The following is a 227467-nucleotide window of genomic DNA, read 5'->3' on the forward strand; positions in this document are numbered from 1 at the left end:
GATCTGGCCGAAGACGCCGCCAAGGAGCCGTTCGAGTTCGACGCGCCGGATTATTCGGAGCTCTACGAGGCGGTCAAAGCGGCGGGCGACAAGGACATGCGCGCGGCCTTTGCGATCACCGACAAGCAGGAGCGCACCAGCGCCGTGGCAGCGGCTCGCGACACGATCAAAGCCGCGCTGAACGAAGAGCAGCTGGCCGATGCGAACCTCGGCTCGGCGATGAAAAAGCTCGAGGCCGGCATCCTGCGCGGTGACGTGGTCAAGGGCGGCAACCGGATCGACGGGCGCGCGACGTCTGACGTCCGGGCCATCGTGGCGGAAACCGGCATGCTGCCGCGCACCCACGGCTCTGCGCTCTTTACCCGCGGTGAGACGCAGGCGCTGGCGGTGACCACGCTCGGCACCGGCGATGACGAGCAGTTCATCGACGCGCTCCACGGGAACTTCAAATCGAACTTCCTGCTGCACTACAACTTCCCGCCCTACTCGGTCGGTGAAGCGGGCCGCGTGGGCCCTCCGGGTCGCCGCGAGATCGGTCACGGCAAGCTGGCGTGGCGCGCGCTGCAGGCGGTTCTGCCGGCGCCGACGGACTTCCCCTACACGATCCGCATCGTGTCCGAGATCACCGAATCGAACGGCTCGTCCTCGATGGCGTCGGTCTGTGGTGGCTCGCTGTCGATGATGGACGCGGGCGTGCCGCTCAAGGCGCCGGTGGCCGGCGTTGCGATGGGCCTGATCCTCGAAGATGACGGCGACTACGCGATCCTGACGGACATCCTGGGCGACGAGGATCACCTCGGCGACATGGACTTCAAGGTTGCGGGCACCGAGAACGGCATCACCTCGCTCCAGATGGACATCAAGGTGGCCGGGATCACACCCGAGATCATGGAGAAGGCGCTGGCGCAGGCCAAGGACGGGCGGATGCACATCCTCGGCGAGATGAACAAGGCGCTGAGCTCGACCAACGAGTTCTCGGTCCACGCACCGCGCATCGAGACGATGAACATTCCGACGGACAAGATCCGCGAAGTCATCGGCTCGGGCGGCAAGGTCATCCGCGAAATCGTCGAAGTGTCGGGCGCCAAGGTCGACATCAACGACGACGGCGTGATCAAGATCGCCTCGCCCGACGGAGAGTGCATCAAGAAGGCGTACGAGATGATCCATTCGATCGTCGCGGAGCCGGAAGAGGGCCAGATCTACGACGGCAAGGTCGTCAAGATCGTGGACTTCGGCGCCTTCGTGAACTTCTTTGGCAAGCGCGACGGTCTGGTGCACGTCAGCCAAATCGAGAACCGCCGCCTCAACCACCCCTCGGATGTTCTGAAAGAGGGCCAGGAGGTGAAGGTCAAGCTGCTCGGTTTCGACGATCGCGGCAAGGTGCGCCTGTCGATGAAGGTCGTCGACCAGGAGACCGGCGAAGAGATCGCGCCGGAGAAAAAGAAAGAAAAAGCCGAGGAGTAAATCCCGGTTTTGGAAACAATCAGCTACGGCCGGACCCAAAAGGGTTCGGCCTTTTGCGTTTGAGTGCCAAATGTTCGCAAAATCTTGTGGATATCACGAACTTGTCACTCCCCTTAGGTGTTGGCATCGTGAACAATGTCGCCGGGACAGGAGCTGCCAGATATGCTGAATCGCCGAACTTTCATTTCGACCCTCGCCGCGAGCGCTGCTGCTCCGATGGTGGCGGGCGCCTACACCGTGCCGGACGCGCACATGCCGATCATCGTGCCGATCAAGGGCGAGTTTGCGCCCGGTGAGATCCATGTCGATCCGGGTCAATTCTCGCTCTACTGGACGATGCCGGGCAATCGCGCGCTGCGCTATGCCGTGCGCGTGGGCCGGGGCGATCTCTATGAGGCGGGTGAGTTCACCATCGGCGCCAAGAAGGAGTGGCCTAGCTGGACCCCGACACCCGACATGATCGAGCGCGAGCCTGAGAAGTACAAGCAGTACGAAGACGGGATGCCGGGCGGGCCGGACAATCCGCTGGGTGCGCGCGCGCTCTACCTCTTTGTGCCGGGTCGGGGGGACACCTTCCTGCGCATCCACGGCACGCCGCAGCCCTGGACGATCGGCTCTGCTGTGTCGAACGGTTGCGTGGGTCTGGTGAACCAGCACATCGAGCACCTCTACAACCGGGTGCCGAAAGGCACGCGCGTGGTGCTCTACCCCAAGCCGCCCGGGCTCGGTTAAAAGGGCTGGGGTAACGCGGGATGGGTGCGAGCACCCATCCTATGGAGTTTGGCGCTGAAACGTAGGATGGGTGGTTCCACCCATCCTGGCCGTCACCCGGGAAGTTTCGTCATCCGCAGGTAGGGCAGTTTGGCGTCGAAGTCGCCGAACTTGGCCTTGGCATCGTCGTTCGACACGGCGGGCGGGATGACGACATCCTGACCCAGCTCCCAGTTTGCAGGGGTGGCGACGCCATGCTTGGCCGCCGTCTGCAGCGCGTCGAGCGCCCGGACGATCTCGCCAAAGTTGCGCCCGATGGTCATCGGATAGGTCATCGACAGCTTGAGCTGCTTGTCGGGCCCGATGATGAAGACCGAGCGCACAGTTGCACTATGGGCAGGCGTGCGCCCGTCGGGCAGGTACGCCTCCGCCGGGAGCATGTCGAATGCCTTCGACACTTCGAGCACCTCGTCAGCGATGATCGGAAAGCCTGCGGTGGCAGAGGCGTAGCCCTCGATGTCGCCTTTCCACTTCTTGTGGTCCTCGACCCCGTCCACGGAGACTCCGATGACCTTGGTTCCGCGCTTGTCCCATTCCTCCGCGAGCTGCGCCACGGCGCCGAACTCGGTCGTGCAGACGGGCGTAAAGTCCTTAGGGTGGGAAAAGAGGATCGCCCAGTGATCCCCGATCCAGTCGTGGAACTGGATGGTCCCCTGATCGGTCTCGGCGGTGAAATCGGGCACCACGTCGTTGATGCGCAAAGCCATGTTCGTCTCCATCTGGCTGCAAGCCAACCGCTTGCTCTGCTGCTACAGGTAGGGCAAGGCTGGCGGCGTTAAAAGAGGACGCGCGATGACGATCCTTGATCTCGCGCTGCGCGGATCGCGAAGCCTGTGCTGATCTACGGCAGTCTCATCACCCTGGCATGGCCGGTGGTTGCGGTGCTGGCGCTGGTGCGTGTGCTCCGCGGGCAGGAGAGCTGGCGCGATTTGCGGCAGCGCCTAGGGCGTGTGCCGGGTGGGGCGTTTGACCTCTGGGTGCATGGCGCCTCGAACGGGGAGCTTGCCTCGGCAGAGGTGGCGCTGCGCGCGCTGCGCACGCGGTACCCGGAGCAACGCTGGCTGATCACGGCGAATACGGTGACGGGGCGCGCGTTGGTGGAGGGCTGGGACCTGCCGCGCACCACCTGCCGCCTTGCGCCAGTCGATGCCCGGTGGGCGTCGCCCACCCTACCGCGCAGACCCACGGCGCATCTGACGCTCGAGGCGGAGCTCTGGCCGCACCGCTTGCGGGCGATGAGAACGGTCGTGCTGGGCGCACGGCTGTCGGAAAAGACCGCGCGCGGGTGGAGCCGCATCCCGGGTCTCGCCAGCCGCGTCTTTCCAAAGCTGGCGCTGGTCGTGCCACAGGATGCCGGCTCTGCCGCGCGCTTTGCGGAGCTAGGCTTGGCACCCGAAGCGATGACAGAACCGCTTCAGCTCAAGGCGCTTTACACGCCCAAGACGCGTGAGGCGCCGGCTGTGATCACGGACGCCGCGCCCCGTTCGCAGGTCTGGCTCGCCGCCTCGACCCACCCGGGGGAGGAGGAGATCGTGCTGGATGCGCACCTTCTCCACACGCAACGCCACCCCGGTGCGCGGCTGATCCTGGCGCCGAGGCACCCAAAGCGGGCAGCGGAAATCGCCGAGATGGTGGCCAGTCGCGGCCTCAGCTTCGTCACGCGCAGTTCGAGCGCCGCACTGGGATCGCCAGACGTGCTGCTGGCCGACACGATGGGAGAGATGGACCTGTGGTACGCCGCCGCCGCCGTAACCTTTGTCGGGGGCAGCCTCGCGCCGCGCGGCGGGCACACGCCCTTTGAGCCGGCAGCGCACGGCAGCGCGATCCTGCATGGGCCGGACACTGCCAATTTTGCCGAGACCTACGCCGCGTTGCAGGCTCAGGGTGGCGCGAGAGAGGTGACCGACGCCGAGGCGCTTGCGGAAGCGCTCGACCACCTGTCGGACCCGGCGCAACGCACCGCGCAAGTCGCCCGGGCGGAGGCGGCCCTGCGCACCTCTCTCGACCCGGACAGCCTCGCGGAGCAGCTGAGCACGGCGCTCTTTGGCGACACCGGGTCCACACCAAATGCCTGAAAAATAGCCATTCGCGCCGGATCCCTTCCCATTTGCGACCTGATGCCGTATCTTGTGGAAAACTCGAGGCAGGCACACCACATAAAACCGATGAAGCAAATTCCCCTCAACCTGCGCGCCGTGCACAAATCGGATATCCGGACGCAGTTCGCTGCGCTCTGCTACCGTGTGCAGCAGGACAAGGTTCAGGTGCTGCTCATCACCAGCCGCGAGACGAAACGGTGGATCCTGCCCAAGGGCTGGCCGATGCACGGCAAGACGCCCGCCGAATGCGCCGCGACCGAGGCGTGGGAGGAGGCCGGCGTCATCGGCAAGCCGCTCGAGCGCTGCATCGGGATTTACTCCTTTCACAAGGCGTATGACACGTCCGAGGACCTGCCCTGCATCGGGCTCGTCTATCCGGTGCGCGTCAAACGCATGGTCGACGACTTCCCGGAAAAGGGGCAGCGCTCGCGCAAGTGGCTGACCCGCAAGAAGGCCGCCGCGCGCGTCGACTCGCCCGAGCTTGCCGCGATCCTGCGCAATTTCGATCCCGCGGCCCTGCGCGCCTGAGACCTCTTGCACTCAAGGCGGGCGTGACTACCTTGCGCTCCAGTTTTGTTCCGCTTGCGAGACAGGCACCATGATCCAATACACGCTCAAATGCCAGGGCGGCCACCAATCCGGCAGCTGGTTCCAGTCTGCCGCGGCCTTTGACAAGCTCAAGGCGGCTGGCATGGTCACCTGCCCTGTCTGCGGCACGCATGATGTGGAAAAGGCGCTGATGGCGCCGCGGCTGGGCGGGGCGGACACCGAGGCGCCGGCCAAGCCCGCGGGTCCCCTCACCCAGCCCGCGAGCCCGGCAGAGCAAGCGCTGCGTGAGCTGCGCAAGCACGTCGAGGCAAACTCCGACTACGTCGGCACCGCCTTCGCGACCGAGGCGCGCGCGATGCACGCCGGCGAGACGCCCGAGCGCGCAATCTACGGCGAGGCGCGCCCCGACGAGGCCAAGAAGCTGATCGAGGACGGCGTGCCCGTCGCGCCCCTGCCCTTCCGCCCCAACCGAAAGTCGAGCTGATGCACGCCCTCGTGACCGGAACCAACCGCGGCATCGGAGCCGAATTGACAGGCCAGCTTGCAGCGCACGGGTACACCGTGACCGGCACCTCGCGGGACGGCTCGACCGGCACGGCGCTCGATGTGACCTGCGCGGACAGCATCGGCGCGCTGCGGGACGCCTGGGACGGCAAGCCGCTCGATCTTCTGGTCTGCAACGCAGGCGTCTATCTCGATCGCGGGCACCGGCTCGGCGCGGGCTTCGAGCCACAGGTCTGGTTCGACACGTTCGACATCAACGTCATCGGTGTCTTCCAGACGATCGAGGCAGTGCTGCCGAGCCTCCGCGCGGCCAAGGGCAAGATCGCCATCGTCTCCAGCCGCATGGGCAGCACGGTCAGTACATCGGGCGGCAGCTACGCCTACCGCGCGTCCAAGGCCGCCGTGCTCAACCTCGGCCGGAACCTCGCGCTGGACCTGGCCGTCGACGGCGTCGCCGTGGGGGTCTATCACCCGGGCTGGGTGCGTACCGAGATGGGCACCGATGCCGCCGACATCTCGGCCGCCGAAAGCGCGCGCGGGCTCGCAGAACGGTTCGCGGCGCTGTCTCTCGGCTCGACCGGGTGTTTCGAGAATTACGACGGGACCGCCATACCGGTCTGAGCTGCCTTGCCCTCCGCGCGCGCGCGGCGTAAAGCCTGCCGCGACTTTCCCGAGGGACCACGCACATGCCCGTGCTCGTGATGAAATTCGGCGGCACCTCCGTCGCCACGCTCGACCGCATCAAACGCGCCGCCAAACGGGTCGGCGTGGAGGTGGCCAAGGGCTATGACGTGATCGTCATCGTCTCCGCCATGTCGGGCGAGACGAACAAACTCGTCGGGTTCGTAAACGAGACCTCCCCGCTCTTTGATGCGCGCGAATACGATGCCGTCGTCTCCTCGGGGGAGAACGTGACTGCCGGGCTGATGGCGCTGACCTTGCAGGAGATGGACGTGCCAGCGCGCAGCTGGCAGGGCTGGCAGGTGCCGGTGGAAACGACCAGCGCCCATTCGAGCGCTCGGATCGAGGCGATCCCACCCGGCAACATCCTGGCCAAGTTCGCCGAGGGCATGAAGGTCGCCGTCGTGGCAGGGTTTCAGGGTGTCAGCCCGGAGGGCCGGATCACGACGCTCGGCCGGGGCGGGTCGGACACAACCGCCGTCGCCTTTGCCGCCGCGTTCGAGGCAGAGCGCTGCGACATCTACACGGACGTCGACGGCATCTACACCACGGACCCGCGCATCGCGGACAAGGCACGCAAGCTCGACAAGATCGCCTTCGAGGAGATGCTCGAGCTCGCCTCGCTGGGGGCCAAGGTGCTGCAAACCCGCTCGGTCGAGCTTGCGATGCGCTACAAGGTCAAGCTGCGGGTGCTCTCGAGCTTTGAGGAAATGGATGACGCCGCCGGCACGCTGGTGTGCGACGAGGAGGAAATCGTGGAAAGCAAAGCCGTCAACGGGGTCGCCTACAGCCGCGACGAGGCCAAGATGACGCTCATCTCCGTCGCCGACCGCCCCGGCATCGCCGCCGCGATCTTTGGCCCCTTGAGCGACGCGGGCGTGAACGTGGACATGATCGTGCAGAACATCTCCGAGGAGGGGCGCACGGACATGACATTTTCCTGCCCCGTCGATCAGGTGGCGCGCGCGGAAAAGGCGATGGCCGATGCCAAGGCGTCGGGCGATATCAACTTTCACGACCTGGTGGCGGACACCGACGTGGCCAAGGTCTCGATCGTCGGCATCGGCATGCGCAGCCATGCCGGCGTCGCGGCCAAGATGTTTTCGACGCTGCGCGACGAGAATATCAACATCAAGGTCATCACCACCTCCGAGATCAAGGTGTCGGTCCTGATCGACCGCAAGTACATGGAGCTTGCCGTCCAGTCGCTGCACGATGCGTTTGCGCTGGAGAAAGCCGGCTAGGCTTGGCACACTGCCGGGGCCGAGGAGGCGTCGGAGGACACTCATGATCTTGATCGCAGGCGGCGGCATCGCCGGATTGACGCTTGGCCTGACGCTGCATGGCCTCGGCCTGCCGTTTCGCATCTTTGAGGCGGTGCAGGCGCTCAAACCGATGGGCGTCGGCATCAACATCCAGCCCACCGCGGTGCGCGAGCTGCAGGCGATGGGCTTGACCGAAGAGCTGCGCGCCATCGGGGTAGAGACGCGGGAGCTGGGGTTCTACACCAAGACCGGGCGCGAAATCTGGCGGGAGCCGCGCGGGCAGCACGCCGGGTACACCTGGCCGCAAGTCTCGGTCCATCGCGGCAAGCTGCAGATGATGCTACACGACGCGCTGATCGCGCGGGCCGGGGCGGAGGTGCTGGCAACCGGGCGCCGCGTGTCACATGCTGAAGGCCAGACGCTGCATTTCGCCGATGGCAGGTCGGAGACCGGTACGCTCATCATCGCCGCGGACGGCATCCATTCGGCGCTCCGCGCGCAGATGGTGCCTGGCGAAGGCGCGCCCAAGTGGAATGGCGTCATCCTGTGGCGCGGCACGACGCGCGCCGCGCCGTTCCTGTCGGGCGCCTCGATGGTGATGATCGGGCACAACGCGCTGCGCTGCGTCGCCTACCCCATCTCGGCGCCGGGCGCAGACGGGCTGGCGGAGATCAACTGGATCGCCGAAGAGCGCCGCGACCCCTCCACCCCCTACGCGCGGGAGGACTGGACACGGCCCGTCGCCGTTGCCGAGATCGCGCCGAAGTTCGCGGACTGGCAGTTCGACTGGATCGACGTGCCGGGCCTCATCTCGCGCGCCGAGCACGCCTACGAATACCCGATGGTCGACCGCGACCCCTTGCCCGGCTGGACGCAAGGCCCGGTGACGCTGATGGGCGATGCGGCGCACCCGACCTACCCCGTCGGCTCGAACGGTGCGAGCCAGGCGATCCTCGACGCGCGGCACCTGGGGCGGGCGCTGCGGGAGCACGGAGTGACGCCGGAGGCGCTCGACGCCTACGAGGCCGCCGTGCGTCCCACCGCCAACGCGGTGATCGCCGCCAACCGGGGTGAGGGACCGGATGCGATCCTGCAACGGGTGGAGGACCTCTCGGGCGGCGTCTTTGACCGGATCGACGACGTGATCCCCCGCGCCGATCTGGCGGCCCACGCGACGCAGTACAAGGCGCTGGCCGGGCTCGACATCGACACGGTGAACGCCCAGCCGGGCCTTTTGTGACATTGCGCCCGACCGTTCAGTAGGTCGGCCAGCCAGCGTTCCTGTTTGCCACGAAAGCAGTCGCAACCTCAGATTGTGCGTTGGCGCCGGCAACCTTCCTCTCAACATCCTGTCACAAAGCGCGTATAGCTGTTGACCGGGAACCAGGACGGACGTGCCATGCCGGACGGATTTGAGAGCGAAAGCCGCCAGCTGCTCGGGCGGCTCAGGACCTTGATGGCCGAAGAGGCCGAGGGGCAGGCGCGGCTCGACCGGATCACGCATCTGACGGCGGACAGCATGGGCACCGAAGTGTGCTCCATCTACCTCTTTCGCGACGACGAGACGCTCGAGCTTTGCGCGACCGAGGGGCTGAACAAGGACGCCGTGCACCAGACGCGGATGCGGCTGGGCGAGGGCCTTGTGGGCCGCGTGGCGCGTACCGGCAAGATCGTGAACACCGCAAACGCTCCGCAGGCGCGCGGTTTTAGGTACATGCCCGAGACGGGTGAAGAGATTTACAGCGCCTTCATGGGGGTGCCGATCCAGCGGCTGGGCGAGAAACTCGGCGTGCTTGTGGTCCAGTCCAAGGAGGCGCGCGAGTACTCGTCGGATGCGGTCTACGCGCTCGAGGTGGTGGCGATGGTGCTGGCCGAGATGGCCGAACTGGGCGCCTTTGTCGGCGAGGGCGCGGCGCTCAAGGCGCGGCACACGCAGCCGGTGCTGCTGCGCGCGACCGTGGCGCAGGAGGGCGCGGCCGAGGGCCATGTCTGGCTGCACGAGCCGCGCGTGGTGATCACCAACCCGATTGCCGACGACCCTGAGGCCGAGACCGAGCGCCTGCACGCGGCAGTTGCACAGCTGCGGGTGGGCGTGGACCAGATGCTCGAGTCGGTGCAGGGCGGGGACCGCGAACAGATCCACGTGCTCGAGGCGTTTCGCATGTTCGCCAATTCGCGCGGATGGATGCGCCGGATGGAGGAGGACATCACCCGCGGCCTCTCTGCCGAAGCCGCCGTTGAGAAAGAGCAGTCCACCGCGCGTGCGCGCATGCAGCAGGTCACCGACGCCTACCTGCGCGCCCGGCTGAGCGATCTCGACGACCTGTCGAACCGGCTCCTGCGCATCCTGACGGGGCAAGGCGTCGACGCGGGAGACATGCCGCAGAACCCGATCCTCGTGGCGCGCTCCATCGGGCCGGGGGAGCTTCTGGAATACGACCGGAAGTTGAAAGGTGTCGTGCTCGAGGAGGGCTCCGTCGGCTCGCATGCGGCGATCGTGGCCCGGGCGCTGGCAATCCCGCTGGTGGTGCAGGCCGGCCCGGTCACGACCGAGGCGCTGAACGGCGATCACATCCTGATCGACGGCGACGAGGGCGTCGTGCACCTGCGCCCGGACGACACGGTGGCGACAGCCTTTCGCGACAAGATCGCGATGCAGCACGCCGCGCAAGAGCGCTATGCCTCGATCCGGGACCTGCCGGCGGAGACGCCCTGCGGGCACCGCATCGGGCTGCAAATGAATGCCGGGCTGATGGCGGACCTGCCGAGCCTCGAAAGCTCCGGCGCCGAAGGCGTCGGCCTCTTCCGCACCGAGCTGCAGTTCCTCCTGCGCAACCAGATGCCGCGCCGCACCGAGCTGATGGAGATCTATGACCGCGTGATGAACGCCGCGCAGGGCAAGCGGGTGGTCTTTCGCACGCTCGACATCGGCTCGGACAAGGTGCTGCCCTACATGAAGCCCGCCGACGAGCCGAACCCGGCGCTGGGATGGCGGGCGATCCGCGTGGGTCTCGACAAGCCGGGCGTCTTGCGGATGCAGCTGCAGGCGCTGATCCGGGCGGCAAATGGCCGACCGCTGACGATCATGTTCCCCTTCGTGGCGCAGTTCGAGGAGTACACCCGCGCCAAGGCCGAGGTGGACAAGGTGATCGCGCGGGAAAAATCGCTCGGCCACGTGCTGCCGTCCTCTCTAGAGATTGGCGCGATGCTCGAGACGCCTTCGTTGGCCTTCGCCCCTCAGAAATTCTTCGAAGAGGTCGAGTTCCTGTCGATCGGCGGCAACGATCTCAAGCAGTTCTTCTTTGCCGCGGACCGTGAGAACGAGCGCGTGCGGCGGCGGTACGACACGCTCAACGTCTCGTTCCTGACCTTCCTCGAGGGCATCGTGAAGCGGTGCATTTCCTCGAACACCCGCCTCAGCTTTTGCGGGGAGGACGCCGGGCGGCCGGTGATCGCGGTGTGTCTGGCGGCGATGGGTTTGCGGAACCTCTCGATGCGGCCTGCTTCGATCGGGCCGGTAAAATCGATGCTGCGGCGCACCAACATCACCGAGCTTTATGACGTGATCGCCGAGGCGCGCGACCGCGGCGACCAGTCGGTGCGCCCGGCGGTGATGGAGTACCTGCGCAAGCAGTGAGCCAGGTCAGAGCCGCAGCCGCGCCGCGCCGTACATCCCGATCAGCACAAAGCCAAGCGCGCCCAGCCAGTAGGGCAGCGTCAGCGCCACCGCGCGGCCCAGCTCCGGCTCGGCCAGCGCCACCAGCCAGCCCCCGACGAGCGCGCCGGCGGGCATCATCCCCCAGCCGAAAAAGCGGTAGAGGGAGTTCACCCGGCCCAGCAGCACGTCCGGGATCAGGCGCTGGCGGTAGGACACCGTCACGATGTTCCACAGGAGCGCCACGCACATCTCGATAAAGAGCGCGACCGCCACAAGCGCCGCGCTGTCTGCTACGGCAATCACCACATAGGGCAGCGGCATCAGCAGTAACGCCAACATCAAGCTACGCTGCCCCCCGAGCCGTTTCACCACATGCGGCCCGAGAAGCCCTCCGACCACGCCGCCCGCCGCACCTGCGGTCAAGAGCACGCCATGTCCGACGGCCGACAGGCCCAGCGTCTCTTGCGAGACAAGGATGAGCACCGTCATCCCCATGACGTTGAGCGCGTTGATCAGGCCCAGCATGATCGCGAGCCGCAGGATGACCGGATGCGCCCGCATCCAGCGCCAGCCCTCCAGCGCCTGCTGCCAGACCCTTCCGCCCAGCGTGCTGGTCCGCCGCGGCAGCCGGATGCACCAGACAAGCCAGGCCGCGAGCGCAAAGCTCACCGCCTCTACGAGGAACGGCGCCGGCACGGCGAGCGCGATCAGCACCCCGGCGAGGGGCGGGCCGACAAAGGCGCCCATGACCTGCTCGATGCTCCACATCTGGCCATTGGCGCTTTCGAGGTCCGCGCGCGCGACGATCGACGGCAGCATCGTCTGCGCCGCATTGTCCCGCACAACCTCCGCCGTGCCGAGCAGGAAGGCCAGCGCCGAGAGCGCGAGGATATACGGCATCGCCTCGCCCGGCGGCGGCAGCGCGGGCAGGCTCAGGATCAGGCCAATCACGCCGCAAGTCAGTAGCATCCTCAGCACGTCCGCCTGCACCATCAGCACCCGCCGGTCCTGACGGTCCACGATGACCCCTGCAGGGATCGAGAGCAGCAGCCACGGCAGGCGCGTGGCAAAGGCCACAAGCGCAATCAGCGCCGGATCGCGGGTGATGAGTGAGGCCAGCCACGGAAACGCAAGGGCCGACACCCCGTCCCCAAGGTTCGAGATCGCGCTGGCGGAAAAGAGGCGGCGGTAATTGGCGTTCCGGGCAAGAAGCATCCACCGATGAAGCGGGTGATCGTCAGGCGTGTCAATCTTTGAGAGAGCTAATCGCTTTTGGACCGTAACGTTCTTGACAGACATTCACGCGCCGGCCCGAGGGGTGGCGCATCGCGCCGCCCGTTTTGCCGGAGGCAAACCTGCGGTTTGGGGGCGGGTCGGCGCGGCCTGACGGTTCCCATCAGGCGGGCTCTTTGAACTTAGCGTTTTAGTCTGGCCTCAATTGACACTCATACTACGCCGTATGCACCGGTGCCGCGGCAATGCGCATCCGCAGATCGGCCACCAACGCCTCGGACGGCACCTCGCAGGTCGCCGCAAGACGCCGCAGGCGAAAGAGCACCTCCGCCAGCTCCTGATAGTAGCTGACGTAGGCATAGTTCGTCGCCGCCCCCGCCATCGCGCCAACAACCGGCACCGCCTGCGCCGCCAATTTCTGGCCCAGCGCCGCGGCCAGTTTCGGCGCCACACGCGCGAGGATCGCCGACACCGTCGCGCCATTGAGCGCCGTGCGCGCAGTCAGAAACCCCAGGTCCACGCCCTCCGAATCGGCTGCAAGCGGGCCATCGGCGGCGAGCACCAGCAGGCAATCCGCCTCCACCGCAGGCTCTTTGGGGTCGAACCCATGGCTTGCCGCCACGTTCTGGATCGCGCGCAGAAGGAGCGTCGTCGTGACCGGCAGCTCCATCAGCGCCGAGGGCACGCCGCCCAAACCGCCCGCCGCGCCGGACACCGTCGCCGCCGCCTTGTCGAGCCAGGGCACGCCGCTGCCACCGATGTCGCGGCTGGTGTTGGCGGCTTTCAGCGCCGCCTTGAGCGCGCGCACCGTCGCCTTGTCGAGCCCATCTCGGACCGAGTTCGGGAGCTGCGCCACCTGCGCCTCCGCCTTGTTGCCGATGAAATTCAGGACCTGCAGGCCAAGCCCGCTGGCATTCCGGTAGCGCTCTGCGAGCGTGGCCAGCTCCGCCTCGACCTCTGCCGGGATCACCATCACATCGCTTCTGTCCATCCGCCTGCCCCTTTATGTTACACCCGTTAACATGGGGCGGGTTTGACGCGGATTCAAGCGTCTGGCGCCACGGCGCCTGCAACGCCGTCCCATGCCCCCGGGCGCAACGCATGACCCAGCACGCGCGCGGGGTTGGTGGGAGGCGGCATCTCGACACCGACCAGCCGCGCAAACCCGAACCGGCCATAGTACGGCGCGTCGCCCACCAGCAGCACCCGCGCCCAGCCCAGCGCGCTTGCGCGTTCGAGTGCCGTCAGGATCAGGTCCGCGCCCAGCCCCTCCCCCTGCCGGGTGGGGTGCACGGCAATCGGACCCAGCAGCAGCGCGCGCACACCACCCACACGCACCGGCCAGTGGCGGATCGCACCGCCCAGAACGCCGCTCTGGCGCTCGATCAGGCACAGCTCGGCCACGGGCGGCACACCCTCGCGCAGGCGGTAGGACGACAGCGCCTCCCGCCCGGGAGCAAAGCACAGGTCATAGAGCGCCTCGACCTCCCACCGGTCTTCGGGCTGCTCTTGCCTCAGCTCGCGCATGATCGCTCCGGTTGCATTCCCGCGCCATGAGCGTATCCCATGGGCCAGATCACCCGATAGCGGAGCAACCATGTTCTATGAACCCCAAAACGGGCACGGCCTGCCGCACAGCCCGTTCAACGCACTGATCGCGCCGCGCCCGATTGCGTGGATCTCCACGCGCAATGCCGAGGGGCAGCGCAACCTCGCGCCCTACAGCTTCTTCAACGCGGTCTCTTACTTTCCGCCGCAGGTGATGTTCGCCTCGACCTCGGCCAAGCCGGACCAGGACAACACCAAGGACAGCGTCGCCAACATCCGCGCAACGGGCGAGTTCGCCATCAACCTCGTCGCCTACGAGATGCGCGACGTGATGAACGTGACCTCCCAGGGGTTCGACAAGGACGTGGACGAGTTCGACCGCGCCGGCATCACCGCCGCCCCGTGCGAGACCATCGCCTGCGACCGCGTCGCCGAGGCCCCCGCGACGCTCGAATGCAGGCTGGTGCAGATCACGCGCCTGCCCGGCGAAAGCAACTACGTGACCTTCGGCGAAGTCACCGGGATCCACATCCGCGACGACGTCCTGGTGGACGGCCTGGTGGACGTCGCCAAGTTCCAGATCCTCTCGCGCCTCGGCTACCGCGACTATGCGCGCGTGACGGAGACGTTCACACTCGCGCGCCCCGACGACTGACAGGCAGCGCACAGGCATGACCCACCCGATCATCCCGCTGCCGTCCCCGGACGCGCCGCACCCGATCATCCTGCCCGACGGCACGCGCGTCCCAAGCACCGTGCAGCTGAGCGCCGTAACCAACCATCCTAACTTCGAGGTCGGCGCGTGGACCTACGCCTCCGCCTTCGATCCGCCGCAGGACTGGGTGGCGCGCCTCGCGCCCTACCTCTTCCCGAATGTCCCGGACAAGGTCCGCATTGGAAAGTTCTGCCAGATCGCGGACGGGGTAAAGTTCATCTCCGCCGCCGCCAACCACTGGATGACGGGCGTGTCGACCTATCCGTTCCCGATCCTCGACATGACGCGCCACCTGCCCCCGCCGCCCGACAACCGTGACATCACCCTCGGCCACGACGTCTGGCTCGGCAACGGCGCCATGGTGCTCGCCGGCAGCACCATCGGCAACGGCGCGATCATCGGCGCCGGCGCGGTCGTCCGAGGCGACGTCCCGGACTACGCCATCGTAATCGGCAACCCCGCCCAGGTCATCCGCATGCGCTTCACACCGGAAGAGATCGAGACTCTGAACACCCTCGCCTGGTGGGACTGGCCCGCCGAGGCCATCGAGGCCGCGCAGCCCGCCCTCGTCACAGGCAGCGTCGCCGACCTCCAAGCCTGCGCACCCTAGCCCTTCAAAGCGCAGGTCCCCAGCTTCTCTGGTTCAAAAATACCTCCCCCGGAGGGCCGGCCTGCCGCAGCACCTGACGCGAGCAGCTAGTGCCCGCCGCCCGAAAAGAGCCCGCGCTGCACCTTGCGGTCAGCAGCCACCTGATACTCCGGGTCGTCCTCGCTCACCTCCACGATGAGACCCGTCCGCTCCAGCAGTTTGCGGCAGTCCCGCGACAGATGGCGCAACTCCAGCGCCTTGCCCTCGTCGGCATAGCGCGCCGCAAGCCCCTCGATCGCGTTCAGCGCCGACTGGTCCGCCACCCGGCTCTCGGCGAAATCCACCACCACCCGGCCGGGATCGCCCTTCACGTCGAAAAGCTCGGCAAACCCCTCGGCAGAGCCAAAGAAGAGCGGCCCGTTCACCTGATAGACCTTCGCCCCCTCCGGCGTGGTGTAGGCCTTCGCTGTGATCCGCTTGGCGTTCACCCAGGCGTACTGCAGCGCCGAGACGATCACTCCTACGACAACCGCAACGGCGAGGTCCTCCATCACCGTGACCACGGTCACAAGGATCGTCACAAAGGACGCGAATTTCGGCGCGACCCGCATGATCCGGAAGGTGTTCCAGGCGAATGTCCCGATCACCACCATGAACATCACACCCACCAGCGCCGCCAGCGGGATCTGCTCGATCAGAGGCGAGGCAAAGAGGATAAAGCTGAGCAGGAACAGCGCCGCCGCAACGCCCGCAATCCGCGTCCGCCCGCCCGAGCGCACGTTGATCATCGACTGCCCGATCATCGCGCAGCCGCCCATGCCGCCAAAGAACCCCGTGACCGTGTTGGCCACCCCCTGCGCCACACATTCCTGAGATGCTCCGCCCCGCTGATCGGTCATCTGGTTCACGAGGTTCAGCGTCAACAGGCTCTCGATCAGGCCAATCGCCGCCAGGATCACCGCATAAGGCAGGATGATCTCCAAAGTCTCGAAATTCAGCGGCACCATCGGGATGTGCCAGGGCGGCAGCCCCCCTTCGATCGAGGCCATGTCCCCCACGCGCGGGATCGGCAGATCAAAGAGGATCACGATCACCGCCACGATCACGATCGCCGCCAGCGGCGCCGGCACCGCCGTCGTGACCTTCGGCAAAAGCCAGATGATCGCCATCGTCAATCCCACACCGGCCAGCATCAGGTAAAGCGGCAGCCCCGACAGCCACTCACCGCCCGACATGCCGTGCCCCGACGCCTCCGCCGTGCCCGGCACCTGGAACTGCGTCAACTGCGCAAGAAAGATCACGATGGCGAGCCCGTTCACGAACCCCAGCATCACCGCATGCGGCACAAGCCGGATGAACTTGCCGAGCCGAAAGACCCCCGCCAGGATTTGCAAAATCCCCATCAGGACCACCGTAGCGAACAGGTACTCCACCCCATGCTCGGCCACGAGCGCGACCATCACCACCGCCAAAGCGCCGGTCGCACCCGAGATCATCCCCGGACGCCCGCCGATGAGCGCCGTGATCAGCCCCACGATGAACGCCGCATAAAGCCCCACGAGCGGATGCACCCCGGCCACAAAGGCAAAGGCAACCGCCTCGGGCACCAGCGCCAACGCCACCGTGAGGCCCGACAAAAGCTCCGTCTTGAGCATGACCGGAAACGGCCGGTTGTCGCTCTCGGGTCGCAAGGTCAACGACAGGCTGCGGGCGAATTCGGTGTATGAGGTAAAGGCCAAAAGGCGGCTCCCGGGCTGGTCTGGCAAGGTCCCCGCGCGGCTATCACGCCCATCGCGGCACGCGCCAGCCCCGCCGGCGCAACCCTGCCCTTTGCGCTGCGCATAGCGGCCCCGCACCGGGATTGCACGGAATTCCTGTGCATACCGCCCTAGACCACGGCGCGTGGCCCAAAGCTTCATCTTCCCGAATAAACTCCCCCCGGAGGGCCGGCTTGCCCAAATGCGCGCGGCGCGCCTTCTCCCCTTTTCTTTCAGCCCGCGATTTTCCACACTCGCCGCAAAAGACAGAGATCGAGCGGAGGCCGCCATGACCGACACCAAACTCGCCGTGATCGGAGGATCGGGCATCTACGACATCGATGGCCTCGAGGACGCCACCTGGACCGAGGTCGAAACCCCTTGGGGCGCCCCCTCCGACGCGATCCTGACAGGCACGCTCGCCGGCACGCCCATGGCTTTCCTGCCCCGCCACGGACGCGGCCACGTGCACAGCCCAACGACAGTGCCCTACCGCGCCAACATCGACGCGCTCAAACGGCTCGGTGTGACCGACGTGATCTCCGTCTCCGCCTGCGGCTCGTTCCGCGAGGAGATGGCGCCCGGCGACTTCGTCATCATCGACCAGTTCATCGACCGCACCTTTGCGCGCGAAAAGTCCTTCTTCGGCCCCGGCTGCGTCGCGCACGTCTCCGTCGCCCACCCGACGTGCCCCCGCCTTGGCGCGGCCTGCCGGAAGGCAGGACAAGCGGCCGGCGTCAAAGTCCACGACGGCGGCACATACCTCGCGATGGAAGGCCCGCAATTCTCGACCCTCGCCGAAAGCAAACTCTACCGCGAGGTCTGGGGATGCGACGTCATCGGCATGACCAACATGCCCGAGGCCAAACTCGCCCGCGAGGCCGAGCTCTGCTACGCCTCGGTCGCCATGATCACCGACTACGACAGCTGGCACCCAGATCATGGCGAAGTCGACGTCACCCAGATCATCGCCACCCTCATCGGCAACGCGGGCAAGGCCCGCGAGATGGTCAAGGCCCTGGCCCCCATGCTCGGCGGCACGCGGGAGCCCTGCCCGCACGGCTGCGACCGCGCACTCGAATACGCAATCATCACACAGCCGCCCGCGCGCGATCCCGCGCTTGTGGCCAAACTCGACGCCGTCGCCGGGCGCGTGCTCAGCTAACGTCCCATGCGCCGGGTCCTCACGCTCCTTTTGTGCCTCGTGGCGCTCTTCCTGACGCCATGGGCGTACTTGCGCGCCACGACGCAGTTCGAGACGCCCGGCTCCGCGCCCGAGGTCGAGGCCGCGCTGATCTTTGGTGCACTGGTGCGCGACGGCGCGATCTCACCACTCCACCAAGAACGACTCGACGCCGGCCGCGCTCTACTGGAGGCAGGTAAAACCGAGGTTATCGTCGTCTCCAACGCCGCCCGCGCCGCCGCGGCCATGCAAGCCTACCTCTCAGACACCGGCGTTCCACCCGGCGCGATCGAACTCGACGGCGCCGCCCCCAGCACACCCGACACCTGCAGGAACGAGGCGGCCAAGGCGCCGCCCCGCCGCGTCGCCTTTGTCTCGAACGGCTTTCACCTGCCGCGTATCCGCCTGCACTGCACGCGCTACGACCTCGACGCCGTCTACGTGGTGGCCGACGACCCAAACCGGGCCGAGGCTCCGCTCCTGACGCGCATCCGCGTGCGCGGATACCGCTTCGTGCGGGAAAATCTGCTCACCTGGGCTGTTCTCCTACGCATCTATCCGTCAGGGTAGCCCCGCCGCGACACCAGGAGAGACCGCGCCATGCCCTTCGACCTCTGGCTTGCCTTCGCGCTGGCCTCCACCGTGCTGCTGATCATCCCCGGCCCGACGATCCTGATGGTGCTCAGCTACGCGCTGACCCAAGGCCGCCGCACCGCCGTTGCCTCCGCCCTCGGCGTCGCGACCGGAGACCTCATCGCCATGACCGCCTCCGTCATCGGGCTCGGCGCACTCTTTCTCGCCTCGTCGCTGGCCTTCACCATCCTCAAATGGATCGGCGCGGCCTACCTCGTCTGGCTCGGGATCAAGATGCTGCGCAGCGCATCTAGTACCCCGACTCTCACCCAGCGCCCGCCAAACGAGCCCTCCCGCAAGGTCTTCCGCGACCTCACGACCGTGACCGCGCTCAACCCGAAATCCAACACGTTCTTCATCGCCTTCGTCCCGCAGTTCATCGACCCGAGCGCAGCCTTCGCCCCGCAAGCCGCGATCCTCATCGCCACCTTCGTGGCCATCGCCGGCATCAATGCGCTCATCTTCGCGCTCGCCGCCAACGCCCTGCGCAGCCGCATGACACGACCCTCGGTACAGACCTGGCTCAGCCGGATCGGCGGCAGCACGCTGATCGCCATGGGTCTCGCCACCGCCACCCTTCGGAAAGCCACACCATGACCAAACCCGCCGCAAAGACCGTCAAGGACTACATCCGGACCATCGCGGACTTCCCGCACGAAGGGATCATGTTCCGCGATGTGACGACACTCTTCGGCGACCCACGCGGCTTTCGCATGGCGGTCGACCAGATGCTACACCCCTACGCCGGCCAACGCATCGACGCCGTCGCCGGGCTCGAAGCGCGCGGCTTTATCCTGGGAGGCGCCATCGCCCACCAACTGTCGGTCGGGTTTGTCCCGATCCGCAAGAAAGGCAAACTGCCCGGCACGACGATCTCCGAAGCCTACACGCTCGAATACGGCGAAGCGGTGGTCGAAGTGCACGACGACGCCATCAAACCGGGCCAGACGATCCTGCTGGTCGACGACCTCCTGGCCACTGGCGGCACCGCCGAAGCCGGGATCAAGCTCATCGAACGCTCAGGCGCCGACATCCTCGCCTGCGCCTTCGTGATCGACCTGCCCGAACTTGGCGGACGCACCAAGCTCGAAGCGATGGGCATGCAGGTCGACGCCCTCTGCGCCTTCGACGGTCTATAGGATTCGTGCCTCCGGCGGGGATATTTCCGGCCAGAAGAAGGTACGGACCAAGGTCCCCAGTTCTTCTGGCGGAAAAATATCCTCCCCGAAGGGCCGATCGGCCAAGCCACCTCACCATTGCAGCAACGCGCAGTAAACCGAAGCGGGTCGCGTCAGCGCCCGACGAGGATCACCGAAGCACAGCGCCGGGGTTCATGATGCCCGCAGGATCGAGCGTGTCCTTGATCGCGCGCATGGCGGCGAGTTTCGCCGGGTCGCCGTAACGCTCGAGGTCATCCACTTTGAGCCGTCCAATACCGTGCTCGGCACTGACCGACCCGCCAAAGCCGTGCACCAGGTCGTGCACGATGCGTTTGACCTGAGGACGCTCTGCCTCGTAATCGGCGCGGGCTTTGCCCGGCGTGGGAAAGACGTTGTAGTGCAGGTTTCCGTCGCCAAGGTGTCCAAAGCAATTGATACGGAACGCGGCAAGCTCTGCGAGCTTTGGCCCTGCCACTTCAATAAACTCCGGCACTGCGCTCAAGGGTAGCGAGATATCATGGGACGACACCGAGCCGATCTTGCGGTTGGCTTCGGGGATGCGCTCGCGCACGGCCCAGAGCTCGTCCCGTTGTGTCTCCGACTGGGCGACCATGCCGTCGGTCACAAGCCCGTGCTCGGCGCCCGCCTCGAAAAGCCGCTCGAGCGCGGTGGCAGGGTCGAGACCTTCGGCCAGCCCGACTTCGATCAGAACCATCCATTCGGGAGGGTCCTCGCTCCACGGGCGTTTCACGTCCGGGAGTGTTTCCGCCAAGAACTCGAGACCGGCGCGGTGCATGATCTCAAATGCCGATATTCCCTCAGCCATCTGCGCGCGAGCGATGGCGAGCAGCTCCAAAGCCGCTCTCGGAGAAGCGACCGCTAAAAGCGCCGTCCCTTCGCCCACAGGATGCGGCGCCAGCTTCAGCGCAGCGGCGGTGATGACCCCGAGTGTGCCCTCGCTTCCCACCAGGAGGTTACGCAGATCGTAGCCGGTGTTGTCCTTGTGCAGGCGCTTGAGTCCATGCCAGATCGACCCGTTCGGCAGCACGGCCTCCAGACCCAGCACCTGCGCGCGCGCATTGCCGTACCGCAAGACGTTCACGCCGCCCGCATTTGTCGCCAAAAGCCCGCCGATCCGCGCCGAGCCTTCGGAGGCCAGCGACAGCGGAAAGAGCCGGCCGGCCTCCCGCGCAGCCGACTGCACGTCCGCGAGGATGCAGCCGGCCTCGACCACGGCCACGTTTTCCTCCGCAAAGACCTCGCGCACGGCGTTCATCCGTTCGAGCGAGAGAATTACCGGCTGCGGCCCGTCGGGCATCAGCTGCCCGCCCACAAGGCCGGTGCCACCTCCGTAAGGGATCAGTGGCACGCGCGCCGCAGCACAGGCGGTTACAATGGCGGAGACCTCCTCGACCGACCCCGGCTGCACCACGGCCCCTGCCTGCCCCGCCCAGCGGTCGCGCGGCTCTTCGAGGTAGCGCGGCTCTGCGGGCAGGACGCGCAGGCCCGGCACGGCCTCGGACAGGCGGTCGAGAAAGGCGCGGTCGGCGCTTTGCAGGTCAGTCATCAGGGCTCCCCCAAAGTCCGGGTCACTCGTATTCGATCACGAACTGGGGCGCCATCACCATCACCGTCGGCTGACGCGGCAGGGTGCGCAGGCTCACGTCGAGGTAAGGCTCGGCGTGGCGCACGACCTCGAACTCCTCCCCGATCCCCTGCAGGAACGCGCCCAGCGAGTAGGTCGAGAACCAGTGCATCGGGATGATCACGGAGGAGCGCAGACGTCTCAGCGTCTCGATCATCTCCGGCAGCGGCATTGTCAGGCCGCCATCAACCGGCGCCATGACCACGTCGAGCCGTCCAAGGGCGGCGAATTGCTCGTCCGAGGGGATGTGGTGGAGATGGCCGAGATGGCCGACGCAGAGCCCCGCCACCTCGAACACAAAGATCGAATTACCGTTCTCCTCCCGCCCCGACCACTGGCTGCGGATGTCGGTGGAGACGTTGCGCACCAGCATCTCCCCGAGGTCGAGGTGGTGGTCGATGCCGGACCCAAACGCCTCCCCCCAGCCGCGCAAAACGTGAGGGATGGCCGGGTCGGGGTTCGCTGTCCAGTGGGAGGAATGGGCGTGGTTCATGGTGACCACGTCCGGCACAAAGGCACGGGAACCAGAAAACCCGGTGTAGTCCGTGATCGCCGTCAGCCCGCCATGGGTCTCGATAAGAAAGCTGGCGTGCTGGACAAAGCTGAGGCGCACCGTGAACTCGGGCACCTCGGAACGCGCGGTGGAGGCAAGGAAGAGCTGCTCGGGCGCTTCGGCAAACCGGACAGGCGCGTCCAGGCGGTCGAGGTCTTGGGCGATTGCGATGCAGTGGCTCGGGCGGCGGTCCTGCGCTGCGGTCAGCGCGGGCCAGAGCGACAGGGCAAGGACGGCAAGGCAGGCAAAACGGATCAAGGACATCTCCTCCTGACGCTACGGTAGCGCGCACGGCTTGGCGATCTAGGGCGCAAAGATGCGCGGGCCGTTCACGTTTTTCTTTTGCATGGCACATGCCGGTAAAAGTGGCGTTCGTGAGCACAGCAGAACCAATAGCCGGTGGCCTAAAACTCGACACGTAAACAAACGGCAGTTCACGCGCCGTCCCGCGGGGTGGCGCAATCGCGCCGCCCGTTTTGCCGAAGGCAAACCTTTGGTTTGACGGGGGCGGGTCATGCCATAGGCATGCCTTCGGAATGACGCGGCCTAACGGTTCCCATTAGGCAAGTGCTTTGTTCTAGGCGGAGTATCGGAACTTTAAGGCCACCGACTATGGTAAGCTACCGCTCTATAGCAAATAGTCATGGCTTGCGTCGAAAGCCCCCTAACCTCAACCCGCAGACGATCGGCCCCGGCGATCTCCGCGCAGGGAGGCGTAAAGCACGTGTGTACGCCAGCGCCCGTCGATCTGAAGGTAGCTCTGCGCGACGCCCTCGTACTTGAACCCGCTGGCCTCGAGCAACGCGCGGGAGGCTTCGTTCTCCGGCAGGCAGGCCGCCTCGAGCCGCGAAAGGTCCATGATGTCGAACGCGTGGTGCACCATCGCCGCAATCGCCTCGCGCATGTAGCCCTGCCGGGCGTGCGGCAGGCCGATCCAGTAACCGAGCGTGCCGGACTGGCTGGGACCCCGGCGGATGTTGTCGAGCGTGATCGCGCCGAGCAGCTCGCCGTCCTCGCGCCGCTCGAGGAACATCGGCACCGCCGTGCCCTGCGCGATGGCGCGGGCGGACCAGTAGACGCGGTTGGTGAACGCCTTTCGGGTCAGGTGATCCTTGGCCCAGGTCGGCTCCCACCGGCTGAGAAAGTCGACGCTGGACGCGCGCAAAGCCACCCAGTGGCGAAAGTCGGAATGCTGCGGTGGGCGCAGGGTGAGCCGTTCGGTTTCAATCCGCAACTTGCGTTTGAAAACCTGGATCATGCGGCGCGGCGGTCCTGCAATTGCTCGAGGCTGGGCGCGCGGTCCACGGGGCCGTAGAGCGCCATCGCCGCCTTGGCCTGCGTCGCCACGTGCGCGGCGTGGGCCCGCACGTCTTCGGCTGTCACCGCATCGATCCGGGCGATGGTCTCGGAAAGCTCTGGCACCCGCCCCCAGACCTGCACCAGCCGCGCGAGGCGTTCGGCGCGGGACGAGGGGCTTTCGAGCCCCATGAGGAGCCCCGCCTTCATCTGGGTGCGCGCGCGCGCGACCTCTTCGGCGCTCATGTCCTCGGCGGCGCGTTTGACCTCGTCGATGGTCACCTCTGCAAGCGTGCCGAGGTCTTCGGCGCCCGTGCCGGCGTAGATCGTGAGCATTCCCGTGTCGCTGTAAGCGGCGGGCTGGGCGTAGATCGTGTAGCAGAGGCCGCGCACCTCGCGCAGTTGCTGGAAGAGGCGCGAGGACATGCCGCCACCCAAAGCGCTGGCGTAGATTTGTGCGGTGTAAAAGCCGGGATCGGTAACGCCGGGGCTTTCAAAGGCCAACGTAAAGTGCGCCTGTTCGAGGTCTTTGACCTCGCGCAGCTCGCCCCCGACAAAGGCGGAGCCCTCGGGCTCGGACGGTGTCCCCGCGCCGCGTCCTTCGAAAAGCTCTTTGGCCTGCACAACCAGCGCGTCGTGGTCCACCGCCCCTGCCGCCGACAGGATCATCCGGTTGGGGGTATAGTGCGACCGCACAAACCCGGCGAAGTCCGCACCCTGAAAGGCGCTCACCCGCTCGGCAGGGCCGAGGATCGGACGGCCCATGGCTTGCCCGGGGTAGGCGCGCTCTTGCAGCCAGTCGAATATCACGTCGTCAGGTGTGTCGAGCGACTGGCCGATCTCCTGCAGGATCACGCCGCGCTCCACCTCGATCTCGCGCGGATCGAAGGCGGAGTTCAGCACGATGTCCGAGATCACGTCGAGCGCCAGCGGCACGTCCGCTTCGAGCACGCGGGCGTAGTAGGCCGTGACCTCGCGGCTGGTGTAGGCGTTGATGTACCCGCCAACGTTCTCGATCGCCTCGGCGATGTCGAGGGCCGAGCGCCGCGCGGTTCCCTTGAACGCCATATGCTCGAGGAAATGCGCGATGCCGTTCTGGTCTGCGCGTTCGTGGCGCCCGCCCGCCGTGACCCAGAGCCCGATGGAGGCCGATTGCAGCCCCGGCATATGCTCGGTCACGATGCGCAGGCCGTTCGGCAGCTGGGTCAGGCGAGTGGTCACTTTTGGATGCCCTCCCGGATCAACGTTTCGAGCGCCGCGAGGTCATTGTAGACCTGTGTGAGGCGCTCCGGCCGGTCATACAGATCCGCCATGCGTTGTGGAAGGGGTGGACGCGTGCCGCTGGCCCGCTCGACCGCGTCCGGGAACTTGGCCGGGTGGGCCGTGGCGAGCGTGACCATGGGCGTGGCGCCCTGGTGGGCTTCGGCGACTTTCACGCCGATGGCGGAGTGGGGGCACAGAAGCTCGTTCATCGTGCGTTGCGCGCGGGTGATCGTGGCGAGGGTCTCGTCTTCGGAGACGCGGCCCGAGGCGAACTCGGACTGCAGTCGGTCGAGCGTGCCTTGGCTGAGGTGGAAACCGCCATTGCCCTTGAGCTCATCCATCAGCGCCGCCACCGCCGCGCCGTCCCGGTCGTAGGCATCAAAGAGAAGCCGCTCGAAGTTGGACGACACCTGGATGTCCATCGAGGGCGAGATCGACGGCACCACCGCGTCGGTCACATAGGCGCCGGAGGTCAGGCAGCGGTGCAGGATGTCGTTCTGGTTGGTCGCGACTACCAGCCGGTCGATGGGCAGGCCCATTCGTTTGGCGATGTATCCGGCGAAGATGTCGCCGAAGTTGCCCGTCGGAACCGTGAAGCTGACCGCGCGGTGCGGCGCGCCGAGGCTGACGGCTGCGCTGAAGTAGTAGACCACCTGCGCCATCACCCGCGCCCAGTTGATCGAGTTCACGCCCGCCAGCCGCACCTCGTCGCGGAAGGTGAAGTCGTTGAACATGTCCTTGAGCCGGGCCTGCGCATCGTCGAAGGTGCCTTCGATGGCGAGCGCGTGCACGTTGTCCTCAACCGGGGTGGTCATCTGGCGGCGTTGCACCTCGCTCACCCGGCCATGCGGGTAGAGGATGAACACGTCCACCGCGTCCAGCCCCCGAAACGCCTCGATCGCAGCCGAGCCAGTATCGCCCGAGGTCGCGCCCACGATGGTCACCCGCTCGCCGGAGCGGCTCAGCGCCTCCTGGAACATCTGGCCGATCAGCTGCATGGCGAAATCCTTGAACGCCAGCGTGGGCCCGTGGAACAGCTCGAGCAGGAAGTGGTTCGCGCCGATCTGCTTGAGCGGCGCGCGGGCGTCGTGGCCGAACCCGGCATAGGCGCGGGTGATCAGGTCGCCGAATGTCGCGTCGGTGAAGGTCTCGCCCACGAAGGGACGCATGACGCGAAAGGCGATCTCCTCGTAGCTGAGACCTGAGAGGGAGGCGATGTCCGCCTGGCTCATCTGCGGCACCTCGGCAGGCACATAGAGCCCTCCGTCGCGGGCAAGGCCCGTCAGCATGGCCTCTTCAAAGGACAGGTCGGGCGCCTGGCCGCGGGTCGAGATGTAACGCATGGGGTCTTAGGATCCGGCAGAGGGGCGCGTACGCCAAAGGAAGTAGAGGCTCATCGCTGACCAGAGGAAGGCCAGCGAGAACCAGGTGATCGCGTATTGCAAGTGATTGTTGGGAATGGCGCTGGTGTCTACGGGCAAAGGGCGAACTCCGGCGTCGTTTTCAGACGCTGTCAGGATGACAAAGACGTAGTCGGTGCCGAGATGCTCGGACATTTGCGCGGTGTCGCGCGCGAGCCAGATGTTCGCATCCAGGTCCGGGGCGGGAGTGAAACTGTCGATCTCTTCGGGGAACCGCAGGACGCCGGTGATGGTCTGCGGCTCGGGCGTGAGCGGAACGCTATCCTTGTCTTCGGCCGGCACGACGCCGCGGTCGACGAGGATGCGGCGGCTGCCGGTTTCGAACACTTCGACGATGCGGTAGGCCGCCCCGAGGCCGGGCGCGGTGGTGAGAACGTGCGCGGCTTTTCCGGTGAAGGCGCCGGTGACCGTCACGGGCTGGAATTGGATCACCTTGGGATCAAGCGCGGCATCAAGCGGGATCGGCTCGCCGGCCATCTGTGCGTCGATCTGCGCCAGCATCGCCTCCTTCCACTGCAAACGCTGCACCTGCCAGACACCGAGGCTGACGAGGATGCCGGTGCCGAGCACCGCGACCAGGAGGATGAAAAGCGTCCGACGCATGATCTGTCCGAAAGCAAAAACGCGCCGGTGTGATGCGGCGCGTTTGAAGTGAGGTCAAGCTGGGATGGGTGCAAGCACCCATCCTACGGCGCAGCGCGGGTCTGTAGGATGGGTGCTTGCACCCATCCCGGGCGTTTAGCCGCCCCAGATGTAGACCGCAGCAAAGAGGAAGAGCCATACGACGTCCACGAAGTGCCAGTACCAGGCCGCGGCCTCGAACCCGATGTGCTTGTCGGCGGTGAAGTGTCCCCGCATCACGCGCAGAAGGCAGACGAAGAGGAAGATCGTGCCGACGATCACGTGGAAGCCATGAAAGCCCGTCGCCATGAAGAAGTTCGCGCCATAGATGTTGCCGGCAAAGCCGAAGGCGGCGTGGGTGTACTCATACGCTTGAAACACGGTGAAGATCGCGCCGAGCGCGATCGCGATGATCAGGCCCCACTTCATGTCTTCCTTGTTGTCCTCGTGCACCAGCGCGTGGTGCGCCCAGGTTGCGGCGCAGCCGGAGCAGAGCAGGATCAGAGTGTTGATCAGCGGCAGGTGCCAGGGGTCGAACGTCTCGATGCCAGCGGGCGGCCAGACACCGTCGACGGCCGGCGAGAGCGGGCCCATGGGATAGAGCGCGTGTTTGAAGAACGACCAGAACCACGCCGCGAAGAACATCACCTCGGACATGATGAAGAGGATGAAGCCGTACCGCAGCCCGAGGCGCACGACAGGTGTGTGATCACCGATGTGGCTCTCGTCCACCACCTCGGACCACCAGCCGAACATCACGTAGAGCACGCCCGCAAGGCCCATCAGCAGGAGCCAGGGCCCGCTGCCGTGGAAGAACAGCACCGCGCCGAAGAGCATGACAAACCCCGCAACGGCCCCCAAGAGCGGCCAGATAGAGGGGTTCAGGATGTGGTAGTCGTGGTTTTTCTCGTGCGCCATGGCGATCGTCCCTCGGGTCTTGGCGGTGGTATCAGTTTGTCGTTTCGGTGACCGGCGCGGAGGCGTCAAGCGCCAGCTCTTCGGGCAGGTCGATTTCGTAGAACGTATACCCCAGCGTGATCACCTTGGTATACTTGGCATCGCGGTCGTCGACCAGTTCGGGGTCGACAAAGAAGGTCACCGGCATCTCGACGCGCTCGCCGGGTTGCAGGACCTGCTCTTCAAAGCAGAAGCAGGCGATCTTAGAAAAGAACGCGCCGGCCTCGTAGGGCGTCACGTTATAGCTTGCAGTGCCTGCCACGGGGCGGTCGGTCGGGTTGTACGCCTCGTAGAAGGCCAGCCCGGTCTCGCCGATGCGGATCTCCATCTCGCGCTGCATGGGGGTGAATTCCCACGGCATGTCGCGCTCCTTGGAGGCGTCGAACCGGACCTTGATGGTCTGGTCGAGGATGACGTCCGAGCCCTCTTCGGCGACATTTGTCACGCCGCCAAATCCTGTCACGCGACAGAACCAGTCGTAGAACGGCACCGACGCCCATGCGAGCGAGCCCATCAGAACCACGACACCCACCGCTTGCAGCGCGGTCTTGCGCAGGTTCTTTTCCTGCGCCTTCGGGGTGTCCTTCGACGCGTCATTCTCTTGTGTCATTGTCCGAGCTCCTCAGCAGGGGGCAAGGAAGTTTGCGTGATCTTGACGTAGGTCAGGCCAAAAATCAGGAAGATCAGCGCGGCCAGCGTCAGCCCGAGACCGAGATTGCGGCCGAAGCGGCGCCGGTGGAGCTCATGGTTCTCGCGAAAGCTCACAGCAGACCTCCCCACCCTATGGCCGTGTCGATGCCGATCGCCCCGAAGTGCAGGAAGAGGTAGAGGAGCGACAGCTTGAAGAACTTCTTTTCGACCTTGAAGTTGTCGGCTTCCGATGCCTCTTCGTCCCGGCGCCAGATGCGTACCGCACCGACCACAAAGAACGCGTTGAGCACCAGCGCCGCCGCCAGATAGACCGGCCCGCCAACGGATGTCAGCGCCAGTGCCAGCGCAAGCGCGGCGAGGAGCACGGTGTAGACGAGAATGTGAACCCGCGTGGCGCGGCGCCCGTGCGTGACCGTCAGCATCGGCACGCCGGCATCATCGTAGTCGGACCGCATGAAGAGCGCGAGCGCCCAGAAGTGCGGCGGCGTCCACATGAAGATCAGCGCGAACATCAGCACCGACTCGACAGAAAAGCCGCCCGTGACAGCCGCCCATCCGATCATCGGGGGGAAGGCCCCGGCAGCGCCACCGATCACGATGTTCTGCGGCGTCCATCGCTTGAGCCACATGGTGTAGACGACGACGTAGAAAAAGATGGTGAAGGCCAGCAGCCCCGCCGCGACCCAGTTGGTCGCAAGGCCCAGCATCACGACGGAAAAGCCCGACAGCGCGAGCCCGAACCCCAGCGCCTCGCCGGGAGTGACCTTGCCGGCCGGGACGGGGCGTTTCGCGGTGCGCTTCATCACCGCATCGATGTCGGCGTCCCACCACATGTTGAGCGCACCCGAGGCACCTCCGCCCAGCGCGATGAAGAGGATGGCCGCAAATGCCTCCACCGGGTGCAGCGCTCCGGGCGCCGCCACAAGACCGATGATGGCGGTAAAGACGACCAGGACCATCACCCGCGGCTTGAGCAGCGCGATATAGTCGCCAAAGCTCGCCTCGGGGCCGTGCAGGTCGGTGTTGAGCGTTGCGTCTGTCATCTGTCATTCGAGATGGGTACGCGCACCCATCCTACCTTGCTAGACTTGCGGCAGACCCGGGCGCGTGCGCCAGGGTCCACGTTGGTGTCATATGTCGCCGGCGGAGCCTTGAAGCCCGCCGTGTCGCTGGATCAGCGGCTCGCGACCTGAAACGGCTCTGCCGTGCCGGCGTCCGCGAATTCTTCCTTCGCGCCAGCGAGCCACGCGTCGTACTCTTCCTGGCTCACGGCCTTGACCGTGATCGGCATGTAGGCATGGTCTTTGCCGCACAGCTCGGAGCACTGGCCGAAGTAGACGCCCTCGTTGCCCTCATCGACCTCGAACCACAGCTGCGCGAGGCGGCCCGGCACGGCGTCCTGTTTCACGCCGAATGCTGGGATGGTCCACGAATGGATCACGTCCGCGCCGGTCACAGTCATCACGACCACCTTGCCGGTCGGCACGACGACGGCGGTGTCGGTCGCCAGCAGGTACTCGTCCTGCGCGTAGCCGTATTCCTCGAGCTCGTCGCGGGCGAGCATGAAGCTGTCGAACCCGAACTCTTCATCCGTGTACTCGTAGCCCCAGTACCACTGGTAGCCGGTCACCTTGATGTTGATGTCGCCCTCGGGGATTTGCTGCTGTTTGAACAGCACCGGCAGCGAGAATGCCCCGATAAAGACGAGGATGACGATCGGCACCACGGTCCAGGCAATCTCGACGGGCGTGTTGTGCGTGAACTTGGCCGGCTCGGGGTTCGATTTGGCGTTGTACTTGAAGATCACGATACCGATCAGCGCACAGACAAAGAGCGTGATCGCGGTGATGATCACCAGCACCATCCCGTCGAGCCACTGCACGTCCCGCGCCAGCTCGGTGGCGGCGGGCTGGAACCCGATGCCCCCGGGGATCGGCTTGCCGATCGTCTCCAGCCCGTCCTGGGCCATCGCCGGAAGTGCGGCCAGCGCCGCGCCAAGTGTCGCAAGGAAGGGTGTCAGTCGCATATTTCACCTTGAGCGTTGGTGTGGCGTTCGTAAATCCCTCGGCAAAGGCGGGCGATTTGATCAGCACAGCCCGGCGTCCGTTGCCGTTTCGCGTTCTAAAATCATATTCTCCGGGTGAGATAAAGAACCCATCGCCGCGTCAAAGAGACGCTCGCATACAAATGGATGCAAAATTGCCCGCGCCAAAGGACACCCGCATGCCCGAACCAGCCTTTCGCCCCTTCGACACCGACCTGGACCGCGAATCGGCGACCCGCATCCTGCGCGAGGCCACGGCTGGCGCGGACGACGGGGAGCTCTTTCTCGAGCGCCGCCGGTCCGAGACGCTGGTGTTCGACGACGGCCGGCTCAAGACGGCGAGCACGGACGCGGCACAGGGCTTTGGCCTGCGTGCCGTCCGCGGCGAGGTGGCCGGCTACGCGCACAGCACGGAGCTGAGCGAGCAGGCTCTCAAACGCGCGGCCGAGACGGCGCGGCTCGCGGTCGGCGATGGCGGCGGCACTGCGGCGGACGCGCCCTCCGGCACGAACGAACACCGCTATGATGCGCTCGACCCGATCGCCGGCCACAGCTTTCCGGTGAAACTCGACACGCTGCGCGAGATCGACGCGTTCCTGCGCGATCTCGACCGCCGGGTCGTGCAAGTGACCGCCGTGATGTCCGCCTCCTCCCAGGAGGTCGTGATCCTGCGCCCTGATGGCAGCGAGGCGCAGGACACCCGCCCGATGGTCCGGGTCAACGTGTCTGTCATCGTGGAGGAGAACGGAAGGCGCGAGAGCGGCACTGCCGGCGGCGGCGGGCGCGTGGCGCTCGACGGCGTGATCTCCCGCGCCGACTGGGAGGCCAAGGCGCGCGAGGCGCTGCGCATCGCGCTCGTGAACCTCGACGCGCGTCCCGCGCCCGCGGGCGTGATGACCGTGGTGCTGGGACCCGGCTGGCCCGGCATCCTGCTGCACGAGGCCGTGGGCCACGGGCTCGAAGGGGATTTCAACCGCAAGGGGACCTCCGCCTTTGCCGGGCTCCTGGGTCAACGCGTGGCGGCGCCCGGTGTGACAGTGCTCGACGACGGAACGCTGCCAGACCGGCGCGGCTCGATCACGATCGACGACGAGGGTACGCCCGGCGCGCGCAACGTGCTGATCGAGGACGGCATCCTGACCGGCTACATGCAGGACCGCCAGAACGCCCGGCTGATGGGTGTGGCCCCCACCGGGAACGGACGCCGCGAAAGCTACGCCCACGCGCCGATGCCGCGCATGACGAACACCTACATGCTGGGCGGAGACAGCGCGCCGGAGGACATCGTGGCGGACCTCGAGGACGGCATCTGGGCTGTCGGCTTTGGCGGCGGGCAGGTCGACATCACCAACGGCAAGTTCGTCTTCTCCTGCACCGAAGCCTACCGTGTAGAGAATGGCAAAGTTGGCGCGCCTGTGAAAGGCGCCACGCTGATCGGAGACGGCGCGACGGCGCTCACCAAGATCCGCGCTCTGGGCAACGACATGGCCCTCGACCCCGGCATGGGCAATTGCGGAAAGGCCGGGCAGTGGGTGCCAGTGGGGGTCGGCCAACCGACCGTGATGATTGACGGATTGACGGTGGGCGGGGCGGACGCATAGCGCGGCGGTGGACTTGGACGCCTGATGAACGTGGGCAGCGGCGTACTCTGCCCAACACTCTGCGCTTAGTCACAAACCCGGTAAGGTGGGTACTGCCGAACTGCAGTCGCCCCCACACGGTACACCGTAGGGTGGGCAGTGCCGAAACAACCTCTTCGCGCGGAATGCGGTCTGTCGAGCGATGCAGGATGCAATTTGCCCGGCTTAGGCACTGCCCGCCTTACGCCACTCCAACCGCAGGCGCGGCGCGGTGAATGTGGCGTAAATGCGGCGATCTTTACCGTCCGTTAAGACCCCACGGGGTATCTCTGATTCTGCGGCAAGTGGAGACGAGATGACCGGGACCCAAGTTTCTTCCTCTCACCCCCCAATCCCACCCACCTCGGAAGACGACCGGATCACATGTCTTCGCTTGCTGCGCTCCAGACGGGTGGGACCTTCAACCTTTTACAAGCTGCTGGCCGAGCACCGCACCCCGCGCGCGGCGTTGGAGGCCCTGCCGGACCTCGCCGCCAAATCGGGCGTGTCGGAGTACCGCGTATGCCCGTCGGGCGTCGTGCAGGCCGAAATGGCCGCCGCCCGCCGGATCGGCGCGCACCTGATCCGCTGGGACGGCGCAGGCTACCCGCAACCGCTCGAAGACATCTCCGACGCGCCGCCGCTCCTCTGGGTGCGCGGCAATGCAGAGCTGCTCCACCGCCCGATGGTCGCGCTTGTCGGCGCGCGCAACGCCTCCTCACTCGGCGGACGCATGGCCCGCGCGCTGGCCGAAGGGCTCGCAGCGCAAGGGTTCGTCGTTGTCTCCGGCCTCGCCCGGGGCATCGACGCCATCGCACATGACGCCGCAGGACCGGAGAACACGATCGCCGTCATGCCCGGCGGGGTCGACGTCCTTTACCCAAGCGAAAACGCCGCACTTGCCGAAACCATCGCGCAAAAGGGGCTGCTGCTCTCGGAACAACCGATGGGCCTTGCGCCCATGGCGCGCCATTTCCCCAAGCGCAACCGCATCATCTCGGGCCTCGCCCGCGCCGTGATCGTGGTGGAGGCGGCAGCGCGTTCCGGCACGCTCATCACCGCGCGCTGTGCGCTCGACCAGGGGCGGGAGGTGCTGGCCGTGCCCGGTCACCCTTTCGATCCCCGCGCCGGCGGATGCAACATGCTGATCCGCGACGGCGCCGCGCTCGTGCGGTCCGTCGACGACGTCCTCGAAGCGCTTGGCCCGGCGTCCGCGCCGCAGGTAAAGCCGCCCGCCGCTGCGAATTCACCTCAGCAGTCACCGCCTCAATCGCGAGCCGCAATCCTCGACCTGCTTGGCCCCTCGCCGCTCGCCGAAGACCAGCTGGTGCGCGACCTCTCGGTGCCCTCTGCCGCCCTGGCGCCCGTCCTGACGGAGCTCGAACTCGAAGGTCTGATCGAACGGCACCCCGGCGGGCTCATCAGTGCGCGCAGCGTGGAGCCCGTGCACACCGCGTGATCTGAGCGCAAATTTTCACAACAGCGACAGCAGCTTAACACCTCCTCCGAGGGGCACCTCAAGACGCACGCAAGCGACCTTCATTGACAATTCCCCCTTGCGGCGCACATGCTCGGCAGCCATATCGCGGCAAAAGTCGCACGCAGTCTGGCCCGCCGTCACCGCGCGCCGTCACAGCCGAGAGGTCCGAGCCTACATGCCCGTTGTCGTTGTGGAATCGCCGGCCAAGGCCAAGACAATCAACAAATATCTCGGCTCGGACTACACCGTGCTCGCCTCCTACGGCCACGTGCGGGACCTGCCGCCCAAGGACGGCTCGGTCGACCCGGATGACGGCTTTGCCATGACATGGGAGGTCGGCGCCGACAGCCGCAAACACGTCAAGGCGATCGCCGACGCGCTGAAAGACGACAACGCCCTGATCCTCGCCACCGACCCCGACCGCGAGGGGGAGGCGATCAGCTGGCACCTGCAGGAGGCGCTGACCAAGCGCCGCGCGATCAAGAAGGACACCGACGTCCGCCGGGTGACGTTCAACGCGATCACCAAGGCCGCCGTGACCGAGGCGATGGCCAACCCGCGCGAGATCGACGTGCCGCTGGTGGACGCCTATCTGGCGCGCCGGGCGCTCGACTACCTCGTCGGCTTCAACCTGTCGCCGGTGCTCTGGCGCAAGCTGCCGGGCGCGCGCTCTGCCGGGCGCGTGCAGTCGGTGTGCCTGCGCATCATCGTCGAGCGCGAGATGGAGATCGAGGCGTTCAAACCGGTGGAATACTGGTCGGTCAAGGCGCTGCTCGAGACGCCCCGCGGCAAGTCCTTCGAGGCGCGACTGACGACGCTGGCCGGCAAGAAACTCGACCGCATGTCGCTCGAAAGCCAGGCAGCCGCGGAGCTGGCGGTGCAGGCCGTCACATCGCGCGCGCTCAAGGTCGCGTCGGTGGAGGCCAAGCCCTCGACCCGCAACCCGTCGGCGCCCTTCATGACATCGACCCTGCAGCAGGAGGCCAGCCGCAAGTTCGGCTTTGGCGCGCGCCAGACGATGAACGCGGCGCAACGGCTCTACGAGGCGGGACACATTACATATATGCGGACTGACGGGATCGACATGGCTCCCGAGGCGGTGACCGCCGCGCGCGACGAGATCGCCCGTCGGTATGGTAGCGAGTACGTCCCGAAGAGCCCGCGCAATTACAAGAACAAGGCCAAGAACGCGCAGGAGGCGCACGAATGCGTGCGCCCCACGGACATGTCCAAGGACCCCGAGAGCCTCAAGATTTCCGAGGCGGACCAGCGCCGGCTCTACGATCTGATCTGGAAGCGCACGCTCGCCTGCCAGATGGAGGCCGCACGGCTCGAACGCACGACGGTCGATATCTCCAGCGATGACGGCCAGGTTGGCCTGCGGGCGACCGGCCAGGTCGTGCAGTTCGACGGCTTCCTCAAGGTCTACGAGGAGGGACGCGACGAGCCGGTGGGCGACGACGACAAGCGCCTTCCCCAGATCAGCCAGGGCGAGCCTGCGCGCTTTGCCGGAACCTCGTTCCAGGCCGAGTATGACAAGGCGACGGGCGCCGATACCGTGGTCGAAAGCGCCAAAGCGGGCATGCAACAGCACGCCGCTGCAATCCTGTCGGAAAACGGCGCCGTCCTTGCGCTCCAGCACCACACCCAGCCGCCCCCGCGCTACACCGAAGCGACGCTCATCAAACGGATGGAGGAGCTGGGGATCGGGCGGCCCTCGACCTATGCCTCGATCGTCACGACGATCCAGGACCGCGAATACGTCCGGAAGGAGAACAACCGTCTCTTTGCCGAGGACAAAGGCCGGATCGTCACGATCTTTCTCCTGAACTTCTTCCGCCAGTACGTCGGCTACGAGTTCACTGCTGATCTCGAGGCCAAGCTCGACCATGTGAGCGCCGGCGACGCGGACTGGCAAAAGGTGCTGGCGGATTTCTGGTCCGAATTTTCGGCGACCGTGGCCGAAACCTCCGAGCTGCGCATCTCCGAAGTGCTCGACAAGCTCGACGCGGCGCTCGCGCCCCAGCTTTACCCACCCAAGGAGGACGGTAGCGACCCGCGCCAATGTCCGCTCTGCGGCGAGGGGCAGCTGCACCTCAAGACGTCGCGCACCGGCGGCTTCATCGGCTGCGGGCGCTACCCCGAATGCCGCTACACCCGCCCGATCAGCGGCGACGCCGCCGAAGGCGAGGACAAGGTGCTGGGCGAGGACGACGGGGACCAGATCACCCTGCGCTCTGGCCGGTACGGCCCTTACGTCCAGCGCGGCGAGGCCACCGAAGAGAACAAGAAACCCAAGCGCACCTCCCTGCCGAAAGGTTGGCAAAAGGACGACATCGACCTCGAAAAGGCACTCAAGCTGCTCGAGCTGCCGCGTCACGTGGGCGATCACCCCTCGGGCGGGCGGATCACGACCAACCTCGGGCGGTTCGGTCCCTACATCATGCACAAGCTGCCGGGAGGTGACGAGAAACCAGTCTACGTCAACATCAAGGATCCGATGGAGATGTGGGAGGTCGGCATGAACCGCGCGGTCGAGCTGATCGACGACAAGCGCGCGAACCCCGGACGGGGCCGGCGCGGCGCGGCCAAACCGCTCAAAGAGCTGGGCGAGCACCCCGAAGGCGGCGGCGCTGTCGGCGTCTATGACGGGCGCTACGGGCCTTACGTCAAGTGGGACAAGATCAACGCGACCATCCCCGACGGCGTCGAGCCCGCCGACGTGACGATGGACATGGCCGTCAAGCTGATCGAAGAGCGCGCCGCCAAGGCCGGCAAGAAGGCCCCAGCCAAGAAAAAGCCTGCCGCAAAGAAGAAAGCACCGGCCAAGAAGACGGCGGCGAAGAAGTCTTAGGTTTCGTTTGAGAGCCGTGCATCAACTCGCTGATACGGAATCCTGGGTGCCGATTTCGCGAGAACGGCGGCCTTCGGGATTTTCCTTCTAAACGGATGTGCACGCGCCGTCCCGAGGGGTGGCGCATCGCGCCGCCCGTTTTGCCGAAGGCAAACCTACGGTGTGACGGGGGCGGGTCATGCCAGAGGCATGCCTTCGGCATGACGCGGCCTGACAGTGCCTGTCAGGCGGGTGCTTTGATCTGAGCGCATGAACAAAGAACATAGGATAGATGAGTGTTGCCGTCCCCGTCGGACTTGCACGCAGACCCGTCGATGTAGCCGCCCGCGATATTTGACAATTTAGATCCCGCGATACCCAACACGCGGGAACCCGGACCCAACTATCTTCGTTACCCTGCCGCGCATTTCGCGCGTGAAAGGTTTCTCGTGACTGACACCTCGTCCGACACGTCTTTCGGGTCGCAGCCAAGCCCGCCAAAGGTCGACTCGCTCCCCTCCTCGCCCAAACGCGGCTTCGCGGCGCGCACGGCGGACAATCCCGCCCGCTCGCTGCTGCTTGGGTACATCGCCTACATGCTGGTCGGCACGGTGCTGCTGCTCCTGCCGATTGCGCAGGAGACGCCGCAATCGCCGCTCGACGTGCTCTTTATCGCAACCTCGGCGGTCTCAACGACCGGGCTCGTGACCATCGACCCGGGCACCAGCTTTACGCTGTTCGGCGAGGCGGTGATCCTTGGCCTGATCCAGCTGGGCGGGCTCGGGTATATGACCATCGGCTCCTTCGCGATGCTCGTGCTGCAGCACCGCCTGTCGCAATCGCGGGAGACCGCTGCGCGCACCGCGTTCGAGTTGCCAAAGGAGATCAACGCGCCGTACTTCCTTATCTCGGTGGTGGTGTTCACGCTGCTCGTCGAGGGGATCGGGGTCGCCCTGCTCTACCCGATGTTCGAGGAGGCGGGCGTCGAGAACGCGTTCTGGGTTGCGACCTTTCACGCGGTGTCGGCCTTCTGCACGGCGGGCTTCAGCCTCTTTTCGACCTCGCTCGAAGCGTTTGTCGATCACCCCGGCGTGGTGCTGACGATCTCTGCCCTGTCGCTCCTCGGCGCCATCGGGTTCCTCGTGGTGGTCGATGCCTACCGCGCGCTGCGCAAGCGCTCGCTGCATCTTGGCTTCACCACAAAGGTCATCTTTTACGTCACCGGCGGGTTTCTGGCGTTCGGCACCGTGTTCCTCGCGCTCTTCGAGCCGCAGATCACCAGCCTGCCGTGGGACGCGCGCCTCCTGGCGGCGTTCTTCCAGGCGATGACGGCGGCGACGACGGTCGGGTTCAACACCGTTCCCATCGGCGCCATGGCACCGGCGATGGTCATGGTGCTGCTGCTTTTGATGATGTTCGGCGCCTCCCCTGCCGGCACGGGCGGCGGGCTCAAGACGACGTCGTTCGCGGTGCTCTTCGCGCTGGTGCGCTCGACGCTCAAGGGGCGCGAGCGCATCCAGTTCGCCGGACGCACCATCCCGCGCGACAAGGTGCGCAACGCGACGGTGGGTCTCGTCTACTATGCGGCGCTTTTGTCGGGCGCGATGATCCTTCTGCTCAGCACCGAGACGGGACGGTTCGAGGTCATCCTTTTCGAGGCGATGTCGTCGATGGGGACGGTCGGCCTCTCGATGGGTATCACTGGAGACCTGACGGCGGTCGGCAAGCTCACGATCATCGTCCTGATGACCGCCGGCCGCCTCGGCATCCTGACATTCGGCCTCGCAATCGCGGTTGGTGGCAAGGCCACCGGTGAGGATGAGCCCAAGCGCCGCGCGTTCTGACGGCGCGAGCAGGCGCCGATGCTGCGCCTGCATTGACACTGCGGAGCCATCCCGCCACAACCTGCCCCAGCGATAAGAGGACCGGTCCATGCAAAAAGTCTATTCCGATGCCGCCAGCGCCCTCGACGGGCTTTTGTTCGATGGCATGACCATTGCCGCCGGCGGGTTCGGCCTGTGCGGCATTCCCGAGCTGACGCTCGAGGCGATCAAGCAGGCGGGGACCAAGGACCTGACCTTTGCCTCCAACAACGCGGGCGTGGACGATTTTGGCATCGGCATCCTGCTGCAGACGCGGCAGGTGAAGAAGATGATCTCGTCCTACGTCGGCGAGAATGCCGAGTTCATGCGCCAGTACCTTTCGGGCGAGCTGGAGCTGGAGTTCAACCCGCAAGGCACGCTGGCCGAACGGATGCGCGCGGGCGGCTGCGGCATTCCGGGATTCTACACCAAGACGGGCGTGGGCACCGTGATCGCCGAGGGCAAGGATCACCGCGAGTTCACCGGTCCCGATGGCAAGTCCGAGACGTACATCATGGAGGAAGGCATCTTTGCCGATCTCTCCATCGTCAAGGCGTGGAAGGCGGACACGACCGGCAACGCGATCTTCCGCAAGACGGCCCGCAACTTTAACCCGCCCGCGGCGATGTGCGGCAAGGTCTGTGTGATGGAGGTCGAGGAAATCGTCGAGCCCGGCGAGCTCGACGGTGACCACATCCACCTGCCCGGCATCTACGTGCACCGCATCGTACAGGGCGTGCATGAAAAGCGGATCGAGCAGCGGACGACGCGCGCCGCCTGATCAGTCCTGGCACACTAGCGTGTCCCGGGCGCATCGCACGTGCGGCGCCTCACGGGTGAGATGTTCCGCCGCTTGAGCCGCGAAATCCGCTCCCGTTATTGAGACTTCAGCCCGGCGCGCTATCCTGCTCATCGGGACTGGAGTGCACGCGCGTGGAGGCGACGACGACGCAGATCGGGTTTGTGGATCGCGATGTGATCCAGCTGCGCCTCGAGCTGGGCGAGGTGCGCGACGGTGCGCTTGCGCCTAGGCCGGAGGATCTGCCCTTCGTGGACCCGGACACCGGCTGGGTCTACGACGAGACCGGCGCGCTGGGGCGGGTGGTCGGCGACGGCACCGCCTGGCTGCCGCTCGATGCCTACGTCGCCGCTCCGATCGAGCACCTCTTTGCCCACGCCACCGTGAGCGGCACGGACGGCCTGCGTGCGGCGCCGGTCGATGACGTCAGCCGCTGGCAGGTGCTGGTGAACGGCAGCCCGGCCGAGATCGAAACGCTCTCGCGCAAGGCCAACATCCTCTCCTCCGCCCAGACGGAGGAGTGGGGGTTCGAGATGCGCACGGCAGAGCACGTGTTCCTCGATCTCACCGTAGACCTCACGCCGGGCGACGAGATCACGATCACCTTCGACGCGCCCGCGATGCCGACGCTCACGGCGACCTACGCGCCGGCGGGCACAGTCTCCGAGGCGATCCACATCAACCTGGCGGGCTATGATCCATCGAGCACGGTCAAGACGGCGCGGCTGAGCAGCTGGAACGGATACGAGGTGGACCTGAGCCAGCCGGGCGGCGGCACGTCGGTCGCACAGGTCTATGACGGCCCGCTGCAATTCGAGGTGGTCGACAGCGTCACCGGCACCGTGGTGCACACCGGCCAGACAGAGCTTGCGCAGGGCCAAGACACCCCCACCGACTGGTGGCTGAACTACAACCAGACCGATGTCTGGGTGATGGATTTCAGCCCGGTGACCGCCCAAGGCACCTACCACATCCACGTCGAGGGCGTCGGGCGCAGCGCCGACTTCGAGCTCGAGGACGCACATTGGGACGAGGTCTTTGCCCTCAGCCTTTCGGGCTACTACCACCAGCGCAGCGGCATCGCGCTCGAGGCGCCCTTGACCGACTGGGAGCGTCCCCGCCCCTGGCACCCCGAGGACGGCAACGTCACCGTCTACGCCAGCTCCGTCGCGCTGATGGAGACCGACGAGGGCTACGACAATGACCTGCCCGACCAGTTCGACCTGCTCGCGGCGGGAGACAGAGGCAAGATCATCGCCGAAGGCTGGGGCGGCTGGCACGACGCCGGCGACATGGACCGCCGCACCCAGCACATGTACGCCGTACGCGATCTGGTGGAGCTGCACGAGTTGCAGCCTGCCTTCACCGAAGCGACGCGCGCCTCCATCCCCGAAAACACCAACACCATCCCCGACATCCTCGACGAGGCGATCTGGGGGCTCGACGTCTTCCGCCGGATGCAGACCGAAGACGGCGGCATCCGCGGCGGGGTCGAGGCCCCGCAGTACTTTGGCTACGGCGTGTCCGGCTGGACCAAGGAGACCGCGCTCTACGCCTACGCGCCGGGCATCTGGTCGTCCTGGGAATACGCCGCCTCCGCCGCCAAGCTCGCAGCCGCGCTCAAGGTCTATGACGCGGGCGCCGCTGAGATGTGGCTCACTTCCGCCGAGCGGGCAATGGCCTGGGCGGAGGCGCGGCTGCCGGATGATCTCGCCAGCGACTTCCAACTCGTGACGTCGCGCAACCTCGCAGCCCTCGAGCTTTATCACGCAACCGGCGACGCCGCCTACCACCAAACCTTCCTCGACACATTCACCTATAGCACACCGCGCTCGGACATCGACTGGCGCGAGCGCCAGTGGGAGGCGGCGGCGCTCTACGCCCGCATGGACCCGGCGCTTACCGACGCAGATGCGGCCGCCCGCGCGAAACAGGCGCTCATCGACTACGGCGACTTCCTGATCGCCGAAGGACAGAACTCCGGCTACGGCTTCACGCTCGACCCCGATGCGCCTTACGGCTGGGGCAATACGGCCAACCAGCCGAACCTCGCGTCCGACATTTTCGTGCAGCTGCACGTGCTGACCGGAGAGGCGCGTTATCTCGAGATCATCGAAGAGGACATGCAGTACCTCCTCGGGCAGAACCCGCTCAACATGTCGTACCTGACCGACCTCGAAGGCGCGCGCCAGCCCGAAGAGATCCTGCACACCGAGGCGGACGCGCTGGGGCGGGACCCGATGCCGGGCATCACGATCTACGGCGATTACAACGCCTATGCCTACGGCGCGGACTGGGACTTCTACCACGGCCTGATGTTCCCGCACGCCTGGCCAAACGTATTCGACGCGCCGGTCCATGAGAGCTTCCAAGGCTTTTTCCACTTTGTCCCGCTGACCGAGTTCACGGTGTTCCAGGGCATGGCCGACACGACCTTCGTCGCAGGATACCTGGCGGGTGAAAGCTTTGAGGACGACGCTCCCATCACCGGCACGGACGGCGACGACAGCCTCGACGGCACCGCGCAAGACGACCGGATCGACGGCGGCGCTGGGGGCGACACCCTGCGCGGCGGCGCAGGCGACGACCTCATCATCGGCGGACCCGGCGACGACCTCATCTTTGGCGGGGGCGGGAACGACACGATCTTTGGCGGGGGCGGCAACGACACCATCTGGGGCGGCGCCGGTGACGACGTGCTGATCGGCGGGGCGGGCGGCGACCGCATGGGCGCAGGCACGGGCGCGGACCAGATCTTTGGCGATACCGCACCGGGATACGATCACCTCCTGTGACGCCCCTTTTGCACCGCAGCAAAACCCGGTAAACAGCGCCCAGCCCCTGACACCATACGGAGAACGCACATGCCCTGGGACCGCAATCAGATGGCCGCCCGTGCCGCGGACGAGCTCGAAGACGGCATGTACGTGAACCTCGGCATCGGCATCCCGACGCTGGTGGCCAACTACGTCGGCGACAAGGACATCACGTTGCAATCCGAGAACGGCATGCTCGGCATGGGCCCCTTCCCCATCGAGGGCGAGGAGGACCCCGACCTCATAAACGCCGGCAAGCAGACGATCACCGAACTGCGCCGCACCGCCTATTTCGACAGCGCCACGTCCTTTGGCATGATCCGCGGCGGGAAGATCGCCGCCGCGATCCTTGGCGCGATGGAAGTCGACGAGAAAGGCGATCTGGCCAATTGGATGATCCCCGGCAAGCTGGTCAAAGGCATGGGCGGTGCCATGGACCTCGTCGCGGGCGTCGGCCGCGTGATCGTGGTCATGGACCACACCAACAAGCACGGAGAAAGCAAGGTCCTCAAGACCTGCACCCTGCCCCTGACCGGCGCGGGCGTGGTCGACCGGATCATCACCAATCTCGGCGTGCTCGACGTGGTCGAGGGCGGGCTCAAGATCGTCGAACTCGCCGACGGTGTGACCGAGGAGGAGATGCGCGCCGCGACCGAGGCGACGATTGTCTGAGATCGCCCGCGAGATCACCGGCTCCAAGGCCCGTCTGGTCCGCGTGGTGGACGGGCATGAGACCGAGCTTGGTTACTCCATCGCCTCGCCCACGCTGGTGATCGCCGATCACACCTCCGTCCCCGACGCGCTGCGCGGCACCGGCGCCGGGCTTGTCCTGGCCGAAGAGCTGGTGCGCCTCGCCCGCACGGAGGGGTTCAAGATCGTACCGCTCTGCCCCTTCGTGAACGCCCAGCGCCGCAAGCACCCGGACTGGGCGGACGTCTTCGCCGCCTGACACGTGAGGTAAGGTGGGCACATGCCCACCCTACGCCAGCTCAGCGCGACGCCACCCGGAACACGCAGCCGTCTGTGACAAGCTCGGGCGGGGTCAGGCACAGGCCCCGGGCCACCTGAAACGCTGCCAGCACCTTCGGCACGTAGTCGCGCGTCTCGGCAAAAGGCGGCACGCCCGCGTGCGTGTCGACCGCCCCCTCTCCGGCGTTATAGGCCGCAAGCGCCAGCACCGGATCATTGTCGAACCGCGCCAACAGAACATCGAGATAGGCGACCCCGCCGCGGATGTTCTCCTGCGCATTGGCCCGGTCGGTGACCCCGAACCGCGCCGCGGTCGCCGGCATCAACTGCATCAGCCCCTGCGCCCCAGCAGAGCTCACCGCATCCGGCCGCCCGGCGGATTCCACCGAAATCACGGCCAGCGCCAGCGCCGGAGACACCCGCGTGCCCACGGTGGTGCGCAACAGGTCAACGCCATACGCCTCGGCAATGGCCTGAAGTGTCTGCAACCTCGGCGCCGCAATACGCTGGCCGTCGGGAGCGTTCTGAAGCGCCACAAGCGACGCATCGAGCCGCCCCGGCGCCTTGTCCGCAAGGTCTGGCGAGACGCGCGTCCAAAACCATCCCAACGAGGCAGGTGCCTGGGCACCGCCCAGAGTGGCTGCGGCCTGCGCCTCCACCGGCGCCGCGCGCTCCGGCGCAATCTGCACTGTGATCCGCTTGGTCGCGCCCGCTTTTGGCGGTTTCACGCGCTTGGCTTGAAAGTCGGGAAAGGGCTTTGGCGCCGCGCGCGTCTCCTCTGCAAAGCCCGGCGCACTCCACAGAAGAGCACAGCACAGCAAGGCGCTGAAAATGCGCGGTTTCATTGCAATGCCCTGCCTCGAGCCTGTTTCTAATTGTTCCCAATATGGCAAAGAAATCGTTTCCAAACCACCATTGCTGATCCGAACTTGGGCACTTGTGCCACAATTGGCGCAGCGGGCGCCTCAATTCGAGAAGCCACAAAATAAATGGACCCCAAAAAGCACTTAGTTTCAGTATCTTATACGCCTGCCTCAATTTGCTTTAGTTTTTTCACATTGTCTCAAATGCCTGCCCCACTGGCGCCTCATTCAAGGGGCTTATTGGCGTCAACCGAAACGGACGTGTCAGGTGTGAGAGGCTGACACATACACCCCGAGGCGGTTGACCTGAGCAAACGATCCTTTTGGAGACCAAGACAATGAAAAAGTTCCTCAATGATGAGTCCGGCGCCGTTACCGTCGACTGGGTTGTGCTGACCGCTGCCGTGGTTGGCCTCGCAATCGCGGCCTACACCGCCATCGAAACCAACTCGCAAGCGCTGATCAATTCGGCGGCGGGCGCCGTGGCGAAGCAAAACGACTTCTAAGCCAGACTGGTCAGGCTTGCCTGGCCACACCTCGCGCGGGGCGCATGACGCCCCGTGCCGACCAACACAACACCGCCTGACGCGCGTGCGCTGCTGCACCCCGGGCGAGAGGAGAAGAGCATGAACAAGTTTTTCAAAGACGAATCCGGCGCCGTCACCGTCGACTGGGTCGTCCTGACCGCTGCCGTCGTCGGCCTGGCCATCGCGGCCTACACGGCGATCGAAACCAACTCGCAAGCGCTGATCAACTCGGCGGCAGGCGCGGTATCCAAGCAAAACGACTTCTAAGTCGTCCGCGCGCTGAACATGCCGCCAGCACTTCGGTGCTGGATGGCGCCCCCTGATATCTTGGCCCTGCCCGTTTGCTGGGTCCGGCTGGATTGGAGATAGTATGCTGACCTTCCTTCGGGATGAGAGCGGCGCCGTCACTGTTGACTGGGTCGTTCTGACCGCGGCCGTCGTGGGCCTCGCCATCGCTGCTTACACGTCAATCGAAGAGAGCTCTGCCCAGTTGGTGAAAGCCACGGCCAAAGCGATCGCGTCTCAAGACGAACTCGCAGGGACCGGCGGCGTGAAACCCGTACGATCGGAACCTTGATCAAAGACCTTTCGGACAAGCGGTGCGCACCGTCGCTCCGCTGCCCTTCTACCACCGGGCGAGCCTAAGGCGTCACCGCGTCCACCGGCTTGAAATCGGCCTCGTTTGAACTGGACGCCATTCCGATGAATTTACGCCAAACCACATCATCGCGCGCACTCAGCGCTCCGGGGTTTTTCCGGGACGAGAACGGCGCCGTCACCGTCGATTGGGTGGTCCTGACCGCCGCCGTCGTTGGCCTCGCCATCGCCGCCTACGGCAGCATGGAAAAGGCCACGCGAGTTCTCGCGCAGTCCACCGCGGAAACCATCAGCGGTCAGAACAGCGGCGATCCGGTCCCGACAGAACCGCCGCCAAGCGAGCCGCAGCATTCTGGAGGCGACCCTATCGAACCAGAGCCCGCACCCGAGCCGGAGCCCGAGCCGCAACCGGCGCAAGCGTCGCCGAGTGAGCCGTAAGAGCGATTGAGCTGGCAAACCGCACATCTGACCGGCGCCATGCAATCGCCTGTCCCACCCACCACAAAGCCGCAAGAGGCCGCATATGAGACACACCACACCCAACACCTTCCTCCGCGACGAAAGCGGCGCGGTCACGGTCGACTGGGTCGTGCTGACCGCCGCGGTCGTAGGTCTGGCCATCGCCGCCTACTCCAGCATCGAGGAATCCTCCCGCGGTCTCAGCACCGCAACCGCGAAAGCGCTTGCCTCCGAAAGCAAGGGGTTTGGTCCACAGAAAGGCGAGCTCAGCAGTTCCATCGAAGAGCCGCCCCCGGAAAACGCACCGCAACAGCAGAGCGGATCGTAAAGGCAGATATGGCAAGTCCAAATTTCGACGCAATCGCCAGCTAGACACGGCAAGTCGGGCGAAGGCTCGACGCAGGTACAAAAGGTAGGTCCCTTATGCGCATGATCTTCGGAGTTGTTCTGCTCTTGGGCCTCGGCCTCGCCGGGCTCGCCGTCTACATGGCCAAGAACTACGTCGGCGCCTACCAGACCGAGCTTGCCCAGCAACGTGCCATCAGCGCGCAGGCGGTCGAGACCGTCGGTGTCTACGTCGCCGCAGACAGCGTCAAGTACGGCGACGCCCTCACCGCGGAAGGCGTGACGATGATCGCCTGGCCGAAGGCCGCACTCCCCGAAGGCGCGTTTACCGAAGAATTGCCGCTTTTTGCCGAAGAAGAGACCGAGCCGCGCTACGCCCTGCGCGCCATCGAAAAAAACGAGCCGATCCTGGCCGTGAAGGTCACCGAGCCCGGCGAGGAGGCCGGCCTGACCTCGCGCCTCGACCGAGGCATGCGCGCTTTTGCGCTGCGCGTGGACGTCGCCTCCGGCGTGTCCGGTTTCCTGCGTCCCGGCGACCGCGTGGACGTCTACTGGACCGGCCAGATGCCCGGTGCCACGGCTACGCAAGCACGCGGCGAAGTCACCCGTCTCATCGAAACCGGCGTCCGGCTGATCGCGATCGACCAGAGCGCGAACAGCGAAGATTCCGAAGTCTCGATCGCCAGCACGGTCACCGTGGCCGCCACGCCGCAACAGGTCGCCGCCCTCGCGCAAGCCCAGGCCACTGGCAAGCTGGCCCTGTCGCTGGTCGGCTCCCATGACGAGACCGTGGCCGAAGTGATCGAAGTCGATCAACGCACCCTGCTCGGGATCGGCGCCATCTCCGAGCCGGAACAGGCCCCCACGCAGCGCGTCTGCACCGTGCGCACCCGCCGCGGCGCCGAAGTCGTCGAACTGCCAATCCCCTGCACCAACTAACCGCGCCGCACCGCCTTGCCGCCCCGAATCGGGCGGACCCGCGGTTGTTGCTCGTTATCCACAGGCAAGGGCACCTGCCCCGCCGCACGATTGCCAAAACGCGGTGACGCGGTCACACCTAAGGTCAACGGGGACAATAACTCCGACCAGAGGCCGTGATCGACGAGGCAGATCACATGACAGTGACACGTATTCTCAAGGCCGCAGCGCTCTGCGTCCTCTGTTCGGCGAGTTTGCCGGTCCCGCCTGCCATGGCGGAAACGCTGCGCGTGGTGCGCAACGGCACCGGCTCAAGCCTGAGCGTGCCGATGAACCGCGCCATCGTCGTGGAAAGCGACATCCCCTTTGCCGAGCTCTCGATCGCCAACCCGGCCATCGCCGACATCTCGTCGCTCAGCGACCGCACGATCTACGTACTTGGCAAATCGCCGGGGCTGACAACCCTCACGCTCCTTGACGCCAGCGGGCGGCTGATCTCGAACGTCGACGTGCGCGTCGCAGCGGACGTGACCGAATTCAAGGAGCGCCTGCGGCAAATCCTTCCTGGTGAAGAGATCGAGGTGCGCACCGCCAACGACGGCATCGTGCTTTCCGGCACGGTGTCCTCCACGGTCAAGCTTCAGCGCGCGCTCGAACTCGCAGAGCGCTATGCGCCCGAGCGGGTGTCGAACCTCATGGCCGTGGGCGGCGTCCAGCAAGTCATGCTCAAGGTGCGCTTTGCCGAGATGCAGCGCTCGGTGGCCAAGTCGTTGCAATCGTCGGTGGCGTTTGGTGGTACGGCCTTTTCAAGCGACGTTGGCGTCGCGGGCGGCTCCGGGCGCGGCGTAACGAGCGCCGGCCAGACGAACCTGCTTGGCGGCGCACTGCCCGGCGGCGGGACGTCCAGCGCCCTTTCCGGTTCGGCCAACAACGCGGGCGCCATCTCCTTTGGCTTCAACGCCGGCGCGGTCGAAGTGGCCGTCCTCCTAGAAGCGCTTGAAACCAAAGGCGTCGTGCGCACCCTTGCAGAGCCCAACCTCACCGCCCTCTCCGGCCAAGAGGCCAAGTTTCTCGCGGGCGGCGAATACCCTGTGCCGACCTCGGGGTCAGGCGACAGCGTCGTGGTCGAGTACAAACCCTTCGGGATCGAGCTCAACTTCATCCCCACCGTCGTTGACGGCGACCTGATCAACCTGCAGCTGAACACGGCTGTCTCCGCGCTCGATGCCACAAACGGGTTCGACCAGGGCGGCTTCACGATCTCGGCCTTCACCCGGCGCGAGGCGTCGACCACCGTCGAGATGCGCGACGGGGAGAGCTTTGCCATTGCGGGCCTTCTCCAAGACGATTTCCGCGATCTGAACGGACAGGTGCCGTGGCTCGGCGACATCCCGGTTTTGGGCGCGCTCTTCCGCTCCGCCGAATACGCGCGGCAGCAATCCGAGCTGGTGATCATCGTCACGCCGCACCTCGTCACGCCGACCCGCGGCGAGCGGCTCGCGCTGCCGACCGACCGGGTCATCGTGCCGACGGAAAAGGACCTGTTCCTGGGCGGCCGTGTCGAGGGACGCGGACATACCGGTCCGGTGCAGGAAGTGGCGCGGCAGGATTTCAACGGCTCCTACGGCTACGTGATGGATTGATGTGATGCGCGGTTTCCTCCTTCCCCTTGCGCTCGGCGCCCTCGTGCTTGCAGCCTGCGCACCGCGCGGCCCGATCTACAGCAAATTCCAGAGCGAGGCCGGCACGGGTATCCAGCGACCCGACTTTGGCGCCGCGACGATGAACAACATGGACGTCATGGCGAACCCCGAAAAGTACGCCGAAGACCTCGGCGCGCGCTTCGCGTCCGAAGTGCCCAGCACGATCACCTTTGCGTTCAACTCCAGCCATCTCGACCACGCGGCCAAGGACGTGCTGCGCGCACAGGCGGCCTGGATGCGGCACTTCCCCGAAGTGCGGTTCCGCGTCTATGGACATACTGATGCGGTGGGCTCCAACAGCTATAACAAGCGGCTCGGGCTGCGCCGGGCACAAAATGTGGTGCACTTCCTCGGCCAGAACGGGATCAGCCAGTCCCGGCTCGAAGCGCTCGTGTCCTTTGGCGAGACGCGGCTTGCGATCCCGACAAGCAACCGAGAGCGCCAGAACCGCCGGACCGTGACCGAAGTTTCGGGTTTTGTCGCCGGGCACCCGACGGTCCTCAACGGGCAATACGCCGCGATCATCTACCGTGAATACGTGGCGAGCGCCGTACCGGCCTCAACACTTCAAAGCGCGACCGGCGGCGGCGGAGGCGGCGGGGTCGAAGGCAGCGGCGCCCCGGCCTCCCCGAGCCCGTAAAGACGCTTCTTTACAGTGCGTTAACCCTCGGGACCGAATTCGCATAATTTCGGCATTTCGGCCCTATTGTCGCCCCGATTGTCCCCGATCTTACCCGGGAACGGAACCCAGTGCCGCGTCCGCGTGACGTCTGCACGGTGGGGTCGTGTGGCCTGTGGCCCCGGGGGTGCGTGACGCATCAATCTGGCTGAGCCTTGGACCCGCGGCCTCTGAACGAGGACCCGAGGCATATGAGCGAGACACAGTCTTTGCACGAGGAGCGGCCGCTGGTCGCCTGCACGGTCTGCCGTGACGTGCAGCAATTCGACCTTTTGATCGACGACATGGAAGCCGCATTGGGCGAGCAATGGGGCGATCTGGGGTTTGACGAGGCGATCCCCTTCCTCGGCCAGCCCGACGGCCGGCGCCTGTCATTCCTCGCCATTGCGCTCGACGCGCAAGACGAGGCGGCGCTGGACCCGATCGTCGAGGTCATCGCCACCGCCAAACGCAAGAAGATCGCCGTGATTCTGATCACGGACGACATCTCTCCGCGCACTCTGCACACGCTGATGCGCGCCGGGGCGTCCGAATTCGTTCCCTACCCGCTGCCCGAAGGCGCGCTCGAAGAAGCAATCGACCGGGTGACCGCCCCGCCGCCGCCCGCACCGACGGCACCTGTCACGCCGATCGAGGACAAGCAGGCGCCGACACTAACCAAGTCGGGCGCATCGAACGGCGTTCTCATTGCAGTTCAAGGGCTTGCGGGCGGCGTCGGTGCGACGACGCTCGTGACAAATCTCGCCTGGGAACTGGCCAACGTCTCCCCCAAGGAGGTCCCGCGGGTCTGCATCCTCGACCTCGACCTGCAGATGGGATCGGTGTCCACCTACCTCGACCTTACGCGCCGCGAGGCGGTGTTCGAGATGCTGACCGACATGGACGCGATGGACGAGGACACCTTTGGCCAGGCGCTCGTCGGCTTTGAACAAAAGGTGCAGGTGCTGACCGCGCCGCCGGACCTCCTGCCGCTCGACCTCATCACGCCGGACGACATTCAAAAGCTGACCGACATGGCGCGCCAGCACTTCGATTACGTGATCATCGACATGCCAAAGACGTTTGTGCAGTGGTCCGAGACGATCCTGAACGACGCGCATGTGTACCTCGCGATGATCGAGCTCGACATGCGCTCGGCCCAGAACGCGCTGCGCATGAAGCGCGCGCTGCAATCCGAAGGGCTGCCGTTCGACAAGGTCCGGTTCCTCCTGAACCGCGCGCCCAAGTTCACCGACCTGCCGGGCAAGAGCCGCGTGAAACGGCTCGCTGAATCGCTGGGGATCGCCATCGACGTGCAGCTGCCCGATGGCGGCAAACCGGTGCTGCAGGCGTGCGATCACGGGCAGCCGCTGGCCGAAGTCGTGCCAAAGAACCCGCTCCGCAAGGAGATCGGCAAGCTGGCCGCCTCCCTGCACGCGCTGGGTCAGAGCGAAGCGGAGGCCGCCTAGATGTTCTCCCGCTACAAGAAGGACGCCCCGAAACCAGCCGCGCCGGCGCCTGTCGCGGCGGTGCCGGACGTTCCCAAAGAGGACGCGCCGCAGGTGCTGCGCCGTCCGGTCGAGCTGAAACCGGCCAAGGCGGCGAACGCCGACCGCGACCTCAAACGCAAGGAGCGCCTTGCGGACATCAAGCTGGAACTGCACCGCGCGCTGCTCGACAACCTCAACCTCGCCGCGCTCGAACACGCGACGGAAAAGGACCTGCGCGCCGAGATCAACGCGATCAGCGCCGAGGTGCTCGAAGAGCAGAACATCGTCCTCAACCGCGAAGACCGCACGACGCTCAATCAGGAGCTCTATGACGAAGTCAAGGGCCTCGGCCCGCTCGAGACGCTGCTGCAAGACGAGACGGTCAACGACATCCTGGTGAACGGACCCAAGCAGATCTTTGTCGAGCGGTCAGGCAAGCTTCAGCTGACGGACGTCACGTTCAAGGATGAAAAGCACCTCTTGCGGATCATCGACAAGATCGTCTCCGCCGTGGGCCGGCGTGTGGACGAGTCGAACCCCTACGTGGACGCGCGGCTGCAGGACGGCTCACGTTTCAACGCGATGGTGCCGCCGATCGCGGTGGACGGCTCGCTCGTCTCGATCCGCAAATTCAAAAAGGACAAGCTCGGCATCGATGACCTGGTGCAGTTCGGCGCCTTTACCGAAGAGATGGCCGCCTACCTGCAGGCCGCAGTGGCCACCCGGCTCAACGTGATCGTGTCGGGCGGGACCGGCTCGGGTAAGACGACCACGCTCAACGCGCTGTCGTCCTTCATCGACAACGCCGAGCGCATCCTGACGATCGAGGACACCGCCGAACTCCAGCTGCAACAGACGCACGTGGGCCGGATGGAAAGCCGCCCGCCCAACGTCGAGGGCAAGGGCGAGGTCTCCCCCCGCGACTGTCTCAAAAACGCCCTGCGGATGCGGCCGGACCGGATCATCGTCGGCGAGACGCGCGGCGAGGAGGTCATCGACATGCTGCAGGCCATGAACACCGGCCACGACGGCTCGATGACGACGATCCACGCCAACAACCCGCGCGACGGGGTGGCCCGGCTCGAGAACATGATCGCCATGGCGGGCATCGATATGCCGCTCAAAGCGGTGCGCTCACAGATCTCTTCGGCGGTGAACCTGATCGTGCAGGCCTCGCGCCTGCAGGACGGCTCGCGCCGCATGACCTCGATCACCGAGGTGACCGGGATGGAGGGCGACGTGATCACCATGCAGGAGATCTTCCGCTTCCAGCGCGTCGGCCTCACGCCCGAAAACAAGATCATTGGTCACTTCACCGCGACCGGCGTGCGCTCGCACTATTCGGAGCGCTTCCGCCTCTGGGGCTATGACCTGCCGCCGCAAATCTTTGAACCCTTTCAACCGGATGCCGCATGACCCTGCCCATTGAACCAATCATCTACCTGTCGATCTTCATCGGCGTGGTGGTGCTTGTCGAAGGCATCTACCTCGTCGCGTTCGGCAAATCGATCAGCCTGAACGCCAAGGTCAACCGCCGTCTCGAGATGCTCGACAAGGGCAAGGGCCGAGAGGAGGTGCTGGAAAAGCTCCGCAAGGAGATGAACCTGCACGGCGATACCCGGCAGGTGCCGCTCTACTCGCTGCTCGCGGACCGCGCCGAAAAGGCGGCCATCGCCTTTTCCCCGGCACAGCTGATGGGGCTGATGGCGGGGCTGGCCTTCGTGGCCTTTGTCGTGCTGACCGTCGGCACGCAGACCCAGCTGATGCTGCGCATTCCGGCGGCCATCGGGATCGGCATCGGCGGCGTCTTTGTCTGGGTCAATCACAAGGCCAAGAAACGCCTGGCCATGATCGAAGAGCAACTGCCCGACGCGGTCGAGCTGATGGTGCGGTCCTTGCGCGTCGGCCACCCGTTCTCGTCGGCCATCTCCATCGTCGCCAAGGAGGTCGAGGACCCGATCGCGACCGAGTTCGGCATCATCGCGGACGAGGCCGCTTATGGCCGCGACATGGGCGAGGCGCTCACCCACATGGCCGAGCGTCTGGGCATGCAGGACTTGCGCTTTCTCGCCGTCGCCGTGTCCATCCAGCAGCAATCGGGCGGCAACCTGGCCGAGATCCTCATGGGTCTGGCCAAGGTGATCCGCGCCCGCTTTCGCCTCTTTCGCCGGGTCAAGGCGATCACCGCCGAAGCGCAATGGTCCGGCAAGTTCCTGTCGGGCTTTCCTGTCGGCGCGCTGATCGTGATCCAGCTGACCGACCCGAATTATTACGATGACGTGCTCGATCACCCGTGGTTCATCCCCGCCTGCGTGCTGGTGGCCGGCTTTCTGGTCGCCAACCTCGTGGTGATGCGCATGCTCGTGAACATCAAAGTCTAGCCGCCGGACCTGCCCGCCATGGAATTTCTCAACGCGCTTGGACCCTTTGCCCCGATCATCGCCGTCGGCACGGTCGGGCTGATCCTGATCATGTCGGCGATCCCGCTGCTGCTCCGGGCCAAGGCCGACCCCCTCGAGCGGTTGCACCGCCAGACGAGCGAGCGCGCCCGCGCGCAATCGGACGGGCCCAAGCTGCGCTCGAACCAGCAGAACAAAAAGCTGGAGAAGTACGCGACCTTCCTCGAGCCAAAGGATGACGAGGAATATTCCAACATCCGCAAGTCGCTGATGAACGCCGGCTATCGCTCCAGCGATGCCGTGCGCCTCTTTTATGCCGCGCAGTTGATCCTGGCGCTGACCGGACTGGCCGCCGGCTCCGCCTACTTCTTCCTCTTCGTCCAGAACGACGAGACGACCATGCAGCAGACCATCATGTGGGTGCTGGGACCGGGCGTCGTCGGGTACTTCTTCCCTAAATACAAGGTTAAGAAGGCCACCGAAAAGCGCAAGGCGGAGATCGAACAGGGCTTTCCCGACAGCCTCGACATGATGCTCGTCTGTATCGAGGCGGGACAGTCGCTGGACCAGGCCATCATCCGCGTCGCGCAGGAGCTGCAAGCCTCCTACCCCGCGCTCGCGCAAGAGTTCGAGATCGTCGCGCAGGAGATGAAGGCCGGCAAGGACAAGACCAGCGTTCTCAAGGACATGGCAGAGCGGTGCGGCGCCCAGGACATCGCCAGTTTCTGTACCGTGTTGATCCAGTCACAGCAGTTCGGCACGTCGATCGGGGAGGCGCTGCGCGTCTACGCCGGCGAGATGCGCGACAAGCGCGTGATGCGCGCCGAGGAGGCCGCCAACAAGCTGCCAACCAAGATGACGCTGGTGACGATGACCCTCACCGTCCCTCCGCTCCTGATCATCCTCGTCGGCCCTTCGGCGGTCGGGATCACGCAACTCGGCTCGCTCGCCGGCCCCTAAGCCCGCGGGCCGCCACCGGCCGGCATGGCGAAAGTGACGCAATCGGCCACAAATCGTGATTGCCGCTCGAAAAAATGCCGGATGCGCGTTAAAGGTGTATTAGCAGATACGCAATACGACCGTGCGGCAGACCCGTTTCAGAGGCTGAACGCATGGCACAGAGGCAGTGGCCCGACCCGTCGGGCAAAGAGCAGCAAAGGACGCACCCATGCGCGCAATCCCGATCGGGGGCCTGTGTCTCGTGAGCGCTTTGGTATTGTCGGGATGCAGCCAGCTCTCCCGCGAAAATGCCGTCGACCGCACATTGCAGGACATCAACGTCGTTGACGAAAGCAACCTCAACTCGGTCATGCTGACAGTGTCGGACCCGAACGAGGGCGTCAGCTACTTCCAGCGCGCGCTCACCAGCCAACCGGACAAGATCGAGCTGCAGCGCGGCCTCGCCACAACCCTGATCCGCGCCAAACGCTTTCCCGAGGCCGTCGCAGCCTGGAGCCGCGTGACCACCCACGAGGACAGCACACCCGAAGACGAAGTCGCGCTCGCCGACGCGCTCATTCGCACCAACGACTGGACGCGGGCGGAGGCGACGCTGGTTGCGATCCCCCCAACCCACGCCACCTACCGCCGCTACCGGCTGGAGGCGATGATCGCCGACAGCAAGCAGGATTGGGCCAAGTCCGACGCGTTCTACGAAACCGCCCTCGGCCTGACGACGACCCCCGCCAGCGTGCTCAACAACTGGGGCTATTCCAAGCTGACGCGCGGCGCACCGAGCGAGGCGGAGGCGCTCTTTGGTCAGGCGATCCGCGCCAATCCCGAGCTTTTCACGGCCAAGAACAACCTGGTGCTCGCACGCGGCGCGCAGGGCAACTATACGCTGCCGGTCATCCCGATGACGCAGATCGAGCGGGCGCAGCTCTTGCACACGCTCGGCCTCGCGGCGCTGAAACAGGGTGAGACGACGACGGCGCGCGGCCTCTTCCGCGAGGCGCTCGACACGCATCCGCAGCACTTCGAAGCCGCCTCGCGCAGCCTCGACGCGCTCGAGACGACGGTGACCAACTGACGATGGGGCAGGGCCTCTGGCTGTTCCTGCCCTTTGTGGCGCCGATCTGCCTCTACGTCGCCTTCACCGACGTCAAACAAATGAAAATCAAAAACCATGCAGTTCTGGCGTTGCTGGCCGTCTTTGCGCTGGTTGGTCCGCTGGCGCTGCCGCTCGACGTCTATGCCTGGCGCTGGCTGCATGTGCTTGTGCTCTTCGGCCTCGGTTTCGCGCTGACCTCGCTTGGCGCGATGGGCGCGGGCGATGCCAAGTTCCTGGCGGCCGCAGCTCCATTCGTCGCCGCCGCTGACGTCTGGTTCGCGATGCTGGTGCTCGCCGCCGCCATGGTCGCCGCGATCACCGTGCACCGCGGGGTGCGCGCCTCCCCGCTCCGCCGCCTCGCGCCCGACTGGGCCAGCTGGACCGACCCGAAATTTCCCATGGGCCTTGCACTGGGACCGGCGCTCACGGCGTACCTCGTCCTTTCAATTGTCCAAAACCGCCCACTCTGAGGCCACAGAGATTCACCAAACCTCAACCGGTTGGCGCGATACCTCGCGCACCCCGCAGTTTGATCGTGAGCCCCAGATGACCGCCTCTTCTTCCGTCACGCCGCCGCCCGTGCCTGCGCGCCTCGAGGATATGGCGCTTTCGCCCGTGATGATGCGGGACATCCTGCTCAAGACGATGTTCCGCCGGAACGTCTGCGAAGTGACCGAGGTGGCGCGCGCGATCTGCCTGCCCCGAGCCGTGACCCAAGAGCTGGTCGACATCGCCCGCGGCCAGCGTCTGCTGGAGGCGACCGGCACGCTCAACGCAAATTCCGGCAACGAGATGGGCTACCAGCTGACCGACGCGGGCAAGGCGCGCGCGATGGATGCGCTGGCGCAGTCCGAGTATTTCGGCGCCATGCCCGTCCCGCTCGACGTCTACCGCGAACAGGTCAAGCGCCAGTCGATCAAGAACCTCAACATCTCGCGCACCGAACTGACCCGCGCGATGGGTCACCTGATCCTGCCGCCGACGCTGCTGGACCAGTTGGGTCCTGCCGTAGGCGCGGGTCGCTCGATCCTGATGTATGGCCCGCCGGGCAACGGGAAATCCTCGATCTCGAATGGCATCCGCGACGCGATGGGGGACAAGATCTATGTCCCCCGCGCGATCGAGTATTCAGGTCAAGTCATCACCGTCTACGACCCGATCGTGCACAGTGCCGCCGAGGAGCAGACGGACGATCCGACGCAGCTGCGCCGCCGCACAAAATACGACACGCGATACGTGATGTGTGACCGGCCAACGGTGGTGACGGGCGGCGAGCTAAAACTCGACATGCTGGACCTCGTCTTCAACCCCACCGCACGCACCTACCAGGCGCCGCTGCAGCTCAAATCGACGGGCGGCATCTTTATCGTGGACGACCTTGGCCGGCAGGACGATCCGCCGCAAGCTCTGGTGAACCGCTGGATCGTGCCGCTCGAAGAGGGGCGCGACATCCTCGCGCTCCAGTCGGGGGAAAAGTTCGAGGTGCCGTTCGACACGCTGGTGATCTTTTCGACCAACTCGCACCCGAACGAGATTTTCGACCAGGCCGCGCTGCGCCGCATCTTTTTCAAGATCAAGATCGACGGCCCGGACCAGGAGGACTTCCTCAAGATTTTCGCCCTCGTCGCGCGCAAGAAGAAGATGCCGCTGGATGAAGAGGCGCTGATCCACTTGCTGGACACCAAGTACCCGACCATCGACAACGTCTATGCGAATTACCAGCCGGTGTTCCTGATCGACCAGATGATCTCGATCTGCGCGTTCGAGGGGATCCCGAACCAGATGAGCCCGGCGCTGATCGACCGCGCCTGGTCCAACATGTTCGTCAAGGATGAGCATATCGTGAAATAGCCTCTGGCGGCGGGGCATGGCGCGGTCTAGCTCCATCCCATGACGGATTTGCCCGCCCCCCTCGCCGACTGGTTTGCCGCGCGCGGCTGGTCGCTGCACCCCCACCAGGTGGAGATGATGGCGCGCGCGTCTGCGCCCGCGCTGATGCTGGTCGCGCCGACGGGCGGGGGGAAGACTTTGGCCGGGTTCCTGCCCTCCCTCGCCGAACTGGCGGATGGCACCCACGAGGGGATGCACACGCTCTACGTCTCCCCGCTCAAGGCGCTCGCGGCGGACATCAAACGCAACCTGCGCACGCCCGTGGACGAGGCCGGCCTGCCGATCCGCATCGACGACCGGACCGGAGACACACCCGCCTCGCGCAAGAAGGCGCAGCGCGCCGACCCGCCGCATATCTTTCTGACGACGCCTGAGTCTCTCGCGTTGCTGGTCAGCTACGACGACGCGCCGCGCATGTTCAAAGGGCTGAAGCGGGTGATCATCGACGAGATCCACGCGCTCGACGAGTCCAAACGCGGCGACCAACTGATGCTCGCGCTCGCGCGGCTGCAGACGATTTGCCCGGACCTGCGGCGCGTGGGTCTCTCGGCCACGGTCGAGGACCCCGAGCGGATCGCGCAGACGCTGGCGCGCAGCCCCGACCCGTGCGAGATCGTCTACGCCGACCCCGGACCCAAGCCGAACATCGCGATGCTCGAAACCGCCGAGGCGCCGCCTTGGGCCGGGGGTGGCGCGGCCTACGCGATCCCGGCGGTGCTCGATGAAGTGCGGCGGCACAAGACGACGCTGATCTTTCACAACACGCGCGCGCAGGCGGAGCTCTTCTTTCACAATCTGTGGCTCGCGAATGAAGACAGCCTGCCCATCGGCATCCACCACGGCTCCCTCGACCGCGGCCAGCGGGAGAAGGTCGAGCAGGCGATGGTGCGGGGTGATCTCAGGGCGATTGTCTGCACCGGCTCGCTCGATCTCGGCATCGATTGGGGTGACGTGGACCTGGTGATCCAGATCGGCGCGCCCAAGAACGTGAAGCGTCTGATCCAGCGGATCGGGCGCGCCAACCACCGCTACAACGCGCCGTCGAAGGCGCTCTTGGTGCCTGCCAACCGCTTTGAAGTGGTCGAGTGCATCGCCGCCCTGCAAGCGGCCTACGAGAACGATCTGGATGGCGATCCCCCCGGCCCCGGCCCGCTCGACGTGCTCTGCCAGCACATCCTGATCACTGCTTGCGCGGGGCCTTTCGATGCGACCCGGCTTTACCACGAAGTGAAAAGCGCCGGCCGGTACGGCACGCTTAGCCGCGCGGCCTTCGACGATTGCCTCGATTTCTGCGCCACCGGCGGATACGCCCTGCGCGCCTATGACAAGTGGCAGCGGCTGGTGGAGCGGGACGGCCTCTGGCAGCTCCGAGACCCGCGCGCGGCACGCCGTATCCGCATGAACATCGGCACGATCCAGGACACCGACACGCTCAAGGTCAAGTTTCGCGGGCGCGGCGGCAAACCCCTTGGCGAGATCGAGGAAGGGTTCGCCGCGACGCTCACGCCCGGCGACACCTTCCTGATCGGCGGCCAAGTTGTCCGCTACGAAGGGCTGCGCGAGCTGACGGTCGAGGTCACCCGCCGCGCCGGAAAAAAACCCAAGATCGCGACGTTCCTCGGCACCAAATTCGCGACCTCCACCCAGCTGAGCCACCGCATCCAGCGCATGTTCCAGCAGGAGGACTGGCCCGAGCTGCCGGGCCACACCCGCGACTGGCTGGCGCTGCAACGGCAGGTCTCGCGCCTGCCCGAGCCGGGGCGGCTGCTGATCGAGAGCTTTCCGCATGACGGGCGCGCGCAGCTGGTTGCCTATGGCTTTGCCGGGCGCAACGCGATGCAGACGCTTGGCCTCCTGCTCACCAAACGGATGGAGGAGATGGGCCTTGCGCCCATGGGTTTTGTCGCGACCGACTACGCGGTGCTGATCTGGGGGCTCGACGCGATGACAGACGTGACGGGGCTTTTCGACCTCGAGGCGCTCGAGCGCGGGCTCGACACCTGGCTGGCCGGCAACGCGGTGATGAAGCGCACATTTCGCGCCTCCGCCACCATCGCCGGCCTTCTGGAGCGGCGTTTTCCCGGCCAGGAAAAGACCGGGCGGCAGGCGACCTTCAGCTCGGACATCCTTTACGACACGCTGCACAAATACGAGCCCGATCACCTGATGATGCGCATCACACGCACCGAGGCGATGCGCGGCCTCGTGGATTTCGACCGCATCCGCGAGATGTGCGCGCGGGTCGAGGACCGGATCGATCTGGTGACCCCGGACCGGGTGACGCCACTCGCCGCGCCGCTTTTCCTCGAGCCCGGGCGCGTGCCAGTGGCTGGTCTGGCGAACGAGCGTTTGCTCGCTGAGGAGGCTGAGCGTTTGCTCTCGACCGCTGGGCTGGGGGATGCGCCCAAACCCAAGGACAAGCCGCAGTGGCGGGTGGGCTGGTAAAACGCCCGCGCGTAGCCTTCAGCCAGAAACACAAATGCCTAAATCGAAGCGCCCGCCTGACAGGCACTGTCAGGCCGCGCCGACCCGCCCCCCTGGGGCGGCGCGATTGCGCCACCCCGCGGGACGGCGCGTGCACACAAGTTTCTCATCTGTAAGGCGAGAAGTTATCTGCTTCAGCAGCCCCGCCCCTCGAACTCCGCTTGGCTCATGTAAACCGGCGCCGGCAGGTACGCACCCATCGTCTGCGCCTCGAGCCCCGGTCCCGGAATGTGCTGCACCGCGTGCGCAAAGTCCGGGTTCGGCGCCATGTTCCGCATCAGGAGATTCGTGAGCCCCGGGTGCCCCGCCCCATCGCCGGCATCGCCCCAGTCGAGCCATGTCACGCCGCACTCCGACCGCGCATTTGCCGGACGGCTCGCGGCCTTGCTGACCACGATCGTGTAGCGCCGATCCGCGTCCACTGTCACCTCGCTGTCGTAGATGCAGTCCGAAAAGCGCGTCGTCACCAGCGTCTCGTTCGAGCACAGCGACCAGTACCGCAGGTCGAACGCCACCGTGTCCGCGGCCTCCGCCCCGGTGGCAGGCGTCCTTGGCAGCCGCGCCTCCAGCACGACCACCTCCCCGAATTTATCGTTGAGCCCCAGCGACACGTATTGGTTGTCGAGATTAGCGTAAAAGCCCGACGTCTTGGGCAGAAACCCCTCCCGAGCCGCGACCTTCATCACACGCTGCAGCGGCGGCGATTTGAAGGACATCAGGTTGATCCGCGGGTCCCAGAACACCGACCATGCGGTGTGCCTGGTGTCGAGGTAATTCTCCGCCACGCTCGGCTTTTCGAGGAGCGCGTCGAACTGGTCCTGATCCAATGCCGGCGCGATCAACTTGCGCTCGGGATCGTCCTCCGCCGGGACATTCAGCGCCGCGCACACCGCGTCACCGGTCACCCGCGTCCCGTCCCCACGCACCAGCGTCACATCATAAAGCCCGACCCCGCCGGTCAGATCATCCCCCGTTTCGGGGATGTAGTGCCGAATGAGGAGCGGCGTGCGGTCCACCGTCTCCGCCGGGCCAAGGTAAACGGTGTTCGTCTCCGGGCTCTCCGGCACTTCGCCCTGCACCACCCGCAGGGTAAAGGTCATCGCACCCTCCCGTGTCCCGGTCACAAACGGGTTCTGCGCCCCATCATCGGGCACGATCTCCTGATCCATCACGCGGTGATAGGGCGCTGCCTCGGTCACGACGCCGTTGTAGCTGTGCAGCGACATGTACCGCGTCTGCGGAAAGGTCCCGCTGATCTCGAGATACGCGCCCGGGTCCTCCGGCATCGTGAACACCGTCCCCCAGTAGACCGCACCCCCGTCCGGGTAGGCCACGTTGAACGCCCCTGCGTAGACCGGTCCCATCCAGAAACAATTGTGCTGCCCGGCCAGCTCGTTGCCGGCAAAGGGGATCGGGCGGTGCTGCAGGGCGAGGTCCCCGCCCTGATGCGCCAGCTGCGCGGCGGCTTTGCGCACGGCCTCCTCAAGACTCTGGCCCTCGGCAAATAGCGGACTTGCCGCCAGACACACAGACAAAATCAACGGAAAACGCATGGGCTGATCCTCGAACTCAAGTTGCGTCACTAGCCCACAGCGCGCTTCACCGGTCAACCGGCACGGCTTTGTCTCTGCGGAAAGCCTTGCGCGCGGCACCAAGTTCCTGTTTTGTCCAGGGCAATGAGCAGTGTCGATTTCTCCTTTTGCGGCGCACGGCTAAGCGCGCGCGGCTCCGGCGCCCTCTGGCGGGAGGAGACAGGCACGCTTGTCGTCTCGGACCTGCACCTCGGCAAATCCGAGCGCCACGCCCGGCGCGCGGGCATCATGCTCCCCCCCTACGAGATCGACGACACGCTGACTCGGCTCGAGGGCGAAGTCGCCGCCCTGGCGCCCGACGTGGTCGTCTGCCTCGGTGACAGCTTCGATGACCGCCGCGCAGTCGAGGGCCTGACAGCGGCGCACCGCGCGCGCCTCACCGCCCTCCAGACAGGCCGCCTCTGGCTCTGGCTCGAGGGCAATCACGATCCCGGCCCGCTGCAGCTCGGCGGCGCTCATGTCGCCACCTACCGCCAATCACCCCTGACGTTCCGGCATATCGCCACGCCGGAAAAGGGAGAGATTTCAGGCCATTACCACCCCAAGGCCGCGATCCCCACGCGCGCGCGGACGATCTCGCGGCCCTGCTTTCTGGTCGACACGCACCGCGTCATCATGCCCGCCTTCGGCACCTACACCGGCGGGCTGCGCAGCGACGACATCACCCTCTCGCGACTCATGGCGCCCGATGCCATGGCGATCCTGACCGGTCCCCGGGCCTTCGCCTTCCCCATGCCGCGCTACGCCGATGCCGGCTGACATCGACCAGCGCATCCGGGACAGCTTTGCCCGCCAGACGATGCTCGGCACCATCGGCGGCCAGATCGACAGCATCGCCGCCAGAGAGGTCATACTCTCCGCACCCATCCTGCCGGGATGCCTGCAACAGCACGGCTACGCCCACGCGGCGGTGACCTTTGCCCTTGCCGACAGCGCCGCCGGCTACGCCGCCCTCACGGTGATGCCGCCAGAGGCCGAAGTCCTGACCGCCGAGATGAAGATCAACCTGATCGCGCCCGCCACCGGCGACCGCCTCACCGCCATTGGCAAGGTGGTCAAGCCAGGCCGCCGCCTCGTGATCGTGCAAGCCGACGTCTACGCGGATGCAGACGGCACCCGCACCCACATCGCGCTCGCGCAAGGCACCATGGTGCCCGTCACGACTTAGGCCGTCAGACCCTCGGGCTCGGGCAAGCCGTTGGCCCGGCAGCACGCCGTCACCGTGTTGGCCAGCAGGCACGCGATGGTCATCGGACCGACGCCGCCCGGCACTGGCGTGATCGCACCCGCAACCTCCGCGCAGGAGGCATAGTCGCAATCGCCCACCAGCTTGTTCTTGCCATCGCGCTCAATCCGGTTGATGCCCACGTCGATCACCGTCGCGCCCGGCTTGATCCAGTCGCCGGGCACCATCTCGGGACGGCCCACCGCGGCAACCACAATGTCCGCCCGCCGCACGGTGCCGGCCAGGTCCTTGGTCCGCGAATGCGCAATCGTGACCGTGCAGCTGTCGCCCAAAAGCAGCTGCGCCATCGGCTTGCCCACGATGTTCGACCGGCCAATGACCACCGCATCCATGCCCGACAGGCTTCCGTGATGATCGCGCAGCATCATCAGACAGCCCAGAGGCGTACACGGCACCATCGCCTTCTGCCCGGTCCCCAAAAGACCGACGTTCGAGATGTGGAACCCATCCACGTCCTTCGCCGGGTCAATCGCCCCCAGGATCGTATCGCTGTCGATATGATCCGGCACCGGCAACTGGCACAGGATCCCATGCACTGCCGGGTCCGCATTCAGCTTGCCAATCAGCTCCAAGAGCTCACCCTGGCTCACCGACGCATCGAGCTTGTGCTCGAAGGAGGCCATCCCGACCTCCACCGTCTGCTTGCCCTTGTTGCGCACGTAAACCTGGCTCGCCGGGTCCTCACCCACCAGCACCACCGCCAGCCCGGGCGTGATCCCGTGATCGCCTTTCAGCCGCGTCACATGCTCGGCCACCTGCCCGCGCACCTTGGCCGCAAAGGCCTTTCCGTCAATCACCGTCGCTGCCATCTCGCGCGTCCCCCAGCTTCTCTGGTTCAAAAATACCTCCGCCGGAGGCTCCCTCCGCCGGTCACCCGCCCAAACGTCACACGTTCAGGCACCCAGCGGGACGGCGGGCGGGGCGTCGCCCCTCGGCGCGCGCCGTCCCGCCAGTCCTTTAGAACAGCCCTTCGATCTGGCCATCCGCGTTCAGATGGATCGCCTCGGCGCTCGGCACACGCGGCAGACCCGGCATTGTCATGATCTCTCCGCAGACCGCCACGATGAAGCCCGCCCCCGCGCTCAGCCGCACTTCACGCACCGGCACTGTGAACCCGGTCGGCGCGCCGCGCTGGCCCGGATCGGTCGAGAACGAGTACTGCGTCTTGGCCATGCACACCGGCAAGTTGCCGTAGCCCTGCTCTTCCCACAGAGCCAGCTGGTCGAGGATCTTCTTGTCCATCACCGCCTCGTCGGCGCGGTAAATCTTCTTGCACACCGTCTGGATCTTCTCGGCAAGAGGCATGTCATCCGCATACAGCGTCTCGAACTGCGCCTCGCCTTTCTCGATCACCTCGACGACCTTCTCGGCCAGCGGCGCCGAGCCTTCCGAGCCCAGCTCCCAGTGACGGGACAGGACCGCTTCGGCCCCCTGCTCGGCCACGTAGTCCTTGACCGCCTGCACTTCGGCGTCCGTGTCGGTGACAAAGTGGTTGATCGCCACAACCACCGGCACGCCGAACCCTTTGAGGTTCTCGATGTGCCGTCCCAGGTTCGGGCACCCCGCCTTGACCGCGTCCACGTTCTCGGCGCCCAGGTCCGCCTTGGCCACGCCGCCGTTCATCTTCATCGCGCGCACGGTGGCCACACAGACCACCACCGACGGCGCCAGCCCCGCCTTGCGGCACTTGATGTTCATGAACTTCTCGGCGCCCAGGTCCGCGCCAAAGCCCGCCTCGGTCACCACGTAGTCCGCCAGCTTGAGCGCCGTCGTCGTTGCGATCACCGAGTTGCAGCCGTGTGCGATATTCGCAAACGGGCCGCCATGCACAAAGGCCGGGTTGTTCTCGAGCGTCTGCACCAAGTTCGGCTGCATCGCGTCCTTCAAGAGCACCGTCATTGCGCCGTCCGCCTTGATATCGCGGCAGTAGACCGGCGAGCGGTCGCGACGGTAGGCCACAATCATGTCGCCCAAACGCTTCTGCAGGTCCTGCAAATCCTTGGCCAGACACAGGATCGCCATGACCTCCGAGGCCACCGTGATGTCGAACCCCGCCTCGCGCGGAAATCCGTTGGCCACACCGCCCAGCGACGCCGTGATCTGGCGCAGCGCCCGGTCGTTCATGTCGACCACGCGCCGCCAGGTCACCCGCCGCACGTCGATTTCAAGCGAATTGCCCCAGTAGATGTGGTTGTCGATCATCGCCGACAGCAGCGAGTGCGCGCTCGTGATTGCGTGAAAGTCGCCGGTGAAATGGAGGTTCATCTCCTCCATCGGCACAACCTGCGCCATGCCGCCCCCCGCGGCGCCGCCCTTCATCCCAAAGTTCGGACCCAGCGACGCCTCGCGGATACAGATCATCGCGTTCTTGCCGATGTGGTTGAGCCCGTCGCCCAGACCCACCGTCGTCGTCGTCTTGCCCTCCCCCGCCGGCGTCGGGTTGATCGCGGTCACAAGAATGAGCTTCCCGTTCTCGCGGTCCTGAACCGAGTTGATGAACTCCTGAGACACCTTCGCCTTGTCATGCCCGTAGGGCAACAGCGACGCGCCATCGATGCCGATCTTGGCTCCGATCTCGCCAATGGGCTTCTTCTTCGCCTCGCGTGCGATTTCGATGTCGGATTTGTAGGCCATGACGATTCCTCCCGCCGTTCGCCGTATGCAGTTGCGTACGGTCTAGACCCAGCGGGGTCTCCATGTGCAGGGCGATTCCGACACAAACTGTTCGGGAACCGGCGAAGGCGGGCGCTCGGCAGAGCCAATCGGAAACGTCTGCCGCGTCAGGGCGCCCAGGCGCGTTGATCAGGAACATGCAGCCGCAATGTGTCGCCCACTGCGAGCCGCCCCTCGGCGGCGACCCAAGCGGTCACGCCGCGCTTGTCTTCGGCGGCCCGCTTGAAACTCTTTCCAGTGCCGGGTTCGGCCTTGTCGAGCGACTTTCCCGGCCAATGGCACGGGCGGTTTTCCATGTCGATGGTCAGCGTTGCACCCGACGGCGCCTGCAAGCGTGACGAGGGCGGGACATGGGTAAAGTCCGCGATGCCGCGCACCACCATCGATGCGCCAAGTCTGGCGGGATCGACCGAATCCACGCCCATCGCGGCGGCAATCGCCTCAAGCTCTTCAGCGCTCACGATGCTCAGCTGGCGTTCGTTCCGGATCGGGGTACCCTTGGCATATTGCGACGTCACCCGGCTGCAGGACGCACGGGTCTCCCCGCTGTGAAACGCACCCGCAATCCCGGCAAAGGTGAGGTCAAAGGTATCGCGCGGCTCGGCCCACAGCTCCTCGCGGTCATCCGTCATCACGCAGCCCAGCCATGTGATCTCGGCAAAATGGTCGGTAGGTTTGAGGGCCGGCATGCGCATCTCCTGACTGGTTCCGACAGGTCTAGCCGATAGACTGCGCCGAACCCAAGAACCGTTTTTGGATTGACCGCGTGATGACCCAGACCCCGCATCCCCTCGACACGTATCATGCGCAATCGGGGCGGCTGGAGCCTGTCTGGACGCTCGAGGTGCAGACCTTGCCGGAGGACACCGACAGGATCCTCGATGCGGTGATGGCCGTTTATCCGCTCAGCTACGGGCGCTATCAGCGCAACGCGAGCATCTCCGCCGTGGGTCGCGAGACCGCGCAGCCCGAGCCGGGCTCGACCACGGACACGCATGTGGATGGCTTCACGCCCGGAGCGACAGAGACCTACCCGATGGTCGAGCTCAAGATTTCGGTGCCGCGTGATCCGTGCACCTTGGCCAAGGTGATGGACGCCGTGATCTGGGCGCACCACTACGAAGAGCCTGTGATCTTTGTCCGTGAGGATTGGGTGAGCCGCGCGGCTTACGACCCGCAAAGCGACAATCCGAACCGCTGGTGGAACAACGGACGCGGGCTCCCGGAGCGGCTTTAGCCCAAACGCGAAACGGCGCACCTTGGTGGCGCGCCGTTTGCAATTGTCATTGTTGTGCCGATCTTACGAAGGCTCCGGCTCCATGTCGCCCAACGGCTTGGACCGAGGCTTCGTCTTCGGGATCGCAGTGACCGACGGCGCATTGCCCGAAGGCTTTTCGTCCTCGTCGTCCTTCTCGGCTTGCGGCGGCTCGCCCCGCATCACGCGTTTGATCTCGTCGCCCGTCAGCGTCTCGTATTCGAGAAGGCCCTGCGCCAGACGCTCCCACTCCTCGTTCTTCTCAGTGAGGATCTTGTAGGCGCGGTCATAGGCTTCGGCGATAAAACGTTTCACCTCTTCCTCAATCAGCTCCTTGGTCTGCGCCGACACCGAAAGGCCAGCCGTCTGGCCCGAATAGCCCTCCGCCGCCTCACGGTAATCGATGTTGCCGACCTTGTCCGACATGCCCCACTGCAGGACCATCGCACGCGCCAGCGCGGAGGCCTGCTGGATGTCTCCCGCCGGCCCGTTCGAAACGTTGTCCTCACCGTACTTGATGATCTCGGCGGCCTTACCCGCCATGGTCATAGCGAGCTTTTCCTCGCATTCCGACTTGTGCCAGTTCAGACGGTCGATCTCGGGCAGCGACACCACCATCCCGAGCGCGCCTCCGCGCGGAATGATCGTCGCCTTGTAGACCGGATCACATTGCGGCAGCTCGAGGCCAACCACGGCGTGGCCCGCCTCGTGATAGGCCGTCTTTTCCTTTTGCTCGTCGGTCAAGACCATGCTGCGGCGCTCGGCGCCCATCATGACCTTGTCCTTGGCGTTCTCGAAATCCTCCATAGTCACGAACCGGCGCCCGACACGCGCGGCCATCAGCGCCGCCTCGTTCACGAGGTTCGCGAGATCCGCACCCGAGAAGCCGGGCGTGCCGCGCGCGATGATCCTCATGTCCGCATCGGGACCCAGAGGCACCTTGCGCGCGTGCACACCGAGGATCTTCTCGCGGCCTTTGATGTCGGGATTCGGCACGGTCACCTGACGGTCGAACCGGCCCGGGCGCAGCAACGCCGGGTCCAGGACGTCACGACGGTTGGTGGCCGCGATGATGATCACGCCCTCGTTCGCCTCAAAGCCGTCCATCTCGACCAGCAGCTGGTTGAGCGTCTGTTCGCGCTCGTCATTCCCGCCGCCATAGCCCGCACCCCGGTGCCGGCCCACCGCGTCGATCTCGTCAATGAACACGATACACGGCGCGTTTTTTTTGGCCTGCTCAAACATGTCGCGCACGCGGGACGCACCCACGCCCACGAACATCTCGACGAAGTCCGAGCCCGAGATGGTGAAGAACGGCACACCCGCCTCGCCCGCGATGGCGCGCGCGAGCAGCGTCTTACCCGTGCCCGGCGTGCCGACCAGCAGCGCGCCTTTAGGGATTTTACCGCCCAGCGCCGAGAACTTCTGCGGATTGCGCAGGAACTCGACGATCTCTTCGAGCTCTTCCTTGGCCTCGTCGATGCCGGCCACGTCGTCGAAAGTCACGCGTCCGTGCTTTTCGGTCAGCATCTTGGCCTTGGACTTGCCAAAACCCATCGCACCGCCACGGCCACCGCCCTGCATCCGGTTCATGAAGTAGATCCAGACGCCGATCAGCAGCAGGAACGGCAGCAGCGACAGGATAAAGGTCTGGAATCCCGACTGCTCCTGTTGCTCCACCGACAAAGGCACGTTCTGGTCAATCAGCAAGTCCGTGACATTGGCATCCTCGGGCTTGATCGCGACGTATTCGTTGCCGTCCACACCGCGGAACCTGATCTGTTCGCCATCCAGCGTGACCGCCGTGACCGCGTCATCGCGCACGGACTGCACGAACTCCGAATAGCTGATTTCGCGGCTTTGACCGGTGGCGCCGCCTCCGTTGAAGAGCTGGAACAGCGCCAGGATCAACAGAAAAAGGACAACCCAAAAGGCGATGTTGCGTGCGTTTCCCAAGGAATTTCTCCGCTCGTGCGTGGTGACGGGCTGCCTACCACATGGACCTGAAGTCTTAAATAGAGATCAACGGCGCCGCTTCAATGGCGCCCATGCTGCGGCAAAGGCGCCACCGGGCGGCTGGAGATGCGCGGTATAAGGCGGGCCAAACGCCGCCGGGGCAAAGGCGGCAAGCGCCTTTCCATCAAAAAGCGCGGGCATCGCCACCAGCGACTTGTACAGGATCCCCTCAGGCCTATGCGGCAATTGGCGCGTGCCGGCATCGCCCAGAGCCTGGATCGTGAGCCCCTGCACGAGTTGCCCGGAAATGCGCCAACGGCTGTCCCACAAACCATCACCGACCTGCACGGTAAGGCTCTCCACCGCCGCCAGCTCGCGCGTGACGCGCAGACTATCCCGCGTGGTGGTGATCAGGCACCCATGCCCGCTGAGCGCGCCACCGGACGCCGCCCGATCCAGCACGTCCTCCAGCAGACTCGCGCGCGGGCGCAGCGGGTGCGACGACACGTACCGCAACGCCTCTGCCAAGAGCCTCAGCGCCGTCTCCCCATCGAGCGCCGTCAAATGATCGCGGGACAGGATCACATCCCCGGTTGTCCCGCAGATCTCGACCTCGCGCGCCGCCTCGAACGCCCGCGTCTCCAGCGCCGCGCGCGCGCGCGCCATGCGCTCCGCCGTTGCCGCCAGCGTCTCGACGTCCATCCCCAGCCGCGCCAGCTCCGGCATCGCCCTGCGCAGCGCCACCCGGTCAAAGGCCGGGTCGTCGTTGCTCGGATCCTCCACCCAAGGCGTGTGGTAAAACCGCAAATGCGCCCTCAGCGTGTCCCGCCTTTCGCTCAGCAGTGGACGGACAACGTCCATCCACCCCGGCCTTACACGCGTCCCATTGCGCGGCTCCCACTGCGGCGGCCGCGGCCCGTCGACCTCATCCGCGCCAAGCGGCTCCGAAGGCCCGGACCACACCCGCCGCACGTCCTGCATAGCCGACAGCCCATCGACCCCCGACCCACGCGCGAGACGCATCAGAAAGGTCTCCGCCACGTCGTCACGCGTGTGCGCCACCAGCACGTGGGTCAAAAGCCCGCGCCACCGGTCGATCAGCCCGTACCGCGCCTCCCGCGCCCTGGCCTGCAGATTGCCGGACCCGTCCCAGCCGCCCCAGCGCAGCGTCGTGTGGCTCAAACCCAAGGCCGCACATTCACGCTTCACAAAGGCCGCCTCCGCGGCAGACCCGTCCCGCAACCCATGGTCCACCGTCACAATCCATAGACGCACCCCCATGTGCCGCGCCCAGCCGTGCGCGAGCAGCAGCATCGCCATGGAATCAGACCCGCCCGACACTGCCAGCGCCACGTCGGTCGGAAAGTCAGGCCCCAAAAGCTGCCCCATCCGATCACCAAACCGCGCCGGCAATTCGGGGTCACAGCGGTCCTGAGCTTCTCTGGTTCTCAAATACCTAAAGTCCCGACCGCCGCCCCAGGTACACGGTCAGCTGCAGCCAAGCGACGCCCGCGCCTGCGCGGCCTGCGCCGCAAACGGATCGCCCTCGAACAGCAGACCCACTTCCGTCAACGTGACGCACGCCTCCTGCACCTTGCCCAGCCGGCCCAGCGCCTCGCCCACGCGAAAGAGCGCCTCAGCCGCGAAAGGGCTTTGCGGATACGACGAATAGCTGTCCAGATAAGCCCGCGCCGCGCTGCGCGTGTCACCTTGCGCATCCAGCGCGCGGCCAAGGCCGATCAGCGCCTCCGCCTCGAAGGGAGAGCCCGGATACGCCTCACGGAACGCGGCGAACCGCGTCGCCGCCTGCGTATAGTCACCCGTGTCCAGCGCCTCTTGAGCTGCTTCAAAATCCCCCTGCTCACCGACCGCCAGCTGCGTGTCCGAGACGGGCTGCGAAGCGACCGGCGAGGATGGCTCAGCAGAGCCACCACCCAGCGTCGAGGTCTCGCCAAGCTGGCTGACGTCACCGCCCTCGAGCTCGACCAGTCGAAACTCCAGATCACCGATGCGATTGGTGCCGTCCTCGATCACGCGGCGCAGGCGAAACTCCAACTCCTCGGTGCGGCCCGTCAGACGCTGGATCTCCGCCTCGATCGCCGCCACCCGGTCAAGCACGGACCCTGACGCCGACGCGCCGGACACGCCGCCCGGCGCCAGCTCAGCCTTGAGCGCGGTGATGTCCGCGTTCAGCCGTTCCAGATCGCGGCGCACGTCGGCCAGCGTCGCGTCCTGCGCCCAGACCGGCGCAGCAAGAAACGCAAGGCATAGCGATGTCCAGATCAGCCGCATCTTCATCCCCCTCGCGCCAGCAGGCTGCGTCAGCTCGTCAAACCGCCCGAAATGATGGTCACCGCCCGCCGGTTCTTCGCGTAACACGCCTCGTCCGAGCAAATCTCGATCGGGCGCTCCTTGCCGTAGCTGACCACGCGCAGGCGGCTCTCGGGGATGCCTTGCGACACCAGATACTCCTTCACGGCGTTGGCGCGCCGCGCGCCAAGCGCGAGGTTGTATTCGCGCGTGCCCTGCTCGTCGGCATGACCCTCGATCACGGCTTGAAAGACGCCGTTCTCCGTCAGCCAACGCGCCTGTCCGTCGAGCGTGCTCCGCCCCGAGGCAGTCAGCGTCGCCTGATCCACTTCAAAAAGGACCCGGTCCCCGATCGTCTGCGCAAAATATTCGGGCGAGTTCGGCGCCGGTCTCGCAGGCTCCAGAGGCTCAAGCGCCGCGGGCGCCAAGTCCTCACCGCTTGCTCCGCCACTGCCACCCCCAAACCGGTCGGCGCTTGCACAGGCTTGCAGCGCCACAAGGCCGCCGATCAGCAAAGCCGCTCTGCAAAGCCGGGTCATGGAAAAGATCATCGAACTGCCCTCATGTCATTTTGCGCGGAACGCTACCACGGCGGCGGAGCCCCGCAAAGCGTCATGCCCGCACCGCGCGGCACCCCGCCGATCACATGGCCACGCGGGCGGCAGTGCCCACCTTACTGCAGCGGCGACCAGGACGGATCGGACGCCCCATCCGGCGTGCGCACCCGTTTGAGGTTCCGCCCGGACACGTCCACGGAATAGAGCGACGAGGTCCCCTGCGCGCCCTGCGTCTCGCGCGCAAACATGATGACCCGCCCGTTCGGCGCCCAGGTCGGCCCCTCGTCGAGAAAGGACGCCGTAAGCAGCCGCTCTTCGGACCCGTCCGTGCGCATCACCCCGATGTGGAACCGGCCCTTGGACTGTTTGGTAAACGCAATCAGATCCCCGCGCGGTGACCAGACCGGCGTGCCGTAGCGCCCCTCGCCAAAGGAGATGCGCTGCGCCTCCCCTCCGCCCGCCGGCATGATGTAAAGCTGCTGCGAGCCCGACCGGTCACTCTCGAACACCAGCTGGCTGCCGTCCGGGCTGTAGGAGGGCGCTGTCTCGATCCCCGGCGCAGACGTCAGCCGCGAGGCCCCGCCCGACGCGAGGTCCAGCGCGTAAAGGTCCGTGTTCCCGCCAGTCGTGAGCGAGTAGACGACGCTCTGCCCGTTCGGCGCAAAGCGCGGGGCAAAGCTCATCGTGCCGTCACCCTGCTCCAGCGCGCGGCTCTGCACGTTGCCCACGTCCAGCACCTTGATCCGCGGAAAGCCCGACTCGTAACTCGTATAGAGCACCCGGTCCCCAGTCGGCGAAAAGCGTGGCGCCAGCACCAGCGCCGAGCTGTCCGTCAGGTACTGCACATTCGCCCCGTCGTAATCCATAATCGCCAGCCGCTTGCGCCGGTCGTCCTTGGGACCGGTCTCCGAGACAAAGACGACGCGGCTGTCAAAGTAGCCGCTCTCCCCGGTCAAGCGGGTGTAGACCGCGTCGGCCACCTTGTGCGCCATGCGGCGCCACCCGTCTTCGGTGCCGGAGAATTGCAGACCCGACCCAAGCTCCTGACCAGCAAAGACGTCGTAGACGCGGAACTTGACCACCAGATCGCCCGACCCGGACGCCGAGACCGCGCCCGTGATCAGCGCCTGCGCGTTGATCGCGCGCCAGTCGGGAAACGGGACAGGCGCCGAGAACGACGTCACTTGGCTGATGAACGCCTGCGGGCTGATCTGCCGAAACAGCCCGGTGCCGTTCAGATCGTCCGCCACAACTTGCGCGATGCGCTGGCCCCACTCCTCGGCCCCCGCCGTCTCCGCCACAAAGGACGGCACGGCATAGGGCAGCGGCTCGACCACGCCCTCGGTGATCTCGATCCGCAGCGGTCCGTCCTGCGCCAGCACGGGCGCCGCCATGCCCAGACCCCAGCACAGCGCAAGCATCGTCAGAACGCGCATCATCATCTCAGCCTCATGCTTTCGGGGTTAAAGGTCATCTCGACCTCCCGCCATTGCTCGTACTTGTCCTGCGGCAGGCCGTAGCCGTCCCGCTGGCAGCGTAGCACAGCCCGGCGCGCAGCCTGAAACGCTGTTTGCTGCGCCTGCTCCGTTCCGCCGACCGCCGATTGAAACCGCACCGGCCCGTCCACCCGGCCCGCCGGATCAAGCGCGAAGGCCACGGTCACCACCACGTTCGCCGCCGTGCTGCCCACGTCGACGTTCCAGCACTCCTGCACCGCAATGCGGAACGCCTCGGATTCGCCAAAGCTCAGCGGAGGCCCTGCCGGAGCCTGCGGCTCCGCCGGCTCTGCCGCAATCGCCTCGTCGAGAAGGTCCTGCACAACCGAGTCCACATCCGTGGCCGTCTCCGTCTCGGGCGCAGTCTCTGGCTGGGTCTCGCGCTCAGGCTGAGCTTCGGGCGCAGAGACCGGCTGAGGCCGCTCCGGCCGCACGCGCGGACGCAAGGAGGCCGTGACCGCTGTGTCGACCTCGTCGGCCTCGGTCACGATCTCGGTGGTGGCAGCCTCGGGAGCGGTCTCCTCCTGTGCCTCCTCAGCCGTCTCTGCAGTCTCATCTGGAACGGTGGCCGTCTCCGCCTCCGGCGCAGGCGCTGCCTCTGGCTCGGGCTGGGCCACCGGCACGGGGGCGACCCGCGGCGCCGGTCGCGGCCTCGGGCGCACGCTGCTGTCCGGGGCAACAGGCCCCACCACAACGGCACCGGGCGCAGGCTGCTCGGGAGGGGTGTCCGTCACCTCCGCCTCCGGCACGGGCGTTGCAACCGACGACACGTCCGGGGCCTCCTCTGGAAGCGGCGCTGGCGTCGGCGCTGGTGCAGGCTCAGGTACCTGCGCTGGCTCCGGCTCTGGCGCGGGCGGCACAGGCGCAGGCTCTTGCTCCGGCTCCGGCGGTTCAGGGGTTTCCTCCACGGTCACTGCATCCGGCGGGCTCTCTGGCAACGTCAGCGCCGCCCATTCCGCGCCCGTCACAACCGTGACCTCGGTGAACTCCATTTCCACCGGCACGGAAGCAAACACATCGCCCAGCAGCAGCCAGCCGATCAGCGCGGCGTGTCCGGCGCCCGAGATATAGTGACCGACATGCAAAGAGGTGACTGGCAAAGCTGCGCGCGCCTCAACCCGGATCGGTGTCGAGCGTCGGCCCGCCGATGTCCGTGACCAGCCCGATGTTCGAGAACCCGCCCGCGTTCAGGGCGCCCATGACCTGCATCACCGCCTCGTACGGCACTGCCCCATCCGCGCGCAGGAACACCCGGTCCGAGCTGCGCTCTTCGGCAATCGCGCGCAGCATCCCCACCAGCGCCTCACGCGCCACTGGCGATTCCTGCACCATCACGCCGCCATCTGCGGTAACCGTCACGGTCAGCGGCTCTTCGGCCTCCGACGGCAGCGCATTTGCCGCCGTCTTGGGAAGCTCCACCGGCACGCCCACCGTCAGCAAAGGCGCCGCCACCATGAATATGATCAGCAGCACCAGCATCACATCCACGAACGGCGTCACGTTGATCTCGGACATCGGCTTGGCCCGGCCACGGGTGTGCCGCCTCCGGCGCCCGCCCCCCGATTGCCGCTCGATCGTGCCCGCGCCCATCGCTCAGCTGTCCAACTGGCGCGAGAGGATCGTGGCAAACTCGTCGGCAAAAGCTTCATAGCCCGCCACGACCCGATCCACATCCGAGCTCAGCTTGTTATAGGCCACCACCGCCGGGATCGCCGCAAGCAGGCCCAGCCCGGTCGCCAAAAGCGCCTCCGCAATGCCCGGCGCGACGACGGCAAGGTTGGTGTTCTGCTGCTCGGCGATCTCGATAAAGGCGTTCATGATGCCCCAGACAGTCCCGAAAAGCCCCACAAAGGGCGCCGTCGAGCCCACGGTCGCAAGCACCGGCAACCCGCGCCCCAGCGCGTCCGCCTCTTTGGCGATGGCCACATCCATGCTGCGGTCGATCCGCGCCTGCGCACCCGCAATCAGGCCGCCATCATCGCGATGCGAGCGCCGCCACTCGATCATCCCGGCGGCGAATATGCGCTCTGCCCGGCCCTTCGGCTCGGTCCCGATCTGATCGAAAAGCCCGTCGAGCGGCTCCCCCGACCAGAAGGCCCGGTCAAACCGCGCCGCCTCGCGCCGCGCCCGCCGGATCACCAGCGCCTTTTGCACGATGATCGACCACGCCCAGAACGACGCCACGATCAAAAGCAACATCACCAATTTGACCGTGATCGTCGCCCGCGCGTAAAGCGCCAGCAGCGTGTAGTCCTGCCCGCCCGCGGCCGACAAAAGCTCCGTTTCCATGATCCCGCCCGATGCTCCCAATTCTGGTTTTGGGTTTGGCGCGCACGATACCGCAGGTCGCGCACCTCTGCCAAGCACGGCACGCAGCCTAGGCTGATTCCCGCGCTTTACGTAAGGGCGTCCCGCAGCGCCTGCGGCAGCCGCGTCGGCGCGCCCGCGCGCGACAACGCCACAAGCGTGACCTCCGACGCGTAAAGCCGCTCGCCTCCCCGCAACACGACCTGCTCCAGCACAACCCGCGCCGGCTTCCGGCTCAGGACGCGCGTCTCGACGCTCAGACAATCGTCAAAAAGCGCAGGCTTCAGAAAATCGCTCACGATCCGCCGCACCGCAAAAACCACGCCGGCCTGGCGCAGCGCGTTCTGGTCGATCCCGAGCCCCCGCACCCAGTCGCTGCGCGCCCGCTCCACGAACTTGAGGTAATTGGCATGGTAGACGATCCCGCCCATGTCCGTGTCTTCGTAATAGACCCGCAGCTCGAACCGGTGCACCACAGCTCAGACCGCCGCCATCTTGGCCACCCGCGCCGCCAGCCGCACCGCGTGGCTCGCGTCCTGCGCCATCGCCGGCAACACCGGATCATAGGCCGCCCGGATCAGCTGCGCGACCTCCGGCCTCAGCATGACAACCTCACCGGCCTGCGCAAGCGCCGACCGCTCGGTAAAGGCCCGGTCCGACCACAGCAAAACCGACTGCACCACCTGCGACAGCGCAAGCGTGTCCGCCGGCACCTCCGCCATCGCCGCATCCATGCGCACAAAGACGAAACAGGCCCGGATCGCCCCGGCCTCGTCAAACCGGAAAATCCGGTACTGGTTGGCATCTGCCGCCTTGAGCCGACCCACCAAAGGCGCAAGGTCCGGCACAAGCCCGTCAAGCCCCGGCACCGCCAAAAGCTCGTCCCAGTCCCGAAAGAAGAACCACATGAAATTCGAGCCGAGCTCGGGATCGGTCTCCGCAACCTCGAGCCCTGCGAGCGCACTCACCGCCTCAATCGCGCCCTTGATCACATCGAGTGTCGCATCCTCGACCCCGAACACCACCGGCGCCATCGGCCGCCCCCAACGTGCAAAGAGAAAGTCCCCGCCCGACCGCGTGAACAACGCTTCGATCTCAAAGGGCTCCATGAGGCTTCATCTTCCCAAATAAACTCCCGCCGGAGGCTCCGACATCAACCCCCAAACAAATCGGTCTGCCCCTTGGGCGCGTCAAGCCCGAGGTGCCGCCACGCCCCCTGCGTCAGCATTCGCCCCCGCGGCGTGCGCTGGATCAGCCCCTGCTGCAGCAGGAACGGCTCAATCACATCTTCCAAAGCATCCCGGCTTTCCGACAGCGCCGCACCTATCGTCTCGATCCCCACCGGCCCGCCACCATAATGCTCGGCCAAAAGCCGCAGGTACCGACGGTCCGCCGAATCGAGCCCCTTATGATCCACGCCCAACCGCGTCAGCGCGTGATCGGCCAGCTCGCGCGTCACCCGTCCGTCGCCATCGACCACGGCAAAATCCACGACACGCCGCAAAAGCCGTCCCGCAATCCGCGGCGTCCCCCGCGCGCGCTGCGCAATCTCCCGAGCGCCCGCGTCATCCGCCGGCACGCCCAAAAGATGCGCGTTGCGCGTCACAATGTCCTGCAGCTCCTCGACCGTATAGAACTGCAGCCGCGTCGGGATCCCGAACCGGTCCCGCAGCGGCGTCGTCAAGAGCCCCAGCCGCGTCGTCGCCCCGACCAGCGTAAAGGGTTGCAGCTCGATCCGCACCGTGCGCGCCGCCGGCCCCTCCCCGATCACGAGGTCCAACTCGTGATCCTCCATCGCCGGATAAAGCACCTCCTCGACCGCCGGGTTCAGCCGGTGAATCTCGTCGATGAAAAGCACGTCCCGCGCCTCGAGGTTTGTCAGGATCGCCGCCAGATCACCCGCCTTGGCCAGCACCGGCCCCGAGGTCATGCGAAACCCGACCCCCAGCTCCTTGGCGATGATCTGCGCCAGCGTCGTCTTGCCCAGCCCCGGCGGGCCATAAAACAACGTGTGATCCATCGCCTCTTCGCGCGCCCGCGCCGACTGGATAAAGACGCGCAGGTTCGCCCGCGCCTCCGCCTGCCCGATAAAGGCACCCAGCTGCTGCGGACGCAGCGCCTTGTCGGTGTCCTCCGGCTGCACTTCGGGGCGCAATGTCGGGTCCGGCTCGCTCATCGCCTACCCTTTCGGCGCGAGGAGTTTCAGCGCACCGCGAATGACCTCCTCTGTCGTCGCGGCACCCTGACCCGCAACCTCCGCCACTGCACCCGCCGCATCACCGGGCGCATACCCAAGGTTCTGCAGGGCCGACAGCGCATCGGCCTGAACCGCGCCAGACGTCGCCGCCGCGGGCGGGTTCCCGGGCGGGCGGGCGGCCGCGCGGGCCGGTTTCTGCGCAGGCTCGTCCTCCAGCACCGCGTCCGCCGCATCGAACGCGCCGCCCGCATGCCCGGCCACAGTGCCAGCCATCGCCATCACGGACGGCGCCTTGTCCTTCAACTCCACCACAACCCGCTGCGCAGTCTTGGGACCGATCCCCTTGGCAGCCCGGATCGCCGTCTGATCGCCCAGCGCAATCGCACGGCCCACACCTTCAGCCCCCAAGGCGCCCAGAATGGCCAGTGACGCCTTCGCGCCGATCCCCTGGACCGACATCAAGAGGCGGTGCCACTCCTTCTCGACCAGCGTGCGAAAGCCGAAGAGCTGCAGCAAATCCTCCCGCACCAGCATATCGGTATAAAGCGCCACTGCCTCGCCGTCCGCCGGCAGGGCGGCCAAGGTCGACTGGCTGCAATGCACCAGATACCCGACCCCGCGCACATCGATCAGCACATGCTCGTCCGTGCGGTAGAGCACCCGGCCCGCGATGCGCCCGATCACGCGCGCAGCCTCGCGCGCGCCGCCGGAGAGGTCACGTGATGCGCATGACAGATCGCAACAGCGAGCGCGTCAGCGGCGTCCGGCCCGGCAATCTCGACCCCCGGCAATTGCAGGCGCACCATGTGATCGACCTGTCGCTTATCCGCATGCCCGACGCCCACCACCGTCTTCTTAACCGCGTTCGGCGCATACTCCCCGACCTCGAGACCGGCGCGCGACGGCACCAGCATCGCGATCCCGCGCGCTTGCCCCAGCTTGAGCGTGCCGGCGCCATCGCGGTTCACGAATGTCTGCTCGACCGCGGCGCCATCTGGCGCATACCTGCGGAGCACGGCGTCCAACTGATCGAACAGGGAGACAAGCCGAGGTCCCAGATCCGCGCCCTCGGAATGGCAAATGCCGTTGGCCACGTGGGTGAGTCGGCTGCCGTGGCTCTCGATCACACCCCACCCGGTGTGCCGCAGCCCCGGATCAATCCCTAAAATCCGCATGATGCCCGCCCTGCCTGTTGCCTTCACGACACGCTTTTTGATGTTCACAAAAACGCTAGCACGAAAGGCGAACACGCGCCAAGTCCCTGGCGCGACAACCAAATGCGACAGCGGCAATTCCAGCAGCGACCAGGCGCCTCGGACCACGTTCCAAGTGCGACTTCAATCGCTCAAAAACGACACGCTGAAGTTCACGATTTTGTCACACTTTTCAGAGTGTTAGTGGTACCTCGAGGCATGCCGAAACTGCATAACAGCCATGCGATTTCCACGCTTGTTCGGCGCAAATTCCACTCCTAGGTCCGGGTCATCGAACAACATGCTCACTCCAGCAAAAGGACAACGGATATGGCAGCTCTCGATTTTCACCGCGCCCCGCACACCACCGGCTCCGTTGGTGGCTTTTTCGCCAACACCCTCGCGAATTTCCGCAGCTGGAACGATGCCCGCGCAACGCGCAAGGCGCTCTCGCAACTCTCCAACCACGAGCTCGACGACATCGGCCTCGTGCGCGGCGACATCGACGACATGCGCTACCAGAATCTGATCCGCTGATCAGACGTTAAATCTCCCTGGGCCAGCCGGGCCTCTCCCTCCCGGCGGCCACATCAAAAACCCCCGCAGGATGCCGCCTGCGGGGGTTTTTTGTGTCCGGTCAGCCTGGGGAAAGTCTGTCCGGTAAAGTCCATGGCCGGGAAACGATGCCTGTTCAGCGGAAGAGCGGGCGGAGCTGAAGTCCGACGAATTCGGTCGCGGGGTCCACCTGCATGAACCAGGCGCCAAAGGATTCGATCGACGTGCTTTGCGCCAGCGCGTCCACGCGCGCCTCGTAGCTGGCCGGGCCAAGCGCGGCAAAGACCACCGCCTTGAACGTCAGGAAGCCGAGGAGGAGCAGCATGATGCCTTTGATCGGGACGTGCAGGCGGAAGACCGGGCGCATCTCGATGAGGCCATCGGGGTGCACGACGTTGCGGTAACCACGTGCGAGTTTGCGGTGCTTGCGCTCCAGGCCATTGAGGCGGGCATCAAAGCTTTGAAAACTGTCAGCCATGTCAGGCTCCAACGTTGGCCCCCACCAGCGTTGAAGGCAGGATTAGTCCTGAAATGTGGCGAAAATCGGGCAAATGGGGCGAAATTTCACAAAGTTGGGTCGAAAATCAGCCTGGGCGTTGCAGCGTTAGGGTCGACCAGTCGCCAATCACGATGTGATCCACCGCATTGTATCCAGCCTCGCGATAATGCGCCGTCACCTCGTCCGCCTGCTCGTTCAGAAGCCCGGACAGAATCGCATGCCCGGCCGGGGCAGTGGCGGCAAACATCGGCGCGGCCAGCTCCAGCAGCGGCCCCTTGAGGATGTTGGCAAAGATCAGATCAAAGGGCGCGGCCGCTGCGATCTCGGGATGGTCAAAGCCCGTCGCCTCCAGACAGCGCACCCGGTCCGCGAGGCCGTTGGCCGCGGTGTTCGTCTCGGCCACTTCCACCGCAACTTCGTCGATGTCGCTTGCCAGCACCGTTTCCGGCCAGACGCGCGCCGCCGCCATCGCCAGCACTGCCGTGCCACAGCCGATGTCCGCCACGTTGTGCTTGCGCGCGCCTTGTTCGAGCAGTTGGTCGAGGGCCTGCAGGCAGCCCTGCGTGGTGCCGTGGTGGCCGGTGCCAAACGCCATCGACGCCTCTACCAGCAGCGGCTCGACGCCTTCGGGGACGGTGTCCGCGTCGTGGCTGCCGTAGACGTAGAACCGGCCCGCCCGCACGGGCGAGAGCTCGCGCCGTACATGCGCCACCCAGTCGACGTCCGGCACTTCGGAGACCACGAACGGCTTGGCACCTTGCGAGGCGGCGAGGAGCGCCAGCGCGATATCATCGGGCGCCTCGAGGAAGTACCCCCCGACCTCCCAAAGGCCCGAGCCGTCTTCGAGCTCGAACACACCTACGCCGGTCGGCGCGGGGTCGAGCGCTTCGAGTGCGGCGCCCAACGCCTCGGCCTGCGGCTTGTGCGGGAGCGTCGTCAGAGCGGTAAAGGTCGGCATCAGCGTCTCCGGTAGCGGTTCACGTCCCGGTATCCGCGGCGCGGGCGGGCGTCAATCGTGGCCACGTCCTGCACGCCCAGCCCCTTGACGAAGTGCCAGCCCCAGAACGCCGCCGCGATGCCGACGATCACAGCGACCAGCGCCTGCGCGTAGATCACGCCCACAGCGCCGAACATCAGCGCGCCGAGCGTGCCGACGGGCCATGTGAGCAGCCCGTCGCGCATCCAGGCCACAAACGTCGCGCGCCCCGGCCTGCCCATGGTGTTGAAGGCCGCGTTGGCGACAAAGAGCGTGCCCGCGCAGACAAAGCTGCCCGCCCCGATGGTGACGAAAGCCCAGACGATCTCGGCGGCCTCAGGCGCCAGGGCAAAGCCGCGCACGACGGCGGGGTAGACGGCGACCAGCAGCGCCCAGATCACGCAGGTGTAGCCAAGGCAAAAGACGACAGCGTCTTTGTAGGTCTGGCGCACCCGGTCGAGTTTGCCGGCGCCAAAGTTCTGACCAAAGATGCCGCCCACCGCGCCGGCGAGGGAAAAGATGCCGCCGAAGGCCACGACCGTCAGGCGGTTCACGACGGCCCATGCGGCGACGGCCACATCTCCGAACCCCGCGATGATTGCGGTCAGCAGGTAGTTGGCGACGGGCGGCGACATCTGGGTGAGGATCGCGGGACCTGCGATGGCGGCATAGGGCTTGGCGACCTCGCGCAGGGCAGCGCCCGAGACGGGCGCGAGCGCGGCGTGCACCTTGATCGCAAAGTAAAGCCCGATCCCGCACATCACGCATCGAAAGAGGGTCAGCCCCAGCGCCGCTCCGTCCAGCCCCCAGCCGAGCACGTAGATCAAAAGAGGGTCGAGCAGCACCGCCAACGCGCCCGACGAGAGCGTCACGAACATCGCGCGGGTCCCGTCGCCATGCGCGCGCAGTACCGCAGAGGCGGTCATCCCCGCCATCATGATCGGCAGGGACGGCACCGTGAGGGCGAGATAGCGGGCGGCCAGCTCCGCGGTCTCGCCCGTTGCGCCCACCATCCCAACGAGTTGGTGCCGCGCGGACACCACGCTGAACGCCATCAGCGCCTGCACCAGCACCGACCACAGGAGCGTCGCCGTCGCCTGCTCGCGCGCCTTGGCCTCGTTGCCCTGCCCGATGCTGCGGGAAACCAGCGCCGTGGCGCCGATCATCAACCCGATCCCCGAGGACACCGAAAAGAACTGGATCGCGAAGGCGTAGCCGATCGCGGCGACCAGCGCGGGCTCTCCGAGCTGCGCGATCCAAAAAAGGTTCGCCGCGTCGACGACAAAGACGAAGGTGATGCCGGTGGCGCCTGTGAGCGTCATGCGCACGACGTGGCCCATCGTGGAGCCGGTGAGGAAACGGCCCTCGGCCATGAGCTACTCCGCCGGGGCGGGCACGGGGCGCAAGAGCAGCGTTTCTCGCCCGGGCGCGGGATCGCGCGGGATAAGGAGCGCGGCGGCAAAACTGCAGAACGCAAGGCCCGCCGCCACAAGGAACACCGCCGCCGGCGAGGCCAGCCACAGAAGACCCAGCAGCACTGGCAAGAACACCGCCGCGATGTGGTTGATGGTAAAAGCAACGGCAGCCGTGGGCGCGATGTCCTGCGGATCGGCGATCTTCTGGAAATACGTTTTGAGCGCCAGCGCCATCGAAAAGAGCAGGTGGTCCACCACGTAGAGCACCGCCGCCAGCAGCACGCCCCATCCGAACATGTAAATCCCGCCATAAGCGAGAAACACGAGCACCAGCCCGGCGTATTCAAAGAGGAGCACCCGCCGCTCTCCGAACCGCGCCACGCCATGCCCGATGAAAGGCGCAATCGCCATGTTCGCCACAAGGTTGATGAGGAAAAGGCCGGTGATCTCGTGCACCTCGAACCCGAACTTCTCGACCATCATGAACCCGGCAAACACGATAAAGATCTGCCGCCGCGCGCCCGCCAGAAACTGCAGCACATAGTAAAGCCAGTAGCGTTTGCGCAAAATCATCTGTTTGCGCTGGGGGTGCGGCGCCTCGAACTGCGGGAAGGCCACAAGGCAATAGAACGCGATGAGCAGGCACGCCCCGCCCGAAGCGAGAAAGACCGTGTTGAACGACAGGCCGAGGCTCTCCCACAAAAGCACGATCAGCACATAGGCGATCAGCGTCGCCCCCGAGCCGACAGCCAAGAGGTAGCCCAGCACCTTGGGCGCGCGCTCCTTGCTCAGCCATTGCAGCTGGAGCGACTGGTTGACCGTCTCGTAATAGTGAAACCCGATCGAGGACAGGAGCGTGATCGTCAGGATCCCGCCCATCGACGGGAACCAGGCCGTGACCGCGGTCGCCGCGCCGAGCATCGCGAGCGAGACGAGGCCCAGCACCTGTTCGCGCACGAACAGCAGCACCGCGATCACCCCGATGGCCAGGAACCCCGGGATCTCGCGGATGGTGTGCAAGAGGCCGATGTCCGCGCCGTCGAAATTCGCGGCCTCGATGACAAAGTTGTTGAGCAGCGCCGACCACGTCGCAAAGGCCAGCGGCATGGCGCAGGCGGTCAGGACAAGCAGGGCGATCGGGCGGCGCCACGGCGCAAGCGCCTCGCCTTCGGCAAGGCTGATCGTGTGCAGGTTGGATCCAAGGGGCATGGTCTAGCCCTACGCCTGCCAAACGGATTTGGAAAGGTATGCCGCGATAGGCGCACGCACAAAGTGCTGTGCGCGAAAGCGCGAGGCCCGGTGTGCGGGCAGGTCCGTGGTCGCCGGTTTTGGATGCGCCCGACGGCGCGTGGTTCACGCCACGTGGGACGCACGCCCTTGCACGATGTCGACAAAGCACTGCTGCGCCCAGTCGCCCAGCACTCGAACGATCGGGTCCATCTTGCGCGTTTCGTAAAACACCAGCCACACGTCGCGGGTCACGGGCGGCGTCGCGGCGCGCAGCCGCGCGAGCTGCCGGGAACCCGACACCATCGCTTGCGGCAGGATTACGCCCAGACCCGTGGAGAGTGCGAGCGCGCGGGCGGCCTCGAAACTCGGCACGCGCACGGTCGGCGCATCTGTGAACAGCGCCTGACCGTAGCGCATTTCGGGCGTGTCATCGTGCTCTTTACCCAGCGCGATCCAGCCGTCCTCCTGACTTCCTTCCCGCCGGGCGGCCACGTAAGAGACTTCTGCAATGCGCCGCCCCATGAGCCCGCCCTCCCGTGGGCGCGCGAGGCGCAGCGCCAGGTCGATCTCTCCATCGGCGAGACTGGCCTGACCGGCGTCGGCACTCAGGAACTCCACACGAATACCAGGATTGTCCCGTCGCAGTGCCGGCACGCTGGCAGCAAGATGCGTCAGCAAGAGTGGTGCATCGACCGCGCAGCAGATCGGACGGTCCACGCCCAGTCTGGAGGCACCTGCCGCCTCAAGATCGCTGAGCCCCTGCTCGAAGGCCTCGATGACCTCCACCAGCGCCTCCCCATCGCGCGTCAGGTCCCAGCGCGTCTTCTTCTTGACAAAGAGGACGGTGCCATAAAGCTCGGTGATCCGGTGGATGTGCCGCGACACCGTCGCCGGGTTGGTGTCGAGCGCCTTGGCCGCGGCGGTCATCGACCCGCACCGTGCCAGCGCCATCACGTACCGGTAGTCGTCCCACTTTTGCATGGCGTCCCTCGCGGAAGACGGTCACTTGTTAAACCCCGCGCCTGCCGCTTTCCCATGCGGCACGCGGCTCGGGGCCTTGGGTGGTGTGCAGTCAACAGTTAGCGCAAAAGGTGCCGCAAATCCAACGCGCGTCCAATGGTGCGATTTGGCGCATCCGGAGGGTCGCACTCGCAGAGGGTCACAAAAAGCTCTGCGGGTCGATATCGATCGCCAGCCGCAGCTCTCCGCGCAATCGGAGCGGAGCGATCCAGCGCGCGAGCGCCGCCTGCAGGGGAGCGGCCTTGTCCGCCTTGACGAGCAGCCGAATCCGGTGCCGCCCGCGCACGCGCGCGATAGGCGCAGGCGCCGGGCCGAACACCTGCGCGCCGATCTCGCGCAGCGCGCGGTCGTTGCGCGCCAGCGCCGCACCAGCGTCATGCGCCTCGGCAAGATCGGTGGAGGATAGGATGATCCCGGCGAGCCTGCCAAAGGGCGGGACACCTGCCGCCCGCCGCGCATCCGCCTCCGCTTGCCAGAACGCCTCCTGATCACCGCCGAGAATCGCCCGGATCACGGCGTGGTCCGGCTGGTAGGTCTGCAGCATCGCTGTGCCAGGCGCCTCCGCACGGCCCGCGCGTCCCGCCACCTGTTGCATCAACTGGAACGTGCGCTCCGCCGCTCGCGGGTCCGAGCCATGCAGGCTGAGGTCCGCATCGATGACGCCAACCAGCGTCAGGTTGGGAAAGTTGTGCCCCTTGGCCACCAGCTGCGTGCCGACGATGATGTCCGCCTCGCCGGCCGCAATCGCCTCGATCTCGGCCTTGAGCGCGCGGGCGGAGCCAAAGAGGTCCGATGAGAGCGTCGCCACCCGCGCATCCGGGAACAGCGCCTGCGCCTCCTCCGTCAGCCGCTCGACGCCCGGACCCACCGCCGACAGCCGATCCTCTGCCTCGCAATGGGGACAGACGGTCGGCATGGGACGGCTCTCGCCGCATTGGTGGCAGACGAGACGCTTGAGGAACCGATGCTCCACCATCCGCGCGTCACAGTGATCGCAGCCGATCTGTTGCCCGCAGGCGCGGCAGAGCGTGACGGGCGCGTAGCCCCGGCGGTTGATGAAAAGGAGCGCCTGTTCGGAGCGCTCGAGCCGCGCCGAGACCGCCCGCTGCAGGGCGGGCGAGATCCACCGGCCTCCGGGCAGGCTTTCGGCGCGCATGTCGATGGCCTGCATCTGCGGCAGGACCGCCGGGCCAAATCGCGAGGTCAGCCGCAGGTGCCGGTACTTGCCGTCCTGCGCATTGGCCCAGCTTTCGAGCGAGGGCGTGGCGGAGGCCAGCACCACCCGCGCCCCGCAGATGGAGGCGCGCAGCACGGCCATGTCACGTGCATTGTAGAGGACACCGTCCTCTTGTTTGTAAGAGGTGTCGTGCTCCTCATCGACGACGATTAGCCCCAGTCGCTGGTAGGGCAGAAAGAGCGCCGACCGTGCGCCGACCACGACCTGTGCGTCTCCGGTGGCGACCATCTTCCACACGCGGCGGCGCTCGGTCATGGTCACGCCAGAGTGCCACTCGGCGGGCTTGGCGCCAAAGCGGGCCTCGATCCGGGTGAGGAACTGCTCGGTCAGCGCGATTTCCGGGAGGAGCACCAGCGCTTGCCGGCCCGCCTCGACGGCGGTGGCAACGGCTTCGAGGTAGACTTCGGTCTTCCCCGAGCCCGTCACGCCCTGCAGGAGCGTTGTGCCATAGCGCTCTTCGGCAAAGCCTTGGGACAGCGCTTGCGCCGCCGCCTCCTGATCCGCGGTCAGGTCATGCCCGGACCGTGCCAGATCGAGCCGCGGAAATGGCACGTCGCGCGGCGCGTCCTCCTCGCGAACCGCGCCTTGTGCGACCAGCCCTTTGACGACAGAAGACGAGACGCCTGCCTGATCGGCGAGCTCCTTGAGCGTGAAGGACAGATCGCCATAGGTCGCGAGCGTTTCGAGCACGCGGGTGCGCGCGGCGGTTGCACGGTCGGGCTGACCTTCGCCGCGGCGGTAGACCTTGCGCATCGACGGCGGGTCCCCGAGCCCTGGCGCGCGGGTGGCGAGGCGCAACATCGCCGGAAGCGGTGTCAGCGTGTAGTCGGCGGCGCGCGACAGGAACGTCTGCATCTCCTCGCGCATGGACGGCACGTCGAGCACGCGGATCACGCTGCGCACCTTGGAGACGTCGTAGTCGCCCGCGCCTGCGCCCCAGACGACACCCAGCACCTTGCGCGGGCCTAAGGGCACCTCGACAAAAGCCCCGGCAAAGCAGCCACCCTCCGGCGCGCGGTAGTCCAGCGTCCGCCTCAGCGGCTGGGTCGTCAGGACGGCAACCAGCTCTCCGGTGTTGAAATGCGTGTCCATGGCTCTCGCGTCCGCAAGGCGGGCGCCCGCTTGAGGGTTCAATCCGGCCTCGGGTTGCGCTAACAGTCCCCAACCGCAGCCACGGGGTGTCCCGGGCCGACAGCTATAGGGAATGCCTGACATGAAATTCTTTGTCGATACCGCCGAGATCGATGCGATCGCCGAGCTCAACGACCTGGGCATGGTGGATGGCGTGACCACCAACCCCTCGCTCATCGCCAAGTCGGGCCGCGACATCCTAGAGGTGACCAAGGAGATTTGCGCCCTGGTGGACGGGCCTGTGTCGGCCGAGGTGGTCGCCACCGACGCCGAGACCATGCTGGAGGAAGGCAAGAAGCTTGCCGGCATGGCCGAGAACATCGCGGTGAAAGTGCCGCTCACCTGGGCGGGGCTCAAGACCTGCAAGGCGCTCAGCGATCAGGGCACGATGGTCAACGTCACGCTCTGCTTTTCCGCCAACCAGGCGCTTTTGGCGGCCAAGGCGGGGGCGACGTTCATCTCGCCCTTCATCGGGAGGCTCGACGATCTGAACCTCGACGGGCTCGATCTGATCGCCGACATCCGCACGATCTACGACAATTACGGGTTCGACACGAACATCCTCGCCGCCTCGATCCGGTCGGCCAACCACATGTCCGAATGCGCCAAGATCGGCGCGGACGTGGCGACGGCGCCACCTGCGGTGATCAAGAACATGGCGAACCATCTGCTTACCGACAAGGGTCTCGCCGCGTTTGTGGCGGATGCGGAGAAGGCGCAGATCAAGATCCTGTAACCTGGTCCTGGCTTCGATTTGGGGAGCCTCCGGCGGGAGTTTATTTCGGAAGATGAAGCTGAGGGAGCGCGTTTTCGGAGCCGTTTGTGCGGGCTTCGGCGTCTTGGTTTCGAGCGCGGTGATGGCGGATGTCGTTGTTTCGTTTCGGGATGGGGCGCCGAAGGATCGGTTCGAGGTGGCCAACGTCGGCGACTGTGATCTGGGCGCGGGGCGGCTGGCGCTCGATTTTGCGGGGTCGGCGGGTGGTCTGATCTTTGACGTGACCGATCGGGGCGCGGGCGTTGAGGTGTTTCAGCCGTTCGAGATTGTGGAGGGTGCGGAGTATCTGGACGGGTTCGCCGAGATCGCGGACGGGGATAGCTTTGCGCTGCTGGAGTTCAGCGGAATGCCGGCGGGGGCGCGGTTTGCCTTTACCATCGACGTGGACGACACGGGCGGCGGGCGCGAGATCACCGTCAGCGGCTCCGAGATCGCCGGGGCCACCGCAACCTGGACGCAGGGCGGCATGGACGAGCAGGTCAGCATGGCGACCTTTGGCGCGGACGGCTCGGCGCGGATCGTGCTCCCAGGCTGCGGGACCTGAGACCTCGGCGCCACAGATGGATCAAGTTTCGCCTAAGCAGCGGATCCCGCGCGATAAAGTGTGCTAGGTGGCGGTAATGCCCGAGAGAGGTCTTTATGAACAGCCCCAAGATTGACGACGACATGCGCGCCAAGATCATCGCGCGCCCGGATGTGATCCTCGACGATCAGGACGTGATGCGTGCGCTGATCGACGCCAATGAAAAGTCGATGGGCGGCAATATCGTGGACCTCCGCGGGATTGCGATGGAGCGGCTCGAGGCGCGGCTCGACCGGCTCGAGGACACGCACCGCTCGGTGATTGCCGCGGCCTACGAGAACCTTGCCGGGACCAACCAGGTACACCGCGCCTTGCTGCGGATGCTGGACCCGACGGAGTTCGAGACCTTCCTGCGCGATCTGGGTGGTGAGGTCGCGGACATCCTGCGCGTCGATTGCGTCAAGCTGGTACTCGAGACGAAGGGCGACGGCGAAGGTGTCGTGCAAAGGCTGGGCGAAGTGCTGACGACCGCCGAGCCGGGGTTCATCGATCGTTACCTGACGGCCGGGCGCAACGTGCCGGTGCGGCAGGTCACTCTGCGGCAAGTTCAGGTGGGCGCGGACACTGTGTATGGTGAGGCGGCGGGCTGGATCCGTTCTGAGGCGTGCCTCAAGCTCGACTTCGGGCCCGGGCGTCTGCCGGGGATGCTGGTGATGGGCGCGGAAGATCCGCACCAGTTCACGCCGCAGCAGGGCACGGATTTGCTGGCGTTCTTTGCAGGCGTCTTCGAGCGCGCCATGCGCCGCTGGCTCTCGTGAGCGGCGAAGACACGCTGCTGATCTCCCCGCAAGCGCGGGACGCATTGCAAGACTGGCTGGACGCGCAGAAGGCGCTGAAGGGCGCGTCGGAGAACACACTGATCGCCTATCGTGGGGATGTCGTGGACTTCCTCGCATTTATGACCCGCCACCACGGGGAGCGGTCTGGACTGGGGCCTTTGTCGTCGATCTCGGTGTCCGACATGCGCGCCTGGATGGCGGCGACAAGGTCCGAGGATGTGTCGTCGCGCTCGCTGGCGCGCAAGCTGTCGGCGGTGAAATCCTTTTACCGTTGGCTCGCCGAGCGCCATGGGTTCGAGCCGACGGCTGTGCTGGCCGCGCGCTCGCCAAGGTTCCGCAAGAAACTGCCCCGTCCGCTCGACGTCGACGCGGCACGGGCGATGATTGACACGGTGCTGCTGCAATCCACGACCGACTGGGTGAACACCCGGGACATGGCCGTGCTGACGCTGCTCTACGGCTGCGGGCTGCGGATTTCGGAGGCGCTGAGCCTGAAAGGCGCGGATGCGCCGCTGGGCACGTCGCTGCGCATTCTGGGCAAGGGTCAGAAAGAGCGGCTGGTGCCGGTTCTGCCTGCCGCGCAGCAGGCGGTGGAGCAGTATCTGCGCGCCTGTCCGCATCCAAAGGAGGCGGAGGGTCCGCTCTTTCGCGGAGTGCGTGGTGGGGCGCTGTCACCGCGCGCGGTGCAGCAGGCCATGGCCAAGGCGCGGGCGCAGCTCGGCCTGCCGGCCTCGGCAACCCCGCATGCGCTGCGCCACAGCTTTGCGACGCACCTGCTGAATGCCGGGGGGGACTTGCGGAGCATCCAGGAGCTGCTCGGCCACGCCTCCCTCTCGACGACGCAAGCCTACACGGCGGTGGACACTGCGCGGCTGATGGAGGTCTATGCGCGGGCGCACCCGAAGGGTGGCGGGTAGCGTAGTTGCCTTTGCCGTGCTCACGCCAAAGTGACGCAGGCTTGATCCCAAAGGTGCGACATTCTGTGCCACCAACATCCGGCAATCGCCAATCAGACTTAGGGACAAAAGAATGCGCCTCACTTTCATCGCCATCCTGACCATGACCGTTTCGGCGGCGCTGGCAGACAGCCACTCGGACAAATGCCTTGTCGACGCGACCGACGCGTTCGACCTGAGCGGCGCCGAGGTCGAGACACTTTACGCCTGCATGGAGGGCAAGATGCTCGCAGGGTACACAAAAGGTGACAGCGAGATCGCAGCCGCCTACCGCAGCTGGACCAACAGCGCGACGCGCCCGGCGGTTGCGGGCGCGCATGGCGAGCGGTTCCTGCAGACCTTTGCCAACGACATCGCTGCGGAGCAGTACCTCAAGTTCGAGGACGAGGGCGTCGTGATGCCCGCAGGCTCGATCCTCGCCAAGGAAAGCATCAAGCTCGGCAAAGAAGGCAAACCCGCCCGCGTCGGTCCGCTCTTCATCATGGAAAAGCTCGAGGCCGGCGGCGCGCCTGATACCGGCGACTGGTTCTATTCCGGCGTGCAGCCAAACGGGAAGCCGCTGAAGATCAAGCAGTCGTTCTGCCACAACTGCCACGTCGGCTGGGAAGACAGCGACATGCTCGCCTACCCGGTCGAGGAGGTGCGCGTCAGCATGAATTGAGTGGCGGATGTGACCGGAGTGGGGTTGGTGTGACCGACCTTGTTCTGACGCTGCACAAGACTTAACCGCACCGCCGGAGTGTTTTGGGCATCATCGGTGCGGACAATTCAGAGGCCAGGAGTAACCCGCTTAGATCAAAACACCCGCCTGACAGGAACCGTCAGGCCGCGCCGTCCCGCCCCCGTCAAACCAAAGGTTTGCCTTCGGCAAAACGGGCGGCGCGAATTGCGCCACCCCGCGGGACGACGCGTGAACGACTGTCTTGCTTACCCGTGCTTCAACTCAAACCGGGTTAACCAAACCCGTCACCACACCCTCGACACACACACCGCCCCCCCCCGTTTCCCTTTGCATCCCCGCGTGGCATCGGCCATGACGGTGCGATGAATATCCGCCTCCAAGCCCTCGCCGTACACTGGTTCACCGCCACTGGCGCCGTCTTTGCCATGCTCGCGATGCTGGCTGCGACCGAGGCCAAGTGGGACGTGATGTTCCTGTGGCTCGTCGTGGCCTTCATCGTCGACGGGTTCGACGGCCCGATGGCGCGCAAGACCGACGTCAAGACCAACGCACCGCGCTTTGACGGGGTGCTGCTCGACCTGATCATCGACTACCTTACGTATGTGTTCATCCCGGCCTATGCGCTCTTTGCGTCGGGCCTCCTGCCGGGCTGGACCGGCTGGATCGCAATCATCATCATCACGTTCGCCTCGGCGCTCTATTTCGCCGATACCGGGATGAAGACAAAAGACAACTCCTTTTCCGGGTTTCCGGGCTGCTGGAACATGCTGGTGATCGTGCTCTTTGCAACCGAGCCGAATTTCTGGATCACGCTGGCCATCGTAACGGCGTTGGCGGTGGCGATGTTCCTGCCGATCAAGTTCATCCACCCGGTCCGCACCGAGCGCTGGCGCGCGGTGTCGCTGCCGGTGGCTCTGGCCTGGACTGGGTTTGCCGGCTGGGCGGCCTGGGTGGATTTCCACCCCGAAAGCTGGGCGCTCTGGGGGCTGGTGGTGACGTCGGTCTACCTCGCGCTCGCGGGGGCCGTGCAGCAGGTCCTCGGGGACCGCGGCTAAGGTGCAGGACGCCCTGCCCCGGGCCAACCCCGCGCTGGCCGCCGCCCTGACGGTGCTCGCCTCCGCGCTGGTCGCAGGCACCACACTTTTGGCCAAGGCGCTGGGACAGGACAGCCTCGGCCCGGCCTTGCACCCCTTCCAGATCACGTTCGGCAGGTTTGCCTTTGCGCTGATCGCGCTCCTCTGCGCGGCGGCGGTGGTGCGTGCCAGGCTGATGCCGACCAACCTGCCGATGCACGGGCTGCGCGTCGCGCTGGGCTTTACCGGCGTGACGCTGATGTTCGCAGCTGCCGCGCGCATCCCGCTGGCGGACGCGACGGCGATCAGCTTTCTCAACCCGGTGTTCGGGATGATCGCGGCGGTGCTGTTCCTGCGGGAGACGTCGGGCCCCTGGCGCTGGGGCGCGGCCTGCGTGGCGCTGATCGGCGCGATGATCCTTCTGCGGCCCACCGGCGCGGCGGTCGAGCTCGGCGCGCTCCTCGCGCTCGGCGCAGCGGTGGCGCTCGGCCTCGAGCTTGCGGTGATCAAGACGCTGAGCCGGTCGAATGGCGCCTTCCAGGTCCTCATCGCCAGCAACACGATCGGCACCGCCTTTGCCGTCATCGCCGTCCTCGGCGTCTGGAGCGCGCCCACGCCCGCGCAATGGGCAGCGCTCGCGGGGATCGGGGCCCTGATGATCAGCGCGCAGGCGTGCTTCATCAACGCCGTCATGCGCGCCGACGCCAGTTTCACCGCACCGTTCTGGTACGCTACGCTGATCTTTGCCGCGCTCTACGACCTGGTGATCTTTGGCGTGCGCCCGGACGCCGTCTCACTGATCGGGATCACCGTGATCCTCGCCGGAGGGCTGACGCTGGCCTGGCGCGAGGGACGCGCGGCGCGCACCTTGTAACTTCGGTTCGGAAGTTTAAAATAGGGCACAACGCACTTCAAAAGCGGTCCGCCCAAAGGGCCGCTTTTTCAATTGAGGACGAACCGCATGTCGTGGACCGACGAACGTGTTGAGCTGCTGAAAAAGATGTGGGGCGAGGGCCAGTCTGCCAGCCAGATCGCCAAGGAGCTCGGCGGCGTCACGCGCAACGCGGTGATCGGCAAGGTCCACCGGCTGGGCCTCTCGAACCGCACTGCGCCGGCGGCGGCTGGCAAGTCCGACGCCAAGGCGGAGGCCAAAACCAAGGCCGAGGCCAAACCGGCCGAGGCGCCCGAGGCAGCTGCTGCCGAGCCGGACCCGGCGCCCGCGCCCAAGCCGCCCGTCCCGCAGCGCCCCAAGATCATCAGCGCCGGCACGCCCCTGCCGCCGCAGCCCAGCGCGAACGAGATCAGCCCCGAAGCGCTCGCGAAGGTGAGCGAGGTCGAGAAAAAGGCCAAGAAGCTGACCCTGATGGAGCTGACCGAGCGGACTTGCAAATGGCCCGTGGGCGATCCGGCGACCGACGATTTCTGGTTCTGCGGCTTGCCCGTGAAACCAGGCAAACCCTACTGCGAGGCGCATGTGGGCGTTGCCTTCCAACCGCTCTCGGCCCGGCGTGACCGCCGCCGCTGACGCGTACCGGATGTCCCGCGTAAGGTGGGCAAAGCTGCCCACCCTACGGAGCCGGCCATGAGCACCAACCCGCCCGATCTGCGCCCCGACCTTGCCCGCGCCGAGATCCAGAGCGCCCGCCGCGACGGCCAGCCAACGCTGGGCATGGTCTCCCTCGGCTGTCCCAAGGCGCTGGTCGACAGCGAACGCATCCTCACCCGCCTCCGCGCCGAGGGCTACGGCATCTCCCCGGACTACGCGGGCGCGGACGCGGTCATCGTGAACACCTGCGGGTTTCTCGACAGCGCGAAGGCGGAAAGCCTCGACGCCATCGGTGAAGCGCTCTCCGAAAACGGGCGCGTCATCGTGACCGGCTGCCTCGGCGCCGAGCCCGAGTACATCACCGGCGCGCACCCCAAGGTCCTCGCCGTGACCGGCCCGCACCAATACGAGCAAGTCCTCGACGCAGTGCACGCCGCAGTGCCGCCCACGCCCGATCCCTTTGTCGATCTCTTGCCCGCCACCGGCGTCTCGCTCACGCCAAGGCACTACAGCTATCTGAAAATCTCCGAGGGCTGCAATCACGCCTGCAAGTTCTGCATCATCCCCGACATGCGGGGAAAACTTGCCTCCCGCCCGCACCGCGCGGTCATGCGCGAGGCCGAAAAGCTGGTCGAGGCAGGCGTGCAGGAGCTGCTGGTCATCAGCCAGGACACCTCCGCCTACGGCACCGACTGGAAGGACCGGGAGAGCAAGGCGCCGATCCTCGATCTGGCGCGTGATCTCGGCAGCCTCGGGGCGTGGGTGCGGATGCACTACGTCTACCCCTACCCGCATGTGCGCGAGCTGATCCCGATGATGGCCGAGGGCGGCATCCTGCCCTACCTCGACATCCCCTTCCAGCACGCCCACCCCGACACTTTGAAGCGGATGGCGCGCCCCGCGGCGGCGGCCAAGACGCTTGACGAGATCGCCGCTTGGCGCGCGACCTGCCCGGACATCACCCTCCGCTCGACCTTCATCGTCGGCTACCCGGGCGAGACCGAAGCCGAGTTCCAGACGCTCCTAGATTGGCTGGATGAGGCGCAGCTCGACCGAGTGGGGTGCTTTCAGTACGAGAACGTCGCGGGCGCCCGCTCGAACGCGCTGCCGGACCACGTCCCCGCAGCGGTCAAGCAGGACCGCTGGGAGCGGTTCATGGCCAAGGCGCAAGCGATCTCGGAGGCCAAGCTTGCGGCCAAGGTCGGCCAGACGCTCGATGTGATCGTGGACAGCGTCGAGGACGACGGCGCCACCTGCCGCACCAAGGGCGACGCGCCGGAGATCGACGGCAATCTCTTTATCGACGAAGGGTTCGAGGCGTTGCAGCCCGGTCAGATCGTGTCCGTGACCATAGATGAGGCGGGCGAATACGACCTTTGGGGGCGGCTCTAACTGAACCCATCGCCGAGTGATAGGAATCACGGGCATTCACGCGCCGTCCCGCGGGGTGGCGCATCGCGCCGCCCGTTTTGCCAGAGGCAAACCTTCGGTTTGACGGGGGCGGGTCGGCGCGGCCTGACAGTGCCTGTCAGGCGGGTGCTATGATGTAGACGCAGTTCATTTCGTCAAAGGGTATCCACTTATCGCCGCCCCCGCCAATGTGTCGGCACGAGAATCAACGCGCCGATGGAGGCGGCGATGGCCTGCACTCCGGGCGGGCCGAAGCGAATTCCGAACATGAGCGCCACAAAGTAAAAGAGAAACGCGCCGCCGACTGCGATGATGATCGAGGGTAGGTAGCCGTTGCGGGTGAAGCCGGACTTTTCAGAGACGTAGCCGACGATGCCCGCGATGACGACGGTGCCGATCAGGGTTGGGAACATGTCACTCTCCGAGCTGGGTGCCGGCCGGGACTTGCCAGCCGCGCAAGGCTTCAGTAGCGGGCACCGGTTTCTTGCCGGGCCGTTGCACTTCGGACAGCCGTACAGCGCCTTTGCCGCAGGCGATCGTGAGGACGTCGTCCAGTGTTTGGCCCGCGGTGCCTGACCCCCGGGCCAGTTCCGAGCGCAGGAGCTTGACCCGTTCACCGTGGATCAGCGTCCAGGCTCCGGGAGCTGGCGAGAGGCCGCGGATCTGGCGGTCCACCGTGTGAGCGTCCTCGGCCCAGTTGATCATGGCCTCGGCCTTATCGATCTTGGCGGCATAGGTCACGCCGTCTTCGGGCTGCGGCTGCGGCGTAAGCGTCTCGAGTTGCGCAAGCGCATCCACGATGGCGGACGCGCCAAGCGCAGACAGGCGGTCGTGCAGGTCGCCCGTGGTCTCGGTTGCACCGATGGACAGACGATGCTCGGTGAGCACGGGGCCGGTGTCGAGCCCGGCCTTCATTTGCATGACGCACACGCCTGTCTCCGTGTCACCAGCAAGGATCGCGCGGTGAATGGGCGCGGCCCCCCGCCAGCGTGGCAGCAGCGAGGCGTGGATGTTGAGGCAGCCGTGGACTGGCGCGTCCAGCACCGCTTGCGGCAGGATCAAACCGTAGGCGACGACAACTGCGACGTCTGCCTTCAGCTCGGCAAAGGCCGTCTGCTCTTCGTCCGAGCGGAGGGAAACAGGGTGCCGGACTGGAAGGCCCAGCGCCTCCGCACGAGCCTGAACGGGGGTCGGCCTCGGCTTTTTACCGCGTCCAGCGGGCCGGGGCGGTTGGCAATAGACACAAGCGATCTCGTGGCCGGCCTCCACCAGCGCGTCGAGGACGGGTACGGAAAAGGCGGGCGATCCCATGAAGACAAGGCGCATTGGTGCTCTCCTATCCGGGGCGATGGGTGCGAGCACCCATCCTACAGAGGCCGCGCGAAATCGTAGGATGGGTGCTCGCACCCATCTACGCTGCGCCTTGTGATTTGCGGACCTTGCGCAGGAACATGTCGCGTTTCACGCGGCTGAGATTGTCGAAGTACATGCGCCCGTTCAGGTGGTCGATCTGGTGCTGGACGGAGGTGGCCCAGAGCCCCTCGAACTCGCGCCGATCGAGCATCCCGTGCGCGTTGAGATACCGCACGAGCACCTTGCGCGGGCGTTTGAGTCTGGCCGAATGGCCGGGCAGGTTGGGCGAGGCTTCGGTGTGGGGGCGCAGCTCGGCGCTGGCATCGATGATCTCGGGATTGGCCATGCGGACCGCTTGACCGCGCGCCTCGGAGGCGTCGACGACCGCAAGGCGCAGCATCACACCAATCTGCGGCGCGCCAAGGCCGACGCCGGGCATCGCCTCCATCGTATCGACCATGTCGTCCCAGATCGCCTTGATCTCGTCCGTGACGGCCTCGACGGGATCGCAGACAGTCTGCAGGCGCTTGTCGGGCCAGGGCACAAAGGGGCGGATCATGCGGCAGCCTTGTCGAGGATGAGGATGCCGTCCAAATGGTCGATCTCGTGCTGGACGCAGGCGCTGGCGAAGCCGTCGAACCTTGCGGTGTGTTCAGTCCCCGCCAGGTCCTGCCACGTCAGATCGACCCAGGCCGGGCGGGTGACTCGGACAGGCTGGTCGGGGATCGAGAGGCAGCCCTCCTCGCGTGTTGCGGTCTCTGTCGAGGCCGCGATCACGCGTGGATTGACGAAGACTTGCGGCGCCGGCGCCTCCTCTTTCCAGGCCGTGTCCATGACGAAGAGGCGCAGCGTCTCGCCGACTTGCGGCGCGGCAAGACCGCGGCCTTGGGCGGCGTACATCGTGCGGAGCATGTCGACCGCGAGACGGCCGAGCGCGCCATCGAAGGTGGTCACGGGCGTGCAAACCTCACGCAGCACCTCCGCCGGATGCAGCACCACGGGACGCAAGGAGGCACCCATCTCAGGACGCCTCCCGGGCTTTCTCCCGTTTGAGCTTTTGCATCTTGCGGGTGATCATCTGGCGCTTGAGCGGGCGCAGGTAGTCGAGAAAGAGCTTGCCCTCGAGGTGGTCGATCTCGTGCTGGATGCAGGTCGCCCAGAGGCCGTCGAATTCCTCCTCGCGCGGGGTGCCGTCGAGGTCGAGCCAGCCGACCTTGACCACCTTGGGGCGGGTCACGTCGGCAAAGTGGTCGGGGATCGAGAGGCACCCTTCCTCGTAGACGTTGGTCTCGTCCGATGCCTGCAGCACCTCGGGATTGACCATGGCGATGGGGCGGGCGGGGCCGTCTTCCTCGGACTTGACGCAATCGACGACGATGAGCCGGCTCAATACACCTACCTGCGGTGCGGCCAGCCCGACACCGGGCGCGGCATACATCGTCTCGAGCATGTCGGCGGCCAGCACCCGCACCTCGTCCGAGATGTCGTCGAGCGGCGCGCAGGTCTTTTTCAGACGCGGATCGGGGTGCAGCAGGATCGGGCGTTTCATGGCGCACATCTAATCAGACGACCCGTGGCGCGCAACTGCTCGCGCAGGACGCGGGACTTGCACCTTGCGCGCGGGCTTGGCAGGACTCGCGCAGCGCCAACCCTGAGGAGACGCCCCATGAGTTTCGACGAGATCATCGACCGCCGCGGCAGCCACTCGGTCAAGTGGGACATGATGGAGGCGCTCTACGGCGTGCCGGCGGACACCGGGCTGTCGATGTGGGTGGCGGACATGGATTTCCGCCCGCCCGCCTGCGTGACGCAAGCGGTGCAGGACATGGTCGATCACGGGGTCTACGGGTACTTTGGCAACGACACCCCCTACCGGGAGGCGATCTGCTGGTGGATGCAGGCGCGGCACTGCTGGACGGTCGATCCCGGGTCGATCTTTACCACCCATGGGCTGGTGAACGGGACGGGCATGTGCGTCGACACATACACGGCGCCGGGCGACGGGGTCGTGCTGACGACGCCGGTCTACCACGCCTTTGCCAAGGTCATCAAAGCTGCCGGCCGAGAGGTCGTCGAGATGGAGCTGACGCACGAGAACGGGCGTTACGGCATGGATTTCGACGCCTGGGACGCGGCGATGACGGGCAAGGAGACGATGTTCATCCTCTGCTCACCGCACAATCCCGGCGGGCGCGTCTGGACGCGGGACGAGCTGCAGGGCGTCGCGGATTTCTGCAAGCGCCACGATCTGATCCTGGTGTCGGACGAGATTCACCACGATCTGATCTACCCCGGGCACACGCACACGCCGATGACGCTGGTGGACGAGAGCATCCTCGACCGGCTCGTGATGATGACGGCGACCACCAAGACGTTCAACATCGCCGGTTCGCATTCGGGAAACGTGATCATCCCCGACGAGGGGCTGCGCGCACGCTTTGCCGCCCGGATGGGGGCGCTGGGGCTGTCGCCGAACTCGTTTGGGCTACACATGGCGACGGCGGCGTACTCACCCGAGGGCGCGGAATGGGTCGATCAGCTGATGGCCTACCTCGCCGAAAACCAGCGCGTCTTTAACGAGGGGATCGCGGGGATCCCCGGTCTTGCGCCGATGCCGCTGGAGGCGACGTACCTGTCGTGGGTCGACTTTTCGGGCACCGGAATGGAGATGGCCGAGTTCACCCGCCGCACGCAGCAGGACGCGCAGATTTGCGTCAACCACGGGCCGACCTTCGGGAAGGGAGGCGACAGCTTCCTGCGGTTCAACATCGCCATGCCGAAGGCGCGCATCGAAGAAGCGGTCGCGCGCATGCAAAAGGCGTTTGGCGATCTGCAGTAGCTACTTGCCGAGCAGCGCGATCGGAGCGTCGGGCGGGCGATAATAATCGAGGGGCGCCTTGTCGGCAGCTTCGGTGTTGCGCTTGAATTCGAACCGCCATTCCGAGCCGTCCGTCTCGGACGCTACGATCAGGCATTGATAGAGATGCCGTCCGCCGTCGTAGATGTCCACCAGTCCGCGCAGGTGCGGCGCGGTCTCGGCGTCGAGCACGAAACCGTCCGACCAAAGCTTGAGAATGCGGAAGCTCTGCTCACCCTGCACCACACGGTGCCGGCTGAGCCGCTTTTGCGTGGCTTTGCGCGCCGCGTCGAGGGCGGCCTGGACGTCCTTGGAGACAAATGTCGTCATGTCGTTCCCACTCCCTAGCCAAAGAAATAGGCGCACTGCCCGCAAAGCAAACCATACCGCGCCAAAAAATTGGGCAATTTGCGAACCACACTTCAAGCGCACTGTGCATGGCCGCGGAGGCTCTGCGCGCGGCGTGACCTTTTTGCACTCCCCTGCGCCGCTATATGAGGCGGACGCAACAGGAGTGTGACGGCATGGGTGTTCTCGTAGACGGCGTTTGGCAAGACAGCTGGTATGACACGTCGAAAACCGGCGGCGCGTTCAAACGAACCGAAGCCGGGTTTCGCAATTGGATCACCGCGGACGGCAGTGCCGGACCCTCAGGCGAGGGTGGCTTTGCCGCGGCAAGCGGGCGCTACCATCTTTACGTCAGCTATGCCTGCCCCTGGGCGCACCGCGCGCTGATCTTTCGCAGCATCAAGGGGCTGACGGACCACATCGGCGTGTCGGTCGTGCACCCGGACATGATGGGCGAGGGATGGACGTTCGAGACGGACTACCCTGGCGCGATTGGGGATCAGCTCTACGGGCTGCCCTTTGCGCGCGACATCTACCTCAAGGCGTTGCCGGACATGACTGGCCGGGTCACTGTGCCGATCCTGTGGGACCGCGAGCGCGAGACGGTGGTGTCGAACGAGAGCTCGGAAATCATCCGCATGTTCAACTCCGCCTTTGACGGGATCACCGGGACCACCGACGACTACTGGCCCGAGGCGCTGCGCGCCGAGATCGAGGAAGTGAACGCCCGCGTCTATAACACGGTCAACAACGGCGTCTACAAGGCAGGCTTTGCCACGACGCAAAGCGCGTATGACGACGCCGTGGGCCCGCTTTTCGACACGCTGGACTGGCTCGAGGACCGGCTGGCGGAGACGCCCTTCCTCGTGGGCGGGCAGCTGACGGAGGCGGACTGGCGGCTGTTCACGACGCTGGTGCGGTTCGATCTCGTCTATCACCTGCACTTCAAGTGCAACCGCAAGCGCCTCATCGACTACCCGGCGCTTTGGGCGCATACGCGGCGGCTTTACCAAAGGCCGGGTGTGGCGGAGACGGTGAATTTCGACCACATCGTGCGGCACTACCACTACAGCCACGAAAGCATCAATCCGCACCGGATCGTGCCGATCAACCCTCAGATCAATTTTGACGCGCCGGTGCCGCCGGTTTGACAGACGGGGCGTGGTATTCGACCATCGCGGCGAGGTCCTCGACCGGGGTGGTCGAGGACACGCAGGCCGCGGCGTTCGAGCAATACTGAAAGAGCGATCCGTCCGAAAAGAAGGACGCGTTGGTCACAAAGATCACCTTGGCCTCGGGGCGACGGAAATTGGCGTAGTCTGCCAGCGCCACCGCACCGCCATCGGACATCAGCACATCCGCGACGATCACGTCCACCGGGGAGTTGGAGAGGATTTCGAAAGCTTTGGCAGTGCCGTCCACCACGTTCACGTGCATCCCGAACCGTTGCAAATGCCGCGCCCAGACAAGGGCAAGGCTTTGATCGCTTTGCACAATCAACACATTGGGGGTCGGGGAAGCCACGTCTCACATCCAGTCGCCGCCCGGCATCCATGCAACGCGCACGAAGGGCCAAACTTTAACGGCTTATGAACCTAATCGTTCTGAGGGGCCAAAAGGTTCCCACGATGTGTAAATTATTCCTGACGGCGTCAGGCCACCATCTGCGCGGCTTTTTTCAGATCGACGGAGACGAGCTGCGAGACGCCCTGCTCCTGCATCGTCACACCGAAGAGGCGGTCCATCCGCGCCATCGTGACCGCATGGTGCGTGATGATGAGAAACCGCGTGTCGGTGCGGCGCGTCATCTCGTCGAGCAGATCGCAAAAGCGCGTCACGTTGGCGTCGTCGAGCGGTGCGTCGACCTCGTCGAGCACGCAGATCGGCGCCGGGTTCGCGAGAAACACCGCAAAGATGAGCGCAAGCGCCGTCAGTGTCTGCTCCCCACCGGACAGGAGCGAGAGGGTCGACAGCTTCTTGCCCGGAGGCTGGCACATGATCTCGAGCCCCGCGTCGAGCGGGTCGTCGGATTCGACCATCGTCAGCCGCGCCTCGCCGCCGCCGAAGAGGTGCTGGAAGAGCGTGCCAAAGTTCTCGTTCACCTGTTCGAAGGCGGTCAGGAGGCGCTCGCGCCCTTCGCGGTTGAGACTAGCGATCCCGGCGCGCAGTTCGCGCACGGCGTTCTCGAGATCGGCCTTTTCGGAGACCAACATGTCGTGCTCGCCCTGGACCTCCTTGGCGTCCTCCTCGGCGCGCAGGTTGACCGCGCCAAGCGCGTCGCGCTGCCGCTTGAGCCGGGCCACGTCGGCCTCCAACCGGTCGGCGCCGGGCATGTCTTCGGGGACTGCGTCCAGCTGTGCGAGGAGGGCTGTGGGCGTCGCGCTCAGCGCCTCCGAGATGCGTTCGGCGGCCTGCTCCACCGTTTCGGTCGCGGCCTCGGCGCGGGCCTCCGCCGCCGCACGTGCCTCGCGCGCCTCGCTCGCCGCGCGCTCGGTCTCGCGCAGCGCCTGTTCGGCCTCGCGCAGCGCGCCTTCGGCCTTGCTCAGCGCATCCGCCGCCGCCGCCTTGCGCGCCTCCGCCTCGGTGATGCCGACGGCAAGTTCCGCGCGTTTGGCTGCCAAGGTCTCGGGCTCGGCGCGCGCCCCGGTGAGTGCCGCCTCGCTCTCGGCCTGCCGTGCATCGATATCCGCCAGACGCGTCTCTGCCGAGGACAGGCGGGACTGCCAGCTCTCCTGCTCGCTCGCGATGGTCTGCAAACGGCGCGCCCTGCCCTGCCCCTCACGGCGCAGCTCGTCAAAGCCGGACCGCCGGGTCATCATCGTCATCCGCGCAGCCTCGACCGTGACGCGCACATCCTCGACCTGCTGGCGCGCCGCGTCGAGGTTCGGCAGCGTCCGCAGCGCTGCGCGGGCCTCCCGCGCCTGGGTTTCGGCGTCCTGCGCGGCAAGCTGGTGACGGGTGAGCGCCTGGCTCAGCGTCTCGCACTTGCCGTCCGCCACGTCGCTGTCCGCCTCCGCCCGGCTGAGCGCGCGGGCCCCCTCGGTGGCCTTGGTGTCCGCATCGCGGCGGGCCTGGCGGGCAGCGGCATCGGCAGCGGTCAGGTCGGCCAGCCGCGCCTTGAGCGCATCATGTGCCTGCCGCGTCGCATCGAGCCGCGCCTCGGCGGCGGCGGTCTGCTGTTTCAGCGCCTCCAGCCGGTTGAGCTGTTCAAGCCTGAGCGCCGTTGCCGACGGTGCGTCCTCGGCATTGGTGTGAAACCCATCCCAGCGCCACAGATCGCCTTCGGCTGTGACTAGGCGCTGACCGGGCTGCAGCGCTTTTTGCGCGCGCATGCCCGTCGCCAGATCAGGCACCACGCCCACGTGCGAGACGCGGCGCTGCAGCGCCTCAGGCACCGCAACATGGTAAAGGAGCGGTTCGGCACCCTCCGGGAAGGCTGCCGCGTCGAGCCGGTCAAGCGTGCGCCAGCCGCTGTCCTGCGCCGCGTCCTCGACCACCGGCGCGCGCAGATCGTCGGCAAGCGCGGCGCCGAGCGCCTTTTCATATCCCGGCGCGACCTGCACCTGGTCGAGCACTTGCGCCCCGTCGACACTGTCCCGCTGCAAAAGCCGGTCGAGCGCGGAGACCTCGGCGAGCAGCGCCTTGGTCTCGCCTTCGGCGGCAGAGCGTTCCGCGCGGGCGTCGGCCTCCCGGTCCTGTGCGGCGGCGCGCGCCTCTTCGGCGGCGATCAACGTCTCTTCGGCGGAGGTTTGCAAGGCCAGCGCCGCGGTGTGCGCCGCGCTCAGCTCCGCGACCCGGGCGACAGACTGCGCGGCAGCGGTGCGTGCCTGTTCGAGCGCCGCTTTGGCCTTGTCCGCCTCCGTCCGGTGCCGGGAGAGCGTCGTGTCGAGGTCATCCGCAAGCCGCTCCGCCGACTGGTGCTGCGCGGCCAGTCGCGCGACGTCCTCTGTTTTTTCGGACAGGTCCGCCTCGCGCGATTGCAGCACCTCGGCCGCGTCTTGCGCGGCGCGCTCGGCAGCGGCGAGCTTTCCGTCGTGGCCGGTGCTTTGCCTTTCGATCCGCGCCGCCTCGTCCGCCAGTTTTTGCACTGTCTCGGCGGCGTCGCGGTTCAGCTCCACTTCGCGAGTGCGGTCTGTGCCAAGCTGCGCGATGCGGGAAGTCAGCGTGTCGATGCGCTCTTGTGCCTGTGCCTCTGCCGCGGTCAATGTGTCGCGCTCCACGAGTAGGCGCTGGAGGATCGCGGCGGCGACGGTGTCCTCCTCCCGGACGGGCGGAACGCCAGCCTCAGCCGTGTCGCGCGCAGCACTTGCGGTCAGCGCCGCGCGCTCGGCCTGCGCCGCCTCAGACGTACGGGCCTGCAGCGCCGCGCTGGTCTCGGCACGCGCCACATCCGCCTCGCGCCACCTGCGGTAGAGCAGCATCCCCTCCGCCCGCCGCAACTCTTCGCCGATGGCGCGGTAGCGCGCGGCCTGCCGGGCCTGACGCGCCAGGTGCGACAGCTGGGCGGCGAGTTGCTCGATCACGTCGTCGACGCGCAAGAGGTTCGCCTCGGTCCCCTTGAGCTTGAGCTCCGCTTCGTGCCGGCGCTGGTAGAGGCCGGAAATCCCGGCCGCCTCTTCAAGGATGCGCCGGCGGCTCTTGGGTTTGGCGTTGATCAGCTCGGAGATCTGACCCTGCCGCACCAGCGAGGGAGAATGCGCGCCCGTGGAGGCGTCGGCGAAGAGCATCTGCACATCCCGCGCGCGGGTGTCGGTGCCGTTCGCCTTGTAGGCGGAGCCGACGTCGCGGGTGATGCGGCGGACGACTTCGAGGATGTCGCTGTCGTTGAAGCCCGCCGGTGCAAGCCGGTCGCTGTTGTCGAGAAGAAGCGCGACCTCGGCAAAGTTGCGGGCCGGCCGGGTAGCGGCGCCGGCAAAGATCACGTCCTCCATCCCGCCGCCGCGCATGGCGGTCGGACGGTTTTCGCCCATGACCCAGCGCAGAGCTTCGAGGAGGTTGGATTTGCCACAGCCGTTCGGGCCGACGACCCCGGTCAAGCCGTCCGAGATCGTCAGGTCCGTTGGATCGACGAAGGATTTGAACCCCGTCAGTCTGAGCCGTGTGAATCGCACCCTGTGACACGTCCCGATTCCAGTCCCGCCTCCAAGGTGCCAGTGACCGCTTGGCCGAGTCAACGTTGCTGCGCTTTATCTTGCCCACGAGCGGAAGTTATCCCCAAGATGTTGCGGCCAATGCCCGGTTGCCGACGCGTCGCGCTTGACGCGACCGCAGCGCGGGCGTCAAGTGATCGACAGACTTGGAGGGGATGCCATTGTCCGTCACCGTACACCGCGACTCGCCGAAGGAGGCCGGCAGCCTCGCCCTGCTTCAGGAAAGCCATGCGCTGATGCAGAGCCTCTTTTCCGAGGACGAGAACCACTTTCTATCGGTCGACGAGCTTTGCGCGCCCTCGGTGCATTTCTTTACAGCGCGGGACGCGGATGGCACAGCGCTTGGCTGCGGCGCGCTGGCGGTCAAGGACGGCTACGGCGAGATCAAGTCCATGTATGTCGCCACACGCGCCCGCGGCAAAGGCGTGGCCGCGGCCCTCTTGTCCGAGATCGAAGACGAGGCACGCCGGCAGGCGTTGCCGATGCTGCGTCTCGAGACGGGCGATGTGCTCTACGATGCGCATAGGCTTTATGGACGGCACGGCTTTTCGATCCGCGGGCCCTTTGGCGAGTACACCGAGTCGCCGGCGAGCCTCTTCATGGAAAAGCCGCTGGTTTGAACCGGCGGGCTAGAACAGTCGAACCTAAACTAAACTCACTCGAAACAGCAATTCACGCGCCGACCCGAGGAGTGGCGCATCGCGCCGCCCGTTTTGCTGAAAGCAAACCTACGGTTTGACGGGGGCTGGTCAAGCCGGAGGCATGCCTTTGGCATGACGCGGCCTGACGTGGCCGTCAGGCGGGCGCTTTGAATTGAGTGTCGTGAATCAGGTTTACTGGCGCCTTCGCTAAGGCTCGAAGCTGCACCTGAGTGCGCCGTCAGGGCCGGCAAGATCGGGTGCGCAAAGAAGGTCGCGGTCAGAACGCGGCATTGGTCTGGGGGCGGCGCCGTTCGGGCAGGCTAGCCCGCCGTAGACAATCGCCACATCCCCGCGCAGCCAATCGACATTGCAGCCGCTCAACTGCTCCATCGCGCGTTCGGCGTTGCCGATGATCTCGTCCACGGGCTGCGCCATGCGAAAGTTGCGCCGCATCGCCTGCATTGTCAGGCCCTTGCGCCGGACGTCGAACGTGTCCGCCCCGACCGTGATGCGCACCGCCTCCGTGCCTTGCAGGTCGGGACCAGGCGCGCCGCAGGCGGCGAGGGCGAGGATAAGGAAGGCAGCAGAATATCGCATGGTGCGACGGTAGGCCCGCGGTGGTTAAGGCGCGGTAAACGCGTGCGGCTTGACGGGGCGGGGCGGGACTGGTCAGTTTCCCTGACCACTGGAGCCCGACACTCATGCCCTTCCAACGCGTCCACTCGGAAAAGCTGTCGACGGCGGTCGTGCGCCAGATCGAGCTCTTGATCCTGCGCGGCATCCTGCGCCCCGGGGAGCGCCTACCCTCCGAGCGGGACCTGGCCGAACGGCTTGGCGTGTCCCGCCCGTCGCTGCGCGAGGCGATCTCCGATCTGCAGGACAAGGGTCTGTTGACCACGCGCGCGGGCGCCGGGGTGTTTGTCGCGGACGTGCTCGGCTCGGCTTTTTCTCCGGCGCTTGTCGCGCTTTTTTCAGGGCACGACGAGGCGGTGTTCGACTACCTGTCGTTTCGCCGCGACATGGAGGGGCTGGCCGCCGAGCGCGCGGCGCAGTTTGCGTCCGACACCGACCTGCGCGTCATCCAGTCGGTGCTGAGCAAGATGGAGGCGGCGCATGCCAGCCGCGCGACCACCGACGAGGCGCAACTGGATGCGGCGTTTCACATGTCCATCGTGGAGGCGTCGCACAATGTGGTGATGCTGCACATGATGCGGTCGATGTACCAGCTGCTGCGCGAGGGCGTCTTTTACAACCGTCAGGTGATGTTCCGCCAGCGGCGCACGCGCGACGACCTCCTGGCGCAACACCAGCGCATCAACGCCGGGCTTCAGGCGCGTGATCCCGACGCGGCGCGGCGGGCGGTGGAGGATCATCTCGACTACGTGGCCGAGGCGCTGCGCGACCAACAGCGGGCGGACCGCAACGAGGACGTCGCGCGGATGCGGTATGCGCACGAGACTGAGGGCTAGGCCAGAAAAGCAAAACCCGGCGCGGCGGCCGGGTTTCGATTGGGTTTGATTTGTCAGGCACCTAGTGCAAACGCGCATCCACTTCGGTGATCGCGTCGTCGATCATCTTGCTGGAGTCCGTGGCAGTCATCTGCTTGGCCACCACGTCGCGGGCAGCGGCGACGGCCACGGCGATGGCTTGATCGCGGACCTCTTTGACGGCACCGGCCTCAGCGCTGGCGATCTGGTCTTCGGCAGCCGCGAGACGGCGCTGGATCGAGACCTTGAGGTCGGCCTTGGCCTGTTCGGCAGCCTCAGCCGCTTCCTTCTTGGAGCTCTCGACGATGCGCTGTGCCTGCTCCTGCACTTCGCGCTGCTTGCGCTCGTAAGAGGCGAGGAGGGCCTGCGCGTCCTCGCGCAGCTGCCGCGCTTCGTCGAGGTCGTTGCGGATACCTTCGGAACGCTTGTCGAGCATACCGCCCAGCAGCTTGAACACGCCAAAGTACGCCAGCACGCCGATGAACAGCAGGAACGACAGCAGGACGATGAAGTCCGTGTTCTTGAGCGAGAAGAACGGCTTGTCCTTGGCAGCGGCCAGCGCAGGGCCGGCCGTCAGGGCAAAGGTGGTCAGCGTCAGGGTGAGGGAAGTCAGTCGCATCGCGTTACCCTTTCATCCGCTGAGCCACGGCGGCGTCGATGGCCGCGGCGTCGGCCTTGCCACCCAGAACCGCGACCAGCTCGGCGGCGGTGTCCTTGGCCACGGCGCGGACGTTGTCGACGGCGGTGGCGCGGATTTCTGAAATCGCCTTTTCGGATTCGGCGGCGCGGGCTGCGATCTCCGCGTCGGCGTCCTTCATGGCGGCATCGAGGTCGGCCTGAATCTCCGCTTTGGTCTCGGCGACGATCTTTTGCGCCTCGGCGCGGGCGTCCGCGAGCGCCTTCTTGTAATTCTCTTCAGCCTCGACGGCAGCTTTCTTGAGCTCGTCCGCCTTGGCGATGTCGTTGGTGATCGTGCCCCGACGCTCTGCGAGCACGGAGGCGATCCGCGGCAGGGCGATGCGGCTCAGAATGAAGTAGATCGCCAGCAGCGTGACGACGAGCCAGAAGATCTGGTTGTCGAACGTGCTGAAATCGAGCTGCGGCAGGCCCGACGCTTCCGCGGACTCGGCCGGAAGGCCACTGTCGCTCGCGGTATCGTCCAGCGCGCCACTGATCGTGGGTTCGTCTGCCATGTCGCTCTCCGGTCAGAGACTTGGGTGTCCCGTTGGCGGAACCCAGTGAGGCTCCGCCAAGGACGTAAGGATGTCTGGTCGTGCGCTCTTAGACGGCGAACATCAGCAGGAGCGCGACGAGGAACGAGAAGATCCCCAGCGCTTCGGCGAATGCGATGCCGATGAAGAGCGTGGCCGTCTGGCCGCCAGCTGCGGACGGGTTGCGCAGGGCACCGGCGAGGAAGTTGCCAGCCACGTTGCCCACACCGACTGCCGCGCCGCCCATGCCCATGCATGCGAGGCCCGCGCCGATATATGCGCCCATTTGTACGATATCGCCTTCCATGATCTTCTCTCCTTACGATGGAATGTGATGTGTGTCGCGTAAGGTGGGCAGGTGCCCACCCTACATGTGTCAGTGATGCGGATGCAGCGCGTCGCGCAGATACACGCAGGTCAGAATGGTAAAGACGTAAGCCTGGATAAAGCAGACCAGCACCTCGAGCCCGTACATCGCCGTGACCGCGAGGATCGACAGCGGCGAGATGGCGAGGATGGCGGCGAAGCCCGCAAAGACCTTCACCACCGCGTGGCCGGCCATCATGTTGCCTGCAAGACGAATGGAGTGGCTGAGCGGACGGACGAAGTACGAGATGACCTCGATCACGGCCAGGATTGGACGCAGCGCGAGCGGTGCCGAAGACACCCAGAAGAGCTGCAGAAAGCCAAGGCCGTGCTTGGCAAAGCCGATCGCCGTCACCGTTAGGAACACCGCCATCGCCAGCACCGCCGTCACGGCGATGTGCGAGGTCGTGGTGAACGCCATCGGGACGAGGCCGAGGTAGTTGGCAAACAGGATGAAGAGGAAGAGCGTGATGATGTACGGGAAGTACTTGATCCCGTCGCGCCCGGTCACGTCCTCGACCATCTGGTAGATAAAGCCGTAGGTCAGCTCGGCAATCGACTGGCTGCGCGAGGGCACGATCGCCCGGCGCGAGGTGCCGAGCACCATCAGCGCAAAGATGCAGAGCACCGACAGAGCCATCCAGAGCGTCACGTTTGTGACCGTGAACATGCCCACCGCGCCGTCGCCAAAGAGCGGCTTGACGATGAACTGGTCCATCGGATGGAATTCCAGACCGCTGCCGCCGGATGCTTCGTCTGCCATGGCCCTCAGCCCTTTGTTTCGTTGTCCGAGCCCAGCTCGGACTGTGTCTCATCGTCCGAGCGTGGCTCGGGTTGCGATTTTTCCTGAAGCTCTTTCGCGCTGCGTAACATCACGTTCACACCCGCGGCAAACCCCAGCAATGTAAAGAGGACCAGGAAGATCGGCAGAGTGCCGAGGAGGCTGTCCAGCCCATACCCAATCCCAAGACCGATGATCAAACCGGCCACCAATTCCGTCACCATGCGCCATCCGAGTTCGGACTGCCGGGAGACCGGCTTGTCCAGCGTCCTCGGCGCGTTTTGCGCCTTGAGCGCATCGATCTTCGCTTCCAGCTCACGCAGTTTCGAAGGATCGTCAGCGTCGCTCACGCGCGGCACGGCCTCACACATGGTTCGCCTGTGTGCTACGGCGCAGCATGGCTGGAGTCAAGTTGCCTGACACTGTCACAAGTATCTGATTTTCAATGTCTTTCTCAATGCAGCTTGCGGCAATCTGACATCATTGCACGCGCCACAGCCACAAATCCTCATTCAACCCTTTGGTTGATCTTTGCGATATCCGGGTCGCCGGGACAAATCTGGCCCGGATCAACGCGCCGCGGTGCGGTCGATATGTGCCTGACCCCAGTGTGCAACTTCACGCAGCAAAGGACGCAGGGTCTCGCCATAGTCAGAGAGGCTGTACTCGACCCGGCGCGGCGTTTCTCCGTAGTCCGTCCGCAGGACAACACCGTCCGCCACCAGCTCTTTCAATTGCCGGATCAGAACCCGCTCGGAGATCCAGGGCATCTCGCGTTTGAGTGCGCTCAGCCGGTAAGGCCCATTCTGCAGCCGAAACACGATCCCCGGCTTCCACTTGCCGCCGATCACATTCATCGTCGTTTGCACAGGGCATGGTCGATTGCCGTCCACGAGGGGTCCTCACCGCACTGACAATTTTGTCCGTAATGTACAGGCTTGCCGTGGAAAGGGTAGCGTCACGGCAGGTTTGCAATAGCGGGAAGGCGAGATGGCTGAGCAATTCGAGGGGCGCGTGGCGCTGGTCACCGGCGTCGGGAAACCCACGGGTCTGGGATACGCGATCTGCGAGGCGCTGCTGACGCAGGGGATGAGTGTGTACCTGACGGCGCGCACTTCGGCGCAGGCGGAGGCTTTGGCGGGGGCGCTTAGTGCAAAGGGCTGGGTTCATCCGCTCTCGGTCGACATCGCCGACGACCGGCAGGTGCGCGAAGCCGCCAGCTTGATTGAAAAAACACACGGCAAGCTCGACATCCTGATCAACAACGCGGCCAAGACCTCGGCCTATGGCGAGACGGCGGCGGAGGTCGACCTCGCCGCCGCGCAATCGGTGCTCGATGTGACGCTCTTTGGGACGTGGCGCATGTGTCAGGTGATGCTGCCTCTGCTGCGCCAGAGCGATGCGGGACGGATCGTCAACGTCTCCAGTGGCGCCGGCTCCCACGGTGATCCGGCCTTCGGTCTGACCACAGGCAACCAGATGGGCACCAGCTACGCGGTGTCCAAAGCCGCATTGAACGCACTTACCGTCAAGCTGGCGCTCGAAGAAGAAGGCTCGTCGGTCAAGATCAACGCCGTCTGCCCGGGCTTTACCGCGACGTTCGAGGGTGGGCTCGACATGGGCGCACGCCCGCCGGCGGAGAGCGCCAAGGGCATCGTCTGGGCGGCAACACTCCCCGCTGATGGTCCCACAGCGGGGTTCTTTCGCGATGGCGCGCCGCTTGCGTGGTAAGTTTGTAGTGCGAGCGACTGTAGACCTCATACGTTCGAACCAGATGTTCACGCGCCGCCCCATGGGGGCGGGTCGGCGCGGCCTGACGGTTCCCGTCAGGCGGGCGCTTTGATCTGAGCGAAGGAGTATCAAGCTTTAGGTCGGCTGCGGTAAGCCATCCACCAAGCGATCTTCGTGCTCTTGCCGGAGGCGGCGGGCGGAGTCGAAATTCCAGTTTACAGCAACCTAACCTCGGCCCACGCCCGACCGCCCCAAAACCTCACTCACCCTTACGCTTGATCGTGCCGACACGCAGGTCGCGGGTCGCTTCGAGCAGCCAGGCACGGAACGCGCGCGCCGCCTTGTCCTGCCGCGCGCCCTCCCCCATCAGAAGATGATAGCTGCCCAACTGGAAGCCGATGTCAAAGACACGCACCAGCTGCCCGCTCTCGACGTAACCTTGCACCACATCGTCACCGACCAGAATCGCGCCCCGACCGGCCAGCGCCGCGTGACAGGCGAGCACCGCGCGCATCCGCCAGGCCGGACGCGTCTCGATGCCTTGCGTGTCCACGCCGGCCTCGGCAAACCAATGCGCCCACATGTCGCCGTCCCGGTCCTGGAGCCTCGGCACCCTCAAAAGGTCTTCCGGCGTCTGCAAAGTCGCGGCAAACGCTGGGCTTGAATAAACGTGCAGCGGCAGATCACTGATGAGGTCCGTCGGGCGATCCGGCACGCCCGACTTGTAAAAGCGGATGGCAAAGTCCGCCTCGTGCCGGCGCACGTCGGCCAGCGCGTGATCGGGGTCGAGTTGCACCTCGACTTCCGGCGCAATCTCCTGAAACGCGTGCAGCCGCGCGATGAGCCAGAGCGTCGCAAAGAGCGGCTCGCAGGACACCGTCAACACGCCCTCGGCTCGCGCGCCAAGGTTGCGCGTGGCGTCTTCGATCCGGTCAAAGGCCGGCGCGATCTCGTCGAGATAGGCCGCCCCGCTTTGCGTCAGGCGCACACCGCGCGGAAGGCTCGCAAAGAGCTGCACGCCCAGCCGGTCCTCCAGCCCGCGCACATGACGGCTGACCGACGAATGTGTGACGCCGAGCTCTTCGGCTGCGGCGTTAAAACTCTCGTGCCTTCCGGCGGCCTCGAAGGCGCGCAAGGCATTGAGCGGCGGCAAGTTGCGCATTGGACGGGTTCCATGTGCATTTTCTGCACATATCAGCCGCAAGAACGGCATTTGTAAAGCCACCCGGCCAGCGTCATATCTCCCTCAATCACTCGAATGGAGGCCAAAATGGCAATGGTCGATCAGCTGCCCCGCCGGGCGGCACAGTCTCTTTATGCTCGCATTTTGCACAGGTTGGGTAGATGGCCATGGCGCAGACGGCAGGTCCTGTCCAAACGTCTGGCGCGTGACGTCGGGCTCGACCCGGAGCAGCATCCGTTCGAGCGCATCCCCCTCCCGAGCGAAGTCTGGTCCCACCCGCGGCTCTGAGGTCCCTTCCCGCGCCCGCGAAAACCAACTACATCCGTTCTGTGACCCCCGCGCTTGATACCGTCTTTGCGGCGCTTGCCGATCCGACCCGCCGCGCGATCCTCACGCTTTTGCTGGAGGACGACATGGCGGTGACGGACGTGGCCGAGCCGTTCGACATGTCGCTCGCCGCCATCTCCAAGCACCTCGCGGTGCTCGCGGCGGCGGGGCTGATCAGCCAGGAAAAGCGCGGGCGGGTGAAATGGTGCAAGCTCGAGCCCGGCGCACTCAAGGATGCCAGCGTCTGGATGCAGGGGTTCGGCCAGTTCGAGCCGGTCAACCTGGACGCCTTCGAGCGATTCCTGGAGCAGGAGCTGCCGCCTTCGGCACCGGGCACGTCACCTGAATAGAAAAGCGGGCGCCTTGCAGACAAGGCACCCGCTTACCGTACCGTACTCTTACCGCGTGGCGTGCCTTACGCGACCGCACTGTACAGACACCAAAGGTGTCAAAGGGCCACCACAATCACTGAACAGATGCCATGCGCCGAACACCGCCAGGCATCAAACCCTCAGGTTGAGGGATACCAGGCAGGCTTGTCGCATGAACGGGTAAATAAAGGGTGCCTTTCCCCCCAAACGCTGCGGCGTCAGGAAAAGACCCGAAAGTAGAGCCAGCCGGGCAAAAACCGCGACCCGCGGAAGACGTAGCTGAAAAGGCGCGGGAAGCTCTTAGCAAAGCTGTCCTGGTGCATGAGCTCGAACATCTCGCTGGCGGCCTCTTCGGGCTCCATCAGGAAGGGCATGCGAAAGTCGTTCTTTTCCGTCAGCCGGGTGCGGATGAAACCGGGGTTCGCCAGCTGCACGCGCACGCCAGTCTTGCGCAGGTCCGCGTGGAGCGATTCCGCAAAAGCCATCACGCCCGCCTTGGAGGCCGCGTAGCCCTGCGCACCCGGCAGGCCGCCGAACCCCGACAGCGAGCCTGTGATCACGATGTGGCCTGCGTCGCGCTCGATCATCGATGGCAGGACGGACCCAACTGCCCGGATCGCGCCGGTGAAGTTGATGTCCGCCATGGCCACCACTTCCTTTTGCGTCCACTCCTGCGCCGATTGCGGCCAGTAGACACCGGCGAGAAAGATGATCCCGTCGATCTCCCCGATCGCCTCCGCCGCGTCGGCGACGCTTTGGTCGTCCGACACATCGACGGTCTGTACCTCGGCCGGCCCGGGCAGGTCGAACGCAAGCTCGTTTAGCTTGTCTTCCGAGCGCGCCGAGAGGATCAGGTGAACCCCCGCGCGGCTCAGCTTGTGCGCCAACGCGGCGCCGAGCCCTTCGCTCGCGCCAACCATCCAATACCGCTTGCCCTGCCAGTCTTCGGTCATGCCGCCATACGCTCCTCTTGTGACACCGGGCGCATCGTCGCGACGAGCTCGGCAACCTTGATCCCGAACTTTCGGAACTGGCTGCGGTTCAGGATGGTTCCGCTCGGGGTCAGGTACATCCAGTCGTTGGCGTGCAGCACGTGCCCGCCGGACGCCTCCGGTAGCCTGAGTTTGTAAAGCAGCTGGAACGCCGAGCCGCGCTGCACGCCAGAGCCTGTGCCGACGACATCATCCGCGAGCGCCTTGACCTTGCCGCTGCCCTGGACCTCGAGCACCCACTGGCGGGTCTGGATCTCGCCGCTGTCGTACTCGAACCGTTCCGACATGATGCCGCGCGTGCCTTCCCACGTGATGTCGAAATGGCCGACAAAGCGGGATGTGACCCGGCCGGTCGGTCCGTAGATCAACCCCTCGCAGATCATCGGGCCCCTCAGGTGCCTTTGCAGATCGAACGTTGCGCCGGCATCGACATAATCCTCGGGTGACTGGCCATCGAAGTCGAAGTAGATGCGCCTCACCCACACGAGCGCGACGATCAGCAGCGCACCTGCCGTCAACAAAACAAACGTGTCCATCTTTAACGTTCCTTGATTTCCGTTCCGGCCAGAAGGCCGATGGCGACTATTTTCAGAAGGCACGGCAGCCCGGCATAAAGCCAGGTCAGCACCTGCAGTGCCTCCTCGGTGTTGGCCGTCCCGGACTGGAAGCCTTGCGCCTCCAGCACCGGCAAGAGCGTCACCGCCGCGATGGCCAGCGCGGCTTTGGACACGAAGCTCCACAATCCAAAAGCCTGCGCCGCATCGGGCGAGATCTTGGCCAGCCGTGTGGCGAACAGGGCCGGGAGGAGCGTCATGTCGGCACCCAGGGTCGCCCCGGATGCCACACAGATCACGGCGAACCAAAAGGTGTCGCCCGTACCGAGCGCCAGCGCACCGCCAAAGGAGAGGATCGCAAGGACCATCGCCACAAGCAGCATGCGCTTGGCGCCATAGCTTTCCGCGAGCCGGCTCCAGACCGGCGCGCTCACCGCGGCAGCGGCGAAAAAGAGCAGCAGCAGCGGGCCTTCGTATCCCGGCGCGCCGAGCCTGCTCTCGACAAAGAACAGAAAGAGCGTCGAGCTGACCGCCACCGGCGCGGCATTCAGCAGCGCGATCAAGAGCAAGCGCCGAGCCAGCGGGTCTGACAGGATCAACGCCAGCCGGGGGGATTCGGTTGCGCTCACCCGCCCCGACCACTCGCGCTGCATCACCAGCCCCGCGACCACCGCCAGCGCGGCGAATCCCGCGGCAAAGACCGCAAAGGGCGCGCCCGTTCCCATAAGCGCCACCGGAGCCACCGCTGCAACGCACACACCGAGCAGCGCGCCCGTCTCGCGCCATCGCGCGACCTTGAGGTGACCGTTTCCGGCGAGCCGGTCCGCCGTCGCCACGCCTTGGGTGTAGAACGTGATCGTCAGAAAGCTGAACGAGGAGAAGACCAGCGTCAGCATCGCCGCGAACCACCAGAGCGGCGCGATGGGCGGCGTAACGGCAAAGAGGCCGACCATCCCGGCCCCGAGCACGCCCAGCCCCCCGGCCACGGCCAGCGCGCGGCGGTTCGACAACGCATCGCTCAGTCGACCCAGCAGCGGGTCCTGCACAAAGTCCAAGAGCCGCAGCACAAAGAGCACCGTCCCAAGTGCCGCCAGGCTGACCCCGTAGGTGTCGACGTAGAATTTCGGCGCATGGATATAAAGCGGCAACCCCGCCGCGGCGAGGAGCCCGCCGAACACCGCATAGGGCCAGAGCCGCGGCGCCGCGCGCTCCATATGTCCGGCGACCGCCGCCATCAGCTCACGTCCGCCTTGGGCGCATCGGGGCGCGGGCGATAGGTCACGCCCTTCCACCAGAGCTTGAGCGCCTGCCAGTGGATCAGCCCCATCACCCGCCGCGCGCCGAGCGGTCGGCGCAGCATGGCGCGCAGCATCGCACCGGTCGTCAGCGGGCGCCGCTGTCCGGTCAGCGTGGCATAGACGCCGCCGCCCTCATGCTCGAAATCGATCCAGATGCCGATCCGCGCGTCCGTGATGTCGAAGCGGAAGGTGTAGCCGCCCTCGATCGGTTGAAAGGGTGAGACATGCATCAGCTTGGTTGCCGTCAGACGGTCCGTCGGCTGGATCGGGCGCAGGTCGGCATGACGGCAGAGGTACGAGTGCCGGTCGCCAAAGGTGTTGGTGACTTCGGCGATCACCGCGATCAGCGCGCCGTCCACGCCCCGCGCGAGCCAAAAGCTGACCGGGTTGAAGACGTAGCCAAAAACCTTGGGTTGCGCCAGCAATTCCACCTGTGCCACGCCGGTGACCTGATGCGTTTCAAAGATGTCGCGCGCCCAGACGGCACCCCGCCCCTCGTGAGGCGCTCCGCCGTGATCTAGATCGTCAAGCGACACCAGCCCGCGCGCATTGCGCCGGAACGGCCACGGCGCGCTCGCCTCAGCCTCGGCATCCACCAGCACGTAATCGATGGAGTAGCGAAATCCGTTCTCCACCGCGCCCTTGCGCCCGTGCCAGGTCTGCCCTGCGATATGATCGACGTTCGTGTTCACTCGGCGGCCACGCCCATCGCCGGGCGCAGCTTAAGCGTGCGGGTGACATCGAGCGCGCTGGCAAGGCCATCCTCGTGAAAGCCGTTCTTCATCCACGCACCACAAAACCAGGTGCTGCGCGCGCCATTGGTTGCCCGGAGCGTCTCCTGCGCCTGCAACGCTGCCTGATCGTAAACCGGGTGATGAAAGGTCACACAGTCATGCACCAGCGCCGGATCGATCTCGCGCGTCGTGTTGAGCGTGACAAAGAACGGCGTGTGATGCGGGATCGGCTGCAGCGAGTTCATCCAGTAGGTCAGGTCGATCCGGTCGAGCGCCTTGTCCGCCGCTTCGGTGTAGTTCCAGGACGACCAGACCGCCTTGCGCTTGGGCATCAGGGACGGGTCCGAGTGCAGCGTCGCGTCGTTCGGCTGGTACTTGACCGCGCTGAGGGCGGCGCGCTCCGTCTCGGTCGGGTCTTCGAGGAGCGCCAGCGACTGATCCGAATGGGTCGCCAGGACCAGCTCGTCGAACGCCTCCCAGGCGCCGCGGCAACGCAGCTCCACCCCGTGCGGGGTACGGCGCACTGCCTCGACACCCGCGCCGAGGCGCAAGTCCACGCCATTGCCGATCATTGCCGCCTCGAGGCGCGAGACATAGGACACCGACCCGCCCTGCACAGTGTACCACTGGTGCTGGCCATGCACGCCCAGCAGGTTGTGATTGCGGAAGAACGTGATCAGCGCGTGCGCCGGAAAGTCGAGAATCTTCTCCACCGGCGTCGACCAGATCGCCCCCGAGAACGGCGTCAGGTAATGCGTGCGGAACCACGCCCCCACCCCGATCTCGCGCAGAAAATCGCCGATGGTCTGCGAGGGGTCGATGTCCCGCTCGAGCGCCGCCTTGTTGAACTTGAGAATGTCGCGCACCATCCGCAGGAACCGCGGGTCGAGCGCATTCTTCGGCTGCGCAAAAAGTGCGCCGAGCCCGGCCAGACCGTACTCGACCTTTCCGCCACCCAGAGAGGCGCCAAAGCTCATGTTCGACGGGACCGTCGGCACGTCGAGCGCCTCGAAGAGCGCCGTCAGATGCGGGTAGTTGGCGTGGTTGAACACGATGAACCCGGTGTCGACCGGCTGGCCCTCCACCACGACCGTGCGCGCGTGTCCCCCGAGCCGCGCCTCGGCCTCGAACAGCGTCACGTCGTGCGTGCCGGACAGGTCGTACGCCGCACCCATCCCTGAGATGCCGCCACCCACAATCGCAACCTTGCGGCGAGAGGTACTCATCGGGTCAAAAGCCATGTATAGGTCCCACAAGTGTCAATCTGGGTTTACTACGTCGCGGCGCCAAATTTGGATGCAAAAGAAAATCCGAAATATCAGTGATCCATTCGAGCCGGCCTTCCGTACACCGGATATGTTGAAGGACACCGTGCTCGAAGCAACGCAAGAGCCTCCTCTGCTCCCCATCGGCGAGCAGCCAAGCGAGGTGAGCGCCGCAAACACGGACCCGAAACAGACCGCTGCGACGGAAGGCGCAGTGTATTGGGCGCACAAACTCGTAGAAGTTCAGCAGCACAAGGATGCCGCGGCCTTCAAAGAGGTGTTCGACCACTACGCGCCACGGGTCAAAGCTTTCTTGATGAAATCCGGCGCCGACGGGACGCTGGCAGAGGAATGTACGCAGGACGTCATGGCGACCGTTTGGCACAAGGCACATCTGTTCGACCCCGCGCGCGCCTCCGTCGCGACGTGGGTCTTCACGATTGCCCGGAACCGCCGCATCGACATGATCCGCAAGCAAAGACGGCCCGAGCCCGAGGAGCTGACCTGGGGACCGGAGGCGGACCCCGCCGCCGAAGAGGTCATCGGCCTGCAACAGGAAACCACCAAGCTGAGCGCCGCCCTGGCCGGCTTGCCGACAAAGCAGAGGGATTTGATCGAAAAGGCTTACTTCGGGGAGCTCTCGCACAGCGAGATCGCCGCGGAAACCGGCCTGCCACTTGGCACGATCAAGTCCCGAATCAGACTGGCGCTGGACCGCCTGCGCCACGCGATGAGGTAGAGATGACGACCCCGAAGACGAAGATCACGCACCACATCCCGCCAGCTTTGCTGATGGCGTACTCCGCCGGCACCCTGCCGGAGGCGTTCTCGCTGGTGGTGGCGACGCACATTTCGATCTGCGACAGATGCCGTGCAGAGCTGGCCACTTACGACACCGTCGGAGGTGCGCTGTTGGACACACTGCCGTGCGCAGTGGACGCTCCCGATTTCGCGGCCACGCTGTCACGCATCGCTGACACGCCCACGATGCCCATGCAGGTTGCAAGCGCACCGGTTGCGGATGCCGTTTTGCCAGCCCCTCTGACGCGGTATGTGGGCGGCGGGATCGACGCCGTAGCGTGGAAGTCCATCGGCGGCGGTGTGCGTCAGGCGATCCTCGACACGGACAAGGACGCGTCTGCGCGTCTGCTCTACATCCCCGCCGGCATGGCCGTCCCGGATCACGGGCACCGCGGCACCGAGCTGACGCTTGTGCTGCAAGGGGCGTTCTCGGACGAGGACGGCACCTTTGCGCGCGGAGACATAGAAGTCGCGGACGAAGGCGTCGATCACACGCCCGTTGCAGCGCCGGGTTTGGACTGCATCTGCCTTGCAGCCACCGACGCACCGCTCAAGTTCTCCGGCCTGCTGCCGCGGCTCGCACAGCCCTTCCTGCGGATCTGACGTTCAGCTGCGCCCGAAGAGGCGCTCTACGTCCGACAGCTTGAGCTCCACATACGTCGGGCGTCCATGGTTGCATTGGCCCGAGTGCGGCGTCGCCTCCATCTCGCGCAAAAGCGCGTTCATCTCGTCGACCCGCATCTGGCGCCCCGCCCGCACCGACCCGTGGCACGCCATCCGGCTGAAGATCGCGTCGATCCTGACCTGCAAAAGCGCGCTGTCGCCCTCCGCATCAAGCTCGTCGAGAATATCGCGCACCAGCGCACCTGCATCGACCGGCCCGAGTGCCGCAGGCGTCTCACGCACGACCACAGCCGCTCCGCCAAACGCCTCCAGCACCAGCCCGAGCCGGGCGAGCGCCTCGGCGTGGTTCAGCAGCCGCGCCCGCGCTTCGGGCTCCAACTCCACCACGTCCGGGATCAGCACCGCCTGCGAGGCCACCCCGTGCTCGGCCATCTGCCGTTTCAGGCGCTCGTAGATCAGTCGCTCGTGCGCCGCGTGCTGATCGACGAGGATCATCCCATCCTTTGTCTGCGAGACGATGTAGCAGGCATGCACCTGCCCCCGCGCCACACCCAGCGGGTAGTGCTCTTGCGGCGCGGTGTCCTCCACCACGGGCTCCGCCCGCGCTGACGGGGCAAACCCGGGCGTGTCCTGCCGCGGCGGCGTCGGCATCACATGCCGAGCCGCGAGGTCCATCTGGTAGATATGCGGCGCGACCGGCTCGGGACGCACGGCGCCAAGGGTGGCCTGCCCGATGGTCGTCGCGCTCCTGTGGCCATGCTCGGCAAGCGCGTGCCGCACGCCGCTCACGATCAACCCGCGGGCAACGCCCGGATCGCGAAACCGCACCTCGGACTTGGCCGGGTGCACGTTCACGTCCACCAGCTCGGGCGGGCACTCAACGAACAACGCCGCCGCAGCGTGCCGGTCTCGCGGCAGCAGGTCGTGATACGCCGCCCTGAGCGCCCCGAGCAGCATCCGGTCCCTGACCGGGCGCCCGTTCACGAACAGGAACTGCGACACCGCCGCCCCGCGCGAATAGGTCGGCAGCGCCGCGAACCCTGTCAGGTGCAGCGCCTCGCGCGTCGCATCGAGCGGCACGGCATTCTCGACAAAGTCCCGCCCCAGCACGCCGCGCAGCCGGCCCTGCAGCGCGCCAAAAAGATCGCCGCTGCCCGCATCCGCCCGGAAGACCTGCCGGGCCTTGCCATCGCTCCGGTCGGTCAGGGTAAAGGCGACAAACGGCTCCGCCATCGCCAGCCGTTTGACCACGTCCGTGACTGCCTGCATCTCGGCGCGCTCTGACCGCATGAACTTGAGCCGCGCAGGCGTCGCGTAAAAGAGGTCGCGCAGCTCGATTACCGTGCCCTGGCGCAGGGCGGCGGGTTTCACCGGGCCAAGCTTTCCACCCTCCACATGCAGAGCGTGCGCCTCGTAGCCCGGCGCGCGCGACGTGAGCTTCAGCCGCCCCACCGCACCAAGCGAGGGCAGCGCTTCACCCCGAAACCCGAAACTGCGGATGTCGAGCAGGTCCGTGCCGTCGATCTTGGAGGTTGCGTGCCGCGACAGCGCCAGCGGCAACTCCTCGCGGGTCATGCCGCAGCCGTCGTCGGTCACGCGGATAAGCTGCGTGCCGCCCGCCGCCACATCGACCTCGATCCGGGTCGCGCCGGCGTCGAGCGCGTTCTCCACCAGCTCCTTGACCGCCGAGGCCGGCCGCTCGACCACCTCGCCCGCCGCGATGCGGTTGATCGCGGTTTCATCCAGCTGCCGGATCACCGGCCTTGTGGATATGTTGCGGCTGAGCTGGTTCATGCCACGAGATGTAGCAGGCGCGCAGCGATTCCGAAAGGCCGTTCACCACTTGTTAACCAGCGCGCCCTCCCGCGCATCCGCCGCAAACAAAAAACCCGGGCACTTGCGTGCCCGGGCAGGTGGTCTCACCAAAGGTGTCTGTGCCTTAACGATCAGCCCTTGGAGAATTCCGGGTAGGCTTCCATGCCGAGCTCGGTGGTGTCGAGACCGGTGATCTCGTCTTCTTCCGAGACGCGGATGCCCATGGTTGCCTTGAGGATGAACCAGACGATCAGCGACAGCACGAAGGTGGCGCCGATGATCGACACGATGCCGAGGAGCTGCGCGCCGATGGTCGCATCACCGTCGTAGCTGCCGGTCAGGACAACCGCGATGGTACCCCAGATGCCGGCAAAGCCGTGGACCGGGATCGCGCCAACGACGTCGTCGATCTTCATCTTGTCGAGCAGCGGCACGGTCACCACCACGATCAGGCCGCCGATCGCACCGATGAGCAGCGCAAGGCCCAGCGTCGGCGCCAGCGGCTCTGCGGTGATCGACACGAGGCCGGCCAGCGCGCCGTTCAGCACCATCGTCAGGTCGACCTTCTTGTAGAGGACCTGAGTCAGGATAAGTGCGGCAACGGCACCAGCAGCGGCTGCCATGTTGGTGTTAGCAAAGATACGGCTGACGTCTGCGATGTCACCGACCGAGCCCATGGCAAGCTGCGAGCCACCGTTAAAGCCGAACCAGCCGAGCCACAGGATGAACATGCCGAGGGTGGCCAGCGGCAGGTTCGAGCCGGGCATCGGCACGACGCGGCCGTCCTTGTACTTGCCGATCCGGGGACCCAGCACGATGGCACCGGCGAGCGCGGCTGCCGCGCCACAAGCGTGCACGATGGTCGAGCCTGCAAAGTCGTTGAACGGGTTGTCGCCCGACATCAGCCAGCCACCACCCCAGGTCCAGGACGCGGTCAGCGGGTAGATCAGGCCGGTCAGGACAGCCGAGAAGATCAGGAACGGCCACAGCTTGATGCGCTCTGCCAGGGCACCCGACACGATGGATGCAGTCGCAGCACAAAACATCAGCTGGAAGATGTAGTCCGAACCGGTCGAGGCGTAGGACGAGTCGTCCGCATTTGCCAGATCAACACCCACCGCTTCCATCACACCGACGGACGGGAAGAGACCCGAGAAGTAGCCCTCGATGGCCCAGTCGCCGAGCGGGTACATCAGGTTGTAGCCGACGAGCCAGTACATGATCGCCGCAATCGAAAAGAGCGCGACGTTCTTGGTCATCTGCGTCGTTGCGTTCTTGGAGCGCACGAGGCCACCTTCGAGCATAGCAAAACCGGCCGCCATGAAGAACACCAGAAAGCCGCCGATCAGGAACAGCAGCGAGTTCATGATCCAGACAAATTCGTCTGCGGCCACAGTCGCGGGTGCATCCTGCGCCAGTGCCAGGCCCGGCAGCGCGATCAGTGCGGCGCCCAGAACCAGAGAGTTACGTAGTTTCATGTAGGTTATCCCTTTTCCCCAAGCGCGCGTTTACAGCGCTTCCTCGTTGGTCTCGCCGGTCCGCACGCGCACCGCCTGCGCGAGGTCCAGCACAAAGATCTTGCCGTCGCCGATCTTGCCGGTCTGGGCCGTCTTTGTGACGGTCTCGACCACCTGGTCCGCCATGGCGTCCGACACGGCGATCTCCAGTTTGACTTTCGGTACGAAATTCACGGCGTATTCCGCGCCGCGATAGATCTCGGTGTGGCCAGATTGCGAGCCAAAGCCCTTGATCTCGGTCACCATCATGCCGCGCACGCCAATCTCTGTGAGGGCCTCGCGCACCTCTTCGAGCTTGAACGGCTTGATCGTTGCAATGATCAGTTTCACCACTATCCCCTTTCTCCGGGCAGACTTTTGCCTGCGACTGGCTGCACCAAAGTCGGCGATGGGTTGCAAAAGGAAGGGACTTGCCAAGAGAATCGGCTGACTCGCAAAGCGGACTGCACAAAATTTAGCCTGTCTGAAATTTTTGCATTATTTTTGATCACATCGGAATCACACAAGTGCCGAGAGCCGCTGCGCCGCCCCTCTACAAACCGGGCAAAGCGGCGTATACATGCGGCAAAGCACAAGGTCGGGCAGGACCATCAGATGAGCACAGACAAGCGGCGCGGCGGGCGTCTGGTGGCGGACAAGCGCTATGGCGCCGGAACCAGTGCCGCCAAACCAGCCAAGCGCAAGAGCACGGCCAAGCCGAAACGCAAGGCACGCGCCAAAGCCGTGCGGCGCGGACCGCTCGGCTGGGCGGCGTTTGCGGTGGCCTGGCTCTTTCGGCTCACCTTCCGCCTGACACTGGCGGGCGCTGCCATCGTGGCCCTGCTGATCGGCGCGGGCGTCTTTTACTATTACAGCTCGCTGCCCGCCTATGAGGACTTGCTGGACGGACGCGCGCGTGGGTCGGTCACGCTGCTTGACCAGAACGGGCGGACCTTTGCCTGGCGGGGTGACCAGTTCGGCGGCGCCATCGGGGTCGGGGAGATGTCCCCCCACCTGCGCAACGCGGTCATCGCCACCGAAGACAAACGGTTCTACCGCCACATCGGCGTCAGCCCGCGCGGCGTCGCCTCCGCCATCCGCATCAACCTGCGCGAAGGGCGTGGACCCCTGTCAGGCCACGGCGGCTCGACAATCACGCAACAGGTGGCCAAGCTTGTCTGCCTCGGCCAGCCCTACGATCCGGCCATCTGGGAGACCGAACGCGCCTACGAGCGCGAGTGCCGGCAGGGCACGCTCTGGCGCAAGGTCAAGGAGGCGACCTACGCGCTTGCACTCGAGGCCAAGTTCTCCAAGGACGAGATCCTCACGATCTACATGAATCGCGCCTTTCTCGGCGCCGGCGCGCGCGGGTTCGAGGCCGCCTCCAAACGCTACTTCGGCAAGTCCGCGCAGCTGGTGAACGCGCCCGAGGCCGCGATGCTCGCGGGTCTGCTGGTTGCACCGACACGATTTGCGCCGACCAACGATCTCGAGCGATCGCGGCGCCGGGCCAACCTGATCCTCGGGTTGATGGAGGACCAGGGCTACCTCACCGCCGAGCAAGCCAACGTCGCCCGCGCCAACCCCGCCGTGCTCAGCCAGGCGGCAGAGGCGCGCTCGGGCAGCTACTTTGCCGACTGGGTGATGTCGTCCGGGCCCGAATTCTTTACCCGCAACACCACCGACGACGTCTTTATCCAGACGACCCTCGACCCCGCCATCCAGCGTGCCGCCGAAGAGGCGTTGACCTACGTGTTCGAAGAGAAAGTCCGCGCAGGGTCCAAGGCGCAGGCCGCCATCGTCGTGATGAGCGCCGACGGCGCCGTGCGCGCGATGGTCGGCGGGCGCAAAACGCAGGTCGCCGGCGCCTTCAACCGGGCCACGCAGGCCAATCGCCAGACCGGCTCGTCCTTCAAACCGTTCATCTACGCGCTCGCGATGGAGGACGGCTACCAGCCGAACGATTTTGTCCGGGACGAGCCGATGACGCTCAACATCCCCGGCGCAGGGGCCTGGTCCCCCAAGAACTACGACAACCAGTTCCACGGGCGCGTGACCCTTACCGAGGCGCTCGCGCAAAGCTACAACATCCCCGCCGTCCGCATCTCCGAAGGGCTGGGCGCCGACCGCGTCCGCGACATCGCCCGCGCCTTTGGCATCACCGGCGATCTGGTGCCAACACCCTCCGTCGCGCTTGGGGCCTCAGAGTCGACCCTGCTCGAGATGACCGGCGCCTACGCGGGGATCCTCAACGGCGGACGCTCGGTCAGCCCTTACGGCCTCGTCGACCTCCGCCTGCAGGGCGAGGACACACCCCTGATGGGCGCCTCCGGCGGCTATGGCCCGCGCGTCATCAGCGAGGAAGCCGCGCGCAAGCTTACGTGGATGATGCACGAGGTCGTGCAGTCCGGCACCGGCACCCGCGCCCGCCTCGACGGGCGGCAAGCCGCCGGCAAGACAGGCACGACCCAGGCCGCCCGCGACGCTTGGTTCATCGGGTTCACCGCCGACTACGTCGCCGGCGTCTGGATGGGATACGACGACAACACGCCTCTGACGGGTGTCACCGGGGGCGGCCTGCCAACTGAAATCTGGCGCGAGACGATGACCCGCGTGCACGCCGGCCTGCCACCGCGCCCACTCTCGATGCAAGGCCCGCCGCGTCCGGCTGCGCCTGCTCCAGAGCCGGCCCCGTCCCGGCAAGAACAGGTCCAAAAGGAAACCGTGCTGCAACAAGTCCTCAAAGAGCTGCTGGGCCAGAACTAGAGAGCTGCACTGAGGGGGAATACACGGAGTGATTTCCCCTCAGGCCCACGAAAATCGAATATCATCAAAGCTTTGGGCGGCACAGCAACACGTATCTTATTGCGAACGACTTGCAACTGACTGCGATTTCCCCCACATGTGCGCCACACGCACCAAAGGAGGCCATTCGATGAAACTGGTCACATCCGCTTGTCTTGCCGCAGCCCTCGCGCTGGCGGTCCTGCCCGTCGCCGCGCAAGAGGTCACGCTGCGCTTCCAGCACTTCGTGTCGCCCAACTCGGCAAACCCCAAGCACTTCATCGCGCCCTGGGCAGACAGCGTCGAAGCCGCCTCCGAGGGCCGAATCAAGGTCGAGATCTACCCCTTCATGCAGCTTGGCGGGTCAGCAGCCTCGCAATACGACCTGATCCGCGACGGCGTGATCGACGGCGGCTGGGTGATCCCGGGCTACCAACCCGGCCGCTTCCCCGAAGCCGAAGCGCTCGAGCTGCCCTTCATGGTGACCAAATCCGCCGAAGAGGCGTCCAAGGCCGCCTGGGAGTTCACGCAAAAGCACCTCGCCGATGACTTTGCGGACGTGCACCTGATCGCCGCGCACATGCACGGGCCGGGCCTCGTGCACAAGAAAGGCGCGGCCATCGACAAGGTCGAGGACTTTGCCGGCCTTAACCTGCGCGGACCGTCCCGGCCTGCCACCCTGCTCCTCGAAAAGCTCGGCGCCAACCCCATCGGCATGCCGGTCCCCGCCTTCCCCGAAGCGCTCTCGCGCGGGGTCGTCGATGGCGGCGTGATCACCTGGGAAATGTCGCCCTCGCTCAAGCTCGACGAGCTCACCGACAGCCACACCGACGTGGCCGGCGACCGCTCGCTCTACAACCTCTACTTCATCTGGGCGATGAACAAGGACCGCTACGCTGCCTTGCCGGACGACCTCAAGGCCGTCATCGACGCGCACTCCGGCTTCGACGCCTCCGCCTGGGCTGGCCGCGCCCACGACACCGGCGACGCCGAAGGGCTGGCCGCCATGACCGCCTCCGGCAATGAAATCGCAACGATGTCGGAGGCTGAGACCAACCGGATCAAGGCCCTCGGCGCAGCCGTCACCGCCGACTGGATCGCCGAGAAATCCGCCAAGGGCCTGCCTGCAGCGGCGCTGGTCGAAGACGTCCGCGCAATGGTCGCCAAACACGCGACCAGCGCGCTTGGCACGAACTGACGCTCTCAAAGCGAGGGGGCCAGCCCCCTCGACCCCCGAGGTATTTCCGAACCAGAGAAAATGCGGACCCGGTCCAGACCTTCTCTGGTTTTCAAATACCTTGGTGGGCCGTTCATTTGGCGCCATTGGTTCAAGCCCGATGGACGGCGGGCTGAGCCCCCATGTTCTGTCCTTTATCCCTTGCTGGGACGCAGGAAGCTAAAGACTGTACCGCTATAACTGCGGCTCTCGACTAAAGTGAACCCATCCGGTGGCGACATCTCAGAGGCTTCCTCCCAGACAACCAGGCTTTCAGGTGCGAGCCACCCGGCACGTCTGGCGGACGCGAGGGCTGCCCCTCCGAAACCTCGACCGTAGGGAGGGTCGAGGAACACCAGCGAGGCCGGGCGCGGGGCAGGAGTAAGGCGGGTGGCGTCGCGCGGGATGAGCTTGGCGCGCGAGTGCAGATCGAGCGCGGACAGGTTCTCGCGGATCAACCCCTGACCCACCCGCCCTGCCTCGACGAAGGTGGCGAAGGCGGCGCCGCGGCTGAGCGCCTCGATCCCGAGCGCGCCGGTTCCTGCAAAGAGATCGAGCACCTGCGCGCCTTCGATGACATCCCCGTAGCGACCGCCTTCGAGTACGTTGAAGAGCGCCTCGCGCAAGCGGTCCGACGTGGGGCGGAGCGCGTTTCGCGCGTCGCCCTTGCCAACCGAAGCGAGGCGCCGCCCGCCAAGAGACCCACCGATGACCCTCACGCGCGCAGGAGCGCCTTCATGTCGGTATCGGCATCTGCGATCACCTTCGGCGCAGGAGACCGGCCGCTCTCGATCAGGCGTTTGCCGATCATGTAGTTCCGCGGATCGTTCATCGCATCGACGGCCAACAGCGTCAGGCCTTGGTAGTACCAAAAGCTCACCGCGCTGCCGTCCCCTGCCCGTGTGACGATCCGATCGTACCCGCTGTTCAGACCCGCGATCTGCAGCTTGGTGTCGTACTGGTCAGACCAGAACCACGGTTTGGGGACATAGTCGACCACCCCCCCCATCATGTTCTGCGCCACGACCTCCGCCTGGTCGATGGCGTTCTGCACCGACTCGAGCCGGATGCGCTGCCCGCAATAGGGCAGCGATGCGCAGTCACCCGCCGCCCAGATATGCGGATCAGACGTGCGCCCGTTCAGGTCCACCGCGATGCCATTGTCGATGGTCAGCCCCGCCGCGGTAGCGAGCTCTGCCTCGGGCTGGATACCGACACCGACGATCACAAAATCGACGTCCAGCTCCGAGCCGTCCGTCAGCGCGGCTCCGGTCACACGCGCATCACCGATCAACCGTGAGAGCCCGACACCCTCGCGAATATCGACGCCGTGCGCGGTGTGCAGCGCGCGGAAGTAATCGGACGTCTCCGGCGCCGCCACCCGCCCCAGGATGCGCTCGGCCATCTCGACGAGGGTCACCGAGACACCGCGCTTGGCACAGACCGCCGCCGCCTCGAGGCCGATGTACCCGCCGCCCACGATCAGCGCGCGCGCCCCTTCCCGCACGTGCGGCTCCAGCGCGTCTACATCGCCCAGGCCGCGCACGGTGAAGACGCCTGGCAGGTCCCCCCCGATTGCGGCAGGCAAGCGACGCGGCGTCGACCCAGTCGTCAACGCGAGTTGGTCATAGGCCAGCACCTCGCCGCCTACGCTGACCGTCCTGGCCTCGCGGTCGATGGCGGTCACGCGGGACCCAAGCCGCAGGTCGATGCCTTGCTCGGCGTAGAAACTTTCCGGCCGCAGGAACAGCCGCTCCAGCGCCATCTCGCCCAAAAGGTAGGCCTTGGACAACGGCGGGCGCTGGTAGGGCGGCACATCCTCGGCGCAGATCAGCGTGATCTGACCGTCGAACCCGTCCTTGCGCAGGCGCGCGACCAGCGACGCACCCGCCTGTCCGCCTCCAATGCAAATGAAATGCGCCATCGCCCACCTGTTGGTTCTCGCCTCGTGCGGGGATATATCACCCGGTAACACGATCCAAGCATCAGGAAGGACGACACCATGATTGCAACAGGCGACATGCTCCCCGAGGCCACCTTTACCCGGATGGGCGCGGAGGGCCCCGAGGAGGTCACGCTCTCGAGCCTCACCAAAGGCCGCAAGGTGGTGATCTTTGCCGTGCCGGGCGCGTTTACACCCACCTGCCACTCGGCGCACGTGCCTTCGTTCATCCGCACCAAGGACGGGTTCGACAGCAAAGGCGTGGACGAGATCATCTGCGTCTCGGTCAACGACCCCTTCGTGATGAAGGAATGGGGAGGCGCGACCGGCGCGACCGAGGCGGGAATCACCATGCTCGCGGACGCAGGCTCGGCCTTTACCACAGAGATCGGCATGAATTTCGACGCGCCCCCGGTGGGCCTGATCGCCCGGTCCAAGCGCTACGCGATGATGGCAGAGGACGGCAAAGTCACGCACCTGCAAGTCGAAGAGAACCCGGGCGCGTGTGAAGTCTCTGCCGGTGAGGCGTTGCTCGCGGCGATCTGAGCGCGAGGCGTAGGATGGGTGGTTCCACCCATCCTTGCCGCGCTATGCTGCTTTGACGAGCGTGCGCGTCGGGAACGGGATGTCGATCCCACCGGCGTCCAGCGCCTCTTTCACCGCGCGCTTCATGTCGGCCTGATAGGCAAAATACTGGTCGCTGGCCACCCAGACCCGGACGAGGAAGTCGACCGACGAGGCGTTGAGGTTGTTGACCTGGATGAACGGCTCCGGCTCGGGGCGCGAGCGCGCGTCGGCCATGATCGTCTCGCGGATGATCCGCTCTGCATCCGCGAGGTTCGCGCCATACCCGACGCCAAAGGTCCACTCGGCCTGGCGGGTGTCGTAGCCTGAATAATTCTTGATCGTGTTGCCCCAGACCTCGCTGTTGGGGATGACGATCTGCACGTTCCCGATGGAGGCGAGCTCGGTGAAGTTGAGCGTGATCGACTGCACCGTCCCCATCTGATCGTTGACCTCGACAAAGTCGCCCTGCCGGATCGGGCGAAAGAGGATCAGCATCACCCCCGCCGCCACGTTCGACAGAGTGCCTTGCAGCGCCAGACCCACGGCCAGGCCCGCGGCACCGATGACGGCCACCACCGACGTCGTCTGCACCCCGAACGTGTTGAGCACGAAGAGGAACGCAAACCCGATGATGACGTAGCGCAGGATGTTGGCAAAGAAGTCGAAGAGAGTGTTGTCGAGATGCGGCTGGCCCTTGGCGACCTTCTTGATCCGCCGGGACACCCAGCCAGCGACGATGAACCCGATGACGAGGATCACGATGGCCGCGAGGACCGAGCCAAGGACCTGCGCGAGGAACTCAATTGACAAAAGATCCTGAACAGTCTGCCCGTCCCAGATTTCCGTGTTCAAAACCGTTTCGATCATCGTGCGGCCTCTTCCATCTTCTGTGCCAGTGTGATGTCGAGACGTGTCAGACCGCCGGCGTCATGCGTCACCAGCACCACGTCCACCGAGTTATAGACGTTGGACCATTCGGGGTGGTGATCCAGCTTTTCGGCGCCGAGCGCGACCTGGCTCATCCAGCCCCAGGCTTGCGTGAACGACTTGAACCGGAACGTCTTGGCAATCGCGTCGCGCTCTGCGTCATGGGTCCAGCCATGCTCGGCCGCCCAGGACAGTGCCTCCGTCCGATTGCTACCGTCCAGCTTGCTCATTCGCGCTCCTCCACCTCGACGGCCTTGAACGGGCCATAGCTTGCCATGTCCGCGTTCTCTTCTGCGACGGCGCGGCGCTCCGCCTCCAGATACTGCGCCACCGCGTCCCGGAACCCGCCATCGGCGATCCAGTGCAGCGACTGCGTCTCGACGGGCATATAACCGCGCGCCAGCTTGTGGGTTCCCTGCGCGCCCGCCTCCACCCGGCCAAGGCCATGGGTGATCGCAAAGTCGATGGCCTGGTAGTAACACGCCTCGAAATGCAGGCAGGGGTGATCTTCGAGACAGCCCCAATAGCGCCCGTAAAGCACGTCGCGCCCAATAAAGTTGAGCGCCCCTGCGATGGGCGTGCCGCCCCGGCTGGCGAGGATCAGCGCGATGTCGTCCCGCATCGTCTCCTGCACATGATCGAAGAACGCGCGCGTCAGATAGGGTTGCCCCCACTTTCGCGCGCCGGTGTCGGTGTAGAACTGCCAGAAGGCGTCCCAGTGCTCGGGGCGCACCGCATCGCCGGTCAGCACCTCGATCTCGCCACCGAAATCCTGCGCCACGCGCCGCTCCTTGCGGATCGTCTTGCGCTTGCGTGAGCTGAGGGCGGCGAGAAAATCGTCGAAGGTCGCGTAGCCATCGTTCTGCCAGTGAAACTGCTGGCTGAACCGGCGGAGTAGACCCATCTTCTCCCCCGCGACGGCCTCGGCCTCGGTGCAGAACGTGATGTGGAGCGAGGACACCTCCGCCTCTGCCGCCACGTGCACCGCGCCTTGCACCAATGCCGCGAGACCAACCGCCTCAAAGCCCGGCTTGACGAGGAACCTGCGCCCTGTCGCGGGGGTAAATGGCACCGCCAGCTGCAGCTTGGGGTAATACTGCCCGCCCGCGCGTTCGTAGGCGTGCGACCAGGAGTGGTCAAAGATGTACTCCCCCATCGAGTGCGACTTGGCATACATCGGTGCGACGCCGATGACCTCGTCCTCCATCCGCGCGACCAGATGCCGGGGCTGCCAACCCGTGCCGGTGCCGACCGAGCCCGACGTCTCGAGCGCGCGCAGGAAACGATACGTGGTGAACGGATCGTCCGGCCGCCCGCCCTCTGCCGCTTCGGGACAGGCACAGGCATCCCAGACCTCGTGCGCAATGGCGTCGAGGCTGGTCAGGACTTCGATGGAGATGGCGGTTTCGGTCACGGGTCAGAACATGGTCCCGGTGCCGCCCGCTTCAAGCAAGATACCCTTCGAAGGTGACTTGATCCGCGACCTGCCGCGCCTCCGCCTCGACTGCGGCGCTGCGCACCGTCCAACATAAGATGTGCCGCCCGGCGGCTTTTTGCGCGGTGACCTGCGGGGTCGAGAGGTCCCTCACGTCGTGGCTGATGAACGCGCAGGCGAGCCGATCCAGGTCAGGCAGCCCCCGCAGCTCGGCCCGGCGCACCTCCGGCACCAGCGGCCAGTCCTCTGCCGTCCACCCGCACGTCACGAGCCCGCGCGGCACATCCGGCATCAGGTCCTGGAGCGCGGCAACGGAATGCGGGTTGAACGACATCACTGCGAGAGGACCCGCGTAGCCTGCAAGCGCCTCCGCCGCCGCCGCTTCGAGCGCGCCGACGTTCGGACCCATCGCGCCGTCCTGATCCTTGATCTCGACAAAGAGCGGCACCTGCCCGTCCACAAGCGCAAGCACCTCCGCCAGCGTCGGGATGCCTTCATCAGCGCCCAGAAGGGTACGCGTCTGCAAGTCAGCCGCTGACAACGTACCAATCGCGCCCGGCGTTCCGGTCAGGCGCGCCATATCGTAGTCGTGAAACACCATCGCCACGCCATCGAACGACGGCTGAAGGTCGATCTCGACCCCGTAGCCGTTTTCAATGGCCGCCTTGATCGCGGCGCGCGAGTTCTCGGGGCGCCCCGCGGCAAGGTCATGCAAGCCGCGATGCGCCACCGGGCGCGCAAAAAGCGCGTCAGTCGATTTCAAAGATACCCTCGATCTCGACCGCGACGCCAAGCGGCAGAGCTCCCGCGGAGACCGCAGAGCGCGCATGACGGCCCGCGTCGCCGAGCACGGCGACCATGAGGTCCGAGCAGCCGTTGATGACTGTCGGCTGGCCTTCGAAGTCGGGCGTGGAGTTCACGAACCCGGTGAGTTTCACGACCCGCTTGAACCGGCTCCAGTCCCCGCCAATCGCCGCGCCGACCTGCGCCAACAGGTTGAGCCCGCAGCGCTCCGCAGCCGCCGCGCCTTCTTCGGGCGTGAGGGTGTCACCGACCTTACCCACGATCTTGGACCCGTCGGCGGCGAGGGAGATTTGCCCCGACACGTAGAGCGTCGAGCCGGTCTGCACGAACGGGATGTAGTTGGCGGCGGGGGCGGAGGCGCTTGGCAGCTCCAGCCCCATTTCGGCCAGTTTGGCGGTGACGTCGACCATGTGAGAATCTCCCCTTGGATTGCGCGGTCACGCTATGACGGTGATGCGGAAGAGGGAAGGGTCGAGCGGATGGGCTTTGAGCCTCGTCACGAAGAACATAAATTCACGCGCCGTCCCGCGGGGTGGCGCAATCGCGCCGCCCCAGGGGGGCGGGTCGGCGCGGCCTGACGGTTCCCGTCAGGCGGGCGCTTTGGATTGGGCGAAAAAGCAAAGGTCGAAAGCTGTGCGCTTACGACACCATTACAACCCTAACTCTCCCGGAACGCCCGCGAGAAGTAATCCGCCATCGGTTTGACCAGATACGCCAGCGGCGTGCGGTCGTCGGTGCGGATGAACGCCTCCACCGGCATGCCGGGGATCAGGGTCGAGCCTTCGGGCAGGCGCGCCTGCTCTTCCTCGTTGAGCACGATTTCGGCACGGTAGTACGACGCGCCCGTGCCTTCGTCCTGAAACGCGTCCGCCGAGATCTGCGTCACCCGGCCAAAGAGTTCGGGCGTCAGGCGCTGGTCGAGCGCGGAGAAGCGCAGCGACACCGTCTGCTCCATGAAAAGCTGGTCGATGTGGATCGTCTCCACCTGCGCGGCGATCACCAGCGGCCGGTCCTGTGGCACGATGAAAAGCACGGGCTCGGCGGCACGCACCACCGCGCGGCGGGCAAAGACCTGCATGCCGTAGACCACGCCCGACACAGGCGCGGTGATGTCGAGCCGGCTCAGCTGGCCCTGCAGCGACCGGCGCTGCTCGGCCAACTCGCGTTCGCGGAACTGCAGGTCGCGCAGCTGGGTGATGGCATCCTCGCGGCGGCGCTCGCCGAGCTTGAGGATCTCCAACTCGATCTCGGTGACACGGCCTTCGGCCTGCGCCTTTTGCGCAATCATCTCACCCACGGTGCCGGCCAGCCGGGCCTGCTCACGCTGCAAGGACAGCACGCGGCTGGCTTGCGCAAGGCCCCGGTCCAGCAGCGTCTGCTGGTCGGTCAGCTCGCGTTCGATCAGCGCCAGCTGGGAGGTCAGCGCCTCTTGCTGTGCCTCGATGCCGCGGATCTGGTCAGAAGTCTGGTCCCGGCGCTTGCCAAGCTGTTCGATCTCGCGCGCGAGCGAGGCGCGGCGGGCGTTGAAGAGGTTTTCCTGCCCGTCCATCAACTCTGCCACTTCCGGGTTGGTGGCGGCCTCTGTGGTGACGGTCTCGGAAAAGGTGATCTCCGCCTCCTCGTCGCGCTCCGCCACAAAGCGGGCACGGCGGGCGACCAGTTCAAAGTACTGCCCCTCGATGATTGCCAGTTGCGATTTCAGAAGCGTCGGATCGAGCCGGATCAGCACGTCGCCGGCCTCGACCGCCGTGCCCTCGCTCACCAGGATGTCCTCGACCACACCGCCGTCGGGGTGCTGCACCACTTGGCGGTTCTGATCGACCTCGATCTGGCCCGAGGCGATGATCGCACCCGAGATGTTCGCCGTCGCGCCCCAGTAGCCGAAGCCGCCCAGAAGGATCACGAGGGAGACGAGGCCGAGGATCATCGGCCCCTTCATCGAGAATTGTGGTTTGCCGTTCATCGCACACCTCCGGCGCCCTGCCGCTGACGGATTTCCTCGTGGTTGCGCACCACGTTCTTGAGCACTTCGTCCTTGGGACCAAAGGCCGTGCGCGCGCCGCCGTCGAGCATCAGGAGCATGTCGCATTCCTGAATGGCCGAAGGACGGTGCGCCATGATGATCGCCGCGCGTCCGCGCTCGCGCATCGAGCGGATGGCGCGGTTGAGCGCGTTGCTCCCCTCGTTGTCGAGGTTCGAGTTCGGCTCGTCGAGCACCAGCACCACCGGGTCACCGTAAAGCGCTCGCGCCAGGCCGATCCGCTGGATCTGGCCGCCGGAGAGGCGCCCGCCCGCCGCGCTGACGCGCGTGTCATAGCCGTCCGGCAGCTTGAGGATCATCTCGTGCGCGTCCGCCTTGCGGGCCGCCGCAACGATCTGCTCGGGGTCCGGGTTCGACGAGAGCTTGGCGATGTTGTCGGCGATCGTACCGTCAAAAAGCTGCACCCGCTGCGGTAGGTAGCCGATGTAATTGCCCACCGCGCCCGAGGGATACTGGTCGAGCGCCGCGTTATCGAGGCGGATCTTGCCACCCGCGGGACGCCAGACACCCGTGATGGCGCGCGCCAGCGTCGACTTGCCCGCACCCGAGGGCCCGATCACGCCGAGCGCCTGGCCTGGCTTCAGCGAGAACGACACCATGCGCAGGCTGGCCTGGCTTTCGCCCGGCGGGATCACGGTGATCTGCTGCACGTCGAGCTTGGCTTCGGGGGCCGGCAGTTCGGTCTTGGGTGTCTCTGGCGGCACATCCGAGAGCAGCTCGGAGAGCGAGTCCCAGCCCTTGCGCGCGCGCTGCACCAGCGCCCACTGGCCGATGGCCATCTCGATCGGGGCGAGCGCCCGGCCCATCAGGATCGAGCCTGCGATCATTGCACCCGGCGTCAACTGGTTCTGCAGCACCAGATAGGCACCCAGACCCAGCATCGCAGATTGGAGGAAGAGGCGGAACGTCTTGGTCGTCGTGGTAAACGTGCCAAGCAGGTCCGACGATTTCAGCTGCTCGTCGAGCGAGCGGTTGCGGGCGACCGACCAACGCTGGAACGCCGCCTCGCGCATACCCATCGCCTGCACCATCTCGGCCTCCTGGCGGATCTGGTCGCCCAGCGCCTCGGACTGGTAGCTGGCGCCCGCGGCGTTGGCCTGCGGCTTGCGCGTCATGATCTGGTTGACCACCGTCACCAGGATCAGCACCGCGCCCCCCACGACGGCCAGCATGCCGAGCCAAGGGTGAAAGAGCGCAATCGCAATCAAGAAGAAAGGCGTCCAGGGAATGTCGAACAGCGCCATCAGGACGGGCGAGCTGAGGAGGCGCTGCACGGACTCGAGATCCTTGAGACCCGTGGCGCCCGTGTTGTCCTGCACCACCGCCGAACGGCGCACCACGGCGTCGAACACCCGCGTGTCGAGCCTCGCCTGGAACCGCGCGCCCACGCGCCCCATGATCCGGCCCCGCACGTAGTCCAGAAGGCCCATCATCCCGTAGAGAAAGAGCACAAGCACCGACAGCGCCACCAGCGTCGCCTCGGAGCGCGACCCCAACACCCGGTCATAGACCTGGAGCATGTACATCGGCCCGGTCAGCATCAGCATGTTGACGAAAAAGGAGAAAATTCCAACGAACCAGTAATACTTCCGACTCTCACGCCGGGCGGCCCGCAACTCGTCGCGGCCGGCTTCGATGTTCTTGCGTGTCATGCGCGTTTTTCCGCCGTCTTGCCCCAAGATATCGTGTCGCCCCCACGGCGAAACCTTGCCAAAACCGGACCAGGTCGCCTATGCGCCACGCATGTGATGTGGACGTTAGAGCCAGGTCTGGGCAAAGTGTGGATAAATCCTAGACCATATTAAGTTACAAATTGAGCAGCAGCCCACCGAAAGTCTCTACGATTGTCTGAAATGCCACGTATCCTCCGTTTTGTCGTCGTCTTCGCCCTCGTCGGGCTAGTGGCGGCCTGCGGCACGCCGGATCCGTCCAACACTGTCGACGGTGTCTATGACCCCTATGAGGAGGCCAACCGCAAACGCCACGCGTTCAACACGCGGGTGGATGCAAACATCGTGCGCCCGGTGTCGCGCCGGTTTGCCTCGGACGGCACGGGCGATCCCACCGCGGGCCTGATGCTGCGAAATTTTGCCGGCAACCTCTCGGCGCCGCAAGCTGTGGTAAACCATACTTTGCAGGGCGATCTCGGCAACGCCACGCGCATGACAACGCGGTTTGTCATCAACACGGTGCTCGGGTTCGGCGGGCTTGCGGATGTCGCCGGAGACATCGGTCTGACCGAGGTCGACACCGACTTTGGCGAGACGTTGCACACCTGGGGCGTGGGTGAAGGCGCCTACGTCGTGGTGCCCTTCATCGGACCATCGAACCAGCGGGATGTGGCCGGGCGTGTCGGAGACCTCTTCCTTGATCCGCTGAGCTACGTGCTGGCACCCAACCAGCGCCGCGTCGCCACTGCGGCAAAGGTTGGCGGGCGGCTGGTCTCGCGCGGGCAATTTGGCGGGACGGTGGACTCGATCCTGCACGAAAGCGCCGATGGCTATGCGCAGACGCGCCTGATCTACACGCTCAACCGTCGGGACGAGCTCGGGGATGTGCGCGAGGACAGCTTTGTTGATCCCTACGAGGACCTTTATGCAGATTGATTTGAACACCCCTCATTTGTCACGCCGTTCCTTTATCGCAGGCCTTGGCGCCGCTGGCTTGACCTTCGCCGCGGCGCCTGCGCTGGCGCTCACCGAAGGCACTGCCAAACGGCTCGTTGACGGCATCGTCGGGGACATCAACCAGATCATCGCCTCCGGCAAATCTGAAGGCGCCATGATCCGCGATTTCGAGCGCGTCTTCGTGCGCTACGCAGACGTGCCGACAATCGCGCTCTACACGCTTGGGCGGGACGGACGGCAGGCGTCGAACGCGCAAAAGCGCGCGTTTACCCAAGCCTTTCAGGGCTACATCGCGCGCAAGTATGGCAAACGCTTCCGCGAGTTCATCGGCGGCCGGATCGAGGTCGAAGGCGCGCGCACGGTGCGCAACTCGGTCGAGGTCCGCTCCACGGCTTACCTGCGGGGAGACGCGCCGTTCACCATCGACTGGCAAGTGTCGGACCGCTCGGGCAGCGCCAAGTTCGTGAACATGACCATCGAGGGCGTGAACATGCTCCTCACCGAGCGCAGCGAGATCGGCGCCATGCTCGACCGCCGCCGCGGCAACATCGACCAGCTGATCGCCGACATTCAGCGCGCGGGCTGACCTGGGCGCCGCATAAAATTCGTACGAATCTTATGCCGGCTTAGCCGTAGGTCGGGTGAAACTTGCCTGCCGGCGAAAGGGTGAAGATCTCGACGCCGTCCTCGGTCACGCCCACCGAATGCTCGAACTGCGCCGACAGCGACTTGTCGCGGGTCACCGCCGTCCAGTCATCGGACAGCACCTTGGTCTCGGGACGCCCGAGGTTCACCATCGGCTCGATGGTGAAGAACATGCCCGGCTCCAGCACCGCGCCGGTGCCCGGGCGGCCATAGTGCAGCACGTTGGGCGGCGCGTGGAATACTCGCCCAAGCCCGTGGCCGCAAAAGTCGCGCACCACGCTCATGCGGTGAGATTCCGCGTAGGTCTGGATCGCGTGGCCGATATCGCCGAAGGTGTTGCCCGGCTTGACCATGTCGACGCCGGCCATGAGCGCATCGTAGGTCACCTGGATCAACCGCTCGGCCTTGCGGCTCAGCTTGCCGGCCACATACATGCGGCTGTTATCGCCGTACCAGCCGTCCACGATCACGGTCACGTCGATGTTGAGGATGTCACCCTGCTTGAGCGTCTTGGGCCCCGGGATCCCGTGGCAGACGACGTGGTTGATCGAGATGCAGCTGGCGTGCTGGTAGCCCTTGTAGCCGATTGTGGCGGAGGTCGCGCCCAGCTCTTCGACCCGCGCTCGGATGAAATCATCCAGCGCCGCGGTGGTCTGACCGACGAAGACGTGCTCGGCGACTTCGTCGAGGATTTGAGCCGAGAGCTGCCCGGCGACGCGCATGCCGTCGAAGTCGGACGCATCGTAGAGACGGATCCCGTCGCGGGTCAGGCGGCCTCTGTCGCTGATGTTCACAGGCGTTTCTCCTTTGGCTTGCCCTCCATTTAGGCGTGATTGCGGGGTTTTGCCAGCCTGATGGCCAAGGAGGCGCGTGAGCCAGCCCATCATAGGACCGGCAGGGCGCGCCCGGCGCGAATGCCTTCGGGCGTGATCTCGGTGCCGAGCGCGCGGACCTGCACCCCCGCTGCCCGCGCCTCGGCCAGCGCCGAGGCATAGGACGGATCGATGTCCGCCGCCACGCTGACGCGGTCGCAATCGCTGCGCTGCACGAGATAAAGCAGCGTCGCGTCGCAGCCTTCGGCCACCATTGCGGCGAGTTCGCCGAGGTGCTTGGCGCCCCGCGCGGTGACGCTGTCGGGGAACTCGGCAAGGCCGCGCGACCGGCTCAGCGTGACGGACTTGACCTCGAGGTAGTGCGGGCGCGCGCCCTCGAGCAGGAAGTCGACCCGCGAGCCGTTCCCGTATTTGACCTCGGCGCGGAAGGTCTCATAGGGCAGCAAGCCCTCGACGCTGCGCGCCTCGAGCGCCTCGCGCACGATCCGGTTGGCCGCGCCGGTGTCGACGCCGACAAAGCCGCCGGGGACTTCGACCAGTCGCCAGCCGAACTTGAGCTTTTTCTTCGGATCGTCGTTGGGCTCGAGCCAGACACACATGCCGGGCTCGGCCAGACCCATCATGCTGCCGGGGTTGGCGCAATGGGCCGTGACCTCGCGCCCGTCCGCGAGCGTGACATCCGCGAGAAAGCGTTTGTAGCGGCGGATCAGGGTGCCGCGCACGAGGGGCGTTGGAAAGCGCATGGCGTGCGCCCTATACCGTCAGGGGGCGGCACTCAAGCCGCGCCACCTTTGGAGGCTGCCGATGTCTAACCCCACCGCCGCGATGCTTGTGATCGGGGACGAGATCCTGTCGGGCCGCACGCGCGATGCCAACATGCACCATCTTGCGGGCCGGCTGACCGAGGTCGGGATCGACCTCAAGGAAGTGCGGGTGGTGTCGGACGATGCGGCGGCGATCACCGCGGCGGCAGAGGCGCTGAGCGGGGCATTCGATCACGTCTTTACCTCCGGCGGGATCGGGCCGACGCATGACGACATCACCGCCGATTGCATCGCCGCCGCCTTTGGCGCGTCCATCGACGTGCGGGACGACGCGCGGGCGGTGCTGCAGGCGCATTACGACCGGCAGGGTCTGGAGATGAACGCGGCGCGGCTGCGCATGGCGCGGATCCCGGACGGTGCGGCGCTGATCGACAATCCGGTCTCGGCGGCGCCCGGCTTTACGCTTGGCAACGTGCATGTGATGGCAGGGGTGCCGCGCATCTTTGAGGCTATGGTGGCCTCGGTGCTGCCGACGCTGACGGGCGGCGCGCCGGTGATCTCGCACTCGGTCGAGGTGCATCGCGGCGAAGGCGACATCGCGGGACCTCTGAAAGAGTTGGCCGAGAAGCATTCCGAGCTGTCGTTCGGCTCCTACCCGTTCCAGCGGGACGGAAGGTACGGCGCCAACGTGGTTGTGCGGGGGACCGACCCCGAGGCTGTTGTAGCTGCGGCGCGCGCGCTCGAGGCGCTCTTTGCCGAGTAGTCGGGCTTGCGCTTTGCATGTGCGCGGGCCACACCCAAGCCATGGTATCCCTGCCCGATCTTTATGATGCGATTGACGCGACGTGGCCTGCTCTGTCGAAGCGCGAAGAGGATGGTTTTTTTCTGCGTGACGGCGACGGCGGTGGGCAGCGTGTGTCTGCCGCGACCCTCGCGCAAGCGGCACTGCCCACCTTACAGGGCGCGCCCGGCCTTATCATGGTGCGCGCGGGCGAGGACGCGCTGGACGAAGCTCTGGAATGCGAGGGGTACCGAGTCAAGGATCTGACGCGACTATACACCTGCAGACCGGAGCTGTTGACGGACGTGCCGATCCCGCGGGTGACGACGTTCTGCATCTGGGAGCCGCTGCAGATCATGCGCGACATCTGGGCCGAGGGCGGTATCGGACCGTCCCGGGTGCGCGTGATGGAGCGCGCGGCAGGGCCGAAGACGGGCATTCTGGGGCGGATCGATGACCAGCCGGCTGCTGCCGCCTTTGTCGCCATGCACGAAGGGATCGCGATGCTGCATGCGCTGGAGGTGCGCCCTGCGCACAGGCGCAAGGGGCTGGCACAGTGGATGATGCGGCAGGCGGCGATCTGGGCGGAAACACAAGAGGCGCACACGTTGGCGATCCTCGTGACCGAGGCGAACGGGCCGGCGAATGCGCTTTATGCCGGGCTTGGGATGCGCCAGATCGGGACCTATCATTACCGGATCAAGGAGGGCTGAGCGATGGCCGACACAGACCAACCGACGGCGCTGGACCTGCCGCAGATGGACCCGCTGCCGGAAGCGACGCAGAGCTATTTCGACATCTGCCAGGACAAGCTGGGGCTCGTGCCGAATGTGCTGCGCGCCTATGCGTTCGATGTGGACAAGCTGAACGCGTTTACCGCGCTTTACAACGATCTGATGCTCGCGCCGTCGGGGTTGAGCAAGCTCGAGCGGGAGATGATCGCGGTGGTCGTGTCCTCGGAGAACAAGTGTTTTTATTGCCTGACCGCACACGGACAGGCTGTGCGGGCCCTCTCGGGGGATCCGATCCTGGGCGAGCAGCTGGTGATGAACTACCGCACGGCGGACCTCGATCCTAAGACGCGGACGATGCTCGATTTCGCGGTCAAGATGACGCGCGCCTCGGCTGAGATCGAAGAGGGCGACCGGGCGGCGCTGCGCGAGGCGGGCTTTGGCGAGCGGGACATCTGGGACATCGCCAGCGTCGCGGCGTTCTTTAACATGACGAACCGGCTGGCGTCGGCGACAGACATGCGCCCGAACGACGAGTACCATGCGCAAAGCCGCTAGCTTGCTGAGCGCCGGTTTCGCCTGCTTGCTGCTGGGCGGGCCGGGTGTGGCGCTGGAGGTGCCGCGCGGGGCGGAGAGTGCCGGGCCGCAGGAGCGTCCGCTCGACAGCTATGCTTTGCCGACAGGTCCCTGGGCGGATGGTGTACTGCCAACGCAGGTGTTTGAGGGGCGGGTGAGCCGGCAGGCGTGGCGCGTGCCGGTCCCGGGCACGACGACGCTTGAGCTGCTTGCGCCGCTGCGTGCGCAGCTCGAGGCGGACGGATGGGAGATCGTCTTTGCCTGCCAGGGGCGGGCCTGCGGCGGTTTCGATTTCCGGTTCTCGATCGACGTGCTGCCGGCGCCTGACATGGTGGTGGACCTCGCGCGGTTCCGGTTCCTGTCGGCCACGCGGGACGGGAGCGGGCTGTCGGTGCTGGTGAGCCGGACCGAGGCGGCCGGGTACATCCAGATCATCCAGGCCGGTGCGGAGGCGGAGCTGGAGGATGTGACGGCCTCGGCGCGCGCCGTGTCCTCGGCGGCAAGTGTTTCGCTCGGGGAGGCGCTTGAGACGGACGGACGGTTCATCCTGTCGGATCTCGCGTTCGAGACCGGATCGGCGTCGCTGGGGGATGCGCGTTTTGCGTCGCTGGCGACCTTGGCGGACTACCTGCGCGCCAACCCGGAGCGGCGCGTGGCGCTGGTCGGGCACACGGATGCGACAGGATCGCTGGAGGGCAATATTGCGCTTTCCAAGCGTCGCGCAGGATCGGTGCGCGCACGCCTTGTCGAGGTGCATGGCGTGCCTGCGGGTCAGATGGATGCCGAGGGGATGGGATACCTTGCGCCGATCACGACCAACCTTACGCCGGAGGGGCGCGATGCGAACCGCCGGGTCGAGGTGATCCTGACGTCGACGGAGTAGAGCTTGTAAGCGCCGCGCGTGCGGCAGGCGACGTAATTTGGATATTTTTGGCCAGAAGAAGCCGGGGACTTGCGCCCCTTACCAGTCGTTGGGGCCTTTTTCGCCGAATTCATGGACCAGGAAGTCGATGAAGGCGCGGACCTTGGGCTGGGTGAAGCGGCCGGGCGGGTAGACGGCGTAGATGCCTTGCGTCTCCATCGGCAGTTCGGGGATGGCATCCTCGACCTGGCCGCGCTCCATCGCGTCGGCGTAGAGGAAGGACGGCAGATAGGCGATGCCGAGCCCCGCGATGCAGGCGTTCAGGAGCGACTGGCCGTCGTTTACGCTGAGCCAGCCAGCGGTGCGCACCTGGCGTTTCTCGCCCGAGGGGGCCGTGACCTTCCAGACGTTGCCCGACGATTGGTTCGAATAATGGAGGAGCTTGTGCTCGTTCAGATCGTCTATGCGCGCGGGCCGGCCGAATTTCTGGAAGTAGTCGGGCGAGGCGATCATGCGCTTGTTCGTCTCGGTCAGCTTGCGGGCGCGAAGGGTCGAATCTTCGAGATCGCCGATGCGGATCGCCATGTCGAAGCCTTCGGAGATCAGCTCGACGTAGCGGTTGTTGAGCACCATGTTCACGGTGATGTCGGGGAATTCCGCGAGGAAGTCGCCCAGCACCGGGCTGAGATGGTTGACGCCGAAGTCGGTCGCAACGGACACCCGCAAAAGGCCGGAGGGCGCGGATTGCATGGAGGTGACAAGGGCGTCCGCCTCCCCTGCGTCATTGAGCACGCGGCGGGCACGGTCGTAGTACGCGAGACCGATTTCGGTCGGGGACACGCGGCGCGTTGTGCGGTTCAGGAGCCGGGCGCCGAGCCGCGCTTCGAGTGAGCTGACGTGTTTCGACACCGCCGACTTCGAGATGCCCATCTTTTTGGCGGCATCCGTGAATCCGCCCTGGTCCACCACGGTGGCAAAGGCTTCCATTTCGGTCAGTCGATCCATAACACGTCCTCGTCTCACACCTCAGGCTTTTTGCGGGCCAAATGCGACAGCTGTAGGGCGGGCGCCCGACAATAAAGCGGTAATCCCGAGGATTGTCTGAGGCGGCGAAACAGGCGGTTGTGTTGGATTTTTCAAGAAGAGCAGAGGCTTGCAAGTGAAACTGGCGGTGTGCTTCGGGCGTGGGCGTCAAGCAATACACTTAAAGTTGAGCGCATTTCAGCGAGGATGGTGCTACGAAACAGGCTCATGCAAAGCTGGGAGGATAGATATGACACGTTTTGTGAGCACGATTTTGGCCGCAACGCTGGCCACGGCCGCGCTTGCCGGAGAGACACCCTCGAACCCTGACGCGCGCGTCTATTTCATCAACGTCGAGGACGGCGCGACGGTCAGCGGGCCGGTGTTCCTTCAGTTCGGGCTGAGCGGCATGGGCGTCGCCCCCGCCGGCACCGAGGCGGAGATGACGGGCCACCACCACATCCTGATCAACCGCGCGCCGTTTGGCGAGGGGCCGGATGATGCGGACATGAACGAGAACGGCCTTTATGCCGACGACAATCACAAGCACTTTGGCAAGGGCCAGACCGAGACAACGCTGGAGCTGAGTGCGGGCACGCACACGTTACAGCTGGTCTTGGGCGATCTTTACCACGTGCCGCATGATCCGATCGTGGCCTCCGAGCAGATTACGATCACCGTGACGGAGTAGGCCAGAGTTGACGGCAAAAAGGGACCGGCCGGGCGCGTTCCGGACGCCCGGTCCGTGGAATGGCGGCACGCCCGTCAGGCGGCTTGTGTCGCGGCAGATGCGCTCTCGACGACGTCGACGATCGCACCGACAAACGCCTTGAGGTCATCCGGCTGGCGGCTCGTGATGACGCCATCGTCCACGACGACTTCATCGTCGATCCAGGTTGCGCCGGCGTTTTCGACATCGGTTTTGACCGACGCGTAGGACGTCATCCGCCGCCCTTTCGCCAGTCCCGCCTCGATGACAACCCAGGGCGCGTGGCACACGGCTGCGACCGGTTTGCCGTCGGCGTGGAAGGCTTTGACGAGGGCGATCACGTCTTTGTCCACGCGCAGCAGGTCGGGGTTGATCTGGCCGCCAGGAATGACCAGCGCGTCATAATCCTCGGCCTTGGCGTCGGCGATCTTGAGATCGGCATGCGCCTTGCGTCCCCAGTCGGCGCCCTCCCAGCCGGTGATCGGCTCACCGTCGAGCGTGGCGACATGCACGGTGGCATCTTTGACCCGCAGTTGGTCGCGTGGAAATTCGAGCTCGGATTGCTCGAACCCGTGGGTGGAAATGATGAGGATCTTTGCGTCAGAAATGGCAGGCATGGGAGCCTCCTGTCGTTGAGTGGAAGTTACCCTCTCAACGGACTGGATCGCCGCGGCGTTCCCGATGGCTGTGGGTGACGCGGCTAGAGCGTTGCAGCAAGCCGCGTGCCCTGGTCGATGGCGCGTTTGGCGTCGAGCTCGGCAGCGACGTCCGCGCCTCCGATCACGTGGCAGGTGATGCCCGCGGCCTCGAGCGCATCGGCGAGTGACCGGTCGCTGACCTGCCCGGCGCAGAGCACGACGGTGTCTGCTGCGATCACCTCGGGGCGCTCGCGTGCCTCGCCATAGCTCACGTGCAGCCCGTCCGCGTCGATGCGCTCGTAATTGACCCCGGCCTTCATCTCGACGCCCTTCATCTGAAGCGCAGCGCGGTGGATCCATCCGGTGGTCTTGCCAAGGCGCTTGCCGGGTTTCTCGGCTTTGCGTTGCAGAAGCGTGACCTGACGGGCGGCAGGATCGGGTTGCGGGCCCTCTGGTGCCAAGCCGCCGGGCGTGTTGGAGGGATCACCCACGCCCCATTCCTCGCGCCACTCGTCGAGGTTCTCGGTCGGGCTCTCGCCGGCGTGGACGAGAAACTCGGACACGTCGAAGCCGATGCCGCCTGCGCCGACAACGGCGACAGACTTGCCGACCTCAGCGCCGTGTTTGAGCACGTCGATGTAAGAGAGCGCTTTGTCCTGACCCTCGATCTGCGGATCGCGGGGGAGGACGCCGGTGGCGATGATCACCTCGTCAAAGCTTTTGAGCCGCTCCACGTCCGCTTCGGTGCCAAGCTGCAGGTCGATGCCGTGGACCTCGACCATGCGTGCGAACCAGTCGACGAGGCCGTGGAACTCTTCCTTGCCCGGCACCTGCTTGGCCATGTTGAGTTGGCCGCCGATCTGGGTGTCGCGGTCAAAGAGCGTGACAGTGTGCCCGCGCTCGGCAGCGGTCATGGCGGCGGAGAGACCCGCAGGGCCCGCGCCCACAACCGCGATCTTGCGGGTGGTCTCGGCGGGCGTGAGGGTCAGCTCGGTCTCGTGGCAGGCGCGCGGGTTGACGAGGCAGGACGAGAGCTTGCCCGAAAACGTGTGATCGAGGCACGCCTGGTTGCAGGCGATGCAGGGCGCGATCTCGTCCGCACGGCCCTCGGCGGCCTTCTGCACAAAGGCGGCATCGGCTAGGAACGGGCGGGCCATCGACACCATGTCGGCGCATCCATCGGCGAGTACGCCTTCCGCCACGTCTGGCATGTTGATCCGGTTCGAGGTGATGAGCGGGATCGAGACCTCGCCCATCAGCTTTTTCGTGACCCAGGTAAAGGCGCGGCGCGGGACGGAGGTGGCGATGGTCGGCACGCGCGCCTCGTGCCAGCCGATGCCGGTGTTGAGGATCGTGGCACCCGCGCCTTCGATGGCCTTGGCGAGGGTGACGACTTCGTCCCAGGTGGAGCCGTTCGGGATCAGGTCGATCATGCTGAGGCGGTAGATGATGATGAAATCGTCCCCGACGGCCTCGCGGCAGCGGCGCACGACCTCGACGGGCAGGCGCATGCGGTTCTCGTAGGCGCTGCCCCAGCGGTCCGTGCGCTTGTTGGTGTGGGTGACGAGAAACTGGTTGAGGAAGTACCCCTCGGACCCCATGATCTCCACCCCGTCATAGCCCGCCTCGCGGGCACGCACCGTGGCGGTGACGTAATCGGCGATCTGTTTTTCGATGCCCTCCTCGTCGAGCTCCTTGGGCGGGAAGGGGGAGATCGGGGATTTGACCGGCGACGCGCTCACACAATCGGGCGAGTAGGCGTAGCGCCCGGCGTGCAGGATTTGCATGGCGATCTTGCCGCCCGCGTCGTGAACGCGGTCGGTGACGACCTTGTGATTGGCGATGTCTTGATCGGTGTAGAGCCCGGCAGCTCCGGGAAAGACGCCGCCCTCCTTGTTCGGGGCCATGCCGCCTGTCACCATCAGCGCCACGCCCCCGCGCGCGCGTTCGGCGTAGAATTCCGCGACCCGGTTCCAATCCTTGGTCTCTTCGAGGCCGGTGTGCATCGAGCCCATGAGCACGCGGTTCTTGAGAGTCGTGAACCCGAGGTCGAGCGGGGCAAAGAGGTGCGGATAGGCGGTCATGGGGTCTCCTCGGGACGGATTTTCCTGTACGTACATTTGGGTCAGGAGGGCGCGGAGGTCACGCGCTACGCGGCGTCACGGGCGCTGCACCGTAAGGTGGGCACCTGCCCACCCTACCGCAAACGGCACTCACCGGCGCAGGGCGGCCAACGCCAGGTGCGCTGTGGCACCCGCCACCAGCGCAAGGATCACCCCGCCAAAGAGCGCGCCGGTCCCGCCCCATCCCAGCACTGCCAGCAGAAGCGGCGTGCCGAGAAAGTTCCCGAGATTGCCCGTCTGCGCGAGCGCCCCGCTCGACAGCGCCCGCGCCTCGAGCCGCGCGTTAAGCTGCGGGATGGCGGCAAAGGTCGCGCCCTGCACCAGCCCCATCGCGCCAAAGGTCAGCACCGCGACCCACGCGAGCGGCACATCCGCAAACCCAAGCGCCGCCGCTCCAGCCGCCACGGCAAACCCGAGCACGGTCACCGACACAGCGGAGAGGCGCAGCAGCAAGAGCGGCACCAGCGTCAGGGACACGGCGATGCTGGCCAGCGACATGGCACTGGTCACGCCCGTACGCGTCTCTGCCGGCAGAAGCGTCGGCAGAACAGTGAGCAGCGACACGAAGGTCAGCGTGTAAAAGAGCCAGCCCGCCGCCGGCGCGATGATCGCAGGCGACGTATAGGCCGCCCCATGCGCGGCAAGCACAGACCCGGCCTGCGGCTCGGAGAGACGGCGCTTTGGCACCAGCGGCGCGAGGAGCAGCGCCGTCACGGCCAGCCATGCGGCATGTGCGCCAAAGATGCCGGGAAGCCCGAACGCCGCGATCAGCGGCGGCGCAAGCCAGGCGAGACCGGCAAAGGCCACGCCAAAGAACGTGCTCCACAGCGTCATCGCCGCACCGCGCCATCGGTCGGAGGTGATCTCCGCGATCAGCGTCGGCGCCGCGACCACCAGCGCAAGGTGCGACACACCCTCGATCCCCCGCAGGACAAACATCGCACCCAGCCCCGGCATCGCCATCTGCAGCGCGGAGACCGCCGCCCCAAGCACCAGCGCGCCAAGCAGCACCGGCCCGGTGCCGAGCCGCGCGACCCAGTGTCCAGCCACCAGCCCCAACACGATCCCGAGCACTCCGATGGAGGTCACCAGCCAGCCCAGCGTGGGCGCACTCGCTGCCGGATAGGACGCGCCCAGCGCGTCAAAGGCGATGGCCAGCTTGGCGTATTGCGCAGCAGCTCCGAGGCCGGCGAGCCACAGCAGGAGAACGGTAAGCGTGGATTTCATGTCCCGAGGCATAGCCTCTGCGCCAGCCCTCCGCCAGCACGGGGTGTGGTGAGAGGCTGGCGCGCCGGCGGTCTGCCGATCATGGCACGCCAGTCGTTTCGATGCTTTGCGCCTTCCAATGAGGCCCCTCTTGAGAATGACGCATTCGAGCGCGGGCTTCGGGCAAAGTAATTGGAAAGGTTGCGATAGGCCCCGATGCTCGAAGGTCCAACTCCGGGCCGTCCTCAAAACCACGGCGAACAGCGGCGCCGCACAGGTGAAACCCGTCCCGTCACCATTCGGGCAGACGGTCCAAAGGTGCACCTCGTGCCTTTAAACGCAAATAACCGGCCTCAAGAGCTCACGTCACTTGGGCATCCGATGCGCATACATTCTGTCGACACTTTGCGGAGGTCCGCAGGGCCAGGTGGTCGAGGAATTTCTGATATGCCAAGCACCCATTGTCGCAGGGCGGTCACCAACGAGACGTGCGGCATGGCCAATGGTACGCATCCAACGCCACAGGCGACCCTCCGGCGATCCAAGTTCTGACCGAAGGACGTAAGTCAGGCGATTGGGCGCATCGGGCGCGCAGAGCGGAGGGAAGGACACTCATCGTGCGCGCGCATCATGCGCGACAAGGTGCCGCTATGGAGCGGCCGCGGGCTATAGCGCTTGTTGCCGAGCAACAGTTCACCTACCGACAGCTCTAATATCGTTTGGTCTGTGAATCACGATCCGATTACCCGGAAAAATTGAAGTGCAGTGGCCCGCGAATTCTCGCGGCTGAGCGGCATTGTCATGCGCAAGAATTTCAAGACCAACACCGCGGATGTGCTGATCGCGGCACGGCTCTCCAAAGACGTGTACGATCTCAACGGCGGCAGCGAGGCGCAGAACTGGGGCTGGTTCGACGACTACCACGGTCATCTCGAGACGGTCTTTGGCCAAGACAACGCGTGGCAGTCCCTGCCGTATTTGTGGGAGAACGAAGGCGCAGCCGGGCGCAACAAGACGCCGCTTGATCAGATCATGCCGGGCGGCCTTCTGGCGCACGCGACCGTAACGGTGGCGGGCGCGGCCGAGGCGCTGATGGCGGTCGGTATGGTGGACGGGCAAAAAACGCTGGTCTACGCGGCACGCGGCACCGACGCATACGACCGGGAATTCGGCCTGGTCCCGGCGGCAGGCAGCGGTCAATCGTGGCGCGCCGAAGGGCAGGCCGCGCATTATGATCTGCACCGGCCCTGGATCGACGACATGATCGACTATGCCAACAACGACGCCAACGGCATCGAAAAGATCATCTTCACCGGGCACAGCGTGGGCGGTGCGGTGGCCGACATGTTCATGGCCTTTGATGCGCAGCGGCTCGACGACGACATCGACATGACGGCCGTCACGTTCGGCTCGCCCGGCCTGCATCCCGATCTTTTCAGGTTGATTGCCTATCGTCCCCAAGACGTCGATCCGAACTTTGTCACGATAGACGGGCTGGACGTGCGCCTGTGGGGTGGTGACGATTAAATCGGATTTGCCCATAGCGAGGATCCGGTCTTTTTCCCCGATCAGCAACCGGTCCCGCACTTCAGTACGTATCTGTCGGCGCATCTGCATCCGCGCGACGAGATTACTTACGGCGGCAATGCGCAACCGGGCTACGGCGGTTCGGGGCAGCCGGCGCAAACGGTCAACGTGTTGTCGGCGCATGTCATCGATCGGTTGGACCTCGACTCCGATGGCCTAGGTACGTTCAAAGCCGGCGATGAGCACGGTATGGAGAATTACATCGCATCCATCGAGGCGATGGCCGCGGACCCCGCGTACGCGACGGTGAACTACGACGTACGGCCGAACCAGCATATCAGCACGCTCGACCTGGGTACGCAGTTCCACATCTCGCTGAGCGATGGGAACGAGGTTCACCGCTTCCAGACGGCGAACGACTACGTCTACGCCGCCGGCGGGAACGATGTGATCTTTGGAGGGATCGGACACGACGTCCTGTCGGGCGGCGACGGAGACGACACGCTTTACGGTGAAGGCGGGCACGACACGTTCTACCCCGGCAAGGGCAACGACAAGACTTACGGCGATCTCACGAACCTGCTCGGTGATTTCGGGCGTGACAGCGTGATCTTTGAAGGCAACGACTACGGCGCCGGCACGGTCGCGCGGCTGGTGGTCGACCTCGAAGCCTCTGAGGCTGTCACGCGAGTCTACTCTGAGGACGGCACCTTCCTGCTGGAGGAGATCGATGAGATCTACGAGATCGAGGAGGTGCGCGGCACCTCGGGCGATGATCTGATCCGCGGCACCGATGCCGTCAATTTCATTGTCGGGCTCGATGGTAACGACACGCTCGACGGCCGCGGCGGCAGAGATTACCTGCACGGCGACGAAGGCGACGACCTGTTCATCGGAGGCGCCGGCGGCGACAACCTTTACGACGCCGGAGGCAACGACACCGCCAGCTACGAGACCGCTGAGGCGGGTGTGATTGCCGGCCTGGGTTCCGATTTCGACCGGTCGCGGATGACGAACGACGCGGCTGGCGATGGCATCTATTTCATCGAGAACCTGATCGGCTCGCGCTTTGACGACGAGCTGTATGGCGACGAGCTCGACAACCACCTGACCGGCTTGGCGGGCGCGGACATCCTCGACGGCGGCGAAGGCTTGGATACGGCGAGCTATGCGGGCCCCGCGGCTGGCGTGAACGTCAATCTGGCCGAAGGCACGGTTTCTGGCGGCGACGCCGAGGGCGATACTCTGGTGAGCATCGAAAACCTGATCGGTTCGGCGCAGGATGACAGGCTGTTGGGAGACGGGGCGCAAACGCGCTCTACGGCGAGGCCGGCAATGACACGCTTGTCGGCCTTGGCGGCGACGACGCGCTTTACGGCGGTGACGATGGCGACGAGGTCTTTGGCGGGTCCGGCCGTGACAGCATCTTTGGCGGTGACGGGGACGACGCGCTGCGTGGCAAGAAAGGCGCCGACGAGATCGAGGGCAACGCTGGAGACGACGTGATCTTTGGCGGCAACGGCGCTGACACGGTGTATGGCGGGCTTGGCGACGACAAGATCTTTGACACGGGCCAGCGCGGTGCGCTGGGCTCCGATGTGCTCTACGGCGACGAGGGGAACGATACGATCCTGGGCGGGGCCGGCAGTGACGGGATCGTCGGCGGCGCCGGCAACGATTCGATGCGCGGCGGCGCGGAGGCGGACACGATCACCGGCTCGGCAGGGAACGACCTTCTTTTCGGCAATCGGGGCACCGACGCGCTGGATGGCGGCGCGGGCAGCGACGGCGCCTATGGTGGCGGCGGCAATGACACCGTGCGCGGCAACGACGGCGACGACACGATAGCCGGAGGCGCCGGTGCCGACCTGCTCGAGGGCGGCGACGGCAGCGACGTCATCACCGGCAACAACGGCGCGGACCAGATCCTCGGCAGTGCGGGCGATGACGAGTTGAAGGGTGGTCTCGGCGCAGACACGGTTATTGGCGGCGCGGGCGACGATCTGATGAATGGCGGGCTTGGCGCGGACCTCTTCGTGTTTGCCGATGGCAGCGGAGACGACACGATCGAAGGGTTCAACGCGAACGCGGACCTGATCGACCTGTCGGACATGAGCGCCGTGACGGGCTTCCAGTCGGGCTTTACGCTGACCCAGCGCGGTGCAGACGTCGCGTTGGAGGTGAGCACGGGCGAGACGGTCTTGATCGCCTCTCTACGCGTCGCGGAACTGAGCAGCGACGATTTCGTGTTCTGAACCGTTTCGGTCAGCACTCGGATCGCCGGAGCGTCATCCGCGGCATCTGATATGGTTCATCCATCGTGAAAGGATGATCACGTCAGCGCGCTTGTCCGCGTCCCCGAAGGATTGGTCGCAAGGATCGACCGCCGAAAGGTCAAGCCAATGCGCTGACGCGGTGCCTTCGCGGCTCTGACCCGCAACAGGCACGCATGGAAAGCGCCGGGGCTAGGATCATGCGCCATACTGAACCTGCTCTCAGAGGACTGCCGCGCGGAAAGGGACGGCGCACTCCGTATCAGATTTTCCTCGAGCAACAGGTTGCGTGATGTCCTGCCCTAAGCCGAATGCGCAAAGGGGCGTCTTGCCGCCTTTGCCGATCTGCAGTCCCGGCTCGATTGCGCGTACGGAAACCCGGCTTGCGGCCACAGCGCAGTTGTCGTAGGCCCTAGCAGCACCGGCGATGCACTGAGGCAAAGCGACAACGGGCGAACTGCTTCAACATCCGCTTCCCGCTATGGCGATCTCGCCCGATCGCGCTCACGTCTCGGGTCAATCTGCGTTCTCCACGCGCCGACGGGATGGCGAAAACACTTTCACGCTGCCGGATGTGTCTCAGAGTGATGTAGAGACGCATTTGGGTACTCCCCCTAGCCCCCAGTCCCTGAGCCAGTCACCAATCCGACCGATCGCGGGAGACGTTGCGCGCCAGGTCGCGGCCTTACACAGCTTAACCAACAGCCACCGCGACCAGTTGGATCGAGTGTCTTGAAGCGCACCGAGCGCCGGCGCCTTGGCTCAATCCAGCCAACACCCAGCGCCAACCACTCCCGCTAGCTCGTCTCGGCGCAGTGGCGGCGGAAGGCGCGTTTGAGGAGGTCGAGCTCGGCGCGGAGGAAGTCGAGTTCGGCGCGCACGTCGTCGTCCAGCACCTCTCCGGCGACGATCGCGAACGAGGTGAGCGTCGTTTCGGTCGCCGTGTCACGCAGCAGGAAAGTCTGGACTCCATCGGACAGACACCTCGGCGGGACCGGCACACGGATTGCCCAGCTGCTCCCGGCTTTCTCGGGGGTGAGCGTCACGCCCTGCAGGACCTCTCCGGCATGCACAACCGCGATCTGCGGTTCTGCGGAGGTCGGCTCTGCCGCGGTCAGCACGCCTTCCCACACGCCCTCGAAGAGCCGCGTCTTGACCACCTGGTAGTTACCCATCCCGCATTCCTTGTACCCTTCGGCCCCGCATCTCGCGACCTCACACGTTGCACCCGCACACTTACATCTCGGCCCTCGGGAACCGCATCATCGTCAGGTCCCGGAACTCGACCCGGTTCATCCAGGGGTTCTCGAATATCACGTCCATCCACATGCCCGAGACGCGCTTTTCGTTGATCGCGGTGTAGGCGAGGTCGAACTCCACCACCGCGCCATCGCGGCCCACGGGGACCTCGCGCACGACCTGCTCGGTGTTCGGGCCATGCTTGACGTTGAGCCGGGCGAAAAGCTCGATCGGCCGCTCGAGCCGCACGTTGAAATCGGCACGCACGATGTGCCGCTTGCGGAGCCCCTCGTGCGCGGCGTCCGGCAGGTCGACGGCCAGCGACAGGTACGAGCCCTGAAAGTGCAGCACGTCGAGCGACAGCCCGTAGGGCGCGTGGTCGGTGCGCGCGCGGCTCCGCGTCTGGCGCAGCGTCAGCTCGCCCGCGGGGCAATCGTGAAAGAGCTTGATCTCGGCGCCGAGCGACGCCTGCGATTGCGCGGACACCAGGCCCGGCGCGCCAAGCGGTCCGGTCCAGACCTCGGGACGCCAGGTCCAGTCGGCGCCATGTGGCGCGTCGATCCGCGTGGCGTTCCCCCCCTGCGCAAGGCGCGCGTCGGCGGCAAAGAGGAGGCGGTCAAGCTCGGCGCGCAGCTGGCGCGCCTGTCCGCGTGTCTCTCGCAATGCTGAAAGAGGTGCGGCGGCGAGGCCGGCACGCGCCTCTTCCCACCGCTTGAGCGCGGCGCCCTGCACCCATCGGTCGAACCTCGAACCGCGCGCCCAGCGCCGTTGCCTGCCCATTGCCCTTGCCTCACCAGTCTTGTTCGTTGCGCGCAACATAGCTTTACGCGGCCCGCCGCGCTACCGGGAGGATGCAGAGGATTTGATCGGTTTGGCCGTGTCGTTGCCGGGAAGCCGCAACGCGAGTCAGCCGCCGTTGCCCGCGTCTCGGCGGGCGATCACCGAGGCGTCCCGAATGGTCCGCGCCACGTCGCGCAGCAGTTGCGCGCCGCCGTTGCCGCTCAGCTCGGACGTTTCAGGCACGTAGACGGCGAGGCCAACCAGGCGTGGACCGACCTGCAGGACGCCGCGCCAGTAGACGGGACCCGCCCCCGGCATCCGGGCATCCCCACCGCGCTGCAGCTGCACAAGCGACAGGGTGTCGTCCCCGTCGAGCGCGCGCGGCTGGTCGTCCTCCAGCGCGATTTGCAGATCGTTGGTGCCGATGGCCGTCTGGCCGATGAGGCGCGCGCGGCCGACGGTCACAACGATCACTGCCGAGGGCGCCGCCGCGACGCGCGTGTCTCCGTTGAGGTTGGCGCAGCTCGCCATGATCGCCGTGCGCCGCTTGACGCTGGCGCTGCCCTCTACCGTCAGATCGACGCAGTAGCCCGCGGGTGCACGCGCGACGATCCCGCCGGTCAGCTGCACCTCGCCCACGGCCTCGCCTATGGCGTTCGGACCGGCGGTCTCTTCACCTGCGCGGGGTGCATCTTCGCCCTCTTGCGGCAAGCGCGCCTCTGTCGCGCCGGTCCGCGGTTGGAATAGCCCGGCGAAAAAGCCCGCGCGCGCGGTGCCTTCGGTCTCGACGTCGCTGCCGGAGGCCATCTCGATATCGGCCTCAACCGGGCGCGGCGCGCTGCCAGAGGCGCTGGGCAGCGGCAGGCCATCGCAGCCCGCCAGCGCAAAGATCGCGCCAGCGGCCAGCAGGTGGGAAACACGGACCATCATTGCAAAGTCGCCTCGCTCGGCCCGTCAGACGGGCGGTTACAAGTCCATATACTGGTGCTTTTCGGCCTCGGCGCCAGGGTGCGTGACCGCGCCCTTGTAGGTGCTGCCCACAAGTTGCGCATATTTCCAGAGCGCGCCCGAGGCGTAGATCGTCTCGCGCATGCCGGGCCAGGCCGCCTTGCGGTCGGCCATCTCCTCTTCGGAGAGGTCGACGGAGATCGAGCCCTCGATGGCGTTGATCGTGATCACGTCGCCGTCCTTGAGCAGCGCAATGGGACCGCCATGCGCCGCCTCGGGTCCCACGTGACCCACGCAGAAGCCGCGGGTTGCGCCGGAGAAGCGGCCATCGGTGATCAGGGCGACCTTCTTGCCCATGCCTTGCCCCGAGAGGGCGGCGGTGGTGGCGAGCATCTCGCGCATGCCGGGACCGCCAGCGGGGCCTTCGTTGCGGATGACGATGACCTCGCCCTCCTTGTAGGTGCGCGCTTGCACGGCCTCAAAGGCGTCCTGCTCACATTCGAACACGCGTGCAGGCCCGGTAAAGATCTGGTGCTGCGGCTCGATGCCCGCGACCTTCACGATGGCGCCTTCGGGGGCGAGGTTGCCCTTGAGCCCGACCACGCCGCCGGTCTTGGTGATTGGCGTCTCGATCGGGTAGATCACTTGCCCGTCCGCCTCGCGGGAGTTGCGGTCGAGCTCTTCGCCCACACTCATGCCTGACGCGGTCATGCAATCCTCGTGCAGCAGGCCCGCCTTGCGCAGCTCCTTCATCACGACCGGCACGCCGCCCGCCTCATAAAGATCCTTGGCCACGTACTGACCGCCCGGCTTGAGGTCGACGAAATAGGGCGTGTCACGGAAGATCTCGCAGACATCGTCTAGGAAAAACTCGATCCCCGCCTCGTGCGCCATGGCCGGCAGGTGCAGGCCCGCGTTGGTCGACCCGCCCGTGCAGGCGACGACGCGCGCGGCGTTCTCGAACGCCTGACGCGTGCAGATGTCGCGCGCTTTGATGTTCTTTTCGATCAAATCCATGACCGCGCGGCCCGACGCCTCGGCATACTGGTCGCGGCTTTCGTAGGGCGCGGGCGCGCCGGAGGAGTTAAAGAGCGCAAGGCCAATCGCCTCGGACACGCACGCCATGGTGTTGGCGGTGAACTGCCCGCCGCAGGCACCCGCGGAAGGACACGCCACGCGCTCGAGCACGGCCAGAGCCTCGTCCGAAAGCTGGTCGTTCTGGTGACGGCCCACGGCCTCGAACATGTCCTGCACGGTCAGATCGCGCGCGGCAAAGTCCTCAGGTACGTCGGCGCCCACCGGCACTTTGCCCGGCAGGATCGACCCGCCGTAGAGGAAGACCGACGGCACGTTGAGGCGGATCATCGCCATCATCATGCCCGGCAGCGACTTGTCGCAGCCCGCAAGGCCGACGATGGCGTCATAGCAGTGCCCGCGCATGGTCAGCTCGACGGTGTCCGCAATCGCCTCGCGGGAGGCGAGCGAGGAGCGCATCCCCTCGTGACCCATCGCGATCCCGTCGGTGACGGTGATCGTCGTGAACTCGCGTGGTGTGCCTGAGCCGGCCTTGACGCCCATCTTGGCGCTTTGTGCTTGGCGGTTGAGGGCGATGTTGCAGGGCGCGGCTTCGTTCCAGCAGGTGGCAACCCCAACCAGAGGCTGGTGAATCTCCTCCTCCGTCATGCCCATCGCGTAGTAATACGAGCGGTGCGGCGCGCGCGCCGGACCTTCCGTGACGTGGCGGCTCGGCAGCTTGGATTTGTCGAACGGACGCTTGAGCATCGATGTCTCCCCCAGAACAAGTGTTGCCTTGGGGATAAAGAAGCGCGCCCACGTGAACAAGGCCGATTGATCGGGCGCGTGCCTATGCGTTAGGCAATCACATGGACTACCGCCTGCACGCCCAGTTGACCGACCCGGCGCGGCCCTCGGCCGAGCTCTGGCGCGTCTTCATGGGCGTGGCGCTGATCGTGCTGGTCTACATCGCGCTCGGGATGCTGGTGATGTTCACCCTCGCGCGCCTCTTTGGCGAGACCGGGTTCGAAGAGCTGACCGCCGAGATGACCGGCGCGCAGACGCCGCTCGGCACGATCGTGCAGCTGATGTGGATCGGCATGATGACGATCCCGGTGATGCTGGTCACGGTGCTTTTGCACAACCGGTCGATCTCCAGCCTCTTTGGCCCACCCTCGGCTGCGCTTGCCGGCTTTCTCCGCGTGACGTTGATCACCTTTGCGGCGGCTTTCCTGATCTGGATCCTGCCCCCGTCCGAGTATCGCGTCACGCCGGTCCCGGCCCTCGATAGGAGCGTCTGGGTGATGCTGCTGCCGGTGTCGCTGATGGCGATTCTCGTGCAGGTCCTCGCCGAAGAGATCGTCTTTCGCGGATACCTCCAGCAGCAGCTCGCCGCCCGGTTCGACCACTGGCTGGTGTGGATGTGCGTGCCCGCCGCGCTCTTTGCCGCGCTGCATTATTCCGAGGACTTTGGACCCAACACCTGGCTCGTCGTCGCCTGGGCGTTTGCCTTTGGCTGCGCGGCGGCGGACCTGACGGCACGCTCCGGCACGCTCGGTGCGGCCATCGCGCTGCACTTCGTGAACAATGTGATCACCATCCTGATCGTCGCGCCCAACGGGCGGTTCGATGCGCTGGCGCTCTATCACCTGCCGGTGGACCTGGCCGACGCGAGCCTGCTGCGCCCGATGATCCTGATCGACCTCGTCGTCCTGATCTGCCTCTGGGTGGCCGCACGCATCGCGCTCAGGCGGTGATCGGCTTCGGCTGTTTCAAGCGCCGCGCGCCCGCACAGCATTTGCATCCCAAGCCCCTCGCGATTAAGTGAGCGCAAACGACACTCGGAGTGCCGATGAACTGGATCTCGAACTACGTCCGCCCGCGGATCAACTCCATCTTCTCGCGCCGCGAAGTGCCCGAGAACCTGTGGACCAAATGCGACAACTGCGGCACGATGCTGTTCCACCGCGAGCTGAGCGACAACCTCAACGTCTGCACCAGCTGCGGCCACCACATGCGCATCACCGCGCGGGCACGGTTTGCCGCGCTCTTTGACGGCGGCACCTATGTCGACGTGCCAGTGCCGGCCCCCATCGAAGACCCGCTCAAATTCCGCGACCAGAAAAAGTACCCCGACAGGCTCAAGGCGGCGCAAAAGGCCACCGGCGAGGCGGACGCGATGCTGGTTGCCGAAGGCGAGATCGGGCGCACGCCCATCGTGGCAGCCGTGCAGGACTTCAGCTTCATGGGCGGGTCGATGTCGATGTACGTCGGCAACGCCATCATCGCCGGCTGCGAACGCGCGGTCGATACGGGCAAGCCCTTTGTCCTCTTTTCCGCCGCAGGCGGCGCGCGCATGCAGGAGGGCATCCTCGGCCTGATGCAGATGCCGCGCGCCACCATCGCGGTGCAGATGCTCAAGGAGGCCGGCCTGCCCTACATCGTCGTGCTCACGCACCCGACGACGGGCGGAGTGACTGCGTCCTACGCGATGCTGGGCGACGTGCACATCGCCGAGCCGAACGCGCTGATCGGCTTTGCCGGCGCACGGGTGATCGAGCAGACGATCCGCGAGAAACTCCCCGAGGGCTTTCAGCGCGCCGAGTACCTGCTGGACCACGGCATGCTCGACCGGGTGACGCCCCGCACGGAGATGAAGGACGAGCTGGTCACCATCCTGCGCATGCTGATGAACCAGCCCCCGGCGATCAAGGGTGACCTGCCCGCGCCCGAGGAAACGCCCGCGCTGGAGCCACCTGCCGAGGCAAGCGCACCCACCGAGGACAAGGCGTGAGCCAGGGGTCCGACGTCCTCCTCGAGAGGATGATGGCGCTCCACCCCAAGATCATCGACCTGACGCTCGACCGGGTGTGGCGCCTTTTGGGGGCGCTGGACAACCCCGAGCGCAAGCTGCCGCCCGTGGTCCACATCGCAGGCACCAACGGCAAGGGCTCGACGCAGGCCATGCTGCGCGCGGGGCTCGAAGGGGCGGGCCACAAGGTCCACGCCTACACCTCCCCGCACCTGACGCGCTTTCACGAGCGCATCCGCCTGGCCGGAGAGCTGATCGACGAGAGCGCGCTGTCGGACGTGCTCGACGAGTGCCTCGCCGCCAACGGTCCCGACGCGATCACGTTTTTCGAAATCACCACTTGCGCCGCCATCCTCGCCATGTCGCGCACGCCTGCGGACTACACCCTGCTCGAGGTCGGCCTCGGCGGGCGTCTCGACGCCACCAACGTCGTCGAAGAGCCGGCGCTGACGATCATCACCCCCGTCTCGATGGACCACACGCAATTCCTCGGTGATACGCTAGAGGCCATCGCGGGAGAAAAGGCCGGTATCCTCAAACGCGGCGTACCCTGCGTGGTGGCCCCGCAAGACGAGACCGCGCTCGAGGTGATCGAGGCGCGCGCCGCAAAGGTTGGCGCGCCGCTCCTTGTTTATGGCCAGCACTGGCACGTGTACGAGGAGCACGGTCGGCTGGTCTACCAGGACGAGACCGGGCTCTGTGACCTGCCCCTCCCGAACCTGCCCGGCGCGCATCAAATCCAGAACGCGGGCGCCGCCATCGCAGGCTTGCGCGCGCTTGGCGCCGGATCGCTCGAGGCCGCGGTGACGCAAGCTGCATGGCCCGCGCGTCTGCAACGCCTGACCAAGGGGCCACTCGCCGACATGGCACCGAAGGCCGAGCTGTGGCTCGACGGTGGACACAACGTGGCCGCTGGCGAGGCCCTGGCGTCCCACCTCGCCACGCTCCCGCCGCGCTTTACGTTTGCCATCTGCGGCATGCTCAACACCAAGGACGTGCGCGGGTTCATGGCGACACTGGCGCCTGTGTTCCAAAGCCTCACCGCCGTGCAGATCCCGGGCGAGATGAACACGCTCAGCGCCGAAGACACTGCCGCCGCCGCGCAGGACGTGGGGCTGGCCGCAAGCACTGCAACAGACGTCGAGGCTGCGCTTGCCGGAATCCTCGCCGTCACGCCGGACGCCCGGGTGGTCATCTGCGGCTCGCTCTACCTCGCTGGCCGGGTGCTACAGGACAACGGCTGAGCGCCTGTCTTTCGCCACTCGTCGACGGAGACTGCCCGAAACCGAATCGCCGATTCGTGTTTTGGGCGAATTTCCCGAGGGTGATTCGGTTTTCCTTTGACGCGCGAATCACCTTGCTCCATAGTCCTCGCCATATCCAAAGCGCCCAACAAAGATGAAGACGGGATGCCTACTCCAGCGCCGCGGATCGGGGGACATGTGATGCGCGCAGGACGGCGAAAGGCTGACAGCTTTGGCACTCCTGCCCGAGGTGCGTCCGGCACCGCCATCTCTCTGAAAACGCTCCTGAAAATATGCTTTCCCGCCGATCACCAACCTCGCCATGCGGGGCACGGAACATGAGCAAGATCACCATCGACAGCGCGCAGCGCCTGAGGCCCATCGCCCTTGGCGCCGACCTCACGCAGGCTCCTGCGATCCCGCCGGCCATGCACTCCAGCGTGCTGCGCTACGCGGCGCTCGGGGTGGCGGCTTTTGTGCTCGGCTGCGCCGTGACGCTTCCCCTGCACCGCCCGGACCTCCTGCAATTCGGCGCCTCTGAGCTCGATCAAACAGCGCCCGAAGTCAGCCGCGCGACGGGCACGCCGTACGACATGCGGCCCTTGGCAGAGGACGTGACGCTCGACTTGACGGCCGCGCAAAAGGCTCAGATCGCGGACGTGCTCTCCCGCGTCTCATCTCGTACGGACGATGCGGCCACAGCTCCCGCCCCGCAGCCAATCGCGCACAGCGTGGCTCCCGGCGATACGCTCGCCAGCATTGCAACACGCTACTACGGCAGCGCGGCATATACCAAGCGCCTGATGCTCGCCAACGAGACCGCCTTGCAGGACGGCGGGCTGCGCCCCGGTCTGCGGCTTACCGTGCCGCCGCGTCCGCAGGAGCTGGAGTAATGGGGGTGCAGCGCCTTCCTCTGCCTGCGGTCTGCGTCTTTGGCGCGTGCTTTGTGGCGGGGTCCCTGCTGACGCTGACCCTCGTGCCCGCGGCGCAGCCTGCCAGCGTCGATGCCCAAGAAGTCAGCCGCACCCTCAGCGCGCCCATGCTGGCCAGCGCACCGGTCGAAGTGGCCGCGGCACCGCCAACCGTCGCAACGCCAGTCCCCACCGCAGAGGCCGCAATGCGGCGCAGTGCAGCGGAGGCGTGGAACGACGGCGCGAGCCCGGACGAAATCGACGCACTCCTGAACAAGGCCGTGCGCGACGGGGTGATCGACGTGCCGGACGGGTTGATGGCCGCGGACGGGAGCATCGACACACGCACGCTGCTCTTCGACATCGTCACCCAGGCCGTCGCCCGCGCGGAAGCCTCACAGGAGACCGCACTTGCACCCGCCCCGATTCCCGCCGCGCTCGAGACGCCAGCTGCACTTGCCACCGCGCCGCGGACCTACGTGGTGCAGGCCGGAGACAGCCTCGCCTACATCTCGCTCAAGCTCTACGGCAGCTTTGTCGGTTACGAGCGCATCTTCGAAGCCAACCGCAACGTGCTGAGCGACCCGAACCGACTGAGCATCGGGCAAGAGCTCCGCATCCCGGACGCCGGGTAGCGGGGCAGCAGAAGGAGACGAGAACGAGGGATCGGAGTTTTCAAAGGGACCAGAGCGGGCCTACCGCCAGAGCCATACAAAGCAAGCTGTCGAGCAGACATGACTAGGGGGGCCTTCGGGTCCCCTTTTTTTGTGGCGCCGGCTGCCGCCGCCGCGGTGGTTGGGGGGCCAGCCCCCCAAACCCCCCGGGATACTTTTAGCCAGAAGAAGAACGGTGGGTCGCGAGTCGGTGAGGCGACACGTTTTGTGGTGACGGATTTGATGTGGGTTGAAGGCTGTCTGGTAGTGACGGGCGGTTACGCGCCCCAGCCGTCGGACATCATCTCTCGCAGGCGCGAGGCGGTGCGCTCGAATTCGAAGGAACCTTCGCCCTCGAGGTAGAGCATCTCGGGCCGTCGGGCCGCGCTGGCCACGATGCGGACCTTGGCCTCGTAGAGCGCGTCAATCAGCGTGACGAACCGCTTGGCCTCGTTGAAGTTCGAGCGCCCCAGCTCGGGGATGGAGTCGACCACCAAGACGCGCACTGCCTCGGCGATTGCGAGGTAGTCCGCCGGGCCGAGTGGTTTGCCGCAAAGGTCGTAGAACGAGGCGCGCGCGACGCCGTTCACGAAGGCAGGGAGGACAACGTCGCGCCCTTTGACGCGCAGGGTGAGGGCGTTGCCCGACTTCCCATCCGTCAGCTCGTGCCACACCGCGTCGACCTTGGCCGCTGCATCGCGTCCAAGCGGCGTGAAGTAGACCTCCGCGCCGGCAAGCCTGTCCTGCCGGTAGTCTGTGTCGGACGCGAGCTCCCACACCGTCATGTGCGCCTCGAGGAGCGCGATGAACGGCAGGAAGAGCGCGCGGTTGAGCCCGTCCTTGTAGAGGTCCGCCGGCACGCGGTTGGAGGTGGTCACGACCACCACGCCCGCCTCGAACAGCTTTTCGAAGAGCCGGCCCACGATCATCGCGTCGGCGATGTCGGTGATCTGCATCTCGTCGAAGGCGAGGCAGCGGACGTCGCTGGCGATCTGGTCGGCGACCGGCGCCACGGCGTCGTCGCGCCCGGCCTGCCGCGCGGCGGTGATCCCGGCCTGCACCTCTTGCATGAAGGCGTGGAAATGCACGCGGCGCACGGCGATGTCGTCCGCTTCCAGCGCCTCGACAAAGAGGTCCATGAGCATCGACTTGCCGCGCCCGACCCCGCCCCAGATGTAGAGGCCCTGGATCGGTTCAAGCTTGCGCTTGAACCAGCCGGATTTGACGGGGCGCTGCAGGGCGGCTTCGACGCGCGCCAGCTCGGGCACGACAGCGCGTTGCGCCGCGTCCTGCCGTAGCTCCCCGTCTGCCAGCCGTGTTTCGTAAAGCTCTGTCACCTTCATGGGATTGGCTTAGCGCGGTGCCGGGGCGCTGTGTAGGGGCATCAACGTGCCTGGCCGCGGCGATCACAAAGAGTGATGTGCGCGGCCGTCATATGTCTTGCGCGCCATGGGCGGTGACGCCAAGGTCGCGCCACGCCGAAGGAAGCCGCCGATGTCCGAGACCCGCACGCCCCTGATGACCCCGGTCCTGCTAGTGGGCTGCGCGATCATCCTGATGAGCTTTGCCATCCGCGCCTCGTTCGGGGTGTTCCAAATCCCCATCGCCGAGGAGTTCGGCTGGCTGCGCGCGGAATTCTCGATGGCGATCGCGATCCAAAACCTAGCGTGGGGGATCGGTCAGCCCATCTTTGGCGCGATTGCCGAGAAGATCGGGGACCGCAAGGCGATCATCCTCGGGGCGCTGACCTATGCGGTCGGGCTGGTGGCGTCGTCCTATGCGGTCTCGCCGGAGGCACACCAGGTCTGGAACTGGTTCATCGGGTTCGGGATCGCCGGCACCGGGTTCGGCGTGATCCTCGCCGTGGTCGGGCGCGCGGCGTCGGACGAGAACCGCTCGATGGCGCTGGCAATCACCACGGCTGCAGGCTCGGGCGGGCAGGTCGTCGGCGCGCCGCTCGCGGAGTGGATGCTGACGATGATGCCCTGGCAGAGCGTCTTCCTCGTGTTCACCGGCATGATCCTTGGCGTGATCCTGCTTTTGCCGATGATGCGCGCGCCGGTGCGGGCGACCAAAGCCGAGATCGAAGAGACGCTGGGCCAGATCCTCGTCAAGGCGTTCAAGGATCCGTCCTACACGCTGATCTTTCTGGGGTTCTTTTCCTGCGGATATCAGCTTGCGTTCATCACGGCGCATTTCCCGGCGCTGGTGACTGAGATGTGTGGCCCGATCCAGCCGGGAAGCATGCTCGACAACATCGGGATTTCCACGACCTCGGCGCTGGGGGCGGTGGCGATATCGCTGATTGGGCTCGCGAACATTGCAGGCACTCTGCTCGCGGGCTGGGCGGGCAAGCACTACCCCAAGAAGTACCTTCTGGCGGGCATTTACACCGGGCGCACGCTGGTCGCCGCGCTCTTTTTCATGTTCCCGATCACGCCGGTGTCGGTGCTGGTGTTCTCGGTGGCGATGGGCTCGCTATGGCTGGCGACGGTGCCGCTGACGTCCGGGCTGGTCGCGTACATCTATGGGCTGCGCTACATGGGAACGCTCTACGGGATCGTGTTCTTCAGCCACCAGCTTGGCAGCTTTATGGGCGTGTGGCTGGGTGGGAGAATGTACGACGTCACCGAAGACTACGAGAGGGTGTGGTGGATCGGCGTGGCGGTTGGGGCGTTCTCGGCGATTGTGCATCTGCCGATTAGGGAGAAGCCTTTGGCGGTGGCGCGGGCGGCTTAAGCCGCAGAACCTCAAACCAAGTCGATGTGCCCTCTGATCGAATCGCCCGCCTGACGGGCACCGTCAGGCTGCGCCGACCCGCCCCCGTCAAACCATAGGTTTGCCTACGGCAAAACGGGCGGCGCGATTGCGTCACCCCGCGGGACGCGCGCGTGAACTTCTGTTGCGTTCGTATCAAGTGAGGGATGGTTTGCTCTCTCCCTCCCGAACAAGCGTCTCCGCCACAACCTCCGCAACCGCATCCGCATGCGTGTAGGGCAGGCCATGCGCCGCACCGTCGATGACCTCCTGCCGACAGGCGCGGTTCCACTGGGTCAGGCGTCCCATCGCCGACAGCGGGATCACGTCATCCTCCGCACCCCAGATCGCCAGCACCGGGATCGCAGCGCGCTGCACGGCGCGGTGCTCGGCCTCTTGCGTCTTGGACAGCATCCCGCGGTAGGATGACAGCACGGCGGGCGTGAAGCCGCGGTACTGGACTTCTTCCTGCTGACGCGCGGCAATGTTATCGACCTGCGAGGGGCGAGGGTCCTCGGTCACAGCCTGCTTGAACCGTCGGGGCCAGAGCAGCCGGAAGAGCCAATCCCCCACCCCCCAGAGATCGCGCGCGCGCTCCGAGAGGCGGTCGATGCTGTGCGCCATGCCGGCGGGGGCCAGCAGGATAAGGCGGGTGACTTTTGTGGGATGGCGCGCGGCGTAGCTGGTCGCGATGGCGCCGCCCATGGAATAGCCGGCAAGCGTGACGGGGCCACGGACCTCTTCGGCCTCGAGCAGCTCCTCGAGCTGGCGCAAGAAGAATTCGCGCGACTGCCGGCCGCGCGGCCGGTCGGAGAAGCCACGCCCGTAAAGATCGTAGATCAGCACCCGAAAGCCCTGCACCGCCAGCAAAGGCGCCAGCGCGCGCCAGACGTAGCTGGGGGTGGTCAGGCCATGGATGCACACAAGTGGAGACCCCTCCTCCGGTCCGATCCAGTCGAAATGTGTAAGCCCTTGAGAGAGCTTGGCGAAATGTCCCGGCGCCCGGGCGCGCGCGCCACGCCCCATGCCGGGGCGCAGCCACTCACGCAGGAACGGCGCCAGCGCAATCGCCAGGATAGAGCCAAGCGCCCAGATCACCGCGCCGCGGTCCACGCGTCGAGGATGTAGCGCGAGGTCATCAGGTCGAGATGCGCGCCGCCTCCGTTTTTGAAGAGCGTTATCTCGCTATCCGACATACGCGCGAACGGCCCTTGGTAGTAATCCGCCAGCACATGTTCGCGCGTGATGACACCCTCGGCCAAAGGCAGTTTGAGCTCCCCGATATGGTCGAGTGTGGTGTCGTAACTGTCGACGAAGACGCGAGACTTGAGCAGCGCCGCGTCGTCCGCCTCCCGCATGTCGGGCCGGTAGGCGCCGATCAGATCGACGTGAGTGCCGGGGCTGAGCCAGTCGCCGCGCAGCACAGGCTCGGTCGACATGGTCGCGCAGGTCACGATGTCAGCCGCCGCAACGGCGTCCGCCAGATCGGTGGCAACGTCGGCCTGCATCTCTGCGGCAAAGGCCTCCGCCGTGGCTGCCGTCCGGTTCCAGACGGCAAACTCCGCCTCGGGAAACCATGCGCGGTAAGCGCTCACGAGCGACCGGCCTACGGTGCCAGCGCCGACGATCAGCACCTTGCGGCTGTCCGGGCGCGCAAGGCGCGAGGCCGCCCAGGCGCTGTCGCCGGCGGTCTTCCACTTGGTCACGAGGTGAAAGTCGAGGATCGCCTCCGGAACGCCATTTGCATCGTTAAAGAGCGACACCGCGCCGTTGATCATCGGAGCCTTGCCCGGAAAGACCGTCGCGGATTTCACCGCCAGCCCCAGCCCGTCGATCCACGCCGCACGGCTGAGGAGCGTGTCGGGGTCGCGGTAAAGGAACGTGTCGGCGATCTCCGCCTTTTTCAGCTTGTGACCCGCCTCGAAGGCAGCGCCCAGCGCGCGCCAATCGAGCAAGGGATCGGCCTCGGCAAAGGAGATGAAGGGCAGGCTCATCGCGCCTCCTCCGCCGTCAGAAGGCCCTCGGCAACCAGCCGGTCGGCAAACCCCTGCGGCGCAGTAAACTGGTGCGTCTGCCAGCCCCGCGCCTCCGCCGCCGCTATATTCGCAGGAAGGTCATCGGCAAAGAGCAGCGTCTCCGGCGCCTCCGGCACAGCCTCTTCGAGCGCGGCGTAGATGGCGGGGTCCGGCTTCACCAGCTGCATGTGGCCGGAGATGAACCGGATGTCGAACTCGGTAAGGAACGGCCACTTTTCTTCGGCGAGCGCAAAGGTCCCGACCCCGAAATTCGACAAAGCATAGACCGGCGCGCCCTTGGCACGGAGTGCGCGGAGCAGGCGGACGGAGTGCTCTTTCGGAGGGCCGGCGAGCTCGAGCCAGGCGTCGTGCCAGACCATGATCTCTGCGTGCCAGTCCGGCCACTTGGCGGCCTCCTCGCGCACGCGCGCCTCCAAATCGGCACCCAGGTCGATGTCGTTGTTCATGTTGTGCAGATCGACCGTCCTGAACAGCGCCTCGCGCCGGGCCTTGCCAAAGACGGCGTCGTAGTGCCGCTCGGGCTGCCAGTCGATCAGGACGTTCCCGATGTCAAAGACGACGGCTTGGATCGGCATGGGCAGGCTCCTTGGCGGCTGGCGCCACTATTCCAAGCGGGACCCGCGCGTGCAACGTCTACCGGCGCAGGCGCGGCGCATCGGCGGCCAGCTGGCGCGCAGTTACTGTCTCGCGCCAAAGCTGCAACAGCCCCGCCCCGAGGATCAGCGCGATCCCGACCCAGCCGAGCGCATCGGGCAAGTCGCCGAACACGAGGTACCCGGTCACCACGGCCATCGGCATGGCGACATACTCGAAAGGCGCCACGAAATTCGCCTCTCCCAGCCGGTAGGCCTGGCTGATGAGAAAGCCGCCAAAGCAGCTGCCCGCCCCGATGAGCAGAAAAAGCCACCCGTCGGCCAGCGCCGGCAACGGCCAGGCGCGCAGCAGGAAGTCGAGCGCCGGACGCTCGGCTCCGGCAAAGCGCCCGTCCCCGAGGATCAGGCCGGAGACCGCACAGACTGCGATAAAGACGATCTGGATGTAGGCCGCCATCGTCGCGGCACTCTCCGTCGAACCGATCTTGCGCGTTAGGATCGACAGCACCGCATAGCCGCACGCCGCCGCCAGCGGCAAGAGCGCCGCCGACTGAAAGGCGGTCGTTCCGGGGCGCACCATCACGATCACGCCGACAAGGCCAAGCAGCACCGCCGCCCAGCGCCAGGGGCCGACACGCTCTTTGAGAAAGAGCACCGACAGGGCGGTGATCAGCAAGGGCGAGACAAAGAAGATCGCAACCCCGTCCGCGAGAGGGATTTCCGCGAGACCCAGAAAGAACGTCAGATTGGCAAAGACGACGCAGGCCCCGCGCAGCAGATGCAGCGCCAGGCGCTGCGTGCGGAACACCGACCAGCCACCAGCAAACGGCATAATCAGCGCCAAGAAGAGCGCCAGCGCGATCAGCGACCGGATCAACACCACCTGGTGCAGCGCGTACGTGTCCGAGAGGAACTTGATCGTCGTGTCCACGGTCGCGAAAAAGAGCACCGCAAGCGCCGCACATCCCGCACCTTTGAGGTTGGAGGTCATGCAGCCCCCGCGTGCATGACTGGCCTGCCTGTCCCGTAAGGTGGGCAGTGCCGATTGCGCAGCAGACGGATCGCCACAATCACAAAACAAACAAGATCGGCACTGCCCACCCTACACCTGCGACGCCCGGCGCACGGCCTGTTCGAGCGCGTCGAGGAACCGCGAGCGGTCCGCCTTGGAAAACGCCTTGCCCCCACCGCCCTGCGACAGGGGATTGGCGGCGCGCATCTCGGTCATCAAATCCCGCGTCGCAAGCTTGCTGCCGATGTTCGACGGCGTGAAGCGCTCTCCGGTGTGGCTCAGGACCTCGGCCCCAGCCTCCACACAGCGCGCGGCCAAAGGCACGTCGGCGGTGACGACCACGTCGCCGGGACCGCAGTGCTCGGCGATATGGTCATCGGCCACGTCCAGACCTTCGGCCACGATCACCACCTCCACCCATGGGTTGCGGGACGGGCGCAGGCCGCCGTTGGCGACCAGCTTCATCGGCAGCTTGTGGCGGGTTGCGACGCGCTCGGCCTCCTCCTTGACCGGGCAGGCGTCGGCGTCGATCCAGAGCGTCACGCGTAGAGCGCCTCGGCGTGAAACGACACGTGCTCTTCCATGAAGCTCGCCACGAAGAAGTAGCTGTGATCGTAGCCCTTCTGCATCCGCAACGCGGCCTCCTGACGCCGTGCCGCTGCGGCGTGCGCGAGTGCCTCCGGCTTGAGCAGGTCGAGGAACTGATCATCCGTTCCGGTGTCGCAGAGCACCGGCCCGTCAAAGCCCACGGCCTGCATCTGCAGGCTGGCGTCGTGCTTCGCCCAGCCACTCTCATCCGCGCCGAGGTAAGCCCCCAGCTGCTTGCGCCCCCAGTCCGAGGCACTCGGGTTGCAGATGGGCGCAAAGGCCGACACGGACCGGAAACGGCCGGGGAGGCCCATCGCCAGGGTCAGCGCGCCATGCCCGCCCATCGAGTGCCCGGTGATCGCTTGCCGGTCCATGTCGAGCGCAAAGTGCTCGCCAACCAACGCTGGCAGCTCTTCGGCGACGTAGTCCCACATGCGGAAATGCGGCGCCCAGGGTTTTTCCGTGGCGTTCACATAGAACCCCGCGCCCTGCCCCAGATCATACGCCTCGTCATCGGCCACGCCCGCGCCCCGCGGCGAGGTGTCGGGAAAGACCAGCGCAATGCCCTGCTCCGCCGCCCAGCCCTGCGCGCCCGCCTTGACCATCGCATTTTCATGCGTGCAGGTCAGGCCCGAAAGGTACCACAGAACCGGCACCGGGCCGTCCGCGGCCTCCGCCGGCAGGAACAGACCAAAGGTCATGTCACCGCCGCACGCCTCAGACGCGTGGGTGTAGACGCCCTGCACCCCTCCGAAACAGCGGTTCTCCGATTGGGTCTGCATTGTGAGAACTCCTACAAGGTTGCGGCCCAGGCGATGATGCCCGAAACGGTGCCGACGCTCAGCACGGTCGAGACAAGGATTGCCGCGCTCACGCGCTGCGGCGCAACCCCGTAATGCTGCGCGAGGATAAAGATGTTGCCCGCCACCGGCAGCGCCGCCGCCGAGATGATGACCCCGGCGCCAAAGCTCTCGACCTCAAAGAGGTAAAGCGCCGCAAAGGCGACAAAGGCCGGGTGCAGCACCAGCTTGAAGAACGAGATGTAGCCCGCAATCGACAGCCGCTCGGCGGACTTCGACGCCAGCGACGCGCCAATGGCAAAAAGCGCGCAGGGCGTGGCAGCCGCCCCGAGCGTCGTCAGGAAATCCGCGGCCACCTGCGGCATCTCCACCGGCAGCGCGGCAAAGCCGAGACCCAGCACGATGGCGACGATCATCGGGTTCTCGATTAGCCCCTTGCCGATGGTGCGAAAGATCGACCAGTCGAGCCGCCCTTCCTTGCCAATCGAGATCAGGATCACGATCAGCGAGGAAAATACGATGAGGTCCACCGCCAGCACCAACAGGTTCGGCCCGATGGAGGCTTCACCCAGCAGCAGCGCCAGCATAGGCAGACCCAGAAACCCGACGTTGCCGATCACCGCGCACTGCGCCTCGACCGCGTTGGTCGCGATGTCGAGCCCGCGCAGAATGCCGATCAGCGTCGCCAGCGCGTAGACGAAAAGCGTGCCCCACAGGTACGCGCCGATAAGCGACCAATCGAGGATGTCCCCAAGGCTCAGGTTCGCGGCAAAGCGAAAGATCATCGCCGGCAGCGCAAAGTAAAAGACGAACTTGGTGATCCAGGCCGTCGCCTCCTGACTGAAAAACCGCGTCGCCGCCGCACCGTAGCCCAGCCCGATGAGCGCAAAGAACGGCAGCGTCTTGAGGAAGATTTCAGCCATGCCCTTCGCAGTACCACCCCCTACCGCCCCGTCAAGCAGCGCTCACCTTGCCCCGACGGCTCGGGTCAGGTACTCCTTACGCCTCGAATGTTGAGATGTCACGATGACCGCTGCTCCCACCGGCATCCGCAAGGGCCGCAAGTTCGACGATGTGCTCGAGGGCGCCCGGCAGGTCTTCATGGCCGACGGCTTCGAAGGGGCGAGCGTGGACGACATCGCGCGCGCCGCCGGCGTCTCCAAGGCGACGCTCTACAGCTACTTCGCCGACAAACGCTTGCTGTTTATCGAGGTGCTGCAGACGGAGTGCGGACGCCAGGCCGAGATCGCCATCGACCAGATCGACATGACCGCACCGCCGCGCGAAACGCTGCACCGGTCGGGGCGGCACTTCCTCGACATCCTCCTGTCGCCCTTCGGGCAGGAGATGTTCCGCACCTGCATCGCCGAAAGCGACCGGTTCCCGGAGATCGGGCAGGCGTTCTACGGCTCGGGCCCCGAGATCGTGCGCGCCACGATGATCGCCTACCTCAAGGGTGCCATCGCACGTGGCGAGCTGGTGATCGACGACGTGGACCTCGCCGCCGACCAGTTCCCCGAGCTCTGCAAGGCCGAGCTCTGGCTCAAGCTGATGTTCGGCATCCAGAAGGAATTCACCGAAGACGAGCTGCAGCGGATCGTGACCGGCGCGGTCGACACGTTCATGGCGCGCTACGGCGCCTGATCCTCGAGCGGCAGCCGGCGCGCCGTCCACCAGAGCGCCAGCCACAGCGCCAGACCGAGCAGCGCGTAGGCACCAAGCACCCGCGCGAGCGCGGCGAACGTCATCGTGTCCGCGCCCTGCGCGCCGCCTGCCGCCAAGAACAGCGAGCCGGCAAACACAAGCCGCGCCACGAGGCTGACAAAGCTGAGGAAGGTCGCCCGCACTTCATCCGCCAAAAGCGGCTGGATGCGCGCGGTGATGAACGCCCGCGCGAGCGCGTCCGGCAACTTGCGCAGCACGAGGAAAAGGATGGCAAAGGCCGTCTGGCTGACGGCCAGCACGGCCGTCAGCGCCACATGCGCCGCAAATGCCACCAGCAGCAACCGCGGCAACCCCAGCGCCCGGCGCGCGGGCAGTGCAAGCCAGGTCCCGGCCACCGACACCGCCATCATCAGCGCCGTCACCAGACCGCTGACCAAGGGCGCCTCGGTGCCAAGGCCCACGCCATCGAGCGCGGCGGCGATGAACGGCTGGCCAAAGACAAACGGGATATGCCCGAGGATATACATCCCCACCATCAGCGCGAGCAGCCACAGCAACACGGGATGACGCAGCGTGGCGCGCATCTCCCCGAACCGCTGCGCCTCGCTCACCTGCGGCACGGAATGCGGCAACCGGAACTGCCAGGTGATCGCCAGCTGTGCGCCATGCGCGAGCGCCGTGGCGAGGAACGGCAGCGCGGGCGACACTTGTGCAAAAAGCCCGCCCGTGACCGCCGAGACCGCGAGCGCGGCAAAGGACATCCGCCAGGCGCGCAACTCCTCGCGGGCGACGTCGTCCTGCCGGCCCTCCGCACGCAGCGACTCGTAAAGGAGCGCGCTGTCGGTGCCGGAGGCAAACGCGCCGCCCGCCCCGAGCAGCACCATCCCCGCGAGCAGAATGGCGTACCCGGTCCCGAGGTAGAGGAGCAGCGCCCCGAGCGCTCCGGCTACCGCGGCAAGCAGCAGCGTCCGGCGCCGCCCGACGCGGTCCGAAAGATAGCCCGACGGCACTTCGAGCAGCGTGATCGACAGCTCCAACGCGGCATAAAGCGCAATGGCGCCCGCCGCCGTGACCAGCCCTTCGAGGTAGAGAAACCAGACCGCCTGCCAGAACATCAGGTTCTTGGCAAAGGCGTACCAGGGGTAGAGCCGGATATTGCGCGCGGCGGACATAGGCGAAGCCTAGCAGGCCCGCTCGGCGGCGCGAGATAAACTTACGGTGCGTCCTGCCAGCGGGCAACGTGGTCCGGTGTCAGGTGACCGGTCTTGACCCAGATCAGACACCCGTCGTCCGACCATGGCGCGTGTTGCGACAGATGCGGCGACCGGATCCAGGTGCCTGCGGGATAGGTGCCGTGCTCATCCTGAAAGGTGCCTTCGAGCACAAAGACCTCTTCCCCGCCCCAATGCTGATGCGGGGTGAAGCGGGTGCCCGGCGCCCAGCGCACCAGCGCGACATTTTCCGAAGGGTGGGCATGCAGAGGCAGCACCGACAGCCCCTCCACAAGGCCAGGCCGAAAGGCGGCGGCCTTGGTGTCGATGACGACCTCTTCGGTGTCCGTTTGGTCGAACTGGTGCAGCTTGACGAGGATCGTGCACCCTTCATCCGTGTGCGGGGTGTGCCACGTGCCGATCGGGTTGCGCACGTAAGTGCCTGCCGGAAAGTCGCCCGTCTCGTCGCTGAAGGTCCCGTCGAGCACGAAATATTCCTCGCCCCCGCCATGCGTGTGCGCGTCAAAGGCGGAGCCCGCGTCGAACCGCACCAGCGTCGTCGCCCGCGCGACCTCATCGCCCACCCGGTCGAGCATCTGGCGCGCGACACCTGCTGCCGGAGAGGCCACCCATTCGCGATCCTCGGGCCTTAAAACCACGCGCTGCTCAAAGTCGGCATTGACGCGCACGGGCCTACTCCTCGCGCTTGAGGCTGGCGAGAAACGGTGCGGTTGCCGCATCGTACCGGCGGATGTCCTGCGTGCTGCGCGCCATCAGCTGCGCGCCCTCCACCAGAGCCAGCACGCTTTCAGCCTCCTTACCGCTGCGCCCGTGCGCCTCGAGCGCGGCGCGGAGCCAGCCCAGAACACCGGTGTGAAACGTGCCAAGCGCGTCCCGCACGTCCTCGCTCAGGCTGTCCCGTCCGGCGCTGAACGCCACGCAGAGGCAGAGCGCCTCCCCCTCCCGCGCGCTGTCACGGTAGAGGTCCACGAACCGCTCGAGGCACCGGCGCGGGCTCGCGGAGGTCTCGGCAATCTCGTCCAAGGCGCCAGCCACTTGCGCCGTGTAGCGGACGATCAGCGCTTCGGAGAGCTTGGCCTTGGTCGCGAAATGGTGGTGCACGCTGGGCTTGGCAATCTTGGCGTGCCGCGCCAGATCGGCAAAGCTGAAGGCGTCGAAGCCGCGCGTCCGCGCAAGGAGTTCGGCCTGATCGAGGAGGGTGGTTCGCATATCCATGATTGCCTACCTATCATTAGGCAGGCGATTATGCAAGTGCAGCATTTTCGTGCTTGGTAGAGGCGTCAGTCGCGCCGCCGCACCATCAGCTGGTTGCCGTCCTTACGGGTCTCGAACCGTTTGATGCCCTGCACCAGATCGCTCAGCTTGCGCTTTCCGTAGCTGCGCGTGTCGAAGTCGGGCGAATGCGCCTGCATGTACTGGCCGAGCGGGCCAAGCGCATACCACTCGTCGTCCTGCTCGATCTTTTCCATCGCGTTGAGAATGAGCGGGATCGCGTCGTTGGGGCTTTGCTTGCGCGCGGGCGCTTCGCCTTTTTGCTCGGGCTCGGGCTCTTCGACGATGTTCTCGATCAGTATGAACCGGTTGCAGACGTTGCGCAGCGCCTCCGGCGCCTTGGCCTCGCCGATGCCGATCACGTCAAGCCCTTGTTCGCGGATGCGGTTCGCGAGCGCGGTGAAATCGCTGTCGGACGACACCAGCACGAACCCGTCGAACCGCCCGGTGTGCAGGATGTCCATCGCGTCGATCACAAGGCCGATGTCGCTGGCGTTCTTGCCCACGGTGTTGGCCGTCTCCTGATGCGCGACAAGGCCGAGGTCGCGCACCGTCTTGGACCAGTTGCCCAGCCGCCCGGACGACCAGTCGCCGTAGACGCGCCGCAAGGCCGGCTCGCCGATGGCGGTGATCTCCTTCAGCACCGGGCCGGCAAACTTGGCGGGGATGTTGTCGGCGTCGATCAGGACGGCATAAAGCGGGCGGTCGCGGTTGGGCATAGGCCCTCCAGTCAGAGTGTTTTGAACATCACCAGCGCGTCGACATAGCCGTGTTTCGGGTGATCATAGGCGCCGGGCAGACGCCCAACGGTTGCAAAGCCGTGGCGTTCCCAGAGCCCGATCGCACCGGTGTTGGTGGCAATCACAAAGTTGAACTGCATCGCACGATAGCCCATCTGCCTCGCGATGTCTTGGGAGTGCGCGAGCATCGCCGTTGCCATTCCCTGCCCGCGCGCCTCGGGGTCCGTCACGTAGCCGCAATTGCACACATGCGCGGCACGGCCTTCTCCGTTCGGGCGGATGTAGTAGGAGCCGATGAGGCGATCCGTCTCGGCGACAAATACGCTCCGTCCGCCGGACCACCAGTAGTCCGAGGCTGCCTTGCCAGTGGTGGAGGGATCTACCGCATAGGTCTCCCCCGCCGCGAAGACCGGGGAGAGGAGCGCGGCGACTGTGTTTGCGTCAGACGGGACCGCCGCGCGAAGGGTAAGGTCAGCCAAGCTCGCTTGCCGAGTGGATCACCTTGCCCAGGAGGCCATAGTCGATGGCCTCGCTGGTCGTCAGCCAGAAGTCGCGCTGCGTGTCCTCGGCGATCTTTTCCGGCGTCTGGCCCGTCGCCTCGGCAAAGATGCGGTGGAACCGGTCGCGCATCGCGATGATCTGCTCGGCCTGGATCGCCATGTCCGACGCCGTGCCGCCGATCCCGCCCGAGGGTTGGTGCAGCAGGAAACGTGTGTTCGGGAGGCAGAAGCGGTTCTCCTTTTGCGCCCCGATAAAGATCAGCGCGCCGGCGCTTGCCACCCAGCCCGACCCGATGCAGCGCACCACCGGTTTGATGAACTTGATCATGTCGTGGACCATGTCACCGCTTTCGACGTGACCACCCGGCGACGAGATAAAGAGGTTGATCGGATCGTCGCCGTCCTCGGCCAGCGCGAGCAGGTGCTGCGTCGTGCGCTGCGCCAGCTTGTCGTCGATCCCCCCGGTGATCAGCACGTTGCGCGATTTGAAGAACCGCTTGGCGATGTCGTCGCTGGTCTGTTCGGGTGTAGTGTTTTCTTCGCTCATCGGCCGTGCCTCACATGGTCTGTTGCGGCGAACATAACCCTCAAGGGGCCAAGCGCAATGGGGCGCGGGGCTTTCACCTCTTTGAGCGGTCTCCTTTGCCCGGGCGCTGGGGCGTTTCGGCAAAGGACGGCGCCAGACCCGCAAAGAGATCACCCGTCGCCGCGTCGCCGTTTGGCCGGTCGTACCGGAGCATCCACGGCAGCGGTTTGGCAACCTCTCCCGCCTCATGCCATGCAAAGTATCCCAGCGCGCCCGGCGCCGGGATCGGAGTGATCTCGCGCGCGTTTTCGAGCACGAGGCCGCAAGCTCCGCCAAACCACTCGCTGTCCGAGCGGTCGATGATGTCGACCACCTCCACCACGCCAATGATCGCCCCACGCACAAGCGTTTCGGGGCGCGGGCAGGTCACGCCGTGTTTGGCGAGCCGCCAGTGCCCCCATTGGAACTCGTCCTGTTTGAGGCCGGTGGCGGCATGGATGCACACCCAGCCGCGTGTCATGCCGCCCGCCCGGATCGCGCCCGCGCTGCGGTTCTCGATCGGTTTGTGGCCCGCCACGATGGCCCAGGCCCAGGGCTGGCGCACGGAAAGGGCGAGGGGCGGGAGGTCTTGCATGTCCGGCAAGATAGTGGCGCAAACATCATGTGCCAGATGGACGGCGCCGTCTGCACGCCGTAGGCTACTGGTCGAGACCTCATGCCAAACCACTCCGTTCCCCTGACGCCCCCGCCCGAGGGGCAAAGCGATCTGCCGCGCATGCAGCGGCGCCGCGTGCTCGGGATCGCGACGATGGCGTTCGGGTTCTTCCTCTTTGCGATGGTCGACAGTCTGGCCAAGTATCTGACGGACCACTTCCACCCCCTTCAGATCGTCTGGTCGCGTCAGTTGGGGCTGCTGACGGGCGTGCTGATCCTCCTCGCGCTCAAGGGCGCGTCGATCCTGCGCACGGAGCACCGGCGCCTGCAGATAACGCGGGGCGTGCTGGCGGCCTTGTCCGCGGCCCTATTTATCTACGCGGTCAAGTACGTCCCGGTCGCCGACGCCGTCGCGATCTCGTTCGTGGCGCCTTTCATCGTCACGCTTCTCGGTGCGCTGGTGCTGGGAGAGACCGTGGGTCTGAGGCGCTGGATTGCGGTGACCATCGGCTTTGTCGGCGCGCTGATCATCATTCGGCCCGGGATGGGCGTGATGCACCCGGCGGGGATGCTGGTGGTCCTGGCAGCGACGCTCTTTGCGCTCCGGCAGATCCTGTCGCGCACTTTGGCGGGTGCCGATTCCACGCTCACGACGGTCGCGTATACCGCCATCGCGTCGAGCGCGGTGCTGAGTGTGCCGGTGCTCTTTGTGTGGCAGACGCCTGAATGGGGTCTACCACTGGCGCTGTTGGTGACGATGGCTGTCATCGCAGCGGTGGGCGAGACGCTGATCATCCGTGCGCTGGAGCTTGCCGAAGCCGTCGTGCTGGCGCCCCTGCACTACACGATCCTGATCTGGGCGACCTTTTACGGCTGGCTGATCTTTGACGATCTGCCGGATGTCTGGACGTGGGTGGGCGCGGCGGTGATCGTCGTGTCGGGTCTTTACACATTGCACCGCGAACGGCTTGCGAAGGCGAGGTGAGGGGGCATCGGCTGAAGCCTACGATAGTATCGCCTAGCAAACCGTAGTTCGCGCGCCGTCCCGCGGGGTGGCGCAATCGCGCCGCCCGTTTTGCCGGAGGCAAACCTTCGGTTTGACGGGGCGGGTCGGCGCGGCCTGACAGTACCTGTCAGGCGGGTGCTTTGCTTAGGGCGAAAGTTATAAAGCCACGACGCCGACCGCGATAAATCAGAACACCACAACCGAGCGGATCGACTCGCCTGCGTGCATCAGATCGAACCCCTTGTTGATCTCATCGAGCGACAGCGTGTGAGTGATCATCGGGTCGATCTCGATCTTCCCGTCCATGTACCAGTCGACGATCTTCGGCACATCCGTGCGCCCCGACGCCCCGCCGAACGCCGTGCCGCGCCAGACGCGGCCGGTAACCAACTGGAAGGGACGGGTGGAGATCTCGGCACCCGCGGGCGCAACACCGATCACGATGGATTCGCCCCACCCTTTGTGCGCCGACTCAAGCGCCGCACGCATGACCTGCACGTTGCCTGTCGCGTCAAAGGTGTAGTCGCCGCCGCCGCCCGTGAGCTCCACCAGATGCGCAACCAGATCGCCCTCGACCTCGGACGGGTTCACGAAATCGGTCATGCCGAAGTGCTTGGCCATCTTGACCTTTTCGGGGTTGAGATCGACGCCGACGATCTGATCGGCACCCGCAAGCCGCAACCCCTGGATGACGTTGAGCCCGATCCCGCCGAGGCCAAAGACGATGGCACGGCTGCCGATCTCCACCTTGGCGGTGTTGATGACGGCGCCGATGCCCGTCGTCACGCCACAGCCGATGTAGCAAATCTTGTCGAACGGCGCGTCCTGCCGGACCTTGGCGAGCGCGATCTCAGGAAGCACCGTGTGGTTCGAGAAGGTCGAGCACCCCATGTAATGCAGGATCGGCGTGCCATCGAGCATCGAAAAGCGCGAGGTCCCGTCCGGCATCACCCCCTGCCCCTGCGTTGTGCGGATCGCCTGGCAGAGGTTCGTCTTGGGATGCAGACAGTACTCGCATTGCCGGCACTCGGGCGTATAGAGCGGGATCACGTGGTCGCCTGGCTTGAGCGACGTCACGCCCGGTCCGCACTCCACCACGACGCCCGCGCCCTCGTGCCCGAGGATGGCCGGAAACATCCCCTCGGGATCGGCGCCGGACAGCGTGAACTCGTCCGTGTGGCAAATGCCGGTCGCCTTGATCTCGACGAGGACCTCGCCCTCCTTGGGTCCGTCGAGGTTCACTTCCATCACCTCGAGCGGTTTGCCGGCCTCAAGGGCCACGGCTGCACGTGTGCGCATTTTGTCTTTCTCCCTTTGTCGTGGATGAGCGTTGGACGAATTGCCCGTGTTTTCAAGCACCTCCGAGAGTTACGAAAGGAAGCCGGACAGAGTGTGACTTGACGAGGCTGGAACCCATTGCCCGGGCGCCACGTTGATCAAAGGAACACCCGGAAAGGAGACACCATGTCCGCATCCGAAACGAACATCGAAAAGCAGACCAAGCGCCACATCGGCCCGCTGGCCGGAATGGCGCTGTGTGCCACATTTGTTGCGCTGCTTTACCTCGGTTACATCCTCTTGCTCGCCGAGCGCGGTCAGGAGCCTCGCGAGGCCACCGAAGGCGCAGAGGGCGCAGCAGTGACGGCACCCGTCACAGAGTGACCGCGCACCTTTGAACGCGAGAAAGCCGGGCCTTTGCCCGGCTTTTCTTTTACGTGTCTGTTTTCTCCGCCAAAAGGTCCTGTCAGTCATGCACCTCATGCCGGATCTGCGCCCAGGTCAGCATGGTAAAGACAAGCGTGCCGCCCACCACATTGCCGGCAAGCACCGGCAGGAAAAACTCGAACACCGCGGGGCCCAGCGCCAGCTCGCCCAGCACCAGCAGGTAGGCCATCTCGACGGAGCCCGCGATGATGTGCGTGAAATCACCCGCCGCGATGAGCCACGTAAAGAGGATGATCAGCGTCACACGGCCCGAATCGGCGCTCGGCATCATCCACACAAGCGCCGCGATCAGCACGCCGGCCGGAATACCCCGCACAAAACTGGTGTAGGCGCCCATCTGCGTCGCGTGTTTCGAGAGGTCGGCAAAGATCGCCTTGAGCTCCGGCGGCAGCGTCGGGGTAAAGGCGTAAAAGCTGGCGATGGCAAACGCGCCGACGATGTTGGCGAAAAGCACGACCGCCCACAGCTGCGCCGTCCTGCCGAGGCAGCCACGCGGGTTCATCATCACCGGGACGACCGTGGTAATCGTATTCTCGGTAAAGAGCTGCATCCGCCCGACGATCACGAGCAGGAAGCCCAGCGAATATCCGAAATTCTCGATGATGTGCCGCCAGGACGTGTCCGGCAGGGAGGCACGCAAGACCGCCTCGGCCAACACCGAAAAGCTGATCAGCAGCCCAGCGGCAACGCCCGACCAAAAGAGGGACGCTATCGGGCGCTTGAGCTCTTCCTCGCCTTCCCGCCGGATCGTTTCGAAAACAAGGCGCGCCGAGAGGCCGGCCGCCTCCTCGACCGCCTCGCGCTCTTCGATGTCGTGCGTTGTGTCGCCCACAGGCGTGGCGTCAACCATAGTGCACCTCCGGTGCGGCGATCAGATCAGCGGGCGCTTTTCGACCTTTTCCTTGTCCACCAGCCCCAGCTCGCCCAGGCGGTCGAGGTCGGGGATGTGCAGCTGCCCGGCGGTCCAGGTGGCGACGCCATCAGCGCGCAACTTGGCAAGCGTCTTGTTGGTGTGCACCAGCGACAGACCGAGCGCATCCGCAAGGTCCTGCTGCTTGAACGGGAGCGCGCAGCGGTTGTCTTCTGATACCATGTCCACGGCAAGCGCACGTGAAAAGATGCGGTGCAGGCTCCACGCGATCTTTTCCATCGCGCCGTGTTGACCCAACCGCGAGAGCGCGTCCCCCAAGAGGTGCTCTTCCATCGCGGCAAGGTAGGTGAGGTCGAACGCCCGCTGCGGATTGGTCTTGAAGATCCGCCAGACGTCGGCACGATTGAACACGCACAGCGTCATTTCCGTGGCCGCCTCGACCGCGTGCGACATCTCTCCCATAACGCCCGCCTGCAGGCCCAGAAAATCACCTGGCATCACGAAGTTGATGACCTGGCGTTGACCGTCGGCGGTCGTTTTGTAACGCAAACCCATACCCGCCAGAACGGTGTAGAGTTGCGGTGTGTGCGCCCCCTCGACAAAGAGCTGCGCGCCAGGCCCCACCACCATCTCACCCGTCTTGAACGCCTGCATCACGGTGAGGTCCTCGGCGCTGAACTCATCAAACACCTCGAACCGGCGAAGGGGACAATGCTTACAATCGACTACCATTTTTTCGCTCGCGCTATGTCGCAGTTTAATGCGCGACCGAGGGGGTGGCTGTTAACATTTGACGGTTGCCAAACAGCCAATGGGGTCCCGCGTGGAACATCCCTTCTTTGCCATCGCCACGGCCAACGAACTTGAAGCCGTCGATCTGTCGGATATCTTGTCGGAGAATCATGGCTTTAACTCCCATCGCGTAATGCTGAGTGCGCCGCTGGCGGCGCCACAAGGATTGCCGAGCGACGGCTTGCCGAGGGCGATCTTCATCGGCCTTCCCAGGCCCGATCCGCGCGCCAAGATGTTGCGGATATGGGCAGAGGAGAAGGGTGTGCCTGTCATCACGATCAACGGTGGCGACCCTCATTCCAAGGAGCCTCTTCTGGCGCGTCCATTCGTCGAGGCCGACGTGGCGCGCTTGCTCGACGACTTGCCATAGGAGCGCTGTAGGAACGCGATCAGAAACGGGCCGCAGATTACGGCAACGTAGATGGCGCCGAGGCTCCAAAAGGCGATATCGGGTCCAAAGGCATTCGTCAGAACAAGCCAGGCGATCGCGGTTACGAACACCACGCTGACAGCGCCTATCAATGATCCTACGGCGCTTTTCGACACGTAGTCGAGGATGCGTTGGGTGACGCTGCCAGCCTGAAAGTTGAGCCCGCCCAGCATTACAGCTTCCAAGTGTCGGGCACAGTGTAGGCGGCGCGAAAGGCAGCATGCTTCGCAAAAATCATACTTAGAGATCGTCCTATGTCTTGTTACGTCCTCAACCCCGCGCCTCCGGCTAAGGTTCCATGCCGTGTTATGGAACTTCGGGGAAAAGATCGGCGTTGAATCGACAATTCAATGCCAGAGGAAGGAGGCCACATGCTGACATGGGCCCTCACATTTCTGGCCGTCGCGATTGTCGCTGGGGTCTTTGGCTTCTCCGAAATCGCCCTCGCCTCGGCAGAGGTCGCGCAGATCACATGCGTTGTCTTCCTGCTGCTCGGGCTCGTGGCTCTGGTCGTCCGATGGGCAGATCAGGAATAGGCGGCCAGCGATTGCGACACGAAGCAGCGTCTTGCGCTGCGCACAGACCCAATCCAGGCGGCGCGCATTTTTTTGCCGCCGCACACGAACGAGAAAGGACAAGTAATGTCACATCCACTTTCTGTCATGCCGTCGAATGAGGACGTCAATACTGGCGTGCGCGATGTCGAAGGCATCGCCGATGGTTTGGCCGACGTTCTGGCCGACACCTACCGCCTGATCTTCAAGACCCACGCCTACCACTGGAACGTGGAAGGACCGCTTTTCGTCTCGCTGCACACGCTTACCGAAGAGCAGTACGAGGAGATGTTTCAGGCCGCTGACGTGCTGGCGGAGCGCATCCGCGCGCTGGGCCGGCTTGCGCCCATGTCCATGGCGGACATCGTGTCGCGCAGCAATATCGAGGACCGCGGCGACCGTCCGTCGGCTGGTGATATGATCGCCGATCTGGCATCGGATCACGAGCGTGTTGCTCATCGCATGCATGCGCTGGTGAAGCTCTCTGGATCGCATGAGGATCCGGTGACCGAAGACCTCGCCACCGAGCGCGCAGCATTCCACGAGAAAGCCGCCTGGATGCTGAGGGCGCTTGGCAAGTCGTGATTGCCGGTCCGGTGCACACATGAAAAAGGCCCGCAGCGCGAACTGCGGGCCTTCGTTTTTTCGGTCAAGTGAGAGCGTCAGACCTTGAGCGTTTCAGTGGACGCAAAGAACATCGCCTGGCTGACGGCAGAGCGCACTTGCTCCGGCGCGTAAGGTTTGGAGATCAGGAACGCCGGCTCCGGCCCTTCGCCGGTCAGGAGGCGCTCCGGGTAGGCAGTGATGAAGATGACCGGGATATCGCCCTGATCGGCCAGAATGTCGTTCACCGCGTCGATGCCCGACGAATTGTCCGCGAGGTGAATGTCCGACAGGATGAGGTCCGGTTTTTCTTGCTGCGCCAGATCGCGGGCGGCGTCGGCGGTGCGTGCAACACCTGTGATCTTGTGACCCATTTCAGCCACGATGGCCTCGAGATCGACCGCGATGATCGCCTCGTCCTCGATGATCATCACGCGGCCAGAGAGGGACTGCCCCATCTCTTCATAGGCGATCGACACCAGCTTGGACGCCTCGTCAGCGGTGATCGTCATCACTTCGGCGATCTGCGTCATCGACAGCTCTTCGATCGTGTGCAGAAGCAGCGCCTCACGCGTATTCGTCGTAAGCTTTGCCAAGTGCCGCTGCGCGCGTGCCTCGACTCCGGAATCCGTGTCAGCGGCATCGATCGTCCCGCCGGTTGTGCTCCAGATCGTATGGAATACCTTGAAGAGGGCCGTTTTCGCGCCCAATTCGCGATCATAGACGCCGGGATCGCTCAGGATGGCCTCGAGCGCCGCGACGGCATATTGGTCACCAGAAGACTGTGATCCGGTCAGCGCTCGCGCGTACCGGCGCAGGTAAGGCAGGACGGCGCCGAGTTCTGTACTAATGTCATCGGACGGGGAAAGTGTCATAGATCGTTGGTCTCACAAATTGTGAATTTCTGGGGAACCAAACGCAGAGCGCTACGTTTGGTTCCAAGTTATATGTACTAACGCAAGCTTAGGTAGTCCGCAGATCATGTCGCAAGATTCACCAGATTCCAGCGTGCAGCGCCAGATAGACGAAAATCTGCGGCGTGTTTACGACGACGTCTTGCGACAGGATGTGCCGGATCGTTTTGCGGATCTGCTTCAACAGCTGAAGGAAGGGCAGTCGGCCGCGCCCTCTGCACCGACGTCGCAACCCGATCAATCCACAACGCAGATGACCTCTTCGACTGATGAGGGACCGGCATGAGCGAGGCCGACCCCAGAGACGAACTGGTCACCCACCTCGGAGCCATGCGGGCGTTCGCGATGTCGCTGACACGCAACAGTGCGACGGCAGACGACCTTGTGCAGGACACGCTCGTCAAAGCCTGGACAAACATCGAGAAATTCGAAGTTGGCACCAACATGCGTGCGTGGCTGTTCACGATCCTCAGAAACACCTATTACTCGATGCTGCGCAAACGTCGGCGCGAGGTCGCGGACGTTGACGACACTCTGGCGGGGCTCATGGCTGAAAAGCCAGCACACGATGGGCGCCTGCAGATGCGGGACTTTGAAGGTGCTTTTGCACAGTTGACACCCGAACAACGCGAAGCGCTGGTCCTTGTTGGCGCGGAGGGTTTCTCTTACGAGGATGCCGCGGCGATGACCGATGTTGCCGTCGGAACCGTTAAAAGCCGCGTTAATCGCGCGCGCGCTCGATTGGCAGAATTGATGCACTTGAGCGAAGATGAAGCGATCGAGATGACCGATCAGGTGACACAAGCCATTGTGAACAACGCACCTGCAGCTTAAGTCTGGAGGGGCATGCTTCGGGAGACGACGAACCGCGCCCGCAGTCTGACTGCGAGGCTTTTGGGGCTCTTGACGTTTGCCCTTTTTCCGCTCGCGCTGATTTCCCTCTATCAGACGCAAGCTGTCGTTGACGAAGCCGAGGCCCTGTCCCGGACAGCGTTGCTGTCGGACACGCACCGTGCCATCGCTGCAGAGCGCGAGTTGTTGCAAGAGGCGTTCGGCGCAGCGCAGGGCCTGGGCTCAGCGGCACTTAACACCCAAGGCAATGTCGAGCTTTGCCGCGCCGTCATGTCCGACTTTGTGCAAGCCCACGGCCAGTTCATCTTTGCCGGCTTTATCCAGCCGTCTGGTTTGATGACGTGCACCTCTTCAGGGACGGAAGTCGATTTCTCGGGCTCCCCCAATTGGGCGGAAGCGCGGAACAATCCGACCAGCCGGATCGCCGCGACACGCAGCGGCGAGGTCACCGGCGAGTCTGTCATCATCGCCAGCCAACCGGTTTTCGCCGCCGGCGAATTTGCCGGGTATACCTCGATCTCGATCCCGCACAACATTGCCAACGTGCTGCTGCCGGACCTCAGCCAATACGGCGAGATTTCGATCGCGACGCTGTCTGCCGAAGGCGTCGTTTTGTCGGCCTCCAATGGATTCGAAGAAGGCGAGCGCTTGCTCCCGCAGGACATGGACCGCAGCGCGCTTTTCGGCCGGGTCAACGAGACCTTTGACCGGATCAGCATGGACGGCGAGCGCCGCAAATACGCGGTGATCCCGATCTACCCGGGCAAGGTGCATGCGGTGGGCAGCTGGCCGATCTCTTCGCAGCGGTCCAGTCCGCTCACCCGTGACACCGATGCGCCGCTGGCTTTCCCGATCCTGATGTGGCTCGTCGGCATCGCGGTGGCCTGGCTTGGCCTGCACAATCTGGTAATCCGCCACGTCCAGGACGTGCGCGACGCTATGCGCCGCTTTGCCCTCGGCGAGCGTGACCACCCGCAGCTCAGCCTGCAGAACCCGCCCGAAGAGTTTGCCCAAGCCGAGCGCTCCTTCAACCGGATGGTGCGGATCCTCACCGAATCCGAAGAGCGGCGGGAGGCAGATCTGCACGACAAGACAGTGCTGTTGCGCGAGGTGCACCACCGGGTCAAGAACAACCTGCAGTTGATCGCCTCGATCACAAATATGCAGATGCGGCAGGTGCGCTCCAAAGAGGCGCATACTGTATTGGCACAGCTGCAGCGCCGGGTGCGCGGGCTCGCGACGATCCACCAGAACCTCTATTCGACCCCCGATCTGACGATGGTCGACGCACGCCAGCTGATCAAAAGCATGGTTGCGCAAATGAACCAGATCGGCGGACGGACGCGGCAGGCGCCTTCGGTCAAGACCGACCTCGATTCGGCCATGCTCTACCCCGATCAGGCCGTGCCGCTTTCGATGCTGGTGGCCGAGGCGTTGAGCAACGCGTGGAAATACACCAGCGCGCCGGACGGAAAGAAGCCGCATCTGATGGTACGGCTCAAGCAGCAGCCCGACGAGATGCTCCGACTCGAGATTTGCAACTCCGTGGTGCGCGACAAGGTGAACGCGGATGCAGAACCTTCGGACGGTTTGGGCACGCGCCTGATGGACGCGTTTGTCGCGCAGCTCGAAGGGCAGAGCGAGACCGAAAAGACAGATGACGAGTATCGGTTGATCGTGACCTTTCGCCCCAGTGACTTTCAGTCCGGTGAGACCGCCCAGGACCTTGCATAAGCACGCGAAGGTATCCGCGCCAACTCCATAACCCTCTGACTTTACGTAAAATTCGCGCCGTATTGGCGTGAAAGGTCGCGCTGCGGTCACAAATCCGGCCCGCCCTGTGCCGCACCCTTTGGCCATCTCTGCTCCCGGGACGAAAGGAGTGAGAGATGGGTGTGACGCTGCAAGTCAGCGGACAAGTCGGCGCGGGTCTGGGCGACCTGGGAACCGGGATCAGCGACCTCATGGTGGTCGATGGTGCAGTGCTCGCCGTCTCCGGGCGCTCGGGTGGACTGATGAGCGTCGACATCACCTCGAGTGGCAGCGCACGGATCAGCGACCAGGCCTGGTTCACGCCCGGCATTTCCGGCGCGGTGGACGGCCAGCTGAGCCTGATCGACGCGCAGAACGGCACCTACGCCGTGGTCGGCGCCGCAAACGCAGGCCGCCTGATCGCTTACCAAATTACAAGCGGCGGCGGGATCGGATCGCAGCGCAACCTCGACGGTAACGGCCTTGGCCGTGGCGGGGACGGCGCGCTCCGCATGCAGGACGAAGACGGTCTGGTGTTCGTGGCCGGCGCGGATGGCGTGCTGCGCTGCTTTTCCCCGTCGGGCGCCCAGCGCTTTGCGCCCGGACCGACGGTTGCAGACACCAACGACAGCCACCACGCCAACCCGACCGCGCTCGCCAGCGTCGAGATGAACGGGCAGACCTACGTGCTGACCGCAAGCACGCTCGACACGGGCGTCTCGGCCTATCGCGTTTCGAACTCCGGCCAGATGACGCTGACCGGCGCCGCCGGGGTCACATCGGGCCTTGGCCTTTACGAGACGCCCGTTGCGCTCGAGACCGTGGCGGTGGACGGGCGGACCTATGTGATCGTGGCCTCGGCCTCGGAAAGCGGCGACGGCGCCGCGCTCAGCGTGCTCGAGTTGACGGCGGGCGGAGATCTGGTGGTCACCGATCATATCCTCGACGGCCTCGCCTCGCGCTTTGGCCGGGTGAGCGATCTCAGCGTGACCACGCACGACGGCTGGACCTACGTCGCGGCGGCAGGCGGGGATGGCGGGATCAGCCTCTTTACCCTGATGCCGGGCGGGCAGCTCCTTGCGCTCGACACGATCGAAGGCAGCGCGGCAAGCCCGATGGCCAGCCTCAGCGCGCTCGAGCTCACGGTGCAGGCCGGGCGGCTGCACGCGTTTGCCGCAAGCCATGCAGAGGTCGGGTTGACGCATGTGAGCGCGGACCTTGGCCGGCAGGGGCAGACCTACAACGGCTCGGTCGGGCACGACCAGATCACCGGCACGGGCCAGAACGACGCCCTTTACGGAGGGGCGGGCGACGACCGGCTGCGCGGGAACTCCGGCGACGACATCCTGCGGGACGGCGCCGGGCGCGACACGCTCGAAGGCGGCAACGGCGCGGACCTCTTTGTGATCGACGCAGACGGCGAACGCGAGCAAATCCGCGGGTTCAACCCGGCAGAAGACCGCATCGACCTGTCGCTGATCCCGTTCGTCTACGGCCCGGACAGCGTGCAAGTCACGCCCACGGGCTGGGGTGCGCGGCTGATCGCACGCAGCGAGGTGATCGAGCTGCGCAGCCACACGAACAGCCAGCTGTCGGTGGAGCAGGTGATGAACGCCATCGTCTGGAACACGGACCGCCCACCGCTCATCCTGCAGGAAACGCGGCAAGGCAGCGGCGCGGGCGACACGCTCGAAGGGTCGGACAGCGGCGACATCATGTCGGGCCTCGGCGGTGCCGATCGCCTCGACGGGGGCGGCGGCAATGACGAGATCTTTGGCGGCGAAGGCAGCGACACAATCGACGGCGGCGCTGGAGATGACACGGTGGACGCAGGCGTCGGGCGCGACCGCGTCTCCCTCGGCGGCGGCAACGACTATTTCACCGATGACGCCTCGGGCGGCTCCCGCGGATCGGACACGATCTTGGCCGGGCCGGGCAACGACACGGTCGACGCCGAAGGCGGCGGGGATTTTGTCTACGGACAAGCCGGCCGGGACCGCATCTGGGGCGGCGAGGGCAATGATCGGCTCTACGGCGGGAACGGCGCGGACACGATTTCGGGCGAGGACGGCGACGACCGCGTCTGGGGCGGCGGCGGACCAGACCTCGTCTACCTCGGGGGCGGAGACGACGCGTTTTACGACACCGGCCAGGCCGGCAGCGCGGGGCGCGACGTCGTCTTTGGCGGCTTGGGCAACGACACGCTGCAAGGGCGCGGCGGCGCGGACCGGCTTGATGGAGGGCCGGGCAACGACCGCATCAACGGCCGACAGGGCGACGATTCGCTGATCGGCGGCGACGGCAACGACCGGATGACAGGCGGCGCCGGAGACGACACGATGTCGGGCGGGGACAACGCCGACGTGATGTTTGGCGGGGCGGGCGCGGATTCGGTCAACGGCGGAGGCGGCAACGACGCGATCCGGTCCGGCGCAGGGGCCGACGCCGTCTGGGGCGGTGCGGGCGATGATAGCGTCTGGGGTGGCTCGGGCGCCGACCGGATCTGGCTCGCTGGTGGAGACGACGCCTTCTTCGACTCCGGTCAGGCGGGCGAGGCGGGACGCGACACCGTCTTTGCCGGCGACGGGAACGACACGCTGCGCGGCGGTGGCGGCAACGACAACCTCTACGGCGAGAACGGCAACGACATCCTGCAAGGCGGCGGCGGCAGTGACCGCCTCTTTGGCGGCGCCGGGAACGACACGTTCTTCGGCGGTCAGGGCAATGACATCCTGCAGGGTGGCGGCGGGCGAGACCGGTTCGTGTTCCGCGAGAATTCCGGGACGGACACGATCCTCGGCTATGAAACGCGGCAAGACCAGCTCTTCCTCGACGACGCGCTCTGGGGCGGTCGCAACCTTTCGGTCTCGCAGGTGCTGGACCGCTACGGCTCTGACGAGCGCACACAGGTGCGGCTCGACTTTGGCGCCGAAGAAATCGTGGTAACGGGCGTCTACGACATCGACGACCTCGAGCGCAGCATCACGATCATCTGAGAAAACGTTCCGCCCTGCTCCGAGGTCTGGAAAACCCGCCTATGCCGAGCGCAAAGCACTCGCCAAACTGCGCAGTTCAATGCGCGTTCAGTCGTTTCAAAAGGCGATCCTTCTGGAAAGGAAACAGCCGGCCATTTCGAGTGGGCCGGCTTGTCGGGTTTCGACAGCCAACAACATCGCAATGCGTGGACAGTTGGCCCCGGAGCACAAGGCTGCTGACGGATGCGAAACGCGCTGCTATCGTTCCAACAGCCGTAGCGGGACAGGAGCCGCGCGGACTGACGGTTGTCTGACATTCATTACGCGCGGGCGGCCTCGATGGGACAGATTTGCCCACCTCGGGCAAGACAATTTTTGAGAAGTTTTAGGGAGAGCCAGCCATGACAACCGGCCTAAGCGTGATTGACCCGAACCTGGTGCCAGCGGGAGGGCTGCCGTATTGGGTCGAAGCCTTTGCCCCCGTCCGGCGGTTTGGCTCCGGCGACGAAGTAACCAAAGCCGAAGTGGTCACCTATGGCTTTGTCACCTCGGGCCTGACGCCCCTCAACGAGCCGCTTCGCAATCCGACGGAGGTCGAAAGAGACTCGATCCGGGGGCAGCTGGAGGAACTCGCAAAGTTCAGCGGCATCAGTTTTGTCGAGGTTCCCGAAGACGAGGCGCAGATGCGCATGGCGGTCTCGAACGTGGAGGATGCAACCGCCTTTGGCCGGGCATGGCAGTACACGCAAATTCCCGTTTTCGTCGTGGCCTACGACTCGGTCTACACCGCGCCGCGCACATTGGCGGAAAACACCTACATCTACGTGCACGAGGCACTTCACGGTGTCGGGTTCAAGCACTCCACCGAGGCTTTTGGAAGCACGCACAGCGTCGTGATCCCTGAGGAAGAAGAGACCGGAACCACACTCTTCGGGCGCTGGACAAGCGCGTGGGACGGCGGGCTGCAGCTTTTTGACATTGCAGCGATGCAATACCTCTACGGTGTCGATGAAACCTTGCGGACAGGTGACGATACGTATGTCCCGATTTTGGGCGCCTACGATCCACAAACCAAGGCCAATGACCCCCTTTTGTGGGACGGGGCGGGCCACGACGTCATCGACCTGTCGAGCGCGCAGGGCGCGGTGAATGCGGGTCTTTTGCCGGGCAAGCTGTACCAGGTGAACACGACCAGCGAGCTGATCCTCGACCCCGGCACCTTTTCGATCAACTTTGGCTCGCAATTCGAAGAACTGATCGCCTCGGATTTCTCGGACACTCTGCTTGGGTCATTTGTGGATGATACGATCCGAGGTGGATCGGGCAACGACACGATCACAAGCGGAAGCGGTCATGACATGGTCTATGGACAGGCCGGATTCGACCGCATCGTCACTCAAACTGGCAACGACACCGTCGTGGGCGGCAACGGGCGCGACTTTGTCGAGCTGGGCAGTGGCGACGACCTGTTTCAGGACAACCCCCAATCCGGGCTGAGTGGCAGCGACCGCGTGTTTGGCGACGACGGAAACGACACGTTTCAGGGCGGCGGTGGCAACGACCAGTTTTACGGCCAGAACGGCGACGACCTGATCCTGGGCAGACAAGGCAACGACTCGGTCTACGGCGGCGCGGGCGACGACACCATCCGCACGGGCGCCGGCAACGATGTGACCTTTGGCGGCAAGGGCGCGGACCTCGTCTACCTCAACGCCGGGGACGACTCGTTCTTTGACACAGGCGAGGGCGTGGCCGACACGGTCTACGCCGGTCGGGGCGACGACTACGTCCAGGGCGGCGGCGGCGCGGACGTCCTTTACGGACAGCTTGGCGACGACGTGATCTACGGACGCAATGGCAGCGACAAGATCTACGCGGCAGCCGGATCGGACACCATCTTTGGCGGCGCGGGGAACGACGTGATGTTTGCAGGCGCCGGCACCGACAGCGTGGAAATGGGCAATGGCGCAGACACCTTCTTTGACACCGATCAGGGCGGCGCGGCGGGCTCGGACACGATCACGGGCGGCTTTGGCGCGGACCGGTTCGTGTTCAATGGCGCGACCGGCGCGGACGAGATCACCGACTTCCAAGTCGGGATCGACACGCTGCGCATCGCGTCTGCCAGTGTAGGTGGACGGTCGGCGGCACAGGTCGTGAGCGATCTGGCAAGCCTTACCGCGGATGGTGCGGAGATCGACATGGGCGGTGGCAACGTTATCACGCTCGATGGCGTGACGTCCCTGTCCGCGCTTGCGAGTGACATCGAGATTTTCTGATACGTCATTAATTAAACGGGGTGTTTAACACAACGTGTCCTTTGACATGTTTGCCTTTCGAAAGTGCGCCGGGTCGGGAAATCCGTAGTTGCGAGCCGGCGATAAGGCGGTAGCGTGGCGCCAATTCCTTTCCAAATGACCGCATGACATGGAGCACCGCCATGACGACGATTACGCTGAACGGTTACAAGTTTTTCGAGAACGAGTTTGTGGAAATTACCTCCTACGGCCCGACGACGCTGACCTGGGAGTTTGCAGGCAGCCCATCGGGATTCACGTATTCCTACATCAACCCGCCGATCCCGCTCGGGGAATTTCCTCCGTTTGCGGATATCGAGACGACACTGACCGACATCAAATTTGACGGTGTCTCCGCGATCAACGATCCTGATTTCAGCTCGCCCCCACTTATCTCGTTGGCGCAAACGCCAACCACCTCGACCGTGTTGCTCACCTATATCGAGGCTGCCGGGAACACCTCCTACGGGTACGTGTTCGAGCTTGGCGGGGATCCGATCCTCGCGGGCTTTGACGCCGAATCGTACAACGAGCTCAAGGACGACCCGGATTACAGCAGCGAAAAGATCACCACCGGCACCTTTGCACCGGGCACGTTCATCCCGTTCTCCGCAATCGGCGGCGCAGCGGGCTCGGGCGGCGACGGAGGCGGCACAGCGCCCCCGATGACCGGCGCGGGCGATGACGAAGTCTTTGGCGGACCAGGCGCGGACACCATCGACGGAGGCGCCGGCAACGACACGATCTACGGCCAGGATGGCGGCGACCAGCTGACTGGCGGTGCAGGCGAAGACGTCGTCTATGGCGGGAACGGCCCGGACGTCGTGCGCCTCGGCGCGGGCGACGACATCTTTAACGATAACGCGCAGGGCGCCCCACTTGGGAACGACACCGTCTACGGTGACGACGGCGCGGACTCGATCATTGGCGCAGGTGGCGATGACGCGTTCTACGGCAACCAGGGCCAGGACCGGATCTTGGGTGGTGGCGGAAACGACGCGCTCTTTGGAGGGAATGGCGCGGACGCGCTCTTCGGCGGGAACGGTGCGGACACCATCGACGGCGGTCGCGGGCGGGACGAAGCCTTCCTCGGGAATGGGAGCGACGTCTACCGCGACAACGGCCAGGGCGGCGGCGCCGGCCGGGACACTGTCTATGGCGGAAACGGCAACGACACGATCCAGGGCGGCGGCGGCGCGGACGAGTTCAACGGCGGACGCGGCAAAGACCTGATCTACGGCCGCAATGGCGCTGACGAGCTCAACGGCAACGGCGGCTCGGACACGATCTATGCCGGGAACGGCGCAGACGACGTCGAAGGCGGGTTCGGGCGCGACCGCGTGTTCCTAGGCAATGGCGCCGACACCTACGAGGACGCCGACCAATCCGGGCCCGGCGGATCGGACACGATCACCGGCGGAAACGGCGCGGACACGTTTATCTTTGACGACGAGACCGGTGCCGATGTCATCACCGACTTCGAGATTGGCGTCGATACGCTGGAGCTCAGCTTGGAGGCCGCAGGCGGACGCAGCGCCGCGCAAGTGGTCAGCGATCTGGCGAGCGTCACGGGAACGGGGGTCGAGATCGACCTCGGGGACGGGAACACCATCACGCTGAATGGTCTGACCTCGACCGCAGGGCTCGCGAGCGACATCGACATTCTCTGAACAAGCCTGCGGAAAAGTGTTGCGGACGCAACTCGGGGTGCTAAGATTTTGGCGTCCCGAGTTCTCCTATTTACCTGATCTTATTTATGATTCCGGGTGCATTGCGCGCCTGATCGACACTTTATACGTGAGAGGAATGTCCCATGACACAGGTGCTCGCTCCTGTTGGCTTTGGTTCCAATTTTGGCGAAGTCGTCGCGCTGAAGGGTGGCGGCTACATGGCGGTCTGGACGCATCTGGTGAATGCGATCGTGCCGATCCCGAACGTCGACGATGACCAGTTTCAGGCCGTCCTCGGGCGCGTCTTCAATGCCGACGGCACACCGCGCGGCGAAGTCTTCCAGGTCAACCAGTCGACCGCAGCCTCCGGTCAGAGCCAGGCCGACATCACCGTGCTCGAGAACGGCAACGTGGTTGTGGCCTGGACCGACGGGCCGTCCTTTACCGACGGCGCCGTCGACGCCTACGCGCGGGTGCTGACGCCGACAGGGGCGGCGGTCACGGATGAGTTCCTGCTGTCGTCGAACACGGATGGCGACCAGCGCCTGCCAAAGGTCGCCGCAGACGACCGGGGCGGGTTTGCCGCCGTCTGGTTCGACGGCGCCGACCCCTTCAGCAACACCGACGAGGCGATCTTTGCCCAGCGGTTCGACGCGACGGGCAACAAGATCGGGCCGCAGATCTACGTCGACCGGCAGAACGGCGACGAAGACAACGAGCTGCTGCATATCGGCGACGGTGTTTTCACCTCCGTCGGCGAGGGCGGCACGACCTTCGACATGGACGAGACTTACGACTGGTTCCAGGGCATCCTTCAGTCGGCCCGGACCGGCGGCAACGGAGAGGCGAGCTTTAACCCGTTCAACTTTGCCGACGACGCAATCACGGACGGGAACGGAACGCAGATCGCGATCTTGTCGGGTGCCTTCGCGCCGAGCCTGTCCTTCTGGAAGGCCGAGACGCGCGACAATTTCCAGACTGGCGAGTTTGGTGACGGCACGCCCGTGCCCGACACAATCGTGACGCTCAACACCTCGAACGAGGCGATCACCAGCTCCTTCATACAGCTCGATTTCAACGGCGAGTCCCGCCCGGACGGCGTGGACTTCAACCCGCAGACCTTCCAGCAAGCCGCCGTGGCAGGCACCTTCCTGCCGAGCGGCAACTTTGTCGTCGTGTGGAACGCTATCTCCGGCGGCACGCAGGACGAGCCGGAGTTCTCGCTTTACGCCGCGACGGTCAGCCCCAAGGGCTTTGTCCTCTCACCGACACAAGTGATTGCAGAAGACGTCCAGGGCGGTCCGCTCGCCCCGCCGTTCGTCGCCGCCGGCGGCGGTGGCAAGATTTTTGTCGGATGGACCGGCACGACGGACCGGAACGGCGAAGGCACGGTCGAGCTCTTTGGCGGCGTCTTTGACGTACCGGGCGGCAACGTGGACGCGTTCATCGGAACCACCGACAGCGACACGATCATCGGCACGGTCGACGGACCGGGGACCGAGTTCGACGCATACCTGCTCGAAGGCGACGACCTCTTCATCGAGGGCGACGCAAGCTTTAACGCCATCGTCTGGGCGATGGAGGGCGACGACACGTTTGTGGCCACCTCGGGAAACAACACCTTTGGACGATTTGCCAGCGGGCTCGGCTACGACACGCTTGATCTGTCGCGTCTGGATGCGGGGCTCGAGAATTTCTTCACCTCGCCTACCGCACGGGTCGAGAATAATGATTCGAACCAGCAGGCAAGCTACGAAAAAGTCATCGGCACGAAGTTCGCCGACGACTTTCGGCTTGGGCCCGCGATCTTTGGTCCGTTCGACAGTGTCGACATCGAGGATGAAGAGCGCCCGATGATCCACGCGGAGGACGGCAACGACACGATCAATATCTCGGCGACTTCCGCGGGCGTCATCGACGGTGGCCGGGGTACCGACGTCGTCGCGACCTTCCTCAATTTTAATGATTTCGAGTTCTCGTTCGAAGGCGACCACTATCGCCTCGCGCCGCTTTACGAGCCTTTCGGCGACGAGCCGCCTTACGTGCGGCCCGGGTACGAGTTGGAGCTGCGGTCCATCGAGCGCGTCGAATTCGCCGACCGCACGATCACGCTGCAATCCACGCCGACCCGCGACTCGGGTGGGTACGAAGGCAGCCTGACCGGCGGCGGCGGTGGCAACACTGGTGGCGGTGGTGGAGGTGGTGGCAACAACACAGCCACCGGCGGAGCCGACACGCTTATCGGCAACGGACAGGCCAACACCATCAACGGGCTGGGCGGCAACGACACCATCCGCGGACTGGGCGGGGCCGACTCGCTGACCGGCGGACGCGGCGCGGACGAGATCTATGGCGGCGGCGGCGCCGACACGATCATCGGCAACCAGGGCGCGGACACCGTCGTGGGCGGGAACGGCCCGGACCTGGCCCGGCTTGGCGCCGGCAATGATGTCTACAGCGACACCGATCAGGGCGGCGCGGCTGGCGTCGACCGGGTCTTTGGCGGCGCGGGCGACGACACGATCAGCGGCGGCGGCGGCAACGACGTGCTGCGCGGGGAGACAGGCGCGGACGAGCTGCGCGGCGGCGCCGGCGCGGACAAGCTCTTTGGCGGCGGCGGCGGCGACGTCTTGTACGGTGGTGCGGGCGCAGATGAAGTCACGGGCGGCAATGGACCGGACCGGGCCTTCCTCGGGCAGGGCGGTGATAAGTACTTTGACAACGGTCAAGGTGGCGATGCCGGCCGTGACACCGTGTTCGGAGGCGCGGGCAATGACACTATCCAGGGGGGTGGCGGCGCGGACGACTTCTACGGTCAGGCCGGGGCCGACATCATCAACGGACGCGCCGGCAGCGACCTGATCCTGGGTGGCAACGGCGCTGACATCCTGACCGGCGGTAACGGAAACGACACGATCAACGCAGGGCGCGGCGCCGACACAGTCGACCTTGGCGCGGGCAATGACCGGTTCGTCGATGTCAGCCAGAGCGGCGCCTTTGGCTCGGACACAATTGCCGGCGGCGGCGGCGCGGACCGGTTTGTCTTTGCCGGTCAGACGGGCGCGGACGTGATCACCGACTTCCAGGTCGGGATCGACACGATCCAGCTGAACTCCGGCATGGTTGGCGGGCGCAGCGCCTCAGATGTGATCGACGATCTGGCCAGCGTGACCGCCACGGGCGTGGAGATTGACCTCGGAAACGGCAACTCCATCACGCTCAGCGGGCTGACAACGACCAGTGGCCTCGCCGGGGATCTCGACATCCTCTGACGCAATCAAACCGGGGCGGGCGCACCTGCCGCGCGTCCCCGATTGACGCAAGTGGCGCGCTCGTCCACGCTTTGCCGCATGGATGTTTTGACGAACTCGTATCGCTGCGTCGGCCTCGACCACCCTGCCCTCGCCGCGGTCCCCTTTCCCGCACATGTCGTGACCCCTGTCACGGAGCTGCTCAACCGCTGTCCCCGGCACGGAGTGACGCCGCTTGTGGATGCAGGCGGTCTCGCAGACGAGGCCGGCATCGCCGCACTCCACATCAAGGACGAACGTGAACGTATGGGCCTCGGCTCGTTCAAGGCGTTGGGCGCAGCCTATGTCATCGCCTGCGACGCAGCGCAGGGACGCGCGAAAGGCGCCATCTATGTGACCGCAAGCGCCGGCAACCACGGCCTGTCCGTCGCCGCAGGCGCGGCGGCGTTTGGCGCCGAGGCGGTGATCTTTCTGGCGGAGACCGTGCCAGACGCCTTTGCCGAGCGCCTGCGCAGCCACGGCGCAACGGTGATGCAACATGGCGCGCTTTACGAGGACAGCATGGCGGGTGCGGCGGATTATGCCGCCGCGCAGGGCGCGATCCTGCTCTCGGACAGTTCGTGGACCGGGTACGTCGACCGGCCGCATCGCCTGATGGAGGGGTACCTTGCGCTGATGGACGAGGCGGTGACGCAGTACGGTTCGGCGCCGCCGTCGCACATCTTTCTGCAGGCAGGCGTAGGTGGGCTTGCCGGAGCCTGCGCCGCACATGCCCGTGCGCGATGGGGCGATGCGCCGACGATTGTAGTTGTCGAGCCTGAGGCCGCGCCAGCTCTCACCGCCTCGATCAAGACCGGCGCGCCGGTGTACGCGCCCGGTCCGGTGTCGGCCATGGGGCGGCTCGATTGCAAGGAGCCCTCGCTCATCGCGCTGAAAGGGCTCGCGCGCGACGCTGACCTCTTTATGACGCTGACGGAGGCAGAGGGACATGCGGGCGCAGAGGCAGCGCGTGCTGCGGGCCTTGCCTCCACACCCTCCGGCGCGGCGGGGCTTGCGGGCGTCTTGTGCGGAGGTGCTGGTGTCGGGCTGTCAGCCACGTCGCGCGCCTTGGTCATCCTGAGCGAAGGGCCGGAGGCGTGACGCCACCACGCGGCTTTCCCAAGGCAGAGTTCGAGGCACGGGTGTCGCGTGCGCAAGCTTTGATGGCGCGGCGCGGGTTGGCGGCGCTTTTGCTGACGACCGAGCCGCATGTGCGCTACTTCACCGGCTTTCTGACGCGGTTCTGGGAGAGCCCGACGCGCCCTTGGTACGTTGTGGTGCCAGCGTCCGGCAATCCGATCGCCGTGATCCCCGAGATTGGCGCGCATCTGATGCGGCAGGGCTGGCTCACCGATATCCGCACCTGGCAGGCGCCCCGCTACGCTGACGACGGGATCAGCCTGCTCGCCGAGACGCTGCGCGAGGTTACACATAAGGACGGCCAGATCGGAGTGCCATCGGGGACGGAGAGCCACCTGCGTATGCCGCTCACCGACTGGCACAGGCTGCGACATGCGGTTGGCGAGGCGCGGTTCGTGCCGGACGAGGGCATCCTGCGCGCTCTGCGGCTGATCAAGTCCGACGCGGAGATCGCCAAGATCAAAGAGGCGTGCCGGATCGCCGGCCGTGCCTTTGCCCGCGTGCCGGAGATCGCGCGCAAAGGCGTGCCGCTCGAGACGGTGTTCCGGCAGTTCCAGATGCTCTGCCTCGAGGAGGGGGCGGATTGGGTGTCCTATCTCGCCGGAGCCTCCGGCGCGGGCGGCTATGGCGACGTGATCTCGCCCGCAACCGAGGCACCCTTGGTGCCCGGCGATGTGCTGATGCTGGACACGGGCGTGGTCTGGGACGGGTACTTTTGCGACTTTGACCGCAACTATGCGGTTGGTCGCGCCACGCCTGAAGTCTTGGACGCCCACGCCCGGCTCATCGACGCGACCGAGGCCGGCTTTGCCGCCGCCCGGCCGGGCGCGACCGCCGCCGATGTGCATGCCGCGATGCAAAAGGTCATCGAGGCGCGCGGGCAATCTGCTGGCGCCGGACGGCTGGGACACGGGCTGGGGATGCAGCTCACCGAGTGGCCCTCGCTGATCCCAGACGATCGCACCGAGCTGCGCGTCGGCATGGTCCTGACGCTCGAGCCCGGGATCGAAGCCACGCCGGGACGGTGGTTGGTGCACGAGGAAAACATCGCGATCACCGAGCGCGGCGCGGTCTGGCTGTCGGACCCGGCGCCGAGCTCTTTACCGGTGCTGAGACCATGAGCACGCGGCTGCCGTACAAGCTCGCCCCGGACTCGGCCAAGACGCTGGGCCTGATCGTGTTGCAGTCTGACGAGACGGTCGAGGATGAGCTGACCCGCGCGATGCCGCTGGACACAACGTTGCTGGTCTCGCGCGTGCCGTCGGGGACCGAAGTGACGGAGGGCAGCCTTGCCGGCATGGCCGCGAACCTGACGCAGGCGGCGCAGCTTTTCCCGCGGGGCAAGAGGTTCGACGCGGTGGGCTATGCCTGCACCTCCGGCACTTCGGTGATCGGGTCGGCGCGCGTGGCCGAGCTGGTACGCGCCGGTGTTCAGACAGCGGAGGTAACCAACCCGGTCGACGCACTTGTGGCCGCCTGCCGGGCGCAGGGGCTGAGCCGGCTGGCGTTCCTGTCACCCTACATCGAGAGCGTCTCAGACCACCTGCGCCACGTGCTTGGCAAGGCCGGGATCGAGACGCCGGTGTTCGGCACCTTTGCCGAGGCCGCAGAGGCGCGGGTGGCGCGGATCGACGCCGCCTCCATCCGGGATGGTGCTGCGCAACTGGCGGCAAAAGGCGGAGTCGATGGGCTGTTTCTGTCCTGCACCAACCTGCGCACCGCTGCGCTGGCCCAGCCCTTGAGCGCAGAGCTTGGCCTGCCGGTCTGGTCCAGCAACCTCGTACTGCGCTGGCACCTTTTGCACCTCGCGGGTGCCGAGACCCCTAACCTGCCGCGTCCGATGGCCTAGGCGAACGGGCATCCTTTGGCGCGCGCCGCGTGCGGTGTCCGGGGCGCGAGCAGACGCCCTTCGGAGACCTTCACGCTGGGGCGCGCCAGGGGGCCATATCCGCCCATCTCCGGTCGCAGTTCGGGGAAGAGCGCGTAGAGCTCCTCCCGCGTGGCAAAGGCGTCGGCGTCGAGGACAACCGCGCCGGGGTGGAAGCTTTCCGACGGGATGCCCTCGGCCAGCACGATCTGGTGGCGCTCGGTCATCAGGTGGATGTACTCGACCATCCCGCCCTCGACGGGCCGGATCGTGTGGTCGTTCACCAGCGCCTTGGCCGGGACCAGCACGTCCGCCGCGCCAAAGTAGAGCTCGGCCTCGGCTGAGGTGATCAGCATCCGGTGCTGCGGGGAGACGAGCAGGTCCCGCGAATTGCCCAGCGCGCCCTTGCGGATCAGGATCGGCGCAAAGCGCCCGCGCGCGGGCACGACACGGCGCCCGATCCACTTGACCGGGCAGAGGCCGGCGTCGAGCGTCATCACCCTGTCACCGGGCTCGAGCGTTTCGATGGCCTCCTTGCCGCGCGCGGTCACGATGCGTGTGCCGCGGGTAAAGCAGGCGATGGCCTCGAACTCGGAAAAGGTGAAGCTCTCGCCCGTCTCTGCGCCCGTTTCGTCGAGGTAAAAGACCGTGCCGTCCTCGGTGGAGCCTTCGGAGAACTCGATGCGCACGTCGCCGGAGATGCCGAGCGTGTCAATCATGCCGCGGTTCTCGGGGTCGTGACCTCCGTCGATGTGGCCGATGTTGGCGCCAGCCTCGATCTGGACCCTGTCCGCGCCGTGGCCAAGCTCGACCCGGTCCACGGTAATGCCGTCTTCGAGTGTGACGGTGTCGTCGCCATTGCCGGTCTTGATCGCGCCGGTGACGGTCGCGATGCCGTTGAGGTCCACCAGATCATCGCCGTCACCCGTCAGCACATGCTGTCCGACCTGCGCCACGTCGCCGATGGCAAGCGTGTCGTTGCCGGCCCCGCCAGAGATGTCGCGAACCGCCTCGGCAGTGTTCGAGAGCGTCAGGACGTCGTCGCCCTCCATCCCCAGGATGCCGCCTTCGACAAGGCCGGACGACATGTCGACAGTGTCGTCGCCCGCGCCCGCGTCGATGTCCTCGGCAACCGATGTGCCGCCGCGCAGCGCCAGCGCGTCGTTGCCTTCGAGCAGATGCACCCCGCGTCCCACGGAGGTCAGCAAGAGCTCGATCGTGTCGTCGGCGGAGGTGCCGATCACCTCGTTCACCTCGGTCAGGCTGCGCTCTGCGGCGACAAACGGGTCGTCCTGGATGTGGTCGATGTCGGTGTTGCGCAGGATCACCTCGCGCATGCCGGACGCCTGCACCTCGGCGATGATCTCTGCACCGATGGCCGGGTCCAGCTCGCCAAACGTCTCGTCCGCTGCCGCTGTGCGGTGGAACTGTTCGGCAAGGATGTGCGAGAAGAGTGGACCCATCTGCTGGCCGGGGATCGCGTCTTCGGCGAGGCCACCAACCCACAGCTCCACATCAAAGACCGTGTCGTAGACGCCCGCCAGCTCGGCTTGCAGCTGCGCGTCGGAGGTGATGATGGAAAAGTCGCGCGGGTGGAGGGTTTCGGGGTCGATGTCTCCCAGCATCTCGGCCCGGACGTTGACGTAGCTGTCGATCCCGTGGTCCGCCGAACGCATGAGGTTGAGCGCCACGAGGCTGAACCCGGTCGCCCCGTCGGGTGTCGCGAGGAAGAAGTTGAGGTCGTCGATGACCTTGGTGTCGAGCTCTTGTGCGTGCTGGCCGGTCTGGCCGCGCAGAAAGCCGTCTATCCCCCCGGTCGCCACATGGGTGTGATCGAAGAACCCCTCGAAGAGGTCCAGATGCCCGCCTTCGGCAACCGTGCCATCCTCGTTCACGCGTTCGAGCGAGGACGAGACCAGCGTGTGCCCGAACCGGAAGGCGGCGGTGGAGAACTCGAGCGACACCTCCCCGTTGAGCGACGCGTCATGCGCGATGTCTTCGGGCAGGACGTTGCCGATCAGGTGCGGCAGCCACTCGGTGTAGGTGATCTGCTGCATCTCGTATTCGACGATCTGGCGCGCCGCGTCGAAAAGCTGCTGATCGGTCCAGTCGGGATGCTCCTCGGCCAGACGCTCTGCCCAGTGATTGTGCTCGCGCATCCAGAGCGTGTGCATCGACAGCAGGTTGGGGTTTTCGTTCGCGCGCACGTCGCCGGCGAGGAAGACCGGGTCGTCGCCCTCGGTCTCCCCCGCCATGACCGTTTCCGCCGTCGCGCGCGGGAGCAGGCCGCGGTCCGACGTCGGATCTTCGGTTACAAGCAGTTTGCCGCCCTCGAAGGAGCGCACGTCGGCCACGCGCCCCTCGTTCGAGCCGTAGACGTTGTTAGCGTCGATCTGCCAGGAGATCGCGTTCTGGAAGGTGCGCGCGCCCTCCTCTTCGGTCCCGCCTGTAAACTCGGAGCGCGGCACGTCGTGACCGAGGCCGTCGTGCATCGTCTCGTGCTCGCCCTCGGGCGTGAGGCTCAGGTCGTGGTCGAGAAACTGCCCCCAGGTCGTGAAGAGCGCGGAGAGACCAGCCGAATTCGGCATCTCACCATCCTGGTCAAAGATGGTCTGCGCGACCTCGGCGGGGTCGGACGTCTGATAGAGCTCCCCCAGCCCGTCGGCATAGCGCGCCTCGGTCAGGCGCGGCATGTCGTTCAGTTGCGCCAGAAAAGGACACCGCGCGATCGCCGCATCGGGATCGGAGGCCATCTCACTCGACATGCAGGGTCACCATTCACCGGTTAAGGGATTTATCAAATTGACCCAAGAATACGGCGCGCATACGGCGGATAAACCCGCGCTGCGGCGACAGACTGTTTCTGTGCTGCAGTACAAAACGCGGTAAATCTGCAATCCCACGGGCGTTTTCGCGTCATGGTTGTGAATTGCGTCACACTCCGCAACGATGACCTTCGCAAGCCTGCATTGTTGAAACATGTGATTGGACGTACCTCCTCACGCCGGGCAAGCTATGGCGCGTCACTGGGGAGCAAAGCATGCGGTTCATTCGATTTCTCATCACCCACGGTATCGCGCTTGCGGTCGGTTTTGGCCTCGGCGTTTACCTTTTGCCGATCCTGACGGCGCCGCCATCGCCGGACGCGGAGATGCTGGCGGAGATGTCGGAAGGCGCGCGCTACACCGCGACCTTTACCCGCGATCTGGAAGGCAGCGACTTCCTCCACTGGGGTGAGGGTACGGTGAGCGTCGGGCCCGACCAGATCGTGCACGAGGGTCGGCTGTCGCCCGGGCCGGATTACAAGTTGTACCTGGTGCCGGAATTCGTCGAGACAGAGGCCGCGTTCGAGGCGGTCAAGAGCGCCTCCGTCCAGCTGGGCGACGTCAAGACGTTTGGCGGCGTGGTGGTCAAGGTCCCGGAGGGGGTCGACATCGACGCCTATACGACGGTGCTGATCTGGTGCGAGGCGTTCGGCGAATTCATCACGGCGGCCAAGTACCGCTGACCCGGACGCATAAAGCCCAAACATAAACCTGAGACACTCAACACGGATGTTCACGCGCCGTCCCGCAGGGCGGCGCGGCCTGACGTTAACGTCAGGCGGGCGCTTTAATTTTTGCCAGTATCTAACAGATTTAAGGTCGGATGCTTTAGCCTACGCGCATCCGCGTGCCTTCGAGAAAATGCGCGTAGGTGATCGGGAGCATGGCGGCGCCGAGCGTGCCGGCGCGTTTGCCAAGGTTGCCGCAGTGGATCTGGATCGGGGTTGTGCCGCGCGTGTCGAATTTCGTCAGCGCCGCCTCCGTGGCCCGCGCGACAGAGCCCGCAACGTCACGCGGGTAGCTGCCGTCCACGACCACGTCTCCGATGTCGAGAACGCTGGCCAGCATCACTGAGACTTGCGCCAGCGCCGTGGCGGTCTCGTCGATCCAACCCTGCACCAGCGCGCGGTCCACATCCCAGCCGGCCACGTTCCCCCAGAGGGAGACGCGCTTGCCCGTCGCCTCGGCGAGGGTGCGTTCGAGATGCAAGATTGAGCCGTACTGGTTGATCTGGCCGGCGCCGGGACCGCCCGCAGGCAGACTGCCAAGCGCGCCGGCGTTGCCGCCGGGCCCTTCGTACAGCTCGCCGTTCAGGACGATCCCGCCGCCGAGCAGCGGCCCGATATAAATGTAGCCAAAATCAGAGACCTCGCGGCCAAGACCCGCCACCCGCTCCCCGTTGCAGGCCATCGTCGCGTCGTTCCCGACAAAGACCGGCAGATCTGTAAACCGGGCAAAGCTGGCGGCATAGCTGTGGTCCTTCCACGCCTGCGCCTCGTGCTCGGGCGCGCCGACGATCTCGAGCCAATTCCACAGCTCGAAGGGTGCGCCGACGCCGATCCCGACCACACGATCGCGCCGGTCTTCGGGAATAGCCCGTGTCAGGGTCTGGATCGCACCCTCGACAAAGGCATCGATCCTGCCCGGCGTCGGGAAGGCGTATTCGGACCGCTCCACACCGCGCACCTGGCCAAGTAGATCGACGAGGCTCATCTCCACCCCGCGCCGCCCGATTCTGAGGCCGAACGCAAACGCGCCCTCAGCGACCAGCGCCACGGGTTTCGACGGTTTGCCCACCTTGCCTTTGACCGGGTCGCCGAATCCGATCAGGCCATCGGCCTGGAGCGCGCGTGTGATGACCGACGCCGTCTGCGCCGAGAAATCGCAGTGGCGGGCGATCTCCGCACTCGAAAGCGGGCCTCTATCCCTGAGCAAAGTCAGGATCTTACGCTCGTTCCGTCCACGCAAAACGGTGACGGCCAAGCTGCCCGCCTGACCCCGCAATCGCGCTGCGCCATTTGCCAGTGCCATGGTCTCCTCCACGGGCAACATTGCGCGCGCCACCATTAATAAATCAAGTTGATTTATTTATTGCAGGGCGTTTTCGAATCTGCTTACCTTGCGGCACATGGCGGATGATCCGCCGGATGACTTGGGAGGATTCCATGAAGAAATTGCTTGCGGGCACAGCCGTGTCCCTGATGGCACTTGGCGGAGCAGCGATGGCGGACGGCCATTCGATCAGCGCCTGCCTCATCACCAAAACCGACACCAACCCGTTCTTTGTCAAGATGCGCGAAGGCGCGACCGCAAAGGCCGAAGAGCTTGGCATCTCGCTCAGCTCGTTTGCCGGCAAGGTCGACGGCGATCACGAGACGCAAGTTCAGGCCATCGAGACCTGCATCGCCAATGGCGCCAAGGGCATCCTGATCACCGCGTCGGACACCTCGTCCATCGTACCGGTCGTGCAGCAGGCGCGGGATGCGGGCATCCTCGTGATCGCGCTCGACACGCCGCTCGAGCCGATCGACTCGGCGGACATGACGTTTGCCACCGACAACTTCCTCGCCGGTGAGTTGATCGGCAAATGGGCTGCCGCCACGCTCGGCGAAGAGGGTCTGGCCAACGCGCGCATCGCGACGCTCGATCTCGCGGTCAGCCAGCCGTCCGTGGACGTGCTGCGCAACCAAGGCTTCCTTCAGGGCATGGGCATCGACCTGGCCGACCCGAACGTGATCGGTGACGAGGACGACCCGCGCATCGTCGGCTCGGACGTGACGCAGGGCAACGAGGAAGGCGGCCGCCGCGCCATGGAGAACCTCCTGGCCAAGGACCCTTCGATCAACGTCGTGCATACGATCAACGAGCCTGCCGCCGCCGGCGCCTATGAAGCGTTGCGCGCCATCGGGCGCGAGAACGACGTGCTTGTCGTCTCCGTCGACGGGGGCTGCCCGGGCGTGCAAAACGTCGCGGACGGCGTGATCGGCGCGACCTCGCAGCAATACCCGCTGCTCATGGCGTCGCTCGGCATCGAGGCGATTGCGGCCTGGGCCAAGGACGGCACCAAGCCGGAGGCGTCTGAAGGCAAGGACTTCTTCGACACCGGTGTTGCGCTCGTCACGGACGCGCCGGCGGACGGCGTCGAGTCGATCTCGGTCCAGGAAGGCACCGACCGCTGCTGGGGCTAAGCCGGGCGCGATGAATGCTTGACCATCGCAAGGTGGTCATCGACGATCCGAAAGGAACGGGGCGGGTGTCAGGCCCGCCCCGTTTCGCGTCTACGCCAGCGCGCCGGATAAGCACGCCGCACCCGCACGGTGCGCCACAGTGCATCGACCTTGGGAGGGGACATGGCTTCTGACAATTACGAGAGCGCCGCCGATCGCGGCAGCGAGGTTGCGGCTTTCGAAGACAGCCGCAAAGGGCTGCTCGGGCACTTTCACCACGCGCTGCACACCACACCCGCGCTGGTGCCGCTGATCGTGCTGATCGCGGCGGTGATCGGGTTCGGGCTCTACCTCGGCTCGCGCTTCATGTCGCCCTTTGCGCTGACGCTGATCCTGCAGCAGGTGCAGATCGTGGGCGTGCTCGCCGCCGCGCAAACGCTGATCATTCTCACCGCGGGCATCGACCTCAGCGTCGGTGCCATCGCGGTGCTGACTTCGGTGATCATGGGGCAGTTCACCTTTCGCTACGGAATCCCCGCCCCGGCATCGGTCGCGATGGGTCTGGCCGTGGGGACGGCGATTGGCGCCATGTCAGGCTGGCTCGTCAGCCGGGTCAAGCTGCCGCCGTTTATCGTGACGCTTGGCATGTGGCAGATCGTGCTGGCGGCGAACTACCTCTTTTCGGCCAACGAGACGATCCGCAGCCAGGACATCGAGGCGGAGGCGCCGTTCCTGCAGTTCCTCGGGAACAAGGTGCAGTTCGCCGGCGCGACCTTCACCTTTGGCGTGATCCTGATGGTGCTGATCGTGGTTGTCCTGGCCTACGTGCTGCGCGCAACCGCGTGGGGGAGGCATGTCTACGCCGTGGGAGATGACCCTGAGGCGGCGCAGCTCGCGGGCGTCGACGTGCACAAGACGCTGATGTCCGTCTACATGGTCGCGGGCTTTGTCTGCGCGCTGGCCGGCTGGGTGATGATCGGGCGGTTCGGGTCCGTCTCCCCCTCCGCCACCACGGGCGTCATCGGCAACATCCAGGCCATTACGGCTGTGGTGATCGGCGGCATCTCCCTCTTTGGCGGGCGCGGCTCGATTGCGGGCGCCTTCTTTGGCGCGCTGATCGTGGGTGTCTTCGAGCTGGGACTGAGGATGGCGGGCGCGGACCCGCAGTGGACGTTCCTGCTGATCGGGGTGCTGATCATCGCCGCCGTGGCGGTCGACCAGTGGATCCGGGAGGTGTCGGCATGACCACGCTTTCTTCGGCAGAGCCCATTCTCAAGGGGCGCGGCCTCGTCAAACGCTACGGCAAGGTCACTGCGCTCGACCGCTGCGATTTCGACCTGATGCCGGGGGAAATCCTCGCGGTCATCGGCGACAACGGCGCGGGCAAGTCCTCGCTGATCAAGGCGGTCTCCGGCGCGGTGGTCCCGGACGAGGGGGAGGTGTTCCTCGACGGCAAACCCGTCTCCTTCCGCTCGCCCATCGAAGCGCGCAAGGCGGGGATCGAGACGGTCTACCAGACGCTCGCCATGTCGCCGGCGCTCTCGATCGCGGACAACATGTTCATGGGGCGCGAGATCCGCAAACCGGGATGGCGTGGCAAGGTCCTGCGCCAGCTCGACCGCAAGGAGATGGAGCGCGTGGCGCGCGACAAACTCTCAGAGCTGGGGCTGATGACGATCCAGAACATCAACCAGGCGGTCGAGACGCTGTCGGGCGGTCAGCGGCAGGGCGTGGCGGTGGCGCGGGCGGCGGCGTTTGGGTCCAAGGTGATCATCCTCGACGAGCCGACTGCGGCGCTTGGCGTCAAGGAAAGCCGCCGGGTGCTCGAGCTGATCCTCGACGTCAAATCGCGCGGCATCCCGATCATCCTGATCTCGCACAACATGCCGCATGTCTTTGAAGTGGCCGACCGCATCCACGTGCATCGGCTGGGCAAACGCCTTTGCGTGATCGACCCAAAGGAGCACTCGATGTCGGACGCCGTAGCGTTCATGACCGGCGCCAAGGAGCCGCCCGCCGCCGCGTAGCTCGCATTGCATTTGAGCCTGCATCAGCGCTGCATCACTTGAGGAGCCGCACGCCGCTGCGGCTCTTTACCGTTTTGACAAAGGCCCGGCGCAGGGTGGAAGGTGCGCTCAACCTCAGGTGGAGAGCCCCCATGTTCAGGTTCCGATTTCTGCTGCCTTTAAGTGTGTGCGTCGCGTTCGCCTTGGCGCTTTCCGGCATGGCACAGGCGCAAGAGCGGGACCGGGTCGCGACCTACTTCTTCGGCAACAGCCTGGTGACGCACATCACCGCATCGGACGAAACGGTGGTGGCGCATTGGCTGGCGCAATATGCGCTGCAATCGGGCAAGCGGTTCGCCGCGGACGGCCAGTTCGGGTTCCTGCGCGACTACGCGCGCGAGCTGCCGCCGACGGCCACATGGCGGTTCGGCAAGGTGCGCCGGAATTGGCGCGGCGGCGCGCAGAGCTTTGCGGATGCCGATTTCGATTCGGTCATCATCACGCCCGAGAACTTCATGCAGCGCCAGCCGCCGGACGCCCCGTTCGACGGCACGTCGGACGCCAGCCCGTTCAGCACCGCCCGCGACGTGATCGCGTGGCTGGTGGAGGCGGACCCGGACCTGCGCATCTTCATCTACGGCGGGTGGCCGGAGATGGCGCAGAGCATCCCGTCGTTTCCCCCGCAGTTCAAAGACATGCCGGGCTATCATGCCGAAGCGCTCGGGCGGTCGCTTGCATGGCAGATGGACCTGACTACGCAGTTGCAGGAGGCGCTGCCGGAGGCGAACATCGCCCTGATCCCCGTTGGCGCGCGGCTCTCTCAACTGCTGAGCCAGGCGCCGTACAACACGATCCCGCCGACGGAGCTTTACACCGACCAGGGACCGCACGGCACGCCGAGCATCTACGCGCTCGCAGCAATCGTGACCTATGCAGCGCTCTATGGCGCGCCGCCCGAGATCGAGAGCCTGCCCACCACCGTGCACCCGCTCTTTCGGGACAATCTGCCGGAGGTGATCGCCACGCTGACCGAACCGGCACCTCTGCTCGCACCAGGGAGCGATGTGGCGGAGTTTCGTGTCGCGGAGGCGACGGACCCTCTTGCGTCTGATGAGGCAGGAGCGGCGATCGCTGAGCAAACAGACGCCGCGCTAGACGCCGCGCCAACAACGCCTGACACCGCACCGGCCAACCTACTCGCGGATGCGCCCGCCGGACCGGCGGCCCCCGGCACGCTCGAGCTCACCGGACCACCCGGCGTCGGATTGGCAAACCCCGCACTTGGCCTTGGCACGGCGGGGCTGCGCGACTGGGAGCCGCAACAGCCCTTCATCGACCGGATGAAGACGGCGCGTCCCTGGATCGGGCACCGGGGCGACGCCTATGGCGCGGTCACGTTCGAGGACATGGCCCGCGAGGGTGTCCTGTCCCCCGAAGGCTGGCTGACGCGCATGCCGGCGGGCGCGGACCTGGTGGAGACGTTTATCCTCACCGAGCAATCGGCGGAGGCCACGAGCCTCGCCGGGCGCTACGTGCTGACTTACGAGGGTCAGGGCGATCTGGAGGTCACCTATCAGGGGCGTATGGTGTCCCGTGCGCCGGGGCGGATCGTCTTTGACTACACGCCAAGCCCGGACGGCCTCGTCTCGATCAGGATGCGGGAGATCGACCCTGCCGATCCGATCCGCAACATCACGGTCGTGCATGAACGCCACCTCGACCTGCACGCGGCGGGGGCGTTTTTTAACCCCGACTACCTCGCCGTGGTGGAGGACATGCGCAACATCCGCTTCATGCCGTGGATGCGCACCAACGATATCAGCCAGACCGCCTGGGACCAGCGCCCGGTGCCGCGCGACTTTGCCTTTGGCTGGCGCGGCGTGCCGCTCGAGGTGATGATCGCGCTGGCCAACCACATCGGCGTGGACCCGTGGTTCACCCTGCCGCACGCCGCCGATGACGCCTATTTCGAAGCCTTTGCCACGATGGTGCGCGACCGGCTCGATCCGCGGCTGGTGGCCTATGTGGAGTATTCCAACGAGGTCTGGAACTTTCAGTTTCCGCAGGCCCGCTGGGCGCGGGAGGAGGCCGAGCGGCGCTGGGGCGCGGGCGCGCCGGACGATGCCTGGATGCAGATCGCCGGGGCGCGCACCGCGGAGATGTCGGAGATCTGGCAGCGGGTGTTTGGCGCCTCTTTCGAGGACAGGGTCAAGGTCGTGATGGCCGTGCAGACCGGCTGGAAAGGGCTCGAGCAGCCGCAGCTGACCGCGCCGCTCTGGCGGCAGGACGTACCGGACCGCAAGCCGCCGGCGGATTACGTGCAGGCGTATGCGGTTTCGGGCTACTTTGGCTACAACCTCGGCACGCCGGGCTTTGCGGAGACGCTCGACAGCTGGCTCGACGCAAGCGAGGAGGTCGCCCGCACCGAAGGGGAGGCGCAGGGCCTGCAGCGCGTCGCCTTGCGCGAGTTTGTCACCAAAAACCGGTTTGCCGAGGCCATCACGCCCGCGACGCAGGACATCTTTACCAAGAGCCTGCGCCAGCTCGTCACCGATTTCTGGGTCTACCACGCCGCGCAGGCAGAGGCCGCCGGGCTGGAGCTGATCGTCTACGAGGGCGGCACGCATGTGGTCGGCACCGACGCCCGCGTCAATGACGACCGCCTGACGGCCTTCTTCGAAGAACTGAACTACACGCCCGAGATCGCGCGGATCTACGACACCCTGATGGCGGGATGGCTGGAGACGGGCGGCACGCTCTTCAGCGCCTTCACCGACGTGTCCCGCACCAGCAAGTGGGGCAGTTGGGGCGCGCTGCGGCATCTCGATGACGACAATCCGCGCTGGCGCGCGCTAGAGCGCTACAACCGCACAGCCAGCCCGGCCTACCCGGCCCGCGCGGAAGGCACATTCCTGCATGGCGTCACCCGCCGCGGCGGAGCCGAGGACGACCGGCTCGAAGGCACGGTGGAGAGCGACATCCTGATCGCGGGCGCCGGCGACGACGTGCTCGTCAGCCACGGGCGCGGCGACATGCTGCACGGCGGACCCGGCACCGACACGGCCATCCTGCCCGGCGCGCGGGAAATGTACGTTTTTCGCAGGGCCACGCCGTCGCGCGTCGTCGGGTTCGGCCCGCACGGCCCGCTTCTGTTGACGGAGATCGAGCAGGTGACGTTTGAGGCGACGGCGGAGGCAAGCACGGACGTCGATGACCTCCTCACGCCATGAGGCGGGCAATGAACGGCGCGCACCATCAAAACGCCACGATCTTCGGTATACCGGCGTCTGGCGTGCCAGAACGGCGGGCCAGAACAAAGGACACCCGATGCCGGACCCGGCACCAGTATCGCAGCCTGGGGTGAGCGTCATTGTGCCTGCGCACAATGAGGGCGCCTTCCTGCGCGCGTGTCTGCGGTCGGTCCTGGCCTCGCAGACCTCCCGAAGGGTGGAGTGCATCGTGGTTCCGAACGGCTGCACGGATGACACCGAAGCGGTCGCGCGCGGCATGACGCCGGAGTTTGACGCACGCGGATGGGCGCTCAAGGTCGTGACACTGGCCAAGGGCAGCAAGACCGCCGCCCTGACCGCCGGGGATCATGCAGCCGGCCAAGATGTGCGGATTTACCTCGACGCGGACGTGATTGTCTCGGACACGCTTCTGGAGGCGCTCGCGGAACGCCTTGACCGGACTGAACCTGCCTACGCCAGCGGGGAGGTGGAGATCCCGCGCCCGCAAAGCTGGGCGACCCGGGCCTATCGCGCATTCTACCTGCAGGTCCCGTTCATGACATACGGCGTGCCGGGCTGCGGGCTCTTTGCGATGAACGCGGCGGGACGCGCACGGTGGGCTGACTGGCCGGACATCATCTCGGACGACACGTTCGCGCGGCTGTCCTTTGCCCCGCACGAGCGCTACATGGTGCCGCATTGCTACGGCTGGCCGCTGGTCGAGGGGTTTGCCGCGCTGGTGCGCGTGCGCCGCCGCCAGAACGCGGGCGTCGACGAGGTCGCGGCACGGTTTCCCGAGCTTATGCGCAACGACGACACACCCGGGTTCACCAGGGCCGGCCTCACCCGCGCCGTGCTGCGCGCGCCTGTCGGCTTTGCCGTCTACGCCGCCGTCGCTCTGACGGTTCGGCTGACGCGCAGGGGCGCCACAGGATGGAGCCGCGGACGATGAAGGTCTCCGCCCTGATGACCGGCAGCTCGACCGGGGCGCGCATCTTTCGCAGCGTCGGGTTTACCGCCTTCGGCTATGTCGGCACGCAGGCGATCCGGCTCGGCAGCAACCTCATCCTGACGCGCATCCTCTTTCCCGAAGCCTTCGGGATGATGGCGCTGGTGACGATCATCCTCATGGGCCTGACGATGTTCTCGGACGTCGGGATCACGCCCGCTGTGATGTCGAGCAAGCGCGGCGACGACCCGGATTTCCTGGCCACGGCCTGGACCATCCAGGTCATTCGCGGTGTCATCCTGTGGCTGGCCGCATGCGCGCTCGCCACCCCGTTTGCCTGGTTCTACATGGAGCCGGACCTCGTCACCTACCTGCCCGTCGCGGCGCTGTCGCTGGTGTTCATGGGGCTGTGGCCGATCAAACGGGAGACGGCGAACCGCCACCTGATGATGGGCCGCGTCACCGCGATCGAGCTGTCGGTGCACCTGATCGGCCTTGCGGTGAATGTCGGTCTGGCGCTGTGGCTGCAGAGCGTCTGGGCGCTTGTCGCCGGCTCGCTCATCTCATCCGCGCTGCTGACGGCGCTCTTTCACATCTTCCTGCAAGGCCCGCGGGACCGTTTCTGCTGGGAGACTGGCGCCGCGCGCGAGCTTATCGGCTTTGGCAAGTGGATGTTCCTGGCGACGGTCTGCGGGTATTTCTACCTGCAGGGCGACCGGATCGTGCTCGGCCGCGCGCTCGAGCTGGCGACGTTCGGCGTCTACAATATGGGCTACTTTCTGGCCTCCTTCCCGATGATCATGGGCGGGTTCGTGGCGAACCGCCTCTTTATCTCGGTCTACCGGGAGACGCCGCCGGCCGCCTCGCGCGAGAACTTTTTCAAGATGCGCAAAATCCGCTCGCTGATCACGGCGGGGCTTTTGGGGATGCAGGTCACCTTTGCCTGCCTCGGCGTCTGGGCGGTCGATATCCTCTATGACCCGCGCTACGCGATGGCAGGGCCGGTGGTGGCGCTGCTGGCGGTGATGAACATCACCACGGTGATCTTCGTGACCTACGACCAGGCCGCGCTCGCCGCCGGAGAGCCGAGACGCTACGCGCTGGTCTACCTTGGCCGGGCGATTGCGATGATCTCGTGTCTGGTGATCGGGTACGAGGTCTATGGCCTCCTCGGAGCGCTCATCGCGCAGGGCATCGCGATGCTGATCGTCTATCCGATGATCGTCTGGCTGGTGCGCCCGCTCGGCGCCTGGGACCCGGCGCATGACGCGGCCTTTGGCCTCCTTGGTGCAGGGCTCGGCGCGGGGGCACTGTGGCTCAACTGGACGGCGATTCTCACGCTGGTCGGGGTGACCTGAGCAGGTTGGCATTGTCAGCACCCGCGCGACAATCAAACCCAAGTGCGTTTGCTGTTGAAACGGTATAAACTTTCGCCGCAACAATCACGGTTAAACGCCTCGGCTTGCGCCCCGCGCGGCAAAATCGCCCCACTTTCTCCGCATTCCGAGACTACCCCGATCCGTCTATGCGCCACTGGACATCCGTATGACCGACCAGACCCAAAGCCCCGACACTTCCGGCGACATCGCCATCGTCGGCATGGCCGCGCACCTGCCGGGTGCGCCGGACATTGGTGCCTACTGGGAGAACCTGCGCGCCGGGCGGTCCTCGATCCACAAGCTGAGCGAGGAGGACCTGATCGCCGTCGGCGAAAGCGCCGCCCTGATCCACCACAAGAACTACGTCCGCGCAGGCGCGCATCTCGAGGGCTTCGAGTTGTTCGACGGGGAGTTCTTCGGCTTCTCGCCCAAGGACAGCGCGATTATGGACCCGCAGCACCGGCAGTTCCTCGAGACCGCCTGGGAGGCGCTCGAGAACGCGGGCCACACGCCCGAAGGGTTCGACGGCGCCATCGGCGTCTTTGCCGGCTGCGGGATGGGCAGCTACTTCTACTTCAACCTCTGCTCGAACCCGGATCTGGTGCAGTCGACGGGCATGTTCCTGCTGCGCCATACCGGCAACGACAAGGACTTCCTGTCAACCCGGGTGAGCCATGTGCTCGACGTGACGGGTCCCTCGGTCAACGTGCAGACCGCTTGTTCCACCTCGCTGGTGGCGGCGCATTACGCCTGTCAGGCACTGCTGAACGGCGAGTGCGACATGGCGCTCGCGGGCGGGGTGACCATCGAGCTGCCGCAAGGCCGGGGGTATCTCTTCAAGGAAAACGAGATCCTCTCGCCCGACGGGGAGTGCCACGCCTTCGACCACCGCGCGCAAGGCACGGTGTTCGGCTCGGGCGCGGGCACGGTTGTGCTGAGGCGCCTCGACGACGCGATCCGCGACCGCGACCACATCTGGGCGGTCATCAAAGGCACGGCGGTCAACAACGACGGCGCGGACAAGGCCGGGTACCTCGCCCCTTCGGTCGGCGGACAAGCCGCCGCCATTGCCGAGGCACAGGCCATCGCGGGCGTGACCGCCGACACCATCGACTATGTCGAGTGCCACGGCACCGGCACCTACCTGGGCGATCCCATCGAGGTCGCCGCCCTGACCGAAGCCTTCCGCGAAACCACGGACGACGCGCAGTTCTGCCGCATCGGCTCGGTCAAAACCAACATCGGCCACCTCGACACGGCGGCGGGCGTGGCCTCGCTGATCAAAGCCTCGATGGGGCTCTACAACCGGGAGATGCCGCCTTCGCTTGGGTACGAGGCGCCCAACCCGTCGATCGACTTCGAGACCTCGCCCTTCTCGGTGAATGACACGCTGACGCCCTGGACGTCCCACGCAGGCCCCCGCCGCGCGGGCGTCAACTCCCTCGGCGTCGGCGGCACCAACGCCCACGCCGTCCTCGAAGAGGCGCCTGCGCGCGCCGCCTCCGGGGAAAGTGACTGGCCCTTCCAGCTGCTCTGCCTCTCGGCGCGCAACGCGTCGGCGCTCAAGGACAGCTCCGCCAACCTCGCCGCACACCTGACCTCGACAGACGACCCGCTCGCCGACATTGCCTGGACGCTCAAGGAAGGCCGGCGTGCCTTTGAAAAGCGCCGCGTTGTGGTGGCAGAAACCCATGTCGAAGCCGCTGGGCTTCTGGAAACCAACGACGCCAAGCGCGTCTTTACCCACACCGCGCTCGAGGACCCCGAGCTGGTCTTCATGTTCCCCGGCGGCGGCGCGCAATACGCCGGCATGGCCCGCGGGCTCTACGAGACCGAGCCCGTGTTCGCCGACTGGATGGACCGCGGCCTCGACATCCTCCAGCCGAAACTCGACTACGACATCCGCGCGCTCTGGCTGCCCGAGGGGGATGCAGCCACGGCAGAGGCGGATGCACGCCTCAAGACACCGAGCGCACAGCTGCCGCTGATCATGATCACCGAATACGCGCTTGCGCAGCTCTGGATAAGCTGGGGCGTGACCCCTGCGGCCCTGATCGGCCACTCGATGGGGGAGAACACCGCCGCCTGCCTGGCCGGCGTGATGTCGTTCGAGGATTGCATCGGCCTCGTGCACCTGCGCGGCACGCTTTTCGACACAGTACCCGCCGGCGGGATGCTGTCGGTGAACCTGCCCGCCGCCGAGCTGCAAACCTACCTCGGCGACACGCTCGATCTGGCGTCGGTCAACGCGCCCGAACTCTCTGTCGCGTCGGGCCCGGACGCCGCGCTCGACGACCTCGCGGCAACGCTCAAGGCCAAGGACATCGACTGCCAGCGCGTCGCCATCGACATCGCCGCGCACAGCCGTATGCTCGAAGGTATCCTCGCCGAGTTCCGCGCCTACCTTCAGTCTATCACGCTCAGCGCACCGCAAATCCCGTTCGTGTCCAACCGCACCGGAGCGTTCATCACCGAGGCCGAGGCAACCGATCCCGACTACTGGGTGCAGCACCTGCGCGGCACGGTGCACTTTGCCGACGGCATCACCACGCTCAGCGCCGCGCCGAACCGCATCTACCTGGAGGTCGGCCCGGGCAAGGCGCTCTCGAGCCTGACGCGCCAGCACGGCAATGTCCCCGGCCAGCAGGTCCTCTCCTCGCTCCGGCACCCGCAGGACGACACGCCCGACGACATCCACCACGTCTCCGTGCTTGGCCGCCTCTGGGCGCTCGGCGCGACGTTCGACTGGACGCAAATCTGGGGAGACGCACCGCGCAACCGCGTGCCGCTGCCGACCTATGCCTTCCAGCGCCAGTCCTACTTTATCGAGCCCGGCACCCAGACAGCCGCCCTGCCCGAGCCGCTCATGCGCGCAGGCAAGGTCACTGACTGGGGCGTGAAACCCGTCTGGCGCCCGGCCCTTCCCGACTGCCCATTCGACATCGAGGCCGGCATTGCCGAAAGCGAGCCGCGCACCTGGCTGATGTTCCTCGACGAGGCGGGCGTTGCCCAGCGCCTCGCCACCCGCCTGACGGACGCAGGCCACAAGGTGGTGACCGTCCGCGCCGGCGACACGTTCACCCGGCTCGGAGAGACCGCCTACACCCTCGCACCCGAGCGCGGACGCGAGGGCTACGACCTTTTGATCCGCGACCTCGTGCAGCGCGGCATCGTCCCGGAACGCATCGCGCATTTCTGGCTGACGACGCAGGACGAGCGCTTCCGCCCCGGCTCCAGCTTCTTTCACCGCAACCTCGAACAGGGGTTCTACGCGCTCCTCTTCCTCGCGCAGGCGATTGAAGATGAGGCCCTGCCGAAACCCATCCACATCACCTGCGTGACGACCGGCGCCCAGCGCCTGCGCGACGAGGCGCTGCCCTACCCCGAAAAGGCGACCATCGCCGGCCCGCTCCGCGTCTATCCGCGCGAGGGCGCGGGGGTCACGACAGGCTCGCTCGACATCGTGCTGCCGCCCCAGCCCCGCACGCGCCGCGGCCAGCCCGCCTTTGACGCCGCGATGGAAACGCTCGAGCTGCACCTGCTCGAAGAGCTGCTCGCCGATCCGTCGGACACCACCGCGCTCCTGCGCGGTACCCGGCGATATGTCCAGGACCTGCGCCCTGCCGACCTCGAGACCGGCACGCCGCCCTTCATGCAAGGCATGACCGTGATGATCACCGGCGGCTTCGGCGGGATCGGCCTGACCATCGCCGAAGACCTCATCACCCGCCACGGCGCCAACATCGTCCTCCTGTCGCGCAGCGCCCTGCCCCCGCGCGAGGCTTGGGCCCAGCACCTCAAGGGGCACGGCCCACGCGACGCCACGTCCCGCCGCATCCGCGCCATCGAACGGCTCGAGGCGATGGGCGGCACCGTCCTCGCGCTGGCCGCGGACGTGTCCAACATCGAGGACCTCCGCCGCGCCCGCTCCGAGGCCGAGGCGCAGTTTGGCACCATTACTGGCCTGATCCACTCCGCCGGGGTGGTCGACGACGGCCCGCTGCAGACCAAATCCGCCGGCAGCATCGAGGCGGTCTTCACCCCCAAGATCCACGGCACCCAGGTCCTCGAAGAGGCGTTCCCGGACGGCACGCTCGACTGGCTCGTGCTCTTCAGCTCGACCTCGACGGTGATCGCGCCCATCGGGCAGGTCGACTACGTCGCCGCCAACGCCTACCTCAACGCCTACGCCCACGCCCGTGCCGGGGACCAGACCCGCGTGATCGCGATCAACTGGGGCATCTGGAACGAGGTCGGAATGGCCGCTGACGCCATCGCCACGCGCACCGGCGCGGACGAAGAGGTCCCGCCCGAACCCACGGACGCCCCCATGCTCGACGCCGCGACCTTCGACGCGCAGGGCAACCGGGTCTTTACCATGACCTACGACGCGCGCCGCGACTGGTGGGTGGACGAACACCGCACCAAAACGGGCGAGGCGCTGGTGTCCGGCACCGGCTACATCGAACTCGCCGCCGAGGCGCTCGCGGCGCAGGGTGAGGCCGGCCCCTTCGCGCTGCAAGACCTGACGTTCATGCGCCCGTTCTACATCGCCGACGAGACCCCGCAGGAGGGGCGCGTGCGCCTCACACGACGCGATGAGGGCTACGGGTTCGAGGTCCAGTCCCGTGTGACGCTCGATGGCCGGCAGGGCTGGCAGACCCACGCGCAAGCGGTGCTGGCACTGGCGCCCCTGGCGCAACCGCAACCGCTCGACGTGGACGCCATCGCCGCGCGCTGCCCGCGCCGGCAAGACGGCCCGCAAGCCTCCCCACAAGAAGCGCACCTCGCCTTCGGCCCTCGGTGGAAGGTCCTGACATCAACTGCGTATGGAGATGGCGAAGGGCTCGCGACACTGGCCCTTCCGGGTGCCGCACGCGCCGATCTGGCGGATGGGTTCCTACTGCACCCCGCCCTGCTCGACCTCGCAACCGGCTGGGCGATGGAGCTGATCGACGGCTACGCCGCGGGGCACCTCTGGGTGCCTGTCAGCTACCCGTCGATCCGTGTCTACGCCCCCCTGCCCGCCGACATCGTCAGCCATGTGCGCAGCCGCCCGGGCAACACGAACGACGCGCAAACCGCGCAGTTCGACGTCACGCTCGCAGCCCCCGACGGCACGATCTGCGTCGAGGTCACCGGCTTCACGATCAAACGTGTCGACAGTGCGGCAGCCTTTGCACGCGGCGGGCGGCTCCTGCCCTCCGAGGTCACCTTCGACGATGCAGGCACCCAGCCGCTCTCGCCCGCCGAAGAGCAACTGCACCACACGCTCAGCCAGGGCATCCTGCCGGCCGAGGGCGCCGAAGCCTTCCGCCGCGCGCTTGGCACCGACCTGCCACAGGTCATCGTCTCGTCCCTCGATCTGGCCGAGCTCAAGGCGCAGACCGCCGCGACCGTCGCCGCCAGCCAAGACACCTCGCAAAAGTTCGAGCGCCCCGAGCTCGACAGCGATTACGCCCCGCCCGAGAACGACATCGAACGCACCCTCGTCGGCTTCTGGGAGGAGCTGCTGGGCGTCTCGAACGTCGGCGTCGAGGACAGCTTCTTCGACCTCGGCGGACACTCCCTGATCGCCGTCCGGCTCTTTGCGATGGTCAAGAAAGCCTACCGGATCGAATTCCCGATCTCCGTCCTCTTCGAGGCACCTACGATCCGCACATGCGCCACGCTGATCGCAGAGCAAACCGGCTACACCGGCGACAGCGAGACGGGCTCCCCGGAGCCCGGCGAGCAGCCCGTGGCGCCTGCGCGCCGGTACACGCACCTCGTACCGATGCACGAGGGCGAAGGCGGCCCGCGCACGCCGTTCTTCCTCGTGGCCGGCATGTTCGGCAACGTGCTCAACCTGCGCCACCTCGCGCATCTCATCGGCGCCGACCGACCCTTCTACGGCCTGCAGGCCCGCGGCCTCTATGGCGGCGAGGAGCCCCACCGCGACATGCAAAGCGCCGCGCGCGACTACATCGCCGAAATGCGCAGCGTGCAGCCCCACGGCCCCTACATGGTCGGCGGCTTTTCGGGTGGCGGCATCACCGCGCTCGAGATCACACGCCAGCTCGAAGCGGCGGGAGAAACCGTGAGCCTCCTCGTCATGCTCGACACGCCCCTGCCCGTGCGCCGCCCGCTCAAGCGGATCGACCGCGCCCTGATGATGGCGCAGGATATCCGCCGCAAGGGGATCGGCCACATCCTCGGCTGGCCTTTGCGCCGCCTCAAATGGGAGATCGCCAAGCGCCGCGGCCTTGGCCTGGTGGAGGCCCCGGCAGAGGCGCACAGCTTCCACAACTCCGCGATCGAGGCAGCTTTCATGGACGCGGTGACCGCCTACGAGGTCACGCCCTGGGATGGGCGGCTCGTGCTCTTCCGCCCCGCGCTGGTGCCGCACTGGACCGTCAGCGGCGGGCAGATCGTCAGCGAGGAACGCGCCTACCTCTTCCACGACAACGACTGGTCCGGCCACATCGCGGACATCGACGTCTTCGAGGTGCCGGGGGATCACGACAGCATGGTGCTCGAGCCCAACGTGCGCGTACTCGCGTCCCGGATGAAGGCGACCATCCTCGAGGCAGAGGCGCAGTACGACGCTGGCGCCGCGCTCGCGGACGCGCACGCCCGAAAGGCCGCCGAATGACCCGCACCGCGACCCTCCTGACGGTGGTGCTGAACTTTCGCACGCCAGACATGACGCTCCGCGCGGTCGAGGCCGCCTTGCGGGAGACGGCGAACTTGCCCGGCGAGCTGGTGCTCGTCGACAACGACAGCGGCGACGGCTCGTTCGACAAGATGCAGGCGCATATCGCGGAGCGCGGCTGGCCCGTGCGCCTCATCGCTTCGCCCCGCAATGGCGGTTTCGGCGCCGGCAACAATGTCGGCATCCGCGCAGGACTGAGCACGGGCGAGAAACCGGACTACGTCTACATCCTCAATTCCGACGCCTTCCCCGGCCCCGGCGCGATCACGCGCCTCTACGACACGCTCGAAGCACGCACCGAGATCGGCTTTGCTGGCAGCTACATCCACGGCCCCGAGGGCGATCCGCACATCACCGCCTTCCGCTTTCCCAGCATCGCCGGAGAGCTCGAAGGTGCCGCACGGTTCGGCCCTATCTCGCGCCTCCTCAAAGGTGCGCGCGTCCCGCTCGACCTGCCCGAGACCACATGCGAGGTCGACTGGCTCGCCGGCGCCAGCCTGATGATGCGGCAAAGCGTGCTCGACCAGATCGGCCTTTTTGACGAGACGTTCTTTCTCTACTTCGAGGAAACCGACCTCTGCCTACGCGCGCGCCGCGCAGGCTGGCCGACGCTCTATAACCGGGAGAGCGAAGTCGCGCACATCGGCTCGGTCTCCACCGGGATGAAGCGCTGGAGCCGCACGCCCGGCTACTGGTTCGAGAGCCGCTGGCACTATTTCACCAAGAACCACGGGACAGCTTACGCCGTTTTCGCGACCGGGGCGCATCTGCTCGGCGGCCTCCTGTGGCGCGCGCGCCGCGTGATCCAGCGCCGCCCGGCCGCCGATCCACCCCACTTTCTGAGGGACCTCGCGGCGCACGATCTGCGCGCGCTCATGCCGCGCCGCGCGCCCGGTCCCGCTTTGCGTAAAGGAGACGTGTAATGTCTCGACTGACCTCCATCATGATCGGCGACGAGTCGCTGCTTGTGCAATGCGCGACCCAGTGGCTTGGCGCCGGGCACGCGCTCGCTTGCGTCGTCACGGCCTCCTCCCAGGTCGCCGGCTGGGCGACCGCGCAGGGCCTCACGGTTGAGGCGCCGGGACCCGATCTTGCCACGCGCTTGCCCGAAGTCGACTGGCTCTTTTCCATAGCCAACCTGCGGCTCCTGCCCGACACCGTGCTCGCCAAGGCCACCGGCGCAATCAACTTCCACGACGGCCCCCTGCCGCGCTACGCCGGCCTGAACGCCCCCGTCTGGGCGCTCTGGAACGGCGAAGGCGCGCACGGCATCACCTGGCACCACATCACGCCCGGCGTCGATGCGGGCAACATCCTCGTGCAGGAGATGTTCGACATCTCCGCCAGCGACACGGCCCTGACGCTCAACACCAAATGTTACGAGGCGGCCCTGCGCAGCTTCCCCCGCGTGATCTCCGCAATCGAAAGCGGGGAGACGTCCGGCACACCGCAAGACTTTGCCCAGCGCACGCTCTACACCCGCGACATGTGGCCCGAGCTTGGCGGCCTTCTGGACCTGCGCCTCGACGCGCATGTGCTCGCGCGGCACGTCCGGGCGCTCGATCACGGCACGTACCGCAACCCGCTCAGCACCGCCAAGCTCGATACCGGCACCGGCCTCGTGAGCCTGAGCGGCGCGCGCGCGGTCCCGGCGGATGCTCTGCCCGGCACGGTGCTGGCCACCAACCCGCCTCGCATCGCCTGCGGCACCGGCGCGCTCGAGATCGACGCGGCCGTGCAAATGGACGGCACCCCCGCAACGTGGGGGCATCTCACCGTCGGCACCGTCCTGCCCCTGCCATCCGCCGAGGACAGAAACGCGCTCGAAGCCGCCTACGCCGCGATGGCGCCAATGGATTTTGCGTGGAGCGAGGCACTCAAGGCGCCCGCCGCACGCCTGCCCTTCGACACCGGAGCGCCGTCGGGAACGACCGCGACCATACCGCTGGCCAATGCGTCGATCGAGACCGCACTTCCCAAGGCCCGCGCGCTCCTAGAGGGCGGTACAACCATCGCCCTCGCCCGCGCAGGGACCGTGGCCCTGAACCAACCCGGCCATGCAAGCGCGTGGGTACCCGTCACCGTAGAAATCCCAAACGACGCGACGCCCTTCGCCACCGACCTGCCGCTCAGGGTGCCCGGCGCGACGACCGACACCCCCGCCCTCGGCCTCGCCGATGCCGGCGGGATGATCGACGGCACCGCGCTGACGCTCTGCCTGCACAGGGGCGAGGCACATTACGACACCGGTCGCCTCTCCGAGGCCGATGCCCGCCGCCTCGTCGCACGGTTCGAGACCGGCGAGACCCTGCCCGAGGCCGAACGGCGCGAGGTCCTTGCCACCTGGAATGCCACCGCCCGCGACGTCACGCCCGCCTGCCTGCACGACCTCGTCTCCGCGCAAGTCGCCAGGTCGCCGGACGCCGTCGCGCTGGTATCCGGCGCGACCGAGATCACCTACCGCGACCTCGACGCCCGCGCCAACCGCGCCGCGCATGTGCTGGTTGAGATGGGCGTGGGACCGGACACGCTTGTCGGGCTGCACACCGCCCGCACGCCGCACCTCGTCATCGCCGCGCTCGCGATCCTCAAGGCCGGCGGCGCCTACGTGCCGCTCGACCCGGATTATCCCGCGGACCGCATCGCGCTCTACATCGAGGACTGCAAAGCGCCAATCATTGTCACGACCTCGGACCGTGCGGCCGGCCTGCCGTCCCACTCCGCCGAAGTGCTGGCGCTCGACACCGACCCGCGCCTTGCGTCCGCGCCTGATACGCCCCCCGACATCGCGGTCACGCCGGACGCGCTGGCCTACATGATCTACACCTCCGGCTCGACCGGGCGCCCCAAGGGGGTGATGCTCGAACACCGAAACGTCGCAAACTTCTTCGCCGGGATGGACGACCGGCTGGCGCACGATCCGGCGGGCACCTGGCTGGCGGTCACGTCGCTCAGCTTCGACATCTCAGTTTTGGAGCTGTTTTACACCCTCGCGCGCGGCTTCAAAGTCGTGCTGGCGGGCGGCGACAACGCCGCGATGCTCTCCTCCGGCAGGCTCGGCACCACCGGGCGCGGCATGGACTTTTCCATCTTTTACTGGGGCAACGACGACGGCGTTGGACCGGCCAAATACGAGCTGCTCCTCGAAGGCGCCAAGTTTGCCGACCAAAACGGCTTTGTCGCCGTCTGGACACCCGAGCGGCACTTCCACGCCTTTGGCGGACCCTACCCGAACCCATCGGTGACCGGCGCAGCCGTCGCCGCCGTCACCAAAAACCTCGCCATCCGCGCAGGCTCTTGCGTCGCACCGCTCCACCACCCGGCCCGCATCGCCGAGGAATGGGCGGTCATCGACAACCTCACGAACGGGCGCGTGGGCCTGGCCATCGCCTCGGGGTGGCAGCCGGACGATTTTGTCCTGCGCCCCGAAAACACGCCGCCCGCGAACAAGCCCGCGATGCTGGACAGCATCCACACCCTGCGCAAGCTCTGGGCGGGGGAGGAAGTGCCCTTCCCCAAGGCGGACGGCACCCTGCATCCGGTGGTCACGCAACCGCGCCCCGTATCGCAAAAGCTGCCCATCTGGGTCACCACCGCGGGCAATCCACAGACCTGGAAAGACGCCGGAGAGATCGGCGCCAACGTGCTGACGCACCTCCTCGGCCAGTCGGTCGATGAGGTCGCGGACAAGATCAAGATCTACCACGAGGCGCTGCGCGAGAACGGCCATGATCCGGCGGACCACAAGGTCACGCTGATGCTGCACACCTATGTGGCCAGCTCCCGTGAGGAGGCGCGCGAGATCGCCCGCGAGCCGATGAAGGACTACCTGCGCTCCGCCGCCGCCCTCATCAAAGCCTACGCCTGGGCCTTCCCCGCCTTCAAACGCCCGGAGAACGCGTCGAACCCGATGGACATCGACCTCGGCTCGGTCTCGGACGAGGACATGGAAGGCATTCTCGACTTTGCCTTCACCCGGTATTTCGAGGACAGCGGCCTCTTTGGCACCGTGGATGACTGCGCCGCGCGCGTCGAACAGCTCAAGCGCATCGGCGTGGACGAGGTCGCCTGCCTCATCGACTACGGCATCGCCGTGCCGCAAGTGCTGGACGGTCTCCGCCCATTGGCCGAGGTTGTCGCAACCGCCAACAAGGCGAGCCGCATCCCGGACGACGACTTTTCCATCGCCGCGCAGCTCTTGCGCCACAAAGTCACCCACCTGCAATGCACGCCCTCCATGGCGCGGATGCTGGTCGCCGACGACGAGGCGCGCTTTGCCCTCGGCGGCGTCGAGCACCTGATGATTGGCGGCGAGGCGCTGCCCGGCGGGCTGGTACAGGATCTCGTGCGCGCAAGCGGCGCAGCCGTGACAAACATGTACGGCCCGACGGAGACGACGATCTGGTCGTCTACGGCACCCGCAACGGGCGAAGAAGCCATCACCAACATCGGCACACCGCTCGTGAACCAGCGCATGTACGTGCTTGACGAAGCGCAACAGCCGGTCCCCGTCGGCACCCCGGGCGAGCTCTACATCGCCGGCGACGGCGTGGCGCGCGGGTACTTCGAGCGGCCCGAACTGACCGCCGAGCGGTTCCTGCCCGACCCGTTCCACGGCAGCGGACGCATGTACCGGACAGGCGATCTCGTGCGCTGGCGCGGAGACGGTCATCTCGAATTCATCGGACGCGCCGACTTCCAGCTCAAGCTGCGCGGATACCGCATCGAGCTGGGCGAGATCGAGGCCCGGATGGAGGCCGCCCCGGGCGTGACCCAGGCCGTCGTCACCGCCCGCGAGGACACGCCCGGCGACACGCGGCTCGTTGGGTATCTCACCGGCTCCGCGGACGAGGCGGCACTGCGCGCGGCGCTGGCCGAGGCGCTGCCGGACTACATGGTCCCGCACGCCTTTGTCACGCTCGACGCCTTCCCGCTCACGCCCAACAAGAAGGTCGACCGCAATGCGCTGCCGGCCCCCGGCGCGCAAACGGCCAAACGCGTGGCGACACCGGCGCCGGAGCTGCGCAGCGTTGCGCCGCCCGCAAGCGGCACCGAACGGCAGATCGCAGAGATCTGGCAGCGCATCCTCGGGGTGCAGGAGATCGGCAGCAAAGACAACTTCTTCGAGCTGGGCGGTCACTCTCTCCTGGCGGTGCAGGCCCACCGCGAAATCCGCGACGCGCTCAAGCTGCCCCGGCTGAGCATCACCGACATCTTCCGCTTCCCGACGCTGGGCGGGCTGGCCGAACGCATCAGCAGCGAGGCCGCACCGCCCGCCGAGGCTGGCGCGCACCCGCCCGCCAACGACCGCGCCGCCGCGCGCAGCGACATGATGGCCCGCCGCCGGCAGATGCGCGCGAGGCGCCGCGCATGACCCGCACGCCGACCCAGAAACAGAGTATTTCCACGCCATTTGGCCGCTTTTGCGTGAATTTGAGCCAATTGGTGCGTATATCCATGCCTTCCGAGCGGGGGGACCAGCCCTCCCGCGCTGCCACCGGAGCCGCGACATGAATCAGCTCAGCACGCTTTCCGAGATCATCTCGATGCTCAAACGCCGGTGGTGGCTGATCATGCTCGTGACCATCGTCGGCACGGCGCTCGGCCTCAACTTTGCGCTGAACATGTCCAAGCTCTATCAGGCGACCGCGGTCGTGCAGATCGAGAGCCCGCAGATCGCCACCCCCGACACGTTGGCCGAACGCGCCGACAGCTCGCACCAGCTGCGCCTGATCGAGCAGCGGCTGATGGCGCGGGACAACCTGATCGAGATGATCGAGCGCTACGGGCTTTACCAACCCGAGGGCGCGCCGCCCCTGCCGATGGAGCAGCGCGTCTTCCTGCTGCGCTCGGCAGCCACGGTGACGCAGCTCACCGCCGGCGGTCAGCCGTGGCAGCCGGGGATCATCCCGTCGGGCCTCTTGATCACCGTCCAGTCCGAAGAGCCGCAGATCGCCGCCGCCGTGGCCAACGACTTGCTTGGTCAGGTGGTCGCCTTTGGCCGGAGCCGCGACGAGTCGCGCGCCCGCGAGACGCTGGTCTTCTTCGAGGCCGAGCAGAGCCGGATCGACGCGGAAATCGTCGCCCTCGAAGAGCGCATCGCGGCCTTCAAGGAGGCCAACGCCAACAGCCTGCCCGACAATCTGCCGACCCAGCGCGGCCAGCTGTCCCGCCTGCAGGACGCCGAGCTGGAGCTGGATCAACAGCTCATCGAGCTGGATGCGAACTCCGCCCGCACCCGCGCCGCCGAGCGCGCGCGTCAGGTGGCGCTTTTGAACGACCAGCGCGCGCTGGTGCAAGAGCGGATCGCCGAGACCGAGGCGGCGCTGGAACAGGCGCCGGACGTCGAGTTGGCGCTCAACACGCTCGAGCGCGAACGCGCGCAGCTGCAGGACCAGTACAGCGTCATCACCCGCCGGCTGGCGGACGCCGAGATGGCCTCGGCCCTGTCAGACCAGCAACGCACCGCGCAGTTCGAAGTGCTCGAAACGGCCGTGGTGCCCAACACGCCGATCTCCCGCTCGCGGGCGCGGCTGGCGATGATGGGTGCGATCGGCTCGCTCATCGCGGGGCTGATCCTGGCGGTCGTGCTCGAGCTTTTCAGCCCGGTGATCCGCAACTCCGAGCAACTCGAAAAGGCGCTGAACGTGCAGCCGGTGATCTCGGTCCCGTATATCAAGGCGCGGCGCCGGGGGCGGCTGTCGCTCGCCTGGCTCTTTGGCGCGCTGGCGATAGGGCTGGGCGTCGCGCTCGCCGCAGGGCGCACGTTGCAGGACAAGCTGAGCGGCGTTCTGGGACGCAGCGGCGGGGTGAGCGCGCGCGGCGAGAGCTGAGGACGACGCGTCAGTAGCTGTAGGAGCGGACGGTCGGCCCTTCGGCCTTGTTCATGATGATCCCGAGGAGCGGCGTGCTGTCGCCGAGGCGGCGCTCGACCTCCTTGACCTCGTTCGGGCGGGTGATGCCGCCGCCGACCACCATCAGCACCGCGTCGATATGCGGGCGAAATGCCATGACGTCGTCGTGAAAGAGCGCCGGCGGCATGTCGTACAGCACGACGTCGGGCTTGAACCGCGTGTGGATGCTCCGCAGCACCTCACCGGTTTCGGGCAATTGCAGCAGCTCGGAGGCATACCCCTCGCTGACACCGTTGAGGCCCAGCGCGATGTTGCGCCCGATGCTGAGCCCGCCGTCGCCCAGGCGGACGAAGTGATCTTCGGGCGGGGTCATGCCACGCAGCACGTCGCCGAGGCTGCCCGGGCGTTCGGCCCCGAGCACGCTTGCAAGCGACGGCTTGCGCATGTCCATGTCCAAAAGCAGCGTGCGACACGCTTCCTGCCGGCTGAGACTCATCGCAAGGTTGGCCGCGACAAACGTCTTCCCGCAATCCTTGGTCGGGGAGGTGATCGCAACGCGAGACCAGCCGTTCTCCTTGAGCGCGTGCAAAAGCCGCGTGCGCAAGACGTCAAAGGCCGTGTGCGCGGGGTCGCGGCGCGTGGCGGAGATGATGCGGTTTTGCTCGAGCGTGGCGGCGCTGAGTTGGAGCGTCGCGAGCTTGTGCCAGACGTCATCCGCCCGCGAGGCCCGCGCGGTCCGCGGCACCTGTGCGGAGGCGGGCTGGACCTCTGCCGGCTTTGCCTTGTCCTTAAACGCGGGCATCGCAAGCGGCGCATCCGCGCTCTTTGACGCATCCGCCTGCGGCGTGGGGCTCGGCACGACGGCTGTCTCCAGCACAAACGGCCCCGGCGTGTCCACGCGTGTGTCGGGCGTCAGCACGGCAGGTGTGCTGTCAGGCGCCTTGGCCTCGGAAGCCGCAGGTTTGGCGGGGGTTTTCGCGGGATCGGCCGAAGCCGCACGCTGCATGCCCGGTTTGCTGATCTCGGTGACGACGATCTTGCGCGGAGCGCGCGCGCGCGCAGGGCGTTCTGCCGGAGCGCTTGTGCGTTCCGGTGTCGAGGCGGCTTTGTCCTCTCCCCGCCCGCGGCGGGAGCGCGTGAATTTCGGACGCTCGCTCATCGTGATCCTTGTCCGTCCGCGGCACCAAAAGGGACACCACGATTGTGCATATAGCCGGCGTTATGCGGCGAAATTAAGCCGATTGTCTGAAGATGCAAAAGATCGGCGCCTAAAAGCCGAGAAGGTTGGCGTCATCGATGGCCTTGCGGGCAAACGCGGCGCGGTCGGCCTCCGGCGACCAGCCCAGCGCGGCCTTCGGCGCGGCGTTGTCAAAGGGCGAGAAATGCGCGCGGCTCTGCCAGTCCTTGAGGCTCGCCCGGAGCGCGTCCTTGCGTTTGAGCGCGTGGCGCTTGAGCCCGTATTTCACCCGCTCGGCGGCGAACATGGCCGTCAGGTTGCCGGGCTTGACGGTGATGCGCGCGCCGAGCCTTGCGTGGATTTGGTCGAAATAGTCCTGCGCGGACCACATAGGCTCGCCCACCAGGTTGAACGACTGGCCCAGCGCCTCTGGCGCTTTGCCCATCAGGATCAGGCCGTCCGCCACATCCTCGTTCAGCACGAACGGCAAGAGGTTGCGGCCATGTCCCCAGATGCGCACCGCTCCCGCGCCATGCCAACGTCCGATTCCCCAGTGTTGGAGCGGGCCGCCGCGCCCGACGACGATGCCGGGGCGCGCGATGGTCAAAGGCAGATCGCCGGCGGCGTGCATCTCGAGCAGGCGGCGTTCGCACTCGGCCTTTGAGCGCGCGTACATGTTGCGGTCGCTCATGTCCTCGGCAAAGCCGGTGGCCTCGGTGATCGTCACGCCCGGGTCGGACATGTCGTAGCTGGCGATGGTGCCGGTAAAGACGAACCGCCCGACGCCTGCCGCGCGCGCGGCGCGGGCGATGGTGTCCGAGACGCCCACGTCGTTCGCAAGCGCTCCCTCCCACGTCTTTTCGAGCGAGCGGGCAAGGTTGTAGACGACTTCGGTTCCGGCCATCGCCTCCCGCAACGCGGTTTCGTCGCGGAGGGACACCCCCACCGTCTCGACGTTTTCCGGCAGATCCGCAAAAGGCCCGCGCGTACCACGGCTGATGACGCGCACGTCGGTGCCTTGTGCCACCAGCGCCCGGGTGAGCGCTTGCCCGATGAACCCCGTGCCGCCGATCACGACGGCCTTGGGGTTGGGCGCGCGTGTGGCCTTGGGCGGCACATAGGGCGCGGCAAGCTCGGGCGGCAAGCGGTCGAGCGTGGCGTCGATGGCTTGCATGACCTTGAGCGCGGTTGCGCCGGAAAAGCGCGGATCGATCGGTCTGCTCTCGGAGATGGCAGCGTAGAACTCGGAGGCAAGCCCGGCAAAACTGACGCCATAGGCCGACTTGCGGTTGAGCGAGGCGGTCTGGCGCGCGGCGTTCACCACACCCTCGCGCAGGTGCTGCCAGGCGGCGGTCATCTCCTTGCGGAACGGGTTCACGATCAGGTCCGAGGCGTTCTCGCGTGCCAGCGCCAGCACGTCATTCGCGTAGTCGTAGCGTGCCATCCCGCCCGAGCCGGTGAGCGTCAGCGAGCGGTCGTCGAACGTCTCCACCAGCGACAGCGTGAACGTCACATCGACCCCGCCCGCGCGGGCCATCACCCGCCAGCCCTGCGGGCGCCACGTGTCGCCGGGGATGTCCACCGGGCGCGAGATGTCGAGGTGCAGGACCTCCACCTCGCCAAACAGATCGACGGCAAAGGCGTAAAGGTGCGGACCCAGCTCGAGCAGCAGGTTGCGCGGATCGCGCATCAGCCAGATGCCGTAGGGCCCTGCGCGCAGCGGTCCCAGTGGGAAACACCAGTTGATGTCGGCGCGCGCGATCCGGCCCAGCTTGCCCTCGGCAATGGCGGCCTTGAGGCGGCGGTAGCCCGGCGTTCCCATGAAGTTGTGCCCGGCGGCAAAGATCTTCCCTGATGCCTCGGAGGCCGCGACCATGTCGGCGGTCTCTGCGGCGGAGACCGCCACGGGTTTTTCGACGAGGCAGTGTACGCCCGCCTCGAGGCACTGCACCGCGATGTCGCGGTGGACCTGCGGGGGCGTTGTGATGTGGACTGCGTCAACCTTGCCGGAGGACAACAGGTCCTGAACGGAGGTGAACGCTTCGACGCCGTAGGTCTCGGCAAAGCCGTCCGCGGCGGCGGCGGAGGCGTCACACACGGCCACGAGGTCCACCCCCGAGGTGGCCCGGATCGCGCCGGCGTGCCAGTCGGCGATGTAGCCTGCCCCGATGATCGCGGTTCTGATGTTGGCCATGGCCGATGCCTCACTTGTACTCGATGATCCGCATGGCCGCACCGCGCCTTTTGCGGAGGTGGTAGGTCGCCAGGCCGATCATGTTTGGAATTTTGGACAGCGTAATAAAGACCGCGTGGTGCGCCGCCTGCCCGCTAGGCATCCCGTCCCGCACCAGCCCCTGCCAGGTACGCGCGTAGTTGTAGG

The 227467-nt window shown here is 65.9% G+C and carries 212 protein-coding genes and 2 pseudogenes (2 of these 214 only partly in view); 107 read left to right on the forward strand and 107 right to left on the reverse strand.

Features of this window, described 5'->3' with window-relative positions:
- Positions 1-1467: the 3' portion of a polyribonucleotide nucleotidyltransferase gene (pnp, locus tag ACU0B3_RS04890; RefSeq protein WP_446259706.1), read on the forward strand. 678 nt of this gene lie to the left of the window's left edge; the window shows 1467 of its 2145 coding nt (coding positions 679-2145); the start codon falls outside the window, past its left edge; its stop codon occupies positions 1465-1467.
- A 162-nt stretch (positions 1468-1629) separates the two neighbouring features.
- On the forward strand, positions 1630-2199 hold the full coding sequence (locus ACU0B3_RS04895) for a L,D-transpeptidase (protein ID WP_446259707.1): 570 nt from the start codon (positions 1630-1632) through the stop codon (positions 2197-2199).
- Positions 2200-2291: 92 nt separating this feature from the next.
- Here ACU0B3_RS04895 and ACU0B3_RS04900 read toward each other — a convergent pair whose 3' ends face one another.
- On the reverse strand, positions 2292-2945 hold the full coding sequence (locus tag ACU0B3_RS04900) for a peroxiredoxin (RefSeq protein WP_446259708.1): 654 nt from the start codon (positions 2943-2945) through the stop codon (positions 2292-2294).
- Between the two features lie 126 nt (positions 2946-3071).
- Here ACU0B3_RS04900 and ACU0B3_RS04905 point away from each other — a divergent pair, with 126 nt between their 5' ends.
- The 7 genes from ACU0B3_RS04905 (at position 3072) to ptsP (ending at position 10973) form a co-directional block, all read left to right on the forward strand.
- Complete coding sequence (locus ACU0B3_RS04905; RefSeq protein WP_446259709.1) at positions 3072-4313, forward strand: 3-deoxy-D-manno-octulosonic acid transferase; 1242 nt, start codon at positions 3072-3074, stop codon at positions 4311-4313.
- 90 nt (positions 4314-4403) lie between these two features.
- Positions 4404-4865 (forward strand): NUDIX hydrolase, encoded by a 462-nt coding sequence (locus ACU0B3_RS04910; protein WP_446259710.1) that lies wholly within the window; start codon positions 4404-4406, stop codon positions 4863-4865.
- Positions 4866-4935: 70 nt separating this feature from the next.
- Positions 4936-5370: a DUF1178 family protein gene (locus tag ACU0B3_RS04915; RefSeq protein ID WP_446259711.1), complete on the forward strand. Its 435-nt coding sequence runs from the start codon at positions 4936-4938 to the stop codon at positions 5368-5370.
- Positions 5370-6011 (forward strand): SDR family NAD(P)-dependent oxidoreductase, encoded by a 642-nt coding sequence (locus ACU0B3_RS04920; protein WP_446259712.1) that lies wholly within the window; start codon positions 5370-5372, stop codon positions 6009-6011. Before ACU0B3_RS04915 ends, ACU0B3_RS04920 begins: the two co-directional genes overlap by 1 nt.
- Before the next feature lie 65 nt (positions 6012-6076).
- Entirely contained in the window at positions 6077-7315 is a 1239-nt protein-coding gene (locus ACU0B3_RS04925; protein WP_446259713.1) for an aspartate kinase, read from the forward strand.
- Positions 7316-7358: 43 nt separating this feature from the next.
- Positions 7359-8576 (forward strand): flavin-dependent oxidoreductase, encoded by a 1218-nt coding sequence (locus tag ACU0B3_RS04930; RefSeq protein WP_446259714.1) that lies wholly within the window; start codon positions 7359-7361, stop codon positions 8574-8576.
- 159 nt (positions 8577-8735) lie between these two features.
- Complete coding sequence (ptsP, locus tag ACU0B3_RS04935; protein WP_446259715.1) at positions 8736-10973, forward strand: phosphoenolpyruvate--protein phosphotransferase; 2238 nt, start codon at positions 8736-8738, stop codon at positions 10971-10973.
- 6 nt (positions 10974-10979) lie between these two features.
- Here ptsP and ACU0B3_RS04940 read toward each other — a convergent pair whose 3' ends face one another.
- The 3 genes from ACU0B3_RS04940 to ACU0B3_RS04950 all read right to left on the reverse strand — a co-directional run bounded on the left by ACU0B3_RS04940 (position 10980) and on the right by ACU0B3_RS04950 (position 13754).
- The gene (locus tag ACU0B3_RS04940) at positions 10980-12209 is read right to left on the reverse strand and encodes an MFS transporter (RefSeq protein WP_446259716.1); all 1230 of its coding nucleotides are present in this window, start codon (positions 12207-12209) and stop codon (positions 10980-10982) included.
- A gap of 235 nt (positions 12210-12444) precedes the next feature.
- Positions 12445-13218, reverse strand: a complete 774-nt coding sequence (locus ACU0B3_RS04945; protein ID WP_446259717.1) for an EcsC family protein — start codon at positions 13216-13218, stop codon at positions 12445-12447.
- Positions 13219-13271: 53 nt separating this feature from the next.
- Positions 13272-13754: a GNAT family N-acetyltransferase gene (locus ACU0B3_RS04950; protein WP_446259718.1), complete on the reverse strand. Its 483-nt coding sequence runs from the start codon at positions 13752-13754 to the stop codon at positions 13272-13274.
- Between the two features lie 70 nt (positions 13755-13824).
- Between ACU0B3_RS04950 and ACU0B3_RS04955 the strand changes: the two genes are divergently transcribed.
- The gene (locus ACU0B3_RS04955; RefSeq protein WP_446259719.1) at positions 13825-14430 is read left to right on the forward strand and encodes a flavin reductase family protein; all 606 of its coding nucleotides are present in this window, start codon (positions 13825-13827) and stop codon (positions 14428-14430) included.
- A gap of 31 nt (positions 14431-14461) precedes the next feature.
- Positions 14462-15100, forward strand: coding sequence for a CatB-related O-acetyltransferase (locus tag ACU0B3_RS04960; RefSeq protein WP_446260200.1), 639 nt, complete (start codon positions 14462-14464; stop codon positions 15098-15100).
- 86 nt (positions 15101-15186) lie between these two features.
- On the opposite strand, the gene ACU0B3_RS04965 is transcribed toward ACU0B3_RS04960, so the two are convergent.
- A complete protein-coding gene (locus ACU0B3_RS04965; RefSeq protein WP_446259720.1) occupies positions 15187-16818 on the reverse strand; it encodes a SulP family inorganic anion transporter in 1632 nt (543 codons plus the stop codon).
- A 307-nt stretch (positions 16819-17125) separates the two neighbouring features.
- On the opposite strand from ACU0B3_RS04965, the gene ACU0B3_RS04970 reads away from it, so the two are divergent.
- The 4 genes from ACU0B3_RS04970 to ACU0B3_RS04985 are packed head-to-tail and all read left to right on the forward strand — an operon-like array spanning position 17126 to position 19791.
- Positions 17126-18001 carry an S-methyl-5'-thioadenosine phosphorylase gene (locus tag ACU0B3_RS04970; RefSeq protein ID WP_446259721.1) on the forward strand — a complete coding sequence of 292 codons (876 nt, stop codon included), beginning with the start codon at positions 17126-17128 and terminating at the stop codon, positions 17999-18001.
- 6 nt (positions 18002-18007) lie between these two features.
- Positions 18008-18589: an ElyC/SanA/YdcF family protein gene (locus ACU0B3_RS04975; protein WP_446259722.1), complete on the forward strand. Its 582-nt coding sequence runs from the start codon at positions 18008-18010 to the stop codon at positions 18587-18589.
- A gap of 30 nt (positions 18590-18619) precedes the next feature.
- Positions 18620-19249, forward strand: coding sequence for a LysE family translocator (locus ACU0B3_RS04980; protein WP_446259723.1), 630 nt, complete (start codon positions 18620-18622; stop codon positions 19247-19249).
- The gene (locus ACU0B3_RS04985; protein WP_446259724.1) at positions 19246-19791 is read left to right on the forward strand and encodes an adenine phosphoribosyltransferase; all 546 of its coding nucleotides are present in this window, start codon (positions 19246-19248) and stop codon (positions 19789-19791) included. The genes ACU0B3_RS04980 and ACU0B3_RS04985 overlap by 4 nt, the downstream gene beginning before the upstream one ends.
- A gap of 169 nt (positions 19792-19960) precedes the next feature.
- Here the strand turns inward: ACU0B3_RS04985 and ACU0B3_RS04990 are convergent, their stop codons facing one another.
- The 11 genes from ACU0B3_RS04990 to coxB all read right to left on the reverse strand — a co-directional run bounded on the left by ACU0B3_RS04990 (position 19961) and on the right by coxB (position 30245).
- Positions 19961-21379 (reverse strand): FAD-binding oxidoreductase, encoded by a 1419-nt coding sequence (locus ACU0B3_RS04990; protein WP_446259725.1) that lies wholly within the window; start codon positions 21377-21379, stop codon positions 19961-19963.
- 22 nt (positions 21380-21401) lie between these two features.
- Positions 21402-22274: an MBL fold metallo-hydrolase gene (locus ACU0B3_RS04995; RefSeq protein WP_446259726.1), complete on the reverse strand. Its 873-nt coding sequence runs from the start codon at positions 22272-22274 to the stop codon at positions 21402-21404.
- Between the two features lie 406 nt (positions 22275-22680).
- A complete protein-coding gene (locus ACU0B3_RS05000; protein WP_446259727.1) occupies positions 22681-23268 on the reverse strand; it encodes a GNAT family N-acetyltransferase in 588 nt (195 codons plus the stop codon).
- Entirely contained in the window at positions 23265-24527 is a 1263-nt protein-coding gene (locus ACU0B3_RS05005; RefSeq protein ID WP_446259728.1) for a M16 family metallopeptidase, read from the reverse strand. Before ACU0B3_RS05005 ends, ACU0B3_RS05000 begins: the two co-directional genes overlap by 4 nt.
- Positions 24524-25912, reverse strand: a complete 1389-nt coding sequence (gene thrC, locus ACU0B3_RS05010) for a threonine synthase (RefSeq protein WP_446259729.1) — start codon at positions 25910-25912, stop codon at positions 24524-24526. The genes ACU0B3_RS05005 and thrC overlap by 4 nt, the downstream gene beginning before the upstream one ends.
- 6 nt (positions 25913-25918) lie before the next feature.
- Positions 25919-26593 carry an SURF1 family protein gene (locus tag ACU0B3_RS05015; RefSeq protein ID WP_446259730.1) on the reverse strand — a complete coding sequence of 225 codons (675 nt, stop codon included), beginning with the start codon at positions 26591-26593 and terminating at the stop codon, positions 25919-25921.
- Between the two features lie 135 nt (positions 26594-26728).
- A complete protein-coding gene (locus ACU0B3_RS05020; protein ID WP_446259731.1) occupies positions 26729-27529 on the reverse strand; it encodes a cytochrome c oxidase subunit 3 in 801 nt (266 codons plus the stop codon).
- 31 nt (positions 27530-27560) lie between these two features.
- Positions 27561-28178, reverse strand: coding sequence for a cytochrome c oxidase assembly protein (locus ACU0B3_RS05025; RefSeq protein ID WP_446259732.1), 618 nt, complete (start codon positions 28176-28178; stop codon positions 27561-27563).
- Positions 28175-28333, reverse strand: a complete 159-nt coding sequence (locus ACU0B3_RS05030) for a hypothetical protein (RefSeq protein WP_446259733.1) — start codon at positions 28331-28333, stop codon at positions 28175-28177. The genes ACU0B3_RS05025 and ACU0B3_RS05030 overlap by 4 nt, the downstream gene beginning before the upstream one ends.
- Positions 28330-29262, reverse strand: a complete 933-nt coding sequence (cyoE, locus tag ACU0B3_RS05035) for a heme o synthase (protein WP_446259734.1) — start codon at positions 29260-29262, stop codon at positions 28330-28332. The genes ACU0B3_RS05030 and cyoE overlap by 4 nt, the downstream gene beginning before the upstream one ends.
- 131 nt (positions 29263-29393) lie before the next feature.
- Complete coding sequence (coxB, locus tag ACU0B3_RS05040) at positions 29394-30245, reverse strand: cytochrome c oxidase subunit II (protein WP_446259735.1); 852 nt, start codon at positions 30243-30245, stop codon at positions 29394-29396.
- 197 nt (positions 30246-30442) lie between these two features.
- Here coxB and tldD point away from each other — a divergent pair, with 197 nt between their 5' ends.
- From tldD to ACU0B3_RS05080, 8 genes are all read left to right on the forward strand, one after another.
- Positions 30443-31864, forward strand: coding sequence for a metalloprotease TldD (gene tldD, locus ACU0B3_RS05045; protein ID WP_446259736.1), 1422 nt, complete (start codon positions 30443-30445; stop codon positions 31862-31864).
- Positions 31865-32198: 334 nt separating this feature from the next.
- Positions 32199-33341: a DNA-processing protein DprA gene (gene dprA, locus ACU0B3_RS05050; protein ID WP_446259737.1), complete on the forward strand. Its 1143-nt coding sequence runs from the start codon at positions 32199-32201 to the stop codon at positions 33339-33341.
- A gap of 196 nt (positions 33342-33537) precedes the next feature.
- Positions 33538-36216: a type I DNA topoisomerase gene (gene topA, locus ACU0B3_RS05055; protein WP_446259738.1), complete on the forward strand. Its 2679-nt coding sequence runs from the start codon at positions 33538-33540 to the stop codon at positions 36214-36216.
- Positions 36217-36644: 428 nt separating this feature from the next.
- Positions 36645-38039 (forward strand): TrkH family potassium uptake protein, encoded by a 1395-nt coding sequence (locus ACU0B3_RS05060; RefSeq protein ID WP_446259739.1) that lies wholly within the window; start codon positions 36645-36647, stop codon positions 38037-38039.
- Positions 38040-38127: 88 nt separating this feature from the next.
- On the forward strand, positions 38128-38838 hold the full coding sequence (locus ACU0B3_RS05065; RefSeq protein ID WP_446259740.1) for a CoA transferase subunit A: 711 nt from the start codon (positions 38128-38130) through the stop codon (positions 38836-38838).
- A 152-nt stretch (positions 38839-38990) separates the two neighbouring features.
- Positions 38991-41651: a glycoside hydrolase family 9 protein gene (locus ACU0B3_RS05070; protein WP_446259741.1), complete on the forward strand. Its 2661-nt coding sequence runs from the start codon at positions 38991-38993 to the stop codon at positions 41649-41651.
- Between the two features lie 69 nt (positions 41652-41720).
- Positions 41721-42344 (forward strand): 3-oxoacid CoA-transferase subunit B, encoded by a 624-nt coding sequence (locus ACU0B3_RS05075; protein ID WP_446259742.1) that lies wholly within the window; start codon positions 41721-41723, stop codon positions 42342-42344.
- Positions 42337-42621 carry a GNAT family N-acetyltransferase gene (locus ACU0B3_RS05080; protein WP_446259743.1) on the forward strand — a complete coding sequence of 95 codons (285 nt, stop codon included), beginning with the start codon at positions 42337-42339 and terminating at the stop codon, positions 42619-42621. Before ACU0B3_RS05075 ends, ACU0B3_RS05080 begins: the two co-directional genes overlap by 8 nt.
- Positions 42622-42661: 40 nt before the next feature.
- Here ACU0B3_RS05080 and ACU0B3_RS05085 read toward each other — a convergent pair whose 3' ends face one another.
- A complete protein-coding gene (locus ACU0B3_RS05085) occupies positions 42662-43486 on the reverse strand; it encodes a lytic transglycosylase domain-containing protein (protein ID WP_446259744.1) in 825 nt (274 codons plus the stop codon).
- Between the two features lie 356 nt (positions 43487-43842).
- Between ACU0B3_RS05085 and ACU0B3_RS05090 the strand changes: the two genes are divergently transcribed.
- From ACU0B3_RS05090 to ACU0B3_RS05165, 16 genes are all read left to right on the forward strand, one after another.
- Positions 43843-44010, forward strand: a complete 168-nt coding sequence (locus ACU0B3_RS05090; RefSeq protein ID WP_446259745.1) for a Flp family type IVb pilin — start codon at positions 43843-43845, stop codon at positions 44008-44010.
- A gap of 120 nt (positions 44011-44130) precedes the next feature.
- On the forward strand, positions 44131-44298 hold the full coding sequence (locus ACU0B3_RS05095; RefSeq protein WP_446259746.1) for a Flp family type IVb pilin: 168 nt from the start codon (positions 44131-44133) through the stop codon (positions 44296-44298).
- A gap of 103 nt (positions 44299-44401) precedes the next feature.
- Positions 44402-44608, forward strand: coding sequence for a hypothetical protein (locus ACU0B3_RS05100; protein WP_446259747.1), 207 nt, complete (start codon positions 44402-44404; stop codon positions 44606-44608).
- A gap of 125 nt (positions 44609-44733) precedes the next feature.
- Complete coding sequence (locus ACU0B3_RS05105) at positions 44734-45066, forward strand: Flp family type IVb pilin (RefSeq protein WP_446260224.1); 333 nt, start codon at positions 44734-44736, stop codon at positions 45064-45066.
- Between the two features lie 85 nt (positions 45067-45151).
- The gene (locus ACU0B3_RS05110) at positions 45152-45415 is read left to right on the forward strand and encodes a Flp family type IVb pilin (protein WP_446259748.1); all 264 of its coding nucleotides are present in this window, start codon (positions 45152-45154) and stop codon (positions 45413-45415) included.
- 95 nt (positions 45416-45510) lie between these two features.
- A complete protein-coding gene (gene cpaB / locus ACU0B3_RS05115; RefSeq protein WP_446259749.1) occupies positions 45511-46371 on the forward strand; it encodes a Flp pilus assembly protein CpaB in 861 nt (286 codons plus the stop codon).
- A 176-nt stretch (positions 46372-46547) separates the two neighbouring features.
- Positions 46548-47993, forward strand: a complete 1446-nt coding sequence (locus ACU0B3_RS05120; protein WP_446259750.1) for a type II and III secretion system protein family protein — start codon at positions 46548-46550, stop codon at positions 47991-47993.
- A gap of 4 nt (positions 47994-47997) precedes the next feature.
- Complete coding sequence (locus ACU0B3_RS05125) at positions 47998-48693, forward strand: OmpA family protein (RefSeq protein ID WP_446259751.1); 696 nt, start codon at positions 47998-48000, stop codon at positions 48691-48693.
- 230 nt (positions 48694-48923) lie between these two features.
- Positions 48924-50180, forward strand: coding sequence for an AAA family ATPase (locus ACU0B3_RS05130; protein WP_446259752.1), 1257 nt, complete (start codon positions 48924-48926; stop codon positions 50178-50180).
- Positions 50181-51617: a CpaF family protein gene (locus tag ACU0B3_RS05135; RefSeq protein ID WP_446259753.1), complete on the forward strand. Its 1437-nt coding sequence runs from the start codon at positions 50181-50183 to the stop codon at positions 51615-51617.
- Positions 51614-52582, forward strand: coding sequence for a type II secretion system F family protein (locus tag ACU0B3_RS05140; protein WP_446259754.1), 969 nt, complete (start codon positions 51614-51616; stop codon positions 52580-52582). Before ACU0B3_RS05135 ends, ACU0B3_RS05140 begins: the two co-directional genes overlap by 4 nt.
- Before the next feature lie 18 nt (positions 52583-52600).
- Positions 52601-53560, forward strand: coding sequence for a type II secretion system F family protein (locus ACU0B3_RS05145; RefSeq protein WP_446259755.1), 960 nt, complete (start codon positions 52601-52603; stop codon positions 53558-53560).
- A 208-nt stretch (positions 53561-53768) separates the two neighbouring features.
- Entirely contained in the window at positions 53769-54629 is an 861-nt protein-coding gene (locus ACU0B3_RS05150) for a tetratricopeptide repeat protein (RefSeq protein WP_446259756.1), read from the forward strand.
- 2 nt (positions 54630-54631) lie between these two features.
- Positions 54632-55120: a prepilin peptidase gene (locus ACU0B3_RS05155; RefSeq protein WP_446259757.1), complete on the forward strand. Its 489-nt coding sequence runs from the start codon at positions 54632-54634 to the stop codon at positions 55118-55120.
- 76 nt (positions 55121-55196) lie between these two features.
- Positions 55197-56501, forward strand: coding sequence for an ATPase (locus ACU0B3_RS05160; RefSeq protein ID WP_446259758.1), 1305 nt, complete (start codon positions 55197-55199; stop codon positions 56499-56501).
- Between the two features lie 39 nt (positions 56502-56540).
- Positions 56541-58985 (forward strand): ligase-associated DNA damage response DEXH box helicase, encoded by a 2445-nt coding sequence (locus ACU0B3_RS05165; RefSeq protein ID WP_446259759.1) that lies wholly within the window; start codon positions 56541-56543, stop codon positions 58983-58985.
- Positions 58986-59158: 173 nt separating this feature from the next.
- Here ACU0B3_RS05165 and ACU0B3_RS05170 read toward each other — a convergent pair whose 3' ends face one another.
- A complete protein-coding gene (locus tag ACU0B3_RS05170) occupies positions 59159-60499 on the reverse strand; it encodes a hypothetical protein (RefSeq protein WP_446259760.1) in 1341 nt (446 codons plus the stop codon).
- A gap of 201 nt (positions 60500-60700) precedes the next feature.
- Between ACU0B3_RS05170 and pdeM the strand changes: the two genes are divergently transcribed.
- Both pdeM and ACU0B3_RS05180 read left to right on the forward strand, forming a co-directional pair.
- On the forward strand, positions 60701-61375 hold the full coding sequence (pdeM, locus tag ACU0B3_RS05175; RefSeq protein WP_446259761.1) for a ligase-associated DNA damage response endonuclease PdeM: 675 nt from the start codon (positions 60701-60703) through the stop codon (positions 61373-61375).
- Complete coding sequence (locus ACU0B3_RS05180; RefSeq protein WP_446259762.1) at positions 61365-61784, forward strand: PaaI family thioesterase; 420 nt, start codon at positions 61365-61367, stop codon at positions 61782-61784. Before pdeM ends, ACU0B3_RS05180 begins: the two co-directional genes overlap by 11 nt.
- Here the strand turns inward: ACU0B3_RS05180 and folD are convergent.
- From folD to ACU0B3_RS05195, 3 genes are all read right to left on the reverse strand, one after another.
- On the reverse strand, positions 61781-62671 hold the full coding sequence (folD, locus tag ACU0B3_RS05185) for a bifunctional methylenetetrahydrofolate dehydrogenase/methenyltetrahydrofolate cyclohydrolase FolD (RefSeq protein ID WP_446259763.1): 891 nt from the start codon (positions 62669-62671) through the stop codon (positions 61781-61783). The genes ACU0B3_RS05180 and folD overlap by 4 nt on opposite strands.
- A 148-nt stretch (positions 62672-62819) precedes the next feature.
- Complete coding sequence (locus ACU0B3_RS05190) at positions 62820-64496, reverse strand: formate--tetrahydrofolate ligase (RefSeq protein ID WP_446259764.1); 1677 nt, start codon at positions 64494-64496, stop codon at positions 62820-62822.
- Between the two features lie 146 nt (positions 64497-64642).
- Positions 64643-65224: an MOSC domain-containing protein gene (locus tag ACU0B3_RS05195; protein WP_446259765.1), complete on the reverse strand. Its 582-nt coding sequence runs from the start codon at positions 65222-65224 to the stop codon at positions 64643-64645.
- 80 nt (positions 65225-65304) lie between these two features.
- Here ACU0B3_RS05195 and ACU0B3_RS05200 point away from each other — a divergent pair, with 80 nt between their 5' ends.
- Positions 65305-65772, forward strand: a complete 468-nt coding sequence (locus ACU0B3_RS05200) for a hypothetical protein (RefSeq protein WP_446259766.1) — start codon at positions 65305-65307, stop codon at positions 65770-65772.
- A 63-nt stretch (positions 65773-65835) separates the two neighbouring features.
- On the opposite strand, the gene ftsH is transcribed toward ACU0B3_RS05200, so the two are convergent.
- The 13 genes from ftsH to ruvC all read right to left on the reverse strand — a co-directional run bounded on the left by ftsH (position 65836) and on the right by ruvC (position 77788).
- Positions 65836-67746 (reverse strand): ATP-dependent zinc metalloprotease FtsH, encoded by a 1911-nt coding sequence (ftsH, locus tag ACU0B3_RS05205; RefSeq protein ID WP_446259767.1) that lies wholly within the window; start codon positions 67744-67746, stop codon positions 65836-65838.
- 66 nt (positions 67747-67812) lie between these two features.
- Positions 67813-69135, reverse strand: coding sequence for a tRNA lysidine(34) synthetase TilS (gene tilS, locus ACU0B3_RS05210; protein ID WP_446259768.1), 1323 nt, complete (start codon positions 69133-69135; stop codon positions 67813-67815).
- A gap of 99 nt (positions 69136-69234) precedes the next feature.
- On the reverse strand, positions 69235-70044 hold the full coding sequence (locus ACU0B3_RS05215; RefSeq protein WP_446259769.1) for a tetratricopeptide repeat protein: 810 nt from the start codon (positions 70042-70044) through the stop codon (positions 69235-69237).
- A 23-nt stretch (positions 70045-70067) separates the two neighbouring features.
- Positions 70068-70595, reverse strand: a complete 528-nt coding sequence (pal, locus tag ACU0B3_RS05220; protein ID WP_446260201.1) for a peptidoglycan-associated lipoprotein Pal — start codon at positions 70593-70595, stop codon at positions 70068-70070.
- A gap of 134 nt (positions 70596-70729) precedes the next feature.
- Positions 70730-72052 carry a Tol-Pal system beta propeller repeat protein TolB gene (tolB, locus tag ACU0B3_RS05225; RefSeq protein ID WP_446260202.1) on the reverse strand — a complete coding sequence of 441 codons (1323 nt, stop codon included), beginning with the start codon at positions 72050-72052 and terminating at the stop codon, positions 70730-70732.
- Complete coding sequence (locus ACU0B3_RS05230) at positions 72052-73209, reverse strand: cell envelope biogenesis protein TolA (protein ID WP_446259770.1); 1158 nt, start codon at positions 73207-73209, stop codon at positions 72052-72054. The genes tolB and ACU0B3_RS05230 overlap by 1 nt, the downstream gene beginning before the upstream one ends.
- A gap of 13 nt (positions 73210-73222) precedes the next feature.
- Positions 73223-73699: a protein TolR gene (gene tolR / locus ACU0B3_RS05235; RefSeq protein WP_446259771.1), complete on the reverse strand. Its 477-nt coding sequence runs from the start codon at positions 73697-73699 to the stop codon at positions 73223-73225.
- 3 nt (positions 73700-73702) lie between these two features.
- Positions 73703-74398, reverse strand: coding sequence for a protein TolQ (tolQ, locus tag ACU0B3_RS05240; protein ID WP_446259772.1), 696 nt, complete (start codon positions 74396-74398; stop codon positions 73703-73705).
- A gap of 107 nt (positions 74399-74505) precedes the next feature.
- Positions 74506-74892, reverse strand: coding sequence for a tol-pal system-associated acyl-CoA thioesterase (ybgC, locus tag ACU0B3_RS05245; RefSeq protein ID WP_446259773.1), 387 nt, complete (start codon positions 74890-74892; stop codon positions 74506-74508).
- A 3-nt stretch (positions 74893-74895) separates the two neighbouring features.
- On the reverse strand, positions 74896-75525 hold the full coding sequence (locus tag ACU0B3_RS05250) for a hypothetical protein (protein ID WP_446259774.1): 630 nt from the start codon (positions 75523-75525) through the stop codon (positions 74896-74898).
- 44 nt (positions 75526-75569) lie between these two features.
- The gene (gene ruvB / locus ACU0B3_RS05255; protein ID WP_446259775.1) at positions 75570-76592 is read right to left on the reverse strand and encodes a Holliday junction branch migration DNA helicase RuvB; all 1023 of its coding nucleotides are present in this window, start codon (positions 76590-76592) and stop codon (positions 75570-75572) included.
- Between the two features lie 3 nt (positions 76593-76595).
- A complete protein-coding gene (ruvA, locus tag ACU0B3_RS05260) occupies positions 76596-77297 on the reverse strand; it encodes a Holliday junction branch migration protein RuvA (protein WP_446259776.1) in 702 nt (233 codons plus the stop codon).
- Positions 77294-77788, reverse strand: a complete 495-nt coding sequence (gene ruvC, locus ACU0B3_RS05265; RefSeq protein WP_446259777.1) for a crossover junction endodeoxyribonuclease RuvC — start codon at positions 77786-77788, stop codon at positions 77294-77296. Before ruvC ends, ruvA begins: the two co-directional genes overlap by 4 nt.
- A 348-nt stretch (positions 77789-78136) precedes the next feature.
- Between ruvC and ACU0B3_RS05270 the strand changes: the two genes are divergently transcribed.
- Entirely contained in the window at positions 78137-78343 is a 207-nt protein-coding gene (locus ACU0B3_RS05270; protein WP_446259778.1) for a DUF1127 domain-containing protein, read from the forward strand.
- Between the two features lie 154 nt (positions 78344-78497).
- On the opposite strand, the gene ACU0B3_RS05275 is transcribed toward ACU0B3_RS05270, so the two are convergent.
- The 6 genes from ACU0B3_RS05275 to ACU0B3_RS05300 all read right to left on the reverse strand — a co-directional run bounded on the left by ACU0B3_RS05275 (position 78498) and on the right by ACU0B3_RS05300 (position 85830).
- Positions 78498-78839, reverse strand: coding sequence for a hypothetical protein (locus ACU0B3_RS05275; RefSeq protein ID WP_446259779.1), 342 nt, complete (start codon positions 78837-78839; stop codon positions 78498-78500).
- Between the two features lie 106 nt (positions 78840-78945).
- A complete protein-coding gene (locus tag ACU0B3_RS05280) occupies positions 78946-79818 on the reverse strand; it encodes a 50S ribosomal protein L11 methyltransferase (RefSeq protein WP_446259780.1) in 873 nt (290 codons plus the stop codon).
- Positions 79818-81209 carry an MATE family efflux transporter gene (locus ACU0B3_RS05285; RefSeq protein ID WP_446259781.1) on the reverse strand — a complete coding sequence of 464 codons (1392 nt, stop codon included), beginning with the start codon at positions 81207-81209 and terminating at the stop codon, positions 79818-79820. The genes ACU0B3_RS05280 and ACU0B3_RS05285 overlap by 1 nt, the downstream gene beginning before the upstream one ends.
- A gap of 3 nt (positions 81210-81212) precedes the next feature.
- Complete coding sequence (locus tag ACU0B3_RS05290; RefSeq protein ID WP_446259782.1) at positions 81213-82460, reverse strand: MFS transporter; 1248 nt, start codon at positions 82458-82460, stop codon at positions 81213-81215.
- Between the two features lie 144 nt (positions 82461-82604).
- Complete coding sequence (locus ACU0B3_RS05295) at positions 82605-83462, reverse strand: LysR family transcriptional regulator (protein ID WP_446259783.1); 858 nt, start codon at positions 83460-83462, stop codon at positions 82605-82607.
- Positions 83463-83640: 178 nt separating this feature from the next.
- Positions 83641-85830: a primosomal protein N' gene (locus ACU0B3_RS05300; protein WP_446259784.1), complete on the reverse strand. Its 2190-nt coding sequence runs from the start codon at positions 85828-85830 to the stop codon at positions 83641-83643.
- 121 nt (positions 85831-85951) lie between these two features.
- Here ACU0B3_RS05300 and fsa point away from each other — a divergent pair, with 121 nt between their 5' ends.
- The 9 genes from fsa to rimO all read left to right on the forward strand — a co-directional run bounded on the left by fsa (position 85952) and on the right by rimO (position 93655).
- Complete coding sequence (gene fsa, locus ACU0B3_RS05305; protein WP_446259785.1) at positions 85952-86605, forward strand: fructose-6-phosphate aldolase; 654 nt, start codon at positions 85952-85954, stop codon at positions 86603-86605.
- 121 nt (positions 86606-86726) lie between these two features.
- Complete coding sequence (locus ACU0B3_RS05310; RefSeq protein WP_446259786.1) at positions 86727-87188, forward strand: aggregation factor core; 462 nt, start codon at positions 86727-86729, stop codon at positions 87186-87188.
- Between the two features lie 95 nt (positions 87189-87283).
- On the forward strand, positions 87284-87985 hold the full coding sequence (locus ACU0B3_RS05315; protein ID WP_446259787.1) for a DUF484 family protein: 702 nt from the start codon (positions 87284-87286) through the stop codon (positions 87983-87985).
- Positions 87982-88923: a tyrosine recombinase XerC gene (locus ACU0B3_RS05320; RefSeq protein WP_446259788.1), complete on the forward strand. Its 942-nt coding sequence runs from the start codon at positions 87982-87984 to the stop codon at positions 88921-88923. Before ACU0B3_RS05315 ends, ACU0B3_RS05320 begins: the two co-directional genes overlap by 4 nt.
- 112 nt (positions 88924-89035) lie before the next feature.
- Complete coding sequence (locus tag ACU0B3_RS05325; RefSeq protein WP_446259789.1) at positions 89036-89623, forward strand: cytochrome P460 family protein; 588 nt, start codon at positions 89036-89038, stop codon at positions 89621-89623.
- A 383-nt stretch (positions 89624-90006) separates the two neighbouring features.
- Positions 90007-90699, forward strand: coding sequence for a CDP-alcohol phosphatidyltransferase family protein (locus ACU0B3_RS05330; protein WP_446259790.1), 693 nt, complete (start codon positions 90007-90009; stop codon positions 90697-90699).
- Position 90700: 1 nt separating this feature from the next.
- Entirely contained in the window at positions 90701-91591 is an 891-nt protein-coding gene (locus ACU0B3_RS05335) for a DMT family transporter (protein ID WP_446259791.1), read from the forward strand.
- A gap of 87 nt (positions 91592-91678) precedes the next feature.
- Positions 91679-92242, forward strand: coding sequence for a GcrA family cell cycle regulator (locus ACU0B3_RS05340; protein ID WP_446259792.1), 564 nt, complete (start codon positions 91679-91681; stop codon positions 92240-92242).
- A gap of 57 nt (positions 92243-92299) precedes the next feature.
- Positions 92300-93655, forward strand: coding sequence for a 30S ribosomal protein S12 methylthiotransferase RimO (gene rimO, locus ACU0B3_RS05345; RefSeq protein WP_446259793.1), 1356 nt, complete (start codon positions 92300-92302; stop codon positions 93653-93655).
- 188 nt (positions 93656-93843) lie between these two features.
- Here the strand turns inward: rimO and ACU0B3_RS05350 are convergent, their stop codons facing one another.
- The 5 genes from ACU0B3_RS05350 to def (ACU0B3_RS05370) all read right to left on the reverse strand — a co-directional run bounded on the left by ACU0B3_RS05350 (position 93844) and on the right by def (ACU0B3_RS05370) (position 96575).
- On the reverse strand, positions 93844-94086 hold the full coding sequence (locus ACU0B3_RS05350) for a hypothetical protein (protein WP_446259794.1): 243 nt from the start codon (positions 94084-94086) through the stop codon (positions 93844-93846).
- A gap of 1 nt (position 94087) precedes the next feature.
- The gene (gene fmt, locus ACU0B3_RS05355; protein WP_446259795.1) at positions 94088-94999 is read right to left on the reverse strand and encodes a methionyl-tRNA formyltransferase; all 912 of its coding nucleotides are present in this window, start codon (positions 94997-94999) and stop codon (positions 94088-94090) included.
- Positions 95000-95084: 85 nt separating this feature from the next.
- On the reverse strand, positions 95085-95585 hold the full coding sequence (gene def / locus ACU0B3_RS05360) for a peptide deformylase (RefSeq protein ID WP_446259796.1): 501 nt from the start codon (positions 95583-95585) through the stop codon (positions 95085-95087).
- Positions 95582-96046, reverse strand: a complete 465-nt coding sequence (gene def, locus ACU0B3_RS05365; RefSeq protein ID WP_446259797.1) for a peptide deformylase — start codon at positions 96044-96046, stop codon at positions 95582-95584. The genes def (ACU0B3_RS05360) and def (ACU0B3_RS05365) overlap by 4 nt, the downstream gene beginning before the upstream one ends.
- A 1-nt stretch (position 96047) precedes the next feature.
- Positions 96048-96575 carry a peptide deformylase gene (def, locus tag ACU0B3_RS05370; RefSeq protein WP_446259798.1) on the reverse strand — a complete coding sequence of 176 codons (528 nt, stop codon included), beginning with the start codon at positions 96573-96575 and terminating at the stop codon, positions 96048-96050.
- 117 nt (positions 96576-96692) lie between these two features.
- Here def (ACU0B3_RS05370) and ACU0B3_RS05375 point away from each other — a divergent pair, with 117 nt between their 5' ends.
- Positions 96693-97865: a MalY/PatB family protein gene (locus tag ACU0B3_RS05375; protein WP_446259799.1), complete on the forward strand. Its 1173-nt coding sequence runs from the start codon at positions 96693-96695 to the stop codon at positions 97863-97865.
- On the opposite strand, the gene ACU0B3_RS05380 is transcribed toward ACU0B3_RS05375, so the two are convergent.
- Positions 97866-98213: a hypothetical protein gene (locus ACU0B3_RS05380; RefSeq protein WP_446259800.1), complete on the reverse strand. Its 348-nt coding sequence runs from the start codon at positions 98211-98213 to the stop codon at positions 97866-97868.
- A gap of 194 nt (positions 98214-98407) precedes the next feature.
- On the opposite strand from ACU0B3_RS05380, the gene ACU0B3_RS05385 reads away from it, so the two are divergent.
- Positions 98408-99382: a glutathione S-transferase family protein gene (locus ACU0B3_RS05385; protein ID WP_446259801.1), complete on the forward strand. Its 975-nt coding sequence runs from the start codon at positions 98408-98410 to the stop codon at positions 99380-99382.
- On the opposite strand, the gene ACU0B3_RS05390 is transcribed toward ACU0B3_RS05385, so the two are convergent.
- Both ACU0B3_RS05390 and smc read right to left on the reverse strand, forming a co-directional pair.
- Complete coding sequence (locus ACU0B3_RS05390; RefSeq protein ID WP_446259802.1) at positions 99351-99755, reverse strand: response regulator; 405 nt, start codon at positions 99753-99755, stop codon at positions 99351-99353. The genes ACU0B3_RS05385 and ACU0B3_RS05390 overlap by 32 nt on opposite strands.
- Before the next feature lie 128 nt (positions 99756-99883).
- Positions 99884-103342, reverse strand: coding sequence for a chromosome segregation protein SMC (gene smc, locus ACU0B3_RS05395; protein WP_446259803.1), 3459 nt, complete (start codon positions 103340-103342; stop codon positions 99884-99886).
- 200 nt (positions 103343-103542) lie between these two features.
- Here smc and ACU0B3_RS05400 point away from each other — a divergent pair, with 200 nt between their 5' ends.
- Positions 103543-104001, forward strand: coding sequence for a GNAT family N-acetyltransferase (locus tag ACU0B3_RS05400; protein ID WP_446259804.1), 459 nt, complete (start codon positions 103543-103545; stop codon positions 103999-104001).
- A 228-nt stretch (positions 104002-104229) separates the two neighbouring features.
- On the opposite strand, the gene ACU0B3_RS05405 is transcribed toward ACU0B3_RS05400, so the two are convergent.
- Positions 104230-104619 carry a hypothetical protein gene (locus ACU0B3_RS05405; protein WP_446259805.1) on the reverse strand — a complete coding sequence of 130 codons (390 nt, stop codon included), beginning with the start codon at positions 104617-104619 and terminating at the stop codon, positions 104230-104232.
- Positions 104620-104723: 104 nt separating this feature from the next.
- Between ACU0B3_RS05405 and ACU0B3_RS05410 the strand changes: the two genes are divergently transcribed.
- Positions 104724-105491 carry a FadR/GntR family transcriptional regulator gene (locus ACU0B3_RS05410; RefSeq protein ID WP_446259806.1) on the forward strand — a complete coding sequence of 256 codons (768 nt, stop codon included), beginning with the start codon at positions 104724-104726 and terminating at the stop codon, positions 105489-105491.
- Between the two features lie 61 nt (positions 105492-105552).
- Here ACU0B3_RS05410 and ACU0B3_RS05415 read toward each other — a convergent pair whose 3' ends face one another.
- From ACU0B3_RS05415 to ACU0B3_RS05440, 6 genes are all read right to left on the reverse strand, one after another.
- Positions 105553-106128 (reverse strand): F0F1 ATP synthase subunit B, encoded by a 576-nt coding sequence (locus ACU0B3_RS05415; RefSeq protein WP_446259807.1) that lies wholly within the window; start codon positions 106126-106128, stop codon positions 105553-105555.
- Positions 106129-106132: 4 nt separating this feature from the next.
- A complete protein-coding gene (locus ACU0B3_RS05420; protein WP_446259808.1) occupies positions 106133-106702 on the reverse strand; it encodes a F0F1 ATP synthase subunit B' in 570 nt (189 codons plus the stop codon).
- An 88-nt stretch (positions 106703-106790) separates the two neighbouring features.
- Positions 106791-107027, reverse strand: a complete 237-nt coding sequence (locus ACU0B3_RS05425; RefSeq protein WP_210878355.1) for a F0F1 ATP synthase subunit C — start codon at positions 107025-107027, stop codon at positions 106791-106793.
- A 69-nt stretch (positions 107028-107096) separates the two neighbouring features.
- Positions 107097-107849, reverse strand: a complete 753-nt coding sequence (locus tag ACU0B3_RS05430) for a F0F1 ATP synthase subunit A (RefSeq protein WP_446259809.1) — start codon at positions 107847-107849, stop codon at positions 107097-107099.
- Positions 107850-107854: 5 nt separating this feature from the next.
- Positions 107855-108217, reverse strand: coding sequence for an AtpZ/AtpI family protein (locus tag ACU0B3_RS05435; RefSeq protein ID WP_446259810.1), 363 nt, complete (start codon positions 108215-108217; stop codon positions 107855-107857).
- Positions 108218-108436: 219 nt separating this feature from the next.
- Positions 108437-108724 (reverse strand): winged helix-turn-helix transcriptional regulator, encoded by a 288-nt coding sequence (locus tag ACU0B3_RS05440; protein ID WP_446259811.1) that lies wholly within the window; start codon positions 108722-108724, stop codon positions 108437-108439.
- A 133-nt stretch (positions 108725-108857) separates the two neighbouring features.
- Between ACU0B3_RS05440 and ACU0B3_RS05445 the strand changes: the two genes are divergently transcribed.
- Entirely contained in the window at positions 108858-109598 is a 741-nt protein-coding gene (locus ACU0B3_RS05445; RefSeq protein ID WP_446259812.1) for an SDR family NAD(P)-dependent oxidoreductase, read from the forward strand.
- A 259-nt stretch (positions 109599-109857) separates the two neighbouring features.
- Here the strand turns inward: ACU0B3_RS05445 and ACU0B3_RS05450 are convergent, their stop codons facing one another.
- A complete protein-coding gene (locus ACU0B3_RS05450; RefSeq protein WP_446259813.1) occupies positions 109858-110760 on the reverse strand; it encodes a LysR substrate-binding domain-containing protein in 903 nt (300 codons plus the stop codon).
- Positions 110761-111110: 350 nt separating this feature from the next.
- Here ACU0B3_RS05450 and ACU0B3_RS05455 point away from each other — a divergent pair, with 350 nt between their 5' ends.
- Positions 111111-111458, forward strand: coding sequence for an ArsR/SmtB family transcription factor (locus ACU0B3_RS05455; protein WP_446259814.1), 348 nt, complete (start codon positions 111111-111113; stop codon positions 111456-111458).
- A 239-nt stretch (positions 111459-111697) separates the two neighbouring features.
- On the opposite strand, the gene ACU0B3_RS05460 is transcribed toward ACU0B3_RS05455, so the two are convergent.
- From ACU0B3_RS05460 to ACU0B3_RS05480, 5 genes are read right to left on the reverse strand one after another with little or no spacing between them, the layout of a single operon-like run.
- Positions 111698-112432, reverse strand: a complete 735-nt coding sequence (locus ACU0B3_RS05460; RefSeq protein WP_446259815.1) for an SDR family NAD(P)-dependent oxidoreductase — start codon at positions 112430-112432, stop codon at positions 111698-111700.
- On the reverse strand, positions 112429-113007 hold the full coding sequence (locus ACU0B3_RS05465) for a DUF3833 family protein (RefSeq protein WP_446259816.1): 579 nt from the start codon (positions 113005-113007) through the stop codon (positions 112429-112431). The genes ACU0B3_RS05460 and ACU0B3_RS05465 overlap by 4 nt, the downstream gene beginning before the upstream one ends.
- Before the next feature lie 2 nt (positions 113008-113009).
- Positions 113010-114260, reverse strand: a complete 1251-nt coding sequence (locus ACU0B3_RS05470) for an MFS transporter (protein ID WP_446259817.1) — start codon at positions 114258-114260, stop codon at positions 113010-113012.
- Positions 114260-115015: a DUF1365 domain-containing protein gene (locus ACU0B3_RS05475; RefSeq protein WP_446259818.1), complete on the reverse strand. Its 756-nt coding sequence runs from the start codon at positions 115013-115015 to the stop codon at positions 114260-114262. Before ACU0B3_RS05475 ends, ACU0B3_RS05470 begins: the two co-directional genes overlap by 1 nt.
- Positions 115012-116283 (reverse strand): NAD(P)/FAD-dependent oxidoreductase, encoded by a 1272-nt coding sequence (locus tag ACU0B3_RS05480; protein ID WP_446259819.1) that lies wholly within the window; start codon positions 116281-116283, stop codon positions 115012-115014. Before ACU0B3_RS05480 ends, ACU0B3_RS05475 begins: the two co-directional genes overlap by 4 nt.
- Before the next feature lie 130 nt (positions 116284-116413).
- Between ACU0B3_RS05480 and ACU0B3_RS05485 the strand changes: the two genes are divergently transcribed.
- Positions 116414-117061 carry a sigma-70 family RNA polymerase sigma factor gene (locus ACU0B3_RS05485; protein ID WP_446259820.1) on the forward strand — a complete coding sequence of 216 codons (648 nt, stop codon included), beginning with the start codon at positions 116414-116416 and terminating at the stop codon, positions 117059-117061.
- A 2-nt stretch (positions 117062-117063) separates the two neighbouring features.
- A complete protein-coding gene (locus ACU0B3_RS05490; RefSeq protein WP_446259821.1) occupies positions 117064-117726 on the forward strand; it encodes a ChrR family anti-sigma-E factor in 663 nt (220 codons plus the stop codon).
- A gap of 3 nt (positions 117727-117729) precedes the next feature.
- Here ACU0B3_RS05490 and mutL read toward each other — a convergent pair whose 3' ends face one another.
- The 3 genes from mutL to ACU0B3_RS05505 form a co-directional block, all read right to left on the reverse strand.
- Positions 117730-119541 (reverse strand): DNA mismatch repair endonuclease MutL, encoded by a 1812-nt coding sequence (mutL, locus tag ACU0B3_RS05495; RefSeq protein ID WP_446259822.1) that lies wholly within the window; start codon positions 119539-119541, stop codon positions 117730-117732.
- Positions 119542-119693: 152 nt separating this feature from the next.
- Complete coding sequence (locus ACU0B3_RS05500) at positions 119694-121040, reverse strand: ammonium transporter (protein WP_446259823.1); 1347 nt, start codon at positions 121038-121040, stop codon at positions 119694-119696.
- Positions 121041-121070: 30 nt separating this feature from the next.
- Positions 121071-121409 (reverse strand): P-II family nitrogen regulator, encoded by a 339-nt coding sequence (locus ACU0B3_RS05505; protein ID WP_446259824.1) that lies wholly within the window; start codon positions 121407-121409, stop codon positions 121071-121073.
- Positions 121410-121673: 264 nt separating this feature from the next.
- Between ACU0B3_RS05505 and ACU0B3_RS05510 the strand changes: the two genes are divergently transcribed.
- Together ACU0B3_RS05510 and ACU0B3_RS05515 are read left to right on the forward strand one after the other, a co-directional pair.
- The gene (locus ACU0B3_RS05510; RefSeq protein ID WP_446259825.1) at positions 121674-123824 is read left to right on the forward strand and encodes a transglycosylase domain-containing protein; all 2151 of its coding nucleotides are present in this window, start codon (positions 121674-121676) and stop codon (positions 123822-123824) included.
- Between the two features lie 169 nt (positions 123825-123993).
- Entirely contained in the window at positions 123994-125040 is a 1047-nt protein-coding gene (locus ACU0B3_RS05515; RefSeq protein ID WP_446259826.1) for a TRAP transporter substrate-binding protein, read from the forward strand.
- A gap of 173 nt (positions 125041-125213) precedes the next feature.
- Here ACU0B3_RS05515 and rsmD read toward each other — a convergent pair whose 3' ends face one another.
- Positions 125214-125777, reverse strand: a complete 564-nt coding sequence (gene rsmD / locus ACU0B3_RS05520) for a 16S rRNA (guanine(966)-N(2))-methyltransferase RsmD (RefSeq protein ID WP_446259827.1) — start codon at positions 125775-125777, stop codon at positions 125214-125216.
- Positions 125774-126982 (reverse strand): NAD(P)/FAD-dependent oxidoreductase, encoded by a 1209-nt coding sequence (locus ACU0B3_RS05525; RefSeq protein WP_446259828.1) that lies wholly within the window; start codon positions 126980-126982, stop codon positions 125774-125776. The genes rsmD and ACU0B3_RS05525 overlap by 4 nt, the downstream gene beginning before the upstream one ends.
- Before the next feature lie 78 nt (positions 126983-127060).
- On the opposite strand from ACU0B3_RS05525, the gene ACU0B3_RS05530 reads away from it, so the two are divergent.
- On the forward strand, positions 127061-127546 hold the full coding sequence (locus ACU0B3_RS05530) for a redoxin family protein (RefSeq protein WP_446259829.1): 486 nt from the start codon (positions 127061-127063) through the stop codon (positions 127544-127546).
- 42 nt (positions 127547-127588) lie between these two features.
- On the opposite strand, the gene ACU0B3_RS05535 is transcribed toward ACU0B3_RS05530, so the two are convergent.
- The 7 genes from ACU0B3_RS05535 to ACU0B3_RS05565 all read right to left on the reverse strand — a co-directional run bounded on the left by ACU0B3_RS05535 (position 127589) and on the right by ACU0B3_RS05565 (position 134426).
- Positions 127589-128434, reverse strand: a complete 846-nt coding sequence (locus ACU0B3_RS05535) for a mechanosensitive ion channel family protein (protein WP_446259830.1) — start codon at positions 128432-128434, stop codon at positions 127589-127591.
- Positions 128431-128724, reverse strand: coding sequence for a 4a-hydroxytetrahydrobiopterin dehydratase (locus tag ACU0B3_RS05540; protein WP_446259831.1), 294 nt, complete (start codon positions 128722-128724; stop codon positions 128431-128433). The genes ACU0B3_RS05535 and ACU0B3_RS05540 overlap by 4 nt, the downstream gene beginning before the upstream one ends.
- Complete coding sequence (locus tag ACU0B3_RS05545; protein WP_446259832.1) at positions 128721-129908, reverse strand: GNAT family N-acetyltransferase; 1188 nt, start codon at positions 129906-129908, stop codon at positions 128721-128723. Before ACU0B3_RS05545 ends, ACU0B3_RS05540 begins: the two co-directional genes overlap by 4 nt.
- A gap of 31 nt (positions 129909-129939) precedes the next feature.
- Positions 129940-130692 carry a glycerophosphodiester phosphodiesterase family protein gene (locus ACU0B3_RS05550; RefSeq protein ID WP_446259833.1) on the reverse strand — a complete coding sequence of 251 codons (753 nt, stop codon included), beginning with the start codon at positions 130690-130692 and terminating at the stop codon, positions 129940-129942.
- Positions 130679-131143: a RidA family protein gene (locus ACU0B3_RS05555; protein WP_446259834.1), complete on the reverse strand. Its 465-nt coding sequence runs from the start codon at positions 131141-131143 to the stop codon at positions 130679-130681. The genes ACU0B3_RS05550 and ACU0B3_RS05555 overlap by 14 nt, the downstream gene beginning before the upstream one ends.
- A 248-nt stretch (positions 131144-131391) precedes the next feature.
- Positions 131392-132696: an HlyD family type I secretion periplasmic adaptor subunit gene (locus ACU0B3_RS05560; protein ID WP_446259835.1), complete on the reverse strand. Its 1305-nt coding sequence runs from the start codon at positions 132694-132696 to the stop codon at positions 131392-131394.
- Positions 132693-134426 (reverse strand): type I secretion system permease/ATPase, encoded by a 1734-nt coding sequence (locus tag ACU0B3_RS05565; RefSeq protein ID WP_446259836.1) that lies wholly within the window; start codon positions 134424-134426, stop codon positions 132693-132695. The genes ACU0B3_RS05560 and ACU0B3_RS05565 overlap by 4 nt, the downstream gene beginning before the upstream one ends.
- Positions 134427-134627: 201 nt before the next feature.
- Between ACU0B3_RS05565 and ACU0B3_RS05570 the strand changes: the two genes are divergently transcribed.
- Both ACU0B3_RS05570 and ACU0B3_RS05575 read left to right on the forward strand, forming a co-directional pair.
- Positions 134628-135380 carry an MlaA family lipoprotein gene (locus ACU0B3_RS05570; RefSeq protein WP_446259837.1) on the forward strand — a complete coding sequence of 251 codons (753 nt, stop codon included), beginning with the start codon at positions 134628-134630 and terminating at the stop codon, positions 135378-135380.
- Positions 135370-135987, forward strand: a complete 618-nt coding sequence (locus ACU0B3_RS05575) for an MlaC/ttg2D family ABC transporter substrate-binding protein (RefSeq protein ID WP_446259838.1) — start codon at positions 135370-135372, stop codon at positions 135985-135987. Before ACU0B3_RS05570 ends, ACU0B3_RS05575 begins: the two co-directional genes overlap by 11 nt.
- A 40-nt stretch (positions 135988-136027) precedes the next feature.
- Here the strand turns inward: ACU0B3_RS05575 and map are convergent, their stop codons facing one another.
- On the reverse strand, positions 136028-136840 hold the full coding sequence (gene map, locus ACU0B3_RS05580; protein WP_446259839.1) for a type I methionyl aminopeptidase: 813 nt from the start codon (positions 136838-136840) through the stop codon (positions 136028-136030).
- Positions 136841-136929: 89 nt separating this feature from the next.
- Positions 136930-137622: a DNA/RNA nuclease SfsA gene (sfsA, locus tag ACU0B3_RS05585; protein WP_446259840.1), complete on the reverse strand. Its 693-nt coding sequence runs from the start codon at positions 137620-137622 to the stop codon at positions 136930-136932.
- A 61-nt stretch (positions 137623-137683) separates the two neighbouring features.
- Between sfsA and ACU0B3_RS05590 the strand changes: the two genes are divergently transcribed.
- From ACU0B3_RS05590 to ACU0B3_RS05605, 4 genes are read left to right on the forward strand one after another with little or no spacing between them, the layout of a single operon-like run.
- Positions 137684-138406, forward strand: coding sequence for a competence/damage-inducible protein A (locus ACU0B3_RS05590; RefSeq protein ID WP_446259841.1), 723 nt, complete (start codon positions 137684-137686; stop codon positions 138404-138406).
- 41 nt (positions 138407-138447) lie between these two features.
- Positions 138448-139137 carry a GNAT family N-acetyltransferase gene (locus ACU0B3_RS05595; RefSeq protein ID WP_446259842.1) on the forward strand — a complete coding sequence of 230 codons (690 nt, stop codon included), beginning with the start codon at positions 138448-138450 and terminating at the stop codon, positions 139135-139137.
- A gap of 3 nt (positions 139138-139140) precedes the next feature.
- Positions 139141-139713 (forward strand): peroxidase-related enzyme, encoded by a 573-nt coding sequence (locus tag ACU0B3_RS05600; RefSeq protein WP_446259843.1) that lies wholly within the window; start codon positions 139141-139143, stop codon positions 139711-139713.
- Positions 139697-140614 carry an OmpA family protein gene (locus tag ACU0B3_RS05605; protein WP_446259844.1) on the forward strand — a complete coding sequence of 306 codons (918 nt, stop codon included), beginning with the start codon at positions 139697-139699 and terminating at the stop codon, positions 140612-140614. The genes ACU0B3_RS05600 and ACU0B3_RS05605 overlap by 17 nt, the downstream gene beginning before the upstream one ends.
- 78 nt (positions 140615-140692) lie before the next feature.
- Here ACU0B3_RS05605 and ACU0B3_RS05610 read toward each other — a convergent pair whose 3' ends face one another.
- Positions 140693-141598 carry a LysR family transcriptional regulator gene (locus ACU0B3_RS05610; RefSeq protein WP_446259845.1) on the reverse strand — a complete coding sequence of 302 codons (906 nt, stop codon included), beginning with the start codon at positions 141596-141598 and terminating at the stop codon, positions 140693-140695.
- 268 nt (positions 141599-141866) lie between these two features.
- Between ACU0B3_RS05610 and ACU0B3_RS05615 the strand changes: the two genes are divergently transcribed.
- Entirely contained in the window at positions 141867-142307 is a 441-nt protein-coding gene (locus ACU0B3_RS05615) for a DUF4399 domain-containing protein (protein WP_446259846.1), read from the forward strand.
- A gap of 74 nt (positions 142308-142381) precedes the next feature.
- Here ACU0B3_RS05615 and ACU0B3_RS05620 read toward each other — a convergent pair whose 3' ends face one another.
- From ACU0B3_RS05620 to ACU0B3_RS05630, 3 genes are all read right to left on the reverse strand, one after another.
- Positions 142382-142942 carry a type 1 glutamine amidotransferase domain-containing protein gene (locus ACU0B3_RS05620; RefSeq protein WP_446259847.1) on the reverse strand — a complete coding sequence of 187 codons (561 nt, stop codon included), beginning with the start codon at positions 142940-142942 and terminating at the stop codon, positions 142382-142384.
- Positions 142943-143025: 83 nt separating this feature from the next.
- Entirely contained in the window at positions 143026-145047 is a 2022-nt protein-coding gene (locus tag ACU0B3_RS05625) for an FAD-dependent oxidoreductase (RefSeq protein WP_446259848.1), read from the reverse strand.
- 129 nt (positions 145048-145176) lie between these two features.
- The gene (locus ACU0B3_RS05630) at positions 145177-146313 is read right to left on the reverse strand and encodes an MFS transporter (protein WP_446259849.1); all 1137 of its coding nucleotides are present in this window, start codon (positions 146311-146313) and stop codon (positions 145177-145179) included.
- A gap of 744 nt (positions 146314-147057) precedes the next feature.
- Between ACU0B3_RS05630 and ACU0B3_RS05635 the strand changes: the two genes are divergently transcribed.
- The 4 genes and pseudogenes from ACU0B3_RS05635 to ACU0B3_RS05650 all read left to right on the forward strand — a co-directional run bounded on the left by ACU0B3_RS05635 (position 147058) and on the right by ACU0B3_RS05650 (position 150074).
- Positions 147058-147819 carry a lipase family protein gene (locus tag ACU0B3_RS05635; protein WP_446259850.1) on the forward strand — a complete coding sequence of 254 codons (762 nt, stop codon included), beginning with the start codon at positions 147058-147060 and terminating at the stop codon, positions 147817-147819.
- 279 nt (positions 147820-148098) lie between these two features.
- Positions 148099-148968, forward strand: a pseudogene (locus ACU0B3_RS05640) (calcium-binding protein); the annotation flags it as partial.
- A gap of 191 nt (positions 148969-149159) precedes the next feature.
- Positions 149160-149249: pseudogene (locus tag ACU0B3_RS05645) on the forward strand (calcium-binding protein); the annotation flags it as partial.
- Positions 149250-149321: 72 nt separating this feature from the next.
- Positions 149322-150074 (forward strand): calcium-binding protein, encoded by a 753-nt coding sequence (locus tag ACU0B3_RS05650; protein ID WP_446259851.1) that lies wholly within the window; start codon positions 149322-149324, stop codon positions 150072-150074.
- Positions 150075-150889: 815 nt separating this feature from the next.
- Here ACU0B3_RS05650 and ACU0B3_RS05655 read toward each other — a convergent pair.
- The 4 genes from ACU0B3_RS05655 to ilvD all read right to left on the reverse strand — a co-directional run bounded on the left by ACU0B3_RS05655 (position 150890) and on the right by ilvD (position 154841).
- Positions 150890-151267 (reverse strand): hypothetical protein, encoded by a 378-nt coding sequence (locus tag ACU0B3_RS05655; RefSeq protein ID WP_446259852.1) that lies wholly within the window; start codon positions 151265-151267, stop codon positions 150890-150892.
- 61 nt (positions 151268-151328) lie between these two features.
- On the reverse strand, positions 151329-152111 hold the full coding sequence (locus ACU0B3_RS05660; protein ID WP_446259853.1) for a DUF6478 family protein: 783 nt from the start codon (positions 152109-152111) through the stop codon (positions 151329-151331).
- Positions 152112-152237: 126 nt separating this feature from the next.
- A complete protein-coding gene (locus ACU0B3_RS05665) occupies positions 152238-153038 on the reverse strand; it encodes a hypothetical protein (RefSeq protein ID WP_446259854.1) in 801 nt (266 codons plus the stop codon).
- A gap of 39 nt (positions 153039-153077) precedes the next feature.
- On the reverse strand, positions 153078-154841 hold the full coding sequence (gene ilvD, locus ACU0B3_RS05670) for a dihydroxy-acid dehydratase (RefSeq protein ID WP_446259855.1): 1764 nt from the start codon (positions 154839-154841) through the stop codon (positions 153078-153080).
- A 101-nt stretch (positions 154842-154942) separates the two neighbouring features.
- Between ilvD and ACU0B3_RS05675 the strand changes: the two genes are divergently transcribed.
- The 5 genes from ACU0B3_RS05675 to ACU0B3_RS05695 all read left to right on the forward strand — a co-directional run bounded on the left by ACU0B3_RS05675 (position 154943) and on the right by ACU0B3_RS05695 (position 159675).
- Positions 154943-155830, forward strand: coding sequence for a CPBP family intramembrane glutamic endopeptidase (locus ACU0B3_RS05675; RefSeq protein ID WP_446259856.1), 888 nt, complete (start codon positions 154943-154945; stop codon positions 155828-155830).
- A 95-nt stretch (positions 155831-155925) separates the two neighbouring features.
- Positions 155926-156867 (forward strand): acetyl-CoA carboxylase, carboxyltransferase subunit beta, encoded by a 942-nt coding sequence (accD, locus tag ACU0B3_RS05680; protein WP_446259857.1) that lies wholly within the window; start codon positions 155926-155928, stop codon positions 156865-156867.
- 29 nt (positions 156868-156896) lie between these two features.
- Positions 156897-158129, forward strand: a complete 1233-nt coding sequence (locus ACU0B3_RS05685) for a bifunctional folylpolyglutamate synthase/dihydrofolate synthase (RefSeq protein WP_446260203.1) — start codon at positions 156897-156899, stop codon at positions 158127-158129.
- Between the two features lie 338 nt (positions 158130-158467).
- Positions 158468-159022, forward strand: coding sequence for a LysM peptidoglycan-binding domain-containing protein (locus tag ACU0B3_RS05690; protein WP_446259858.1), 555 nt, complete (start codon positions 158468-158470; stop codon positions 159020-159022).
- A gap of 5 nt (positions 159023-159027) precedes the next feature.
- Entirely contained in the window at positions 159028-159675 is a 648-nt protein-coding gene (locus ACU0B3_RS05695; protein ID WP_446259859.1) for a LysM peptidoglycan-binding domain-containing protein, read from the forward strand.
- 296 nt (positions 159676-159971) lie between these two features.
- Here ACU0B3_RS05695 and zapE read toward each other — a convergent pair whose 3' ends face one another.
- A complete protein-coding gene (gene zapE / locus ACU0B3_RS05700) occupies positions 159972-161036 on the reverse strand; it encodes a cell division protein ZapE (RefSeq protein ID WP_446259860.1) in 1065 nt (354 codons plus the stop codon).
- A gap of 151 nt (positions 161037-161187) precedes the next feature.
- Here zapE and ACU0B3_RS05705 point away from each other — a divergent pair, with 151 nt between their 5' ends.
- Positions 161188-162432, forward strand: a complete 1245-nt coding sequence (locus tag ACU0B3_RS05705) for an MFS transporter (RefSeq protein WP_446259861.1) — start codon at positions 161188-161190, stop codon at positions 162430-162432.
- Between the two features lie 174 nt (positions 162433-162606).
- On the opposite strand, the gene ACU0B3_RS05710 is transcribed toward ACU0B3_RS05705, so the two are convergent.
- The 7 genes from ACU0B3_RS05710 to ACU0B3_RS05740 form a co-directional block, all read right to left on the reverse strand.
- Positions 162607-163563 carry an alpha/beta fold hydrolase gene (locus tag ACU0B3_RS05710; protein WP_446259862.1) on the reverse strand — a complete coding sequence of 319 codons (957 nt, stop codon included), beginning with the start codon at positions 163561-163563 and terminating at the stop codon, positions 162607-162609.
- Positions 163545-164444 carry an ornithine cyclodeaminase family protein gene (locus ACU0B3_RS05715; RefSeq protein ID WP_446259863.1) on the reverse strand — a complete coding sequence of 300 codons (900 nt, stop codon included), beginning with the start codon at positions 164442-164444 and terminating at the stop codon, positions 163545-163547. Before ACU0B3_RS05715 ends, ACU0B3_RS05710 begins: the two co-directional genes overlap by 19 nt.
- Entirely contained in the window at positions 164441-165061 is a 621-nt protein-coding gene (locus tag ACU0B3_RS05720; RefSeq protein WP_446259864.1) for an HAD family hydrolase, read from the reverse strand. The genes ACU0B3_RS05715 and ACU0B3_RS05720 overlap by 4 nt, the downstream gene beginning before the upstream one ends.
- Positions 165062-165119: 58 nt before the next feature.
- Positions 165120-166070 carry a DMT family transporter gene (locus ACU0B3_RS05725; RefSeq protein ID WP_446259865.1) on the reverse strand — a complete coding sequence of 317 codons (951 nt, stop codon included), beginning with the start codon at positions 166068-166070 and terminating at the stop codon, positions 165120-165122.
- A gap of 111 nt (positions 166071-166181) precedes the next feature.
- Positions 166182-166634 (reverse strand): YaiI/YqxD family protein, encoded by a 453-nt coding sequence (locus ACU0B3_RS05730; RefSeq protein WP_446259866.1) that lies wholly within the window; start codon positions 166632-166634, stop codon positions 166182-166184.
- Positions 166631-167461: an S-formylglutathione hydrolase gene (fghA, locus tag ACU0B3_RS05735; protein ID WP_446259867.1), complete on the reverse strand. Its 831-nt coding sequence runs from the start codon at positions 167459-167461 to the stop codon at positions 166631-166633. Before fghA ends, ACU0B3_RS05730 begins: the two co-directional genes overlap by 4 nt.
- 11 nt (positions 167462-167472) lie before the next feature.
- Positions 167473-168402 (reverse strand): AEC family transporter, encoded by a 930-nt coding sequence (locus ACU0B3_RS05740; protein ID WP_446259868.1) that lies wholly within the window; start codon positions 168400-168402, stop codon positions 167473-167475.
- A 103-nt stretch (positions 168403-168505) separates the two neighbouring features.
- Between ACU0B3_RS05740 and ACU0B3_RS05745 the strand changes: the two genes are divergently transcribed.
- Complete coding sequence (locus ACU0B3_RS05745) at positions 168506-169123, forward strand: TetR/AcrR family transcriptional regulator (protein ID WP_446259869.1); 618 nt, start codon at positions 168506-168508, stop codon at positions 169121-169123.
- Here ACU0B3_RS05745 and ACU0B3_RS05750 read toward each other — a convergent pair.
- From ACU0B3_RS05750 to ACU0B3_RS05780, 7 genes are all read right to left on the reverse strand, one after another.
- Positions 169111-170316 carry an MFS transporter gene (locus tag ACU0B3_RS05750; RefSeq protein ID WP_446259870.1) on the reverse strand — a complete coding sequence of 402 codons (1206 nt, stop codon included), beginning with the start codon at positions 170314-170316 and terminating at the stop codon, positions 169111-169113. The two genes, ACU0B3_RS05745 and ACU0B3_RS05750, sit on opposite strands and share 13 nt — an antisense overlap.
- Positions 170317-170357: 41 nt before the next feature.
- On the reverse strand, positions 170358-171044 hold the full coding sequence (locus tag ACU0B3_RS05755; protein WP_446259871.1) for a cupin domain-containing protein: 687 nt from the start codon (positions 171042-171044) through the stop codon (positions 170358-170360).
- A 4-nt stretch (positions 171045-171048) separates the two neighbouring features.
- Positions 171049-171591, reverse strand: a complete 543-nt coding sequence (locus ACU0B3_RS05760) for a TetR/AcrR family transcriptional regulator (RefSeq protein ID WP_446259872.1) — start codon at positions 171589-171591, stop codon at positions 171049-171051.
- Positions 171592-171656: 65 nt separating this feature from the next.
- The gene (locus ACU0B3_RS05765) at positions 171657-172367 is read right to left on the reverse strand and encodes an NYN domain-containing protein (RefSeq protein WP_446259873.1); all 711 of its coding nucleotides are present in this window, start codon (positions 172365-172367) and stop codon (positions 171657-171659) included.
- 11 nt (positions 172368-172378) lie between these two features.
- Complete coding sequence (locus ACU0B3_RS05770) at positions 172379-172867, reverse strand: N-acetyltransferase family protein (RefSeq protein WP_446259874.1); 489 nt, start codon at positions 172865-172867, stop codon at positions 172379-172381.
- On the reverse strand, positions 172860-173435 hold the full coding sequence (locus ACU0B3_RS05775; protein ID WP_446259875.1) for an ATP-dependent Clp protease proteolytic subunit: 576 nt from the start codon (positions 173433-173435) through the stop codon (positions 172860-172862). The genes ACU0B3_RS05770 and ACU0B3_RS05775 overlap by 8 nt, the downstream gene beginning before the upstream one ends.
- A gap of 73 nt (positions 173436-173508) precedes the next feature.
- Positions 173509-174048 (reverse strand): hypothetical protein, encoded by a 540-nt coding sequence (locus ACU0B3_RS05780; protein WP_446259876.1) that lies wholly within the window; start codon positions 174046-174048, stop codon positions 173509-173511.
- Between the two features lie 81 nt (positions 174049-174129).
- Here ACU0B3_RS05780 and ACU0B3_RS05785 point away from each other — a divergent pair, with 81 nt between their 5' ends.
- Entirely contained in the window at positions 174130-175053 is a 924-nt protein-coding gene (locus tag ACU0B3_RS05785; RefSeq protein ID WP_446259877.1) for a DMT family transporter, read from the forward strand.
- Between the two features lie 207 nt (positions 175054-175260).
- On the opposite strand, the gene ACU0B3_RS05790 is transcribed toward ACU0B3_RS05785, so the two are convergent.
- Positions 175261-176373 (reverse strand): S-(hydroxymethyl)glutathione dehydrogenase/class III alcohol dehydrogenase, encoded by a 1113-nt coding sequence (locus ACU0B3_RS05790; RefSeq protein WP_446259878.1) that lies wholly within the window; start codon positions 176371-176373, stop codon positions 175261-175263.
- Positions 176374-176538: 165 nt separating this feature from the next.
- Between ACU0B3_RS05790 and ACU0B3_RS05795 the strand changes: the two genes are divergently transcribed.
- The gene (locus ACU0B3_RS05795) at positions 176539-176736 is read left to right on the forward strand and encodes a hypothetical protein (RefSeq protein ID WP_446259879.1); all 198 of its coding nucleotides are present in this window, start codon (positions 176539-176541) and stop codon (positions 176734-176736) included.
- A gap of 82 nt (positions 176737-176818) precedes the next feature.
- On the opposite strand, the gene ACU0B3_RS05800 is transcribed toward ACU0B3_RS05795, so the two are convergent.
- Both ACU0B3_RS05800 and ACU0B3_RS05805 read right to left on the reverse strand, forming a co-directional pair.
- Positions 176819-177649, reverse strand: coding sequence for a formate/nitrite transporter family protein (locus ACU0B3_RS05800; RefSeq protein ID WP_446259880.1), 831 nt, complete (start codon positions 177647-177649; stop codon positions 176819-176821).
- 21 nt (positions 177650-177670) lie between these two features.
- Positions 177671-178360, reverse strand: a complete 690-nt coding sequence (locus tag ACU0B3_RS05805; protein WP_446259881.1) for a Crp/Fnr family transcriptional regulator — start codon at positions 178358-178360, stop codon at positions 177671-177673.
- Between the two features lie 133 nt (positions 178361-178493).
- Between ACU0B3_RS05805 and ACU0B3_RS05810 the strand changes: the two genes are divergently transcribed.
- The 3 genes from ACU0B3_RS05810 to ACU0B3_RS05820 all read left to right on the forward strand — a co-directional run bounded on the left by ACU0B3_RS05810 (position 178494) and on the right by ACU0B3_RS05820 (position 180031).
- Positions 178494-178832 carry a hypothetical protein gene (locus tag ACU0B3_RS05810; RefSeq protein WP_446259882.1) on the forward strand — a complete coding sequence of 113 codons (339 nt, stop codon included), beginning with the start codon at positions 178494-178496 and terminating at the stop codon, positions 178830-178832.
- A 431-nt stretch (positions 178833-179263) separates the two neighbouring features.
- Positions 179264-179428 carry a DUF1328 domain-containing protein gene (locus ACU0B3_RS05815; RefSeq protein WP_446259883.1) on the forward strand — a complete coding sequence of 55 codons (165 nt, stop codon included), beginning with the start codon at positions 179264-179266 and terminating at the stop codon, positions 179426-179428.
- Positions 179429-179533: 105 nt separating this feature from the next.
- Entirely contained in the window at positions 179534-180031 is a 498-nt protein-coding gene (locus tag ACU0B3_RS05820) for a Dps family protein (protein WP_446259884.1), read from the forward strand.
- 77 nt (positions 180032-180108) lie between these two features.
- Here the strand turns inward: ACU0B3_RS05820 and ACU0B3_RS05825 are convergent, their stop codons facing one another.
- Positions 180109-180924: a response regulator gene (locus tag ACU0B3_RS05825; protein ID WP_446259885.1), complete on the reverse strand. Its 816-nt coding sequence runs from the start codon at positions 180922-180924 to the stop codon at positions 180109-180111.
- A gap of 106 nt (positions 180925-181030) precedes the next feature.
- On the opposite strand from ACU0B3_RS05825, the gene ACU0B3_RS05830 reads away from it, so the two are divergent.
- The 10 genes from ACU0B3_RS05830 (at position 181031) to ACU0B3_RS05875 (ending at position 196788) form a co-directional block, all read left to right on the forward strand.
- Positions 181031-181249, forward strand: a complete 219-nt coding sequence (locus tag ACU0B3_RS05830) for a NepR family anti-sigma factor (protein ID WP_446259886.1) — start codon at positions 181031-181033, stop codon at positions 181247-181249.
- Entirely contained in the window at positions 181246-181797 is a 552-nt protein-coding gene (locus ACU0B3_RS05835; RefSeq protein WP_446259887.1) for an RNA polymerase sigma factor, read from the forward strand. The genes ACU0B3_RS05830 and ACU0B3_RS05835 overlap by 4 nt, the downstream gene beginning before the upstream one ends.
- A 12-nt stretch (positions 181798-181809) precedes the next feature.
- The gene (locus tag ACU0B3_RS05840; RefSeq protein WP_446259888.1) at positions 181810-183549 is read left to right on the forward strand and encodes a histidine kinase dimerization/phosphoacceptor domain -containing protein; all 1740 of its coding nucleotides are present in this window, start codon (positions 181810-181812) and stop codon (positions 183547-183549) included.
- A 155-nt stretch (positions 183550-183704) separates the two neighbouring features.
- Positions 183705-186563, forward strand: coding sequence for a hypothetical protein (locus tag ACU0B3_RS05845; protein WP_446259889.1), 2859 nt, complete (start codon positions 183705-183707; stop codon positions 186561-186563).
- Positions 186564-186943: 380 nt separating this feature from the next.
- Positions 186944-188821, forward strand: coding sequence for a hypothetical protein (locus ACU0B3_RS05850; RefSeq protein WP_446259890.1), 1878 nt, complete (start codon positions 186944-186946; stop codon positions 188819-188821).
- A gap of 161 nt (positions 188822-188982) precedes the next feature.
- A complete protein-coding gene (locus ACU0B3_RS05855) occupies positions 188983-190509 on the forward strand; it encodes a calcium-binding protein (protein WP_446259891.1) in 1527 nt (508 codons plus the stop codon).
- A 143-nt stretch (positions 190510-190652) separates the two neighbouring features.
- Positions 190653-193781, forward strand: coding sequence for a calcium-binding protein (locus ACU0B3_RS05860; protein WP_446259892.1), 3129 nt, complete (start codon positions 190653-190655; stop codon positions 193779-193781).
- Positions 193782-193859: 78 nt separating this feature from the next.
- Entirely contained in the window at positions 193860-194900 is a 1041-nt protein-coding gene (locus ACU0B3_RS05865; protein WP_446259893.1) for a pyridoxal-phosphate dependent enzyme, read from the forward strand.
- The gene (locus ACU0B3_RS05870; protein WP_446259894.1) at positions 194897-196060 is read left to right on the forward strand and encodes a M24 family metallopeptidase; all 1164 of its coding nucleotides are present in this window, start codon (positions 194897-194899) and stop codon (positions 196058-196060) included. The genes ACU0B3_RS05865 and ACU0B3_RS05870 overlap by 4 nt, the downstream gene beginning before the upstream one ends.
- Entirely contained in the window at positions 196057-196788 is a 732-nt protein-coding gene (locus ACU0B3_RS05875; RefSeq protein WP_446259895.1) for a maleate cis-trans isomerase family protein, read from the forward strand. Before ACU0B3_RS05870 ends, ACU0B3_RS05875 begins: the two co-directional genes overlap by 4 nt.
- On the opposite strand, the gene ACU0B3_RS05880 is transcribed toward ACU0B3_RS05875, so the two are convergent.
- Positions 196785-199571: a peroxidase family protein gene (locus tag ACU0B3_RS05880; protein WP_446259896.1), complete on the reverse strand. Its 2787-nt coding sequence runs from the start codon at positions 199569-199571 to the stop codon at positions 196785-196787. The two genes, ACU0B3_RS05875 and ACU0B3_RS05880, sit on opposite strands and share 4 nt — an antisense overlap.
- Before the next feature lie 275 nt (positions 199572-199846).
- Between ACU0B3_RS05880 and ACU0B3_RS05885 the strand changes: the two genes are divergently transcribed.
- Complete coding sequence (locus ACU0B3_RS05885; protein ID WP_446259897.1) at positions 199847-200314, forward strand: DM13 domain-containing protein; 468 nt, start codon at positions 199847-199849, stop codon at positions 200312-200314.
- Positions 200315-200459: 145 nt separating this feature from the next.
- Here the strand turns inward: ACU0B3_RS05885 and ACU0B3_RS05890 are convergent, their stop codons facing one another.
- The gene (locus tag ACU0B3_RS05890; protein ID WP_446259898.1) at positions 200460-201662 is read right to left on the reverse strand and encodes an ROK family transcriptional regulator; all 1203 of its coding nucleotides are present in this window, start codon (positions 201660-201662) and stop codon (positions 200460-200462) included.
- Positions 201663-201796: 134 nt separating this feature from the next.
- On the opposite strand from ACU0B3_RS05890, the gene ACU0B3_RS05895 reads away from it, so the two are divergent.
- The 10 genes from ACU0B3_RS05895 (at position 201797) to ACU0B3_RS05940 (ending at position 223889) form a co-directional block, all read left to right on the forward strand.
- Positions 201797-202819 (forward strand): substrate-binding domain-containing protein, encoded by a 1023-nt coding sequence (locus ACU0B3_RS05895; protein ID WP_446259899.1) that lies wholly within the window; start codon positions 201797-201799, stop codon positions 202817-202819.
- 162 nt (positions 202820-202981) lie between these two features.
- Entirely contained in the window at positions 202982-204043 is a 1062-nt protein-coding gene (locus ACU0B3_RS05900) for an ABC transporter permease (RefSeq protein WP_446259900.1), read from the forward strand.
- Positions 204040-204825, forward strand: a complete 786-nt coding sequence (locus ACU0B3_RS05905; RefSeq protein ID WP_446259901.1) for an ATP-binding cassette domain-containing protein — start codon at positions 204040-204042, stop codon at positions 204823-204825. Before ACU0B3_RS05900 ends, ACU0B3_RS05905 begins: the two co-directional genes overlap by 4 nt.
- A gap of 131 nt (positions 204826-204956) precedes the next feature.
- The gene (locus ACU0B3_RS05910) at positions 204957-208034 is read left to right on the forward strand and encodes a calcium-binding protein (protein WP_446259902.1); all 3078 of its coding nucleotides are present in this window, start codon (positions 204957-204959) and stop codon (positions 208032-208034) included.
- A 97-nt stretch (positions 208035-208131) separates the two neighbouring features.
- Positions 208132-208986 carry a glycosyltransferase family 2 protein gene (locus ACU0B3_RS05915; protein WP_446259903.1) on the forward strand — a complete coding sequence of 285 codons (855 nt, stop codon included), beginning with the start codon at positions 208132-208134 and terminating at the stop codon, positions 208984-208986.
- Entirely contained in the window at positions 208983-210341 is a 1359-nt protein-coding gene (locus tag ACU0B3_RS05920; protein WP_446259904.1) for an oligosaccharide flippase family protein, read from the forward strand. The genes ACU0B3_RS05915 and ACU0B3_RS05920 overlap by 4 nt, the downstream gene beginning before the upstream one ends.
- A gap of 187 nt (positions 210342-210528) precedes the next feature.
- The gene (locus tag ACU0B3_RS05925) at positions 210529-216996 is read left to right on the forward strand and encodes a type I polyketide synthase (protein WP_446259905.1); all 6468 of its coding nucleotides are present in this window, start codon (positions 210529-210531) and stop codon (positions 216994-216996) included.
- Complete coding sequence (locus tag ACU0B3_RS05930; RefSeq protein WP_446259906.1) at positions 216993-217979, forward strand: glycosyltransferase family 2 protein; 987 nt, start codon at positions 216993-216995, stop codon at positions 217977-217979. The genes ACU0B3_RS05925 and ACU0B3_RS05930 overlap by 4 nt, the downstream gene beginning before the upstream one ends.
- On the forward strand, positions 217979-222430 hold the full coding sequence (locus ACU0B3_RS05935) for a MupA/Atu3671 family FMN-dependent luciferase-like monooxygenase (RefSeq protein WP_446259907.1): 4452 nt from the start codon (positions 217979-217981) through the stop codon (positions 222428-222430). The genes ACU0B3_RS05930 and ACU0B3_RS05935 overlap by 1 nt, the downstream gene beginning before the upstream one ends.
- 136 nt (positions 222431-222566) lie before the next feature.
- Complete coding sequence (locus ACU0B3_RS05940) at positions 222567-223889, forward strand: GumC family protein (protein WP_446259908.1); 1323 nt, start codon at positions 222567-222569, stop codon at positions 223887-223889.
- Between the two features lie 10 nt (positions 223890-223899).
- Here the strand turns inward: ACU0B3_RS05940 and ACU0B3_RS05945 are convergent, their stop codons facing one another.
- From ACU0B3_RS05945 to ACU0B3_RS05955, 3 genes are all read right to left on the reverse strand, one after another.
- Entirely contained in the window at positions 223900-225069 is a 1170-nt protein-coding gene (locus ACU0B3_RS05945) for a CpsD/CapB family tyrosine-protein kinase (protein ID WP_446259909.1), read from the reverse strand.
- Positions 225070-225178: 109 nt separating this feature from the next.
- Entirely contained in the window at positions 225179-227281 is a 2103-nt protein-coding gene (locus tag ACU0B3_RS05950) for a Gfo/Idh/MocA family oxidoreductase (RefSeq protein WP_446259910.1), read from the reverse strand.
- A gap of 10 nt (positions 227282-227291) precedes the next feature.
- Positions 227292-227467, reverse strand: partial view of a glycosyltransferase gene (locus ACU0B3_RS05955; protein WP_446259911.1) — the end only. It continues 790 nt past the right edge of the window; 176 of the gene's 966 nt are visible here — the last part of the coding sequence; its start codon lies beyond the right edge, outside the window; it ends in the stop codon at positions 227292-227294.

The organism is Pseudaestuariivita sp., from assembly GCF_052825805.1.

Coding starts and splice junctions, on each gene's coding strand:
- ACU0B3_RS04895 (WP_446259707.1), top strand. CDS start 1,630: ATGCTGAATCGCCGAACTTTCATTTCGACCCTCGCCGCGAGCGCTGCT.
- ACU0B3_RS04900 (WP_446259708.1), bottom strand. CDS start 2,945: ATGGCTTTGCGCATCAACGACGTGGTGCCCGATTTCACCGCCGAGACC.
- ACU0B3_RS04910 (WP_446259710.1), top strand. CDS start 4,404: ATGAAGCAAATTCCCCTCAACCTGCGCGCCGTGCACAAATCGGATATC.
- ACU0B3_RS04915 (WP_446259711.1), top strand. CDS start 4,936: ATGATCCAATACACGCTCAAATGCCAGGGCGGCCACCAATCCGGCAGC.
- ACU0B3_RS04920 (WP_446259712.1), top strand. CDS start 5,370: ATGCACGCCCTCGTGACCGGAACCAACCGCGGCATCGGAGCCGAATTG.
- ACU0B3_RS04925 (WP_446259713.1), top strand. CDS start 6,077: ATGCCCGTGCTCGTGATGAAATTCGGCGGCACCTCCGTCGCCACGCTC.
- ACU0B3_RS04930 (WP_446259714.1), top strand. CDS start 7,359: ATGATCTTGATCGCAGGCGGCGGCATCGCCGGATTGACGCTTGGCCTG.
- ptsP (WP_446259715.1), top strand. CDS start 8,736: ATGCCGGACGGATTTGAGAGCGAAAGCCGCCAGCTGCTCGGGCGGCTC.
- ACU0B3_RS04940 (WP_446259716.1), bottom strand. CDS start 12,209: ATGCTTCTTGCCCGGAACGCCAATTACCGCCGCCTCTTTTCCGCCAGC.
- ACU0B3_RS04945 (WP_446259717.1), bottom strand. CDS start 13,218: ATGGACAGAAGCGATGTGATGGTGATCCCGGCAGAGGTCGAGGCGGAG.
- ACU0B3_RS04950 (WP_446259718.1), bottom strand. CDS start 13,754: ATGCGCGAGCTGAGGCAAGAGCAGCCCGAAGACCGGTGGGAGGTCGAG.
- ACU0B3_RS04955 (WP_446259719.1), top strand. CDS start 13,825: ATGTTCTATGAACCCCAAAACGGGCACGGCCTGCCGCACAGCCCGTTC.
- ACU0B3_RS04970 (WP_446259721.1), top strand. CDS start 17,126: ATGACCGACACCAAACTCGCCGTGATCGGAGGATCGGGCATCTACGAC.
- ACU0B3_RS04975 (WP_446259722.1), top strand. CDS start 18,008: ATGCGCCGGGTCCTCACGCTCCTTTTGTGCCTCGTGGCGCTCTTCCTG.
- ACU0B3_RS04980 (WP_446259723.1), top strand. CDS start 18,620: ATGCCCTTCGACCTCTGGCTTGCCTTCGCGCTGGCCTCCACCGTGCTG.
- ACU0B3_RS04985 (WP_446259724.1), top strand. CDS start 19,246: ATGACCAAACCCGCCGCAAAGACCGTCAAGGACTACATCCGGACCATC.
- ACU0B3_RS04990 (WP_446259725.1), bottom strand. CDS start 21,379: ATGACTGACCTGCAAAGCGCCGACCGCGCCTTTCTCGACCGCCTGTCC.
- ACU0B3_RS04995 (WP_446259726.1), bottom strand. CDS start 22,274: ATGTCCTTGATCCGTTTTGCCTGCCTTGCCGTCCTTGCCCTGTCGCTC.
- ACU0B3_RS05000 (WP_446259727.1), bottom strand. CDS start 23,268: ATGATCCAGGTTTTCAAACGCAAGTTGCGGATTGAAACCGAACGGCTC.
- thrC (WP_446259729.1), bottom strand. CDS start 25,912: ATGCGTTACATCTCGACCCGCGGCCAGGCGCCCGACCTGTCCTTTGAA.
- ACU0B3_RS05015 (WP_446259730.1), bottom strand. CDS start 26,593: ATGCGTCGGACGCTTTTCATCCTCCTGGTCGCGGTGCTCGGCACCGGC.
- ACU0B3_RS05020 (WP_446259731.1), bottom strand. CDS start 27,529: ATGGCGCACGAGAAAAACCACGACTACCACATCCTGAACCCCTCTATC.
- ACU0B3_RS05025 (WP_446259732.1), bottom strand. CDS start 28,178: ATGACACAAGAGAATGACGCGTCGAAGGACACCCCGAAGGCGCAGGAA.
- cyoE (WP_446259734.1), bottom strand. CDS start 29,262: ATGACAGACGCAACGCTCAACACCGACCTGCACGGCCCCGAGGCGAGC.
- coxB (WP_446259735.1), bottom strand. CDS start 30,245: ATGCGACTGACACCCTTCCTTGCGACACTTGGCGCGGCGCTGGCCGCA.
- tldD (WP_446259736.1), top strand. CDS start 30,443: ATGCCCGAACCAGCCTTTCGCCCCTTCGACACCGACCTGGACCGCGAA.
- dprA (WP_446259737.1), top strand. CDS start 32,199: ATGACCGGGACCCAAGTTTCTTCCTCTCACCCCCCAATCCCACCCACC.
- topA (WP_446259738.1), top strand. CDS start 33,538: ATGCCCGTTGTCGTTGTGGAATCGCCGGCCAAGGCCAAGACAATCAAC.
- ACU0B3_RS05065 (WP_446259740.1), top strand. CDS start 38,128: ATGCAAAAAGTCTATTCCGATGCCGCCAGCGCCCTCGACGGGCTTTTG.
- ACU0B3_RS05075 (WP_446259742.1), top strand. CDS start 41,721: ATGCCCTGGGACCGCAATCAGATGGCCGCCCGTGCCGCGGACGAGCTC.
- ACU0B3_RS05085 (WP_446259744.1), bottom strand. CDS start 43,486: ATGAAACCGCGCATTTTCAGCGCCTTGCTGTGCTGTGCTCTTCTGTGG.
- ACU0B3_RS05090 (WP_446259745.1), top strand. CDS start 43,843: ATGAAAAAGTTCCTCAATGATGAGTCCGGCGCCGTTACCGTCGACTGG.
- ACU0B3_RS05095 (WP_446259746.1), top strand. CDS start 44,131: ATGAACAAGTTTTTCAAAGACGAATCCGGCGCCGTCACCGTCGACTGG.
- ACU0B3_RS05100 (WP_446259747.1), top strand. CDS start 44,402: ATGCTGACCTTCCTTCGGGATGAGAGCGGCGCCGTCACTGTTGACTGG.
- ACU0B3_RS05105 (WP_446260224.1), top strand. CDS start 44,734: ATGAATTTACGCCAAACCACATCATCGCGCGCACTCAGCGCTCCGGGG.
- ACU0B3_RS05110 (WP_446259748.1), top strand. CDS start 45,152: ATGAGACACACCACACCCAACACCTTCCTCCGCGACGAAAGCGGCGCG.
- cpaB (WP_446259749.1), top strand. CDS start 45,511: ATGCGCATGATCTTCGGAGTTGTTCTGCTCTTGGGCCTCGGCCTCGCC.
- ACU0B3_RS05120 (WP_446259750.1), top strand. CDS start 46,548: ATGACAGTGACACGTATTCTCAAGGCCGCAGCGCTCTGCGTCCTCTGT.
- ACU0B3_RS05125 (WP_446259751.1), top strand. CDS start 47,998: ATGCGCGGTTTCCTCCTTCCCCTTGCGCTCGGCGCCCTCGTGCTTGCA.
- ACU0B3_RS05130 (WP_446259752.1), top strand. CDS start 48,924: ATGAGCGAGACACAGTCTTTGCACGAGGAGCGGCCGCTGGTCGCCTGC.
- ACU0B3_RS05135 (WP_446259753.1), top strand. CDS start 50,181: ATGTTCTCCCGCTACAAGAAGGACGCCCCGAAACCAGCCGCGCCGGCG.
- ACU0B3_RS05140 (WP_446259754.1), top strand. CDS start 51,614: ATGACCCTGCCCATTGAACCAATCATCTACCTGTCGATCTTCATCGGC.
- ACU0B3_RS05145 (WP_446259755.1), top strand. CDS start 52,601: ATGGAATTTCTCAACGCGCTTGGACCCTTTGCCCCGATCATCGCCGTC.
- ACU0B3_RS05150 (WP_446259756.1), top strand. CDS start 53,769: ATGCGCGCAATCCCGATCGGGGGCCTGTGTCTCGTGAGCGCTTTGGTA.
- ACU0B3_RS05155 (WP_446259757.1), top strand. CDS start 54,632: ATGGGGCAGGGCCTCTGGCTGTTCCTGCCCTTTGTGGCGCCGATCTGC.
- ACU0B3_RS05160 (WP_446259758.1), top strand. CDS start 55,197: ATGACCGCCTCTTCTTCCGTCACGCCGCCGCCCGTGCCTGCGCGCCTC.
- ACU0B3_RS05165 (WP_446259759.1), top strand. CDS start 56,541: ATGACGGATTTGCCCGCCCCCCTCGCCGACTGGTTTGCCGCGCGCGGC.
- pdeM (WP_446259761.1), top strand. CDS start 60,701: ATGAGCAGTGTCGATTTCTCCTTTTGCGGCGCACGGCTAAGCGCGCGC.
- ACU0B3_RS05180 (WP_446259762.1), top strand. CDS start 61,365: ATGCCGGCTGACATCGACCAGCGCATCCGGGACAGCTTTGCCCGCCAG.
- folD (WP_446259763.1), bottom strand. CDS start 62,671: ATGGCAGCGACGGTGATTGACGGAAAGGCCTTTGCGGCCAAGGTGCGC.
- ACU0B3_RS05190 (WP_446259764.1), bottom strand. CDS start 64,496: ATGGCCTACAAATCCGACATCGAAATCGCACGCGAGGCGAAGAAGAAG.
- ACU0B3_RS05195 (WP_446259765.1), bottom strand. CDS start 65,224: ATGCCGGCCCTCAAACCTACCGACCATTTTGCCGAGATCACATGGCTG.
- ACU0B3_RS05200 (WP_446259766.1), top strand. CDS start 65,305: ATGACCCAGACCCCGCATCCCCTCGACACGTATCATGCGCAATCGGGG.
- tilS (WP_446259768.1), bottom strand. CDS start 69,135: ATGGGGCAGCTTTTGGGGCCTGACTTTCCGACCGACGTGGCGCTGGCA.
- ACU0B3_RS05215 (WP_446259769.1), bottom strand. CDS start 70,044: ATGAAGATGCGGCTGATCTGGACATCGCTATGCCTTGCGTTTCTTGCT.
- pal (WP_446260201.1), bottom strand. CDS start 70,595: ATGACCCGGCTTTGCAGAGCGGCTTTGCTGATCGGCGGCCTTGTGGCG.
- tolB (WP_446260202.1), bottom strand. CDS start 72,052: ATGATGCGCGTTCTGACGATGCTTGCGCTGTGCTGGGGTCTGGGCATG.
- tolR (WP_446259771.1), bottom strand. CDS start 73,699: ATGGGCGCGGGCACGATCGAGCGGCAATCGGGGGGCGGGCGCCGGAGG.
- tolQ (WP_446259772.1), bottom strand. CDS start 74,398: ATGGAAACGGAGCTTTTGTCGGCCGCGGGCGGGCAGGACTACACGCTG.
- ACU0B3_RS05250 (WP_446259774.1), bottom strand. CDS start 75,525: ATGGAGCCCTTTGAGATCGAAGCGTTGTTCACGCGGTCGGGCGGGGAC.
- ruvB (WP_446259775.1), bottom strand. CDS start 76,592: ATGAGCGAGCCGGACCCGACATTGCGCCCCGAAGTGCAGCCGGAGGAC.
- ruvC (WP_446259777.1), bottom strand. CDS start 77,788: ATGCGGATTTTAGGGATTGATCCGGGGCTGCGGCACACCGGGTGGGGT.
- ACU0B3_RS05270 (WP_446259778.1), top strand. CDS start 78,137: ATGGCAGCTCTCGATTTTCACCGCGCCCCGCACACCACCGGCTCCGTT.
- ACU0B3_RS05275 (WP_446259779.1), bottom strand. CDS start 78,839: ATGGCTGACAGTTTTCAAAGCTTTGATGCCCGCCTCAATGGCCTGGAG.
- ACU0B3_RS05280 (WP_446259780.1), bottom strand. CDS start 79,818: ATGCCGACCTTTACCGCTCTGACGACGCTCCCGCACAAGCCGCAGGCC.
- ACU0B3_RS05285 (WP_446259781.1), bottom strand. CDS start 81,209: ATGGCCGAGGGCCGTTTCCTCACCGGCTCCACGATGGGCCACGTCGTG.
- ACU0B3_RS05290 (WP_446259782.1), bottom strand. CDS start 82,460: ATGCCCCTTGGATCCAACCTGCACACGATCAGCCTTGCCGAAGGCGAG.
- ACU0B3_RS05295 (WP_446259783.1), bottom strand. CDS start 83,462: ATGCAAAAGTGGGACGACTACCGGTACGTGATGGCGCTGGCACGGTGC.
- ACU0B3_RS05300 (WP_446259784.1), bottom strand. CDS start 85,830: ATGGACACGCATTTCAACACCGGAGAGCTGGTTGCCGTCCTGACGACC.
- fsa (WP_446259785.1), top strand. CDS start 85,952: ATGAAATTCTTTGTCGATACCGCCGAGATCGATGCGATCGCCGAGCTC.
- ACU0B3_RS05310 (WP_446259786.1), top strand. CDS start 86,727: ATGGCGGATGTCGTTGTTTCGTTTCGGGATGGGGCGCCGAAGGATCGG.
- ACU0B3_RS05315 (WP_446259787.1), top strand. CDS start 87,284: ATGAACAGCCCCAAGATTGACGACGACATGCGCGCCAAGATCATCGCG.
- ACU0B3_RS05325 (WP_446259789.1), top strand. CDS start 89,036: ATGCGCCTCACTTTCATCGCCATCCTGACCATGACCGTTTCGGCGGCG.
- ACU0B3_RS05330 (WP_446259790.1), top strand. CDS start 90,007: ATGAATATCCGCCTCCAAGCCCTCGCCGTACACTGGTTCACCGCCACT.
- ACU0B3_RS05340 (WP_446259792.1), top strand. CDS start 91,679: ATGTCGTGGACCGACGAACGTGTTGAGCTGCTGAAAAAGATGTGGGGC.
- rimO (WP_446259793.1), top strand. CDS start 92,300: ATGAGCACCAACCCGCCCGATCTGCGCCCCGACCTTGCCCGCGCCGAG.
- ACU0B3_RS05350 (WP_446259794.1), bottom strand. CDS start 94,086: ATGTTCCCAACCCTGATCGGCACCGTCGTCATCGCGGGCATCGTCGGC.
- fmt (WP_446259795.1), bottom strand. CDS start 94,999: ATGCGCCTTGTCTTCATGGGATCGCCCGCCTTTTCCGTACCCGTCCTC.
- def (WP_446259796.1), bottom strand. CDS start 95,585: ATGATCCGCCCCTTTGTGCCCTGGCCCGACAAGCGCCTGCAGACTGTC.
- def (WP_446259797.1), bottom strand. CDS start 96,046: ATGGGTGCCTCCTTGCGTCCCGTGGTGCTGCATCCGGCGGAGGTGCTG.
- def (WP_446259798.1), bottom strand. CDS start 96,575: ATGAAACGCCCGATCCTGCTGCACCCCGATCCGCGTCTGAAAAAGACC.
- ACU0B3_RS05375 (WP_446259799.1), top strand. CDS start 96,693: ATGAGTTTCGACGAGATCATCGACCGCCGCGGCAGCCACTCGGTCAAG.
- ACU0B3_RS05380 (WP_446259800.1), bottom strand. CDS start 98,213: ATGACGACATTTGTCTCCAAGGACGTCCAGGCCGCCCTCGACGCGGCG.
- ACU0B3_RS05385 (WP_446259801.1), top strand. CDS start 98,408: ATGGGTGTTCTCGTAGACGGCGTTTGGCAAGACAGCTGGTATGACACG.
- ACU0B3_RS05405 (WP_446259805.1), bottom strand. CDS start 104,619: ATGCGATATTCTGCTGCCTTCCTTATCCTCGCCCTCGCCGCCTGCGGC.
- ACU0B3_RS05410 (WP_446259806.1), top strand. CDS start 104,724: ATGCCCTTCCAACGCGTCCACTCGGAAAAGCTGTCGACGGCGGTCGTG.
- ACU0B3_RS05415 (WP_446259807.1), bottom strand. CDS start 106,128: ATGCGACTGACTTCCCTCACCCTGACGCTGACCACCTTTGCCCTGACG.
- ACU0B3_RS05420 (WP_446259808.1), bottom strand. CDS start 106,702: ATGGCAGACGAACCCACGATCAGTGGCGCGCTGGACGATACCGCGAGC.
- ACU0B3_RS05425 (WP_210878355.1), bottom strand. CDS start 107,027: ATGGAAGGCGATATCGTACAAATGGGCGCATATATCGGCGCGGGCCTC.
- ACU0B3_RS05430 (WP_446259809.1), bottom strand. CDS start 107,849: ATGGCAGACGAAGCATCCGGCGGCAGCGGTCTGGAATTCCATCCGATG.
- ACU0B3_RS05440 (WP_446259811.1), bottom strand. CDS start 108,724: ATGAATGTGATCGGCGGCAAGTGGAAGCCGGGGATCGTGTTTCGGCTG.
- ACU0B3_RS05445 (WP_446259812.1), top strand. CDS start 108,858: ATGGCTGAGCAATTCGAGGGGCGCGTGGCGCTGGTCACCGGCGTCGGG.
- ACU0B3_RS05450 (WP_446259813.1), bottom strand. CDS start 110,760: ATGCGCAACTTGCCGCCGCTCAATGCCTTGCGCGCCTTCGAGGCCGCC.
- ACU0B3_RS05460 (WP_446259815.1), bottom strand. CDS start 112,432: ATGACCGAAGACTGGCAGGGCAAGCGGTATTGGATGGTTGGCGCGAGC.
- ACU0B3_RS05465 (WP_446259816.1), bottom strand. CDS start 113,007: ATGGACACGTTTGTTTTGTTGACGGCAGGTGCGCTGCTGATCGTCGCG.
- ACU0B3_RS05470 (WP_446259817.1), bottom strand. CDS start 114,260: ATGGCGGCGGTCGCCGGACATATGGAGCGCGCGGCGCCGCGGCTCTGG.
- ACU0B3_RS05480 (WP_446259819.1), bottom strand. CDS start 116,283: ATGAGTACCTCTCGCCGCAAGGTTGCGATTGTGGGTGGCGGCATCTCA.
- ACU0B3_RS05485 (WP_446259820.1), top strand. CDS start 116,414: ATGTTGAAGGACACCGTGCTCGAAGCAACGCAAGAGCCTCCTCTGCTC.
- ACU0B3_RS05490 (WP_446259821.1), top strand. CDS start 117,064: ATGACGACCCCGAAGACGAAGATCACGCACCACATCCCGCCAGCTTTG.
- mutL (WP_446259822.1), bottom strand. CDS start 119,541: ATGAACCAGCTCAGCCGCAACATATCCACAAGGCCGGTGATCCGGCAG.
- ACU0B3_RS05500 (WP_446259823.1), bottom strand. CDS start 121,040: ATGAAACTACGTAACTCTCTGGTTCTGGGCGCCGCACTGATCGCGCTG.
- ACU0B3_RS05510 (WP_446259825.1), top strand. CDS start 121,674: ATGAGCACAGACAAGCGGCGCGGCGGGCGTCTGGTGGCGGACAAGCGC.
- ACU0B3_RS05515 (WP_446259826.1), top strand. CDS start 123,994: ATGAAACTGGTCACATCCGCTTGTCTTGCCGCAGCCCTCGCGCTGGCG.
- ACU0B3_RS05525 (WP_446259828.1), bottom strand. CDS start 126,982: ATGGCGCATTTCATTTGCATTGGAGGCGGACAGGCGGGTGCGTCGCTG.
- ACU0B3_RS05530 (WP_446259829.1), top strand. CDS start 127,061: ATGATTGCAACAGGCGACATGCTCCCCGAGGCCACCTTTACCCGGATG.
- ACU0B3_RS05535 (WP_446259830.1), bottom strand. CDS start 128,434: ATGATCGAAACGGTTTTGAACACGGAAATCTGGGACGGGCAGACTGTT.
- ACU0B3_RS05540 (WP_446259831.1), bottom strand. CDS start 128,724: ATGAGCAAGCTGGACGGTAGCAATCGGACGGAGGCACTGTCCTGGGCG.
- ACU0B3_RS05555 (WP_446259834.1), bottom strand. CDS start 131,143: ATGGTCGACGTCACCGCCAAACTGGCCGAAATGGGGCTGGAGCTGCCA.
- ACU0B3_RS05560 (WP_446259835.1), bottom strand. CDS start 132,696: ATGAACGGCAAACCACAATTCTCGATGAAGGGGCCGATGATCCTCGGC.
- ACU0B3_RS05565 (WP_446259836.1), bottom strand. CDS start 134,426: ATGACACGCAAGAACATCGAAGCCGGCCGCGACGAGTTGCGGGCCGCC.
- ACU0B3_RS05570 (WP_446259837.1), top strand. CDS start 134,628: ATGCCACGTATCCTCCGTTTTGTCGTCGTCTTCGCCCTCGTCGGGCTA.
- ACU0B3_RS05575 (WP_446259838.1), top strand. CDS start 135,370: ATGCAGATTGATTTGAACACCCCTCATTTGTCACGCCGTTCCTTTATC.
- sfsA (WP_446259840.1), bottom strand. CDS start 137,622: ATGCGCTTTCCAACGCCCCTCGTGCGCGGCACCCTGATCCGCCGCTAC.
- ACU0B3_RS05590 (WP_446259841.1), top strand. CDS start 137,684: ATGTCTAACCCCACCGCCGCGATGCTTGTGATCGGGGACGAGATCCTG.
- ACU0B3_RS05595 (WP_446259842.1), top strand. CDS start 138,448: ATGGTATCCCTGCCCGATCTTTATGATGCGATTGACGCGACGTGGCCT.
- ACU0B3_RS05600 (WP_446259843.1), top strand. CDS start 139,141: ATGGCCGACACAGACCAACCGACGGCGCTGGACCTGCCGCAGATGGAC.
- ACU0B3_RS05605 (WP_446259844.1), top strand. CDS start 139,697: ATGCGCAAAGCCGCTAGCTTGCTGAGCGCCGGTTTCGCCTGCTTGCTG.
- ACU0B3_RS05610 (WP_446259845.1), bottom strand. CDS start 141,598: ATGGATCGACTGACCGAAATGGAAGCCTTTGCCACCGTGGTGGACCAG.
- ACU0B3_RS05615 (WP_446259846.1), top strand. CDS start 141,867: ATGACACGTTTTGTGAGCACGATTTTGGCCGCAACGCTGGCCACGGCC.
- ACU0B3_RS05620 (WP_446259847.1), bottom strand. CDS start 142,942: ATGCCTGCCATTTCTGACGCAAAGATCCTCATCATTTCCACCCACGGG.
- ACU0B3_RS05625 (WP_446259848.1), bottom strand. CDS start 145,047: ATGACCGCCTATCCGCACCTCTTTGCCCCGCTCGACCTCGGGTTCACG.
- ACU0B3_RS05630 (WP_446259849.1), bottom strand. CDS start 146,313: ATGAAATCCACGCTTACCGTTCTCCTGCTGTGGCTCGCCGGCCTCGGA.
- ACU0B3_RS05655 (WP_446259852.1), bottom strand. CDS start 151,267: ATGGGTAACTACCAGGTGGTCAAGACGCGGCTCTTCGAGGGCGTGTGG.
- ACU0B3_RS05660 (WP_446259853.1), bottom strand. CDS start 152,111: ATGGGCAGGCAACGGCGCTGGGCGCGCGGTTCGAGGTTCGACCGATGG.
- ACU0B3_RS05665 (WP_446259854.1), bottom strand. CDS start 153,038: ATGGTCCGTGTTTCCCACCTGCTGGCCGCTGGCGCGATCTTTGCGCTG.
- ilvD (WP_446259855.1), bottom strand. CDS start 154,841: ATGCTCAAGCGTCCGTTCGACAAATCCAAGCTGCCGAGCCGCCACGTC.
- ACU0B3_RS05675 (WP_446259856.1), top strand. CDS start 154,943: ATGGACTACCGCCTGCACGCCCAGTTGACCGACCCGGCGCGGCCCTCG.
- accD (WP_446259857.1), top strand. CDS start 155,926: ATGAACTGGATCTCGAACTACGTCCGCCCGCGGATCAACTCCATCTTC.
- ACU0B3_RS05685 (WP_446260203.1), top strand. CDS start 156,897: ATGATGGCGCTCCACCCCAAGATCATCGACCTGACGCTCGACCGGGTG.
- ACU0B3_RS05690 (WP_446259858.1), top strand. CDS start 158,468: ATGAGCAAGATCACCATCGACAGCGCGCAGCGCCTGAGGCCCATCGCC.
- zapE (WP_446259860.1), bottom strand. CDS start 161,036: ATGAAGGTGACAGAGCTTTACGAAACACGGCTGGCAGACGGGGAGCTA.
- ACU0B3_RS05705 (WP_446259861.1), top strand. CDS start 161,188: ATGTCCGAGACCCGCACGCCCCTGATGACCCCGGTCCTGCTAGTGGGC.
- ACU0B3_RS05715 (WP_446259863.1), bottom strand. CDS start 164,444: ATGAGCCTGCCCTTCATCTCCTTTGCCGAGGCCGATCCCTTGCTCGAT.
- ACU0B3_RS05720 (WP_446259864.1), bottom strand. CDS start 165,061: ATGCCGATCCAAGCCGTCGTCTTTGACATCGGGAACGTCCTGATCGAC.
- ACU0B3_RS05725 (WP_446259865.1), bottom strand. CDS start 166,070: ATGACCTCCAACCTCAAAGGTGCGGGATGTGCGGCGCTTGCGGTGCTC.
- fghA (WP_446259867.1), bottom strand. CDS start 167,461: ATGCAGACCCAATCGGAGAACCGCTGTTTCGGAGGGGTGCAGGGCGTC.
- ACU0B3_RS05740 (WP_446259868.1), bottom strand. CDS start 168,402: ATGGCTGAAATCTTCCTCAAGACGCTGCCGTTCTTTGCGCTCATCGGG.
- ACU0B3_RS05745 (WP_446259869.1), top strand. CDS start 168,506: ATGACCGCTGCTCCCACCGGCATCCGCAAGGGCCGCAAGTTCGACGAT.
- ACU0B3_RS05750 (WP_446259870.1), bottom strand. CDS start 170,316: ATGTCCGCCGCGCGCAATATCCGGCTCTACCCCTGGTACGCCTTTGCC.
- ACU0B3_RS05760 (WP_446259872.1), bottom strand. CDS start 171,591: ATGGATATGCGAACCACCCTCCTCGATCAGGCCGAACTCCTTGCGCGG.
- ACU0B3_RS05765 (WP_446259873.1), bottom strand. CDS start 172,367: ATGCCCAACCGCGACCGCCCGCTTTATGCCGTCCTGATCGACGCCGAC.
- ACU0B3_RS05775 (WP_446259875.1), bottom strand. CDS start 173,435: ATGAGCGAAGAAAACACTACACCCGAACAGACCAGCGACGACATCGCC.
- ACU0B3_RS05780 (WP_446259876.1), bottom strand. CDS start 174,048: ATGCAAGACCTCCCGCCCCTCGCCCTTTCCGTGCGCCAGCCCTGGGCC.
- ACU0B3_RS05785 (WP_446259877.1), top strand. CDS start 174,130: ATGCCAAACCACTCCGTTCCCCTGACGCCCCCGCCCGAGGGGCAAAGC.
- ACU0B3_RS05790 (WP_446259878.1), bottom strand. CDS start 176,373: ATGCGCACACGTGCAGCCGTGGCCCTTGAGGCCGGCAAACCGCTCGAG.
- ACU0B3_RS05795 (WP_446259879.1), top strand. CDS start 176,539: ATGTCCGCATCCGAAACGAACATCGAAAAGCAGACCAAGCGCCACATC.
- ACU0B3_RS05800 (WP_446259880.1), bottom strand. CDS start 177,649: ATGGTTGACGCCACGCCTGTGGGCGACACAACGCACGACATCGAAGAG.
- ACU0B3_RS05815 (WP_446259883.1), top strand. CDS start 179,264: ATGCTGACATGGGCCCTCACATTTCTGGCCGTCGCGATTGTCGCTGGG.
- ACU0B3_RS05820 (WP_446259884.1), top strand. CDS start 179,534: ATGTCACATCCACTTTCTGTCATGCCGTCGAATGAGGACGTCAATACT.
- ACU0B3_RS05825 (WP_446259885.1), bottom strand. CDS start 180,924: ATGACACTTTCCCCGTCCGATGACATTAGTACAGAACTCGGCGCCGTC.
- ACU0B3_RS05830 (WP_446259886.1), top strand. CDS start 181,031: ATGTCGCAAGATTCACCAGATTCCAGCGTGCAGCGCCAGATAGACGAA.
- ACU0B3_RS05835 (WP_446259887.1), top strand. CDS start 181,246: ATGAGCGAGGCCGACCCCAGAGACGAACTGGTCACCCACCTCGGAGCC.
- ACU0B3_RS05840 (WP_446259888.1), top strand. CDS start 181,810: ATGCTTCGGGAGACGACGAACCGCGCCCGCAGTCTGACTGCGAGGCTT.
- ACU0B3_RS05845 (WP_446259889.1), top strand. CDS start 183,705: ATGGGTGTGACGCTGCAAGTCAGCGGACAAGTCGGCGCGGGTCTGGGC.
- ACU0B3_RS05850 (WP_446259890.1), top strand. CDS start 186,944: ATGACAACCGGCCTAAGCGTGATTGACCCGAACCTGGTGCCAGCGGGA.
- ACU0B3_RS05855 (WP_446259891.1), top strand. CDS start 188,983: ATGACGACGATTACGCTGAACGGTTACAAGTTTTTCGAGAACGAGTTT.
- ACU0B3_RS05860 (WP_446259892.1), top strand. CDS start 190,653: ATGACACAGGTGCTCGCTCCTGTTGGCTTTGGTTCCAATTTTGGCGAA.
- ACU0B3_RS05865 (WP_446259893.1), top strand. CDS start 193,860: ATGGATGTTTTGACGAACTCGTATCGCTGCGTCGGCCTCGACCACCCT.
- ACU0B3_RS05875 (WP_446259895.1), top strand. CDS start 196,057: ATGAGCACGCGGCTGCCGTACAAGCTCGCCCCGGACTCGGCCAAGACG.
- ACU0B3_RS05880 (WP_446259896.1), bottom strand. CDS start 199,571: ATGTCGAGTGAGATGGCCTCCGATCCCGATGCGGCGATCGCGCGGTGT.
- ACU0B3_RS05885 (WP_446259897.1), top strand. CDS start 199,847: ATGCGGTTCATTCGATTTCTCATCACCCACGGTATCGCGCTTGCGGTC.
- ACU0B3_RS05890 (WP_446259898.1), bottom strand. CDS start 201,662: ATGGCACTGGCAAATGGCGCAGCGCGATTGCGGGGTCAGGCGGGCAGC.
- ACU0B3_RS05895 (WP_446259899.1), top strand. CDS start 201,797: ATGAAGAAATTGCTTGCGGGCACAGCCGTGTCCCTGATGGCACTTGGC.
- ACU0B3_RS05900 (WP_446259900.1), top strand. CDS start 202,982: ATGGCTTCTGACAATTACGAGAGCGCCGCCGATCGCGGCAGCGAGGTT.
- ACU0B3_RS05905 (WP_446259901.1), top strand. CDS start 204,040: ATGACCACGCTTTCTTCGGCAGAGCCCATTCTCAAGGGGCGCGGCCTC.
- ACU0B3_RS05910 (WP_446259902.1), top strand. CDS start 204,957: ATGTTCAGGTTCCGATTTCTGCTGCCTTTAAGTGTGTGCGTCGCGTTC.
- ACU0B3_RS05915 (WP_446259903.1), top strand. CDS start 208,132: ATGCCGGACCCGGCACCAGTATCGCAGCCTGGGGTGAGCGTCATTGTG.
- ACU0B3_RS05920 (WP_446259904.1), top strand. CDS start 208,983: ATGAAGGTCTCCGCCCTGATGACCGGCAGCTCGACCGGGGCGCGCATC.
- ACU0B3_RS05925 (WP_446259905.1), top strand. CDS start 210,529: ATGACCGACCAGACCCAAAGCCCCGACACTTCCGGCGACATCGCCATC.
- ACU0B3_RS05930 (WP_446259906.1), top strand. CDS start 216,993: ATGACCCGCACCGCGACCCTCCTGACGGTGGTGCTGAACTTTCGCACG.
- ACU0B3_RS05935 (WP_446259907.1), top strand. CDS start 217,979: ATGTCTCGACTGACCTCCATCATGATCGGCGACGAGTCGCTGCTTGTG.
- ACU0B3_RS05940 (WP_446259908.1), top strand. CDS start 222,567: ATGAATCAGCTCAGCACGCTTTCCGAGATCATCTCGATGCTCAAACGC.
- ACU0B3_RS05945 (WP_446259909.1), bottom strand. CDS start 225,069: ATGAGCGAGCGTCCGAAATTCACGCGCTCCCGCCGCGGGCGGGGAGAG.
- ACU0B3_RS05950 (WP_446259910.1), bottom strand. CDS start 227,281: ATGGCCAACATCAGAACCGCGATCATCGGGGCAGGCTACATCGCCGAC.